181 protein-coding genes, 13 tRNA genes, 3 rRNA genes, 1 pseudogene and 2 riboswitches (2 of these 200 only partly in view) are annotated in these 230,686 nt (G+C 54.4%); of the genes and pseudogenes, 47 read left to right on the forward strand and 151 right to left on the reverse strand.

Features of this window, described 5'->3' with window-relative positions; all coding sequences use genetic code 11:
• The 15 genes from MHH78_RS31420 to MHH78_RS31490 form a co-directional block, all read right to left on the reverse strand.
• A protein-coding gene (locus MHH78_RS31420) for a glycosyltransferase family 4 protein (protein WP_076078990.1) crosses the window boundary here: on the reverse strand, positions 1 to 748 show its 5' portion. 392 nt of this gene lie to the left of the window's left edge; the window shows 748 of its 1,140 coding nt (coding positions 1–748); it begins with the start codon at positions 746 to 748; its stop codon lies beyond the left edge, outside the window.
• Positions 745 to 1,935 (reverse strand): glycosyltransferase family 4 protein, encoded by a 1,191-nt coding sequence (locus MHH78_RS31425; protein ID WP_341170000.1) that lies wholly within the window; start codon positions 1,933 to 1,935, stop codon positions 745 to 747. The genes MHH78_RS31420 and MHH78_RS31425 overlap by 4 nt, the downstream gene beginning before the upstream one ends.
• Positions 1,922 to 2,776 (reverse strand): glycosyltransferase family 2 protein, encoded by an 855-nt coding sequence (locus MHH78_RS31430; protein ID WP_076078988.1) that lies wholly within the window; start codon positions 2,774 to 2,776, stop codon positions 1,922 to 1,924. Before MHH78_RS31430 ends, MHH78_RS31425 begins: the two co-directional genes overlap by 14 nt.
• Positions 2,777 to 3,118: 342 nt before the next feature.
• Entirely contained in the window at positions 3,119 to 4,498 is a 1,380-nt protein-coding gene (locus tag MHH78_RS31435; protein WP_076078987.1) for an oligosaccharide flippase family protein, read from the reverse strand.
• A complete protein-coding gene (locus MHH78_RS31440) occupies positions 4,464 to 5,894 on the reverse strand; it encodes an O-antigen ligase family protein (RefSeq protein WP_341142890.1) in 1,431 nt (476 codons plus the stop codon). The genes MHH78_RS31435 and MHH78_RS31440 overlap by 35 nt, the downstream gene beginning before the upstream one ends.
• A gap of 98 nt (positions 5,895 to 5,992) precedes the next feature.
• Positions 5,993 to 6,766 (reverse strand): WecB/TagA/CpsF family glycosyltransferase, encoded by a 774-nt coding sequence (locus tag MHH78_RS31445; protein WP_076078985.1) that lies wholly within the window; start codon positions 6,764 to 6,766, stop codon positions 5,993 to 5,995.
• Positions 6,763 to 8,109 carry an O-antigen ligase family protein gene (locus MHH78_RS31450; RefSeq protein ID WP_076078984.1) on the reverse strand — a complete coding sequence of 449 codons (1,347 nt, stop codon included), beginning with the start codon at positions 8,107 to 8,109 and terminating at the stop codon, positions 6,763 to 6,765. The genes MHH78_RS31445 and MHH78_RS31450 overlap by 4 nt, the downstream gene beginning before the upstream one ends.
• A gap of 15 nt (positions 8,110 to 8,124) precedes the next feature.
• Entirely contained in the window at positions 8,125 to 9,060 is a 936-nt protein-coding gene (locus MHH78_RS31455; RefSeq protein ID WP_036723428.1) for a glycosyltransferase, read from the reverse strand.
• Between the two features lie 24 nt (positions 9,061 to 9,084).
• The gene (locus MHH78_RS31460) at positions 9,085 to 9,777 is read right to left on the reverse strand and encodes a sugar transferase (protein ID WP_341170001.1); all 693 of its coding nucleotides are present in this window, start codon (positions 9,775 to 9,777) and stop codon (positions 9,085 to 9,087) included.
• Between the two features lie 79 nt (positions 9,778 to 9,856).
• Entirely contained in the window at positions 9,857 to 10,747 is an 891-nt protein-coding gene (gene galU, locus MHH78_RS31465) for a UTP--glucose-1-phosphate uridylyltransferase GalU (protein ID WP_340756620.1), read from the reverse strand.
• Positions 10,748 to 10,793: 46 nt separating this feature from the next.
• Positions 10,794 to 11,435, reverse strand: a complete 642-nt coding sequence (locus MHH78_RS31470) for a CpsD/CapB family tyrosine-protein kinase (protein WP_340991218.1) — start codon at positions 11,433 to 11,435, stop codon at positions 10,794 to 10,796.
• Positions 11,419 to 12,159 carry a YveK family protein gene (locus tag MHH78_RS31475; protein ID WP_341170002.1) on the reverse strand — a complete coding sequence of 247 codons (741 nt, stop codon included), beginning with the start codon at positions 12,157 to 12,159 and terminating at the stop codon, positions 11,419 to 11,421. The genes MHH78_RS31470 and MHH78_RS31475 overlap by 17 nt, the downstream gene beginning before the upstream one ends.
• A 413-nt stretch (positions 12,160 to 12,572) precedes the next feature.
• Positions 12,573 to 13,208, reverse strand: coding sequence for a response regulator (locus MHH78_RS31480; RefSeq protein ID WP_036693598.1), 636 nt, complete (start codon positions 13,206 to 13,208; stop codon positions 12,573 to 12,575).
• Positions 13,209 to 13,231: 23 nt separating this feature from the next.
• Positions 13,232 to 14,677: a sensor histidine kinase gene (locus MHH78_RS31485; RefSeq protein WP_341170003.1), complete on the reverse strand. Its 1,446-nt coding sequence runs from the start codon at positions 14,675 to 14,677 to the stop codon at positions 13,232 to 13,234.
• A gap of 840 nt (positions 14,678 to 15,517) precedes the next feature.
• A complete protein-coding gene (locus MHH78_RS31490) occupies positions 15,518 to 16,372 on the reverse strand; it encodes a helix-turn-helix transcriptional regulator (RefSeq protein ID WP_341170004.1) in 855 nt (284 codons plus the stop codon).
• A gap of 84 nt (positions 16,373 to 16,456) precedes the next feature.
• On the opposite strand from MHH78_RS31490, the gene MHH78_RS31495 reads away from it, so the two are divergent.
• Positions 16,457 to 18,388, forward strand: a complete 1,932-nt coding sequence (locus MHH78_RS31495; RefSeq protein ID WP_341170005.1) for a beta-N-acetylhexosaminidase — start codon at positions 16,457 to 16,459, stop codon at positions 18,386 to 18,388.
• A gap of 78 nt (positions 18,389 to 18,466) precedes the next feature.
• Here the strand turns inward: MHH78_RS31495 and MHH78_RS31500 are convergent, their stop codons facing one another.
• From MHH78_RS31500 to MHH78_RS31515, 4 genes are read right to left on the reverse strand one after another with little or no spacing between them, the layout of a single operon-like run.
• The gene (locus MHH78_RS31500) at positions 18,467 to 20,347 is read right to left on the reverse strand and encodes a glycoside hydrolase family 20 zincin-like fold domain-containing protein (protein ID WP_341170006.1); all 1,881 of its coding nucleotides are present in this window, start codon (positions 20,345 to 20,347) and stop codon (positions 18,467 to 18,469) included.
• A gap of 24 nt (positions 20,348 to 20,371) precedes the next feature.
• Entirely contained in the window at positions 20,372 to 21,937 is a 1,566-nt protein-coding gene (locus MHH78_RS31505; protein WP_341170007.1) for an extracellular solute-binding protein, read from the reverse strand.
• Between the two features lie 39 nt (positions 21,938 to 21,976).
• Positions 21,977 to 22,843: a carbohydrate ABC transporter permease gene (locus MHH78_RS31510; protein WP_076078976.1), complete on the reverse strand. Its 867-nt coding sequence runs from the start codon at positions 22,841 to 22,843 to the stop codon at positions 21,977 to 21,979.
• A gap of 16 nt (positions 22,844 to 22,859) precedes the next feature.
• Positions 22,860 to 23,753 (reverse strand): ABC transporter permease, encoded by an 894-nt coding sequence (locus MHH78_RS31515; RefSeq protein ID WP_341170421.1) that lies wholly within the window; start codon positions 23,751 to 23,753, stop codon positions 22,860 to 22,862.
• Positions 23,754 to 24,067: 314 nt separating this feature from the next.
• Here MHH78_RS31515 and MHH78_RS31520 point away from each other — a divergent pair, with 314 nt between their 5' ends.
• Entirely contained in the window at positions 24,068 to 26,347 is a 2,280-nt protein-coding gene (locus tag MHH78_RS31520; RefSeq protein ID WP_341170008.1) for a helix-turn-helix domain-containing protein, read from the forward strand.
• A gap of 118 nt (positions 26,348 to 26,465) precedes the next feature.
• On the opposite strand, the gene MHH78_RS31525 is transcribed toward MHH78_RS31520, so the two are convergent.
• Positions 26,466 to 28,715 (reverse strand): glycoside hydrolase family 9 protein, encoded by a 2,250-nt coding sequence (locus tag MHH78_RS31525; RefSeq protein WP_341170009.1) that lies wholly within the window; start codon positions 28,713 to 28,715, stop codon positions 26,466 to 26,468.
• A gap of 388 nt (positions 28,716 to 29,103) precedes the next feature.
• On the opposite strand from MHH78_RS31525, the gene MHH78_RS31530 reads away from it, so the two are divergent.
• Positions 29,104 to 30,045, forward strand: a complete 942-nt coding sequence (locus tag MHH78_RS31530; protein WP_341170010.1) for a hypothetical protein — start codon at positions 29,104 to 29,106, stop codon at positions 30,043 to 30,045.
• Between the two features lie 74 nt (positions 30,046 to 30,119).
• Positions 30,120 to 30,368: an NHLP leader peptide family RiPP precursor gene (locus MHH78_RS31535; RefSeq protein WP_372238068.1), complete on the forward strand. Its 249-nt coding sequence runs from the start codon at positions 30,120 to 30,122 to the stop codon at positions 30,366 to 30,368.
• Between the two features lie 18 nt (positions 30,369 to 30,386).
• On the opposite strand, the gene MHH78_RS31540 is transcribed toward MHH78_RS31535, so the two are convergent.
• Positions 30,387 to 32,231, reverse strand: a complete 1,845-nt coding sequence (locus MHH78_RS31540) for an ATP-binding protein (protein ID WP_341170011.1) — start codon at positions 32,229 to 32,231, stop codon at positions 30,387 to 30,389.
• 182 nt (positions 32,232 to 32,413) lie between these two features.
• A complete protein-coding gene (locus MHH78_RS31545; RefSeq protein WP_341170012.1) occupies positions 32,414 to 34,309 on the reverse strand; it encodes an ATP-binding protein in 1,896 nt (631 codons plus the stop codon).
• 269 nt (positions 34,310 to 34,578) lie between these two features.
• Here MHH78_RS31545 and MHH78_RS31550 point away from each other — a divergent pair, with 269 nt between their 5' ends.
• The 3 genes from MHH78_RS31550 to MHH78_RS31560 all read left to right on the forward strand — a co-directional run bounded on the left by MHH78_RS31550 (position 34,579) and on the right by MHH78_RS31560 (position 37,546).
• Positions 34,579 to 35,187 carry a hypothetical protein gene (locus MHH78_RS31550; RefSeq protein WP_076078970.1) on the forward strand — a complete coding sequence of 203 codons (609 nt, stop codon included), beginning with the start codon at positions 34,579 to 34,581 and terminating at the stop codon, positions 35,185 to 35,187.
• 86 nt (positions 35,188 to 35,273) lie between these two features.
• A riboswitch (Fluoride riboswitch) is annotated at positions 35,274 to 35,335 on the forward strand.
• A gap of 71 nt (positions 35,336 to 35,406) precedes the next feature.
• Positions 35,407 to 36,720: a voltage-gated chloride channel family protein gene (locus tag MHH78_RS31555; protein WP_341170013.1), complete on the forward strand. Its 1,314-nt coding sequence runs from the start codon at positions 35,407 to 35,409 to the stop codon at positions 36,718 to 36,720.
• Between the two features lie 142 nt (positions 36,721 to 36,862).
• On the forward strand, positions 36,863 to 37,546 hold the full coding sequence (locus MHH78_RS31560) for a peptidylprolyl isomerase (RefSeq protein ID WP_341170422.1): 684 nt from the start codon (positions 36,863 to 36,865) through the stop codon (positions 37,544 to 37,546).
• 764 nt (positions 37,547 to 38,310) lie between these two features.
• Here MHH78_RS31560 and MHH78_RS31565 read toward each other — a convergent pair.
• From MHH78_RS31565 to MHH78_RS31590, 6 genes are all read right to left on the reverse strand, one after another.
• Positions 38,311 to 38,655 (reverse strand): DUF898 family protein, encoded by a 345-nt coding sequence (locus tag MHH78_RS31565; RefSeq protein ID WP_341170014.1) that lies wholly within the window; start codon positions 38,653 to 38,655, stop codon positions 38,311 to 38,313.
• 95 nt (positions 38,656 to 38,750) lie between these two features.
• Positions 38,751 to 39,080 carry a hypothetical protein gene (locus MHH78_RS31570; RefSeq protein ID WP_339312925.1) on the reverse strand — a complete coding sequence of 110 codons (330 nt, stop codon included), beginning with the start codon at positions 39,078 to 39,080 and terminating at the stop codon, positions 38,751 to 38,753.
• Positions 39,081 to 39,116: 36 nt separating this feature from the next.
• Entirely contained in the window at positions 39,117 to 39,818 is a 702-nt protein-coding gene (locus tag MHH78_RS31575) for a pirin family protein (RefSeq protein WP_076078965.1), read from the reverse strand.
• 22 nt (positions 39,819 to 39,840) lie between these two features.
• Entirely contained in the window at positions 39,841 to 40,416 is a 576-nt protein-coding gene (locus tag MHH78_RS31580; protein ID WP_076078963.1) for a hypothetical protein, read from the reverse strand.
• 163 nt (positions 40,417 to 40,579) lie between these two features.
• The gene (locus MHH78_RS31585) at positions 40,580 to 41,512 is read right to left on the reverse strand and encodes a manganese-dependent inorganic pyrophosphatase (protein WP_339312919.1); all 933 of its coding nucleotides are present in this window, start codon (positions 41,510 to 41,512) and stop codon (positions 40,580 to 40,582) included.
• Positions 41,513 to 41,599: 87 nt separating this feature from the next.
• Positions 41,600 to 42,436 (reverse strand): AAC(3) family N-acetyltransferase, encoded by an 837-nt coding sequence (locus tag MHH78_RS31590; RefSeq protein WP_341170015.1) that lies wholly within the window; start codon positions 42,434 to 42,436, stop codon positions 41,600 to 41,602.
• Positions 42,437 to 42,587: 151 nt separating this feature from the next.
• Between MHH78_RS31590 and MHH78_RS31595 the strand changes: the two genes are divergently transcribed.
• On the forward strand, positions 42,588 to 43,571 hold the full coding sequence (locus tag MHH78_RS31595; protein WP_076078960.1) for a ring-cleaving dioxygenase: 984 nt from the start codon (positions 42,588 to 42,590) through the stop codon (positions 43,569 to 43,571).
• Between the two features lie 121 nt (positions 43,572 to 43,692).
• Here the strand turns inward: MHH78_RS31595 and MHH78_RS31600 are convergent, their stop codons facing one another.
• Positions 43,693 to 44,385 carry a hypothetical protein gene (locus MHH78_RS31600; protein ID WP_339312915.1) on the reverse strand — a complete coding sequence of 231 codons (693 nt, stop codon included), beginning with the start codon at positions 44,383 to 44,385 and terminating at the stop codon, positions 43,693 to 43,695.
• A gap of 105 nt (positions 44,386 to 44,490) precedes the next feature.
• Entirely contained in the window at positions 44,491 to 45,180 is a 690-nt protein-coding gene (locus tag MHH78_RS31605) for a YjjG family noncanonical pyrimidine nucleotidase (RefSeq protein ID WP_076079005.1), read from the reverse strand.
• Positions 45,181 to 45,274: 94 nt separating this feature from the next.
• Here MHH78_RS31605 and MHH78_RS31610 point away from each other — a divergent pair, with 94 nt between their 5' ends.
• Positions 45,275 to 46,234: an MraY family glycosyltransferase gene (locus MHH78_RS31610; protein WP_442792616.1), complete on the forward strand. Its 960-nt coding sequence runs from the start codon at positions 45,275 to 45,277 to the stop codon at positions 46,232 to 46,234.
• A gap of 765 nt (positions 46,235 to 46,999) precedes the next feature.
• Here the strand turns inward: MHH78_RS31610 and MHH78_RS31615 are convergent.
• The 5 genes from MHH78_RS31615 to MHH78_RS31635 all read right to left on the reverse strand — a co-directional run bounded on the left by MHH78_RS31615 (position 47,000) and on the right by MHH78_RS31635 (position 52,715).
• Complete coding sequence (locus tag MHH78_RS31615; protein WP_076078957.1) at positions 47,000 to 47,521, reverse strand: mismatch-specific DNA-glycosylase; 522 nt, start codon at positions 47,519 to 47,521, stop codon at positions 47,000 to 47,002.
• 206 nt (positions 47,522 to 47,727) lie between these two features.
• Positions 47,728 to 49,758, reverse strand: coding sequence for a YrzE family protein (locus MHH78_RS31620; RefSeq protein WP_341170016.1), 2,031 nt, complete (start codon positions 49,756 to 49,758; stop codon positions 47,728 to 47,730).
• Entirely contained in the window at positions 49,712 to 50,614 is a 903-nt protein-coding gene (locus tag MHH78_RS31625) for an ABC transporter ATP-binding protein (RefSeq protein ID WP_076078954.1), read from the reverse strand. Before MHH78_RS31625 ends, MHH78_RS31620 begins: the two co-directional genes overlap by 47 nt.
• The gene (locus MHH78_RS31630; RefSeq protein ID WP_076078953.1) at positions 50,607 to 50,996 is read right to left on the reverse strand and encodes a GntR family transcriptional regulator; all 390 of its coding nucleotides are present in this window, start codon (positions 50,994 to 50,996) and stop codon (positions 50,607 to 50,609) included. The genes MHH78_RS31625 and MHH78_RS31630 overlap by 8 nt, the downstream gene beginning before the upstream one ends.
• Before the next feature lie 276 nt (positions 50,997 to 51,272).
• On the reverse strand, positions 51,273 to 52,715 hold the full coding sequence (locus tag MHH78_RS31635) for an MFS transporter (protein WP_341170017.1): 1,443 nt from the start codon (positions 52,713 to 52,715) through the stop codon (positions 51,273 to 51,275).
• A 156-nt stretch (positions 52,716 to 52,871) separates the two neighbouring features.
• Between MHH78_RS31635 and MHH78_RS31640 the strand changes: the two genes are divergently transcribed.
• Positions 52,872 to 53,489 (forward strand): TetR/AcrR family transcriptional regulator, encoded by a 618-nt coding sequence (locus MHH78_RS31640; protein WP_341170018.1) that lies wholly within the window; start codon positions 52,872 to 52,874, stop codon positions 53,487 to 53,489.
• Positions 53,490 to 53,580: 91 nt separating this feature from the next.
• Here the strand turns inward: MHH78_RS31640 and MHH78_RS31645 are convergent, their stop codons facing one another.
• Complete coding sequence (locus MHH78_RS31645) at positions 53,581 to 54,735, reverse strand: polysaccharide deacetylase family protein (protein ID WP_341170019.1); 1,155 nt, start codon at positions 54,733 to 54,735, stop codon at positions 53,581 to 53,583.
• A 499-nt stretch (positions 54,736 to 55,234) separates the two neighbouring features.
• Here MHH78_RS31645 and qoxA point away from each other — a divergent pair, with 499 nt between their 5' ends.
• Genes qoxA through qoxD form a run of 4 tightly spaced genes read left to right on the forward strand, consistent with a single transcriptional unit; the run spans position 55,235 to position 59,133 of the window.
• Positions 55,235 to 56,251, forward strand: a complete 1,017-nt coding sequence (gene qoxA / locus MHH78_RS31650; RefSeq protein ID WP_341170020.1) for a cytochrome aa3 quinol oxidase subunit II — start codon at positions 55,235 to 55,237, stop codon at positions 56,249 to 56,251.
• A gap of 44 nt (positions 56,252 to 56,295) precedes the next feature.
• Complete coding sequence (gene qoxB, locus MHH78_RS31655; protein WP_076078943.1) at positions 56,296 to 58,245, forward strand: cytochrome aa3 quinol oxidase subunit I; 1,950 nt, start codon at positions 56,296 to 56,298, stop codon at positions 58,243 to 58,245.
• Positions 58,242 to 58,838 (forward strand): cytochrome aa3 quinol oxidase subunit III, encoded by a 597-nt coding sequence (gene qoxC, locus MHH78_RS31660; protein WP_036693560.1) that lies wholly within the window; start codon positions 58,242 to 58,244, stop codon positions 58,836 to 58,838. The genes qoxB and qoxC overlap by 4 nt, the downstream gene beginning before the upstream one ends.
• A gap of 1 nt (position 58,839) precedes the next feature.
• On the forward strand, positions 58,840 to 59,133 hold the full coding sequence (gene qoxD / locus MHH78_RS31665; protein ID WP_036731442.1) for a cytochrome aa3 quinol oxidase subunit IV: 294 nt from the start codon (positions 58,840 to 58,842) through the stop codon (positions 59,131 to 59,133).
• 125 nt (positions 59,134 to 59,258) lie between these two features.
• On the opposite strand, the gene MHH78_RS31670 is transcribed toward qoxD, so the two are convergent.
• The 15 genes from MHH78_RS31670 to MHH78_RS31740 form a co-directional block, all read right to left on the reverse strand.
• A complete protein-coding gene (locus MHH78_RS31670) occupies positions 59,259 to 60,389 on the reverse strand; it encodes a hypothetical protein (RefSeq protein WP_341170021.1) in 1,131 nt (376 codons plus the stop codon).
• Positions 60,390 to 60,511: 122 nt separating this feature from the next.
• A complete protein-coding gene (locus MHH78_RS31675) occupies positions 60,512 to 62,221 on the reverse strand; it encodes a methyl-accepting chemotaxis protein (RefSeq protein WP_341170022.1) in 1,710 nt (569 codons plus the stop codon).
• Between the two features lie 149 nt (positions 62,222 to 62,370).
• Positions 62,371 to 63,057, reverse strand: a complete 687-nt coding sequence (locus MHH78_RS31680; RefSeq protein WP_076078938.1) for an ECF transporter S component — start codon at positions 63,055 to 63,057, stop codon at positions 62,371 to 62,373.
• A complete protein-coding gene (locus MHH78_RS31685) occupies positions 63,030 to 64,697 on the reverse strand; it encodes an ABC transporter ATP-binding protein (protein ID WP_341170023.1) in 1,668 nt (555 codons plus the stop codon). Before MHH78_RS31685 ends, MHH78_RS31680 begins: the two co-directional genes overlap by 28 nt.
• Positions 64,613 to 65,557: an energy-coupling factor transporter transmembrane component T gene (locus MHH78_RS31690; RefSeq protein WP_341170024.1), complete on the reverse strand. Its 945-nt coding sequence runs from the start codon at positions 65,555 to 65,557 to the stop codon at positions 64,613 to 64,615. The genes MHH78_RS31685 and MHH78_RS31690 overlap by 85 nt, the downstream gene beginning before the upstream one ends.
• Entirely contained in the window at positions 65,554 to 66,408 is an 855-nt protein-coding gene (locus MHH78_RS31695) for a DUF4430 domain-containing protein (protein ID WP_341170025.1), read from the reverse strand. The genes MHH78_RS31690 and MHH78_RS31695 overlap by 4 nt, the downstream gene beginning before the upstream one ends.
• Positions 66,409 to 66,864: 456 nt before the next feature.
• Positions 66,865 to 69,036, reverse strand: coding sequence for an S-layer homology domain-containing protein (locus MHH78_RS31700; protein ID WP_341170026.1), 2,172 nt, complete (start codon positions 69,034 to 69,036; stop codon positions 66,865 to 66,867).
• Between the two features lie 213 nt (positions 69,037 to 69,249).
• A riboswitch (cobalamin riboswitch) is annotated at positions 69,250 to 69,442 on the reverse strand.
• 1,311 nt (positions 69,443 to 70,753) lie between these two features.
• Complete coding sequence (locus tag MHH78_RS31705) at positions 70,754 to 73,984, reverse strand: GAP1-N2 domain-containing protein (protein ID WP_341170027.1); 3,231 nt, start codon at positions 73,982 to 73,984, stop codon at positions 70,754 to 70,756.
• A complete protein-coding gene (locus tag MHH78_RS31710) occupies positions 73,981 to 75,243 on the reverse strand; it encodes a hypothetical protein (RefSeq protein WP_341170028.1) in 1,263 nt (420 codons plus the stop codon). The genes MHH78_RS31705 and MHH78_RS31710 overlap by 4 nt, the downstream gene beginning before the upstream one ends.
• Positions 75,244 to 75,291: 48 nt before the next feature.
• A complete protein-coding gene (locus tag MHH78_RS31715) occupies positions 75,292 to 75,927 on the reverse strand; it encodes a beta-mannanase (protein ID WP_076078928.1) in 636 nt (211 codons plus the stop codon).
• 30 nt (positions 75,928 to 75,957) lie between these two features.
• Positions 75,958 to 77,229 carry a vWA domain-containing protein gene (locus MHH78_RS31720; protein ID WP_341170029.1) on the reverse strand — a complete coding sequence of 424 codons (1,272 nt, stop codon included), beginning with the start codon at positions 77,227 to 77,229 and terminating at the stop codon, positions 75,958 to 75,960.
• A 629-nt stretch (positions 77,230 to 77,858) separates the two neighbouring features.
• Complete coding sequence (locus MHH78_RS31725) at positions 77,859 to 78,116, reverse strand: hypothetical protein (protein WP_341170030.1); 258 nt, start codon at positions 78,114 to 78,116, stop codon at positions 77,859 to 77,861.
• Positions 78,117 to 78,324: 208 nt separating this feature from the next.
• A complete protein-coding gene (locus tag MHH78_RS31730) occupies positions 78,325 to 80,751 on the reverse strand; it encodes a transcription initiation factor TFIID (RefSeq protein ID WP_341170031.1) in 2,427 nt (808 codons plus the stop codon).
• A 4-nt stretch (positions 80,752 to 80,755) separates the two neighbouring features.
• Positions 80,756 to 84,145: a tubulin-like doman-containing protein gene (locus MHH78_RS31735; protein ID WP_340943949.1), complete on the reverse strand. Its 3,390-nt coding sequence runs from the start codon at positions 84,143 to 84,145 to the stop codon at positions 80,756 to 80,758.
• Positions 84,146 to 84,230: 85 nt separating this feature from the next.
• Positions 84,231 to 86,051 (reverse strand): vWA domain-containing protein, encoded by a 1,821-nt coding sequence (locus MHH78_RS31740; protein WP_341170032.1) that lies wholly within the window; start codon positions 86,049 to 86,051, stop codon positions 84,231 to 84,233.
• A 244-nt stretch (positions 86,052 to 86,295) separates the two neighbouring features.
• Here MHH78_RS31740 and MHH78_RS31745 point away from each other — a divergent pair, with 244 nt between their 5' ends.
• From MHH78_RS31745 to MHH78_RS31755, 3 genes are read left to right on the forward strand one after another with little or no spacing between them, the layout of a single operon-like run.
• Complete coding sequence (locus MHH78_RS31745) at positions 86,296 to 86,448, forward strand: hypothetical protein (RefSeq protein ID WP_155991665.1); 153 nt, start codon at positions 86,296 to 86,298, stop codon at positions 86,446 to 86,448.
• Positions 86,441 to 87,364: a hypothetical protein gene (locus tag MHH78_RS31750; protein ID WP_341170033.1), complete on the forward strand. Its 924-nt coding sequence runs from the start codon at positions 86,441 to 86,443 to the stop codon at positions 87,362 to 87,364. Before MHH78_RS31745 ends, MHH78_RS31750 begins: the two co-directional genes overlap by 8 nt.
• Before the next feature lie 56 nt (positions 87,365 to 87,420).
• Entirely contained in the window at positions 87,421 to 89,229 is a 1,809-nt protein-coding gene (locus tag MHH78_RS31755) for a hypothetical protein (RefSeq protein ID WP_341170034.1), read from the forward strand.
• 311 nt (positions 89,230 to 89,540) lie between these two features.
• Here the strand turns inward: MHH78_RS31755 and MHH78_RS31760 are convergent, their stop codons facing one another.
• The 10 genes from MHH78_RS31760 to MHH78_RS31805 all read right to left on the reverse strand — a co-directional run bounded on the left by MHH78_RS31760 (position 89,541) and on the right by MHH78_RS31805 (position 97,689).
• On the reverse strand, positions 89,541 to 89,876 hold the full coding sequence (locus MHH78_RS31760) for a hypothetical protein (protein ID WP_341170035.1): 336 nt from the start codon (positions 89,874 to 89,876) through the stop codon (positions 89,541 to 89,543).
• An 82-nt stretch (positions 89,877 to 89,958) separates the two neighbouring features.
• Positions 89,959 to 91,359: an MFS transporter gene (locus tag MHH78_RS31765; RefSeq protein ID WP_341170036.1), complete on the reverse strand. Its 1,401-nt coding sequence runs from the start codon at positions 91,357 to 91,359 to the stop codon at positions 89,959 to 89,961.
• 8 nt (positions 91,360 to 91,367) lie between these two features.
• A complete protein-coding gene (locus tag MHH78_RS31770; RefSeq protein WP_341170037.1) occupies positions 91,368 to 92,006 on the reverse strand; it encodes a cysteine hydrolase family protein in 639 nt (212 codons plus the stop codon).
• Positions 92,007 to 92,048: 42 nt separating this feature from the next.
• Positions 92,049 to 93,098, reverse strand: coding sequence for an ABC transporter substrate-binding protein (locus MHH78_RS31775; RefSeq protein WP_341170038.1), 1,050 nt, complete (start codon positions 93,096 to 93,098; stop codon positions 92,049 to 92,051).
• A 41-nt stretch (positions 93,099 to 93,139) separates the two neighbouring features.
• Positions 93,140 to 93,949, reverse strand: coding sequence for an ABC transporter permease (locus MHH78_RS31780; RefSeq protein ID WP_445668110.1), 810 nt, complete (start codon positions 93,947 to 93,949; stop codon positions 93,140 to 93,142).
• 109 nt (positions 93,950 to 94,058) lie between these two features.
• A complete protein-coding gene (locus MHH78_RS31785) occupies positions 94,059 to 94,844 on the reverse strand; it encodes an ABC transporter ATP-binding protein (protein ID WP_036731326.1) in 786 nt (261 codons plus the stop codon).
• Positions 94,845 to 94,962: 118 nt separating this feature from the next.
• Complete coding sequence (locus MHH78_RS31790) at positions 94,963 to 95,337, reverse strand: Na-translocating system protein MpsC family protein (protein WP_341170040.1); 375 nt, start codon at positions 95,335 to 95,337, stop codon at positions 94,963 to 94,965.
• Positions 95,338 to 95,521: 184 nt separating this feature from the next.
• The gene (gene aroB / locus MHH78_RS31795; RefSeq protein WP_341170041.1) at positions 95,522 to 96,673 is read right to left on the reverse strand and encodes a 3-dehydroquinate synthase; all 1,152 of its coding nucleotides are present in this window, start codon (positions 96,671 to 96,673) and stop codon (positions 95,522 to 95,524) included.
• A 58-nt stretch (positions 96,674 to 96,731) separates the two neighbouring features.
• Positions 96,732 to 97,484, reverse strand: a complete 753-nt coding sequence (locus MHH78_RS31800; protein ID WP_341170042.1) for a WecB/TagA/CpsF family glycosyltransferase — start codon at positions 97,482 to 97,484, stop codon at positions 96,732 to 96,734.
• Positions 97,485 to 97,512: 28 nt separating this feature from the next.
• On the reverse strand, positions 97,513 to 97,689 hold the full coding sequence (locus MHH78_RS31805; RefSeq protein WP_340826059.1) for a hypothetical protein: 177 nt from the start codon (positions 97,687 to 97,689) through the stop codon (positions 97,513 to 97,515).
• A gap of 144 nt (positions 97,690 to 97,833) precedes the next feature.
• Here MHH78_RS31805 and MHH78_RS31810 point away from each other — a divergent pair, with 144 nt between their 5' ends.
• A complete protein-coding gene (locus tag MHH78_RS31810; protein ID WP_341170043.1) occupies positions 97,834 to 98,046 on the forward strand; it encodes a hypothetical protein in 213 nt (70 codons plus the stop codon).
• Between the two features lie 679 nt (positions 98,047 to 98,725).
• Here the strand turns inward: MHH78_RS31810 and MHH78_RS31815 are convergent.
• The 5 genes from MHH78_RS31815 to MHH78_RS31835 form a co-directional block, all read right to left on the reverse strand.
• Positions 98,726 to 99,649 (reverse strand): ADP-ribosylglycohydrolase family protein, encoded by a 924-nt coding sequence (locus tag MHH78_RS31815; RefSeq protein WP_341170044.1) that lies wholly within the window; start codon positions 99,647 to 99,649, stop codon positions 98,726 to 98,728.
• Between the two features lie 37 nt (positions 99,650 to 99,686).
• Positions 99,687 to 100,685, reverse strand: coding sequence for a Gfo/Idh/MocA family protein (locus MHH78_RS31820; protein ID WP_341170045.1), 999 nt, complete (start codon positions 100,683 to 100,685; stop codon positions 99,687 to 99,689).
• 111 nt (positions 100,686 to 100,796) lie between these two features.
• On the reverse strand, positions 100,797 to 101,588 hold the full coding sequence (locus MHH78_RS31825) for a hypothetical protein (RefSeq protein WP_341170046.1): 792 nt from the start codon (positions 101,586 to 101,588) through the stop codon (positions 100,797 to 100,799).
• Between the two features lie 217 nt (positions 101,589 to 101,805).
• Positions 101,806 to 102,390, reverse strand: coding sequence for a hypothetical protein (locus MHH78_RS31830; protein WP_341170047.1), 585 nt, complete (start codon positions 102,388 to 102,390; stop codon positions 101,806 to 101,808).
• A gap of 108 nt (positions 102,391 to 102,498) precedes the next feature.
• Positions 102,499 to 103,212, reverse strand: a complete 714-nt coding sequence (locus tag MHH78_RS31835) for a YceI family protein (RefSeq protein WP_341170048.1) — start codon at positions 103,210 to 103,212, stop codon at positions 102,499 to 102,501.
• Positions 103,213 to 103,357: 145 nt separating this feature from the next.
• On the opposite strand from MHH78_RS31835, the gene MHH78_RS31840 reads away from it, so the two are divergent.
• From MHH78_RS31840 to MHH78_RS31855, 4 genes are all read left to right on the forward strand, one after another.
• Positions 103,358 to 104,038, forward strand: coding sequence for a response regulator transcription factor (locus tag MHH78_RS31840; protein WP_076078903.1), 681 nt, complete (start codon positions 103,358 to 103,360; stop codon positions 104,036 to 104,038).
• A complete protein-coding gene (locus tag MHH78_RS31845) occupies positions 104,026 to 105,453 on the forward strand; it encodes a HAMP domain-containing sensor histidine kinase (protein ID WP_341170049.1) in 1,428 nt (475 codons plus the stop codon). Before MHH78_RS31840 ends, MHH78_RS31845 begins: the two co-directional genes overlap by 13 nt.
• Before the next feature lie 182 nt (positions 105,454 to 105,635).
• Positions 105,636 to 106,151: a hypothetical protein gene (locus MHH78_RS31850; RefSeq protein WP_341170050.1), complete on the forward strand. Its 516-nt coding sequence runs from the start codon at positions 105,636 to 105,638 to the stop codon at positions 106,149 to 106,151.
• A 156-nt stretch (positions 106,152 to 106,307) separates the two neighbouring features.
• The gene (locus tag MHH78_RS31855; RefSeq protein WP_341170051.1) at positions 106,308 to 107,045 is read left to right on the forward strand and encodes a hypothetical protein; all 738 of its coding nucleotides are present in this window, start codon (positions 106,308 to 106,310) and stop codon (positions 107,043 to 107,045) included.
• 103 nt (positions 107,046 to 107,148) lie between these two features.
• On the opposite strand, the gene MHH78_RS31860 is transcribed toward MHH78_RS31855, so the two are convergent.
• A complete protein-coding gene (locus tag MHH78_RS31860) occupies positions 107,149 to 108,075 on the reverse strand; it encodes a DUF6612 family protein (RefSeq protein ID WP_341170052.1) in 927 nt (308 codons plus the stop codon).
• Between the two features lie 212 nt (positions 108,076 to 108,287).
• Here MHH78_RS31860 and MHH78_RS31865 point away from each other — a divergent pair, with 212 nt between their 5' ends.
• Complete coding sequence (locus tag MHH78_RS31865; RefSeq protein WP_341170053.1) at positions 108,288 to 109,745, forward strand: amidase family protein; 1,458 nt, start codon at positions 108,288 to 108,290, stop codon at positions 109,743 to 109,745.
• Here the strand turns inward: MHH78_RS31865 and MHH78_RS31870 are convergent.
• A complete protein-coding gene (locus tag MHH78_RS31870; protein WP_341170054.1) occupies positions 109,703 to 109,843 on the reverse strand; it encodes a hypothetical protein in 141 nt (46 codons plus the stop codon). The genes MHH78_RS31865 and MHH78_RS31870 overlap by 43 nt on opposite strands.
• Positions 109,809 to 110,366, reverse strand: a complete 558-nt coding sequence (locus MHH78_RS31875) for a DUF1273 domain-containing protein (RefSeq protein ID WP_036731292.1) — start codon at positions 110,364 to 110,366, stop codon at positions 109,809 to 109,811. Before MHH78_RS31875 ends, MHH78_RS31870 begins: the two co-directional genes overlap by 35 nt.
• A gap of 238 nt (positions 110,367 to 110,604) precedes the next feature.
• Here MHH78_RS31875 and MHH78_RS31880 point away from each other — a divergent pair, with 238 nt between their 5' ends.
• From MHH78_RS31880 to MHH78_RS31890, 3 genes are read left to right on the forward strand one after another with little or no spacing between them, the layout of a single operon-like run.
• On the forward strand, positions 110,605 to 112,257 hold the full coding sequence (locus tag MHH78_RS31880) for a spore germination protein (RefSeq protein ID WP_341170423.1): 1,653 nt from the start codon (positions 110,605 to 110,607) through the stop codon (positions 112,255 to 112,257).
• Between the two features lie 28 nt (positions 112,258 to 112,285).
• Positions 112,286 to 113,389, forward strand: a complete 1,104-nt coding sequence (locus tag MHH78_RS31885; RefSeq protein WP_341170055.1) for a GerAB/ArcD/ProY family transporter — start codon at positions 112,286 to 112,288, stop codon at positions 113,387 to 113,389.
• Positions 113,382 to 114,575, forward strand: a complete 1,194-nt coding sequence (locus MHH78_RS31890; RefSeq protein WP_341170056.1) for a Ger(x)C family spore germination protein — start codon at positions 113,382 to 113,384, stop codon at positions 114,573 to 114,575. The genes MHH78_RS31885 and MHH78_RS31890 overlap by 8 nt, the downstream gene beginning before the upstream one ends.
• Before the next feature lie 86 nt (positions 114,576 to 114,661).
• Here MHH78_RS31890 and MHH78_RS31895 read toward each other — a convergent pair whose 3' ends face one another.
• Positions 114,662 to 116,692, reverse strand: a complete 2,031-nt coding sequence (locus MHH78_RS31895) for a beta-galactosidase (RefSeq protein ID WP_341170057.1) — start codon at positions 116,690 to 116,692, stop codon at positions 114,662 to 114,664.
• A 119-nt stretch (positions 116,693 to 116,811) separates the two neighbouring features.
• On the opposite strand from MHH78_RS31895, the gene MHH78_RS31900 reads away from it, so the two are divergent.
• On the forward strand, positions 116,812 to 117,648 hold the full coding sequence (locus MHH78_RS31900; protein ID WP_051478505.1) for an AraC family transcriptional regulator: 837 nt from the start codon (positions 116,812 to 116,814) through the stop codon (positions 117,646 to 117,648).
• Between the two features lie 105 nt (positions 117,649 to 117,753).
• Here MHH78_RS31900 and MHH78_RS31905 read toward each other — a convergent pair whose 3' ends face one another.
• Positions 117,754 to 118,668, reverse strand: a complete 915-nt coding sequence (locus tag MHH78_RS31905; protein ID WP_341170058.1) for a LysR family transcriptional regulator — start codon at positions 118,666 to 118,668, stop codon at positions 117,754 to 117,756.
• A 147-nt stretch (positions 118,669 to 118,815) separates the two neighbouring features.
• On the opposite strand from MHH78_RS31905, the gene MHH78_RS31910 reads away from it, so the two are divergent.
• A complete protein-coding gene (locus MHH78_RS31910; RefSeq protein WP_076078884.1) occupies positions 118,816 to 119,046 on the forward strand; it encodes a hypothetical protein in 231 nt (76 codons plus the stop codon).
• Here MHH78_RS31910 and MHH78_RS31915 read toward each other — a convergent pair.
• The 4 genes from MHH78_RS31915 to MHH78_RS31930 form a co-directional block, all read right to left on the reverse strand.
• Positions 119,036 to 121,132, reverse strand: coding sequence for a beta-galactosidase (locus MHH78_RS31915; RefSeq protein WP_341170059.1), 2,097 nt, complete (start codon positions 121,130 to 121,132; stop codon positions 119,036 to 119,038). The two genes, MHH78_RS31910 and MHH78_RS31915, sit on opposite strands and share 11 nt — an antisense overlap.
• A gap of 103 nt (positions 121,133 to 121,235) precedes the next feature.
• Complete coding sequence (locus MHH78_RS31920) at positions 121,236 to 122,540, reverse strand: ABC transporter substrate-binding protein (protein ID WP_341170060.1); 1,305 nt, start codon at positions 122,538 to 122,540, stop codon at positions 121,236 to 121,238.
• Between the two features lie 59 nt (positions 122,541 to 122,599).
• On the reverse strand, positions 122,600 to 123,433 hold the full coding sequence (locus MHH78_RS31925; protein ID WP_340944013.1) for a carbohydrate ABC transporter permease: 834 nt from the start codon (positions 123,431 to 123,433) through the stop codon (positions 122,600 to 122,602).
• Positions 123,433 to 124,314: a carbohydrate ABC transporter permease gene (locus MHH78_RS31930; RefSeq protein WP_341170061.1), complete on the reverse strand. Its 882-nt coding sequence runs from the start codon at positions 124,312 to 124,314 to the stop codon at positions 123,433 to 123,435. The genes MHH78_RS31925 and MHH78_RS31930 overlap by 1 nt, the downstream gene beginning before the upstream one ends.
• Positions 124,315 to 124,447: 133 nt before the next feature.
• Between MHH78_RS31930 and MHH78_RS31935 the strand changes: the two genes are divergently transcribed.
• The gene (locus tag MHH78_RS31935) at positions 124,448 to 126,286 is read left to right on the forward strand and encodes a sensor histidine kinase (protein WP_341170062.1); all 1,839 of its coding nucleotides are present in this window, start codon (positions 124,448 to 124,450) and stop codon (positions 126,284 to 126,286) included.
• A complete protein-coding gene (locus tag MHH78_RS31940) occupies positions 126,283 to 128,220 on the forward strand; it encodes a helix-turn-helix domain-containing protein (protein WP_341170063.1) in 1,938 nt (645 codons plus the stop codon). Before MHH78_RS31935 ends, MHH78_RS31940 begins: the two co-directional genes overlap by 4 nt.
• 174 nt (positions 128,221 to 128,394) lie before the next feature.
• Here MHH78_RS31940 and MHH78_RS31945 read toward each other — a convergent pair whose 3' ends face one another.
• Positions 128,395 to 129,570, reverse strand: coding sequence for an SGNH/GDSL hydrolase family protein (locus MHH78_RS31945; protein WP_341170064.1), 1,176 nt, complete (start codon positions 129,568 to 129,570; stop codon positions 128,395 to 128,397).
• 601 nt (positions 129,571 to 130,171) lie between these two features.
• Positions 130,172 to 132,493, reverse strand: a complete 2,322-nt coding sequence (gene yicI, locus MHH78_RS31950) for an alpha-xylosidase (RefSeq protein ID WP_341170065.1) — start codon at positions 132,491 to 132,493, stop codon at positions 130,172 to 130,174.
• Positions 132,494 to 132,619: 126 nt separating this feature from the next.
• Between yicI and MHH78_RS31955 the strand changes: the two genes are divergently transcribed.
• On the forward strand, positions 132,620 to 133,537 hold the full coding sequence (locus MHH78_RS31955; RefSeq protein WP_341170066.1) for an AraC family transcriptional regulator: 918 nt from the start codon (positions 132,620 to 132,622) through the stop codon (positions 133,535 to 133,537).
• Positions 133,538 to 133,697: 160 nt separating this feature from the next.
• A complete protein-coding gene (locus MHH78_RS31960; protein ID WP_051494108.1) occupies positions 133,698 to 134,048 on the forward strand; it encodes a nuclear transport factor 2 family protein in 351 nt (116 codons plus the stop codon).
• Between the two features lie 61 nt (positions 134,049 to 134,109).
• Here MHH78_RS31960 and MHH78_RS31965 read toward each other — a convergent pair whose 3' ends face one another.
• The 13 genes from MHH78_RS31965 to MHH78_RS32025 form a co-directional block, all read right to left on the reverse strand.
• Entirely contained in the window at positions 134,110 to 135,042 is a 933-nt protein-coding gene (locus MHH78_RS31965) for a sensor histidine kinase (protein ID WP_341170067.1), read from the reverse strand.
• A 26-nt stretch (positions 135,043 to 135,068) separates the two neighbouring features.
• The gene (locus MHH78_RS31970; protein ID WP_341170068.1) at positions 135,069 to 135,806 is read right to left on the reverse strand and encodes an ABC transporter permease; all 738 of its coding nucleotides are present in this window, start codon (positions 135,804 to 135,806) and stop codon (positions 135,069 to 135,071) included.
• Positions 135,799 to 136,722, reverse strand: coding sequence for an ABC transporter ATP-binding protein (locus MHH78_RS31975; RefSeq protein WP_341170069.1), 924 nt, complete (start codon positions 136,720 to 136,722; stop codon positions 135,799 to 135,801). Before MHH78_RS31975 ends, MHH78_RS31970 begins: the two co-directional genes overlap by 8 nt.
• A 96-nt stretch (positions 136,723 to 136,818) precedes the next feature.
• Positions 136,819 to 137,511, reverse strand: a complete 693-nt coding sequence (locus MHH78_RS31980) for a response regulator transcription factor (RefSeq protein WP_341170070.1) — start codon at positions 137,509 to 137,511, stop codon at positions 136,819 to 136,821.
• Between the two features lies 1 nt (position 137,512).
• Positions 137,513 to 139,615 carry a class I SAM-dependent methyltransferase gene (locus MHH78_RS31985; RefSeq protein ID WP_341170071.1) on the reverse strand — a complete coding sequence of 701 codons (2,103 nt, stop codon included), beginning with the start codon at positions 139,613 to 139,615 and terminating at the stop codon, positions 137,513 to 137,515.
• 172 nt (positions 139,616 to 139,787) lie between these two features.
• Positions 139,788 to 140,726: an alpha/beta fold hydrolase gene (locus tag MHH78_RS31990; RefSeq protein ID WP_341170072.1), complete on the reverse strand. Its 939-nt coding sequence runs from the start codon at positions 140,724 to 140,726 to the stop codon at positions 139,788 to 139,790.
• Between the two features lie 124 nt (positions 140,727 to 140,850).
• Positions 140,851 to 142,218: a sensor histidine kinase gene (locus MHH78_RS31995; protein ID WP_341170073.1), complete on the reverse strand. Its 1,368-nt coding sequence runs from the start codon at positions 142,216 to 142,218 to the stop codon at positions 140,851 to 140,853.
• A complete protein-coding gene (locus tag MHH78_RS32000) occupies positions 142,215 to 142,889 on the reverse strand; it encodes a response regulator transcription factor (RefSeq protein ID WP_036731256.1) in 675 nt (224 codons plus the stop codon). The genes MHH78_RS31995 and MHH78_RS32000 overlap by 4 nt, the downstream gene beginning before the upstream one ends.
• Before the next feature lie 116 nt (positions 142,890 to 143,005).
• A complete protein-coding gene (locus tag MHH78_RS32005) occupies positions 143,006 to 143,881 on the reverse strand; it encodes a radical SAM/SPASM domain-containing protein (RefSeq protein WP_340944039.1) in 876 nt (291 codons plus the stop codon).
• Positions 143,882 to 143,930: 49 nt separating this feature from the next.
• Positions 143,931 to 144,917 (reverse strand): Gfo/Idh/MocA family protein, encoded by a 987-nt coding sequence (locus MHH78_RS32010; RefSeq protein WP_036731252.1) that lies wholly within the window; start codon positions 144,915 to 144,917, stop codon positions 143,931 to 143,933.
• A 1,123-nt stretch (positions 144,918 to 146,040) separates the two neighbouring features.
• The gene (gene thrC, locus MHH78_RS32015) at positions 146,041 to 147,429 is read right to left on the reverse strand and encodes a threonine synthase (RefSeq protein WP_341170074.1); all 1,389 of its coding nucleotides are present in this window, start codon (positions 147,427 to 147,429) and stop codon (positions 146,041 to 146,043) included.
• Positions 147,430 to 147,527: 98 nt separating this feature from the next.
• Positions 147,528 to 148,022: a CYTH domain-containing protein gene (locus tag MHH78_RS32020; RefSeq protein WP_076078851.1), complete on the reverse strand. Its 495-nt coding sequence runs from the start codon at positions 148,020 to 148,022 to the stop codon at positions 147,528 to 147,530.
• Between the two features lie 121 nt (positions 148,023 to 148,143).
• Positions 148,144 to 148,488: a winged helix-turn-helix transcriptional regulator gene (locus MHH78_RS32025; RefSeq protein WP_076078849.1), complete on the reverse strand. Its 345-nt coding sequence runs from the start codon at positions 148,486 to 148,488 to the stop codon at positions 148,144 to 148,146.
• A 135-nt stretch (positions 148,489 to 148,623) separates the two neighbouring features.
• Between MHH78_RS32025 and MHH78_RS32030 the strand changes: the two genes are divergently transcribed.
• On the forward strand, positions 148,624 to 149,541 hold the full coding sequence (locus MHH78_RS32030) for a DsbA family protein (RefSeq protein WP_341170075.1): 918 nt from the start codon (positions 148,624 to 148,626) through the stop codon (positions 149,539 to 149,541).
• A 299-nt stretch (positions 149,542 to 149,840) separates the two neighbouring features.
• On the opposite strand, the gene MHH78_RS32035 is transcribed toward MHH78_RS32030, so the two are convergent.
• Both MHH78_RS32035 and MHH78_RS32040 read right to left on the reverse strand, forming a co-directional pair.
• On the reverse strand, positions 149,841 to 152,447 hold the full coding sequence (locus MHH78_RS32035) for a beta-mannosidase (protein WP_341170076.1): 2,607 nt from the start codon (positions 152,445 to 152,447) through the stop codon (positions 149,841 to 149,843).
• A gap of 207 nt (positions 152,448 to 152,654) precedes the next feature.
• Positions 152,655 to 153,350 (reverse strand): TetR/AcrR family transcriptional regulator, encoded by a 696-nt coding sequence (locus MHH78_RS32040; protein WP_076078843.1) that lies wholly within the window; start codon positions 153,348 to 153,350, stop codon positions 152,655 to 152,657.
• 133 nt (positions 153,351 to 153,483) lie between these two features.
• On the opposite strand from MHH78_RS32040, the gene MHH78_RS32045 reads away from it, so the two are divergent.
• Both MHH78_RS32045 and MHH78_RS32050 read left to right on the forward strand, forming a co-directional pair.
• Positions 153,484 to 154,836, forward strand: coding sequence for an MATE family efflux transporter (locus MHH78_RS32045; RefSeq protein WP_076078842.1), 1,353 nt, complete (start codon positions 153,484 to 153,486; stop codon positions 154,834 to 154,836).
• Between the two features lie 120 nt (positions 154,837 to 154,956).
• Positions 154,957 to 155,697: a spermidine synthase gene (locus MHH78_RS32050; protein WP_341170077.1), complete on the forward strand. Its 741-nt coding sequence runs from the start codon at positions 154,957 to 154,959 to the stop codon at positions 155,695 to 155,697.
• On the opposite strand, the gene MHH78_RS32055 is transcribed toward MHH78_RS32050, so the two are convergent.
• The 6 genes from MHH78_RS32055 to MHH78_RS32080 form a co-directional block, all read right to left on the reverse strand.
• On the reverse strand, positions 155,660 to 158,185 hold the full coding sequence (locus MHH78_RS32055) for a chemotaxis protein CheW (RefSeq protein WP_341170078.1): 2,526 nt from the start codon (positions 158,183 to 158,185) through the stop codon (positions 155,660 to 155,662). The genes MHH78_RS32050 and MHH78_RS32055 overlap by 38 nt on opposite strands.
• A 34-nt stretch (positions 158,186 to 158,219) precedes the next feature.
• On the reverse strand, positions 158,220 to 158,648 hold the full coding sequence (locus MHH78_RS32060) for a chemotaxis protein CheW (RefSeq protein WP_341170079.1): 429 nt from the start codon (positions 158,646 to 158,648) through the stop codon (positions 158,220 to 158,222).
• Between the two features lie 14 nt (positions 158,649 to 158,662).
• The gene (locus MHH78_RS32065) at positions 158,663 to 160,234 is read right to left on the reverse strand and encodes a methyl-accepting chemotaxis protein (RefSeq protein ID WP_341170080.1); all 1,572 of its coding nucleotides are present in this window, start codon (positions 160,232 to 160,234) and stop codon (positions 158,663 to 158,665) included.
• Positions 160,235 to 160,423: 189 nt separating this feature from the next.
• Positions 160,424 to 162,535, reverse strand: a complete 2,112-nt coding sequence (locus tag MHH78_RS32070) for a LuxR C-terminal-related transcriptional regulator (RefSeq protein ID WP_341170081.1) — start codon at positions 162,533 to 162,535, stop codon at positions 160,424 to 160,426.
• Positions 162,536 to 162,785: 250 nt separating this feature from the next.
• Complete coding sequence (locus tag MHH78_RS32075) at positions 162,786 to 167,771, reverse strand: DUF4132 domain-containing protein (protein WP_341170082.1); 4,986 nt, start codon at positions 167,769 to 167,771, stop codon at positions 162,786 to 162,788.
• A 13-nt stretch (positions 167,772 to 167,784) separates the two neighbouring features.
• A complete protein-coding gene (locus MHH78_RS32080) occupies positions 167,785 to 168,204 on the reverse strand; it encodes a hypothetical protein (protein WP_036731220.1) in 420 nt (139 codons plus the stop codon).
• Between the two features lie 212 nt (positions 168,205 to 168,416).
• Here MHH78_RS32080 and MHH78_RS32085 point away from each other — a divergent pair, with 212 nt between their 5' ends.
• Together MHH78_RS32085 and MHH78_RS32090 are read left to right on the forward strand one after the other, a co-directional pair.
• The gene (locus MHH78_RS32085; protein WP_036731217.1) at positions 168,417 to 169,169 is read left to right on the forward strand and encodes a 3'-5' exonuclease; all 753 of its coding nucleotides are present in this window, start codon (positions 168,417 to 168,419) and stop codon (positions 169,167 to 169,169) included.
• Between the two features lie 240 nt (positions 169,170 to 169,409).
• Positions 169,410 to 170,174 (forward strand): MerR family transcriptional regulator, encoded by a 765-nt coding sequence (locus tag MHH78_RS32090; protein ID WP_341170083.1) that lies wholly within the window; start codon positions 169,410 to 169,412, stop codon positions 170,172 to 170,174.
• A 78-nt stretch (positions 170,175 to 170,252) separates the two neighbouring features.
• Here MHH78_RS32090 and MHH78_RS32095 read toward each other — a convergent pair whose 3' ends face one another.
• The 6 genes from MHH78_RS32095 to rbsK all read right to left on the reverse strand — a co-directional run bounded on the left by MHH78_RS32095 (position 170,253) and on the right by rbsK (position 175,790).
• Positions 170,253 to 170,813 carry a PepSY domain-containing protein gene (locus MHH78_RS32095; RefSeq protein WP_341170084.1) on the reverse strand — a complete coding sequence of 187 codons (561 nt, stop codon included), beginning with the start codon at positions 170,811 to 170,813 and terminating at the stop codon, positions 170,253 to 170,255.
• A gap of 112 nt (positions 170,814 to 170,925) precedes the next feature.
• A complete protein-coding gene (locus MHH78_RS32100) occupies positions 170,926 to 171,528 on the reverse strand; it encodes a PepSY domain-containing protein (protein WP_341170085.1) in 603 nt (200 codons plus the stop codon).
• Positions 171,525 to 172,892: a sensor histidine kinase gene (locus MHH78_RS32105; RefSeq protein WP_341170086.1), complete on the reverse strand. Its 1,368-nt coding sequence runs from the start codon at positions 172,890 to 172,892 to the stop codon at positions 171,525 to 171,527. The genes MHH78_RS32100 and MHH78_RS32105 overlap by 4 nt, the downstream gene beginning before the upstream one ends.
• Positions 172,889 to 173,581, reverse strand: a complete 693-nt coding sequence (locus tag MHH78_RS32110; protein WP_341170087.1) for a response regulator transcription factor — start codon at positions 173,579 to 173,581, stop codon at positions 172,889 to 172,891. Before MHH78_RS32110 ends, MHH78_RS32105 begins: the two co-directional genes overlap by 4 nt.
• A 176-nt stretch (positions 173,582 to 173,757) precedes the next feature.
• Positions 173,758 to 174,522, reverse strand: coding sequence for a type I 3-dehydroquinate dehydratase (gene aroD, locus MHH78_RS32115; RefSeq protein ID WP_341170088.1), 765 nt, complete (start codon positions 174,520 to 174,522; stop codon positions 173,758 to 173,760).
• 329 nt (positions 174,523 to 174,851) lie between these two features.
• A complete protein-coding gene (rbsK, locus tag MHH78_RS32120; protein WP_341170089.1) occupies positions 174,852 to 175,790 on the reverse strand; it encodes a ribokinase in 939 nt (312 codons plus the stop codon).
• Between the two features lie 304 nt (positions 175,791 to 176,094).
• Here rbsK and glgP point away from each other — a divergent pair, with 304 nt between their 5' ends.
• Positions 176,095 to 177,711: an alpha-glucan family phosphorylase gene (glgP, locus tag MHH78_RS32125; protein WP_341170090.1), complete on the forward strand. Its 1,617-nt coding sequence runs from the start codon at positions 176,095 to 176,097 to the stop codon at positions 177,709 to 177,711.
• 347 nt (positions 177,712 to 178,058) lie between these two features.
• Positions 178,059 to 179,513, forward strand: coding sequence for a catalase KatA (gene katA, locus MHH78_RS32130; protein WP_341170091.1), 1,455 nt, complete (start codon positions 178,059 to 178,061; stop codon positions 179,511 to 179,513).
• Positions 179,514 to 179,707: 194 nt separating this feature from the next.
• Here katA and MHH78_RS32135 read toward each other — a convergent pair whose 3' ends face one another.
• The 18 genes from MHH78_RS32135 to MHH78_RS32220 all read right to left on the reverse strand — a co-directional run bounded on the left by MHH78_RS32135 (position 179,708) and on the right by MHH78_RS32220 (position 188,515).
• A complete protein-coding gene (locus MHH78_RS32135) occupies positions 179,708 to 180,550 on the reverse strand; it encodes a hypothetical protein (protein ID WP_051478491.1) in 843 nt (280 codons plus the stop codon).
• A gap of 175 nt (positions 180,551 to 180,725) precedes the next feature.
• Positions 180,726 to 181,679 (reverse strand): helix-turn-helix transcriptional regulator, encoded by a 954-nt coding sequence (locus tag MHH78_RS32140; RefSeq protein WP_036731198.1) that lies wholly within the window; start codon positions 181,677 to 181,679, stop codon positions 180,726 to 180,728.
• Positions 181,680 to 182,085: 406 nt separating this feature from the next.
• Positions 182,086 to 182,156, reverse strand: a tRNA-Gly gene (locus tag MHH78_RS32145).
• A 17-nt stretch (positions 182,157 to 182,173) separates the two neighbouring features.
• A tRNA-Pro gene (locus MHH78_RS32150) sits at positions 182,174 to 182,247 on the reverse strand.
• 10 nt (positions 182,248 to 182,257) lie between these two features.
• Positions 182,258 to 182,334, reverse strand: a tRNA-Arg gene (locus MHH78_RS32155).
• Positions 182,335 to 182,344: 10 nt separating this feature from the next.
• Positions 182,345 to 182,419 (reverse strand) — tRNA-Gly (locus tag MHH78_RS32160).
• Between the two features lie 7 nt (positions 182,420 to 182,426).
• Positions 182,427 to 182,510, reverse strand: a tRNA-Leu gene (locus tag MHH78_RS32165).
• A gap of 16 nt (positions 182,511 to 182,526) precedes the next feature.
• Positions 182,527 to 182,602, reverse strand: a tRNA-Lys gene (locus MHH78_RS32170).
• 26 nt (positions 182,603 to 182,628) lie between these two features.
• A tRNA-Gln gene (locus tag MHH78_RS32175) sits at positions 182,629 to 182,703 on the reverse strand.
• A gap of 101 nt (positions 182,704 to 182,804) precedes the next feature.
• A tRNA-Asp gene (locus MHH78_RS32180) sits at positions 182,805 to 182,882 on the reverse strand.
• 9 nt (positions 182,883 to 182,891) lie between these two features.
• Positions 182,892 to 182,965: transfer RNA gene (locus tag MHH78_RS32185), tRNA-Met, on the reverse strand.
• 33 nt (positions 182,966 to 182,998) lie between these two features.
• A tRNA-Val gene (locus MHH78_RS32190) sits at positions 182,999 to 183,074 on the reverse strand.
• Positions 183,075 to 183,079: 5 nt separating this feature from the next.
• Positions 183,080 to 183,151, reverse strand: a tRNA-Glu gene (locus MHH78_RS32195).
• A 159-nt stretch (positions 183,152 to 183,310) separates the two neighbouring features.
• Positions 183,311 to 183,400: transfer RNA gene (locus MHH78_RS32200), tRNA-Ser, on the reverse strand.
• Positions 183,401 to 183,403: 3 nt separating this feature from the next.
• Positions 183,404 to 183,479 (reverse strand) — tRNA-Asn (locus MHH78_RS32205).
• Between the two features lie 51 nt (positions 183,480 to 183,530).
• A 5S ribosomal RNA gene (rrf, locus tag MHH78_RS32210) occupies positions 183,531 to 183,647 on the reverse strand.
• A 145-nt stretch (positions 183,648 to 183,792) separates the two neighbouring features.
• Positions 183,793 to 186,718: ribosomal RNA gene (locus tag MHH78_RS32215) — 23S ribosomal RNA — on the reverse strand.
• A gap of 236 nt (positions 186,719 to 186,954) precedes the next feature.
• A 16S ribosomal RNA gene (locus MHH78_RS32220) occupies positions 186,955 to 188,515 on the reverse strand.
• The 16S, 23S and 5S rRNA genes sit together here with 13 tRNA genes alongside, the layout of an rRNA operon.
• Positions 188,516 to 188,916: 401 nt before the next feature.
• Here MHH78_RS32220 and MHH78_RS32225 point away from each other — a divergent pair.
• A complete protein-coding gene (locus tag MHH78_RS32225) occupies positions 188,917 to 189,042 on the forward strand; it encodes a DUF4023 family protein (protein ID WP_076081926.1) in 126 nt (41 codons plus the stop codon).
• Positions 189,043 to 189,132: 90 nt separating this feature from the next.
• On the opposite strand, the gene MHH78_RS32230 is transcribed toward MHH78_RS32225, so the two are convergent.
• Both MHH78_RS32230 and MHH78_RS32235 read right to left on the reverse strand, forming a co-directional pair.
• Entirely contained in the window at positions 189,133 to 189,849 is a 717-nt protein-coding gene (locus MHH78_RS32230) for a hypothetical protein (protein ID WP_341170092.1), read from the reverse strand.
• A 107-nt stretch (positions 189,850 to 189,956) separates the two neighbouring features.
• Entirely contained in the window at positions 189,957 to 190,514 is a 558-nt protein-coding gene (locus MHH78_RS32235) for a GNAT family N-acetyltransferase (protein ID WP_341170093.1), read from the reverse strand.
• A 281-nt stretch (positions 190,515 to 190,795) separates the two neighbouring features.
• Between MHH78_RS32235 and MHH78_RS32240 the strand changes: the two genes are divergently transcribed.
• On the forward strand, positions 190,796 to 192,334 hold the full coding sequence (locus MHH78_RS32240; protein WP_341170424.1) for an acyl-CoA synthetase: 1,539 nt from the start codon (positions 190,796 to 190,798) through the stop codon (positions 192,332 to 192,334).
• A 137-nt stretch (positions 192,335 to 192,471) separates the two neighbouring features.
• Here MHH78_RS32240 and MHH78_RS32245 read toward each other — a convergent pair whose 3' ends face one another.
• Both MHH78_RS32245 and MHH78_RS32250 read right to left on the reverse strand, forming a co-directional pair.
• Positions 192,472 to 193,044: a hypothetical protein gene (locus MHH78_RS32245; protein ID WP_341170094.1), complete on the reverse strand. Its 573-nt coding sequence runs from the start codon at positions 193,042 to 193,044 to the stop codon at positions 192,472 to 192,474.
• Between the two features lie 101 nt (positions 193,045 to 193,145).
• Positions 193,146 to 193,586, reverse strand: a complete 441-nt coding sequence (locus MHH78_RS32250) for a HEAT repeat domain-containing protein (RefSeq protein ID WP_340978555.1) — start codon at positions 193,584 to 193,586, stop codon at positions 193,146 to 193,148.
• Positions 193,587 to 193,787: 201 nt separating this feature from the next.
• Here MHH78_RS32250 and MHH78_RS32255 point away from each other — a divergent pair, with 201 nt between their 5' ends.
• A complete protein-coding gene (locus MHH78_RS32255) occupies positions 193,788 to 194,750 on the forward strand; it encodes an NADP-dependent oxidoreductase (RefSeq protein ID WP_341170095.1) in 963 nt (320 codons plus the stop codon).
• 73 nt (positions 194,751 to 194,823) lie between these two features.
• On the opposite strand, the gene MHH78_RS32260 is transcribed toward MHH78_RS32255, so the two are convergent.
• From MHH78_RS32260 to MHH78_RS32285, 6 genes are all read right to left on the reverse strand, one after another.
• Positions 194,824 to 196,146: an ABC transporter substrate-binding protein gene (locus MHH78_RS32260; RefSeq protein WP_341170096.1), complete on the reverse strand. Its 1,323-nt coding sequence runs from the start codon at positions 196,144 to 196,146 to the stop codon at positions 194,824 to 194,826.
• 162 nt (positions 196,147 to 196,308) lie between these two features.
• Complete coding sequence (locus MHH78_RS32265) at positions 196,309 to 197,079, reverse strand: response regulator transcription factor (RefSeq protein ID WP_341170097.1); 771 nt, start codon at positions 197,077 to 197,079, stop codon at positions 196,309 to 196,311.
• On the reverse strand, positions 197,072 to 198,874 hold the full coding sequence (locus tag MHH78_RS32270; protein WP_341170098.1) for a sensor histidine kinase: 1,803 nt from the start codon (positions 198,872 to 198,874) through the stop codon (positions 197,072 to 197,074). Before MHH78_RS32270 ends, MHH78_RS32265 begins: the two co-directional genes overlap by 8 nt.
• A 146-nt stretch (positions 198,875 to 199,020) precedes the next feature.
• Complete coding sequence (locus MHH78_RS32275) at positions 199,021 to 201,357, reverse strand: FAD-dependent oxidoreductase (protein WP_341170099.1); 2,337 nt, start codon at positions 201,355 to 201,357, stop codon at positions 199,021 to 199,023.
• Between the two features lie 46 nt (positions 201,358 to 201,403).
• Entirely contained in the window at positions 201,404 to 202,216 is an 813-nt protein-coding gene (locus MHH78_RS32280) for a carbohydrate ABC transporter permease (RefSeq protein ID WP_076081975.1), read from the reverse strand.
• An 85-nt stretch (positions 202,217 to 202,301) separates the two neighbouring features.
• The gene (locus MHH78_RS32285) at positions 202,302 to 203,195 is read right to left on the reverse strand and encodes a carbohydrate ABC transporter permease (protein WP_341170100.1); all 894 of its coding nucleotides are present in this window, start codon (positions 203,193 to 203,195) and stop codon (positions 202,302 to 202,304) included.
• A 115-nt stretch (positions 203,196 to 203,310) separates the two neighbouring features.
• Between MHH78_RS32285 and MHH78_RS32290 the strand changes: the two genes are divergently transcribed.
• Positions 203,311 to 204,048, forward strand: coding sequence for a hypothetical protein (locus MHH78_RS32290; protein ID WP_341170101.1), 738 nt, complete (start codon positions 203,311 to 203,313; stop codon positions 204,046 to 204,048).
• 105 nt (positions 204,049 to 204,153) lie between these two features.
• A complete protein-coding gene (locus tag MHH78_RS32295; protein ID WP_341170102.1) occupies positions 204,154 to 205,350 on the forward strand; it encodes a nucleotidyltransferase domain-containing protein in 1,197 nt (398 codons plus the stop codon).
• 58 nt (positions 205,351 to 205,408) lie between these two features.
• Here MHH78_RS32295 and MHH78_RS32300 read toward each other — a convergent pair whose 3' ends face one another.
• The 7 genes from MHH78_RS32300 to MHH78_RS32330 form a co-directional block, all read right to left on the reverse strand.
• Positions 205,409 to 205,630 carry a hypothetical protein gene (locus tag MHH78_RS32300; RefSeq protein ID WP_341170103.1) on the reverse strand — a complete coding sequence of 74 codons (222 nt, stop codon included), beginning with the start codon at positions 205,628 to 205,630 and terminating at the stop codon, positions 205,409 to 205,411.
• 57 nt (positions 205,631 to 205,687) lie between these two features.
• Positions 205,688 to 207,484 (reverse strand): ABC transporter ATP-binding protein, encoded by a 1,797-nt coding sequence (locus tag MHH78_RS32305; RefSeq protein ID WP_341170104.1) that lies wholly within the window; start codon positions 207,482 to 207,484, stop codon positions 205,688 to 205,690.
• A gap of 13 nt (positions 207,485 to 207,497) precedes the next feature.
• Entirely contained in the window at positions 207,498 to 207,956 is a 459-nt protein-coding gene (locus MHH78_RS32310; protein ID WP_340944100.1) for a lasso peptide biosynthesis B2 protein, read from the reverse strand.
• On the reverse strand, positions 207,953 to 208,258 hold the full coding sequence (locus tag MHH78_RS32315) for a lasso peptide biosynthesis PqqD family chaperone (protein ID WP_341141822.1): 306 nt from the start codon (positions 208,256 to 208,258) through the stop codon (positions 207,953 to 207,955). Before MHH78_RS32315 ends, MHH78_RS32310 begins: the two co-directional genes overlap by 4 nt.
• Positions 208,255 to 209,193, reverse strand: coding sequence for an aldolase (locus MHH78_RS32320; protein WP_339312801.1), 939 nt, complete (start codon positions 209,191 to 209,193; stop codon positions 208,255 to 208,257). Before MHH78_RS32320 ends, MHH78_RS32315 begins: the two co-directional genes overlap by 4 nt.
• A gap of 178 nt (positions 209,194 to 209,371) precedes the next feature.
• The gene (locus MHH78_RS32325; protein WP_036694602.1) at positions 209,372 to 209,497 is read right to left on the reverse strand and encodes a paeninodin family lasso peptide; all 126 of its coding nucleotides are present in this window, start codon (positions 209,495 to 209,497) and stop codon (positions 209,372 to 209,374) included.
• Positions 209,498 to 209,525: 28 nt separating this feature from the next.
• A complete protein-coding gene (locus MHH78_RS32330; RefSeq protein ID WP_341170105.1) occupies positions 209,526 to 211,451 on the reverse strand; it encodes an asparagine synthase-related protein in 1,926 nt (641 codons plus the stop codon).
• A 270-nt stretch (positions 211,452 to 211,721) separates the two neighbouring features.
• Here MHH78_RS32330 and MHH78_RS32335 point away from each other — a divergent pair, with 270 nt between their 5' ends.
• The 3 genes from MHH78_RS32335 to MHH78_RS32345 all read left to right on the forward strand — a co-directional run bounded on the left by MHH78_RS32335 (position 211,722) and on the right by MHH78_RS32345 (position 215,492).
• Positions 211,722 to 212,306, forward strand: a complete 585-nt coding sequence (locus tag MHH78_RS32335; RefSeq protein WP_341170106.1) for a GNAT family N-acetyltransferase — start codon at positions 211,722 to 211,724, stop codon at positions 212,304 to 212,306.
• A 106-nt stretch (positions 212,307 to 212,412) separates the two neighbouring features.
• Positions 212,413 to 213,288 carry a GNAT family N-acetyltransferase gene (locus MHH78_RS32340; RefSeq protein WP_341170107.1) on the forward strand — a complete coding sequence of 292 codons (876 nt, stop codon included), beginning with the start codon at positions 212,413 to 212,415 and terminating at the stop codon, positions 213,286 to 213,288.
• Positions 213,289 to 213,932: 644 nt separating this feature from the next.
• A complete protein-coding gene (locus MHH78_RS32345) occupies positions 213,933 to 215,492 on the forward strand; it encodes an IS1182 family transposase (protein WP_341170108.1) in 1,560 nt (519 codons plus the stop codon).
• Between the two features lie 102 nt (positions 215,493 to 215,594).
• Here MHH78_RS32345 and MHH78_RS32350 read toward each other — a convergent pair whose 3' ends face one another.
• From MHH78_RS32350 to MHH78_RS32405, 12 genes and pseudogenes are all read right to left on the reverse strand, one after another.
• The gene (locus MHH78_RS32350; protein ID WP_036730739.1) at positions 215,595 to 216,251 is read right to left on the reverse strand and encodes a M48 family metallopeptidase; all 657 of its coding nucleotides are present in this window, start codon (positions 216,249 to 216,251) and stop codon (positions 215,595 to 215,597) included.
• Between the two features lie 33 nt (positions 216,252 to 216,284).
• A complete protein-coding gene (locus tag MHH78_RS32355) occupies positions 216,285 to 217,667 on the reverse strand; it encodes a hypothetical protein (RefSeq protein WP_341170109.1) in 1,383 nt (460 codons plus the stop codon).
• 232 nt (positions 217,668 to 217,899) lie between these two features.
• A complete protein-coding gene (locus tag MHH78_RS32360) occupies positions 217,900 to 218,925 on the reverse strand; it encodes an ABC transporter ATP-binding protein (RefSeq protein WP_341170110.1) in 1,026 nt (341 codons plus the stop codon).
• Positions 218,922 to 219,938, reverse strand: coding sequence for an ABC transporter ATP-binding protein (locus MHH78_RS32365; RefSeq protein WP_341170111.1), 1,017 nt, complete (start codon positions 219,936 to 219,938; stop codon positions 218,922 to 218,924). The genes MHH78_RS32360 and MHH78_RS32365 overlap by 4 nt, the downstream gene beginning before the upstream one ends.
• Positions 219,905 to 220,864 (reverse strand): ABC transporter permease, encoded by a 960-nt coding sequence (locus MHH78_RS32370; RefSeq protein ID WP_340757889.1) that lies wholly within the window; start codon positions 220,862 to 220,864, stop codon positions 219,905 to 219,907. Before MHH78_RS32370 ends, MHH78_RS32365 begins: the two co-directional genes overlap by 34 nt.
• Before the next feature lie 59 nt (positions 220,865 to 220,923).
• On the reverse strand, positions 220,924 to 221,895 hold the full coding sequence (locus MHH78_RS32375; RefSeq protein WP_076081946.1) for an ABC transporter permease: 972 nt from the start codon (positions 221,893 to 221,895) through the stop codon (positions 220,924 to 220,926).
• Positions 221,896 to 222,016: 121 nt separating this feature from the next.
• On the reverse strand, positions 222,017 to 223,762 hold the full coding sequence (locus MHH78_RS32380; RefSeq protein WP_341170112.1) for a peptide-binding protein: 1,746 nt from the start codon (positions 223,760 to 223,762) through the stop codon (positions 222,017 to 222,019).
• Between the two features lie 596 nt (positions 223,763 to 224,358).
• Positions 224,359 to 226,044: pseudogene (locus MHH78_RS32385) on the reverse strand (ABC transporter permease); the annotation flags it as partial.
• Between the two features lie 877 nt (positions 226,045 to 226,921).
• Positions 226,922 to 227,623 carry an ABC transporter ATP-binding protein gene (locus tag MHH78_RS32390; RefSeq protein ID WP_036730659.1) on the reverse strand — a complete coding sequence of 234 codons (702 nt, stop codon included), beginning with the start codon at positions 227,621 to 227,623 and terminating at the stop codon, positions 226,922 to 226,924.
• Positions 227,624 to 227,953: 330 nt separating this feature from the next.
• The gene (locus tag MHH78_RS32395; protein ID WP_341170113.1) at positions 227,954 to 228,850 is read right to left on the reverse strand and encodes an SDR family oxidoreductase; all 897 of its coding nucleotides are present in this window, start codon (positions 228,848 to 228,850) and stop codon (positions 227,954 to 227,956) included.
• A gap of 160 nt (positions 228,851 to 229,010) precedes the next feature.
• Positions 229,011 to 229,850 carry an aldo/keto reductase gene (locus tag MHH78_RS32400; RefSeq protein ID WP_341170114.1) on the reverse strand — a complete coding sequence of 280 codons (840 nt, stop codon included), beginning with the start codon at positions 229,848 to 229,850 and terminating at the stop codon, positions 229,011 to 229,013.
• Between the two features lie 20 nt (positions 229,851 to 229,870).
• On the reverse strand, positions 229,871 to 230,686 hold the 3' end of the coding sequence (locus MHH78_RS32405; protein ID WP_341170115.1) for a GH36-type glycosyl hydrolase domain-containing protein. 1,578 nt of this gene lie beyond the right edge of the window; the window shows 816 of its 2,394 coding nt (coding positions 1,579–2,394); its start codon lies off the right edge, out of view; its stop codon occupies positions 229,871 to 229,873.

The following is a 230,686-nucleotide window of genomic DNA, read 5'->3' on the forward strand; positions in this document are numbered from 1 at the left end:
TCTGCGCAATTAATTCCTGCTTGTATTCCTCTTCCCCGAATAGGGCGTCGCCGGCCAGCCAGAACTTCACGCGGCTATCCTGCTTGAAGGCCTTGGCTGCTTCCAGCACAATATGCTGGCCTTTCCAGTGGGCAAGCCGTCCGACCAGCAGGACGTTGAAGTCCTTCTGATCCCGCTTGCCGATCCCTTCACCGATCGCCTTGGCGAAGGCCGAGTAGACTACCAGTGTCTTCTTCGAGCGCGGCAGCTCCAGGGCATTCAGCGTGGAGTGGGAATTGGCAATGACCCCGTTCGGCAGCAGGCGTGACAGCAGCCGGATCGCCTTGGCGACAACCGGCTTCAGATAAGGCGCCCCGATGTGGTCCCGGATGTGCCAGATCAGCGGCACGCCCGCTTTTTTGGCAGCGACGGCTCCGTAAAAGGCCGATTTCAGGGAATTGGTATGCACACAATCCACCTTCTCTTCCTTCAGCAGCGGGGCAAGCTTGCGGCCATAAGCCAGCAGCTTCATCGCTGCCGCCGGAGCGCCGAGGTTCACGGCATTGCGGCCGCGGCTGCGGATGCTCTCATCCAGCGGGATAATGCGGACATCGATGCCCTTCTCCCGCAGACGTTCGGCAAGCGTGCCTTCCTCCGCCAGGATCACCAGCGGCTCAATCTGCTCACCAATGTTGGTGAGGATGTTGAACAGGGCGACCTCTCCTCCGCTCCATTTGGCGGTGTGGTCGATATAAGCGACTTTGATCATCCTACGCTCACACCCTTTCCCAAGGTTTCGAGGAATACAGACTCAATCTTGTCGCCTACATGCTGCCAGGTGTACTTCTCCAGCACATGATTCCGGCACTCCTCCCGGCCCGGCAGCAGCTTGCGGTTGCTCAGCATATGGATCATGCCTTCCGCCATATCCTCGCTGGCCGCACTCTTGAACAGCAGCTCCGGACGGAAGCCCTGGAGAATCTCCTTGTTGCCGCCGACCGGCGTAGCCATCACCGGCAGCCCCGAGGCCAAGGCCTCAACGGTGATCAGGCCGAAGCCTTCCAGTGCCTGGGAAGGGACGACGAACATGTCGGCTGCCTGATAATAGGAGGCCAGCTCATGATCGGGAATGTACCCGAGCAGCCGGACCTTGTTGCCCAGCCCGTAATCGGCGATCCGCCCTTCCAGCTCCCCGCGCAGCGGGCCCTTGCCCCCGATCAGCAGAATCGCATTCGGGAACCGCTCTGCCACCTGCTTCCAGGCTTCCAGCAGCTGCAGCAGCCCCATCCGGTTCATCAGCCGGCGGACCGTCAGGACGGTTGTTGCGCCTTCCGGCAGATTCAGCGTCCGGCGGACCGCCAGCCGATTGGGGGCGGGTGTGAACCGCTCGACATTGGCCGCTCCCGGAATAACGGTGATCTTATGCAGCGGCACACCGTGCAGTTCATGCAGCATGTTACGGAAGTATTCGCTGAGGACGATGAATTTGTCCGCCAGCTTGTAAGCCTTATGCTCTATCGATTTGGCAATCGTTGTTTTGACCTTATGCTTGATGCCTTGACCTTCGATCTTCATCTCTTCGTTCCACGGGCCATGGAAGGTCATGATGACGGGAATGCCCCGTTTCTTCGCTTCAATCGCCGGCCCGATGCCGTAAGGCGCGAAGTGGGTGTAGAGGATATCTATCCGCCCGCTGCCATCTCCCATCAGGGAGGCCGCCTTGCGCTGGAAGGCATCCTTGCGCTTCCAGATCGTCTCCTTCGGATCACCGGCATTGTGGATGATCAATTCCTTCGGCGTCTCCGGCGTTTCCTGGCTGCAGATCAGGGCATGCACCTGATTCCGCGTGGAGAGCTGCTCACACACGGATTTGAAATAGGTGTTCAGTCCTCCGGGCTGTAACGAGGGCCAGCTGAGGCCGGTCGTCATAATGTTGAGTCCGTCATTGTACGACATAGCTTCTCTCCCCCTTGTTCTCCTGCTCGGCCTGACCCGCTTCGTTATGCCGGGCCAGCCTGCCTGCGCTGTGTAATTCGTAATGCTTGAAGCCGACCATGAATTCATACATCACCCAGAAGACGGATACCGCGAAGCCCGAGATGCCTTTCTTGAACAGGCCATGCAGGAAATACTTCTGCAGGAACCGTGCTGGCGGTCGCAGCAGCAGGTGGCTCAGCTTGAACGGCTTGCCGCTGGCGAATGCACTCTCTGCTTCCAGATCGGTGTATTTGTTGAACCGGGCGACATGATCGTTGATGCTGCGGAAGCCTTGATGCCACAGCGTTCCGTTCAGCTTCACGGTCCGTTCCTCGGACACCTCTGGCATCTCATGCACCAGAGAGTTGCGGATACCGTATTCCTTGCGGTTATACAGCCGCACCAGATACTCGCCTTTATCCAGCCATTTGCCGAGGAAGTCGCCAATCCGGTACAGCGAGAACGCCACCGTAGCATCGGTCAGTCCCGGCTTGCGCTCCAGGATATCCCGGGCCAGCTCCTCGCTGACCACTTCGTCGGTATCAATCAGGAAGACCCAATCATGGATGGCACGTTCCACTCCGAATTCCCTTTGCTTCGCATATCCGGGCCATGGGTTGACATACACCCGGCATCCCAGGCTCTCGGATAGCCCTACGGTCCCGTCTGTGCTTCCTCCGTCGATTACCACCACCTCATCGGCGAATAACCGGCAGGACTGAATGGCTTTGGATATCCGAACTTCGTCGTCCTGGGCAATGATGACCGCCGAGATCGGGTAGCTTCCCCGGCCGCCAAGCACGCTTGTTACTGAATCCATGATAGGTATCCTCCTTCTGATGGTCCGGTGTGTGTCGTCGCTCCGAGAAAAGTTTGGGCTTACGGCCGCTGTTGTGTTTAGATTTCCTGATTAGAACCGCTAGCTGCGGTAGAAATCAGAAGACAGCTTATGCTTCCGATGCGAGCTTTTCTTCGAAAAGCTTTCAGGCGGACGCATTCGCTCCTACAGCTCCAAATTTTCTCTACGTTCCTCCAAGCACCGTCCCATGGTTTTTTAAGCAGATAGGGGCTCGCATCGTGTCTCTGCTCGCTGAAACAAATACAAACCATTTGATTCATAAGCAAAACACTTGAATCAAACCCTTAAATGCCTAGACATCCTCTACACATCCATAGGTTTCTTGCGGATATACGAATTCATCGTCGTCTTCATCCACTGAAGGTCCTGGGCGTTAATGAGCAGCCGCGGAAGCTTAACCTTCAGGTTGTATCTAATATTGAGAATAATGAACAGGAAGCGCAGCACAGCTGATGAGAGCATAGCCACCCCGGCTCCGAACAGTCCGAACTTCGGCACCAGCAGGAAGAGCAGCGGAATCACGAGGATCAGGCCGACCCCCTGCAGGATGGATACGAACTTCGGCTTGCCCAGCGCCATGAACACCTGAGCCAGAATCAGCGTCCCGCCACTGATGGTTACTTCCAGCAGCAGCAGGCGGAACACGGTAAGCGCGGTATTGAAATCCTTGCCGTAGAGCAGCGGGATGACAAAGGGCGCTACCAGCATCAGGAACACTGCGCCTAGCAGAGTACAGGTAGTACTGATCCGGAAAGCCTTGAACGTAAGGGCAACCGCTTCGTCCTTCGACATCTCGGAGGCCTTCGGGAAGAGCACCACCGTGATCGAATTCGCGAAGAAGTTCACCATACGCGACAGGCTGACCGCTACCGCATAGAGCCCCAGATCTGCCGGTCTCAGTAATCCGGCAATGATGATCTGGTCTATGTATACCGAGAATTGTCCAAGCAGGTCGTTCCCGTAGGAACCCAGACCGTAGGTGAACAATCTTTTGAAATTAAGATAGGAGTCCCGGAGCTTGACCTTGTAGGTCCGCAGCAGCAGGATAGTCATCCCGATGAACAGCGGTACCGACGGGACCAGATAGGCCAGTGCAGTTGTATAAGGATTCATGTAGCCGGTCAGGATCAGAATGCCGATGGCTCCCAGCGTCAGCAGCGGCACCAGGTACCGCATCCAGTTGAAGGTCTTGTAATCCCCTCTGAACTGGAAGGCCGCGTTGTTGATCTGCGACACCACAATCAGCGGGCAGAGAATCATCGACCACTGGGCGAAGACCACTACCTCATGACTGAAGGACCCCAGCCAATAAGGCAGCACGAGTATCCCGACTGTCATGGCGATGGTTCCGAATGTCAGGCCGATCAGCAGGGCGATCCGGTACAGCACCCCGGCTTCCTCCGGATTCTTCTTGGCATTATAGATCAGCGCCGAGGGAATGCCGAAGCTCATGCTGAAGGCCAGGAACTGCGACCAGTTCACCATCGCTGTCTGCTCCCCCCGGCCGGTAGGGCCGAGATAACGGGCGGTCAGTACGCCGGTCAGCATATTGACCAGCAGGATCAGCACGCTGACGAACATCGTTTTGACAGCAGCCGAGCTATTGTCCTTACTCTTCGTGAATCTCCGGAAGGTGGACCATACCCGGTTAGCGGGTAGTGATTTGGCGCTTGACTGCTGCATGCGGTAGTCCCTTCTTTCTGCTTTGAGTGAGCTCCTTGGCACTGAGGCCAAGTCCGATCAGCATCCAGATCAGATACCCCTTAAGACCGGGAAAGCCGTTATCCGATATCAGGCTGGCTACAGCACCCATCCACGCCGCCAGCGCCAGTCTGGCGTAAGGCTGAAGTTCATTCCTGCGGGTGACTCTGGCGCCGATCTCCTTGATGACCGCACCGAGCGCTCCGAAGAAGAACAATGCGCCGAGTACACCGAAGGTCAGCAGCAGCGCGATGAAGCCGTTATCCATATTGCCGTATTCCCCAAGCTCTCCGCCGTTGCCAAGCTTGGTGCCCTGGCCTACACTGCCGATCCCCTGCCCTACCGGATTGCCTGCCACCATCGGCAGCATGTTGGTCCAGAGGCTGAGGCGTTCATTGTAGGAATGATCCTCCTGCACGGAGGTCAGGGTCTCCATCCGGGCCACCAGCCCCTCTGCTCCAGGCAGCTTCGGCACGATCCAGAACAGCGCGGCTGCCACGAATGCGAGCTGCAGCAGCGTCTTCCATTTGCCCTTGGAGGGAGAGGAAGCGATGTAGACCAGCAGCATCACCAGCAGGACCAGCCATGCGGAACGGACGAGCGTAGTCAGCAGGCAGACTACTACGAGCAGAACACCGAGCCAGCGCAGAGTACCCTGCCATCTTTTCTCCAGAATCATCGGCACCAGTGCGAAGACCAGGAAGGTTGCAGCCGGACCCGGAGAGTTCAGGGTCGAGAAGACCCGGATCTCCAGCGGATAGGGAGTCCCGATGGAGATCATATCGGCATTCCGCATCCAGAAGGCGTCCCAGGGGGGAACGGTCAGATACTGCACAATCCCGTAGATCGCAACCAGTACGGCTATGTTGGCAAAAGCGTACAGCAGCCGGTCGATATCCTTCGGCTTAAACGGCGTCACCGCGAAGAAAGGAATCAGCAGCAGCGGTACGATGTAATTCGCCAGATCGTATACCGAGCCGATGCCGTTCTTCGCCAGACCAATCAATGCGCCGTAGGCCAGAGCGATGGAGAACAGCAGAATAATCCGGGTGGAGGACTTGCGGATCCGGTGAATTTCCCGCAGCACCGGAATGGCTAAGGTCGCTCCGGTCAGCAGCGGGGCCAGACTGAGCAGAGAGACGGAATGATACACGCCTTCGTACCAGTCTGCAATCCGCCTCAGCTCCGGGGCAACCGCCCAGATCAGCAGCGTGTACGGGATGAGCATCCGTGTATTCAGCAAGGCCAGCAGCAAGGCCGGAAAGAGGATGCCTGCCAGAATGATGCCCTGCAGGCTGTTCGACGCGCTCAGGTTCGCACTGGCGAAGCCGATCGCCAGCGGCAGGGCCAGCGCCGAAGCGCAGATCAAGGTCATCATTACAGCCGACTTCACGGCTTGTGCCGATGGAAGATTCAGACTATTCTCATCTCTGCTTAGCATCTTCATTCCCTGCCTCCCGTCTTTCGCCGCTTTCTTCAATCCGTACTGCTGTTCTTCACCTTGCCCCGTTTGCGCAGCTCCTTGAGCAGCAGCACCAGGAACTGGGCATCGTCGACAAGGTATCTTTTCCATAACCGGCCCGGCTCCTGGCTAAGTCTCCATAGCCACTCCATGCCGGTTCGCTGCATGAAATCCGGGGCCCGCTTCACCGAGCCGGACAGGAAGTCGAAGGTTGCACCTACGCCGATGGAGACCGGCGCCTGATAGGAGGTATAGTGACGGTAGATCCACTTCTCCTGCTTCGGTGCGCCTACCCCTACGAACACGATATCGGGCTGGCTCTCGGTCAGCAGCCGGATAATATGCCGGTTCTCTTCTTCGTTGTGCTCGAAGCCGTAGGAGGGAGAGTAACAGCCCACTACGTTAATGCCCGGGAAGGCGGCCTTCAGATTCTTCGTTGCCTGCTCTGCCACACCCTCGGCGGCACCGAGGAAGAACAACCGGTATTGCCTCTGCTCGAACGCATTGCCCAGGCGGCTGAACAGGTCTGCGCCGGACACCTTTTGCTTCAGCGGCTTGCCGAGCATCTTGGACGCCCAGATAATCGGCATCCCGTCCGCGACTACGGCACCTGCTTCGGAGTACACTTCCCGGAACTCTTTATCCTTGCGCAGCTTGATCACATGGTCGACGTTACAGGTCAGGATGTAGGACTGGTTCCTCTCCTGAATGGTTCTGTCGATATAATCCAGCAGGTCCATGAAATCATAGTTATCGAAATTGACATCGAACATGTTCACTTGGTTCATCGTATCACTTCTTTTTGTGGGGAATCGGCCAGCTGTGAAGATCGATACAGGCAGTTCAGGTACCAACAGAACGGAATGATGAATTGGACCGTCGACAGCGTGTTATCCGTGAAAGAATAGATCAGAAATGCTGCAATAAAGAGCAGGAAATAAGGTTTGACCGCCGGCAAAAGAACTCTGTATACCATTAGAAACACAGCGAGCAAGGACAGCAGCAGCAGGATGGCACCAACGTATCCCCCATCGTAATAAAAGCGGATATATTCGTTATGCGGAACCACGAACCCCCCGTAGAGCGTTCCGTCATTCGCCACCGTTACCGCTCCGAGCCCCCGCCCCGCAACCGGCGAATCCGCCGCCTTGTTCAGGAAGTACTCCCAGGCCTCCGCCCGCCCCGACAGGTCAATTCCCGTCTCGGTCGTCCGTTCGAAGGAGCGCTTCTTGAGGTTGTCGAGCTGCATGTATACTGCCGAAGTGATGACCAGCAGTGAACACAGCAGCGGGATCAGAAATCTCTTCTTCCCCTTCAGAAAAGCGCGGGAGATATCATAGAAGTAATAGAGCACCATCAGGACCAGGGCGAGAATCGGCCCGCGCGTGCCTGTAATCACCAGAATGAAGAAATTCAGCCCCAGCATGATGTAATTGAACCGGGTATACTGCGGACTGCGCTTGATCTCGATGAACGCGATCGCTACTCCCATGAAGGCCAGCATCGCCAGGTGAGGCGGAATGTTCGCCCCCTGCACCCGCACCGCACCTGTGAACTCCACGGCTACCAGTGAATGTATATTCGCAGCTTGCAGCACCACGCCTATCAGCATGCTGACCAGCGGCAGCAGGGTAATGATCCGGATCTGCTTCTCGGCGACCTCCTTCTTCCAGTTGATCAGCAGAAGTACGAAGGGTAGAGACAGTCCGATGAAGGCTTTGACCGCAATCGATGTGCTCATCTCCGGCAGCCAGATGGAGAAGCTGAAGGTGAGCAGAATCAGGACCAGCATCGCCCATAAGGGAGGGCTGAGCTTGAACCTCAGGCCATTAACCAGAATACACGGCACCAGCAGCATCAGAATCACCAGCTTGTAGAGCGACAGGATCTCAATACCGAACATACTCCCGCTGTACAAGAAGTTAATCGAGACCGCCGTGGTCAGCAGAACGAAATAGCTGATCAGCTCAGGGCGTGACAGGGAGGCAACCAGCAGCAGAATGAAGAATACGGCCGCTACTGCGATGACCGGCTGGAAGATGACGGCTGTTCCTAGGAACAGTGCAGTTACGAGATAGAGCATTCCATATGGCAGACTATTGATTTTGGAGCCCCACTCAAAATGGGTCATCGCGCGTACCTCCCCTCACCCCGCTGCGGATTCCCTCTTCCGGTTAAGAATCATATGAAGAGTTCCGCGAATACTCTCCAGCCGGCATTTATTCAGCAGCTTCCTTCCCTTACTGCGGGAAAGAACGGAATCTGCCAGGATGTAGATGACTTTGGCACCTGTCTTGCCCAGGAGCAGCAGATGCCCTTTCATTCCTTCACTTTTCATAGCATTCGATATGCCTTGGCTGTAATACCGCTTCATGATCCAGTCCTCCGTCAGCCGGTTCGCCGGAACGAAATGATCCACGGCCATCTCGGGATGATAGAGAATCGAATGCCCTTCCTGCTGCAGCTGGCTGAACAGCCAGGTCTCTTCACCCGAGAGCAGCGAATCGCCCTTGCGGCCCAGCTCCAGCGGGAACAGGCTGATATCGAATACCGGCTTGCGCATCGCCATGTTGGCCCCGCAAGGGTGAAGACGCTTCGGATACTCTTTAATCCGGCTCCCCAGATCGACAATCGTATACGGAAGCTCAAACGGCTTAATCAGCCAATCCGGGCGCTTGCTCTCGAAGATCGGAGCAATCTTGCCGCCCATAGCCATCACCTCGGGCTTATCCGCAAAGGTGCCCACAATGGTTGTAATCCAGGTCCGGCAAGGGATCGCATCATCATCCAGGAAGGCGATGAGCTGCGATTTGGAAGCCAGAATCCCCGTGTTCCGGGCTGCTGACAGCCCTTGAACCGGCTCCAGCAGATAACGGATATCCATATCCGCACCATAGGTTTCGATGAACCCCTTAATGGCGGCCGCCGTATCATCTGTGGACTGGTTATCCACGACGATGATCTCGGCCTGGTGCAAATTCTCCAGCGGCAGCAGCGAATGAAGAGTCTTCACCAGCAGCGCCGACCGGTTATAGGTGCATATGATAATGGAAATCTCAGGTCCATCTCCGTGTACGAACATCGGCATCACCTAATTCCCATATTTTTAATAAGCATTTTTGGAACCTAGCAGCATCAGGCCGGTCTTGACAATAATCTTCAGATCCAGCATCGTGCTGCGCATGTGGATATACGTGAGGTCCAGCTGAACCATCTCGTCGAAGCCGACGCTGTTTCTGGCATTTACCTGCCAGTAGCCGGTGCAGCCGGGGGTTACCATCAGCCGCTGCTTGTCGTATTCAGTGTACTGCTCCACCTCTTCAACGAGCGGAGGACGGGGACCCACCAGACTCATATGCCCCATCAGCACGTTCCAGAGCTGCGGCAGTTCATCAATACTGGTCTTGCGCATGAATCTTCCAATCCGCGTAATGCGGGGATCATTCTTGATCTTGAACATCGCGCCGCTTACTTCGTTATAGGCCATGAGACTCTCCTTCAGCTCCTCGGCATTAGCGACCATGGATCTGAACTTGTACATGGGGAACAGCTTCTCGTCCTTGCCGACCCGCATTTGGCGGAAGAACACCTTGCCCTTCGGATCTTCCAGCTTAATCAGAACAGCCACCACTGCGAAGAGCGGGAGCAGGAACAGCAGCCCCAGGGCAGAGAACAAGATGTCGATGATCCGCTTCATGACCAGATAGGACTCCATTCCCTTGCTTTCTTCACCCGAATGCAGCATGTAAAGTTTCGGCAGGACGGCCTCATAGTCTTCCGGCAGTTTTTGCATGCTCATCTCTCCTCATTTCTCGTAAAGGTTTATGCAGCCTTACTTCTTGACTCCGGCTTGTGTCGCTCGCTTTCGGGGAACCGTCTCAGCTGCTGAGCGTGGTCTGTCCCGCTTTGTTCAGCCATTCCGCCATAGCATCCATGACCTGATAACGCAGATCTTCGCTCTCTAAGGCAAATTCCAGTGTGGTCAAAATATAGCCGAGCCGTTCGCCGACATCATATCTTGTACCGTCGAAGTTATAAGCGTAGACACGTTCGCTCTGGTTCAGCTTCTGAATGGCATCCGTCAGCTGAATCTCACCGCCTGCGCCCTTCTCCTGAAGATCGAGATACTTGAAGATCTTAGGGGTAAAGACATAGCGGCCCATGATTGCCAGATTGGAAGGCGCTGTTCCAAGCGGAGGCTTCTCTACGAAATTGTTCACCCGGTAGAGCTTCCCGTCCTGCATATCCGGCTCGATAATCCCGTAGCGGTTCGTAAATTCATCCGGGATAACCTGTACCCCGATCACCGAATTCTGGGTCTCTTCATACTGGTCGATCAGCTGCTTCAGGCAAGGGACCTGTCCGGTTACAATATCATCGCCGAGCATAACGCCGAACGGCTCATCGCCGATGAACCGTCTGGCACACCATACGGCGTGGCCTAGACCCTTGGGTTCCTTTTGCCGGATGTAGTGAATTTCCACCTTGGAGGACCGCTGCACCTCTTTGAGCAGCTCCAGCTTACCGTCTTCCAGCAGTCTGGACTCAAGCTCGAAGGCATTGTCGAAATGATCCTCAATCGCCCGTTTGCCTTTACCGGTTACAATGATGATGTCTTCAATCCCGGAGGCAATGGCCTCCTCCACGATATACTGGATCGTCGGTTTGTTGATAATAGGCAGCATTTCCTTGGGCATTGCCTTGGTCGCCGGAAGGAAACGTGTGCCTAACCCGGCCGCCGGGATAATTACCTTTTTTACCTTTTTCATCACACATACCTCCCAATAGTTTCGTTCACATTGCCGCTTCGGTGTTCTACTTGGTCTGGTTCATTGCTATTCCGAGAATCCTTACACCTGTCTGTTCCATGAGACCTTTCAGCTTGCGGAGCGCTTCGCGCTTCGTCCGGCCGTGTCTGGCGACAATGACCACCCCGTCCGAGAGCGGGGCCAGAATCCGTGCATCGCTGTAATCGACCCCCTGCGGGGAATCCAGCAGAATCAGATCGAAGCTTGCCTTCAGCTCTGTAAGCAGTCCGGCCATTCTTTCGCTGCCGAGCAGGTCAGGCGGGCTGACCGTACTTACTCCGGCAGGGATTACCGCCAGATTCGCCAGGCTGCCGTATACCAGAACGTCCTTCGCTTCCTCGTAGCCGCTCAAGTAAGCTGCCAGCCCCTGGCTGCCTTCCACATCGAAGACGCTGTGCAGGCCGGGCTTCCGCAGGTTACAATCCACCACCGCCACCTTCTTGCCGTCCTGTACGAAGGATACAGCCAGATTGGAGAGAATGGTGGTCTTGCCTTCGCCGCTCTCCGCTGAGGTGAAGAGCAGCACCTGTCCGCCGGGCCCCTTCAGCAAGCCGAGCTGGCGGATATACGTGCGCAGCGAACGGAAGGATTCGGAGACATGCGAGGACGGGTTCATATCTGTAATAAGACTTCTATTCAGCCGTAACATATTTGCCCTCCCCTACTCTTTCCTTGTCATTGTCCGCACTGCCGAAATCGCGTTTGCGGATGGCCGGAATACTGGCAATGACCGGAAGGCCAAGCTCAAATTCCGCTTCCTTCTCGTTTCTTAGCGTACCGTTCAGCGTCTCCATCAGCAGGATAATCCCGACCGCTGCCATCAGTGACACCACGAAGCTGATCAGAATATTCATGGTCACCCCGCCGTTGACCGGCAGAGGCTGGGCTGCAGGATCAGCCGGAGTCAGGAATGTTACATTATCCAGGTTCATCAGTGCCGGCAGGCTGCGGATGAAGGTCTGCGAAACCGCGTTTACAATCGTAGCTGCGGTGCCGTAATCCTTATCCTCCACGGTCAGATTAATCACCTGGCTTTTCTCCGAGGATTTGATCTGCAGCTTGGCAGCCAGTTGGCCCGCCGTCAGACCGAACTCGGGATGCTCCGCAATCACACTCTTCATAATGGTTGGCGACTTCATGATTTCCTTATAGCTCTCGATGAGGTTAAGACTGAAGTTCAGTGCGTTGAGATTATTGCTCTCGGGGACATTCACAACATTGTTGACCAGTAGCTGTCCAGAGGCGGAGTAGACGGGTGCAACGAAGTTTTTACTGACGTAGAAGGTGGTGGCGCAGGAGATCAGTACAAATACCATGATTAACCATAATTTTTTCTTTATCAGGTTAATGTAATCCAGAATCGTCTTTTCCACAGTAACCCTCCTTCCGCTTGTGTTCGTTTTGAAAGCAATCATGAAAGTTTCAGATGTCTTGCTTTTATTCTAACAACGCGCAGGATTTATCACATGCCCCCTCGCATCACTTTACACTTCACTTTCGAGTAACCCCGTTTGGTCCGCAAGAGGGGGTGAATGGTATACTTTAGTACCATATCCATGGAAAATGCTAACACCCCCGGTGACACAACATCACCTAACCGGGGGGAAGGCTGCTGGTGTACCTTGGGGCCAGCATTCCGCGGCAGCATAATGTATGCTGTTTTGCACATACATTCGGCCCGTGGGCCTCACAGCCGCCCATTGTGTTCGGTTTGATTTCCCGGAACGCAAAAAACACGGACAGTATTGTCCGTGCTCCGTTCCCCCCACCGATTGGGCGAAAATCTTTAATCGTATGACATCTCATATTTGGTAAGCCCGACAGCATTGGCGTATAAGGCCGCCTGCGTCCGGTCCGCCACCTGCAGCTTCGCCAGAATCTGGCTGACATGCTTCTTGACGGTGAATTCGCTGATGAACAGGCGTGAAGCAATCTCGCGGTTGCAGGCCCCCTGTCCCAGCTCGATCAGAACTTCCTTCTCTTTGGGTGTAAGCTCATCCGTCGGACTGCTGCCGCTCATGCGCATCTTATCTTCCATCAGCCCGGGATCGTAATACTTCCTGCCCTTGTGGACCAGTTGAATGGCAAACAGCAATTCCTCAGGCAGAGCTTCCTTCAGTACATAACCGTCTACCAGTACTTCCTCCGCCTTCAGGAAATCTTCCCGGCTGGCTGAGGATGTCAGCAGGATGAACTTGCATGAGAATCCGCGCACGCGGGCTTCCTTGATAATATCCAGGCCCGATTCATCGGCAAGCTTCAGATCAATCAGCACAAGATCAGGCTGTATCTCCTCAATCACGAGAAGAGCTTCTTGGCCATTCGTTGCTTCGCCGGCAAACTGCAGATTGGACTGCATCGATATCACAGATGCCAATCCTCTTCTCACCAAAGGGTGATCATCAACAATGACGATTTTCACTTGAACGACCTCCTGCCTAAAGTTTATGCATTTTTCAGTTCAGCCACACCGACAGGTATAGAGATTAAAATTCTGGTTCCAGCGTTCTCGCTGCTGGTTAACTGGAAATCGCCTCCAAGGGACTGTGCCAGATATTGCATATTCTTCATTCCCAGTCCGCCTGAGTGATCCTCGGATTCAGCCCAGATCAGATCTGCATCGAAACCGATGCCATCGTCGACAATCGATAGTCTAATCCATTTCGGCTTAAGCGACAGTTCTACATCCACCCGGCTGGCAGCACCATGTCTTATGGCGTTGCCGGTCGCTTCGGAGATAATCCGGAAGAGTGCCTTGTGGTAAGGATAAGGGAGACTGAAATCATCCCCCGTTATTTTCAGTTCAATCTCAACATCATTAAGCCGGGAGAGGCTCTTCAGATGCGAGCGCACCATCCCAAGCCAGCTCGGGCCGCCGCTCTTCTTCGAGCTGAGGCTGTAGATGGTAATCCGCAGCTCCTTGGCTACCTTGGTGGCTGAATCATGGATAAGCTCAATCTGCTCCTCCAGCTCCCGCTCAGACATTTTGCGCCACGTCTGCTTCAGGGAATGGGTCGCATAGACGATGCCGAAAAGACTCTGGGAGACACTGTCGTGCATCTCATCGGCTATCCGGTTCTGCTCGTTCGTGATGATCAGCCGGTTCTCGATCACGCCCAGCTCGTGGCGCTCAAGAATAATCGCACTCAGCTCCGACAGGAACATCAGTTGCTGGATGTACCACCGGCGGCCCTCCAGCCCTTCCGAGGCTTCCAGCTTCACGCCAATCATTCCGACGAACCGGGTGCTCATTCTTACCGGCATCAGCAGGAAGTCGCCGATCCCCGGCATACTCTTGAATACCGGTTCACGCTGCAGCCTCCATTCATGCTCATGCTTCTCCAGCTCCATGAACAGAAAGCGCTCCTCCTCATGCTGCCAGCCCGTCTGGCGGCTCTGCGGAGCAGGCTCACCGCTTTTTTTGGCGAACCAGAACAGGGCCTTCTCCAGCTTGGTAAGCTTGACCACATAGTCGGTAATGACTTGGCCAATATTCATGAAGTCATGCTGGCTTGATGTTTCCACGATGTGATAAAGCGATTTGATATGCTCCATGGTATCGTTGGTCCGCGCGTTCGCTTCCTCCCGCTGCCGCTTTATCCCCTTAACCATCTGCATAACTATAACCGCGAGAGCCAGGGCTAGAAACAGGTTACCATTGGCAAGTATAATTTCAGCAATCGTAAGACCCGGAGAACCGGCATCCATGTAGCCCGATACTGCCACCATGGAAATATAACCCAGGATCAGACTCCAGGTAAAATAATAAGAGAGCGCACCCGCCGCAAACAGCACCGGATTAAGTACATATAGCTTAAAAGGACTATCGTATCCTCCAGTAAATAACATCAACACCGCAATGAGTGCCGTCTCCATACTGACCATCAGCATTAGAGTACGGGATCTTGCATGGAACTTCCGGTAATAGTACGGGAATAGTTGGGCAAATAAGAATAGCACAATGATTAGTAGGGATTTGTATATTACGGAAGGCCCCGCAGAAACCATGAGGTACATAAACGATGTGAGGGACAAAGAAAAGATTCTGAAAAAGGCGATCGTACGGTCTTCGACTGTTAATTTAATGTTCATCCCACCACCCTATTCTCCAGTTTGTGGAAAATTCGAGTTTATTCTAAGCTATGTTTAAAAGCATCATACATGAGAAAAATCACAATAACAAGTTTCGATTTCTAATGATAGCGTTTACTTTGAAAATAAAATGGGTATAATTATTCTTTTTTCATGAAAAATTAACCAACTCTATCCAGCTTCTCAAATGATAGCGTATGCAAAATTATCCAGTCCAGCTCCGGGCATGGCAAAGAGCCTCTCCCTCCAGGGACAGGCTCTTCAAAAGAGAAGTCTTCGGTTATCCGGTGAGTACACCCGGCACAGTCTATTCAGTCACCGCCGGCACAGCTTGCTCCGGCTTGGCATTATTACATATACAAATTTGATAGCGCTGTTCGCCAACGATATGATACCCGGTGGACAAAATACGCAAGGTATGATTAGGTCCTACCACCTTATGGAGACTGCGGCAACTGATGCAGTAATACTCTCTCAATAGTCTCATCTCCGGCATAGTCTAGAAGAACTATTCTAGAACTGCTAATATTATCTAGAGCATAGCACTGTTTTTTTCTGCGTGTCAACAAAAATCTGCAAAAAACGACATTATTTCGAGACTCTTTTAAGATAAAAAGTAGAATTATGTCGTTTATTATGTCAGAGATGATTCCGGCAGGTCTGCGGGGAGAGGCCCATATATTTCTTGAATAGCCTTGAAAAATAAAAACTATCCCTATAATGAAGCATTCCCGCTATCTCCTGCACCTGCAGGGAGGTATTCAGCAGCAAATGCTTGGCCTCGGCCATCTTCAGCCGGTGGATATATTCATGCATCGGGTACCCGCTGCTCCGCCGCACGGTGCGGCGGAGTGTAGACATGGACAGGTGCAGGCGCTCGGCCATCCCCGGCAGATCGGGCTGCTCATAAATGCAGGCATTCAGCGCCTCCCGGATCAGCGGCATGGCTTCCTGTCGCCACGGTCGGCGGCTGCCCTGCAGCTGCAGCGAGCATTCCAGCAGCATCTCCTCCAGCAGCAGCGCAGCCCGGTCCGCATCACCGGGAACATCTCCGGCCATGTACGACAGAACCTTTTCAAAGGACGCTTTCAGCCCTTCCGCCTTATCCCCCCGGGTTACCTCTCCACCCGCAATCATTCCCGCTTCCAGCCATTCTGTGACACGGCTTCCGCTGAAATTAATATAGTATTCATCCCAATACCCGCCTGGGGGCGGTCCGAAGCTGTAGCTATAACCGGGTCTGAAAAAAAACAGGCTTCCCTCATGGACCTGCTGCTCTGGTCCTCCGTTCTCTGTATAAGTTCCGGCTCCTGCGACTATATATACAAATGCCCAGTGTTCAAAGGTGACACCCGAGCGAAACAGCGTTCTTCCCGGCAGATGGCCGGCTTGCCCGACACGAATCGACTTCAGGCGCAGCCTGGCGGCCTCCACCTTCGGATCAATAATTCTTACTGGATACGGGCTGATCATATAATCCATGAGCTTGGGCATACATTGCATTCCTCCATGTGTTCAGGAGTGGTATGTTGATAATGAAGATGATCATATTCTACATGAATAAGAGGTGTCCACGCTATGTCTGATGTTGTTCACTTACAGCTTTTTCCCCGGCCGCAGAAGATCACGGTATCCGCAGGACAGTTCCCCCTTCCTTCCCGGGGCAGCATTGTGCTGGCCGGTGAGGATCAGGTGTCTGCCCTTCCCGCAGCCCGCAGGCTTCAACAGACCGCTTCCGAGGTGGTCCGTCTCAGTCTGCCTCTGTCCATAGGGCAGCGGGCTGCCACAGTTCCGGCTTGCACCTTCCGCTATAACGCACTGCTTGCAGAAGGAGCCTACGAGCTGCACATTAACGAAAAAGGTCTCATTGCCGCTTACGGTTCTCCGCAAGGCGCTTATTATGCAGCGGCGACGCTGAAGCAGCTCCTGCAGCAGTGCGGCCGGACGCTGCCTTATCTGCATATCTGCGATCAGCCGGATTTCGCGGCCAGAGGACTCATGCTTGATATCAGCCGCAACAAAATCCCCACGCTGGATACCCTGTACCGGATCATTGATCTCATGGCGGACCTCAAGCTGAATCAGCTGCAGCTATATATAGAAGGAGCACCCTTTGCCTATGAATCCTTCCCGCAGGTGTGGGAGCTGGAAACCCCTATAACCGGCGAGGAAATCCTGCTGCTGGATGCCTACTGCCGGGAGCGCTATATCGAGCTTGTGCCTAATCAGAACAGCTTCGGCCATATGGAGGGCTGGCTCACCCGGCCGGAGTTCAACCATCTGGCAGAGATCCCCGCCGGCTTCATGCTTCCGGATCAGATGTATGATAGCGATTTATACCCGGAAGGATTGTTCATGCATCCCGGCACCTTCCATACAGAGGACCCTGAGGTATTGCAGCTTCTGGGCACGATGTACGATGACCTCCTTCCCTACTTCAGCTCAGAGATGTTCAATGTCGGCTGTGATGAGACCTATGAACTGGGACTTGGCGCAAGCCAGGCACTGGCCGAGTCATCCGGCAAAGGCGAGCTGTATCTCTCCTTCCTGCAGAAGATTCACGAACTGGTCAAGCAGCGCGGCAAAACCATGCAGTTCTGGGGCGATATCATCATTCAGCATCCCGAACTGATCCCCCGGCTGCCCAAGGATATCATCGCCATGGAATGGGGGTACAGCGCGGCTCATCCTTTTGAAGCGGATACCCGCAAATTCAAAGAAGCAGGCATCCCGTTCTATGTCTGTCCGGGAACCAGTTCCTGGAACTCGCTCACCGGCAGGACCGACAACATGCTCGCCAATCTGCGCAGCGCTGCGGTGCATGGCAAGAGAAACGGCGCTATCGGCTACCTGATTACCGACTGGGGTGATTTCGGCCACTGGCAGCAGCTGCCGGTCAGCTATGCCGGATTCGCCTACGGGGCAGCACTGGCCTGGAATGTAGAGGGGAATCTGGAGGCGGATGTGGCGCATTATCTGAACACGGCGGTCTTCCAAGACCGCTCAGGAACCATCGGACAATTGCTGCTAGATCTGGGGAACTACTATAAGCTGGAGTCGGGCACGGTCCGCCCGAATGACACGGAGATGTCTATGCTGCTGCGCAGCCATCTGGAGCATGTGCAGCTGGCTACGAAGCTGCCTGTAGAGCAGCTTGACAGGCTTGAGCAGTACATCCTCGGCCTTGAAGCCCGGCTTGAGCAGCCGGTTCTGGAATGCAGCGATGCAGAGCTGGTTATCCTGGAGCTGCGCAGCGGCATTCACTTCGTGAAGCATGCCGTGCAGCTTACCCGGCTCAAGCAGCAGCTCGCCGCAGCCGATTCGCAGCCCCAGGCAGCGCAGGTTCAGGCGCTGATCCATGACCTGGATCTGCTGCTCCACCAGTACCGCCAGCTCTGGACCCGGCGCAACCGGCCGGGCGGCCTGGAGCGCAGTGTCTCGAAGCTGGTCCGCCTGCGCGGGGAATATACCGCACTTGCCGCCAAGCTGAGTGGGGCGGCTGTGGAGTAAACATCATTCCATGCCAAAAAAACAAGCCCCGCTGTTAACCAGGAGACTTGTCCTGTTGACTCTGCTTGAAGAGTTCTATCAACTGGTTGCTGAGTGATCCAAATGAAGCCCCATCACATGGTATAAGGTCCGCTCCAGATAATCATGCAGGAAGAAACGCGAGCTTACAAAATGAGCGGCCATATCGGGAGACTGATACTGTTCCAACGCTGCTGTCATGCGCGGGAGGACCGCCTCTCGCCCATGGCGGTTATGCCGGTAACTGTTCAGCAGGGACTGCCATTCCGCCTCATCCCCCGGATACATCTCCCAGCGGTAGACGTATTTATGGATAGCCCGCGAACGATCTGTAGCCTCTTCAAAATCATGCATTACCGCAATCAGTCCGGCAACATCTTTGTTGAGCCGGACTTCATCAACCAGCTTCCAGATCAGATTATAATAATCCTCCAGCCTGTACCTTCCCTGAAGCTCATGCGCCTTCCCGGCAGGAATGCCGTGGAACCGCTCCAGGAAGCGGTCAATAAAAGTCTCCGTATCCGCCTTCCGGTTCCAGGCCAGCTCCGCATGAAGCAGCATGGGATACCAGGTCGTTTCAAAGATTCCGTAAGGGACTCCCAGACTGAACGGGGCAGTCCAGTTCGTAGCCACCACGCAATCAAGATGGAGACGACCGGCTGCTTCAGCCCACTGCCGTAGATTATCCGTCCGGTTATCCAGCACAGGATAATTCTGATGCTCTGCCGAGTCGAAGCTGCGGACCGCCGGTGCACCCATCACTTCAATGCCGAGAGCCCGGAATTTGTCCGCCAGCCCTGAGACCTCCGCTTCAATATTGCGGCCGTTATAGATCCAGATCATCGCTACACTGCGCGGGTCCAGCTTTGCCAGTTCCTCAGGCGGGCATTTATCCAGCATGTCATGCCAGAATACCGGCGTTCTGCCCCGGCTTGAAGTGAATTCAATCAGCCGGTTCAGAAAGGCGATGAACGCCCGCTCCCGGATTCCGCCGAAGGCTTCCCGGCATTGCGCACACTCACACAAGCTATACACTTCATCACAGCCTAGATGAATATAAGGGGAGTCCGGATGAGCCTCCATCATCTCCTCCAGCAAATCCGTAATGAGCTGATAGGATTCCGGACGGGACGGGCAGATTTCTCCAGTGGAAGACTCGGTCTCCCGAAGATGCCGCCAACGGTCGTGCCGAAGCACATATTCCAGATGCCCGAAGCTCTGCTGAAGCGGAATAATCTCGATAAAATGCTCCTTCGCAGCGTCGTGTAGCGCCTCCAGCTGCTCCGGATTCAGCGCATGCTGCGGGTGCGTCAGCTCCGGATACTTCCGGAACGGAAACTTGTCTTCGTATTCGATCAGGACCGCATTGATCTTGTAGTTGGAGAAATCAGCTAAATAACGGACCAGCAACTCCGGCTTCGAGAAGGTCTGGCGGAGGTCATAGTTCATCGCACGCAAACGGGTATCCGGCCAGTCCATAATGGTGACTGCGAATATCTCTCCCTGCGGATTCCGCAGCTGCAGCAAGGTCTGGAGCCCATAATACAGCCCGGCGGCATCCGTAGCCCGGATGCGAACGCGATGCTCAGACACCTCCAGCAGATAACTCTCCTTCCGTCCTTCCAGCAGCGAAAGCTCCGCTTCCGGCACTCCAACTAACCCGGCTCCCGCTACGCCATTCTCACCACCGCCCCCTCCTAACGCTCCTTTCTGCAGACGCTCGCCAGCAGACGTTCCCGCCGCGCTCTGCAGCAGCAGAGAATAGCCGCTGCCTTCTGTGGAGCTGACCAGCTTCGCCCCGGGAAAAGCACGGCGGCAATGCCGCTCCAGCCTTGGCTCCTCCTGCTCCATCATCAGACTCAGCCATACTCCGTCATTGATTTGAAAAGCGCTTCCGTCCTCTAGCTTCAACTGTTGCGGTTCTGGCAATAAATTATACACGGCTCTCCTCCTTATCTTGCAGCTTCATTCCCCGCTCAGCTGCACATTCTGCATACGGTCGTAAGCTTCCTTATATACGCCTACCAGCTTATCCACGCCCAGATTGTTCATTTCCTCCACATACTTATCCCATTCGGCCAGATTTCTGGAGCCGGTGACGAATTTGGCGAAGCTCTCATCCCGGTGCTTGTTGATCGCTTCCCCGGTAAGCGAGATCACTTCATTCTCCTGCTCGGTGAAGGCCGGGCGGGGCTGCATGGCGGACGGGTCATACTTGGCCGCTTCTTCATAAGCATGCTTCAGGTTATCGGAGAACAGCGACAGATGGGCATCGAAGTCGATCCAGGTATACGTGCCGCTTGTCTGCAGCCCGGTCTGCTTGCGCATTTCGGTCACATCACTGTATTCCGGCTTGAACTTGATCGTACCGCCTTCTTTGGTATAGGTCTCCCCCTCCTTGCCCCAGCTGGCAAGTGTACGCCCATCCTCTGTATAGAAGAAATCCATATAGGCCATGATGTCTTCAATCTGCTTCGAGGTCGAAGCCACTGTCAGACCGCTCTCCAGATAGTGAAAATAAGGATTAAGCTGCTTGCCGTCCGCCAGACCTGCGGGTGGAGCCAGGAACTGCATGTTGTATTCAGGGTTGTCTTTCTGCATCGCATTGTTGAAGAAATCAATCCGGCTGATATAGTCGACGGTGACAAAAGACTTGCTGGTAGATACCATATCCTGCCACTGCTTTGTCTGCAGCGAGAGGAAATCCGGAGGAATCAGCCCTTCATCATAGAAGCTTTTCCACATGCCGAGCATTTCCTTATAAGCGGGCTCCGTTGGCCCGTAATGCCACTCACTGTTATCAAAATTAAAATATGCGCCCTCACTGGTCCCGAAGTTTATCGTCATGCTGGCATTCAGCTCATCGGGGTTCTGCCCGTAACGGATGGAGAGCGGAAAGCTATCCGGATATTTCGCCTTCAGCACCTGAAGAGCTTCATGAAGCTCCTTATAGGTCGTTGGCGCCTTCAAGCCTTCCTTGTCAAAAACATCCTTCCGGTACATCCAGACTAAGCGGTTCGTCTCTCCGAAGCCCTGGTTCGGGAACATATACATCTTCCCGTCTGCGGACAACGCCGCCTTAGCTTCATCAGGATACTGCTGGATCCACTTGCTCAGGTTCGGCATCTTGTCCATATACTCCTTGATATCCACCAGAGCACCTTGCTGGCCGAATTTGTTAGATTCCTTACGGTTCGGCATATATAGGATGTCCGGCAGGTTTTTGGAGGCAATCGCCAGATTGAGGCTTTCTTCAAGCTCCCCGGAAGGCGTCTGCACCTTCAGGGTGACACCGGTCTTCTCCTTCAGCCAGCTCCAGACCGGCCAGGACTCCGAATAAGGAAACGTAGCATTGTTGTCCAGCAGTGCCGTGAAGGTCTTGACCGGCAATGCAGACGGACTTCCCGAACCTTCACCGCCCTCCTGCACAGCAGCTTCCGGCGCGGCTGCATTCTTATTGTTGCCGCTGCAGCCGGACAGAAGCAGCATTGCCATCACGGTAAGCAGACTTGCAGTCATCCATTTTCTCATATAAGCCACTCCCATTCCTATGAATTGTACTGTTCGTTGTCAGCCTTTGACGGCTCCAATCATTGCGCCTTGGACGAAATACTTCTGGATAAACGGATACACGGCTAGAATCGGAAGTGTTGATACCATAATCGTCGCATATTTCAGCGATTCTTCAACAATCTGATTATCCCCCCCAATACCGGTTACATCTCCTGAGCTGGAGGTGCCGGCAAGGACCATATTGCGCAGCAGTACCTGCAGCGGGAACAGCTCCGAGGAGCGCAGATACAAGAGCGGGCCGAGGAAATTATTCCACATACTCACTGCATAGAAGAGCGCAATCGTCGCAAATGAAGCTTTGGACAAGGGCACGATGATACGGGCAAAGATACCGATGTCATTCAATCCGTCCATACGCCCCGACTCCTCCAGCTCCTTCGGAATGCCCGCGAAGAACGTGCGCATCAGAATCAGATTCCAGGTGCTCACCGCACCCGGCAGCACCATCCCCCATACGGTATCCACCAGATTCAGAGAGCGGACCACGAGGAAGGTGGGAATCATCCCGCCGCTGAAGAACATGGTGACTACAATCAGCATGGTCAAGCTTTTGCGCAGCGCCATATCGCTCCGCGACAAGGCGTAAGCTCCCGTGGAGGTGATGAGCAGGGAGATCAGTGTACCCGTAAAGGTGTAGACGATCGTGTTCTTGTAAGCTACCCAGATCTTGGAGTCCTCCAGTACCACTTTATACATGTCAAGGTTAAAGCCCTTGGGCCAGATGGACACTTTATTCTGGATGACATTAGAATCACTGCTAAGCGACACCGCCAGCATGTGTACAAACGGATACAGCGTAGCGGCCACAACCATCAGCAGCACAATCCCATTGATTATACTGAACAGGTTCATCCGGAATTTCATAATAAGCACCTCTTTTTTACCATAGACTGGTTTCACTTATGCGGCGGCTGATCCAGTTGGCACTATAGATGAAGACCAGACTGATCATCCCCATGAATAGGTCTATGGAAGCACCGTAGCTGAAATTACCTTGCTGCATACCGACTCTGTATACATAAGTGCTGATAATATCCGCAGTTTCGTAAATCGCCGGATTCTGCATCAAGAAGACCTTCTCGAAGCCTATCTCCAGCACCTGCCCGATATTCAGAATGAGTGTAATGACAATCGCGGGAGAGATACCCGGCAGCGTAATATGCCAGATCCGCCGCAGTCTGCCTGCTCCGTCCATTTCTGCCGCTTCGTATAGCTGGGGATCAATGGCGGTTAGCGCAGCCAGATAGATGATGGTCTCCCAGCCGATATGCTGCCAGATTTCGGAGAGTACATAAATGATACGGAAGAAACCCGGCTCGTTCATGAAGTTAACAGGCCCGATGCCAAGGCTGCCGAGCAGATTATTGATCAGCCCTCCCGTTGGCGAGAGAAACATAATCACCATACTGGCAACAATGACATTGGAGATGAAATGCGGAAGATAGCTTACCGTCTGCACGAGGCGTTTGAAGGATGCCTTCCTTACCTCATTCAGCAGAATCGCGAGCAGGATCGGGGCAGGAAAGCCGAATACCAGCCGATATAATCCAAGTAGAAAGGTATTCTTCATCAGCAGCAGGAAATCCGGGTTCTCCAGAAACATCCGGTAATATTTGAAGCCCACCCAGTTGCTGGCCCAGATCCCCTTGAACAGATTGTAATCCTTAAACGTGATCACCAGCCCGAACATCGGCAGATACTTGAAAATCAAATAATACAGCAGACAGGGAAGAAACAGCAGCCATAATAATTTGTTTCTTCTCCAGGTCTTCATCACCCGTTCCCTCAGCTGCGGCCGTTCCCGGTTTCTCCCGGCGGTTGTCTCCGGCAGTGCATTTGCTTGCCCCATACGCATCCCCCCCTAAATACTGTAGTGATGTTAGCTTATTTCCCCTTTCAAGCCGGGAGTTATGGTTGAATTATAGGAATAAAATCCGTGATAGCGCTATCAGCATGTTATAATACATATCGCCCGATTAGCGATTTTCTAAGAATCGGCGTATAAAAAGAAGAAAGTGCATATTGTCCGTGTGAGCTTTCGGGAGCTATGATGGTATAAAAAGAATGTCCATAGCAAGGGGGACCATCATGCGCAGAAGAACAGACTTTAAATTTGCTTTCAACGCCTTGTTCGTGAAGCTAATGCTGAGCTTTCTCAGCGTTATCCTGCTGCTGGCTTCTTTCAATCTTGTCTCTCATCTATATCTGAGCAAGAAGGTCTATCAGGAGATGGTCCGCCAGAATGAGTTGAGTCTCAAGCAGACCGCCCTGAGCTACGAGAATCATTTCCGGCTGACACAGAACATCATTCTAACCCTTAACCGATCGCGTACATGGACGGCCAACCTGGGCCTCTTGAGCCAGGTCCGCGAGAACAGGCGTTATGATGTGGTCCGTGAGGTCAAATCGGATCTGGCGAACGTCTACTCCAACCCGTTCCTGCATATTGAGAACTTCATTCTCTATTTCAAAGAAGCGGATTATGTTTTTGAAAAGGACGGCACAAGCAGTATGAACGATATGTTCTCCAAATATTATGCCAGCAAGGAGTATCCGCCAGATTATTGGAGCCGGCAGACGATGGGCAATCAGTACATGAGGGTCCTGCCTGCAGCTAATTTTAGAGAGAGTACGATGAATTCCTCGCGTCCGCTCGGGTCGCTGCTGCCGCTGGTCACCCAGGTTCTTCCCAATAAGGAGGTCTATGGCATTGTCATGCTGAATGCACGCGAATTGCAAACGGCTTACGGGGATGGGAGCGCAAGTCCGTTCTATATTCTGGATGCAGACGGCGTCATGCTGTTCTCCACCACGGCAGACCGGCCGGTATTAAGCGACATCTCCGGGAGCATCAGCTACCATGAGCAGGTCGGAGACCAATATTATTTCTATCAAAAAGGCGGGCAGACCGGATTCACTTATGTCCAGGTTACACCAGCCGCTGCAGTTACTTCCGGAATGCGCCAGATGCAGCTGCTGCTGGCCGCCCTGCTGACTGCCGCCGTGCTCACCAGTATTCTGTTTTCGCTGTTCTTCAGTTACCGTCTTAACCGGCCGCTGCAGCGGCTGATTGCAGCACTGGAGCGCAAGTCGGGCACAGGTGCGGATAAGCTAAGCAGCGTGAAGGAATTCGCTATCATCGGGGACCGCATGAGACGTATTCTGGAGACCAACCAATTCATTCAGACCGATCTGGAGCATAAAAATTCGCTGGTGCGCCAGTATGCCTACTCCCATAAAATTAAGAACATCCCCCTGAACCCCAATCTGCTGGATCTGGAGGATGCCCAAGCGGAAGACCGGCCGTATGCAGCCGTGCTGTTCAAGCTCAGCTTCAAGCAGCCGTCCCAGAGCCCGGAGAAGGATACCCTGATGCTGTGGCAGCTGATCCAGCACCTGTTCCTGGGCAGCGAAGGGGATATAGTGGCTGTGCAGCCGGAGCAGAATCAGCTCCTGCTGCTGCTGTTCCAATGCGGACCGCAGAGCGCTATTCTTCAGACACTCCAGACTCTGAAGGAGCTGCTGGAGGTGGAGCCCGCCTTTTATTTGACCATTGCGGTAAGTCCTGTCTACTCCGGAGAAACTCCGATTACCGGTGCTTACGGGATTCTCTCCTCACTGCTTAAAGAACGCAGGCTGAACGAAGAAACCCAGATTATCGTGGAGCCGCGCGCTTCATCGGCCCGTTCCTTTCATGTCAAGGTAACCCATGGGGAGGAGCTATCGGGCCTTCTGCTGTCAGGCAATGAGGAAGCGGTGCTGGGATGGCTGGCCAGACAGCTGGAGCAGTTGAACCAGAAGGACGCTGCGGCCGAAGATTTCCGGGCCTTTGCCGCGGGAGCGGTGGAGCAGGCGGGCAAGACGGTAATGAAGCTGGGGTTGGAGGAGGCCGTACTGATTCAGCCGGCTCTTAAGGAAAACTTCGAGAGCTTCTATTCCACCGGGCAGTATAAGGAATGGCTTCACGCAATGGTCCGGCCGATCCTTGCCGCCATGCGGGCGAAATCCGAGACCAGGGACCCTGTACTTGCCTATATGCTGGACTATCTGGATAAGCACTACGGAGAGAATATCAATCTGAATCTTGTTGCAGACAAGCTGAATCTGAGTCCGGGCTATCTGTCTACCTTCTTCAAGGAGAAGCAAGGCATCAATTTCAGCGACTATCTGAACAACCTGCGGATCAGCCATGCCAAGGAGCTGCTGATGAACGTCGACCTGCGCATTCAGGAGATCGCACTCCAGGTCGGCTACCTGAATGTCAATTCCTTCATCCGTATGTTCAAACGCGCCTCCGGCCTTACGCCCGGCGAATACCGCAAAAGCCATGCCAGCGGAGGACTGCCCGCTGCGGAAGACGGGCCTTGAGGCGCTCCGCTTCCTCTGCCTCGATGGTCCATACGCACGCAAAGAAAAGGCTGCTGATCTAAGCTCAGCAGCCTTCCGTTCCAGTCCGGATTCTTTGTGGTTCCTATTAATCACCTGCCTAACTCACAGTCAGAACCGGTTTATTGGCTGTGTTTTCTTTGCTGTTGAAGCTTATCGTTGCACCGTTATTGTTCTCAACCTGCAGCTTGAAGGTCATTTTCTTATCGCCGCCGAGCTGGCTATTCACAAAACCCGTTGCATCGATAGTGTACCAGCTGGCTGTAGATACATTAATTGTTCCAATCAGCACTGCACCTGTACTGCCCGGCTGATTGTTCCAGGTGATGCCTCCTGTTCCCGACTCTATCCATTCATCACTGCCGGTAAGTCCGTATACCTTCACAGGCGTTGACGCAGATACGGCATTACAGTATATCTTCAAGAGAGCAGAAGCAACGGGAGATCCCGTACGACCGGTAAGATCGAATCTTACAAACCCTTTCCGGTTATAGCCCTCATCCGCATCTCCCTTTACATCGACTGTGGCTGCTGTTCCATAGTTGGTTGCCGCATAGGTGCCGTCTCTTACATAGGCATCTCCATTTGTAATATAGTCGGTTGGTGCACCTGAGGATGCGCCTCCTCCCATGAAGGCGACCATCGCCATACCCGCTGCATTGCCTGATATGGTAACCTCATTGGTAGCATAATCTCTGCGGTTATCATGCCAGATCATCCGGTTGTCATTGAACTGCACGATACCCGGATCTTCCTGCCCGGCAAGCAGCGGGTCCTGCTGGTCTACAGCGTACTGGCTGCTGGTCTCAAACCCCTCGCTCCAGGCTCCGCGGAGCTGATAATTCGGGTTATTCACACGGTTCAATGTGGTTACACGGTGGCGGGGATTTTTAAACCAGGTGGTACCCGCACCATTTAACTTACTCACGCCCCACGGATTCCTTCCCAGCATGAAATCAATCTGCTGCTGGGCCAGAGCCGCATATGTGGTATTTCCGGTTAATTCCTGATACATCATCGCTTCTACCGCATTATTGCTCATGGCTTCATACGTACCCCATTTGGGTTCACTGCTGGTATTCCAGAATTGCCCGTCAGCATAATTCTTTTTCAGGTTCAGATGATTATTCATCCGGCCTGCGGCAGTATTCTTATAAGCCGGATCAAGGGAGGCGACCTCATAGTTTGCCCAGTGATAGGCTCTGGACCAGTTGAGGCTTGTGTTACTTTTGTTGTACCATTCTCCCGCACTGTCACAGAACGATTTCGCTTCTGTTAAATAGGCGGCGGTACCTGTGGCCCGGTAGAGTTCGGCAGCCGCCCAGGCCATATCGTCTTTATAGTCCGTATCCACGTAGAATCCGTCCGCATCCCCGGCAATTCCCGTCCTTGTCTTCCCCCAGGTGTAGATCTGCTGGGCTGCAGTCAAATAGCCGACAGCTAATGCAGCATTATAGACCGGTCCGGCAGAATCTCCCCATATTTTAGCTCCTAGTGCTAAGGCAGCTGCAGCTTTTCCGGCCAAGTTTGCGCCTGTACCGGCAGGGCATGGATGCACCGGACGCGCCGCGCCATAGATCGTATTGTCATTTTGCGGCCAGGTTTTGCTGCGGGAATCCAGATCATCATTCTCGACATCATGGTCCAGGCCGTCGGCTACTTCCATATATAGAATCTGGTTGGTGTTGTCCCACAGCTTGAGAATGAAATCAAGACCTACCTTCGCTTCCGTCAATGCTCCGGCCGCGCTTCCTGGAGCAGGAAAAGCTTCCGGATGGTGGATATAAGTCGTTAGCATCACATCCGTAACATGTCCGATGGTGCTCAGAAATTTGATATAATCCGAGGCATCATGCCAGCCCCCGGTAAAGTCCTTGGTGCCGGAAGCACCATCCGGCTTTCCGTCAATGGATGAGTTCGTTCCCGTCATATGGCATACGCCGTGATCCTGCGGACTGGTATTTCCACACCGCTGCACTTTGAAGAACTGCATGGACAGATCGGCCAAACTGCTGTAAACCGAATTGCTTATAGCGAAGACCGGGGACTTATAGGCGTTGATTTTTATATAATATCCGCTTCCGGCAGTAGTTAGTGCACTGAAATCTATAGCATAGGAATAAGCACAATTTGCACCACCCGCGTCACCCCAGCTCCCTTTACTGGCTGTGGTAATGGTTCCGTTCAATACCGAGGTGTTGTTTGAATTGAACACATCATATCTAACTCCGCTCAAGCCCGTGCTTGATAATACGATGGCTATTTTAGCCGCAGCCGGACTGTATCCAACCTGGTTAACCCTTATAAATATGCCGCTTACACTAGCTTGAACCGAATCCGGTGAATTCATATCTTTGTACACGCCCTTTCATTTTTCATATGCAAGGTGCTGTAATTTATATGAAGCCGCCCGCCTCACCCAATCACCTCCATGAAGTCATTTAAATGTCAGGCTGTAAACCGCTGCGCCTTGGAGCGGTGTACCTGCATTATAACCAGTCCTATCATGGGAATTAAATCCTCATATGTTATTTATATCGTCTTTTTTACGGATAGCGAAGAAAATGAATACATACATGGCAAAGTGTATATGGTCAGTGTCCGATGCTTCCAAGGAATATAGTCCTACTTTCCAAATTTTGATTGAAATAGGGCGGACGTAGGATTATAATCAGGTCACATAACCACTTTTTACCTAATATTTTAAATAAAATACATAATTGACAGGAGATAAGCCTATGGATTGGCTTCATGCTTATGAGGACGAGCTCCGTGTGGTCTTTGAGGAGAGCCGCAGGGTGATCTCTGCATTTCCAGAGCCGCTTAATGCCCGCGGCCTGTCGTATCTCAATCAGTTCAACGTGTTCCACCCGGACAGCCACAAGAATTACATCTGTTACCTGCTGCCCTTCTGGCTCCAGGACCCTTGTGGCCTGAGTCCTGAAGTGGCCCGCAGGATGTCCGCAGGTAACATCTTCCTCATGCTCTACTTCTTCCTCCAGGATGATCTGATGGACAGCCCGGAGGCCTCGGCTGCGCAAACGCTGCCGCTTGCCAATCTGCTCTATGTCGAGTTTCTGGCTACCTACCTTCCGCTGTTCCCGGCGGACTCTCCCTTCTGGCCCTGCTTCAGCCGTTACATCAGCGAGTGGGCAGACAGCGTAAGCGGGGAAGCCGGCAGCGATTACTTCCTGAATGACCGTATCCGTATCTCCCATAAGGCCAGCCCGCTTAAGCTCAGCAGCACGGCCGCGCTGCTGCTCTCCGGCCAGTCCTCCTCCATTCCCGAGGCCGAAGAGATGATTCACACTGTACTGTTGACCCTGCAGCTGCTTGACGACTACGAAGATTGGGAGCAGGATCTGGAGGACAGCAGCTATAACTGCCTGTTGTCACTGCTACGCTCCAGTACCGGGATGGCCGCAGGAGAACCACTGACCGAATCAACAGTGAAGGACTTCATCTATGTAGCAGGCGGACTTAATGGATATGCCGCAACGGCCCAAGCCAACCAACTCATCCTGGAGGAGGCCAGCTTACAGCTGCCCTTGCTGGTGTCCTTCCATCTCGTGCTCGTGCAGAACCTGCAGCAAATCGCCGCAGCCATTGAAGCGCAGAAGCAATTGCTGCTGGGCGGGGGGTTGGATTACTGGCTATCTTCGCACTCAAATCTCTCATAATTTATGGAAATAGCAATAGAATTATAGAATGGCCTATGCTATACTAAAAAGGCAATTATAACCATTTTGAAAGGGTGATTGTATTGTCAGTAGGAGTTCTTAAGAATCAGGTGATTCAGAAGGCGTGGGAAGATCCGGCTTTCAAACAAAGACTGCTCGCAGACCCGAAGGCAGCGCTCCAGGAAGCGCTGGGCATCAACCTTCCTGACAACATTACACTGAAGACCGTAGAGGAAGGCTCAAATGAATTCTACCTGGTCATTCCCCCAAGCCCTTCTTCCGATGTAATGAAGACACGTATCACCCCAATGGGAACCTGGTAGCATACTCAAGTCAACCTATTATCGGGAGTTGGAATCGTCCGGCCCTTCTGCACGCGGCAGAATGGTGATGGACTCGGTTCCGGCTCCTTTTTTGCTCATAAAACGAATTTCGCCCTCCATCGCTTCAATAATACGGAAGGTAACCATCAGCCCGAGCCCCGTGCCCTTCGTCTTGTTAGAGGAGAAATACGGCTCGCCCAGACGGCTAAGCACAGCCGGTTCCATACCTGCCCCGTTATCCTTAATATGAATATGCACCTTATCCCCCCGGCTGTACGCCAGCAGATGAATCGTGCCTTCCTCCCCCAGGGATTCAATGCTGTTCTTGATGATATTAATCATCGCTTGCTTGAACTTCGAGGAATTCCCTTTGACCCGCAGGCCGTCTTCCACCTCCAGAATCATTTTGCCCCCGTTCAAATGGCATAAAGGCAGCAGGATGCTCTGGATATGCATGAACTCTTCATTCACATAGAGCAGGGAGACCTGTTCAAATTCCGGCTTGGCAAAGGTCAGAAAATCGGTGATAATACTCGCCGCCCGGTCCAGCTCACTGAGCGCCATGGACAGGTATTTCTGCTCATCCCCGCTCGACTTCTCGCTGAGCAGCTGGAGGAACCCCCGGGTCACCTGGAGCGGGTTACGCACTTCATGGGCTACCGATGCTGCCAGCTCGCTGATAATCTCCATTTTCTCTGAACGCTGCAGTTCGTTGTTGAACAGCTCCAGCTCCTGCGAATATTTCACCACTTGGCTGTGGTTCTGTGCCAGCCGCCGTCCAAGAATCACAATCAGCGAGAGAATGAACACAACCAGCGCCCACTTCCAGTAGAAGAGATCATAATTTCCGCGTTTGAAATAATACCACATCAGCTCCAACACCCCGGTAAGGGCAGCCGTACCGAAGCCGCAGGCGAAGATGATCGCATCCTTATTGCGCTTCAGGGAGAACACGATGACACAGCCGATCAGCAGAATGAATTGAAGAATCATAATAATGCCGACAATATTGGTGGAGATGAAGTAATAGAATTTCAGATACCGGCCCCCGGAGAGTGCATTTATAATGAGGACGACACAGCAGAATAAGGAATAGACCATCTGGAATTTGCGGAACCTGCGGATGATGCCGTATTTGCCCGCGCCGAATATTTTCTCGAACAGGAAGGTCAGTGCGGGTAACAGGGACAACAGCGCCACATCGAACAAAAATACACTGAGCCCGCCCAAATAGCTGTAGAAGGTATACGTGAAGGGAGAGTAGGTTACAGATAACACACCAGTAGAGGCAATGACAATGGACAGCGAAGCCGCCACGGGGAAATACTCCTTGTTCAGGAAAAATGCGCACACAAACAGCACCGCCGCCACGAAGATAAAAGCGCCGCCCAGAATCACATCTATGAGTCCGTTTTTGATATAGTCCTTGATTAGAATACTGTGCTCACCGAGCATCACCTGCTCTTTGATTCCAATCCGGTCCTGGAGCGTCTGCGTCCAGATATAGAGCGTCTTTCCGTTATCCCGCATGTCCAGGGGCACAAGCAAGGAATAATTATCCATAATAAAGCCGCGATCCCCTTCAAAAACCAGCCGGTCCTCCACATACACCTTCACATGCAGCGCATAGATCGTCTGAATATAGACAGAGGGGGACACGTAATGATAGGAGGGCAAAGTAATCTTGGTCCAGGCGGAGGATACCCCGGAAGGCTTGCGCGGCATCTCCGCCTTCGCCTCCACGTCAATCCACCCCTGGTCATCCGTTACCGGAGCCTGGAGTCCGCCATCATCCGTCCCCTCCTGCCACTTCATCTGCCAATGTCTGATCTCACCGGCGGGGGAAGCGCTTTGCGCGGACACCAGGAGGCTTCCGCAGGTTAGGCAAAGCAGAAACAATACTAACGCTGTATGTAAACTTTTGACCATCAAAGACATGCAAGCACCTCAGAGGAAAGTTTTAGAAGCAAAGTTCTCTTAGTGTTAATATTTCGCCCCATGCTCTGCCCATCCCTTCAAAAAAACGGAATAAACAAAAAAAATTCCTAATTTATGCTGGAGGCCGGCAATTTAATAAGCACCTCGGTTCCTTCGCCCTTGCGGCTGTGGAACTCAATCGTGCCGTTCATCGCTTCAATAATACGGAAGGTGACCATGAGGCCGAGCCCCGTCCCCTTGGTCTTATTGGAGTAATACGGCTCGCCCAGACGGGCCAGTTCGCTAACCTTCATTCCCTCGCCGTTATCCTTCACGCTGATGATTACCCAGTTGCCTGTCCTCCAGGCTGTTACGACAATCTCCCCCTCCTCCTGCAGTGATTCAATGCTGTTCTTGATCAGATTAATGAACGCCTGTTTGAATTTGGCCGGGCTGCCCGTCACTTGAAGCTCCTGCTGCAGACGCAGCTCTATCGAACCGCCCTGCAGATTAGCCAGCGGCAGCAGGATTCCCGACACATGCTTCAGCTCCCCCGAGACTTCGAATACATCCACGATATCCAAGCCCGGCTTCGCAAAGGTAAGGAAATCAGTAATGATTACCGAGGCCCGGTCCAGCTCTCCGACAGCCATCTTCAGATATTCCTTCTCCTTGTTGCCGGAGCGCTCCCCCAGAATCTGCAGGAACCCGCGTGTGACCTGGAGCGGATTACGCACCTCATGGGCTACCGAGGCGGCCAGCTCACTGATAATCTCCATTTTCTCCGAACGCTGCAGCTCATTATTGAACTTCTCCAGCTCCCTGGCGTATTCCAGCGCCTTCTCATGGCTTCCCGCAAACCGTTTCCCCAGAATAGCAATCAGGGAAAGAATGAATACCACCATGCCCCATTTCCACCAGTACAGATGATACCTCTCCATTGAAATGAAGTAACGCAACAGCTCCGCCACCGATACCACGGCAAATACAGAGAAGCCGCCAGTGAACAGGATGGCATCTGAATTGCCTTTGCGGGCATAAGTAAGCGCCAGATACAGCAGATAGATAAACTGGGCAATCATTAGTACACCGGTTGCGTTAATAGTCAGAGCAGAATAGAGCGCGTCCAGCCGGAAGGACACTGCGGCATTCAGAATAAGCGCTGCGGTACAGAACAGGGAGTAGGCCAGCTGAAATTTACGCACTCGGGCAGTGAGTCTCCGCTTGCCCGGTCCGAATAACTGCTCAAAATAAAGCGTGAACGCGGGCATAATGGTAAACAGGGCCAAATCGAAACTGATCTGCCTCAGACGATCCCCCCGGCTTAGAATCAGCGTTAGAAACGGGGAGTACGTAAGCAGCAGCACTCCAAAGGACAGGATGACCAGGGCCAGAAAGAAACCGCTGTAGAAGAATTCCGGCTTAAGGAACAGCAGACAGATCAATAACGCTCCGGCCATGAAGATCATGGCGGCTCCGAGTACAACGTCCACCAGATCCTGCTTCACATAAAAGGACAGCAGCTGATTATAGCTGCCGACCCTTATGTTCCCCTCGATTCCAAACTCCCCGCTGCCCGCATTCCATAGATAGAGCGGCTTCGCACTATCTTGTGCCGGTAATGGAATCAGCACCTTGTTGCCGCTATATTCCACATCCCCGCTGGAATCGTAGATTAGCCGGTTGTCTATATATGCTTTCAGGTTGTCGCCAAATACTCTATCGATCAGAATAGCGGGAGTTGCTCCCGCAGGGGGCAAGGTAATCCGCATCCAGGCGGAAGCGGTACCTGGTGGCGAAAGGGGCCTGGCCTCCCTGGCCCGCACCCATGTCCATCCGGCGGCTGGCCCGGCCATTACAGCTTCTATGCCGCTATTCCCGGCCGTTTCCCACTTCAGCTCCCAGGCCGGAATTTCCGCTTCGGTATGTGCATCCCATTCTATGGCGATCCCCGCCGGAATGATGGTTATTACAAGCAGCAGCATAATAAAGACTGCGGCTGTTTTGGTTGATGCTAACTTCATTGTGGCACCTCAGTGAATCCTTAGTTGTATTTATATAGTCCATATGATTCTTATTTTCGACAACGTTTGCACAATACCTGCCATCAGACTGCAAATAACCTCGAAACGGCTCGGTTAATTCATCTATTCCGGTTATTCTGCCGGAGAAATGAATATATTAATCAGATGGGCAGCCTGGATGCCGGGCAGATTCGCCGCCGCTTAAACGGGTATAGTTGTACTATAAGATGAAGAAGACTTACAACAAGGGAAAAGGGAGCTGATTCACGATGGGTAACGAATTCAATAAGACGGAAGCTGACTTTGCATATGAGCGCTATACCAAAATGGGCGGTGTCTCCCCGGAGCAGGATATCCCGCTGGAAGAATTGCGTCCGCTTGGCACGATTACCGAGCCAAGCCCCAGTGAAGAAACTGTAGGCGCCGGGAACCGCCCGCTGGAATCTGCACTGGCCAGTCATGACCCTGCTCACTTCACACCGATCGATTTCGACGGTGTAGTGGATGACGGCTCGGATCCAGCGCTGGAGAGCGATCCTATACTAGCAGCCGATATCGGCCTGAATGTGCCGGACGCCGGGCTTGGACCGCGCGCAGACCGCCCCGCTCCTTCTTCCGCCACTCCCGGTCCGCAGCGGGATGAGCTGCTGGAGTCGGATGCTGTATACACAGCCGGTGCAGCCGGATTAACGGGGAGCATCATTGATTATGCGGATACGGAGGACGAGGTGGCAGGAGCAGCGGAGGAAGCCGCTCCGTTGGAGGATGTCCCGGATGCGGATGAGCTGGTTCCCGGCAGCAGCGTTGACCCGGTCTCCCCAGACCCTGATGCTATGCCCGGAACCGATGTGCTGAACGGCTCGAACGGTGACGAGTAGATACGGCTAAGCGGTCCTGCCGGGGCGTTCACCCAAGGTCCAGGTTCTTATTGACTTTTGGAGACAATCGGCATACGATAGTTTCATTCAATTGCGGCGATGGAGTTCGCCATAACCGCCCTTCGGGGCTAATGACTCCTACCAGTGGTTAACTACGCTGGTAGGAGTCTGTTTTGATTTCAGGTAGTATTTATTTCGGGTCGGGGGGCATTAGCCATAATGAAGAGGAAGTATGAACAGTGGGCAGAGCTTGCAGCACGCCGGAGCCAGCTTGCGCTCTGGAGTACATTCGTGAAATGGGTGATTCTGGGGGGAATGGTCGGACTGCTGGCAGGAAGTGCCTCGGCCTTGTTCCTGGCCAGTCTGAACGCAGTCACCCAGGTAAGGCTGGAGCATGCCTGGCTGCTCTTCCTGCTTCCGGCGGGAGGCGCGCTCGTCAGCGGAATGTATATGCGTTACGGCAAGAGCAGCCTGAAGGGTAACAATCTGATCCTGGAGCAGATCCGCCAGGGCAATGAAGCGATTCCGCTGCGCATGGCCCCGCTGGTCCTTGGCGGGACGCTAATTACCCATCTCTTCGGCGGCTCGGCCGGACGCGAAGGCACGGCCGTACAGATGGGCGGCAGTCTGGCCGACGCACTCGGACGCTGGCTCAGAATCGGTCCGCTGGACCGCCGAATCCTGCTGATGTGCGGCATCAGCGGCGGCTTCGGCTCCATCTTCGGCACTCCGCTGGCCGGAACGGTGTTCGGCCTGGAGGTCATCGCCATCGGGCTGATCAGCCATAAGGCGCTGCTGCCCTGTTTTGCCGCCAGCTTCACCGGTGATCTGGTAGCCTCCCGCTTGTGGGGCGTTCACCATATCCACTATCAGGTGGATGTCTTCCCCGCTATGGATGCGCTGGTGCTGGTCAAGGTTATATTCGCCTCCATCCTCTTCGGCCTGTGCAGCCTGCTGTTCAGTGAGCTTACCCATTATCTGAAGCGGACCTTCACCGCCATAATCCGTAATCCCATGCTCAAAAGCGCCGCCGGCGGGCTGATCATTATCGCCCTGGTCTACATAGCCGGTTCCCGGGACTATCTGGGGCTGGGCCTTCCGCTGATCAGCAGCTCCTTCGAAGACGGCGTATCGCCCTTCGCCTTTCTGTGGAAGCTGATCTTCACCGCCTTCACCCTGGGGACCGGCTTCCAGGGCGGCGAAGTGACGCCGCTATTCGCCATCGGAGCTTCTCTGGGGAGCACCCTGGCCGGAGTGCTTCATCTATATGGGCCTTTTCTGGCCTCGCTTGGCTTCATCGCCGTCTTCTGCGGAGCAACCAATACACCGCTTGCCTGCTTCATTATGGGCATCGAGCTGTTCGGCTCCAGCGGAGCGGTCTATATGTTCATCGCCTGCATCATCAGTTATCTGTTCTCCGGGCACAGCGGCATCTACAGCTCCCAGCTCATCGGCATCTCCAAAAGCGCCTTACTGCCGGTTCCCGAAGGAACAACGCTCGCTTCCGCCAAAGAGCAGCCCGCACCAAAGTAGCGGAATCCGGCAGAGCGCGGAAGCAGGCTTTGCCAGAAGCAGGACAAAGAAGGTATGATACAGAGGTGAATGCACCAGATTATTCAAAAGGAGAGATACTGAAGTGAAGTCTATCACAAGAAAACCCGTCATCCTGCTTGCGATGATGTGCCTGATGCTCGTCATTCTGGCGGGCTGCGGCAATAAGCCAGTGAATAATAATGCCGCCGGTAATGGTAACAGCAGTACCGGAACAGGCAGTGAGGCTACAGCAGCACCGCAGGAGAGCGCCGCTGCTACAGAAGGCGTGCCTTCAGCCACAGCCAGCCATCCGGTGGTCACGATCGAGATGGATAACGGCGCTGTTATTAAGGCCGAGCTGTATCCCGAGGTTGCCCCCAATACGGTCAACAGCTTCATTTCATTGATTCAGAAGGGCTTCTATGACGGAACCATATTCCACCGGGTCATTCCGGGCTTCATGATCCAGGGCGGGGACCCGGATGGCACAGGAATGGGCGGACCGGACTACAGCATTGCTGGAGAATTCAATAACAACGGCTTCACCAATAATCTGTTGCATACAGAAGGTGTGCTGTCCATGGCGAGAGGACAGCACGATATGAACTCTGCTGGCTCCCAGTTCTTCATTATGGCCGCTGCTTATCCAAGCCTGGACGGCGATTACGCCGCCTTCGGTAAGGTTACCGAAGGACTCGAAGCGGTCCAGGCCATCGTCAGTCTGCCGCGTGGCAAGAATGACCGTCCGGATCAGCCGCCGGTAATGAAGAAGGTCACCGTTGATACCCTTGGGGTTACGTATCCCGAGCCGCAAAAAGTACAATAAGCAGCCTGCAGGCCAGCTGCACAGACTAGTGGAGCATCAGATTTAGAACTGTTAGAATAGACCTCAGGAGTGTTAAAATCTGAGCATGAACATCGATTTAATACTAGGCTGAACCCCGTTGCTGACTTCAACTCCTACATTCAAGTAGCTGATTGTATTTCCTGCAATAGAAAAGGCATAGCCGACCGTAAAATAAGATTCTATTGTATTTCATACAGTGGAATGTTGTGTTTTAGCTGAAAAATGGCCTTTTTTTAACATTCCATTGTACTGAATACAATAGATTCATTTTGAAGGCTTTTTTACAGCATTCTAATGTACAAACTGCAGTTGCTATCGTTCCAGCACCTGCAGTTTGTTGCAGCGCCCCGATTACCTGTAACCATTCATAGGCGATAGGCTTAATTGTATTTTGTACAACTAAAACGTCTGGTTGGCTCCCCAGTATACGTTTAGCTGTATTTCGTACACTAAAAATCCCCACTTTCCCGAGTTTCCACCCGTTGGGGCAGATTTAGTTGTACAGATTACAGCTATAAGAGGCAAGCCTTCTTTTTCGCTGTTTTTAAGTGTACATTATGCAACTATCCCTGAACGTCTACTTGGAACTACACGCCATAAAGCACTGCTTGGGTTGAACTGCATTAACTTCTTTAGGTCTAATGCTCACTAGTCTTGCTCCAAAATCCACACAGAAGAGCCATCCCCCATAACCGGAGAATGGCTCTTCTTCGCATCTTAGTATACTTAAAGCATGCAGCTTCTTATTGGAAGTGGGTGTGCTTCGTTCTCCACTGCTCCAGCTTAATGACCACCCAGAAGCCGTAGATTCCGAGCGTAATCAGCGTCAGCAGGAACCACTTGATCCATTGTCCGAACAGGCTGACGGCTGTACCGTCGAACCGCAGGCGCTGCCCTTCCACCACGGTATGCTCGACCTTCCAGCGGTAGAGCATTACTACTGACCAGGGATAGCAGATACCGAAGGTACAGACCGTAACCAGCCAGCCAGCGAGGCACCACCCAATGTACTCAATAAGCTTCCCGTCAAAATAAGATTCCCTGCTTCCATAATTCATCGCTGCCGTATTCATGTGCAGTGCTCCCATGGGCCTCCGCCTTTCATTCATGCAAATTATTCCTGGTTCTATTTTCCTTATTATCCATGGCGAGCACTGCTACATTTCTCACAATTCTATCCCCATCAGGCCCAGTATTGATCTGGCCGGTATTCGATTTCGGACTGTACGGCTATCGTTAAACGTCCGGAGTCCGCATCATAGGTTACGGGCTGATCTCCGACGTAGTACCAATGCTTGATGACCGGCCCGTCCGCAGGCTCCTCGAAGCGGAATACATTAAGCTCCGTCTTCAGTTCCACTACCGCCGCGCCCTTATCTGGCGCCACATTCGTCAGGGTGATCAAGGTCAGCCCGCCCTGCTCATCGAAGGTATACCCTACTCCCTCCATGCTGTTCACAAGCATGCGCCCGGTTACGGAATGCTTCACCAGCACTCTTTCCTGTTCTGCCATTCGCGCTCCTCCTTCATGTCTGAATCCCGCCGCTCATTACGGCAGATCAATCACCATGACCAGTATATTCTCATCAGCCTTCAGCTCCAGCTGCGCTGTGTCCTCGATTCTTGCCGAATCGCCCGGCTTCAGCACATCCTTCCCGTTCAGGGTAAGCTGCCCTTCTACCAGATATACAAAGCTGCGCCGCCCCGTCTCCTGCCGGAAATTCAGTTGCCCTCCCGCCTCGGCCTTCCCCAGATAAATCGTCATATCCTGGGCTATATCGACAATCTCCTCCGACGCTTCGGCCGCTACTACCGGAAGCAAGCGTCCTTCAAGCTTGGCCGGATCGAAGCGTCCGGTTGCATAGGAGGGAGCCGTCCCCCGGGCCTTGGGCATGAACCATAGCTGAAGCAGGCGGACCGGCTCACTGTCCGAAGGGTTATGCTCCGTATGAATCGCGCCGGTCCCTGCCGACATCCGCTGAATCCCGCCGAAGGACGTCTGTGCAACATTGCCGAGGTTGTCCTCATGACGAAGCACGCCGGATAGCACAATCGAGACAATCTCCATGTCACTGTGCGGATGGGCGCCGAAGCCTTTTCCCGGAGCGATCGTATCATCGTTACAGACCCTCATCGGCCCAAAGGCCGTGTTCTCCGGATCATAGAAATCCCCGAAGGAGAAGACATGACTGCCCTTCAGCCAGCCGAGATCGAACTGGTGCGCAGACGCAGCAGGATAGATTGTAATCAATGGAACCGCCTCCTGTAGTTTATTATGAAGTGGTCGATATCTGCAGTTCAGAAACGATGAACCATTTCTTGGACGCAGCATCCTTGAAATACACCTGGATCATATAGTTCCCCTTGTCCGTAACCTTATAATTATACGCTGCCGATTTGAACCAGAAGCTGTCCTTCTTCTCTGTAATCGGCTGGTTATCCACAACATCCGTCTTGCCTGCCGGGTCTGTAATGGTGATTTTCAGATCGGAGATATCTGTTTTGAGATCATCCACCTGCACCAGGGCAGAGAAGGTATTGCTGGTGTCAATTCTGACTTTCCCGAAAATCTTACCCTGCTCATCCAGCAGCACCGTGTTCACATTAGGCTTGTAGATCTTGACCGTCCCTGCTGACTCGTCCACGGATACAATCGCCTGCATATTCTCAGAAAGCTGCTCCACAGGCACATAGGCCCCGCCTTCCGAGGATATTGCAGGCTGCTTAAGCAGCATATTATTCACATAGAATGAGAGATCTGTTTTGCCGGCAGCAGCATACAGCAAGCCTCCTCCCGAGACCATCATCAGGCACATTGTTGAAATCGCCAGCTTGCGCATCTTCCCCATTATTCCCGTCCCCCTCTATAATGTCCTATGCTGTTTATACCCTTAAGGCGGCAAGGAGTTGCTGTGAATTGTAAAATAAAACCGGCTGTACGTTTTTCCTGAGGAAAAGGCACAGCCGGTCACGGGACAAACTTCTTGCTCCGGGTACACCCGGAAGCAGCATTTACAGCTTGGCGATCGTCTCGGTAAGAACCGGTACAATCTGTGATTTACGGGACACTACACCCTTCAGCACAGCCTTGTTATCATCCAGCTTCACATTGTAAGCCTGCTCCACAGCGCCGGCTACGCGGCCCAGGGCAAGACCCACGGAATCGTTGTTCAGGATATCGGTAACCACGAACAGGAACAGATCCAGTCCCTTGTCGTCAATAATCGCGGTAAGCGCGGCTTCCAGCTCCGGCTGCTTGGACAGGACATCATTCACATCCACAGCGTTAACCTGGGCGATCTCCACCTTATATTCACCCATCTTGAATTCCTTGGCATCCAGAGAGATCAGTTGGGCAATGCTCTTATCGCTCAGGTCTGCACCGGCTTTGAGCATGTCCAGGCCATAGCTCTCGGCATCCACTCCGGCAATGTCCGCCAGTTCACGCGCAGCAGCCACATCCTGCTCCGTGCAGGTCGGCGATTTGAACAGCAAGGAATCGGAAATGATAGCGGACAGCATCAGACCGGCGATGTTCTTAGGAATGGCCACGCCATTCTCTTTGTACAGCTTGTTCAGAATGGTAGCCGTACAGCCGACTGGCTCAGCCCGGTAATACAGCGGATAGGCGGTCTCGAAGTTCGCAATCCGGTGATGATCAATAACCTCAACCACACGGACCTGATCGATATCATTCGCACTTTGCTGGCGTTCATTATGGTCAACCAGAATCACTTGTTCAGCTTCTGCAGCAACGTTCTCCACCAGACGCGGCGCTTCTACCCCGAAGTGGTCGAGGGCGAACTGAGTCTCTCCGCTGATGTCTCCAAGCCGGACCGGCTCAGCATCCCAGCCCAGTTCCTTCTTCAGTGCCGCATAAGCAATGGCCGAGCAGATCGTATCTGTATCCGGGTTTTTGTGACCAAAGATCAAAGTTTTTGTCATTTCCAATCTCCTTACTATGTTTTTGTGAGAATAATATACCATACATTGATAGAAACCTGCCAGAGACCCGTAAATATCCGGCCCGGGTTAACTCTTGGCATGCTCCTGCACTGCCTCTACAGGCTGACCCCGCTTTGTCTTCGGCAGCGCCTCAGGCGCATTCTCCCCGAAGAGCGGCTCGTTATCCGAGAACAGATCCGGGTTCTCTCTGAGCATATCACTCAGGATACGCGTAGTCTCTTCAGTGCCGCAGAGCATAACCGCCGCATCGCCGAAGCTGCCCCTGCGCAGCGCCCCGCCGTCCTCCAGCACGGATTCCACCTTCCAGAAATGCTGCGACCAGGACAGTCCGCAGTGTCTGCGCGAAGGCACCGCGATCTCCCTGCCTTCAGGCGTCACGGTACAGAGCGCCTCATGCCCATCCGTCATCCGGCCGGGAATATCCACCCACTCTTCAATGCCGTGAATGAACGTATTTCTCCGCAGATCCACACCAAGCAGCATAATCTCCGCTTCCCGGTCCAGCAGCTTGCCATAGACCGAACCGCGTGCACAGGGCGTATCCCAGCGCTCATCTCCGGCCGTGAACACCGCCGCATCCCTGCCTAGCGCCGCCACCGAATGCGTAGGATGCCAGGAACGGATCACGCCCGGCCGCTTGCGGAACAGCTCCGGCAGAATCCCTACGCAGGCGGGCGACTCCAGCACAGAGAAGCGCGGATTCTGCCCGTCGATATAAGACCAGGTATGGGTGGGCAGAACCAGCAGCCCCTCCTTCATATATTCTGAGAGAACATCCAGTACGGTATCCGCTCCCCCTTCTACTTCACCGATGCTTTTGAGCGAGGAATGGACCAGCAGTGTCCCCTGCGGATCGATTCCCATCCTCTCCAGCTGCTTCATCAGACTTGATCTGGTGTGCATGATTAACCCCGCTTTCCTAAATAATAAATACCATCCTTGAAATACACCTTGCAAAATTACTCATTTACTATTAAAATTATAGTAACTTAATATTAATAAGTAATTTGCGGCTTTTATATAACCAACAACCTAAATTTCAGGAGGTATTCCCATGAGTTTAACATTAAAAGGACTTCACCATGTATCCGCCATTACCGCAAAAGCGCCGGAAAACTACAAATTCTATACAGAAGTGCTCGGACTCCGCTTGATCAAGAAGACCGTCAACCAGGATGACGTATCTGTCTATCACCTGTTCTACGGGGATGAGACCGGGAATCCCGGCACGGAGCTTACCTTCTTCGAGCTGCCTAACGCAGGGCGTAACCGCGACGGCAACAACAGCATCTCCGCACTCTCCCTGCGTGTACCCGGGGATGATGCCCTGCTCTTCTGGACACAGCGCTTCACCGTGCTGGGCGTAGAGCATGAAGAAATCACCGAACGCGGCGGCCGCAAAACGCTGGCCTTCACCGACCATGAGGGCCAGCGCCTCATCCTCGTCTCAGATGAGCATAACGAGGGCATGCCCGGCGGCAAGCCGTGGGCCAAGAGCCCGGTTCCTGCCGAGTATGCCATTGTCGGGCTGGGACCGGCACATCTGACCGTCGAGACCGCTGAGCATACGGCACTGATTCTGGAGGACCTGCTCGGCTTCCGCCGCGCAGGCAATTATCCTTCTCCAGTCGCGGGCCAGCCGGATATTATCGTGTTCGAGACTGGTGAAGGCGGCTCTGGTACGGAGATCCATCTGGAGGAACGCAGCGATCTTCCGCAGGAGCGCCTGGGACGAGGCGGCGTGCATCATGTAGCCTTCCGTGTCGATAACGAAGAGGAGCTGAAGCAGTGGATTGAACGCATCCGCAGCGTACAGCTCCCGAACTCGGGCTTTGTGGACCGCTTCTACTTCCGCTCCCTGTACTTCCGCGAGCCGAACGGTATTCTGTTCGAGCTGGCAACGGACGGACCGGGCTTCGCCACAGATGAGGAAGTCGAGCATCTGGGCGAAGCGCTGGCCCTGCCGCCGTTCCTGGAAGCAAAGCGTGAACAGATTGAGGCCCACCTGAAGCCGCTGGATACCCGCCCGCAAGTCTGATCATATTACCTTGGTGAATTAGCCTTGGCGAATTGCACATGAAGAAACTCCGGCTGATTTACAAGCCGGAGTTTCTTTTTAGGTTAGCCAAGCCTGCATAGCTTAACTGTACTGGCTCAGATCAGCTCTCCGACCAGGTGATCGTGAAGAGGTTGAAGCCGGGCCGGGCCGTGGAAGCTTTGCCTGTAATGGATACAGGACTTGTCCCACCGAGTCTGCCCGAAATTTTTACATTGCTGGCGGATACCGACTCCGAGGCATTATCCAGATTTTTAATCCGCGCATATTCACTGTACACGAAGCCCATGATCTCCAGTGTCTCCTGCGTGGAATACGTGAACGCTACCTTCTTCTGGCCGTTAGCATCCGTATCCAGAGTGATCGCAATCAGGGCGTCCTGGGGAATCGGAAAATCCTTAGGCAGATTAACCGGTCTGGCCGTTCCCTCCACTACAGGAGCAGGAGTTGTATTCCCCCCGCTGGTAGAGGTTCCCGGTGCAGGAGTCGGAGCAGGAATATTTGCGCTGCCTTCTCCAATTCTGACTTTATAATTGACCGAGTCATAATTGATAGGCACCTTCAGTACCGTGGCGATTGATTGGACCGGCAGGTAGGTGAGACCTTCATAGGTAATTGGAGTCAGGGTTTTGCCATTGCCGTCCTTCATCCAAAATGGATTACCATCCACCACAATACCCAGACTATGGTTCAGATAAGCCTTAATCTGCTGCAGTTTGGTGCCCGCATACACTCCTGCCGAGCCTGTTACCGTCATGCCGGTGACCACCGCGGCAATCAGCCATTTTTTTCTCATAATATCCTCTCCCGTATGTTGTTGTTAAAAAAGTAGAAACTTTGCGTCCCTATATATTTAACACGGAAGCGAAACTTTCAACCTGCCTGCCGCCGTTTATTCCGCTTAAGCGCGGTTGACGATCTCCACCAGCTCGTCCAGACTGCGGATTTCATAGGTAGGAAGGATCTCAGGATCACCGGGCTTGCCCAGCGGATTGAACCAGCATGTATCGATGCCGTAATTGTTCCCGCCCCGGATATCCGAGGTCAGGGAGTCCCCGACAATCAGCACCTTGCGTCTATCGGACAGCTTAAGCTTAGCAAAAGCATAATCAAAAATCCCCGTCTCCGGCTTCTGGTAGCCCGTCTCATCCGATACAATAACCGCCTCGAATACCTCGCTTAGCGGGGAACCCTTAATCCGGGCATGCTGCACATCGCTGATTCCGTTCGTAATCACTGCCAGCCGGCACCCGGCAAGCTCACCGCAGAGCTCGGCAGCCCCCTGAATCAGGAAGGTACCCTCCCCGAGAAAGCGCAGGTACGCTTCACTGAATTCCTCCGGCTTGAACGTGAGCTGACGGGCGGCAAACAGCCGGTTGAACCGCTCCACCCGCAGGGCGGCAGAGGTGATCTTCCCTTGCTCGAAATCCTTCCATAAGGCATGGTTAATCTCCTGGTAGCTGGCCGCATACTCCTGCGCGCCTGTCGGCAGCCCGAAGTGGGCAAAGGCATGGCTCAAGGCGTGGTTCTCGGCCATTCCATAATCAAACAGTGTATCATCCGCATCAAATAGGATACATTCGTATTTCATCTTTTCCTCCATCTCGCTTATGTAGTTCGACAACATACATCCTTCTGCGATATAATCTGGGATAGGCCTTAAAAAAATCAACGGGGTGATTGTCATTTTATACGGTTTAGCTTTTCTCGTGTCATTTTTTATCGTTTATCTGCTGATTCCTCCTCTGGGCAGGCTCGCTTTCCGGCTGGATTTCGTGGACAGGCCGAGGGAAGATGTTGAACGCAAAATCCATAGGGAACCCATCCCGCTAACGGCAAGCTATGCCATATTCGTAGGTTTTTTCATTACATATCTGCTCTTCGCACGTGAATTCACCCTGGAGACGCTCGCCCTGTTCATTGGCGGTGTGCTTCTGCTGACTATAGGAACCATCGATGACTGGTACAAAACCAAAGGCAAGGATTTCCCGGCCCTGCCCAAATTCATCGTACAGATTGCCGCCGCCGTTCTGGTGTTCTTTTCGGGCAATGCGTTTACCGGCTTCATTAATCCGTTCTCAGGTGATTATATCTCACTGCCGTTCATTTTGCAGTTCCTGCTGACGATCATCTGGATCTTCGGCGTCACTACGGTCATTAATTTCTCGGACGGTATGGACGGTCTGGCCGGCGGACTTACAGCGATCTCAGCAGTAACCCTATTCGTAGTCGCACTTACGATGGGCCAATCTACTTCTGCCTACATGGCAATTTCGCTGATCGGGGTTACGCTGGCGTACTTGCGCTTCAACAAGGCTCCGGCCAAAATCTTCATGGGCGATGCCGGCGCCACCTTCCTCGGCTTCATTCTGGCAGTGATTGCGCTGGACGGCGCCTTCAAGCAGGCCACGGTGTTGTCGCTGTTCATTCCGATTCTCGCGCTGGGCGTGCCGATCTTCGACAATATTTTTGTCGTCATCCGGCGCTTCCTGAAGGGACAAGCCATCTATCAGGCGGACGCCACTCAGGTTCATTACCGTCTGCTCAAGGCTGGTCTGAACCAGAGGCAAGTGGTCGGCGTGCTCTATCTGGCCAGCATTTGCCTCTCCCTGTCGTCCATCATCCTGCTGCTGATCCAGACGTAGGCAGGCCGCTATTTATTAAAAGGGCTGTTCCCAAAAGTCATGAAATGGCTGATTGGGGCAGCCTTTTTAGTATGGGTTTTTCGAGCAGGATCAGCGTGGGCGCTGCCTGATTACATGGGAGAACCTTTTACTTTTGAGCAGGATCAACGCGGGCACTCGAGTGGACGCTCCGCGAACGGAACGTTGTTCCACATGAAGTGGTTGCTCGGACTTTTACTTTTGAGCAGGATCAACGCGGGCGCTCGGGTGGACGCTCCGCGAACGGAACGTTGCTACAATCGCTGTTGTCTCCAGATTTTATTTATTTCCCTAATCGGTAAAAATCCGGAGACAAAGGCGACCGCTATCGCTTTTCCGCATTCGTTCCGTCCTCTCCGCTGTTTAAGCGGGATGCGATTTAAAACCACAAACCCGATACTACACACCCTTTCGCCCTCGCGTCAGCTCATGCGTTAGGTTTTTCGCATACATTCGGGCCACACGCCTGCGCACCAGCAAATGTATGCTGTTTTTCGCATACATTCAGGCCACACGCCTGCGCGCCAGCAAATGTATGCTGTTTTTCGCATACATTCGGGCCACACGCCTGCGCACCAACACAATGTATGCTGTTTTCCGCATACATTCGGGCCACACGCCTGCGCGCCAGCAAATGTATGCTGTTTTTCGCATACATTGGGACCACGTGCCGTTCACCAGCAAATTGTATTCGGTTTCCCGCATACATTGGGCCAGTTACCCATGTATAAGATCCCAGGCCTGGCTTCACGGCTCCTGCTCCTCCGTGAAGTCACGCAGCTGCGAGTAGATTCCGATGATTTCTGGCATCGGCATGCGGACCAGACCGCTGGATGACGGGGCGACGAACTCGCGGACTCCGTCCACCACGGGAGCAATACCTTCCTGGAAGCCCCAGGCGGCTGTAGTTCTGCGGCTGAACTCTGTATATACGCCCTTGCCGACAAAACAGGCAATCTCCGGGCGGTATTCCTCCAGCTTGGCCCGCAGAAGCTCGCGGCCCTTGGCATACTCCTCGCGGGTGATATCTTCAGCGCCTACGGTGGGGCGGGCAACGATGTTGGTGAAGCCATATCCCAGCTTCAGCAGCTCCCCGTCCTCGGTAGCCTCGTATAACCGCGGCGTCAGCCCGGACTTATGCAGTATGCGCCAGAAATTATTGCGCGGATTGGCATAATGATGACCCAGCTCGCCCGAGCGGATGCTGGGGTTGAACCCGATGAATACAATCTGGAGTCCGTGATCCAGATGATCCCGTACCTCTTCCATGTTCGTTTCCTCCTTACACTGTCCGCATTATTTTGCAGACCCTAATCTAATATACCCATGCTATGTGCTCAGGTACACCAGAAGCAGCAACAGAAGCAATAGCACAACAACAGCTTCCCCTTCAACAAAGAAATCCCCCGCACAGGATATACATCCGTTAACGGGGGAAATCAAGACTGCCTGGTTACTGTAACAGAACAAACTGACTAAGGAAGAAGGGCCTTAAGCGCCGGTGCCACATCTTGCTCATGCAGCGAAATGTAATTAACTGTCCCGCCCTTATACTCGATCTTCACTACATATCTGCCCTCTTCGCGGGTGAAATCGCGCCGGTGCTCCAGAATACTATCAATCAGAGTCTTATCTGTAACCACCGCTGACCGCTTCTCGCTGCGGGCCAACTCCAGACGGGTGTCAGGATCGTAAATCAAACCCTGAGGGATTGCACTCTGGTGTATATCCCTGAACATCTCGGCGGACAAAACATCTGCTGCGGTAAGCTTGATTTTACCGGCATAGCCCTTCTGTTCCAGCCAAGCGGTCATCTCCTTGAAGGAAGGAAGCCATTCATACGTATAGAATAGCTGATAATCGGTCGAATCCGGCTTGTAGACCAAATTGATGGATGCTCTCGCCCGTTGATCAGAGACCTCATCTTCATAGGACATATTAAGAATTTCCCGTTTCAGAATTTCGTTGAACTCCTGTACATCCTGCCGGTCAGAAATACTTATGACCTTGTTCAGATTGCTTAGCCTGAAGCTCTCTACGTTCTCGTCCATCCGGGACAGAAGATACCGGTCACGTTTGTATTCCGCATGCTCCATGACCGCCTTCAGCTCCGGCTCAAAGCCCGCTGCCGGAATAATGTAGGTCCGCATCAGCTTCCGCCCGCTCTCCAGCCGGTAAGCAAACGTGAAACGCTTGCTCTCGCGATAATCATACCGACGGGTATTACGCTGCTGGTCCGGCTTCGAAGCTACAACAGCATGATGCAAGGCGGTTACAGCCTCGATGTATTTCCGGTCTGCGGAGAATATCTCATCCTCCCGTTCCTCCCGGGTAGTGATTCCTTGCGGATTCCGGGTTAATTCCCCGTAATTCCCTCCGGCAAATACTTCGGTTACTTTATCATTTCGCGGAACCCGGTTCTCATAACCCGTTAATTCGGACACGGGAACATAGAGCAGAAGGCCCAGCAGTACACCGTACACCGCAAGCTCCAGCGGCATTCTGCGTGTCAGAATATGCCAGGTTTTGCGGAGAATCATTTCAACTACGATATAGCCGATCATCCCTCCGGCAATGGCGCTGCCGATAATCCAGCCGGGCTGCTGCCTGATGCTGCCGAAGTAGCTGCTCGCCAGCAGCATACTGCAGAGCATTACACCGCCTTTGAACAGCGGATTGAAGTAGGTGAAGGCCATCGCCTGACTGGCTTTTTCGCTGTGGCGCTTACGGTACAGCACGAATGACAATACCATGAACACAGCAGACAAGAGGATATAGCTCCATAACTCTTTATTACTAAGAGGCTCATAGGAGATATTCATAATACGCAGTAACGGCGCCCAGTTCATCAGGGTCCCCCACAAGCTTTGCCCTTCCGGATACCCGTACAAATATCTGTTCAAGTGCATGTCGGTAAATTGCAGCATGGCTGCCGGAAGAATTAACAGAATGAAGACCACTATTCCCTGCAGAATGGTCTGTCCTGTGCAAATACCTACAAAGATAGTAAAGACATACAGAAACAGCGTCAGCACACTGATAACCAGGCACCACTCCCAGATATCCGCGCCTTGATAGATATACATATTGCCGTCCAGCGGGCGGACGATAGCTGTAACCGCAGCCGTAAGCCAGACCGGCACAAGCAGCAGGATCAATCCGCTTACCGTATGGGAAGCCAGCAGGTGCGAGCGGCGCAGCGGGAGGCTGTGCCACAGATCCGAAGGCATTTTGGACTGCAGATAACGGAACAGGAACAATCCGGCCACAACCGGAAAAGCGATAAGGAACGGTGCGATATCGGCACCACCGATATTGAACAGATTGTCTACTGTATTTGGCTCCGCAAGCGGATTGCTCTCCATGAACATCTCCAGCGGAAGCACAATCAACAGGACCAATGTATATAATATTCCGATCCAGCCATGCTGGCGCAGGTTCTGGCGGATAATGCTGCTGTTAAAGAATAATCGGCTGCGCGTCATAACCGGCATCCCCCATTTCATAAATAAAGATTTCCTCCAGCGTCAGCGGCAGCAGATCAAATACATAGGGCTCGTAGACATGAAAAGCCTGGCTGATCCGCTCTCGGTCCCCTTTTACAATATACAAGCTGACACTTCCCCGCTGCTCCCGGTGGAGAATCTGCAGCTTGGCATCCAGTGCGGCCGCATGGCGTTCGTCGCGGAAAGCCACCTGAATCTTGTGCGTGTCCGCCTTCAGATCATCCAGATCCTTCTCGACCAGCATCCGGCCCTCATGCATAATGCCGACATGGTCGCATAAATCCTCAATCTCCCGCAGGTTATGCGAGGAGATCAGCACCGTCAGCTCCCGCTCGGCGACCTCCTGGAACAGGAGATTCTTGATCTGGCGGCGCATCACCGGGTCCAGCCCGTCGATGGGCTCGTCCATGATCAGCACATCCGGCTTGCAGCTGAGGGCCAGCCAGACAGCAGCCTGGCGCTGCATCCCCTTGGAGAAACGGCTGAGCTTGCGCCGGGTGTCCAGCCGGAACATCGTCCCAAGCTCCTCGTACCTCTTCTGGCTCCAGCCCGGATATATAGAACGGTAGAATGCCGCCATACTCTTAAGGGTTGCCTGCGCGAAGAAATACGGACTATCCGGCATGAAGATCATTCTGCGCTTCACCTCCGGCGACTCATACACCGGCTGCCCGTCTAGCTTGACACTCCCCGCCTCAGGACGATAAATACCGGCGAGCGTCTTCAGCAGCGTTGTTTTGCCCGCCCCATTCGATCCCAGCAATCCGTAAATAGCACCTTTATGTACAGTCAGCGAGATGTTATCAACAGCCTTTTCCTCCTGAAAAATCTTGCTGACTCCGCGAATCTCAATCATGGCTGTTCTCCTCTCTTCTCTTATCCAACGCCTGGCGGTACAGCGCACTCATTTCACTTTCCGTAAAACCAAGGTATACCGCCTCTGCCATCAGACGCAGCAGCTCTTCCTTCAGCTCCGTCCGTTTGCTCTCATTCTGCCCCTGCTGCAGCGGGGCCACGAAATTACCTTTGCCCTGCTGTGAATAGATGTACCCTTCCCGCTCCAGCTCCCTGTAAGCCTTCTGGATCGTATTCGGGTTCACTGTGAGCTGCGAGGATAAAGCCCTCACCGAGGGCAGCTGTTCATCCGCCCGCAGAATACCATGCATAATCATCTCTTTGACCTTGTCGGTGAGCTGCTCATAGATCGGCTTGCGGCTGCGCACATCCAGTTCGAACATGACAGTCCTCCCTTCTTCGGATCTATGATCCGACTGATCAACTGTGTTAACTGTACTACTATTATTAATACAGTTGAGCATTAATGTCAATCATTAACTTTTACTTTGTCTAGTTTCAGCGTGTCACGCAAATAAGCCCCCATCTATCTTTTGGACAGATCGGAGCTACGGTTCTTTCATTCACCCCAAAGGACGGGACGATATCAATATCCACACTTCGTTCGAAGAGGTCTTCACTACGCGCAACTGAACGGGCAAACGATTGGAAGCACTATTCTATTGACTATTTCTGCTCCGCCGCTGTCTGCGTTCATCGCTGAACAGGGCAGCGCCTATACCCGGGAGCAGCAGGTAGCCTGCGAACTTATAGGTCTGACTGAACGCATCCACAGCCGCCTGCTGCTGTCTTATTACCCCGGCCCCCGCCTCTGTGCCTGCGGAATTCGCCGCGCTCAGCTCCCGGGTTGTATTGTGCTGGAGCACAGTGACGATGATGGCCACACCGAGCACACTTCCCAGCGCCTTCGCCATATTCGTCACCCCCGAGGCGATGCCGACCTTGTCTTCAGGAACAACCCGGATCGCTGATGACATCACAGGAGCCATTGAGAGCCCCACGCCGAAGCCGGTCAGTGCAAGCCGTAGCATCACCGCACCCAGCGTAGAATCAGCCTCAAGCCCGCTCATGGAATAGGTGGCAGCGCCAATCATCACCATTCCCGCTGCGGCGAACAGACTGCTGCCATATTTCGCAGATAGCGGCCCGGATACAGCCGAGCTGGCGATGGAGCCTAAGGCCATGGTTGAGAGGACAAGCCCTGCCTTCAGCTCCGATACCCCCATCACCCGGGTCAGGTAAAAGGAGGTCAACAGCGAAATATTCATCAGCGCCGCCCCCAGCACGATCATCGATACCGATGTACTGTTGAAGGCTCTGATCTTCAGCAGGGACAGAGGCAGCATCGGTTCTTTCCCCTTATACTGCGTAAGAAAAAAGACCACCAGAAAGAGCAGCCCCGCAGCCGTCAGACCCAGGAACGGGCGCGAGCTCCAGCCGTAATCCTGCACTTTAATCAGAGCATATGTAATGCAGAACATCCCTCCCGTTATCCCCAGGATTCCGCCGTAATCTATGGACCGCCCTGCTGAATCATCCCGTGATTCCTGAATGAATATAACGGTCAGCCCTATGCTCAGCAGCCCAAGCGGTACGTTCACAAAAAAAATCCACTCCCAGCTCAGCTTCTGTGTCAATATTCCGCCAAGCGCCGGACCGCTTGCAGCAGCCACTCCCGAGACGGCCCCCCATATGCCTATAATCAGTCCGTGCATTTCTTTGGGAAAGGTGGTGGTGCTCAGCGGAATCGTAACCGGCACAATAACGGCTCCCGCCAAGCCTTGAATAACCCTGAACAGAATCAGCATGCCAAGGGAAGTGGAGAGTCCAGCCAGCAGGGAACTCAGTGTGAACAGCCCCACTCCAATGAGAAACACCTTCTTCCGTCCGAATTGGTCGGCCAGACGCGAGGCAGTCAGGATGAACACGGCAAATGCCAGGTTATAGCCGTTCATCACCCAGGATACCTGCGACACACTTCCCCCGAACTGGCGGGTCATCTCCGGCAGGGCAATATTAATAATGGTCGTATCCAGCAGCGCCATGAAAAAGCCCAGCACAATCGCCGTAAAGGATAAAGCTCTGCGCATTCCAATCCCCATCTTGATCATCTCCTGAAATATGAAATAGAGTTCATATTCAGATTATATGAACCAAAGTTCATATTTGTCAATTTAAAAAATGAACTTTGGTTCAACTTTTATTGACAGCACAAAACCGCTCCACTACAATCTGTACTATGAGGGGGATCTTACGATATGGGTGAAACAGAGGACAAAATTAGAACTCCGCAGCAGGTGCGCAGTATACGAACCAAGGAAGCCATTATCCGGGCCGCGATGAAGCTATTCTCGGACAAGGGCTTCTATCAGACGAATACCAAGGAGATTGCAGCAGCCGCCGGGGTCTCTACCGGGAGCTTCTACTCCTATTTTGTGGATAAAAGAGCCGTATTCATTGAAGTGCTCCACAAATACGGGGATGAGCTGCTCGCCAGAATCGATGATTCAATGTCAGAAATTAATTTCAATACGATTGAACGTACGGACCTGATCCTGCATCTGATAGACACGCTTCTGCTCTCGCATAAGGCTTTTATCGGATACCATAAGGATCTAAGCATTATGTATCACAGCGATGAGGCCATCAAGCAGTTGATGGATGCCCAGTACGAGACCGGCCGACTCAAAACGCTTACCTATCTCCAGATGGGGCAGGACGAGCTGAAGACCGGGGATACGGAGGCAGCTTCGATCATTGTGTTTGAGTCTGTGAGCGCTATTGTCGACTTCATCTCCTTCTCACCGCAGCGGGTCACTGTGGACCGGCTGAAGTCAGAGCTGGTTCATATGCTGGTGCAATATCTGTACAAGTAACAGCAGTGTTTTCTTTATAAATTCTCGCCAAAAAAAAGAGCAAGCCCGCAGGTTACCCTGCAGCTTGCTCTTCTCTATTAACCCTTACGGATCAGCGTTTATCCTTCCAGAAATTGAGCGGCTCCATATCCTTCGTAATGAGCTTGAAGGTATAGCCTTCCTTCTTCAGCTTCTCCAGAATACGCGGCAGCACCTTGAGTGTAGCCTTCTGGTCATGCATCAGAATGACCGGATTGGTCTTGGACGCCTTCAGCTTGTTCACCTGATCCATCACGGTGTTATAGATTCTGTCGCTGTTCTGTTTGTATTTCCAGTCATAGGAATCCACGTTCCAGTCCCAGAGATGATATCCCTGCGTCAGGACTTTATCGCGGAAGGACTTGGTGAAATACGGCTTGCTTCCATATGGCGTACGAATCAAGGTGGTGCTGGCTCCCGTCAGCTTCTTCAGTGTCGCATTGGCCCCCGACATCTCGGCAAGCGCCGCTGCCGGCGAAGCATAGAACTTCTCCTGGCGGTGGGTCACGCCATGCAGCGCTAAGCCATGGCCTTCTTTCGCAGTCCGCTTCACCTGGGCGGGATGCTGATTCATGTTGTTCCCCAGCATGAAGAAGGTTGCCTGTACGTCATATTTACGGAGGATGTCCAGCAGGTCGCCAGTCGTGGCTGACGGGCCATCGTCGAAGGTCAGGTATACGGTCCGGCCCGGCTTGCCCGGCTCAGTGGGTGTAACCGGAGTCGCTGGATTCGTTGGAGCTACCGGAGCCTCCGGCTTCAGCTCGGCAGCATATTTATCGGTGAAGGCTGCATCGGTAAGCTGCGCCGAGCCGTCCTTCACACGAAGTAAATATTTATCTCCCGCATAGGAAATGCTATACCCGAGGTAACCGCTGAGCTTCAGCGGAGCCATGAGTTTGCCGTCCTGTACGAAAGTGCTCATAGGCACGGCAGTCCCATCCTTCAGCACCGCACCTCCGTCCTTGCTCAGCAGGGTAAGCGAACCTGTCCCGCCGGCTACGTGAATCCCGTCCGTCAGGCCGGTAAGGGTCCATTTCAGCTCATCCGCAAGCGCGCGCAGCGGTACATAATAGGTGCCTTTTACGGATACAGCTTCAACCTTGCTTAATTTATCGTTGACTCCGAGTTTAAGAATAGTGCTATCACCTTTAGCGTTAGCCGGGACCTGCACAAGCCCCATAATTAGGAATAAAGACATGAATAAGAGCAGAATTTTCTTGATGCGCACAGCAGCAGTCTCCAATCTATGTATATTTGTCTATCACTTTATCATATATACTTTCAACGTAATTTGAGAGATTGTAACCGCAAGCTAAGAAATTGTTACTCTTATGCAATGATAAATGAGGGTTCGCCATTATTTTCAGAAAGCACGCAATTCTCGTCGAATGCTGTCACAGCAGGCGTTACACGGTTAAATCAGCGGTTTTTGGCACAGAATAATTGTGACAAATTTAATAACAATATCGGAATTTTGAACAAAAATTGAACAACCTTAAAATTAGCTAAAGTGCGCCACTACAGTGATCTTTATCATACCCTTAGGGAGTTGTAACAATTTGATCACACATATTTAACTTGTTCGCCATTTTTAAGGTCTATTTTATATAATTATACAAAATATGTATTTTGCATTATGGGTAAGTAGTTCTTACTATAGATACAGATCAATGTACTTCCGTTAATGAACGGCGAATGAAAAGTAGTATTGAAGGAAGGAGTTCTATATGAAAAAAAAGGGACCGTTATACGCTCTGTTTCTAAGCCTGATCCTTCTCCTGCCGGGATGCAGCTCAATCGCTGTTCTGAACCCGAAGGGGCCGTCTGCCAGAACGTTATCTGACACCATTATCCTCTCAATTATTGTAATGCTTGGTGTTCTGGCAGTTGTCTACATCCTATACATCTTTGTATTGGTGAAATACCGTGCGAAGAAGAGTAATGAGGGTTACATTCCAAAGCACGAGGAAGGCAATGTAGTCCTTGAGGCGATCTGGATTATTATCCCGATCATTATCGTAGCCTTCCTGTCTGTTGTAACCGTCAAGACGACAAACGAAGTGGAGAATGTGGCTGCGGATTATAAAGATCAGACTCCGCTGGTCATCTATGCGTCCTCCTCCAACTGGAAATGGCATTTCAGTTATCCGGAAGAAGGCATTGAAACAGTTAACTACGTGAATATGCCGGTACACCGTGCAGTTGAATTCAGAATGTACTCATTCGGCACCATTACCAGTCTTTGGATTCCACAGCTTGCCGGTCAAAAGTACGCGATGAGCGACATGCTGACAACGCTTCACCTCTCCGCTGATACGGAAGGCTCTTATATCGGAAAGAATGCTAACTTCAGCGGTAAAGGCTTCGCCCACATGGAATTCGAAGCACTTGTTCTGAGTAACAAAGGTTACGAGGACTGGGTGAAGGAAGTGAAGGAAACTGCACCTAAGCTGACTGAGGAAGAATTCAAAGGCCTGCTGGCCACGGATTACCTCGGACGCAAAACGTATTCCTCCACCCATCTGGAGTTCAGCCCTCCTCCGGGAAATCACGGAGATCATATGAGCGGCGGCGGCAAGGAGATGGATATGGACAACGGCAATCCGGAGCATCAGGATAACAAGGACATTCATCCGTCTCCCGAGCCGTCCAGCGGAACGGAATTCGACAGCAAGCCTGATCCGGAAGTCGATCAGCCGCTGCCAAGCTCCCCTGTGGATGAAAGCACACATGAAGGACACTAGCTCTCTGAAGAGCTTAATGCAACACACTGAAAGGAGCTACCCTAATGGATTTGGACAAATTTAAGGTTCACGGCGAACCCTTGATATACGGGGCCATGATCAGTATTGCACTGGCAACCATCGGGATTCTCGTAGGGCTTACCTATTTCAAGAAATGGGGCTATCTGTGGCGCGAATGGCTGACCACGGTTGACCACAAAAAAATCGGGATCATGTACATCCTCGCGGCGCTGCTGATGCTGTTCCGCGGCGGTGTAGATGCAATGATGATGCGTCTGCAGACGGCTGCGCCGGAAATGAAATTCCTCGATGCGCAGCATTACAATGAGGTCTTCACCACCCATGGTCTGATCATGATTCTCTTCATGGCCATGCCTTTTATCATCGGTCTGATGAACGTAATCATTCCGCTGCAGATCGGCGCACGGGACGTTGCCTTCCCGCGGCTGAACGCCGTCAGCTTCTGGCTCTTCTTCATGGGCGCCATGCTGCTGAACATTTCCTTCGTCATCGGCGGCTCGCCGGATGCGGGCTGGTCAGCCTACTTCCCGCTGGCGAGTCTTGAATTCAGCCCGACCGTAGGGAACAACTACTACTCTCTGGCCTTGCAGATTTCCGGTATCGGTACGCTGATCACCGGGGTTAACTTTATCGTAACGATTCTTAAGATGCGCGCACCAGGCATGACGCTGATGAAGATGCCGATGTTCACCTGGTCCGTACTCATCACCAACGTTATCATTGTCTTCGCCTTCCCGGTTCTGACCGTAGCGCTGGCGATGATGATGTTCGACCGCCTCTTCGGCTCCCAGTTCTTCACGATGGCCAACGGCGGGATGGATATGCTCTGGGCCAACCTGTTCTGGGTCTGGGGACATCCGGAGGTCTATATCGTTATCCTTCCGGCCTTCGGTATTTATAGTGAGATTATCGCCACCTTCTCGAAGAAGAACCTGTACGGCTATACCTCCATGGTATTCAGCATGCTGATCATCTCGCTCCTGTCCTTCCTTGTATGGGCGCACCATTTCTATACAATGGGTCAAGGTGCCATGGTCAACAGCTTCTTCTCAATCACAACGATGGCCATAGCAGTACCTACCGGGGTCAAAATATTCAACTGGCTATTCACCCTGCGAAAGGGCAGGATTACCTTCACGACCCCGATGCTGTACACACTGGCCTTTATCCCGATCTTTACGATCGGCGGGGTAACGGGCGTCATGCTGGCAATGGCCAGCGCCGATTACCAGTATCACAACACGATGTTCCTGGTAGCGCATTTCCACTACGTGCTGATTCCGGGTGCCGTGTTCGCCGTCATCGCCGGCTTCCACTATTGGTTCCCTAAAGTGTTCGGCTTCCGCCTGAACGAACGGCTGGGCAAGCATGCCTTCTGGTGGATCATCATTTCCTTTAACGTAACCTTCTTCCCAATGTTCTTCCTGGGACTGATGGGAATGACACGCCGTCTGTATACTTACTCTAAGGAATCAGGCTTTGGTCCGCTCAATATGCTGAGCTTCGTCGGGGCCGTCGGACTCGCGATCGGCTTCGTGATCCTGGTCTACAATATTTACTGGAGTACCCGCTACATGCCGAGAGATACAACCAACGATCCTTGGGATGGCCGGACGCTCGAATGGGCGACACACAGCCCGATCCCGCTCTACAACTTTGCGATTGTGCCTAAGGTTGAGACGCGCGATGCTCTATGGTCTGCGAAGCACGAGAATATTCCATTGTATACAGACACTAAATACACCAAGATTCATATGCCAAGCAATACCGGCAAACCGTTCATATTGGGTGTAGTCTTCTTCTTCCTAGGCTTCTTCCTGGTCTTCAGCATGTGGATTCCGGCGATCGTCTCAGGGATTGGAATTCTGGTCGTACTGGCCTTCATGTCCTTCGATAAGGACCAGGGCTACTACATTCCTGTAGAAGAGATTGCAGCTACAGAAAAGAAACTGATGCGGGGTGAGACTGTATGAAAATAGATGCGTCCAAGCCGCTCGAATATTCAACGGAAGAGAACAGTAACAAGATCTTCGGCTTCTGGGTCTTTCTCGGAGCCGAGATCCCTCTCTTCGCTACGCTGTTCACTGTATATTTCGTAATGGTTAACCGCTATGCCAGCGGACCAAGCGGCAGCGAGCTGTTCGAGATCGGCCCGGTGCTGATGGAGACCTTCCTCCTGCTGTCGAGCTCCTTCACCATCGGTCTGGCTGTCCATGCCATGCGGCACGGCTACAAGAAAGCCATGATGGTCTTCATGGCGATTACGCTGGTGATGGGTCTGGCTTTTGTCGGTATTGAAATCGACGAGTTCTTCACTTATGTACATGAAGGAGCTACGCTGCAGACCAGCGGCTTCCTCTCCAGTCTGTTCATACTACTGGGAACGCATGGTCTTCACGTCAGCTTCGGTCTGCTGTGGGGAATTGGCATTATGATTCAACTGTGGAAGCGCGGCATTACTCCCGCTACCGCCAACAAAACGTTCATCTTCTCCTTGTTCTGGCACTTCTTAGACGTGGTCTGGATCTTTATCTTCAGCTTCGTCTACCTGAAAGGACTGATGTGACATGATGAAGCAACTATTCCCTATTAAGCATGTGATGGGTTATGTAGCCTCTCTGGTCCTCTCTGCCGCTGCACTGATTGTAATTTACGGAGACCTGTCCTCCAGTGCCAATATGGTGGTGCTGCTGGTTACAGCGCTGATCCAGGCCTCCTTGCAGCTGTTTGTGTTCATGCACATCGGAGAATCGGCCGATTCCAAAAAAGAACTGTATATCAACATCGCATACGCCATGTTCGTGGCTCTGGTCACCATCTTCGGCACCCTGTTCATCTTCGTATGGGGCTGGTATGCTTAGCATGTAAGAAGCAGAGGAGCATTATGCTCCTTCTAGTAATCTATAATAAAAGCGGTCCGTATCCGGTAGATTTACCGGTGCGGACCGCTTTTTTGAATTTTAAAGATTGCCATTATGTTGATGTTCTACTTTAACTGAACTATACTGCTGCTGCTCCCGCTGTCATCCCGCTCCGTATACGCAAGCTGCTTGCCCGAGGGGCTCCATGAGGTGGTCATCGTCCCGTTGCTCTCCGCAATCTGGACGGACTTGTCAGAAGTCAGATCGTAGACATATAAGGTATTCTTCGTTGTACCCTTCTCCTCAATAGTTACACTATAGGCGACCAGACGTTGGTCTGGAGACCAGGAGACGGCCCCAAGCTCGGCGCCTTCCACCAGGGTCCGCGGATTCTTACCGTCTGTGCCGCTGAGCAGCAGCGACTGGGTAGTCTCCTTATATTGCAGGATCAGCATTTGTTCTTCGTCAGGTGAAGGGATTACGCTGCTGGTACCCGGAATATTCAAGTCAGCCTTCGCCTTAGTATTCAGGTCCAGGCTGTGCAGTGAGTCCTTCGAATTACTGGTGTAATAGATCTTATCCTTGATTTGTCTTACAACAATCAGACCTTCCCCGCCTAGTCCCTCCACCGGGGCAATCTTCATTGAGGTAGCCGTCGCTGTGTAAGCACCGCCGCTGTATGCAGGACCCACTACCGTATCCTTATCCGCCCAATCGGCCCCCATTGCTCCGGCAATGGTATCGCCCTTAATGGTGAACGTCTTCTTGGACCCCAGGTCCATTACATTGTAGACTGGATCACCCAGGGAGAATTCACTATAGAGCAGAAACAACTGATCGGCGGACAGCTTGGCATCCCCCAGCATCATGTTCGCCTTCTCTGTAATCAATTCGTATTCGCCGGTATCCAGATGGAAGAAATACAGGCTCTGCGGATAGGATCCCTTCAGCTCTCCCGAGCTGATCGGCCCCAGCTTATCGTTCTGCTTGGACACGACAACGGTTCTATCGTCCTTCCAGTCGGAAATTGCTATTTTCTCATACTGTTTACTTTCCCCTACCGTTACCCCAGCAGCTTCAACAGGTACCGGTGTAACCTTTGGCCCTTCCGTAGGCTGGGCAGAAGCTTCTACAGGAGCCGCTGTTGGCTGTGGGCTGGGGCTAACCGCCGGAGCACTAGCCTGATTCGAGCTACAAGCTGCAAGTGTCATTAACAAGGCTGGAACTATCACCAGCTTCCATGTTCGAGTGTTCATTATAGAGACCGCCTCCTTGAGATTAATAATAATACGTTCAAAAGCCCGGCTCCGCCGAAGATGCCCGGGAATCTCCAGGGTTCCTCGGCCGAATCGGGCCGGGCTGATGTCTATTATAGCCGTTACAGCCGGAACCGGGCCAGATGCTTCTGCAGGTCCTCGGCCAGGGTAGCCAGATACTGTGCAGAGGAGGACATCTCTCCCATCGCGGTCAGCTGCTCCAGGCTTGCTTCGCTGGTGCCCTGAACGTCTGCGGCGCCTTTGCGTGAGATTTCATTCACCGTTGACATGGATCTGGCCACTTCCTCCGATTCCTGCGCGACATGGCCGATGACCTCTGTGATCTGCTCTGTCTGCTCACTGGCAGCCTGAATGGAGGTCTGGATCGCCGTAAAGGCTTCGGATACCACCTCACTCTGTGCTACACCGTGAGAGACAATCCCGGAGCCTTGCTCCATCGATTCTACGGCACTGGCGGTCTGCTGACGGATATGGTTAATGATCTCTGTAATCTGAAGCGAGCTTGTTCCGGTAGCTTCCGCCAGCTTGCGGATCTCACCGGCAACTACAGCGAAGCCACGGCCATGCTCGCCCGCCCGGGCGGCTTCGATGGAAGCATTCAGGGACAACAGATTGGTCTGGGTCGCAATCTCATTAATGGTTGTAATAATGGTGTTAATCTCTTCGGACAGGCTACCCAGGTTGCCGACAATCTGGCGGCTCGCCGAGACACTGGAGTCAATCTCCCGCATCTGGGCCAGAATCTGTTCTACTGCGTATACACCGCGTTCCGTGGAGGAGGCAGCCTGCTCCATCAGGCGGGTCATTTCTTGTCCACTATACCGGGCTTCGGCAATCTCATAGGACATCGTCCGCACAGACTGTGTAGTAAGGGCAATGCTCTCCGCCTGCACATCGAATCCGGCTGCGATCTCGCCTGAGGTCTCAGCGATCATCTGTGAGGCGTGCGCGGTCTGGTCGGCACTGGCGCTCATCTGCTGGGAGGAGGCCGAGAGAATCTCGGCGCTCTCCGAGACGCCGCGCATCATATTTTTCAACCCGTCCAGCATGGTATTGAACGATGTATTAATCTGGCCGATCTCATCCTTGGACCGGTAAGCGGCAGAGGCCGTCAGATCCCCTTCTTCCGCCCGCTTCATCAGCCCCTGCAATTCCTTCAGCGGTCTCGTAATCAATCTGGTGATGATCACACTCAGGACAATACTGAGCAGCAAGGCCAGCGCAATCAGAACGCCGCTTAACGTAACAGAGCTCTTGGCACTGTCAGCCGTCCGTGTATTATGGGCAGACGCATCCTGAATGAATAACGTCGCTGTCTCTTCTAGCAGCCGGACCATTTTGTCACGCAGCTCATTAAAGGTCCGGCCCGTGTACACCTGATATCCTTCATCGTTAAGGTCGTTATCGGCCAAATGGATAATATTATCACGCTGTGAACGGTAATCCGGCAGCAGCAGGGTATATTCGTTCACATAAGCTGCAATCTTGTCATTGTTGAATTCAATCTTCCTCAGTTCGGCCATCAGCTCATTGTTCGTCTGGATATTCTCCTGAATTCTCGCCTTCAGCTCCTGCTTCTTCGCGTCATCCGTGGTAATCAGATCCTCCAGCAGAAAAGACTCAATCGCCCGGTTATTCCCGCGGATCTCCGTTACGAAATAAATCGGCTGCAGGTTCTGCCTGTATGTCTCTTCAGACCTCTCAGCCATTCTGGTTGTCGTCAGGATACCCGTTGTTCCGATCCCGATTAGTAGTAGAATAACCACTGCGATCAGTACAATCATTTTATGCTTAATCTTCAGATGTCTCATTTCCTGTTATCCCGCCTTCTCGATATCTAGCTGTAACCTTAATTATCGGAGAATAACATCGAATTGTTGATGGCCCTGCTAAGAAATTTGTCGAAAAAAGAAGAAAATTATCGTTTGGGTAGAGCGATATCCATTAATTTTAATTCCATTCACTCTTGAAGCAAGCCATATTTCTTGCGGAATCTCTGCAGCACCTTGGTCCAGCCTCCGGCCAGCACCGCTAAGAAGAATACATTCGACAAGGCATGGGCCAGATCGAAGTAAAAGCTTGCGGCAAACGTAACGGCAACCAGCCGCCAGCTTAAGGCATCCGGCAGACTGAGCAGGACCCAGATATTCATAATCCAGCCGAACAGGAACCCCCAGATGAAACCAAACACCAGCAGCCCGGCCCGCCGGCGCAACAGCCAGCTCCTCCGCAGCCACCCGGCTGTAAGTCCGGTCATACCCCAGGCAAACATCTGCCATGGCGTCCAGGGCCCCTGCCCGAAGTAAATATTAGAGACCAGGGCAGCGACTGCTCCGATAACGAACCCCGCCTCTGCCCCGAAGACATAAGCGGAGAGGATGACAACGGCCGACACAGGCTTTACCCCCGGCAACGCAGCAAAAGGAATCCGGCTGACAGCTGCAATAGCGGACAATACAGCCAGCAGCACGAGTTCACGGGACTGGAGCGGCCGGCGCTCCAGCCGGATGAACAGCGGCAGGAGAGCAGCCAGCAGCAGCACCACGCTAAGCAGCACATAATGCCGGTCAGTGAATGCTGCGGTAAGCGCAAGCCCGGCGGTGAAGAGTCCCAGGGCAATTAGCAGCGGAATGCGGAAGCGGGCCATGTGCGAATCACATCCTCTAGTGTCAATGCCTGCGGCAGCCAGTCCCGCACTATCCGGTTGACTGCCGTGGTATAGAAGTAATTGCTGCTGAAGAACTCAGCCGGTGTGCCCTCTGCCGTAATTCCCCCGTCAAACAGGAGTGCGCAGCGCGAAGCATGCTTAGCCGCGAATTCTACATCATGCGTTACGATGAGAATACTAATCCCCTGCCCGCGCAATTGCTGAAGCAGGGCGGCCAGCCTGTCTTTGGCGGCCGGATCAAGCCCCTTAGTCGGCTCATCCAGCAGCAGAATATCCGGCTTCATCAGCAGCATCATGGCAAGCGCGGCCTGCTGCTGCTGCCCGCCGCTGAGGTCATGCGGATGACTCTGCAGCACCTCCCGGAGCTGGAACACTTCGAGCAAAGCCTCAATCCGGCTTGCTGTTGCCTCAGGAGATAGCCCGGCGTAGCTGCCCATGTGCTCCAGCTCCTCGGCCACCGTATCATAGCTGAAATAGAGCAGCGGATTCTGCGCCAGGAGACCTGTTGTCTTGCCCTTGGCCAGCTCTATCTTGCCGCGCTGCGGCTTCATCAACCCGTTCAGCACATGCAGCAGGGTGGACTTGCCCGCACCGTTCCCGCCCATGACTGCCAGGAGCTCCCCCTGCTTAAGTGTCAGCGTGAGCTTCCTCAGGACCTCCCGGCCCTCCTTCTCATACCGGAAGGTCACTTCGCGGCAGGTGAGCAGAGACGCTGCAGCGGGACTATTCAAGTTATTAACCAGTTCAGCGCCTGCGGCAGCGTCCGTTCCTGCCATCAGGGAATGTATCCAGCGTCTGCCCTCACGCACCGTCAGCGGAATGTTCTCCGTCGCAGCCGAATCCGCTTCCGGAGCAAGCGACAAGTACAGGCGTGAGGCGGCTGGCAGGTAGCGCCCAGCCGAGGTCAAGGGCCCGCTACCGGTCTGCCGGGCGAACAGGCGGGGGGCGGCTTCGGCCAGCAGCTTACCGTCTTCCAGCATCAGCACCCGATCGGCCAGCGGCAGCACCTCCTCCAGCCTGTGCTCGCTGATGATCACCGTGACCGCCATTTCCTCGTTCAGCCGCTGTAGCGCCATCATGAATTCCCGTGCAGCAACAGGATCAAGCTGGGAGGTTGGCTCATCCAGCAGCAGCACCTTGGGCTGAAGCAGCAGCACTGAGGCCAGGTTCATGAGCTGCTTTTGTCCGCCTGACAGCTCATGTACCGGACGGTAGAGCAGCGGCTCCAGCCCGAACAAGCCGCAGATCTCCGCCAGCCGGGTACGCATGACAGCAGGCGGCAGCCCCAGGTTCTCCATGGAGAAGGCCAGCTCATGCCAGACCGTATCCATCACAATCTGTGCATCCGGGTTCTGGAAGACCATCCCGATCTCCCCGGCGGCCACCGCTGCCGTAAGCCCGGACAGAGGCTGCCCTTTGTAGGTCAAGGTTCCGCTGGATGAACCTACCGGGGTAAGCTCCCGCTTCAGATGACGCAGCAGGGTGGTTTTGCCGCTGCCGGACGGGCCGCAGAGCACGACAAATTCCCCCTCTTCTATGACGAACGATAGCTCATGGAGCGTGTCCCTGTCTTCTTCAGGGTATCGGAAGGATAATTGCTGTGCTTTGAGGATCTCCATAACCATTTCTCCTTTCCTTCCAGCCCCGCAGGAATCAGCACGAACAGGCAGAAGCTGCCGTACATGACGGCCTCCTGCCAGCCGAAGTCCGCTGGTCTCATCCGGGGATAGATCTCCAGCTTGCCGTAGCCCTGCACCCAGAACAGCAGCGTAACCACACCGCTAACGGTTAACAGCAGCATCACCAGCTTATCCTGCAAATCGGCCTTGTATATCGTGTAAGTGCTGCGTTTGGTGCTGCCGTAACCACGGGCTGTCATGGAGTCTCCAGTCTGGAGGGCTTCTTCCAGCGACCAGGTCAGCAGCACTTTGAGCAGCGTCATTCCATCTGTCATTCTTTTCTTAAGGCTTCCCGTACCGGTATCTATCCCGCGCAGACGCTGGATCAGCGTAATCTGGCGCAGCCGCCGCTGGAACAGCGGCACGAACCGGATGGCCATCAGCGTCAGCAGCGCCGTTCTCGGCGCAGCCGCCGCGAACAGGTACATGAACTTATCTGTAGTCACCGTGTAATTGTAGGATATAAACCAGATAAAAATAGTAAGCAGCATAGTCATCATCATCAGTCCATACAGCACAGCTTCCAGCGTAATAGGCTGATCCAGCCAGTAGAATAGAATATGCGCCCCTCGATGTGAGAACAGCGGGTTCAGCAAGGCCACGGAAGCTGCCATCAGCAGCATAAAAGGCAAGCTACGCACCAGCTGACGCCCTTGTCCCTGCATCAGCAGCAGCGTCAGCAGTCCGGCTATCTCGGTAGCCAGAAATAACGGATGGAAGACCAGCAGAGCGAACAGCAGCAGCCCTGCATAATACAGCAGGGCTACTACCGGATGCATGGAACGGAAGCCGCTGCTCATGGCGCTTTGGCCCCCAGGTCTTTGCCTAGATCAAGCGTATACAGCCACTCGATGGTATCCCCGGGCTCGACGATCCAGCTACCCGCAGCCTTGGACGGAAATTCTCCATTCACCTTGTACATCCAGCCGCTCTCTGCCCCGTGATCACCCTCGTACAAATTATCTATACCTTCCACGTAAGCAAAAGCCTTGCTGCCCTGATATTCCATCTGGATCTTCTGCGCCCGTGTAATCCGCTTCAGCAGGTCCAGCACACTCTCGCCCTTCTTGATCTCGTACTGGGCAGCGGCCAGAATCACGCCATGCTCCTCATCTCCGGTGATGGAGAGGGTAACTACGTTGTCCGGCTTGGGTGTGGCGGCCGGGGAATTGGCGGGCTTGCTCGCGCCCGCCGGTGGCTGCGTCGCCGCTGCGCCTGGCGACGGCGGGGACTTGGCGGGCTTGCTCGCGCCCGCCGATGACTGCGTCGCCGCGGCGCTTGGCGACGCCGGCTTGGCGGGCTCGCTTACGCCCGCCGAAGGCTGCGTCGCCGCTGCGCCTGGCGACGGCGGGGACTTGGCGGGCTCGCTCGCGCCCGCCGATGGCTGCGTCGCCGCTGCGCCTGGCGACGCTGGAGCTGCCGTACCTTCCGCAGGGGCGGATGGTACGGCAGTGCCCTCAGCGGCTCCCGGCAGCGGAGCCGCTTCGTCTCCAGGCCGCGGCGTCTGCGCGGCCGGGGTCCCGGCAGGCGGCTGCGGGCTGCCGCCTGCCTGATCCGGCTGCCCAGAGGAGCAGCCGGGGAGCAGCAATACGATCAGCAGGAGAAGCAGCGGAGCCAGCCTTCCCCGGCCTCTTTTGACTAGATTGAACATTACCAGCACACCTCCACAAAAAGGGAAAAGAACGGGGGCCAGTCAGCCTGTTCCCCGTTCCTTCATACACCTTATGCTTACTTTTCAAGACATATCCGAACTAATTCCAAGCAAAATCGCCTGTCTAATGAGCCTGCAACGCTTCAACAACCCTATACGCCTCAACTACTCATTCGGCACGGGGGCGGTAGTTGGATTTTCTACACTTAATTATTCTGGTTACGCACCTGTATAGAAATTAGTTGGATTTCAGGCATCTAATATCTGCCCACAACCCATCATACGGGAGCTTCGAGCGTGAATAAGTGTTGTTTTTCCAACTAACTCCCGCTTTGCAGCAAATCCTGCCAGATTAGATGTCATTTATCCACTTATTGTCCGCCCCAGCGTACAGCACCCATCCTGCAGTGGAATGGAAATTTCAACCAAAATATACCATCCCCTACTCTTACTCAACTATGGCAATCTAACCGCTACAGCAGCAGCCATCTCACGGGTTACCACAGCAGTAGGCTCGAATGCGCCGCCGGTGCCGCTCATATATCCAAGTCCCGTCACCGTACGGACAGCGGACAATGCATAGTCGCTAATCTTATCTTCATCGCTGAATTTACCAGCCCCTGCTCCTGCTCCGGCTGATGTAGCATCCAGCTTAAAAGCTCTAACCATCATCACAGCCATATCCTGGCGCGTAACCAGCCCGTCCGGCTTAAACGTCTTGGCCGTCACACCGCTAATGATTCCTAGCTCCTTCGCCCGGTTCACTGTTCCATAATACCATGTACCGGCCTTAACATCACTGAAGGCCCCAGCGGAAGACGCCGCAGACGGCTCGTTGCCGGTTAACCGCAGCAGCAGCGCTGCAAATTCAGCACGGGTAATATTCTTCTTCGGTGCAAACAGCAGGCTGTCCTCACTCACACCATTCATCAGCTTGCGGTCATACGCCGTGTATACCGACTCCAGCGCCCAAGGCGAGATCGACTTCACATCGCCAAAAGCCGGACGGTCCGCCGCCGCAGAAGCCACTGTTACCGGAACCGTATGACGCACGATGGCCGGGGTTTTATCCTTCAGATATCCCGTAACCGTCAGGGTATATTTATTTGCTGGCAGTCCTCCGGCCACAACAGCCACGCCCGCAGCATCTGTAACTGCTGTTTTGCCGCCGATGGTTACCTGTACGCCTGCTGCCGGTGAGGTTACCGGATCGGAGGTGAAGGTCGCCTCATTCCAGACCCATTGCTTCTGGGTTACCTGCACCTTCAGATCTTGTCCAGGCTGCGGCTGTGCGGGAGTCACGGTTACGGCGTCAACCACCTGCGTGTTGTCCCCGCCATAATAGACCACAATGCGGTCATTCTCCTCCAGCGCGAAGTCGCCCATCCCTACACTTGGATAGATCCATGCTCCGCCGCGTGCGACTACATACATCCAGCCATCATATCCGCCAAAAGTACCCGCAATCACGCCGCCGATCCCCGTCACATAATTGCCTGCTTCATTGACCAGAGCCAGGCGCTTGGCTGCTGCTGTCTTATCCAGTGCCGTAAGCACATTTCCGGCGTACACGCTGCCCTCAGCCAAGGTTCCATTCGGACCTTCAACTGTAACCGAGACACTTACCTGAGGATTCTTCACTGGTGTGCCGCTAAAATCAAAGAGCTTACCGCCTGTACCAAACAGCTTGTACGCTACCAAAGCCTCCAAAGCCTGCTCTGTAGAGAGCGGATTGGAGCTGCCGCCCGCGGTGTGGGCGAACCCGCCGCCTGTAGCGCTGAAGCCAAGCAGCTTGCTGACCAGATTAATATTACCCTTAGTATAATCTGCTCCTGCCGGATCAATGCCGAAGGCAGACAGACCGATGATGGCCTGAGCTACACTCTCGCTGCTGTCGCCATATCCGCCATTCTTGTCCTGTGCCTTAGCCAGCCAGGATGCCGCCCGCTGACCAGCAGCATTCACTGCCGCTTCCTGCTTATGTCCAGCCAGTGCGTTCAGCACCATCGCTGTCATATCCGGATCACTCGCACCTGTGGTCAGAGTAAAGCCTCCGTCCGGGTTCTGCTTCGCCAGAATCTCTGCCAGTAGCTTAGACTGTGTCCATTTCGCATTTGCCGGGATTGTATAACTGCCGGAATCCAGAGCGAGCAGTGCATAGACCGGATTATTCAGCGTCTGGCCGGCGATTGCATCGTGATTGTAGAGCTTCTCAATCAGGTTATAGCCTGCCACATTCACCGGGTCGCCGCCCAGTGCCTTAACAGCAAGTGTGATTCGGGCATAGTCCGTAGCTCTGGCAAAAACCCCCTTAGCCTCAGCCACCTTGCCTTCAAGCGCCTTCAGATAGCTGGCAGGAACCTTGTAGCCTGCTTGCGCAAGGCCAATCGCCTGCCAGTCCGACTGGACTCCGTTCTTCAGCATGAGCTCCGCAGTGGCATAGACCGCAGCGGTTACGCTGGCTACCTCACTTGCGGGCAGAGCGGATACCGCGGGTGCGGAAGTCCCGCCTGCCTGTGCAGCAGCAGCTTGTCCTGCCGGGGCTACGGCTGCTCCCAACAGTGCGAACAGCATAATGACAGCTAGTCCCAGCCGTGTGAACCTGGATGATAGAGAATGGTTCTTCATAACTAACCTCTTTCCTGAAATAGAATGGATGAATCCTGCTTCCTCCGCAGATAAAGCGGCAACCTAAAGACCGCCCTGTGCAGGGCGGCCGGGGAAGAATACAATACAGGGCGGCTGAAGGAGCCGATTGCTCTCCCACACTACATACAATACAGCATATACAGCCCTCGCCAATATCAGCATCTGCTTCCACATTCTTACCCCCGAAGAATAGAAACAACAACGAAAAAGGCAGGTCTCCTGGCTCATACTTCACCGCTTCCCCCGCCTTCCCATCCCGTTAGCAGACAGTGGCTCCTCAGGAGTTGCTCCGTATTTACAGTGGCGGGACCGCGCCGGACTTGCACCGGGCTTCCCTTTTAAGCAGATTCCTCTATTAGACATAGCCCTGCCAGCATCTGCTAGCGACAACGCGCGGTCTCTGAGGCAATCTGCACCTTTTCCCAAAGCTTATTAAATTTTAATATTCTGAAACAATCATATCTACTATTCCCCTGTATGTCTATAGACAAGCTATTTCTATTCCATCCCCCCCGAAGCCCCGCCCATTCCGCAGCAAAAAATCCTGAACAGCACATGCCCGCTACCCCGGCACATCGTACTATTCAGGACTATGGAGTCATTCTTCTGCTGGTTAATTAAGACGTTGGCGGTACTAGCGGAGACAGCGGCAGCAGGCGATTGTATTATGTACATTAGAATTCGTGTAAAAGCGGCCGATAACGCATTCTGCTGCATTTCATACAATCGATTGTGGCAAAGAACCCTCCGCCGGGCCAAATTCCCAAAATCTAATGTACCGAATACAACAGAACACCATATAAGGCTCGATATGCCTCATTCTAGTGTACAAAGTGCAATCGAGCAGTTTCCTTCGGACACTAGCACACTTAACTAATTACTTTATGCTCGTATCAGCCTGCCGGAGCGCAATTCATTGTACTACATAAAGTAGTATGCACCAGGCTCTGACCAGTCCACCATGCCGCGCTATATGCGCCCAGCGGATCAGCTACCGCTAGTCGATCATCAGGTTCTAACTAATCAGCATTCATTTAATCCCCTAGCTTGCTGGGGGCTGCCGTACCCCGACTAACTAAGGTACTATTCTAACTCCAAACGTTATGCTTAAATGCAATCTGTACAACTAAATCGTCTGATTTACCGCCAAATGTACTTTTAGCTGTATTTCGTGCACCTAAAATGCTTATGTTCCCGGCTTTTCGCCCATTCGGGCAAATTTAGTTGTACAGAATACAGTTAGGAGAAGCACGCCTTCCCTTTCACTGTTTTTAGTTGTACAGAGTACACCTATCACTGTAAGCAATGCTACTCAGTACCATCACTTGGTATCGACTCAAAACCGTCAGTTAGTTGTGTGAGTCGGCTGAATGACTAAGGAGCGTTACTCGGTAGCGTTAGTTAAAAGCGCCACTCGGTAGCGTCAGTCAGTAGCGTCAGCCGATTGCGTTGGCTGGTAGCGGCAATCAATTGCGTCAGTCGGTAGCGTTAGTCGATAGCATCAGTCGGTAGTCTTAGTCGATTGCGTTGGTTGATAGCATCAGTCGGTAGCGTCAGTCGATTGCGTTGGCCGGTAGCGTCAGTCGGTAGCGTCAGTCGATTGCGTTGGCCGGTAGCGGCAATCAATTGCGTCAGTCGATTGCATTATCCGATCGCGTTAGTTAAAAGCTTACGCAGCCTGCTTGTTGCCGCTGTTTTATTCCGCGTCCTTGTCCGCTTCCGGGCTTGCGGAAGCGGACGGCTCCGCACTAGGCGCGGCTGTGGCTGTAGCCTCCGGGACGCTGCCCGGATCTGCCGCCAGCTTCAGCGAGTATCTTCCGGCGGTGATCATATCACCTGCCGCCAGCTTCGCGCCTGCTGAAAGCTCCACCGTCACCTCGTAGACGCGTGACGGAGGAGTCCCCGCCGCCGCTGGAGTGGCGGTTGCTCCACTATCCGCGCCGCTGTCTACTCCAGCGCCTGTCTCAGCGCTCGCACCGCCGTCCACTCCGGCGCCTGCCTCACCCTTCGCATCGCCGTCTACTCCGGCGCCTGCCTCACCCTTCGCATCGCCGTCTACTCCGGCGCCTGCCTCACCCTTCGCATCGCCGTCCACTCCGGCGCCTGCTTCACCCTTCGCATCGCCGTCCACTCCGGCGCCTGCTTCACTCTTCGCACCGCCGTCCACTCCGGCGCCTGCCTCACTCTTCGCACCGCCGTCCGCTCCGGCGCCTGCTTCACCCTTCGCACCGCCGTCCACTCCGGCGCCTGCTTCAACCTGGCAACCGCTAACCGTTGCCTTAACCTCGTAGTCCGTAACGCCGCTGGCGGACTCCACGCCGATCCGCTCCGGCTTGAAGGCGGAGCATTCCGCAGCATCAGTGAAGCTGAACAACAGCTTAACGCCGTTATTCTTACCCGCTTCTCCGCTTCCCGCATCACCGCTACTATTCCCGCCAGTCCCTGCATCACCGCCGATAAGCCGGACAGAGACCGGGGCCGCTACAGCGGCCCCCCCGGTCACTGCCGGAAGCGGGCTGGGGCTGGCCACCGGCGCAGCTGTATCCTTGCCGCGTCCCCCTAGCTGGCTCAGCAGGATAACCGCCGCAATCAGAATGATCCCGAGGATGCTCCCTGAGATCAGGATTTGAAATCGGCTGCGGCTGACCCACCGCGCCAGCGGCGAAGCCAGCTGGGCGCGGGCTTCATTGTAGACAGTCTGCATGGCAGGCGTTGCTGTGTCGAGATGGGTTTTGCGGAATTCCCGGTTCTTGAACGCCTCGCGGTCGCTCTTCAGGAAATACCTCAGCACGGCCCGCTTGTAATTCGGCCACAGCTTCTTGCCTGAGCTTGCGAACAGCCAGCTGTGCTGCGACCAGTCCAGGAACCGGTACACCGTCTCCTTGTCATTGCCCGCCTTGCGGACCACCAGATCCAGCAGCGCATCATAATCCAGCGGCCCGCCTTCACGTTCACTGCTGTGATAAAAGGCCAGCGGCAGCCGGTCGAACGGCTCCAGGCTCCGCGCTTCCTTCAGCCACCGCGCGCCGAGCAGCTGTACATCGTCCAGCTCACGCGGCGTCAGTCCGGCAAAAATCTCCTCGTCCGGCGACTCCTCCCCGAACCAGCGGTAGGCCGCGCGCAGCGCATTCGCTTTGCGCTTCGCAATCGCATCGAGCGGCGGCTGCCAGTCTGCCGTATCCCGGTAACGCAGGAACGAGATCTCCAGCAGCTGCTCCATCGTCAGCTCGTCCAGCGAGAGCCGGTTCAGCAGGAAGCGGTCAGCAACTGTGCCGAGCTCCTCCATAACGGACAAGGCCTCCGGGTATACGCCGCCTCTGCGGCGCTGCTTCTCTGCCTGCTGGACCGCTTCATGAACAGCCGTTACCGCCGCTACCGGATCGGATTCCCGCTGCAGCTTCTCCAGCAGATATTCCTTGAAGGTATCCCGTACCGCTGCCTGCTGAAGCACCTCCGGAAGACTCCGGCCAAAGTGGCCCACGAGGCGGAGGATATCCGCCGTTCCGGCAGCGGCCGCCAGCCGGGATTCCAGATACGGCTCGAACAGCGCTCTGCGGAAGAGAGATTGGGACAGCACTTTTTTGAAGAACGCCTCACTAAGCTCCGCATCGCTCTCGATAATCCCGTAAGCCGCCGCCAGCACATCCTCCCGGCCCCCGGACTGGCAGTTCAGCATCCCGTTGATGAAGTAATCGACGATCTTCACCCGGTAATTATGGCCCGGCAGCGCGTAATACGCCTTGAACTGTTCCAGGATCTCCGTTGACGGAATCCCCTTCTTGCGGATCAGATCATATTCGCGGTCGAACCGCTCCAGGAACATATCATTTAGCCGTACCCGCGAGTCCAGCTTCCCCTCCGGCTTCAGATAGGACAGCAGGCCGCCAAGTATAGCGTTCTTGTTATCTGTATATAAGGCTTCGTTGCCTTGCTCGATTTCATAAAAGACCGCCAGTTCATTGTAGAGCGCCAGCGACAGCTTACGCTCCGCACTCTCCCCGAGCAGCAGACTGTCGGCAAACTTAGCGAAATCACGGAGGCTTCCGCCCTTCTCCACCAGCGTTTTCCAGGCCAGATCGGCATAGATCTGCCGCGACTCGCCGAAGTCGGTATTCAGGAACCTTGCGCCGGCCAGATCGAAGATATAATCCTTCTCGATATTGCGGTCGCCCGGACGCAGAGAGCCCTTCTCCACGAAGGTCAGGTGAATGTATTTGCGGCTCTGCGGCTCCTTGGCATACGTGATCACTCCCAGCCTGCGGCGGAAGTCATACGGCAGCGCAGCGAAGAGGACCTCCGTCAGCCGGGCCGCACGCTGCGACAACTCACTGATCGGCACATCCAGCGCTACATAGATTTTCTTCTTCCCGGCTACGGACAGCATCACCGCCTGCAGCAGGGCTTTGAACAGCTCTTCTGTGAAGCCTAGACCAGATAACACGCTGCGCGGGTCTGTCGGCTCGTCCAGCGCGCGGGTTGCCACGGGAATCGACTCCAGCTCAGGCAGTGTCCCGCCAGGCTCTCCCTCATAGCTCCGGGCAAACCCCGCATGCAGCCAGTCCCCGTACCCCTCGACAATCTCTTCGGAGCGGATGGGCGGCACTACGAAATTATGGGCAAAAAAAGCGCTCCGCTGACCCGTGAAATCCGCCGCCAGATAACGGCTCTCTCCAATCACTGTCTCGTTGCTCTCCGTATGGAACAGATGCAAGGCAGCCGGATACAGCTCCTCATCCTTCTCGCCGCGCGCCGTAAGCTCAGCCGGGGCATCGTAGAGGCAGAAGGGATGCAGGATTTTTTTGACAAAATTATTATCGAGACTCTCCGATTTCGCTACCGTATCGAAGCCCTCTGTCGACCGGTACACACCGCGGCGCTCGCGGGTATACATCTGCTGGGTGATCATGGACCCTGACAATCTGTTCACGGCCCGTCGCTCCCCTCAATATAATTCAGCTTGTGCAGCAGCCAGATGAACGGCTCATCGACCCGGATCGGGCTGACTACGCCTTCCACCTTCTGATTGACCGGATTGCTGCCCAGCGCAGACACGGCGAAGTACCCGGTATTGGCAAAATACACATCCATCGTATCCTTGAACGGACGGTCCACCTTCTCAATGAAGCGGCGGATTTCACCGTCAATGTTGTGGAACTCGTCCAGGTTCAGCGTTTTGCGGTGCACATAGTTGTTGAACACATTGCTGTTCGACTTGATATAGTCGCCATCCTCATCCTTGAGGGAGTGGAGCATATCGCTTTTGGCCAGGACGACTGCGGTCGGAATCTCGGTCTTGCTCTTCTCCTGATAGGCGATGAAATCACCGAACATGGTCAGCACCACATCACGCGGCTCATCATACTGCGATACCCACTCCCCCGGACGGTCACCGAAGTTAATGCGGATCTTCTCCCGGACAGAACGGATCTGCAGCGGATCGACCATGAACAGAATCCCTGCGGAGTTCTTGATATGCTGGCCGTGCAGGCCCAGATAATCCTGATCGACCATTCCTTCACCGGCCACATCGAAGAACACCAGCGTCAGCGGGGGCTTGGACTCATCTTTGAACACGAACTGGAAAATAAACGGCTCCTGCATCTTCTCCTTCTGGGTAGACGCCAGCAGATCCCCCCGCTCGAACAGCGGCTCCTCATACAGGGTGCGGAATTTGCGGCTGATCTCGGCATTCAGCGGCATACAGGCTGCGTCGAAATGCCCTGCCGTTGTATGCTGGAGCGTATGGATCAGCGAGGTCATATAGACAGACTTCCCGACCTGGGAAGCACCGATAATCGAGATAATATTGCTAGGCACCTTGCCGGCTGTTACAGGCAGCTCGTTATGACAGGACGGACAGAGCCGTCTGCGGGTCATCACCCCATAGCGGTCGGTGAGCCCGGTCAGCACGTTGTCGGTATAATGATGGTACTCCTCCGGGATATCCGCCGGATGCAGAACCGCTTCCATATCATCCACCGTATCGAGGCCGAAGCGCTCCCTGTATTTATTCAGCAGATCATCCTCACCGAGCGCATAATTCTCATCATCCTCACGGCTGTGCATGGCCCGGAACACCACTTCATCCGGCTCAAAGCGCGTGAAGCAGAACGGGCAGACAATATCGTAATACAGCGGCCTCGCTGCAGGCTGATTCTTCTTCATGAAACGGCTAAAAAAAGACATCTCTCATCCTCCTCAGGGTTGTGTCAGCACCCGGTATGCTGCTCCCGCTCACTCGGGAACCAGCTCATAATACGCCCCGTATTTAGGCCCGTCAGTGAAAAAAATACGGATGAAGTCATCCTTGCCGACCTCGATCGGCGGGAGCTGGTTGCGCCCGGGAGCGAAGTCCTGGACGAACGGGAACCTTGCACCGTCCTCCTTGGAGGATGGATGCGCATCCCGCTTTTTGACGTAGCAGAGCACTTCCTTCGGCACCGGCACCTCGGCAGTAATCGTCATCTGCACGGTTTTCAGCTTGCTGAATAACCCTTTTTTGTGCTGGACCGCGTAGTAGATCCTCGCTTTGCCCGCACTGACGAGCGCCCGGTTACCGCCATCCTGCTGGCGGACCAGCAGCGTCTCCCCATTCTCACTGAGCCGCACGTAAATGGTATAAGCCACCATCCCGATCTCGTCCAGCCGGTCCCGGTACCCGTTATTCGCTTTGTATTCTTCACGCGTGTAGAGCTTCATGCCCGGAGGCGGATGCTCATGACTGTCCGGTGCCTCCGCAGAGGCCTTATGAATATATACTGCCTGTACACCGTCCGGCCAGCGCCAGCGCAGCGTACAGAACCGGTCCTCCACTCTGGATACAACTTCGGCAATAACCGGTGCTCCAGCGTCTGCCTCGGCGTACTTCATGGCAACCTGCCCCTTTCCCTGCATCTGGCTTTAGAACCCTTTACTGCCGCGGTTACGGCGGGGTGAATGAATACTGTCCGCAGGCGCATTACCAGCTCCGGCAGCTCTTCCCCGGCGCGACAGGCGCCCTTCCCCTACAGGCACGATATATGTGAACAAGGTGAGAATAGCCGCCAGAACGAGCAGCGCCAGCAGCCGGGTCATAGGGTCCCAGAGCGTGTCGCCGTTCAGGCCCGATTCCAGAACCAGCCCCGCCACAAGTCCCGATACCGCGCCCCCGATACTGAAGCTCCGGGCCAGATGGCGGTTATCGAACACAATGCCAAGGCCCAGACCCAGCGCCGTGCCGAGCAGCATCAAGGCCAGCACACGCACCACAGCATAATAAGGGCTGTCCGCGGTCTGGTCGCTGCGCTCGGTCAGCAGTGTCCGGTCTCCCAGACGGTCATAAATCTGCTGGAATACGTCACCGAGCCGGTTCGCATCGGCCACATCATAATACTGTCCGCCGGTGCCGCTGGCGATATTCTGCAGCAGACTTGCGCCGGACGGATCATCCAGGGCCAGCCCGATCGTATTTACTTTAATTCCCCGCGCCACATAGTCTGTCAGCTCCGTAGAGGTATTGAACTGGCTGACGCCGTCGGATAAAAGAATAACCATCGCTCCGCGGTCCGCGCCGTCTTCATGAATTACCTTCATTGCTTCGGCCAGCGCGCCGCTGATGTTCGTTCCGCCTTCGGTCGTCTTCAGACTGCTGATGACCTCCATGACCTTCTCGCGGTTCGCCGCTTTGGAGAGCGGGAGCAGCGGCTGGACCACGGAAGCCTCGTTGCTGAAGGTGACTACGGCGACTTTGTTGTCTTTTTTGAGCTGCTGCACCAGATTCTTGGCCGCCGCGTAGCGCCGGTCTGACGGGTCGCTCTGCATCATGCTGCCGGAATCGTCAATCACCATGACGACATTCTTAACCGGCTTGCTGCCGCCGAAGTTCAGCTCGTACACGAACTCGGTCAGCGTGCCCACGCCAAGCAGCAGCACGACCATGAGCGGGAACATTTTCCACGAGGTGCCCAGATAACGCAGCTTCCAGGACTGTCCGTTCAGCCTCGGCGAGATCGTCTCTGCGACCAGAGCGCCTATTCCAACACATAAGGCCAAGATGGCAAAATAGATGCCGACCAGCACCATCTGAGGTAAATCATACGGCCTGCGGTCCAGCAGCAGCTCACCGAGCACAAACGCTACACCCGCGCCGAGCAGACTGAACAGCAGCAGGAGCAGATTGATTTTTCGCTGCATTGCATTTCATCCTTTCCGGGAAAAGCTTGATCATCACATGCTTCCCCATTCCATTCTATTGCACATCCGGCAGTGGAATGAATGAGAATTGTCCTACTAAGCCTGTTAGTGAAGGCCCGCACCCAGGTCCGAGACCCGGAGCCTAGGCATTATTATGGCAAACCCTCGGATTTCGGCCGTCCCCCTGTAATCAGGGGTACTAGTGCTCCTCATTTAGTGGTTCGACGGGCATTTGGCGAAATCAGGGGCACTAGTGCTCCTCATTTGGTGGTTTTACACACTTTCGGTAAATTCAGGTGCACTAACGCTCCTCATTTGGTGGTTCGGCACACGTTCGGTAAATTCAGGTGCACTAACGCTCCTCATTTGGTGGTTCGGCACACGTTCGTTGAAATCAGGTGTACTAGTGCTCCTCATTTGGTGGTTTTACACACTTTCGGTGAATTCAGGTGCACTATTGCCAACACTCGTCAGCATTAAAAGGATTTATCCCTCTCTTTCCGCCATCTGGCCTACTTTCAGCAGCATTAAAGGGATTTATCCCTCTCTTTCCGCCATTCGGCCCACTTTCAGCAGCATTAAAGGGATTTATCCCTCTCTTTCCGCCATCCGGCGCACTTTCAGCAGCATTAAAGGGATTTATCCCTCTCATTCACGCCATCCGGCCCATTTCCACCAGCATCAGAGGGATTTATCCCTCTCCTTCCACCATTCAGCCCACTTACGCCAGCATAAAAGGGATAAATCCCCTTCATTCCACCATTCGGCCCACTTTCAGCAGCATTAAAGGGATTTATCCCTCTCTTTCCGCCATCCAGCCCACTTTCAGCAGCATTAAAGGGATTTATCCCTCTCTTTCCCGCCATCCGGCCCACTTTCAGCAGCATTAAAGGGATTTATCCCTCTCATTCACGCCATCCGGCTCACTTCCGCCAGCATCAGAGGGATTTATCCCTCTCTTTCCGCCATCCGGCCCACTTTCAGCAGCATCCGATCAGCCTCTGAACTAGCGTGGACTATAGATCCTGCGGTTGTGGTAGCCTGACCTAATATGGTTGTGATAGCCTGACCTAATATAATAGTTTGTCATAGCACTCATCTCATCTCCGGCAGCTGCTCTTCTTCCAGACCGTGGAGCTGGTATCCGTTGCCGGCATAAGTCTCGTAATAGACCTTACCGTTGCGGTAGTAGAGCAGGTCCTCCAGGTGGAAGCCTCCCATCAGATTCAGCTTCTCCACGCCGCTGCGGCGCTGCTCATGGACGAAGCCGAGCCGGTAGATGCGGGTGGTCTCGTCTGCACTGAAGGCATAGCGCAAGAATTCGGAGGAGCTGTCGCCGAAGAAGTACTTCTCCTCATGCCGGTGCTCCTGCGTGTACTCGAACAGGCGGACATTCATCGCCGCCTCCTCCTCCAGACTGCGGTAGAGCTGCTTGAACAGTTCCTCCTTGGAGACGATGTCCCGGTTCTCGTAGGCTGCTGCGACATTGGCCCGCCGCAGCAGCTCTTCTTCGAACGGCAGGTTGAACGGCCCCGCTGTAAGCAGCTCCCGGCGGCACAGCTCGATCAGCCGCTCGGCCACCGCCTGGCCGCCTCCGTTCACCAGCAGCCCGGAGAGGCTGCCCAGGAACCGCTCGCTGAAGAAGATTCCCGCCCCGCGCCGGTTCTCGATGTCCTTCATGACCTCATCCGTCACCGTGCGGTAGTACTCCATAATATTCTGATCTACCGTCTCCTTGCTGCGGCCGATGCTGGCCAGAGCGACACTCTGCAGCTCCTCCTCCAGTGCTTCCATCTTCGCAACCTTGGTCTTGCTGTCTGCATGCAGCTGCTCCAGTGCAGCGTCATAGCGGAGACAGAGGGCCAGCTCGCTCTCCAGCAGCAGAAGCTCATACTTCTTGCCGTAGACGGACTCGAACAGGTAATGAATGAAATTGCGCACCGTCCGTTTGTCCAGCAGCGGCACCCGCTGGAACGGCTGGCGCTCCACGCTCTCCGCATAGAGCCGTTCCAGCTCCTCCTGACCGGAGAGCAGAGCAGAACGTAGTCCGCCCATATGCTGGCGCAAGGCCTGCAGGACGCTGCCTCCCTCACCTGTCTTCTCACTGGTCCATTCCGCCAGCTGGTAGAAGGTGACCGGGGAGGCTCCCGCCTCCTCGGCAGCCAGCACTCCGGCCCACTCCCGGGCCGGATCAATCCCGGCAGCCCTACGGGCAGACACCTCCGCAAAATTACTGCGGAAGTAAGCCTGCGCCCCTTCCCCGAACAGCAGCTCCTCAGCCTCGCGCAGCGAGAGCATCCGCAGCTGTGAATAGGACGGGCGTCCATGGCTCATCAGCCCGGTCATCTCGGCGAGAGCGGACTGCTCCGGCAGCAATTCCGCCGCGCGGTCCCGCAGGGTATCCGCTCCAAGGCCAAGCATCGCCTGCCTCTCCTTAAGACTCCGGGTATGGCCTGCACGCAGCCGCCCGGACAGATAATGCAGTGCATGGTACAGCACCGCCAGTGCAATCTGGCGGTTCGGCCGCCGCACCGCCGAGAAGCCGGCAGACGCATAGCCTTGTCTGCCTGTGCTGCCGCGGATGCCGCTTTTGAACGTCATATTATTGTAGCCGCCGTGCCCGGAGGCCTGATCGGCCGCAGGCCGGACCCGGTTCTTCAGCAGGCTGATGTGGGCGATAATCTCGTAATTATCGTCCATGCCATGGACGGACATGAGTCCGCGCTCGTTCTTGTCGGAGAGCAGATAGACCAGGTCGAACAGCGGAGAAGGGCCATGCGTCACCGGAATGGACAGCCCTTCCTCCGTCACCAGCAGCGGAGCGCTTAAGGCATAATCCGCCGCCTGCATCCCGTCTAGCTCACGCAGACAAGCCAGTCCGACCGAGCTGGAATAGCCGAAGTTATCCCCCTGCTCCCGTTCGTTAATCAGCGCGTACAGATCCATCTGTACCGATTTGAATGACTGGCTGAGAATTGCGCGGGCCAGCAGCACAATCTCCGGCAACAGCACATTCTGCGGGTCATCGACCCGTGTAATGACAGACAGATGGATGACGTCAAAAGAAGAATACAGCCGTCCGTAATCCGCTATACTGTTGCTTAATTGACGCAGCGTCCGGTTCATTCCGGCCAAATACTGGCTATCCTCATGAAATTCACGGTATAGCTCACGCCGGACCGTACGCGGATCACGCCCTGCCGTATCCGGCAGGGTCATGTGCATCACGCGTTCATGGACGCTGCTGTTTCCGCTGCCGATCCGCCCCTTGACCCCCTCCTTCTCCTGCGTACTGCCGCTGCCGGTATGCGTACCGGCATGCAGTGCCATCACGCCGCCTGCATTGTCCCATTTACGCTGGCAGCGTTCCAGCACCGGACCGATGGCCGGGGTCACCTTATCGCCCAGGAACAGGAACAGCGCAGGGTAATGGATACTGCTGCGCCCATCCCCCTTATTATGCTGTGCTTCCTCCTGGGCAGCGTATTGCTCAGCATATTGTAAGGCCTGATCTCTGATCATAGGCCTACTTCAGCTTTCTGCGGATGCTGCCTAGCTTGCCGGTCAGGCTCTTGTAGAAGCCGTACATTTCATCTCCGTTGGCATGCTCTACCCGCTCATATTCCAGAGTGTCACGTGCCTCCAGGAACGAGACATACATCCCTTCCAGCTTATACAGCAGCGGAGTTACATCTTCAGCGGCGGTCATTTCTCCGGCCCGGCGCGCTGCCTTGCGGAGCAGGAGACTGCGGCTTTTCTCATCTAGCTCACGGAAATGGCGGTAGACGGCATACTCCACATAGCTGCGTTCCTTCATCAGATTCGCGAACGGCTCCCAGGCATCCTCGTCCTCGTCACGGTCATAGACATAAAGCGCGCCTTTTTTGGTAATCGTATCGGTGTATAGCGCTTCGATGAACTGGTCCAGCCATTTGTCCTCATCCAGATGCTGATGCACCAGCGCTTCCAGTTCCGCAGATTTGGCCGCCAGCGCATCGTATTTCGCCAGCTCCTCACGGACACGGGCGATGAGCTGCGGGGAACGGATCAGGTTCTCCTGCGCCAGCTCCAGATTAATACTGCCGAAGATATCCTTCACGGCTTCACGTTCAATACCTCCGGTGCGGAGCGCTTTGAGCTCCTCAGCGGCCTTGCGCACTTCACCCAGATTCGGACGCGGCGCATCCAGCTGCAGATCATAAGCACCCAGCAGCTTGCCCAGATCCAGCGGCTTCGTGAAGATCACCGAGAAGCGGCTGCTCGTGTTCTCGTCCACACCCTTTTCTATAATTACACCCGACTCCAGCGCCCGGCCGAAATCTGCCCGCACCCTGGCATTGTACTCACGGACCCGCGGATTCGCATACGTATCGCCCCAGGACTTCTCCGGGATCGGCGAAGGCAGATAGGTCCAGTTGTCCTTATCGGTCATCACCAGATGGCGGCCGATGCCTTCCTTGTCGAGAATGGTCCGCTCGTAGTTCTCCTCGTACACCCGCAGCGGTGTATATACGAACAGCGGCACCCCGTTGCGTGTATTCAGCCAGAAAATCCGGTTTTTGACCTCGCTCTCCTTGATCGTAAACTGCGATTTTCCGAGTGCATTATTCTGATAATTCCGCACACCCTTCAGAATCCCCGGCGCCTTCACCGGCACAGAGACGAAGCCCCAGGACGGGAAGTGCAGGCTGCCTGAGCTGTTGCTGAGGTGGAAAATCGGCACCGCATCCTCATCCAGACGTCCGGCAATAATCCGCTCCACGAACTTATCCAGCGGCTCCTCGCGCCCGTATTTCATCACCAGGAAATCCTCCATCGAGCGGGTAATGAGGTCCCCGAACTTGTCGCTGAGGAACTCGGATATGGAGCGGACAATATCAATCTCCTGCTCCCTTACCCAGCGCCCGGAATGCTTCAGCATCTCGCGTGTGAAGTCACGGATCAGATCATCGCCGTCCTTCTGGTCCATGATTTTGGAGATGGTCGCCGAGATATCCGGCACGTTAACGATATTCCAATAGTAGGTTTTGTTGCCCTTGTGGTCGGCCTGCTCTTCGCCGTTAATCAGAATGTCGCCATTCTTCTCGAAGATCGAGCTGAGCGCGGTCAGAATCTCGGTGAACACACCGTAGATCCGGCTGTTCTCTTCATTCAGCAGCTCATACAGATCCTCATAGAACTGGATCATCTGCTCGGTGCGCTCCACATCGGCATGCAGCCAGTATTCATTGATTTTGGCTTCAATATAGGCGTTCTTCTTCTTCTCCTTGGACACAAAAGCGCTCCGCGCATCGCCCAGCTTATCCTCTGCACTCTCCTGTGCGGTCTCAATATCACGCGGCAGGCGCAAGAGACTCTCGCGCAGCGCTTCAATATAAGACTGGATCAGCTTCAGGATGCAGAAGCCCTTCTCGGTGTACAGCAGCCGCGACACATAGAACGGCCCCTGCTCAGGATGCAGGAAGATGCGCTCCAGCTCTTCGCCGAACCGTCCGGCAATCTCGCCCGGAAGCTGCTTCTTGGATTTGATATATTCCTCACGCGCACGGGCCAGGAAGTTCTGCTCCAGCTCCGTATCCATGCTGACGACCTGATTCTTGACGACATTCGCATGGCTGAGGCGCTCGCTGTTCTGATAACCCGGCAGCGGCTCCGGCACACGGGACTCGAACGTCTTGATCATCGTATCAAGATCAATGCCGAGCTTGCGCGCCATCTTCTCCACATCCTCCTGATTCGGGGCGTGATGGAACATCTTGTCCATTTTGTCGAAGAGACGGTAAGCCAGGTAAGTTGTCATTTCCTCAATCGGCAGCACGGCCGAGGATGCCCCGATAATGTTGTATTCATAGTTGGCAGGATAGGTCTTGTTCATCTGGGCAATGTTCGTGCGGATGTTGCTGATATAGTCATGGATGGCGAATTCCTCGCCGGAGGCCTTCTCTTCACTGGCCATGAAGTTGGTGATATTCTCAGCCGTCACGTTCATGCAGTAATCGTAGGCGTTCTCCAACAGCTTGCCTTCCGTATTCGTTGCGGAGATGAGATGACAGAGATTGAACGGCGGCAGCGGCGAGTTGACGCTAAGAATATTGCCGTACTTCTGGCGGAAGCGTTCGCCTCGGCTGTCCACGTTCATCCAGTAGTCCAGCTCTTTGAGCGCGGCATACCCGTTCTTGCGGATATATTCGCGGGTATGCTCGCTGAGGCTCTTGTTGGACAGATTGACGTCCGGTGTAAACAGATAGCCCAGCGTATTGACACGGTCTATCCCGGCTGCGCCGTAGTCACGCTCAATAATGCCGCGCACGATGTAGGCAATATCTAGGAACGCCCCGCTGCCGGTTCCGCCGGACAGACCGGTAAGCAGGAAGACCATGAGCTTCTTGCTGGTGCCGACAGACAGCGTCTTGATCTTCTTGTCGATGGCGGCAACCACCTGGTTGATTTTCGTGAACAGCAGCAAGCGTCCGGCCTGACGCACCCCGGCGGCTCCGTTCATCCCGTCTGTGATGCTCAGCTCCGGCGACAGCCAGTCTGTAATGTAAGAATCCAGGATGCTGCGGTTCTGCAGCAGTCCGCCGATCTCGGCATTGGCCAGCAGCACGAATTCATTCTGCGGGTCGAGGCCGATGCCCTTGTATTTTTTGCCGCGGTCCTGTTCATTGGTCTCGAACGCCAGGAACTCCACGTTGTCGGGCTTATCCCGCTTCTTCTTGGACAACGGATCTTCAGGCAGCTTGAAGCGGCGGTTAATCTGGTATTTGAGCCGCAGCAGGGCATCAATGCCCGTGCCGCCAAGCCCGATAATGAGGATCGGGTTGTCAATGGTATCCACTCTGATCTTGTCGCTGACGATCCCTCCGCCAAGCGATACATCAAGCTGTTGAATATGTTCTCTTACTACCGGTTTCATAGGTTCTCCCCCAAAAGTTGTGATAGCCTACGCATCCCGAATCACTTCGCATGATTGCTTCGGGAGCATACACTTAGCCTGCTTATCAGATCAGATATTCCAGAGAAATCGTCTTGTCTACCGTCTGCAGAGAGACCGTTACCCGGTCCCCGCTCTTCATCTCCAGGCCCCGCGACGTATCGGCGGCACGGCCTGAGCGTTCTACAGTAATGCCCTCGCCGCTGCGCAGCAGCAGGCGGTCATTCGTTCCCGGCGTGAAGACCAGCTTCTCGCTCTCCTTCAGCTCCGGGGCCAGCTGCAGCAGCTGGTGAAGTGTGAATTTGCCGCGGAAGCCGGCGAGCTTCTTGTACTGCGGATAGGTTTTCTCTCCTGTGTTGTTGTCCAGCACCTCTACCACCATCTGTCCGACGAACCCCCGGTTCGCCTTACTGCGCAGCAGCCAGAATGCGGCTGCAGCAGCCAGCAGCAGCACAATGCCGCCGATGATATAGTACAGCGTGTTCGAGGTCTTCTCCTCAGCAGGCTCTTCGCCCGCAGGAGTGCCTGCTGACGGCGGGGTGGTCGCCACCGTTCCGGTCTTGGCATTGATGGTCAGCACATCGCTCTCCCGATAGAAGCTGCTCTCTTCGGCCCGGACCTTCAGCTCGTATTCATGATTATCCTTGATTTCAAAAGCACCCTTGAACTCGGCACCCGAGTTATCCAGCGGAATCTCCTGCACCTGGCCGGTGTCCTTATCGGTAGCCAGCAGCACAGCCTTCATATCCTGGTACAGGCTGCTCTCCGTTACCTCTGTCCCGTTGCTGAACAGATGCGAGGAGATATCCACCGTATCGCCTTTGCCGTAAGACTTGGAGGGCAGAGCATCCAGCTTCAGCTCTAGATCGTAGTTGAATACCAGGTTAATATCGATCTTGTCCTTCGGCACTCCCTTGACCTGGAGCTTCCAGTCTCCCTCCTCCGGCGACAGCAGCTTAATCAGCGTATAGCTGGACGACTTGGATAACAGCACTTTATCGGAGGGAATCGCTACTTCCTTCCCCGCAGGATTACTGAGCTTCGCGGTCACCGGCTTCGAGGACATGATTGAGATATTCGCTTCGAGCACGCTGCCGTTAGGCACATTTACCGTAACTTCCTGATAATCGCCGTTTGCCGTAATAGACGGCACCGGCACGACCTTCAGCTTCAAGTGGCTGGCAAAAATCTCGCTGAGAATCTGCGGCAGATCATCCGCGGAATTCGTAGTGAACGCCTTGCCGCCTGTCTCGCTGGACAGTCCGGCCAGAATATTCTTGTTCAGCTTGCCGTCCGCATTCAGCCCTATGGTATATACGGGATACCCCTTCTGCTTGGCAGCCTCTACTGCCGCCTTCAGCTCCTTATCGGAATCGGACTGCTTCCGGCCGCTGGCTTCGTTGAGGTCATTGTTGCCGTCGGCCAGCATGACGATCATCGGCTCATGGCCGGGATCGCTGCCGTTCTCCAGCACCTTCACCGCTTCTTCCATCCCGACTGCCAGGTCCGTGTAGGGTCCGCGGCTAAGCCCGTCGATGAAATTCTTCAGATCCTCCTTGTCGCCGGCGGATTTGATGCCGAGCAGCGCCTTCTCGCGCTGCACCTTATCGGTGTAGGCCACAATGCCTACCTTATCGCCTTGGGTGGACAGCATATCTATGAACATCTTCATCGCTTCATTGGCTATCTTGTTCTTGTCGCTCTTGTTCATCGAGTTGCTGACGTCGATCAGCAGCACAGCGTCAATATGTGACGGTGCGGCTGAAGCCGCGCTGGCTCTCGAAGCAGCATATGGAGATACAGTGATGCATAAAATCATGAGCAATACAGGCAATATGCGCTGCAGTCTATTCTTGGCCTTGCTGAAATTACGTTCGTTACGAAGCATAAATAGGGCTCCTCTTGTGTGAAATTAGGCGGATATGGCAGATCCGTAACGCATAGCTAAATTCTGTCAATAGCATGCCATTATGATATAATTAAACCTTGTAAACTTCAACATAGTGACCGCTGGACCGGCACTTCCGCGAGTAACAATCGCCATCCTGAGCCGGATAGACTATTCTAAGTATACGCCGTAATCCTGAATATTTGATTAAAAGACCGTAACCAGAGCAGAAAGGAAGAGTTCCATGATTACATACGCCATACTCGGGATAACGTTTCTCTATGCTGTGATTCAGATCATTCTATATGCTTCCCGCCAGCGGAAGCCGCTCACCCGTGAGGATATCGACGAGCGCCTGCTGGCTGCATTGAACGGAGGGGATACGGCCCGTGAGTAAAAAGAAACCCGTCATCTTCCGTCCCTTCAAGACCCCCCGTTACGCCTTCGAGAAGCTGCGCATCTGCCGCCGCTGTCACCGTTACACCGCGCTGGGCGAGGAACGCTGCACCCGCTGCGGCCGCGCCTCGCTGACTCCGGTGGAGAAGTATGCAGTGTCCCAGGCCGGGCGCAAGGTCCAGACCCGGCTGCTCGTTATTCTCCTGCTGACTCTGGCCGGAATCTATTTCGGACAGAATCTGCAGCAGATGGTGCTGTGCGGCGCAGGCGGTCTCGTATTAGCCGGACTGGTCTACTATACGCAGCGGAAAGTCCGGCAGAACGAAAATTTGTATGCGCTGAACAAACTGCTTGGCCGTAATATCTATAGCATCAAGGAGGATCTGGAGCTGAACCGCCAGGAAGCCGTAACGGTGCTGCGCGAGAATGATGTGCTCGCTTATGAGAAGCTGCGCGAGATCTCCGTGCTGCTGCGCGGAGACCGGATCTCCCGCCAGCGCGTCGCCCTGCTGCACGGCTTCCAGCTCCGCAAGGACATGACGCTGGAGCTGGAGCAGCTGCTGCTGAAGGACTTCGAGCCGCTGCTGGCTGAATATATCGGCGAGATCGCCAGGGTCCGTCCCGAGCTGATCAAAGACCGCACCCTGCGCTATGTCAAGAATTACGAGGTACAGATTCTCGAAATGGATAAGGGGCTGGACATTATGACCGCCGTTGCCAGTGCTGCGGTCCGCATGAAGCGATACGCACTGCTCTACTCCGGCATGATCGGCCGCTATGTGCAGGAGCTGCCCAAGGACCGGTTCCTGCGCTTATCCAGACTGATTGCCGCGAATCCTTATGAGCCGTGGAACGGCCTGGATGTCAAGGTGGAGGAGATCCGCGAGCTTAAGTATCGCTGGGACCCTGAAGTATAAGGTTAGAAGCTGCCCGCCGCTCTAATCCTTATCTATCCATAAAGGGGCTATATTATATGACGATCATACGGGCTATAACCCTGCGGAATATTATGATTATTCTGTGTATTTTGATGCTGCTCCCGCTGGGACAGAAGGCGCTGGGGATTAAGAATAAGCTTCAGGATGTACAAGAAGCTGGAGAATTGTACGCTGCCGGGGAGCTTATTGCTGCCGAGAACCGGTACCGCCAAGCAGCGGCCAATCACGCGATTTCTTATAAAGAAGAAGAAATCAATGAAAGACTGGCAGAGCTGGCTCCCATCACCAGTATCCGTAGCAGTCTAAGCAGACTGTCCTTAACGCTTGCGGACCAGCTGACTGTGAAGGATTTCGCAGGGATGATGGAGAGCTATGCCTCCCTGCTCAGCCTGAAGAGCAAATATATGACGCCGGGCGGTCCCTATGAAGCCTATTATCGCCAGCTCTCGGCAGATTCAGGCCTGTCTGATAAGATGACTGCGGGGTTCAGGCAGTTCAAGGATGAGTATCTGGCCGGACTCGCCGCCGGGCCGTCCAAGGGGGAAGATTCAGGGGCAGCCAGCGATAGTACGGACAGCCTCAAATGGAGCCTGCTGCAGATTCCGGCAGACTATTACGGAGGGGTGGCGGCCAAAGAGGAGTTATTGGCTTCGAGCTTCAAGGCCCATGATACCGCGAGGCTCAAGGCTCTGGCCGCAGCCGGAAGCTTCGGGCCTATGCTGGAGAGCGCCCTCTCTATGGAAGAAGCTTACAAGAATCATAGCTATACCGCACCCTGGCTTAGCAAGCAGGTTCAGGAGAGCGCTTCGCTCATCCTGAACAAGGATCTGGACGGTGACCTCACCGCAGCCTTCGCCGGACATGCCGCCCGCTACCGCAGCTATGCGGCTTCAGCCAGCATCACCAGCTCCAAGGTGCTGAAGCTGATCGACAACAGCATCGCCCGGCTGCTACGCGAGGGCGCGCGCCATGTGCGCGGCGGCCGGTATGCGGATGCCATCAGGCTCTATGCGGAGCTGGCTCCGGTGCAGGATACCTCCAAGGAGACCGCTGCCGCAACGCTTGCCTGGAATATGGCCGAGCCGCTCCGGCTGCTGCCGGGCGGCGAAGTGCCGGGCAGCTACTCCCTTACAGCCTCCGTCACCGACAAGTACGGGGCCAAGGTGGCTGTAGCCGGAGTAGACGCTGGCGGCAAGCTGGTCTACGCCGAGATGAGCGGGGACGGCACGGTCTCCACCCGGAACGGGGAGGTGATCCCGGGTTCGGGGATGCTGAGCGCTCTTTCTTTTGATGAAGCGTTGTCTGCTTACTCCGAAGTACCCGTAGTTGTAGCTAACGGCGGTGAGGCAGACGGACGCAGCATCTTCACAGGCTATACCATCCGGCCGGAAGGAATCTCCCTGCTGTTCAGCTTCTCAGGCAGCAGCTATGAGCTGATGGCGGAGGATGGCTCCATCCGCGTAATGAACACGGATCTGGCCGATGGTGCTGCCGGCAGAACCGCTATTTTCCGCCAAGTGAACGGGGCATATGAATTCTCGGAACTCTATCAGGAGTCCGCCGCCACCTATACTCCAATTGATGCGGCACAGCTTGAGCTTCATCTCAATGAGAAGGTGATGTTCTCCTGCGAGATTATCATCGACTCCGCCGGAAGAACCGTTGCACGCGCAAATGGGCGTGATCTGCTCCTCCAGGGCGAGGTGCCGCTGTTTACCGGCCCCGCCGCAGTCAGCGGCCAGTTCGGGAATGAATTCGGAGAGGTGGAGACGGAGCTTGGGGTACAGTCTGTGCCTGTGTTTATGGTCGATTCGGCGCAGAGCTTAAGCCTGATGGCACCTTGATGGCGGCCCGGCTGGATGCTTGGTGGACTGTGAGGACGCTATTTGGTCAATAAAACAAATTTTCTGCCCGTCGCGGACTGGGAGGCCGTTAAAAGGCGCGTTGACACTGAAAATGAGTCGATACAGGTTAGTTAAGGTCCTCTGAGTCCGGATAGGTTACTGGAATGGCGTAAACGGACCAAATAAAGGCCCTCCAGTCCGCATGGACCGAAAATCCCAAAACGGAACACAAAAACGCAAGAGTCACACGGGATGTATGCCGCCCTGACTCTTGCGTTTTCTTTTGACGCGTGAAGATGCGTGGTTATCATTCACGAACGGCGGCCCTTAGCGGCCATCAGACGTCCCTTCTTACGGCTGAACAGCCGGAGATACCGCTTCCGGGTAGACAGCACCTCCGCCGATGCGCTCAGCGTCTCCTTCACCTCGCCAAGCACCTCCTGAGTGTCCTTGACCGACCGCTTCATCCGCCCAAGCTCCGACTTCACCCCGTCACTCCGCAGCTTCGCCGCCTCCACCGTCTCCTGCATATTCGCTTTGAGCTCATCGACCGGAGCCTTCAGTCCGTCGACAGATTGCTTCACCCCATCCAGCGACTGCTTCAGCCCATCCATGCTGTTCTTGAATTCCTTCAGCGGGTTGCCCATGATCGTCTCCTCCTAAGCTCTCCTTCTCTATATTACCCAGAATGGAGGGGGCGGGGGTCAGCTCACCTGAAACTTAACTCTATTACGGTATGTGCAGATGCTCCGCGCTTTTGCGCTTGCTGCTGTGCCTGAAGGAATACAGCGGCCAGACGGAAGACAGACCCACTGCCGCAGCACAGGCTACGAACACCGCCACATAGCTTCCGTTCGGCCTGTTCCCCCCACTGATCATCAGACCACCGGCCGCCGTTCCGAACATCATGCCGATGTTGCGGGATAACGCCAGTATACTGCTGACCCGGCCAAGCTGCGATTTTGCCGCCAAACCCATAACGATGCTTGTGTTAGGCGAAGTAATCATTCCCATAGCACAGCCTAGCAGCACGACCGGCAGCACCATCGCACCTGCTCTCAAAGCAGGGGAGCCAAGGCCCAGCGCCAGCAGCGTGACACTCATCAGCAGCAGGCCGGCGGCCAGAATGCCGAGCGGTCCTTTGCGGTCTGCGATACTCCCGCTGACAGGAGCAGTTACCACCAGCGCCAGCGGATAGCCGATCATGATCAGCCCCACCCACGCAGGCTCAGCTCCGGATAGGCGCAGCAGCGAAGGCAACGCCAGTTGTGCGGCAAAAGCGGCCATATACGTGATAACCGTAATCACAATTCCGGCAGCAAAGCTCCGGTCCGTGAACAGGCTGAAGCCGTTCTCCGCAGGCGGGGAGTTGCGCTGGGCGAAACGGGCATATCCTGTATAACCCGCTGCCAGCCCTACCGAGACCGCGAGCAGCAGCAGTACGGATACAGACAGGAATGAGGAGCGGCTGCCGAGATCGACGGCAATCATCAGTGAAGTAAGGCAGGCCGCCATCCAGGCTGCTCCGGCCAGATTCATCCGGCCTCCGGCGGTCTCTGTATCCCGGGGAATCAGCCGGTGTGCGAGCACACCCACGGCCCCCGCAACAACGGCCAGCAGCCAGAAGTTACTCTCCCAGGCAAACCACTGGATCAGGAACCCGCCTAAGGCCGGACCCGCCATTGAGCCCGCAGCCACGAAGGTACTCATCAGCCCCAGCGCCCGGCCCCGCTGCTCCGCCGGGAAGAGCGAGACGATCAAGGCCATGTTGGTTGCCTGATACATGGAAGCCCCGGCCCCCTGCAAGACTCTGAAGCCCAGCAGCATCGCTTCATTCCAGGCCAGCGCACAGCCCAGCGCCCCTGCTGCGAAGGCGAACAGCCCCAGATTATGCACCTTACGGCGGCCGAATCTGTCCCCCAGCCTCCCCATCACAGGCAGCAGCACTGAAATGACCAGCAGATAGATACTGACCACCCACTGTGCAGAGGCCACGGGAATCTGCAAATCAGCGGAAATATCAACCAGCGATATATTGAACATCCCGGCGGACAGATTGGACAGGAACGCCCCGAGACAGATGACCACCTTAACCGCCGTGAGGTTTAAGGCCCGTTCCGGTGACGGCATCGTGAGGCTCACGACAGCTGCTGCAGCACAGGCTGGTTCCAGATCTTCCAGCCCGCTTCAATCTCTGCGGCTGAAGCAACCACGCCGAAGTATCCCTTCATATTTTCCAGCGTCATGTCATGCGCCGCCCGGGAATAAGAGGCACAGGCGTCCTGAACCATCACAATCTGATAATCCAGCATGAACCCGTCCCTTGCGGTCGACTCCACGCAGACATTGGTGCTCACTCCAGTCATAATCAGGGTTTCGATCCGCAGCGAACGCAGCACCGAATCAAGCCGGGTGTTAATAAAAGCGCTATACCGGTGTTTATTGACAATAATCTCCCCGGGGAGCGGGGCCACCTCGTAGAATTCAGCCCCCCAGCTCCCCCGGCGGCAGACGCCCAGCGAGCCGCGCCCGGAGCGGGAGGTCCAGACCGGAGAGTCCGTCGCTTTTTCATGAAAGGTCTGGATGTAAATGATTGGAACTCCCTGCGTTCTCGCTGCCGTAATCAACCCGTGGAGCTGCGGCATCATTTCCCGCACAGCGGATACATCATTGCCTCCTGAAGCCAGCGCGCCTTCCTCATGACAATAATCATTCTGAACATCTACTATAATAAGCGCCGTTTTATCAGGGATAATCAGATCGGCAGTTAACTCCATGTTCGTCACCTCTTTCGTTTTTGAAGACCTGTGGTGCTCTGTTTATTTTGCTGCTGTTTTATTCACAAATTGCATATCGACCAGGTCATCATAGGTATACTCGCCTTTGTAGATTCCGGTCTTGATCATTACATCCATATCCTTATCCAGTGCCTCCTGCGAGATCACTCCATCCGGACTCCAGAGCCGGTCCTGATACGCCCGGTCAAGCGCAGCCTGAGCAGCAGCCTCCGAGAGTGTAGGGAATTCCGCCTTCAGGACACGCATCGCCAGTTCTTTATCCTCCTGGATCACCTTCAGCGCCTTGACGACAGCATTCACCGCCTTCTGTACCGTTTCCGGGTCCTTCTCCAGGGTAGACTTCTTCACGCTCAGCACCGAGTAAGCATAGTCACCCAGATCATGGAACTTGTAAAAAGGTTCATCCCACACTCCCTTGCTCATCCCGTCACTGATCTGCGGCTCCGCGCCGTTCGCAATATCCGCAGCCCCCTGCTGAACCATCGCCACCACCGTGGAGCCGTCCGCCGGCTCCAGCAGCCGCACATCCTTCTGCGGATCAAGCCCAAGCTCCAGCAGCAGATACTGGGTCAGCAGGTTCGGCGTTCCGCCATGCCGTCCGGCATTCAGTTTCTTGCCCTTGAGGAAGGCTGCCAATTCCTCATCTGAGCTGCCTGCCGGGGCGGTCCCTTTTTTGGCCATCAGATAGACATTCGCCCGGTTCACCACATTGCTGACCGAGACGATCGGGTCTGAGTTGCCGATATTCGCCAACGCATTGGACTCCGGCCCGCCGATGACCGCCCATGCATCCCCGCTGACCACCGAGGTGACATGCGTGCCGCCCGCAGCCTGAAGCATCTCCACCTCAAGACCCTCCTCGGCAAAATACCCCTCACGCTGCGCCACATACAGCGGCAAATAACCTGTATAATGCAGCGGCTCGGCAATAACCAGCTTCTTCAGCTTCCCCGCACCGTTCCCGGCAGCGGCTGCTTCCACTTCAGCATTGCCTTTGCCGCCGCAGCCGGACAGCAGAATCACAGAGGCCAGCAGGACGGCCGACAGCTTCATTGTAGTAACATTCTTCATTGGCTTCTCTCCTCTATCTTGTTGAAATGATTGCCCGCTTCTTAAGCCTTCTTCATCCCATATCCCTTAGACAACCACTTCTCCAGCAACACCACTCCCGCATACATGACCATCGACAGTGCAGACAGAACGACAACTCCTACCCAGACCAGATTAATATCGAGAATGGTACCGGCGTAGATGACCATACGGCCAATGCCATGGCTCGAAGCAATGAATTCACCAACAATGGCTCCGGCCAGCGAGAGGGCAATATTAATCCGCAGACTGCTGATCATCCAGGGCATTGCCCAGGGAATGACCACCTTGGTGAACACCTGATGCCGCTTCGCCCCGAGCGAATACATCAGCTTTTCCATATCCTTGTCCACACTCTGCACACCGCTATGCGCCGACAATGCCGCCACAACCACTGTCATGGCAAAAGCTAACGCCACCTTCGAGAAGAACCCGATGCCCAGCAGAATGACCAGCACCGGGGCAAGCGCCAGCTTCGGCATGGCGTTGAGCAGGATCAGGAACGGTTCACTGATGCCGGCAAATTTGCGGGACCACCAGAAGGACAGACCGAGCAGCGAGCCAATCAGCGTTCCGCCGATGAAGCCGAGAATCGTCGAGCTTGAGGTATAGGCGATATCCTCCAGCAGCGTCCCCTCTGTCATCTGAGTCCAGGTTGTGCTCATAATCCGTACCGGGCTGCTCCAATAATACGAGTCCATCCAGCCAATCCGTGTAAACAGCTCCCAGCAGAGCACGATCAGCAGTGCCACAGACAGCCGCCCGATTCCGATGATCCGCCGCATCTGGCGTCTGGCGGCTTCTTCATCAATGATGACGGGCTCTTTCTGCATTTTGTCCGGCTTGACTGAATAGACCGGGGCAGCTTCCAGCTTGTGAATGACATAGCCTTTCTTTTGTACACTCTCCATGGTTGTCCTCTCCTTCAACAGTTTATGAATTCTAAGAGATACGGGTGGCTGGCTCCTGGTCCCCGCTTGACAGCAGATTCAGCAAATGGGCTTTCAGCTCCATGAATGAAGCAGATACCGTATCCTCCTGGTGTCTCGGACGCGGCATATCTACAGAAATCTTGGAGATGATCCGTCCCGGCCGCCCGGAGAAGACATAGATGTCGTCAGACAGATAGATGGCTTCATCTATATCATGAGTAACGAATAACACTGTCTTGCGGAAATCTTCCCAGAGCTCCAGCAGCCAGTTCTGCATAGTCAGCCGGGTCTGGGCATCCAGTGCGCCAAAGGGCTCGTCCAGCAAAATAATATCCCGCTCATACAGCAGCGTACGGAGCAGCGCTGCCCGCTGGCGCATCCCGCCGGACAGCTCTGCCGGGTAATGTCCGTCGAAGCCCTTCAGTCCATAGCGGTCCATCAAGGGCTTGGCCCGGGCGACCGCTTCCTTGCGCGGCACCCCGCGGATCTCCATGCCTAGAATAATGTTGTCCAGTATCGTCCTCCAGGGCAGCAGCATATCCTTTTGCAGCATATACCCGACATATCCGGTCTTCCCTACGATATCCTCTCCGTCTGCAAGCACACGGCCGGTGGAGGGCGGAATCAGGCCCGCGATAATATTGAACAGCGTGGACTTGCCGCAGCCGCTGGGACCGATAATACTGACAAATCTGCCTTGTTCTATGGAGAGATTCGTCTCCTGCATGGCCATAATCTCCTGGCCGTCACGGCGGAACCACTTGCTGACACCGGCAATCTCAATTTTGGTTTTCATAGAATCAGCTCCTTAAGGAAGTAATAACATAATGCGTATATACAAAAAGCCGCCAGCTTTGGACACAGCCCCGCAGGGACATGTCCGAAAACTGACGGCAGGCCGGCTCTCCGAAAGATCAGAGTTCCAGCGTAACGTTCAGATAATGCTCAAGGTCCTTCTCCAAAATTATGATCGTACCGGAATACTCGGTCTCCACATCATAATCTTTAAGAACGGCCTTAATATTGACTTGAAATTCATCCAGAAATGCCTGCTTGATCTCGGCTTTGAATACTTCATGCAGCACCAGGTTCATCTGGCGGCTTGCCGCGGGATCATGGGTATCCAGCACCTTGAGTACGGGCACCCGGCTATTAATGGATAAAATAATAATCTTGTTCCCCACAAAATCGACCTTCTGCTGCTTGACGCCGGCGTTAAACAGCTTCTTGTTGATTTCGTTGTAAATCCGTAGAATATCCTGTTTCCATTGTCCGGCGGAAGCGATCATTAGCGATCACACCTTTGCTGCAATAGATTATGTTATGAAATGTGACTTACAAGCAACTATATCGCCTTTTTGCCCACCGCTTATACATCATTATAGATAAAAATAAAGACTTGTCAATAAAAATACGGAAGATAATATAACATAATTAAAAGAAATATATATATCATGATAGAATATATAACATTCAAGTCGCCGGGTTCGCGCGAAGCTCCTCTAACAGCTCCATGACTGCCGATTCTTCAACCGGAACAGAATAAGAACCGCCGGCAAAACGCTTCATCCGCCCGATACCATCCTGGAAGACGAAGCGAATGCGGCCATTGCGTACTTTTTTGTCTGTATACATCTTGTCCACTAGTGCCCGGTTTGAAATGTACTCTGGAAGCTCTGTTGGCAGGCCTGCCTTCTTCAGCAAAGCCACCACACGGTTAGCCTGCTCTTCCGTCATATAACCAAATTCCACACCCAGCTTCGCCTGGATGACCAGCCCCACTGCAACTGCCTCGCCATGCAGCAGCCGGTAACCGCTGAGCGCCTCAAGCGCCCGGCCTGCCGTATGCCCCAGATTCAGAATCTGCCGCAGATTACTTTCATGCTCGTCCTGCTCTACCACTTCATATTTGATCCGGCAATTCGTCAGCGCAAGTTGCTCGCATACCCCGGCATCCAGGATCAGCTCCCCTTCTTCCGTAATAATTCTGTTCATATTCGCTTCCAGATAGCTGAAGAACTCCTCATCACTCATGCAAGCGTGCTTGATGGTTTCGGCCAGACCGCTTCTGAATTCACGGGATGGAAGTGTCCGCCAAGCGGCCAAATCTATGTATACTTTACGGGGCTGGTGAAAGACGCCGATCAGGTTGGTGGCGACGGGTGTGTTCACGCCTGTTTTGCCGCCAACGGAGGCATCTGCTGCTGCCAGCAAGGTGGTAGCATAATTCAGGGAAGGCACTCCCCGGCCAAAGGTCCCTGCCACAAAACCCGCCAGATCCGTCACCGCTCCGCCCCCTACCGCAATGATGCAGCAATCCCTGCCGTAGGCCTGGCTTAGCATTTGGTCCTCCAGCATTGCCTTCGTCTCCCGGGTCTTCGAGGTCTCACCTGCCGGAAAGGAGAACAATTCCACTTGGAATCCCTCATGACGTAACAGCTCTAGTAAAGGACGGCCATATAACGGCTCCACCGTAGAGTCTGTAATAATAGCATATTTGCTGACTCCCGTAATCAGCCCCTGCTTCAAATCTCGGACTACTGAGGCAAACAGATGCTCACCGATTTCAATAGAGTACGAGTGATCGACTACTTTTTGGAGTGTGACTTCAAAGCTCTTGGACATGGGTTGAGCCCCTTTCATCAATAGACTGTAGCTTGCAGGAGAATGCAACTTTAAGATTTCATTTACGGATCATCGTCCGGTAGACGAACTTCGGCAACGCAGATTGTCTGCGCCAGCGTGACTTCTGGCCTTTGGCGACGGGGGAGAACAACAGTCTGTGCGCCCACTCCAGATTCATTTTTTTCCAGATGGCCGGTGCCGGTCTTACTTTCCCGGAGATCACATCCAGACTTCCGCCCACGCCAAAAACAAGCTTGATTCCCTGCAATTCGTCCTTGTGCTTATACAGCCATTTATCCGAGTAAGGCGCTCCCATGGCAAGAATGAGCACATCCGGCTTGGACTGCTGAATACTGGCGATGATCCCTGACTCTTCATCTGGCGCAAAGAACCCGTGATGCCTCCCGGCAATCTTCACCTGCGGATAGCGCAGATTAATCTGCTCCACCGCCAGTCTGCTAGTAGGCTCATCTGTTCCCAGAAAATAAAAACTCCAGCCCCGCTCATTTCCTTTCGCAAGTAAACTCAGCAGCAGGTCGTAGCCGGTCACCCGCTCCGTGATAGGATTTCCTTGTCTTCGCGCAGCCATCACAATGCCGATCCCGTCAGGGACAATCAGGTCTGCCGAATGGATAATCTTCCGCAGCTGTTCGTCCGTTTGACTCGCCAGGGTAATCTCCGGATTCGCCGTAATCAGATGAAACAACCCTCCCTGCCCGTCCATGATTTGCTCGTCCAACAGCGAAGTCGTCTGTTCCAGCGTCAGTTTGGAGAAGGGGACTCCCAGAATACACACCTTGTCCTTCATCATTTCATCTCTCCCATTTCTCTAATCCCATTCAATCCTCGAAATACTTCCACCATTCCACCAGCCAAGGCTCATCTACGCCGCGCAGGCGGAATTCCTCCAGCAGCACCCGGCGGACCCGCTTCTCCATCTTCACAAAGCAGTTATTCTCCTTGTACATTGTCGCGTAGGACAGATCCTCTGATAGGTATTGCTGGAAGTCCTTCACTCACAGAATCTCCGTTCCCTCCTACCAACCGCACAGAACATATTTCCGGAATATTATAACATAATTTAGGAGGGTTACTGTCTGGATTGTCTCATAGTGTACATTGGGTTTACCGCTGATGAGAGGAAGGGAGGCTGTTATAGAATGTCGAACGAAACGATTTATAGCCATGAGGACACGCTGAGGATGCTGGACGCTCTTTTCCGGGACGAGGGGGCATGGTGGGATGGATTCTATGCGGATAAGGAGAAGGCCATTCCTTTTTTCCGGGATTGTCCGGATGCCAGACGGAGCAGAGTGAGAACCTGTTCGGTGAAGCTTTTCTGTGGAGGGCCCTGTTCCGAAAAAGATAACTAACGCCTCATTCCCGCAGCAGTCATACGTATGCTGTAGGCGCTGAAACAGTAGTAACTGTATTTTGTACAATGGAATGCTGTAAAAAGGGCATCGAAATAGATTCTATTGTATTCGGTACATTTGAATTTTGAATAAAAGCCATTTTTCGCTCAATACGCAACATTCCACTGTACGAAATACAATAGAATCTCATTTCATGGTCAAATATGAGTTTTCTATTGCAGGAAATACAATCAGTTGCTTTCAATTCAAGTCCAGGGGCCGGCGACAGGTGCAGAATTGCCTACTATCATCCATTGTGGCCCCCATTAAGGTACAAGCGGTTAACTTAATTGCATTCTGTACAACTAAATCGTCTGATGTGCCGTAGGATAGCCGTTTAGCTGTAGTTCGTACAGCTAAAATCCCTCTATATCTGGGTTCTCGCCCACTCAGGCAAATTTAGTTGTACAGACTACAGTTAGGAGAGGAATGTTTGCCATTTCACGGTTTTTAATTGTACAGAATACACTTATCTCTGAATGTCTCCTTCAAACACAGACCCACACATTACAGCGTTAGCGCAATGAACCAACTTCTATAGTTCACATGCGAAACTCCGCATCATCCTGCACGTGGCAGGTGGGGCGCCCTGTAACCCATGCGCCCCGCCTGCCACGTGCAGCTCAACTACCTCCGTCTATCGCACCCGCTCCGTAAACAGCCGCCCCGCGTAATCGCTGATCAGCCCGCCCATAGCCAGCTTGCGGCTCCATTCCGCCGGGATGCCACTGAGCCCATAGTAGGCTCCGGCGATCTGGCCGTAGATGGCACCGGTGGTGTCGGCGTCATTGCCGAGATTCACGGCAAGCAGCGCGCCCTCTGCGAAGCTGTCCGACTTATGGAATGCCCATAGCGCCGCTTCCAGCGACTCTACGACATAGCCCGAGCCTTGAATCTGCGGCGGCTCCTTCAGCTTGTAGGAGCCTTGCTTGATATTCAGCATATGCGGCGTAAGGGCCTCCTCATCCAGCCATTCGCGGAAGGCATCCGGCGCCAGCATCTCCTGCTTGCTCCAGCCGTGCAGCCCGGCTAGAATATATACCGCGAGCAGGCGGCAGGCAGCAAGACACTCGGCGGCCCCGTGCGTGGTTCTTGAACTCATTGCTGCATAGCGGATCGCCTCAGCGGGCTGCTTCGCGTAGTACATCACCACCGGAGCCAGACGCATAATCGACCCGTTCCCGGCAGAGAACGGGTCCTCTGAACCGCTGTACGCCTCCCCGCTTGCTTCATATCGCTGCAGCGCTTCGCGCGTTGCGTTGCCGATATCGAAGCATCTGCCGGTGCTGCTAAGCGCTCCTTCGCGGTACCATTTCACATAACGCTGCATTTGATCTGCCGGATCGAAGCCCTGCATGGCAAGCAGACTCTCCGCAAGACAGAGCGCCATCGAGGTATCATCCGTCCACTGACCCGGCTGCAGAGCGAATACCCCGCCGCCGACAATATCTGTCATTGGCTTGAAGGTTCCGGGTGCCTGGAATTCTACAGTTGTGCCCAGCGCATCCCCGGCGGCCAGCCCCTGCAGGCAGCCCTGATAACGATCATCAGTCAATGTCACTTGGTCTCCCCCTTTCCCGGAAGCTTCCTGTCCGCACTTATTCGCCTGGATACTTCAGTCCCCACTGCGCCCGGACTTCATCCAGCAGCTTCATCAGCGCTACGGATTCATCCAGCGTCATCACCGGGCTCTCGGTAAGCCCGGCCTGAAGACAACGGCCTACCTCTTCCGCCTCGAAGCAGTACCCGACCGAAGCGCGGTCATCTTCGAACCCCTCCGCCAATTCGCCGTTCACGTAGAGCTCGGCCGATTTCGGATTAACCAGGGTGCCATTGACCACGATACGGCCTTCCGTTCCATAGATATAGGCTTCATCGTCCAGATTCAGGCGGATGCCGGCATGGAGTGAAGCAGATACGCCATTCCCATAGGACAGCAGCAGCGAGAAGTGCTCATCCACGCCGGTCTCCCCGATCTGAACGGTGCTGGCGATCGACTCTGGATGAGGTCCGAGAACCATCGAGGTGAAGGAGACCGGATAGATGCCGACATCCAGCAGCGCACCGCCGCCAAGGGCCGGATTCAGCAGACGTCCTTCCGGGTTCCAGTCAGAACGGAACCCAAGGTCCGCCTTCACTAGCTTCACCTCGCCGATGCGCCCGGCGGCCAGCCATTCCCTCACCTTCACATGTGCCGGGATATACCGGCTCCACATCGCTTCCATGAGGAACAGCTTATGCTCCCGGGCATAGGCCACGACTTCCTCCAGTTCAGCACTGTTAACGGTAAAAGGCTTCTCGCATAGCACAGCCTTGCCTGCACGCAGCGCGAGCAGCGCGTTCTCACGGTGGAACGGATGCGGTGTGCCGATATAGATGGCGTCCACATCAGGATCGTTAACCAGCTCTTCGTAGCTGGCATATGCGACAGGAATGCCGTGATCGGCTGCGAATTTATCCGCGCTCTCCTGCGAGCGCGAGCCGACTGCATAGGCCACCCCATTGCTGGCGTGGGCCAGATCCGTGGCGAACTGATGGGCGATCCAGCCTGTGCTGAGAATGCCCCATTTTATCGTGTAAGCGTTATCTTCTGCCATAGTAATATCCTCCTCGTAATGAAGCTCAGGTCCCTCTGATTCTATCAAAATCTCCCTGTTGTGTACATGTCCGCATCCCGCCGGAACCCTCCAGCTTCATACAGATATGTATTATAGCCCGAACAACAAATTCAGGCGCTCCTCCGAATAACCGTCCTCCCCGCGCCAGTTGGCTACAGCGTTGAAGTCATTGTCTCCGCCCCGCCCCTGGCGCGGCTCCTCCTGCGGAACCAGAATTCCAGCATATCCCCAGATCTCCATCACCACATCCCGTTCATGCTGGTTCGAGGGGAATATATCCTTCCAATGCTTCTCCAGCTTCCGTGCACCATCCTTGCTGCCGCATAGCTTCACGGCTTCGGCCATATCCTGCAAAATACGAAGATCCTGCGGAGCAGCCTCCACCTCCTCTTCCCTGCTAAACAGCTCCAGATCGAGCCAGCAATACAGCAGCTTATTAAGGCGGATGCCGCCCCATTTGACCCGCTCGAAATTGAGCACATTCAGATCCACACCGTTGTACTGCTGATCAGACATCAAGTGTCTGGCATCACAGGCTGCACAGCTGCTATACCTTGGCTGCTCAGCGGGGGGCTGGGCGTATGCATGTGCAGCCAGCTCCAAGGTCAAAGCCCAGCTGGACAAGGCGCTCCGCAGATGAACCTTCCGGGTGGACAGACTATGCAAGAAGGCAGCCGTCACCTTGTCCCGGGTCACACTTCTGCTATGGAGCACCCGCAGCTTCTCCACCAGCTCATCATGGGTGATCGTGAGGGGATCGAACATGACCCCCTTGCTCTTCGCATAGTCGAAATCCTCACCGGAAAAAGGCCCGTACGTCCCCTTCCAGCCGCTCGCACTCCAGAATGATTTTTGCAGTATGGTCTTGGCCTTTCGGTCCATATATCTTAGCTCCCTTCCTTACCTGATGGTCCTATTGAATAATTATGTATCTCTTATACTTAACCTGAAGGCGGGGATTTGTACCGTCACAAAAAAACACCCTACCGGGTGAAAGATGCTTTCATGGCGATGCTCAGCCTCCCCCTCGCCAGTTCCGAGAGTCTTCTCTCACCGACCGCTTGCATGGATAGATTGTTGCACATCTTGCAGGATTTCTCTAAAAAGTCACGGGCTGTGGAGCACGCACCACGCGCCAGCACAATGTAATCGGTTTTTCGATTACATTCCAGCCATACGCCCTGCGACAGCCCAATGTAATCGGTTTTTCGATTACATTTCGGCCATACACCCCGCTCCAGCCCAATGTAATCGGTTTTTCGATTACATTCCAGCCATACGCCCTGCGCCAGCCCAATGTAATCGGTTTTTCGATTACATTCCAGCCATACGCCCTGCGCCAGCCCAATGTAATCGGTTTTTTGATTACATTCCAGCCATACGCCCTGCGCCGGCCCAATGTAATCGGTTTTTCGATTACATTCCAGCCATACGCCCTGCGCCGGCCCAATGTAATCGGTTTTTCGATTACATTCCAGCCATACGCCCTGCGCCGGCCCAATGTAATCGGTTTTTTGATTACATTCCAGCCATACGCCCTGCGCCGGCCCAATGTAATCGGTTTTTCGATTACATTTCGGCCATAGGCCCCGCGCCAGCCCAATGTAATCGGTTTTTCGATTACATTCCGGCCGTACACCCCGCGCCAGCCCAATGTGTTCGCTTTTCCACATACATCCTCCACATACATCCTCCACAGCCCCCGCCGCCGCAACAGCCCAAGTTACAGCAAAAACCCTCCCCGCCAGCCGCGAATACGCAGCAGACGGGGAGGGTCATCCCCAACCCTATGTTATTTCTTAAGCACTAGCTCCAGGCGCACCTCAAGGTTGTTCTCGGTACTGAGCACGATGGAATGCGGATTGCTGAGGCCGAAATCCTCGAAGGTTACGGTAGTCGTACCCGACAGCTTAAGCTCTCCGCCGCTATATGCGGCCTGCGAGTCGAACGTCACTTCCTTCTCGATGCCTTTCACGGTCAGCGTCCCCTGCAGTTGTATCGGCACCGCCGTCCCCTCTGTCCATTCCTTCGGCAGCTCCGAGAAAGACTTCACCTTGAAGGTGGCCTCCGGAAATTCCGCAACGGACAGGAAGTCTGCTCCCTTGACATGCTCGTCCCGCTGGGCGGTTCCCGAATCAAGCGCGCTCATGTCGACCGACCCTTCGCCGGTCATCGCGGAGGCATCCTCCAGATTCACCTTCCAGGTGCCCTTCACGGCAGGATCTACGAAGTTAACCGTTTCTTTGGATGTGGTTACGGACCAGTAGACCTTGGACGGCTCTGCAATGTTCCAGGTTCCGTTCAACTGCTCCGGCGTTACAGCAGCAGCGGCGGCAGCCGCATTGGCCGTTCCTTCCTTCTGGGCTCCGCTGTCCTGCGCCTGCTCAGGAATCACCGATTCAATCTCCACCTTATTGCCAAGGCTGTTGTTCACTAAGATGAAGGCGGTGATGGCTCCTGCAATAATTACAATGGCTGCGGTTATAGCGACTGTCCTCTTCTTCATACGATCTCCTCCATTCCATATTCTTATCTCTGCTCTATTGGCTTGGCTCCCATTCTACCAAAGCAATATGTCGGGAATAAGTCAAAGCATACTAGCCTGCAAATGTGTTAGAATTGTCGTAATTTTAGTTAAGGGACTGAAGCTCATGCAATCGATACTAATCGTAGAGGATGAAGAAGCCATCGCGCGGGTGCTTAGTGCCTATCTGCGAAAAGCTGGCTTTCACGTCACCCGGGCCGCAGACGGCCGGAGTGCCCTGGACGCCTTCGAGGAGGCACCTCCCTCGCTTGTCCTGCTCGATATCATGCTGCCGGCGATGGACGGCTTCGAGCTGCTGCAGCTCATCCGTGAGCGGAGCAGCTGCCCGGTCATCATGCTCACCGCCCGCGACGGGATCAAGGACCGGCTGGCGGGTCTGGACGGCGGGGCGGATGACTATATGTCGAAGCCCTTCATTCCCGAGGAGGTGGTCGCAAGGGTGCGGGCGGTGCTGCGCCGCCCCTCGCAGTGGTCGGACGGCAGCCGCAAGCGCCATTACGGCAGCCTGTTCATCGACTTCTCGGCCCGCAGCATCTTCCTGAACGGGGCAGAGGTCAGCCTTAGCCCGCGCGACATGTCGGTGCTCTTGTTCCTGGCCGAGCGGCCGAATCAGATCTGCACCCGTGACCAACTGCTGGAGCATGTATGGGAGATGGATTACGAGGGAAGCGACCGGGCCGTTGATCTCTCCATCAAAAGACTGCGCCAGGCGCTCTCGCACTGGCCGGAGGATGAAGGCGAGATCCGCACACTGAGAGGAACAGGTTATCAATTATGGACAACATAAATAAGAGTAAGAAGAACAGCAGGAAGAAGAAGACCACCTCCATTCTCACTTACTGGACACTGCGGTATCTGCTGATCATCAGTATCGGGCTGCTGGTGACTGCGCTGTTCACCCTCTGGTGGATGCAGCAGGAGGCGATGAGCAACCGGATGCAGACGACCGGCCTGCTGGCGCAGGAGATCGCTGACCGGAGCGTGGATACAGACGGTCAATTAGCGATTACCCCGAACCTGAATAGGCTGGTGGAGGACCGCAAACGCTTCTTCAAGGTAACTGAGGAGATGTGCGTAATCATCACCGGACCCGAAGGCGAGTTGCTATACTCCCAGCCCCCGATGACGGACGAGGAGATGCGATATAAGCTCAATGATACCCTGACCGATTCGCGGACCTCGGAATACAAAGCCGCTGCCGCTCAGATCCAGGGGGACCAGGGCACGCTGGGGCAGGTGCTGGTTATGCAGTCCAAGCGCTCCCTGCGTCATATTCCGACAGAGGAGATCACCTTCTTCTCGATTATCATCGTCTTCCTGATTATCCTAAGCTGGCTGACGATCTATCTCTTGTCGATCAAGCTGGCCAAGCCGGTTCAGCGGGTGGCTGCGGCCGCCGCGCAGATCAGCAGCGGCCAGTATAATATCGCGCTTGAGACCGGGGCCAGAGAGCGAGAGATTCACGAACTCCTCGTCTCCTTCCAGGAGATGGCGGGCAAGCTGCAGCAGTTCGAGCAGTCACGGGCCATCATGCTGGCCGGCGTGTCCCATGAGCTCAAGACGCCGGTCACCTCAATCAAAGGACTGCTTCATGCGGTCCGCGAGGGCGTTGTCGAAGGCGAGGAGGCCGGGGAATTCCTCGATATCGCTCTGCTTGAGACCGGGCGGCTGCAGTATATGGTCGCCGATCTGCTGGACTACAATGCGCTGACAGCGGGCATGGTTGCCGTCCGTCATGATAAGCTCGAAGCGGCCCCGCTGCTGGAGGAAATCCTCTATCAATGGATGCTGACCCAGAACGAGGAGGTCAGTAAGCCCATCCTGCTGCTGCCGGAGACTCCGCTTGTACTGCGGGGAGACCCGCTGCGCATCCAACAGATTATTGTGAATCTGCTGGGCAACAGCCTGCAGGCGAAGACGCCTGACCGCAAGCTTCGATTGAAGCTCACACTTACTGCTACGCCGCAGGGGCAGGCCGAAATCACCGTTACGGATAACGGGCCGGGCATCCATCCGGACAGCCGGGAGCGGATCTTCGAAGCGTTCTACCGCAGCTCGGGCAAGCAGAGCCTGCTTCGCGGACTCGGGCTGGGCCTGACCTTCAGCAGACTGCTGGCCGAGGCCATGGGCGGCAGCCTGGAGCTGGGCAGCAACCCGCCGCAGGGCTGCACCTTCGTGCTGCGGCTGCCGCTGGCAGAGTAAACAATCCATGGAGAGGCGCTGTAGTCCATTGTCCCGCTGCATGCTATAATCAACTGACTACAAGCGGAAACGGTATTTCCGTCCTTTAAAAGGACGGAAATACCGTTTCCGCGAGAAATAGAAAGATAATGTATAGCGTGAAACCTATACATTTTTATATTTCAAGTGAACCGGAGGCGTATATGCTTACTTTTGAACAGAAAATAGCTATTCTTGATTCCTACCCCCAGCTGGAGGCGCGGAAGGTCTCACTGGGACGGGTGAATTATCACCTGGAGCAGAGCCGTCACGATAAGAAGACCGTGGCTTCGCATATTCACCCGAACGGGAACGGCTTCGTCTATGCCGGACTGCTGCGGGGCTATGAGACGGATGATAAGGGACTGGTCAATATCCGCGATTATTCGGAGGCTGCGCTGCGCGAGCTGCTGGATGCGTCGATCACTTCTCTCTTGATGTACATTCCCGAGGCCCCTGCCCCTTCCAAAAGAAAGAAAAAAGCGCAGACGGGCGGAGCTGAAGCGCAGTCGCTGTGGAAGAATGAGGACGGGCATACGCTGAGCCTGAGATTCGAGGAGGATCTGTGGTATCTCTATGCAGGACTACAGCTTGAGATGGCCTTCGAGACGACGGCTGAAGCGGAGGAATATCTCGCTGAAGAGGGGTTTGCCCGGGTGGCGGACGAACCACAGGAATAGAAGGGGTCCCGGCCCGTAAATCGACGTTTATCGACGATTTACGGGCTTTTTCGCATGAATTCCTGCATATTCCGGCAAATTTATAGAATTCCCCGGTGAGTGCCCTTATACTATAGCCAATGGCATTTTCCATATATTTCACAAGGAGGAATCACCATGAACAATCCGGAAGGCGGAACACCCTTCACGAATCCTGAGGGGCCTAATAACCAACCTGGGCAACCGCAGCCCCAGCGCAAGGTAACCGAGCAGTTCAATAATCTGCTCAAGGATGAACGTGTACAGCAGGCACAGGCAGTAGGCAAGCAGTATTGGAGCTTTTACCTGAGAGCCCTTACCCGCCCGTACAGTACAATGAGGGAAATTCCTGTGGCCCATTTCATGAACAGCCTGATCACCATGGGCCTTACAGCGTTGTTAACGGCCTTATATTTCCTCACCCTGTTCATCAAATGGGATGTCTCAGCCATCTTCGGCCCCGGCTTCCTGAAGCCGCTGTTTTTGACGGCGGTAGGCCTTGCCGTTGCTTGCGGAGCCACTTATGCCGTTCTCCGGCTGGAGAAGGTCAGCTTCGATTTCAAATTGCTGATTACCCGTATGGGGACGCTGCTCGTTCCGGCCGTGGCGCTGCTGGTGCTGGCGATTCTCACAATACTTGTCAGCCTGCACTCCTTCTCGACCACACTGGTGGCGTTGTCCTTCCTGTTCGTCTTCATCAGCATGAATACGGCTTTGTTCCAATATCCGCTGAACACCGGCGGCAGCCGGGGCATTGACACCTTATACCCGATTGCCATCGCCAACATTGTGACCGGATATATTTTCTACAAGCTGATTACCTCCGTCATTGCTGGAGCAGCCTTTGGTATGCTAAGCAACTCGTTTAATTTATAAAATCACCCTGCAAAACAACTTACGACAAAACGGCGCTGCCGTCCTAATCAGGACAGCAGCGCCGTTTCCATGTGTTGCACTTCAATTCAGCCCGGTAAGCCTGTTACGGAGTTGTAGGAGCTGCCGGAGCCGCTGGCATTTCAACTTCCTTCGCGTCCAGCGCTTCCTGCGGAATCTTGATCTCATCGACCTTGTTGTGCTCGCTTATGGTCGCCTTCATATCCATATCAATCGATATCGTCTGGTCATTGCTGGTCATATCCATGACCATGGTTACATCTGTACGGGTTGGATAATACGTCTTCTTATCAACAGCATAAGCGATGTTCATGCTCTTGATGTTCATCTGCTCCATCATAGCAGCCATCTGAGGATCGGCACTGCCGCCCTGGTTCATATAAGACTTCGCCAGCTCCTTGACGTCATCGCCGGATACCTCAGCAGACAGCAGATAACTATCGCCTTCCTCGGTGATTTTTGTCTTCTCGGTAAGCGCCTTGAATTGCTCCATTTGCTTCTCAGGGTTCGCGGACTGCTGCATAGCAGCTAGGACCTGTTCACCCATCGTAGCAGGCATCTTCATCCATTGCCCGTTCATCTGGGAATAGAAGCCGTCCTTAGTCACATATTGCTCGATCTTCTGGTCGCCCTGGGCCGTCTTCATCTGCACCTCCTGATGCATCATCAGCGGCTCCTTAATGAACTCAGATTTCGTGGTCATATCGGTATCTTGCGCATTGTCCCCTTGTGCCGTCTTCACATTGATCTTCTGCTTCACCTGCGATTCCATCGCGAAGCTCTTCAGATCACCCGATGCGGCAACCGACTTCTGAATCAATTCATCCACCGTTGGAACGCCGTCTGATGTCTGTTCAGCAGGCGCTGCCGATGCGGAGGCTTCCGGAGCCGCGCTTCCTGCAGGTGCAGCTGTTGCAGCGCCCTCCGATGGTTTGAGCTCCTCATTATTGCCGCAGCCAGCCAAGGCAACAGTCAGCATAACACCCATAAATATCGTAGTCCATTTCTTCAAGTTCGATTCCTCCTAGTGATGTTAGCAAGTAGTATTGTTAAATCTTGTGATGTATTTAACCACAGGAGCCCCCCTTTTAATCAGCCGTTTAAAAGTTACACCCAAAGTCATGGTCGTCCCGCCCGCAAAAGAACACTATGAAGACAGGCCAAACTGTGCTTATATGAGGAAGAATACTACTAAATCCTAAAGGGAAAGAAGCGTGGACCCGCATGAGTTTTGAAATCGTAGAGGCTACCCTGTCTGACATTCAAGCCGCTCTGGATTCCGGGGAGATCACTTCCAGACAATTAGTCCTGATGTACCTTGAGCGCATAGCGGATCATGACAAAAACGGTCTGACGGTGAATTCTGTACTGGAGATTAACCCGGATGCGCTGTTCATCGCTGAATCCCTGGACGTAGAGCGCCAGCTTCAGGGTCCGCGCGGACCGCTGCACGGCATACCGGTGCTATTGAAGGATAACATTAATACCGGGGATAACATGCATACCAGCGCGGGCTCGCTCGCGTTGGCGGACTCTTTTGCCGGAGAGGACGCCTTCATCGTCAGCAGGCTGCGCGAGGCGGGAGCTATCATTATGGGCAAGGCTAATATGACGGAATTCGCCAACTTCATGACGAATGGCATGCCCTCCGGCTACAGCTCCCGGGGCGGGCAGGTGCTTAACCCCTATAACATCTCCACGCCGACAGGCGGCTCCAGCGCAGGGTCTGCGGTAGCGGTGGCCTGTAATTTCTGCACCGTTTCCGTTGGAACAGAGACCTCCGGCTCCATCCTCAATCCCGGCAATCTTGGATCTATTATCGGTATTAAGCCCACGGTGGGGCTGATCAGCCGCTCGGGTATTCTGCCGCTCTCCAGCACGCAGGATACCGCCGGGCCTATGGCACGAACTGTCCGGGATGCCGTCCTTCTGCTGAATGCTTTACTCGGTCAGGATGCCGGTGATGCGGCTATGGGAACGAACAGAGGTAAGGTTCATGAGGATTATACGGTTTTCCTGGATGCAGACGGTCTGCGGGGAGCGAGAATCGGAATTCCGCGCGATTATTACTTCGAGGAGCTGACGGAGGAACAGCTTGGGCTGTTCAATGCCTCTGTAGTGAGAATGCGTGAGCTTGGAGCGACCATTATTGATCCGGCCGAGATAACAACGGCACGGGAGATCAGCTATTCATCTGTGGTGCTGAATGAATTCAAAACCTCACTGAACGCCTATCTGGCCCGCCTGGGTCCGGGTGCACCGATGCGCACCCTGAAGGAAATTATTGATTTCAATCATGCCCATCCGGTCCAGACGCTGAAGTTCGGGCAAGCGACCCTGCTCGATGCCGAATTAACAACCTCCGGCACCTTCACTGAGCCGCAATATTTGCGTGACCGCATGACGGATCTCAGACTCTGCAAGGAGCTCGGGATTGACGCTACTATGCGCGAACATCAGCTTGATGCCCTGCTGTTCCCCGCTGACTTCGGCGCACGGATTACCTCAAGAGCCGGATATCCGTCGATCGTGGTGCCGTCAGGCTATACCTCAGCCGGTGCCCCCTTCGGCGTAACCTTCTCCGCCCGGGCCTATGAAGAACCGGTGCTTATCAGACTGGCTTACGCCTATGAGCAGAACTATAAGGTGCGCAAGCCGCCTTCACTCCGCAGCTTCATCTGATCCCGCTTCATGCCAACATGGGACAGGCTCCAGGTGCGCAGCTCGCAGCTGCGCACCCCCTTCTCAATCATAGTCATGCCGGTTCTCTTCATCGGCAATGCTCTGAATCTCCTCTGCATGCATCAGATGCAGCTCATAATCGCCTTCAGCATGCAGCTTCACGACCCGCTCTTTGGTGAACTTCGCACTGCTCTCCGCCGCATCCTCGTCGTAGAACAACAGAATCCCGTCGCTTTTACGCAGCAGCAGATCATCTCTGGCCTTGAACTGCCAGCTCCCGTCATAGGGAGCATTGCTAACGGCTCCGTAGTAGTCAGCACCGGCTACAATGCGGCGGTATTCATTCTGCTTCTCTTCCTTCCACTTCTCCTCCGGTGACGCATGGGCTGTAATAATGCCCAGCTTCAGTCCGGGATATTGCTGCTTCAGCTCCAGCACCACCTCGCAGGCCCACAGATCAACACCATATTGCCCGGGAGTAATGACCCATTCCAGTCCCTCCTCCACCAGCGGAATGATCCGGTTCGCGAGTGCTTTTTTGATATAGGGAATGCCCTGATGCTTGCTGTCATAAATGCCGAGCTCATGGGCCCGGTAGCCTGTGACCAGTAAAGTCTTCATGTGCTGCGCCTCTCTCCTGACTGCTTCATTCCGAAATGTATGGAACAACCTGTACTCTATGCATTATATCTTATTTCGCGTGGCAGGGCTGCCGGACCCGGGGAGCATATAAGCCGGACCCACCGTGCCAAATTATTTTCGGTAATTACGAGTAAATTTAGATAAAGTTTGGAAAACTGCATGAAGATGAAAACTTGTACTCCGTTATACCCAAATTCAAAAGCTGGGGATGATTACACTGTTCGGTATGATTCTTTCCTATATACCCGGCTGGGCAATCTTCGCCCAAGCGGGTGTGGCTATGCTTGTTCCGCTGCTCCTGGCCTATCTCTATAAATCGCTCTACAAGCTGGTAGGCAGCGGACGCGGCCAGATCGGGTACGGCGCAAGAACCCTTCCTGCGCAGGGGCCGCCGCCGCTGGCTCCAGAGGAATCCTCCGCCCGGTTTACCGGTGATCTTAAGGCCGACCTGCAGGCGGTTAAATCCGGCATCGGCAACAACAGCGATGTCCATTTCAGAGCATTCACAAATGCCAAAACAGGTGCACAAGGAGTCGTCATCCATGTCGACGGCATGCAGAGTGACCGGCTGCTCAGTATGGAAGTTATGCAATACCTGATGTATGAGATGCCTCCCGGTCCGCAGTCTTCTGTTGAAATGGCCGGGCATCGTCTTCCCTTCAGTGAGCTTAGAGAGGAAGAGCATATCAGGGACTTCAATAAGTCTGTCCTCTTCGGCCATGCCGCCCTCCTGATCGAAGGGCTGCGCTGCGGGCTCCTGATCGAGATGCCCGGTGCTCCCAGCCGCCAGGCGGACGAGCCGGTCTCCGAAGCGCTGCTCCGCGGCCCCAGACTGGGCTTCACGGAGGTGCTCAGCGAGAATACCTCTATTTTGCGCCGCCAGGGCCTTAGCGATCAGCTTGAGATGGTATCCTTCCGGGCAGGGACCGCTATTGAAAGGGAGATCGTTGTGGCCTACATGAAGGATATCGTCAATCCCGACCTGCTGGAGGAGATTAAGAACCGCATCTGCAAAATCGATATGGATTTCCTGGCCGAATCCGGCTACATCGAGCAGCTGATTGAGGATAATTATCTCAGCCCGTTCCAGCAGCTGCAGAATACAGAACGGCCGGACAGAGTCATCAGTGCCCTGCTGGAAGGACGGGTCGCCATTCTGCTGGACGGCACGCCCTTTGTGCTAATCGCACCGGTGACCTTCAGCATGCTGCTGCAGTCGCCGGAAGATTATTACGAGCGCTGGCTGCCTGGCACTCTCCTGCGGCTGCTGCGTTTTGGAGCATCCTTCTTTGCCCTGATGGCTCCAGCCCTGTACATCTCATTCATCTCCTTTCATCCGGGGCTGATTCCTACAGAGCTGGCGATCACGATCATTAAGACCCGGCAGGGTGTGCCCTTTCCCTCTCTAATAGAGGTGCTGATTCTGGAGGTCGCCATCGAGATTCTTAGGGAAGCGGGCATCCGGCTGCCGAAGCCGATCGGTCCCGCGATGGGCATCGTCGGCGGTCTGATCATCGGCGATGCAGCGGTTCAGGCGGGGATCGTCAGCCCGTTCCTGGTCATTACGGTGGCCGTAACTGCCATCTCCTCCTTCTCCATTCCGATGTACAGCGCCGGGATCACCCTGCGGATGCTGCGCTTCGCCGGTATGCTGTTCGCCTCGGTGCTGGGAATGTACGGGACCATTCTGTTCTTCCTGCTGATCTGCTGCCACCTGACCAAGCTCAAGAGCTTCGGAGTGCCTTATCTGACCCCGCTCTCCCCTTTCCGGCTCAGTGACTGGAAGGATCTGTTCCTGCGCGCTCCGATGGCACTGATGAAGCGCAGACCGAAAATGATGAAGACTAAGCAGAGTAAACGAAGATCATGACCGCGCCTGGTATAAGGAGGAATGCAGTATGTTCATACGCACGGATGATAAAATCACGGCTACACAAACGGCCATTTTCCTGAACAATACCTTGCTGGGCGCGGGTGTGCTCACACTGCCGCGCAGCGTAAGCAAGAGTGTCGGAACTCCGGATGGCTGGATCTCCACCCTGCTCGGCGGGGCCATTGTGATGCTGGTTGTCCTCCTTATGGTGAAGATCAGCCAGCAATTTCCGGGAAAAACCGTCTTTCAGTACTCAAGGCTGCTGACCGGCCGGTTCATCGGCGGCATTCTGTCCATGCTGTTAATCCTGTATTTCATCACTATCGCCGGCTTTGAGATCCGTACACTGGCTGAGGTTACCCTGTTTTTCCTGTTGGAGGGGACTCCTATCTGGGCAGTAATCCTACCTTTTCTCTGGCTGAGCACCTACCTCGTATACGGAGGCATCAACTCTATTGCCCGTGTCTACACCATTGTTTTTCCGATCAGCATTATGATTCTGCTCATCTCCTTCGTGCTCAGCCTGCGGATGTTCGATATAGATAATCTGCGTCCTGTACTCAGCAAGGGATGGTCCCCCGTATTCGCCGGGCTCAAATCCACCGTGCTTGTATTCACCGGCTGTGAAGTCACTATGACGCTTGTGGCATTCATGGATGACCCCAAAAAGGCTGTCAAAGCTATGCTTGGCGGCCTGGCCATCCTGCTGTCCATCTATTTCCTGACCATCATTATAGTGATCGGAGGCATCTCTATTGATTCCGCCATCACCAGCACCTGGCCCACTATTGATCTATTGCGCAGCTTCGAGGTGCCGGGATTTTTCTTCGAGCGCCTGGAATTCCCGTTCATGGTCATCTGGCTGATGCAGATGTTCTGCAACTTCAGCAGCTTCTTTTTCCAGTCTACGCTGGGTCTCTCACAGATCTTCAAGCTTAAGGTGCACCCGATTATTTATGCGTTGGTTCCGCTGCTGTTCATCTCGGCGATGCTGCCCAAATCCTTAGGCGATCTGTTCGCACTCGGAGATACCATAGGCAAGATGGGGTTGGTGCTGTTCCTGCTGGTGCCTGTCCTGCTCTCTGTCGTCTGGCTCATCCGGGTGAAGGGGCTGAAGCAGCATGTGTAGACGAATCCTGGTGGTGCTGTGCAGTCTGCTAATCCTTGCCACACTGACCTCCTGCTGGAGCAGTAAAGAGATTGAGGATCTGGCCCTATACGCAGGGCTGGCTCTGGATGTCGGAGAGTTCTCGCCCACAGAACAGGAGCTGGAGGACAAGGGCGCTACTTATTATAAAAAGAATAAAATCACCGCCACTGTGCAGATGGTTCCGGCTAACTCCGTGGGAGGGACAGATAAACAAGGCGGCAGCAGCGGCAGCAGTCCACCCTATATGAATGTAACCGGAACCGGAGATTCTGTGCTGGAGATCTTCCGTCAATATTCGATTCTGCGTGAACGGCCGATCATCGGCCACCACCTCAAGGTTATAGTGATCTCCAGTGAGCTGCTCAAGCAGCAGAGGATAAACCAGTTAATGGATTTCGTCCTTCGGGATAATGATATCCGTCCCAGCACGATGGTGTTCTTAAGCCAAGGCCGCGCAGCAGACACCATGGTCGCGAAGCAAAAAAATGAAATTCCTGCCTTTCACATCAGAGATATGCTGCGCAATCAGAAGAGAACCAGCAAGGTGCTGGACCCTGTTATTTTATCGAAAATGGATGCCAATATGCACTCCAAACGCAGTTATGCACTGCAGAACCTGGTAACGGCGAATGGGGAGGTAGAATTCTCGGGAGCCGGAGTCATCAAGGGAGATACCGGGCACTGGGTGGGCCCGCTGAATCAGGAGGAGACCGAATGTCTGAGCTGGCTGACCAACGGGGGGCAAAGCGGGGTCATCAAGACCTACGACTGGAACAATGAGCCGATTACCTATGAACTCAAGTCCATGAAGAGTAAAATCACTGCCAAAGCAGACGGCGGCGAGCTGTCCTTCGACGTCAAGCTTGTAACGGAAGGAAGGCTAAGCGAAACCTGGAACGTAGAGGAATACCCTGCGGCCACCCATCTTCCCCAAAAAGCAGAGAAGCTGTTCAAGGAGCGGCTGGAGCGGATGATGAAGAGTATGCTTCACAAGCTGCAGTCGGATTACAAAGCAGATGTGGGCGGATTCTCCACCAGGCTCAGCATCCAGGAACCCGCCTTATGGAACAAGCTGAAGGATCATTGGGACGAGGTGTTCAGCCGGACTCCTATTCATGTCACGGTTGATTTGAAGATTACGGACTTCGGCTCCTTCACTCAATAGGGTAATCCCGTTAAGAGTCTGTTTTAAAAAAAGCTGTCCCAGAGGCCGTGTCTAATGAACGGCCTTCGGGACAGCTTTGTCGTGCCTTACTGCTTGTCTGAGAGAATCAGCACTCCGCGCCCGGGAACTGTAGTGGAGCCGCTGAACTTCTTCCCGGTAAGCAGATCGGTCCGCTCTAGGTTACCGATATCCGCACGAAGCTCATCTGCTGAATGGTTCAGCAGGAACAAATAGGATACGCCGTCCTTCACACGCTGAACGGACTCAATACCTTCCGGCGCGCTGACCAGCGGTGCAATGCCGTTATCGACGCACAGGTTAGCCAGGAAGCCGCGCAGGAAGGCCGCATCCGGGCTGGTGGCCACATAATAAGCCTTACCAGCGCCGAAGCTGTTCACCGTTAGGGCAGGCATACCTTTATAGAAATCCGCACCATACTGAGCGAGCACCTCTGCGCCTTCGGGATGAATCAGGTCGCAGAGCAGATCGCAGCTATATGAACGATTAAGTGATCCCCACTCCTTGTTCATCACGATCTCATTGCTCATGCCCGGCAGCAGGGCGTCGATCTCCTCAGCCCAGATGCCGAGCACCTTGCGCAGCTCTCCCGGATACCCGCCAACCGTAACCAGATCATTCTCATTGACAATCCCGCTGAAATACGTCGTAATGAAGGTGCCGCCTGCCTGGACGAAGGCTTCGACCTTCTCGGCGAAGCCCGGCTTCACCATATACAGCACCGGTGCAATGACAATCTTGTATCTCGACAGCTCCTCTTCAACGCCGATCATATCCGCTTCAATATTCTGCTGATAGAGCGCATCATAATACTTATGGACCTCGTCCACATATTTCAGTGCAACAGACGGGCCGCTGGAGAGATCAAGCGCCCAGCGGTTCTCCCAGTCGTAGATAATCCCGATCTGCGCCGCACTGCGTGCATCCAGCAGCTCGCTGCCCAAGCTCTCCAGCTCCCGGCCCAGCTCAGCACATTCGCGGAATACGCGGGTATGCTCATGCCCTACATGCTCAATGACCGCTCCGTGGTATTTCTCGCAAGCGCCGATGGACCGCCGCAGCTGGAAGAACAGCACGGTGTCAGCACCGCGCGCTACCGCCTGATAGCTCCAGAGGCGCATGACGCCGGGACGCTTCAGGGAATTGTACGGCTGCCAGTTCTGCTGGCTTGGCGTCTGCTCCATCAGCATGAACGGCTGGCCGTTCTTCAGGCCGCGCATAAGATCATGTGTCATCGCCGTATGGCTGACCGGCGTGTCCAAGTACGGATAGTTGTCCCAGGAGATCACATCCATATGTTTCGCCCATTCAAAATAATCCAGCTCCGGGTAGAAGCCCATCATGTTGGTTGTAATCGGAATGTTCGTGCTGTGCTGCTTGATGGCTTCGTACTCCAGCTTGTAGCATTCCAGCAGGCTGTGCGACATGAATCTCCGGTAGTCCAGAGAAATTCCCTGGAAGTTGGTCCGGTTACCGCCCCACTCTTCACTGAGTTCATTCGGAACAACGATTTCCTCCCAGTCATAGAAGGTATGGCCCCAGAACCGGGTGTTCCAGGCTTTGTTGAGCGCATCCAGCGTTCCGTAACGTTCCTTCAACCAGACACGAAAAGCAGCCTCGGACTGCTCGGAGTAATCATATCCCCCATATTCATTGGAGATATGCCAGGCCACCAGGCCCGGATGATCCTTATAGCGCTCAGCCAGCTTACCGGCCAGCAGGGCCGCATATTTGCGGTAGACTGCGCTGTTCGGGTTGGAGTTGTGGCGGCCGCCGAATTTACGCTTCCGGCCCTGAACATCCACGCGGGTGACCTCCGGATAGCGGTGAGCCATCCAGGCCGGATGTGCCCCGGTACCCGTAGCCAGACATACATAGGTGCCGTTCTTATATAAGCGGTCGATTAACTCATCCAGACCACTGAAATCGTACGTATCCTCAGACGGCTGAATCAGCGCCCAAGAGAACACATTAATGGTTGCTACGTCTATGCCCGCGAGCTTGAACATCCGCTCGTCCTCCGCCCAGTCCGGGGCCTCCCATTGCTCCGGGTTATAATCTCCACCGTACCAGATCTTAGGTAATTTCTCGTTGATCACGCTACGCACATCCTTTATAGTATAAGTATATTCTTATTTTAATCGCTACCTCTATCGCTATAAATATAATATTAATGAATTGGAATATAATAATATGGAACACCAGGAGATGAACCGAAATGTCACTGGATACCGTCCGCAGAATCGTATTCGCCCAGGAGAGCGGCCAGCTGCTCCCCATCACCCTCGACAGTATGGGTTATAACCCTGATCAGGAACAAGTCTCCCGGCCGCAAGGCTATCACACCTATCACTGGCTGCAGACGGCGCATGGCGGCGGGATGATCCACTTCGACAACAAGAAGCTCACACTCACCGAAGGCAGCGGCATTCTGCTGATGCCGGGGACACCGCACCGCTATGAAGCACTCTCCTCAGAGACTTGGCGCACCTATTATCTCACCTTCGGCGGGACCTCAGCCCGGCATATTCTGGATTCGCTCGGGATGAACACCAGCCTGTTCTACCGCTGGGAGAGCGGGGCGCCGCTGAGCTCGATGCTGAAGGAGATGCTGGACCGCCACGATACTTCGAATGACATGTTCAGTCTCGGGGAATCCAGCGATGCCTACCGTTTCCTGCTGACCCTGAACAAATACGGGCAGCTGCATAACAACACGGCCATCTCCCGCAATGTGGACAAGCTTCAGCCGCTGCTGAAATGGATGGACAGCCATTATGGTGATCCCGAGGTAGGCCTCAGTGATCTCGCCTCCCGGCTTGAGGTGTCCGGCAGATATCTGAACAGCCTGTTCCTGCAGACCTTCGGGCTATCGCCTTATGCTTATTTCGTCCGGCTGCGCATCCGCAAGAGCAAGGAGCTGCTGGTTGCGAATCCCCAGCTTACCGTTAAGGCCATCTCGCAGCTGGTCGGCTTCCGCGATGTCAGCCATTTCGTAGCCACCTTCCGCAAGCAATCGGCGGTTACGCCGGAGCAGTTCAGGAAGCTGCACTAACTCCTGAACATACAGAGACGGATACCATCCACCTAAGTGGGGTATCCGTCTTTTGCGGCACGAATATAGGATCTTATCCTACGTTTATGACTTCACTGCTGCCCGTTACTCCACAGGACCGCTGCCGTCCTGCATCCTGTCTGTCCCGCTCACCGCTTCCGGCAGCCCTGCCTTCAGCTCTTCGATGAACTCCCGGAACGCGCTCGTCATATAGAGGTCGCGCCGCCGGATGAATACTGTCGGCACCTCCGCATACTTCTCGGGAAACGGATAGATCCTTATCCCCTCCGTGACATTCATCCGGGTGAAATAGGATAACGGCAGCACCGCATACCCTATTCCCGCCCTTACACAGCCGAGTAATCCCTCCATCGTCCCGAACTCCATCATCTTACCCAGCCGTCCGCCCTCTTCCGCCAGCCAGCTCTCCAGCTTGTTCCGGTACAGGCATTCTGAATTCAGCATCAGCAGGGTCTTGTCATGAACAGAGAGGATGCCCTGATAATCCATACTATCGGGAATCACCAGCCCGATCCGTTCGTGGATGAGCAGCTCCTGGACAATCTCCGGGTGCTCCACCGGCCCGTCCATAAAGGCCCCCTGGACTTGATGCTGCAGAACCGACTCGATCAGCTCCCCCGCCCGTCCGACCTGCAGCTGCACCTCCACCTCCGGGTAGCATCCTCGGTAAGTGGACAGGATAGCAGGCAGCCGCACTGCCGCCGTCGTATCCGAGCCGATGGTAATCAAGCCTGTGGGCACCGGCGAATCCAGCACCGCCAGCTTCGCCTCATCCAGCAGATTAAGAATCTTGACCGTATACTCCATGAACGTCCGTCCGGCCGAGGTCAAGGTAATTCCCCGGCTATGCCGGTAGAACAGCGGAGTCTTCAGCTCCTGCTCCAGTTGCTGGATTCTTGCCGTTACATTGGACTGCACATAGTTCAGGCTTTGGGCTGCCTTAGAGATACTTCCTTCTTCGGCAACCGCCAGAAATACTTTGAGAAGACCCGTATCCACGCCGTATCGCTCCCCCCGGATCACCCATCAGCCGCAGTGATGGCCTCCATCATTTCCCTTCATTATACATGATCCGATACACCGTTTATGATGGAAATATAACAGGAATGCGAGACCCCGACTAAAAAATTGCTAGGAGTGAGAGCAGTGGAAAACAAAAAGTGGAAGTTCCAGCTGCCCGGTAATCCGGATGGCATAGAAATAGCTATCGGTACAAGTGAAATCAGAACTGTCCATGACCTCCTAAGCCGGTTCCGCCAAGAGGAGCTTATGGCGGCGCAGAAGCAGCAGGCCGAGAGACGGAAGCCACAGCCGAAAGCTCCTGTGGTCTCCCTGGCCTCCCGCATGCAGGAGAAGAGACGACACCCTACTGCCTGACTCCAGCTTCCTGCAGGCCAGAGCTTACAGCTTGCAGAATCTGAACAGCAAAAGGCGGAAGCATGACGGTTCCAGTCTCCAGATTGCCGGTTAGCGCGCTGCGGTAGTGCTTCTCCAGCCGGATGCTCTGAGCCGTCCGGCTGAGGTTCAGCAGGAACAGCAGCTCCCGGTTCTCTCCTGTACGCTTGAAGGCCTGAACGCCCTCCGGTAATTCCGCGAACTGCTCAAGCCCTGCGTCCAGCGCGATATCACCCAAAAGCTTAAGCCAATAATCCTCCCCGGGATCGGTTCCGATATAATATACCTTGCCCGCCCCGAAGCGGTTAAGTGTAGCCGCAGGAACTCCGGCATAGTAATCATTTTCATACCAGGCGATCGGCTCCGCTCCCTCCAGACAAAGAATGTCGCACCAATGGCTGCATGCATACATATTCCCTTCAGCATCACGGAGCGTATGAATCTCGTCTCCAACCGGATCATACTCCTCCACCGTTATGCCGGCCGCACGTGAGAACAGCCCGGGAAGAGGCTGCATTACACAGATATTATTCATGTTCTTCACACCGCTTCGGCTCATCAAAATGACTGTGCCGCCGCCGTCCGCAAAGGATTCCAGCGCCTGTGCCGCCTCTTCATCATGCAGGTACAGGCTCGGGACGATAACCAACTTGTAGCCCTCCAGCGGCTGACGCCAGTCCACCACATCACAACTGATGCCACGCTTGGTTAACGCCCGGTGATATTGCTTGATGTTATCATAATAGTCCAGCCCCTCCGCCTGGGGCTGAATCCGCAGCGCAGCCAACTGCTCGTGCGAATACAGGATAGCCGTCTGACTCATGACTCCGGTCCCTTCCAGCAGCGGAGCCAGAGCATTCACCTCACTGCACAGCTGCCCGAATTCGGCAAATCTCCGCCCGGGCACATTGCTGTGGTCGATGAGGCCGTGCCAGAACTGCTCTGCTCCGGCGGCTGCGCTTCTCCAGCGGAAATGCACCACGGTATCCGCACCTCTGGCAATCGCCTGCCAGGCATATGCACGGATCAGGCCGGGATACGGAGTGCGCCACATCGGGAACCAGCAGCCCGGAGGGCCGCTAAGCTGCTCCATGATCCAGAAGCCCTGGCGTTTAATTCCGCGGGTCAGATCCAGGGATAAGGCCCCGCTGTATGGTGCAGTGGCCTGTTTTTTAGGCGAAGGATTCGGATAGTAATCGAAGGCCGCCACATCCAGCTCCTCTGCCAGCCCGTGCATGTCCAGCCGCTGCGGATAACTGTGAAAGTTATGGGTGATAAAGTGATGTGGGCAGATCGCCCGCAGCATATCAATCTGCGACTTCTGGAAGGCAATCACTGAATCCCATTGGAACCGCTGGAAGTCCAGCAGCAGCGAAGGGTTCTGAAAAGGTGAAGCGCCATAAGGAACCGTCAGTTCACTCCAGCTGCTGTAGCTTCCGCTCCAGACCACGGTTCCCCACTCCGAATTAAGCTGTTCCAGCGTCCCGTACTTCTGCTGAACCCAGTCCCGGAACGCCAGGTTGCAGCTGTCACAGTGGCAATCCAGCATACTGAATTCGTTATCCGTCTGCCAGCCGATAACTGCAGGGTGGCTGCTGTACTGGCGGGCAAGCGCCTCAATAATCCGGCTGCCATGTTTCCGCAGGGAAGCGCTATTATAACAGCGGTGGCCGCGCACGCCCGGATGGAAGACGCCGCCGTCCGCGAGTACAGGCAACACATCCGGGTAAGCGGAGGTCAGCCAGCGCGGCGGTGTTGCTGTAGGCGTCCCGATCACAATCTGAATCCCGTACGCATGGAACAAATCCAGCGCCCGGTCCAACCAGGCGAAGTCAAAGCTGCCGTCCGAAGGTTCCAGCCGGCTCCAGGCAAATTCCGCTACCCGGACAACCTTGACCCCGGTTTCCTTCATTAACTTGATATCCTTCTCCCACATGGACTCGTCCCAATGCTCAGGATAATAGTCGACACCGATTTGCACGTTGCTGTAATCATTCCGCTCCCGAATTGTGCCCAGCTCCCTCTTATCGTAATGTACAAGACTTTGATTCGAGTATACCTCAATCACCAGTTAGCCGAAAACCATAAAGGACGCCCCGCCTCACCTCATTCACTGAGATGGGCATGAGCGTCCCGGCCAAACCACTCTATCCAATCTGTTCCCTTTCAGATTATTTCTTCAGCTTATCCCAGGCAGCCTGCATGCCCTTCTCCCAGCCGGCTTCATCCACTTTGCCGGCAATCAATTCCTGAATGGAGCTGGCGAATTCCTGTGTAACGCCATCAGGGAATTTGGATGCCTGCAGCCCGTAGACCTTGCCTTCCTTTACATAATTCCAGACATCCGCACCCAGCAGACCGATATCCTCAGGGGTTGCCGGAATGGTGGACAGTGCAGGAATGAACTTCCATTTCTTCACGATATACTCTTTCCCCATATCCGAAGTGACCAGCCAGTTCAGGAACGTCTTCGCTTCTTCCTTGGAGCCGGATTCCTTGTTCACTACCAGGTTCGCCGGAACACCCACCGACAGCTTATCGTTCATCGCCGCATCATCATTGATTGGCATCGGGAACATCCCGATGTTCATGTCCGGCGTAATGTTATCTACCAGTGTCTGTGCCCAGTTGCCTTCCTGCATCATAGCCGTTTCGCCCTTGGCGAACAGCGCCAGGTGAGTGTTAGCATCCGTGGTCAGAGGATTCTTCTGGCCGTATTTTACCGTCAGGTTCAGCAAGTTGCTCCAATCCTTGAACTTCTCATTCCCTACGATGGATGCGGTTCCGTCGTTCAGACCCTTGATGAATTCATCCACATTATCCTGCTGTGCAAAAGCTACGCTAATCCCCTGAATCCCCAGCAGCCACCATTCCTGATAAGCGTTGCCGAACGGAGTTACTCCACTCGCCTGCAGCTTTTTAGCTGCTTCTTCAAGCTGGGAAATGGTTTTTGGCGTCTCTGTAATCCCGGCCTTGGCGAACAGGTCCTTGTTGTATACATAACCGATTCCTTCAAGGTTCATTGGCATCCCGTAGGTTTTGCCGTCCTTGGTCATAGGTTCTGCTGCAAGTGGAATCAGATCCTTCACCCAAGGCTGGTCGGACAGGTCTTCGAGTTTGTCCTGCCACAGTGCCATTTCCGCATAACCGCCATTGGAGAAAATATCAGGCGCATCGCCGGAAGCGAATTTGGTCTTCAGCGCTGCACCATAGTCTGCGCCGCCACCCACGGTCTGGATATCCAGCTTGATGTTAGGATGCTCTTTCTCGAATTCCACCTTCAGCTCATTCAGGCCTTCCACGATCTCGGTCTTGAACTGGAAAATCTTAACCGTCTTCACAGCGCCGCTGTTGCCAGCGCTTCCATTCGAAGCATTATTTGAGGCAGACTTATCGGCATTGCCGCCGCAAGCCGCGAGCACTACTGACATTAGCATTACGGATGACATCATCAGTGCAGACTGTTTCTTCTTCATTGGATATTTCCCCCTTGAATAATTTAACTGCTTTTTATGTGGAACGGGAGCCCGGTGAATTAACCCTTCACCGAGCCAGCCGCTATTCCCTCAACAATGTAACGCTGCATGAACAGATAGAAGATGACGATCGGGGCAATCCCGATGGTCAGTGCCGGAAGCGCCATATCCCACTGCTTCGTATACTGGCCGAAGAAGGAGAAGGTCGCCAGCGGAATTGTCCGCAGTCCGGGTGCCTGGAGAATCAGGGATGGCAGCAGATAGTCATTCCAGATCCCCAGCGCATTCAGCACGATAATGGTCATCAGCATCGGCTTCAGGAGAGGCAAAACAATCCGGAAGAACGCCGAGACCGGGTTACAGCCATCCACCGTGGCCGCCTCTTCAATCTCCAGCGGTACGGACTTGATGAAGCCATGGAACAGGAAGATCGCCATTGGAATGCTGAGGCCCAGATGGGAGATAATGAGACCTGTGAAGGAGTTGTTCACGCCCAGGACATTCACAACCTTCAGGATCGGAATCATGATTGTCTGGAACGGAACCACCATCGCCGCTACCATCAGCAGCAGCAGGATCTGGTTGAACCGGTTATTGGCACGCACCATCCGGTAGGCCGCCATCGCGCTGAACAGCGAGATAAGTGCCACACTGATGATCGTAATGATCAGCGAGTTGCGGAAGGCTTCGGAGAACCGGGCCAGCTTCCACGCATTCGCATAGTTCTCCCACATGAAGGCCTGCGGCCAGCTTGCCGCATCGCTCAGAATCTCGCCGAAGGATTTCACCGAGTTCGCCAGCAGGAAGTAGAACGGAGAGAGGAACAGAAGCGCCAGAAGGATCATAATCACTTCAATGCCGATATTCCATCTGCTTTTGGTCTTGGCATTCATTAAGCTTCTACCTCCTTACTCTTCGTTATACGAACCTGAATGATCGTGATCAGCGCTACAATGACGAAGAATAACAGCGCCTTAGCCGTACCCAGACCATAACGGTTGTTCAGGAAGGCTTCGTTATAGATGTTCATCGCTACGGATTCCGTCGATTTGAACGGTCCGCCTTTGGTCAGCGAGAGGTTCAGGTCGAACATCTTGAAGGACCAGGAGATCGCCAGGAACAGCCCGATCGTAACCGCAGGCATAATCAGCGGAACGATAATGTTGCGCAGTACCTGCATCCGGGAGGCGCCGTCAATCTCGGCAGCTTCGAGCACCTCTTTGGAGACGTTGCTGAGCGAAGCGATGTAGATGACCATCAGATAGCCGGAGGACTGCCAGATGAAGACCATGACAATCGCCCAGAAGCCGGTGGTCGCATCCCCGAGCCAGGGAAGGTTGAAGAAGGACAGGCCCGTAAGATCGCCCATCGTGGCGAAGCCTTTGATGAAGATGAACTGCCAGATGAACCCGAGCAGCAGGCCCCCGATCACATTCGGCATGAAAAAAATGGTCCGGAGCATATTGCGTGTCTTCAGGGGTTTGGTCAACAGATAGGCCAGGAAGAAGCCTACTATGTTAGTCAAGATCACACCCAGCACGGTGAATCTCACGGTAAACCAGAAGGATGACCAGAAGTCGTGATCATTCGTAAAAATACTTTTAAAATTCTCAAAGCCGACCCAGCTCACATTACCGGATACGCCGTTCCAGTCCGTGAAGGAGTAGTACATCCCCATCAGAAACGGAATAATCATGATCAAGGTAAAAAACAATAATGCCGGGCCAACGAAAAATACCTGCTGACCAAACTGGGACAATTTATTGCCGCGCATGTTATGGCCCCCCTTTCTTTTACTCACTCACTTGTTTATGATCTAAAGATATTATCTGTTTTTTGCAGAGCCTCTTACACCTACGCAAGTGATCTTTAGGGTGTAAAATATTGACCTGGATGTGACCCGCCCCATGAAATGGACCAGTATCCGCACGAAGCTGATCGTCTTCCTGCTTGTGCCCACCTTAATCTGCATTATGGCTACAATGTATGTCAGCTATTCCCACACCACCAAGTCACTGCGGGACCGGGCGGTCGAGGAGAACAAGAATCTGCTCTATCAAGGCTACAAGAACATTGACAGTCTGCTGCAGGAGCTCAACCGTCTGTCGCTGAACGTGTATTCTGACGGCGATTTCTACCGGCTGCTTGAAGCAGGGTACGACGATCTGTCCTCCGATATTGCCATCTATAACTCGCTCAGCTATATCTCCACCTCCCTGCCCCACCTCTCACAGGTGTACTTATACAGTGTGAAAGATTCGAAGGCTACGCTGATTACGGACAATACAACACCGAAGCGCTGGCTGGCTAGTGCACCCTACCACCAGTCCAGTCTGAGCGGAAGCTCCCCGGTAAGCGTGCAGAGTACACATCTGAGCAACGCTTACGGGCTGAGGCTGCCGTTAACGCAGTTTATACCGGAGCCGGTTTTTACGCTGCACCGCAGAATTGAGCGTATCCCTACCTCGCAGGCGCTAGGCTATCTGTCAATTGATGTGAAGCTGGCAGCCCTCAGTGAGATTGTGGACCAGCTGTACGAGCAGGATCAGGAGAAGCTCTACCTGGTGGACAGCAGCGGCAGGCTGGTCTACAGCCATGATTCCGGGCTGCTCGGCAAACCGCTGAATGCTGATTGGTATAACACTCAGATTGCGGACAGTACGCAGTTGCAGGGTTATTTTGAACAGGACAGCTCTGTATTCATCTATCAAAAAATCGACAGCATCGGCCTCGGCTGGACGCTCGTCAAGCAGATTCCCGTCTCCTACCTGTTCCGCGAGGCCAAGGAGGCCGCCGCGATCAACCTGCTCCTGCTGGCGCTGCTGCTGGTGACGATCATTGTTCTGACGATCCTCGTCTCCTTCCGGATTACCGCGCCGATCAAGCAGCTGACCCGGTATATGAATCAGGTCCAGACCGGGAATCTCAACATTGAGATCCGCCCGGCGGGCAACGATGAGATCGGGGTGGTCACCGAGCATTTCCGCAGTATGATGGACACGATCAACAATCTCATTCTGCGGGAGTACAGACTGGAGCTGGCGAGCCGGACCAATGAGCTGAGGGCGCTCCAGTCCCAGATTAATCCGCATTTTCTGAACAACACTCTCCAGATTATCGGTACGCTGGCCCTGGAGCTGAAGGTGCCGCAGATCTACGGCTTGCTCTCGGCTCTGGCCAAAATGATGCGCTACAGCATGTACAATGATGAGAAGGTGGTGACGGTCCAGAATGAGCTGGATCATGTCAAAGCGTATATCCAGCTGCAGAAGGAGCGTTTTGAGAACAAGTTCAGCTTCCGCTGTGAAGTGGAGGAGCCGCTGCTTCGGGCGCTGATGCCCAAGATGATTCTGCAGCCGATTGTGGAGAATTACTTCAAACACGGCTTCCAGCTTGACCGCCAGGACGGATACATGGAGATTAACGTGGCCGGGCTAACCCCGGAGCGGATGGAGATCAGCATCGCCAACAATGGTCTCCCCATTCCCGCAGGACGGCTGGAGGCGTTGCGCAAGGAGTTGGAGCAGTCCAGCACCGCTGAAGAACGGGAGCTCCTGCAGAATGCCGGACAGGACAGCCCTAGCAGACGCGATGCACCGGGCGCGGGCATCGGCCTCGGCAATGTGCTGGCCAGGCTGCGGCTGGTTTGCGGCGATAATGCCCTGCTGACCGTGGATAATCTGAAGACAGGCGGGGTAATCATCCGCCTTGAAATCGATATTGTAGTGGAGAGTGAACGGATATGAAGGCACTGATTGTAGATGACGAAGCAAGAGTCCGGAAGGCCGTCCGCCTGCTGGTGGACTGGGAGGCCCATCAGATTGAGGAGATTCTGGAGGCGGGTAACGGCAATGAGGCCATCGGTCTAATCCGCCAGGAGAAGCCAGCGCTGGTCATTATGGATATGATGATGGAGTCCGGGAGCGGCCTGGAGCTGATGACCTGGGTGGATGAATTCGCAGGCAGCACCAAGTTCATTGTGGTCAGCGGGCATAATGATTTCGACTTCGTCCGCCAGACCGTCCGCCATGGCGGCATCGATTATATCCTGAAGCCGATTGACCCGGATATGATTAACAGCGCGGTCTCCAAAGCAGTATCCGCCTGGCGGGCCGAGGAGGCGGAACGCAGCCACCGCCAGCACCAGAGCCTCCGGCTGAATGAGATCAAGCCGATCTTCGGGGAGAAGCTGCTGTCCGCATTGATCGACGACAAGGTGAATGCCGAGGCCTCGCTGCGCCGCCTGATCCATGACAGCATCATTCCGCCGGACATTAAGATTTCGCGTCTGCTCCTCGTGCAGACGGACAGCGGCAACAATCCGCTGCTGCGGCGCTTCGGCGGTGACAGCGAGCTGCTCTACTACGCCATCGTGAACATCTGCAACGAATTTCTGCAGCAGCAGGGCACGGGCATCGCGTTCCGTTATTGGGGCGGGCCGCCGGAGATTGCCATCCTGCTCTGGGAGCCGCATGAATCCGTCACTTCGCTGATTAGCCGGATGAATCAGGGCATCTTCCTGACGCTGCAATTCCGCATGCATTTCGGAATCAGCACGCCGGGCGCCTTCCCCGCGCATCTGCCGGCGGGACGCGCCGAAGCCGCCGAAGCCCTGCTGCGGCGGAATCTGCTCAGGCATGAGGATTACTGCCATTTTGCGGGTGCGGAGGCGCTGCCGGGCGCGGGGACAAGCATGGGAGCGGGCTCGGTGGCAGGCGGGGAGACTGATGTGGGTGTGATGACGGGCGGGAAGCCAGGCTTGGGTGCGGTGACAGGCGGATTGACTGGCACGGGAACGGGCGAGGTAACAAGCCGGAAGTCAGGTGCGGGTGCGGCGACAGGCGGATTGACTGGCTCGGGAACGGGCGAGGTGACAGGCCGGAAGTCAGGTGCGGGTGCGGGGCCGGGGTGGGTGACTGGCAATGGTGCTGGCGCAGTGACGGGCAGGAAGCCGGGGACGATACCCGGCGGGAAGCCGCGCGATAAGCGGGAGACCGCAGTCCCGCTGAGCTTCGCCGATGTCCAGGAGGACTGGCGGATGGCGGTCATCAGCGGGACGCCCGAGGCCCTGACCGCAGCGGCGCAGCACTGGACTCAGGAGCTTAGCCGCCGGGGGGTGGTTACCCCGCAGATGCTGAACGACTGGAAGGCCAATGCGCTGCTGCTTCGCTCCCGGCTGGTCCGGGAAGCGCTTGGCAGCCAGGCAGCCAACGTACTGGCTGAGCTTGAGCACGGGGACCAGCAGAACCCCTCTCCGCAGCCCAGCGGCTATTCCTTCTCCCTGTTCGCCTGGCGCGATTGGTCCCTTGCCTTCATGCAGCAGTTATCCCGGGCGCTCACGGACAGACAGCAGAAAGAGCGGAACCCGATGACGGAGATCGTAAAATACATTGAGCAGAATTACCCCTCCGACCTCTCCCTTCAGGAGGTGGCGGGCAAATTCCAGGTCAGCCGCGAGTATGTCTCACGCCGGTTCAAGCAGGAATACGGCATCAACTTCTCCGACTACATCGTCAGCGTCCGCATCGAGAAGGCCAAGCTGCTGATGCAGAATCCGGGCCTCAAGCTGGCCCAGATCTCGGAAATGGTCGGCTTCCACGACGTCAAATACTTCAGCAAGGTCTTCAAGAAGCACACCGGCCATTCGCCGAAAGACTACCGGGATCAGGCGGAGCATTAAGCTCCGTCTGGGTGGTATGTGAATGCTGATTACTGGGGGAGAATGTATTCGGTTTTTCGCCTACATTTGCTCCGGTTACTTCACCCTTTTAGTCCTCCATGGCTCTTCACCCATCCACAGATGAAGAGCTGATGCTCTACTAACTTACTGGAGTCCGTTTGCTGTTAAATTTCGCTAACCTCTGTACCACGCCAGAAAAGCCGCCGCCACTGCCTTGCCCGCCGCACCGTTCGGATGCGGGTCGAACTCGTCGCTCATATACTCCGGCTTGATCCGGTGGTCAGCAGGAACAGCAACAGAGAGCACGGCCGCCATGTCGAATACGCGGTCCACTCCGGCCGGAAGACTCATGCGGATACATTCATTCACTTTTCGCCAATGGGTCTCACGCTCGCCCTCGAAATTGAAAGGCGGCACCGTGCTGAGAATTACCGCTGCCTCCGGCTGTGCTTCCTTGATCCGGGAGATAATGTGTGCGAGGTCCCCCAGCAATTCCTCTGCCGAGCGTTGGCCGATATCCAGATCATTCACGCCCAGCACGATTAGCACTTCATCCCCCTGCTGCGCCTTATGCAACCAGGGACCATCCGTGGCTACATCGTAGGCCCGGCCCCAGCCGGAGCCGATATTCCACACTCCATACTCTGTACCCAGCCCCTCCGCAATTCTTGCCGCCCAGTGCGCATATTGGTCCTTGGCGGTCCGCACCCCCTGCGTGATGGAATCGCCCAGGAATACCAGTCTCTTCACCACTTGCTTCTTGTAACCCAGGAAGCTTGGCAGCACCTGGAGCTTATCCGATTCACTGAACCCCGCCGCTGACTCCTGCGCTGCCTGTGTACCCGGCGCATCGTAGCCGGAGACCAGCATTCCCTCCACATTGAAGGGGAATGACTTGCCTGCGCCAGCCGTCTTCAAGGTCCAGGTGAAGGCCAGCATATGGCCCTCCCGCAGCTCCAGAAGCGCTTCGTCGCTCCAGAACTGCTCACCCGGCTTCACACGCCGCGACAATTCGCCGCCAAAGGTAACCGGCACCTGCGAGCCCTGCACAATGCTGCCGTCCGGCGCCGCTCCGCCATCGGCGAGATATGCCGCCTCGATGCTCCACTCGCCGCCCGGTTCACTGGCTACGGCATCCGCGCCCAGGTCCCAGGTCGAATCCACCGCGTTGCTGTGCCAGAACTCCAGCGTCAGCTTGCCGTTCTCCCGCAAGCGGATATAGGTGCGGTACGTATGGGTGAACGGCTCCGGCGCGTTCATAATATAGTTGGCGGCTGTAGACAGCGCGGTGGCCGAGGTGAACTCCGGCTGGCTCAGTACTCCGTTTGGACTGTTCTCAATATTGTTCATAGTCATCGACTCCTCTAATCTGATGCGACTTATGCTGACAGTACCTTGTCACTCCTTAGGCAATCCTTCGATACCTCTTTGGCACTCCTTCGGAGAATGTAATCGAAAAAACTGATCACATTTGAACCGGACGCGTCACGTAGGCCGAATATAATCGAAAAACCGATCACATTTGGACTGGACGCGTCACGTGGGCCGAATATAATCGAAAAACCGATCACATTTGAACCGGACGCGTCACGTGGGCCTAATGTAATCGAAAAACCGATCACATTTGAACTGGGCTCGCCACGTAGGCCGAATGTAATCGAAAAACCGATCACAATGGCACTGAGCACGCCACGTGGGCCCAATGTAATCGAAAAACCGATCACATTTGGAATGGGCACGCCACACGGGCCCAATGTAACCAAAAAATCGATCACAATGGCACTGATCCCCAAAAAGCTCCCCGATCCAGGAGACGAATGTCCCCTGTCATCAGAGAGCTTGGTTACTTAAGGGCACAGCCATAGGCTAAGCCAGCGTGCAGGTGTGTTAATTCGGTCTATAGTTGTGTTAATTCAGTCTTGCGTGTGTGTTAATTCCGTCTATAGTTCACTTATTTCAGCGTAATCGTGAACGTTACGGACTTCTCACCGGCGCCCACTTTCACTGTAGTCTCATCTACCTGCTCCGCACCTTCCACGGAAGCGATAGCGCCGAGATCCTTCACCGCCAGGGTGAATGCTTTGCCGCTGCCTTCGACAGTTACTTTTACAGCACTGCCGCTGCGTACAGCTTCTACCTTCAGCTCAGGAGCGCCGTGGATATCGCGCACAGTCGCCACAGCAGACTTCCCGTCCTCCAGGGAGTACAGGCCGAACTTCACGCCGTCTGCAAAATCATAATCCGGACGGCTGTCCTCGCTGCCCACAGCCAGCAGAGTGTTCGGCCGAACGAACAGTGGCAGGCTGAAGAAGTCATGCTTCTCCTTGCGCCATGCTCCGCCCTGTACGGTCTCACCGTTCAACAGGTGTGTCCAACGGCCGGCCGGCAGGTAATACTTCACTTCGCCGTTCTCCTGGAAGATCGGAGCGACCAGCAGGGAATCGCCCAGCATGTACTGGCGGTCCAGCACCTCACAGGTCGGATCTTCCGGGAACTCCATCACCATGGCCCGCATCGAGGCCCAGCCCTGCTCATGTGCCTGTCCGGCTACATCATACAGGTACGGCATCAGGCTGCACTTGAGCTTGGTGAAGAAGCGGGTAACGTCCACGGCTTCATCGTCATACGCCCAAGGCACACGGTACGAGGTGCTGCCGTGCAGACGGCTGTGGCTGGAGAGCAGGCCGAAGGCCAGCCAGCGCTTGAAGACATGCGCCGGAGCGGTGTTCTCGAACCCGCCGATGTCATGGCTCCAGAAGCCGAAGCCGGACAGGCCGAGCGACAGGCCGCCGCGCAGGCTCTCTGCCATGGATTCATAGTCAGCATAGCAATCGCCGCCCCAGTGAACCGGGAACTGCTGGCCGCCAGCGGTAGCAGAGCGTGCGAACACGGCAGCTTCATTTTTGCCGAGCTTCTCTTCCAACACCTCGAATACAACCTTGTTATACAACTGGGTATAATAGTTATGCATCTTGTATGGATCGGAGCCGTCGAAATAGACCACATCCGTCGGAATCCGCTCGCCGAAGTCCGTCTTGAAGCTGTCTACGCCCATATCCACCAGGTCGCGCAGGTAACCGGCATACCATTCACAAGCCGCAGGGTTCGTGAAGTCGACCAGGCCCATTCCCGCTTGCCAGAGGTCCGTCTGGTAGACGTCACCGTTGGCTTTTTTGAGCAGATAGCCGTTCTTCCGGCCTTCTTCAAACAACGGGGAGCGCTGTCCGATATAAGAGTTGATCCAGACGCAGATCTTCAGCCCCTTGTCGTGCAGACGCTTCAGCATCCCCACCGGGTCCGGGAACACACGGGAATCCCACTGGAAATCCGTCCATTGATATTCGCGCATCCAGAAGCAGTCGAAGTGGAACACATGCAGCGGCAGATCGCGCTCCGCCATCCCTTCCACGAAGGAGTTCACGGTAGCTTCATCGTAGTCTGTAGTGAACGAAGTCGTCAGCCACAGGCCGAAGGTCCAGGCCGGAGGCAGCGCAGGCTTACCGGTCAGGGAGGTGTATTTGGTGATGACCTCTTTAATCGTCGGCCCTTCAATCACGAAGTATTCCAGGCTCTCTCCGGCTACGCTGAACTGGGCCTTCTTCACCTTCTCAGATGCAATCTCATACGAGACGAGTTCCGGCTGGTTCACGAAGACGCCGTAGCCCTTGCTGGTCACATAGAACGGAACGTTCTTGTACGCCTGCTCGGAGCTTGTACCGCCGTCTTTGTTCCACAGATCGACCACCTGGCCGTTTTTGACAAAAGCCGTGAAGCGTTCACCCAGGCCATACACGAATTCGCCGACGCCTAAGTCCAGCTCTTCACGCATGAAGGTGTTGCCGTCCTGATCCGTGATATAGGCCATTGATTTGTAACCGCTGCCGGTAATACGCTCGTCGCCGCGGTAGAAGTCCACCGACCAGTGTGTGCCCTTGTTGATGACTACGCGGAGTCCCCCGCTGATCAGCACGGTCTGCGCTTCGCTCTCTTCCACCTGAACATGATCGCCGGTTCCCTCAGTCAGCTCAAACGAAGGTCCGCGTGGAATAACGCCGTCATTATGAATAATTTTGACGCCTACCACGCCCGGAAGCGGGGAATGGAATTTCACCGTCAGCAGTGTGGAGTTGAGTGTCGCCGAACGTCCCGTGATGGGAGTCGTCTGCGTGATGGCGGTTAGGCCTTCTTCAGTTTTTTCTACTACATAGTTCTGCACTGCACCATTGATTGTAATTCCGTCACGAACCAGCCATAAGCCGTCTGTAAATTTCATATGTGCACTTGCCACCCTTCGATTTGGTGTATATAGTTGCATTATACCGATAATAAAATCTCAAAACTAATAATATATAGCTCATTTATAACACTATTTTGACGTAATCAGACAAGGAGGCCCCTAATGGACCGTACCTCGCAGCGCTTGCTCAAAGAAGACCGCGAACACGGGGATGTCATGTTCCCCCTGGCTGCCTACTGGATCGACCTTCCCGCCGGAGCGCATGTCCTGGACACCCACTGGCATGAGGAAGCCGAGTTCTTCCTGCTGCTGGAAGGCGAGATTCTGTTTCAGGTGGACACCGACTATTTCACGCTTCGCCCCGGTGAGGCCGTATTCATTGAATCCGGGGATATCCATGCCGCATACGCGCTTACGGAGACCCCCTGCCGCTTCTGCGCCCTGGTCTTCCACCCCGACCTGCTGGCCAGCGCCCAATATGATACCATCCAGCAGAGTGTTATTCTGCCGCTTCAGGAGAAACGCCAGAGCTTTCCGCGCCACCTCACCCCTTCTGTTCCCTGGCAGGCGGAGCTGCTGCTGCATCTGAACCGGATGATGAACGCGTATGATCAACAAATGGCCGGATTCGAAGCTTTTATGAAAGGGACCCTGCTGATTATGCTCTCGCAGATTGCGCAGCCGGGGCGCTTCGTCAACCACAGCCAGTCCGAAGGCGCGGAGCCCACGAAGATTGACCGCCTGAAGCGGGTAATTCTCTATATCCAGGACAACTACCAGGAGCCGATCCGTACCCGTGACCTGTCGGGGCTGATTCCGATGAGCGAAGGGCAATTCTGCCGTTTTTTCAAAAGCATGACCCGCAAGACGCCCGTCGATTACATCAACTCCTACCGGGTCCGCCAGGCCGCAGCCCTGCTGAAGCAGGGAGACCGCAAAATCTCCGATATTGCCATGGATGTCGGCTTCGACAACGTCAGCTACTTCATCAAAGTGTTCCGCAAAGTCATGAATTGCTCGCCTTCGGAATTCCGCAAGGACGCCGGTCCCTTCGCCGGGCAGAGCCAGCTTTATCCGTAGGCTGAACCCCGTCCTATACTTTTTCCTGCTTACGGATGCCCGGATACGTTTAAGTTAGGGTATGGATGACCACGGCACCTGCCGCTTCAGCGGTGGCCTAGTGGCTCATTCCGGTGGACATGCCGTTCCCCACTAATCTACTTAGAGGAGGCAGATATTCATGAATCAACATGTTACCTTGCCAATTGAGGTACAGGACTTCTACAATGCAGTGAACCAATACCAGCCTGACGCTCTGATCGAATTGTTCGCTCCCGGCGCTACCGTGAAGGATAACGGGAAGTCGGCCGAAGGCACAGAGGCTATAGCGGCTTGGGGAGAATCCGAGCTGTTCTCCGCTAAGGTCCGCTTTACCATTATGGAAATTGAAGAAATCCAGGGCCGCATTGCGGTGACCGCTGAGATGGAGGGGGAGTTCAATAAGAACCGTGTTCCCGCCCCGCAGCAGTTCACCCATGAATTCAAGGTACAAGGCGGCAAAATCAGCGAGCTAATCATCACGCTTAAATAGGCTTTTATGAAGCAAAAAAAGAAATCGTTCCTTCGGAAGATTGGGCTGCCGCCCAGCCCTTTCAAAGGAGCGATTTCTTTGGTATGAGACAATCATCCGGGAAGGCAAAAGACAGCCGGAATTGTCCATCGTTAAGCGCAGCCTCAAGGCTGCCTCCCTGCTTCTCCACCAGTTGCTTCACAATGGCGAGGCCTAGGCCGAGCTGGCCGCTTGACCGCGAAGAATCGCTGGTATACGTCCGCTGGAACAACCTGGGCAGATCCTGCTCTTGGATATGCTCCGTTTCATTGGCGAACTTCAGCTTCACATGCTGCTGTTCCGTATAGAGGGAGACAGTCAAGCGGTTTTTGCCGTACCGGAGCACATTCTGCAGCACATTGGAGAAAATGCGGATCATGGCTTTCTCATCCAGCGGGATGGCCTTGACGTTCTCATCCAGATGAAGCTGCACCTCGATGCCCTTCTGCGTAAGGTCCGGATGAAACGCCAGAATCACCTCACTCAGCAGGCTGTAGAGATAAACCGGCTGACTGTCCAAAGGAGTGTCTCCCGAGTCGATACTGGACAATTCATAGAATGCTTCTACAATATTGTTCATGACCGCCATCTTATGCATGATGATCTCCATATATTGCTGCCGCTCTGCTTCGGAAGCAAGGGGATCCTTCAGCAGATAGGCATATCCCTGCATGGATGTAAGCGGAGTCCGCAGATCATGGGACAGATTGGCGATCTCTTCCTTCACGGCGTGCTCTCTCGACTGGTGGATCACCCGCTCTCTCTGGCGCTGATCCAGCAGCCGGTTAACAGCCACGATGAGCCGCTCCATCTCCTTCCCGGGCAGAGGCAGCTTGACATGCAGGTGCTGCAGGGAAGACGACTCCCACTCCGTCAATTGCCGCCGCACTTGAATCATACTCTGCCGTTGCAGCAGATACACAAGGAGTATACATACAGCAGCTAGAGCGGCAATGATGACTATAGCAAGATACATACGTCTTCCCTCCTTAGCTGCACCTGTTAGAACTCTTCCTTGTTGAACAGATACAACCCTAATTGATAAAAAAACAGCGTATATACCATTCCTGTAATCCAAGGCTCCCATGCGGGATAGGTCCCCACTTCGTAGGCATTGAACAAATAATAAGCAGGGCTATGACTGTGAAGCCATACTGCCCAGGCATATCTGCCTTTCAGAGCACCCAAAATCAAGTAGGGCAGGAAATAGATCAGCAGGAACACGGTAGATATCTGTGCATTCTTGTTCATCACAGCGTTGATACAGAAGTAGGTGGTTACACCAGCAATCATAATAGGCAGCATGCCAAGCAGCATCTGGCAGTATTCAGTAAGCGCATATTCATAGCTGCGCAGCAGCAGCTTCGAACCAAGCAGGACAGAGATCCCGACCAGAACGAGCGCGAACAGCAGGAAGCCGGCCAGTGTAACCAGCAGCTTGGCGGTGTAGATCGAGCGTCTGCTGAAGCCGTAGGCTACGGTATTTTTGAGCACATGCTTGTGATCTCCCATCAGGACCCCGGTAAAAATAGACAGCAATGCGAATACCACAGGCATCATTGACAGCACATTACGGTAGAAGAAGCGCTCATTCCCATAGGGAAAATCCGGCACAGACTGATGAAAGACCATGAGTGTTATAGCGGCACCGGCCATTAACACCGCACAGAGCAACCCGTAATAATAATAGTTCTTGGTGCGGACAAAACGGTACTGCTCACTTTTCATCAGATTAAGCATGACGCTCACCTCCCAGCAGCCCCAAGTAATATTCTTCCAGATCCCCGCCGGTGGCTGCAATGGAGAACACGCTGACGCCCTGGGCATGAAGCACCCGGTTGAGCTGATCGGTCTTATCCATACCGCCGGAGAGCAGAATCCGGTGTCCCGGCAGGATCCGGTAAGGGATACCCGGGAAATGCTTCTCCAGAATGGTAGACGCCTTGCCGCTGTTATCCACAACAATCTCTACATTTCTTCTGGTCTTATGCAGCAGTTCTTCTGCCGTCAATTGCTCCACGATCCGCCCCTGGTCCATGAAAATATAACGCGTGGCCACACTCTGCAGCTCAGACAATACGTGACTTGAGATGAGAATTGTGACCTTCTTCTCTTCATTCAGCGTCTGCAGGAGCTGGCGGATCTCCGCCTTCCCCTCCGGGTCAAGGCCATTGGTCGGTTCATCCAGAATCAGCAGCTCGGGGCGGGTCATCAGCGCAAGCGCGAGTCCCAGCCGCTGCTTCATCCCGAGGGAGAAGGCTTTGAATTTCTTGTTCGCGGCATGAAGCAGATTGACATCCTTAAGCGCCTGCTCGATGGAATCCTTACCGGCCAGACCCCTCTGCTGGCGGAAATACTCCAGGTTCTGCCTGGCTGTGAAGTCCGGGAAGAACGCAGGCTCTTCAATCATCGCCCCGATGCTCCGGCGTCCCTTCCGCAGACCGGCGTCATCCCGGTGTCCGTAGAGCGCAATCGTGCCTGCCGATGGAAACACCTGCTCTGTGATACATTTGAACAGCGTGGTTTTACCTGCGCCATTTTTACCGATCAGTGCGGCAATATCCCCTGACTCAATCTGCAGGTTAATATCCCGGAGCGCGTAAGCTTCCTGATAGGTCTTATTGAGCGCCTTAATCTCCAATATACAATGCATCATCGTTAAGACTCCCTTGCCGTTTGATAATTCCATTGTATAAAGAACACTTTTAATAAGCTTTAAGCAAAGTCTTAAGAAAGTTTAAAGAATTCCCCGTTACACCAGCTTGAACCCGATGCCCCAAATCGTGCGGATATACTCCTCTTCCGTGACCCCAGCCATTTTGGCACGCAGATTGCTGATATGTACATTAATGGTGTTATCGTCCCCCAGGTAGGTGCCGCCCCAGATTTGCCGGTACAGCTCGCTTTTGGAGAAAATATGATCAGGCCTCGACAGAAGCACCGCCAGAAGCTCAAATTCGTATTTGGTTAAAGCCAGGACCTGGCCGTCCAGCATAACCTCCCGCCGCTGCTTGTCCATGACCAGCCCGCGTACCTTGAGCAGCTCTCCATCAGGACCTGCGGCAGGCGCATATTGCAGCCGGCGAAGCTGCGCGTACACTCTGGCCATCACCTCCTCCTGGTCAAAGGGCTTGGTGATGTAGTCGTCCGCTCCCAGACGCAGCAGACTCACCTTGTCCTCGAGCGTGCTTTTGGCCGAGATTACAATAATGGGTACGATAGACTGTTCACGGATCTGCGCAATCAGCGATTCGCCGCTCATGCCTGGCAGCATCAGGTCCAGGAGGATCAACTGGTAGTCTTCAAGCGACATTCTGAGGGAGGCTTCGCTCCCTGAGAATGCAGGCACGGCCGTCAGTCCTTCACTTATCAGCATGCGGCACAGCAGGCGGTTAATGTCGGCATCATCTTCTACTACAAGTACGCTGAGATTAGCATTGTTCACTTTAGCCTGCCTCCTTACGGATCACAATAAAGCAGGTGCTGTCCGGCAAAGGCACCGCCTGCCCGTTATCGTCCATGATAACCACTCTGTTTTCCAGCGCCTCCGTGTATCCCTCCTGCAGGTAATGACGGAAGACCTCTATCTTGGCCCGGTCCCCCAGCGTCTGCTGAATGAATGCGGTGTACTGCGAGGGTGTGAAGTAGCCGAACTGCTCCTGAACCTCATGAATGTAGGCTTCCTCCCCCCAGGTGTAGGTATAGAGGAATTCCATCGCATCATTCACCGGCATCAGAACCTCGTGTTCGCCCAGCTGTTCATAACGGATATTCCGTCCGGCAAAATCCTTCGCGTACCGCTCCAGCCACGCCATGCCGTCCGCCTCCAGAAGCTGTACCCGCCGCAGCTCATCCTCCGGCTCACTCATTATGCCGTCGCGGATAATGATCGTCCCGCCGTCAGCCAATACCTCGAAGGCACTGGTCAGGGCTGCCGCTACCGTGCCGTGATTGAACTTCCGGCCGTCCAACGGCACATAGGAATACAACTCATGCAGAATGGATGAGAAAATCACCGTGTCCACCGTGCCCGGCTCCACATAATCCTTCAGGTTCAGCGCATCGCCCTGGAGCACCTCCCAGCGGCGGCCTTCCCGCTGCTTGCGCTGCCGCAGCACTTCAATCACATTGCTGGAGATATCAATACCCACTGGCACTGCCTCCGGCATCCGCTGCTCGATCAGGTCCAACAGCACCCCGCCGCCGGGGCCGATGTCCAGCACCTTCCGCCCGGTAACGTAGTCCAGAATCACCGCCTTATAATCTGCCGTATCATTCATCTGGCTTAAGTAGGTGTCCTCATTGTGGAAGCGGTCGAAAGCATCCCGCCGCAGATCGAACAGGTCGAACAGCAACAGGACCGCCCGTTCATACAGCGCTGACTTCTCGGCCTCCATACAGAACTCAATCAGCTTCTCCGCTGCCGCTGAGAACTCGAACTGGAAGAACAGCGTATCCGGCAGATGCTCCTTACCCCGCAGCGTGTGCGTAAGATGCGGGTTGCTGCCGGAAGGCTTCACGCCGCTGTAGATCTCCTCCCAGCTCAGCTCCGAGAGATACTTTTCAATAATCCGTTTCTTATAGACGTTGATCTTCTTGCTGCCCTTATAGTCATAATGAATACTGTTCATGACCGCCTCGAAGCTCAGATGGCTCAGATGGCTTAGCTGAAGCGGGCCGCTGCCGGCCACCAGACTCATGACCTTCAGGAACTGCTCCAGCGAGAAGGTCTGGAGCGCCGATTCCACATACCAGAAGGTGGCAGGCTGCAGCGGCTCCAGCGCAGCAGGGAGGAAGCCCTCCTGCACCAGCCCGTCCCACTCCGTCTCGTAATCCTCCCCCTGCGCAATGGACCCGGCGCGCATTCTCCGCAGACGTTCCTTCATCGGGACTTCAGGCTGCAGATGCCCTGAAGCAATTACAGCAATCAGCTCCATGGCCTGCAGGCGGACCTCCTGCCACAGCTCCGGGGATACCGCAGCAATGATGCAGTGATTCAGTGCGAACAGCAGCCGCTCCAGCTCCTCTGCGCCCAGCATGCCGTGCTCCACCAGTCCGGACAACGGAAGATTGACGGAAGGCGGAACCTCGCCGCGGATTTGCTGTCCAATCAGCCCATGCGTCTCGATCAGCGTATGTATGACCCGTCTCTTCTCCGCAGAGCCTGCCTCGTCCTGCTTCATAACTTCTGCGTACCTCCGGTACAACTCTGCGGAGCCGATATTATGAACGAAAATATTAATGCCCTCTTTCTGCCAGCTCCGCCGCTGCCGGAGAGTCCCGCCCTTAGCCGTCTCCGACCAGATCAGCGTCTCCTCGGCCAGCTCCTTGATCCAATACGACAGCGGCAGACTGTCCAGCACCCGCAGACTCCGCTCTACATAATCCAGCACCGGATTCTGCTGCGCAAGCGACTGCAGCGATTCTACCCGCTCCAGGTTCACAATCGTCTGCTCTGCCTGCACGATGTACTCCAGCCACGGATAGACTTCTCCGGCAGGCCATTCTCCTTCACGATACGCCTCTATAGCCCGTAATGATTTCAGCATTTGCATGCCTCCCTATGTAATAGCAATCTATATACAATAGCCCATGTGCTTCAGGTTTGAATCAGAGTGTCCGCAGAATGGAACAAACCGCAAGCTTCTATTATAGAAGCCTGCGGCTGCGAAGAGCTCTTGTTCAATTGTATCAGATAGTTGGCCGGGAATCAGATTCCCCTCATTTCACGCCTGCCATGAATTCTCTGTAATCCTTGGCAATCTCTTTGGACAGCGTATGGTGCAGATAATGACCGCCTTCGAGCGGCACCAGCTTACCGTACACGGAATCCTTCACCTGTTCTTCATGCAGCTGCATCCAGCCCTCCACATCGGTATTATTCGACTGTACGAAGAGCAGCAGCGGGAGCTCTTTAGGGAAGGTCAGTGCCTGGGCTGCTATGAAATTCTCCTTGAAATGCTTGATCTCATTCACGACAGTGTCATTGTTTGAGTTCTTTGTGGCGATCATTTTCATCTGCTGCTTGGTGTGTTCGTCGAACGAAAGCCCGGCATACGGGTCGCCGCCTATCTTTTGGAACAATCTCACAATGCCGGATTTGTCGAGGAACTTAAGCGTTCCCACCGGTATTTCATCGTCCAAGCCTCCTTGGTTCGGCACACTGCTGTCGATTCCTACAAAAGCCGTCACTTCATCCTTATACTTGTTCACATAATCCAGTCCGTAGATTCCGGCGATGGAATGTCCCATGAGTGTGTATCGCTTGATTCCAAGCTGCTGCAGCGCTTCATGAATCTCACTGACTATATTGTCCGAGGTCCGTTCCTTATCGGTCAGGTCACTTAAGCCATAGCCGAACGGCTCCACCACGACTACTTTGTAGTTAGGAGACAGCTCGTCTACCAGCGGTTTGAAATCAAGCGCCGGTGCCCCGGTGCCATACCCCGTCAGCAGCACCACAGTCTCCTCACCCGATCCCTGGATGAGTACATTCATCTTCTTGCCATCGACTGGCACAAGCTGCCCGTACTGATCAATCTTCTTCAGCTCCGCTTTGCTGCTGATGATATTGACCACAAATACTACGGCAAAAAACAATACGATCACAATCAACAATGCCGCTATAGACTTAAGCAGGATGCTGAGTCCTTTTTTCATTATACAATCACCTGTCCTTATGAATCGGATGTACTGCCTTGATGAAGTGCTAAGGATAGTATATATAATGAAAATGTACTCTCCGTGACGGTAATATGAACGGAAGATGAATCGGCTCTACAATCTAATCTGCCGGTGTATTCAGCGGCAGGGTCACGATGAAGCTTGTGCCTGCGCCAAGCTCGCTCGTAACCCGGATGTCGCCTTGATGAAGCAGGACGATCTGCTTCACGATCGCCAGCCCCATCCCGCTGCCGTTATACTTGCGGCTATGGGAGCGGTCCGCCTTGAAGAAGCGTTCGAAGATCCGCTTCTGGTCCTCGGGAGCGATCCCGATGCCGGTGTCGGATACACGAACGGTTACACTTTTATTATCTTGCTTCGTATGGACACTGATTACTCCCCCATCCCCGGAGAACTTAATGCTGTTGCCCAGCAGGTTCGTCCATACCTGGCTCAACAGGTCATAATCCGCCGTCAGCGTGGCAGCCGTCAGCTGAAGATCGAAGTTGATGCGCCGGGCCGACCATTGCGGCTGAAGAGCAACGATCACGCGCCGGATCTGTTCATCCAGGCTGAAGGTGGTGAACCGGAGCTGCTGGGACTGCGATTCAAGCAGACTCAGCTTCAGCAGGCTGTCGCTCATCTTGGACATCCGTTCGGCTTCCCCGATGATGATATCGATATAGCGGCCCCGCTCGCTCTCAGGAATATTCATCTGCTTCAGCGCCAGGGCATAGCCGGAGATGGAGGTCAGCGGCGACTGCACCTCATGAGATACATTCGACACGAAGTCACGGCGCATCTGCTCCAGCTGCTGCAGATCATGCGTCATCTCCTCGAAGCTGCGCGCGAGGGCGCCCAGCTCTCCCTTTTGCTTGATATTCAGCTTCACGTTGAAGTCCCCGGCTGCGATCTTGCGCGTCGCGTTGGTCAGCTTCTTAATCGGCCGGACCACGAACATGGCCGCCACCAAGATCACGAGACTCCCGGAGACCAGCGAATACACCACGAAATTCACCAGCCATTTCAGCACAAAAGCGGAGGAGGGGGGACCGACCGGCTCTACGAACAATGCTTTTTTTCCCGTATCCGTAGTTAATTGCATCCCTAGCAGGCTGATGGAGATGCCTGACGGATTGACCTGCACAATTCCGCCTGCCAGCACCTGCTGCACCTGCGCTTCAGTCACGGTCTCCAGCTTCATTCCTTCTGGACCGCCATAAGACTGAACCCCGCCGTTCGCATCGTAAATCCGCACATGATAGGTCTCAAGCTGCTTCATGCCGCTTACGAACTTGTCAGCTTCCGTCAGCGGGAAAGCATCATAGATCTGTACGACATCTTGTGCGAAGCGCAGCAATTGAACCTGCAGGTTCTCGTTCAATTCATCTTTGTATATCCAGATTGCCAGATTGAAGGAGATCACTGTCCCCCCGATTACGGAGATCAGATAAGTCAGGACCACACGGGTATATAAGGACTTGATCATTCAGTAACCTCAATCCGATATCCCAGACCGCGGACAGTCTCGATCCGAAAATCCGGCGAAGCCGCAAACCGTTCACGCAGGCGCTTGATATGTACATCTATCGTCCGGTCATCCCCCGAGTAATCAATGCCCCAGATCTGGTCGATCAGCTGCTCACGGGTATAGACCTGCCCCGGTGTTCCGGCCAGCTTATACAGCAGCTCGAACTCTTTAAGCGGCAGGGACAGCGCTTCTGTCCCGTTCATCACCTTGTAGGTCTGCCGGTCCAGTGTTACCTCTCCGATACGGATCGTATGCGACTTGCCGATTCCCGAGCGCTTCAGCAAGGCTCTGACCCGGACCGTCAGCTCCAGCGGATCAAAGGGCTTAGTCAGATAATCATCGGTTCCCAGCTCGAATCCCTTCACCTTCTCCCAGGTCTCCCCCTTTGCCGTCAGCATTAACAGCGGCAGCTCCGGGTCTGCTCTGCGAAGCTCCTTGCATAGCGCCCAGCCGTCCATCACCGGCATCATAATATCCAGGATGACCAGATCCACATGCGTTCTGGCATAGACCGCCAGCGCCTCTTGCCCGTCTGCCGCTTCAGCGGTATCGAATCCGTCATTGCGCAGAAATAGGCAGACAAGCTCGCGGATATTCGCATCGTCGTCTGCAACAAGTATAGTAGGCATCTATTCCCTCTTTTCGTATGATCCGGCCTTATAAATATTTCTATCTTCCCATTAGCATCACCCTGCTGCTTTGCCGGTATGCACCGACACCAGCACCCACTCCGGCCTCGCTACGGCTAGGTGCCGAACCGCTGCCGGTAGCCGCATTTACGGCACAGCTCCTCAACAGCTTCCCGGCGCGAGAAGCCATAGAACAGATTATTCGCCCGTTCCCCCTCGACAATCTCGGAGAACGGCTGCTCATGAATATTGCCAAGGTTGATCACCCCTTCGCCATCCAGACAGCACGGCACAACGGTGCCGTCTACCAGGACCGCCGCCTGGCTGCGCAGCGCATGGCAGAAGCCCTTGCCGTCATCCTCCGGCTCATGCAGCGCCGGCCATCTGAACTCGTGGTCCTGGTTCAGGTACACACGCGGGGCAATCTTCACGCCGCTGCCGGGAACGACCTTCTCCTCGATCCTGTAGCCCAGTCCAAAAGCCTCCTCCAGCAGGGCCAGCGTCTCACGGTTGCGCTCCTTCTCCAGATTCGTCCGGTTGTCCTCCGTCAGATTCCAGAGCCGGAACGAGACAATGACGCCGCGCGCAGAGATCTCCCGGACGAACTGGATGATCTCTGTAAGATAACCTTCACGGTTCTCCGAGCCCGCATGGCCGTCGAAGCTGTGCAGCGAGAAGTTCATCTGCCGCAGTGCCGGCTTGCCGAGCAGCTTCGGCCCCGCTTTACGGATCAGCGTGCCGTTGGTCGTAATATTGACCTTGAAGCCCTTGGCATGCGCGGCATCCAGCAGCTCGCCCAGCTTCGGATGCAGCAGCGGCTCGCCTTTGACATGCAGATAGATATGATTGCTATGCGGTTTGATCTCATCAAGAATGGTATTGAACGTCTCCAGCTTCATGAAATTCTTCTGCCGCTCCGTGGGCGGACAGAAGCTGCAGGCCAGGTTGCAGACGCTTGTGATCTCGATGTATACCTTTTTGAACGTCTTCAAGTTCCGCTCCCCATTTCAATATATAATGCAGCCCAGGCTGCCCGTTACGCTAGAGATCCGAAGCATACCGCAGGCCAATCTGGGCTCTCGCCTCTTCCATCAGCTCTGCCACCGCCAGGGAATTGGCGTGGCTGTTGGTCGCGCTCTCCCGCTGCCCGCTCTTCAGCAGATGAATGAACTCCTCAATCTCATAGTACATCGCCTCATACACCTGCGGTAGCGTAAGCTCCTCGACGGTTCCGTCGCGGTAGTGGATTTTGACCTGATAGGGCTGGTTAATCTTGTCGATCACCATCGTTCCGTTCTCGCCCTGAATCTCAGCAGGCAGATAGGAATCGGCAATCTTGGAATGCATGACCACCGCGTCCATGTCCGGGTAACGCATGACCATACTGCCTTCCCCGTCCACACCTGAAGCGAGCATCAGCCCAACGGCCTTGACCGAATCCGGCTTGCCGAACAAAGCCACCATCGGATATAAGCAATAGATCCCCAGATCCATCAGAGAGCCGTTGGAATATTCAGGATTGAATGCGTTCAGCACCGTCCCCTGCCGGTAAGCATCATACCTCGAAGAGTATTGACAATAACCTGCGAAGTAGCGCCGGACTTGACCCAGCTTATATAAGTTATCCCGGATCACGCCAAAATTCGGCATGAACGTGGATTTCATCGCTTCCATGAACAGCACATCATTGCTGCGCGCAGCTTCAATCATCGCCTTCAGCTCCCGGCTGTTGGAGGCCGCCGGCTTCTCACAGATCACATGCTTACCGTGGTTCAGACAGATCAATGAATGCTCCGCATGCATCGAATTGGGGCTGGCGATATAGACCGCGTCCACCTCTGCGCTTGATACCATCGCCTCCAGATCCGTATAGATCGAAGCCCCGGCATACTTGGCGGCAAAAGCCTGTCCCTTCTCCTCTGTGCGGGAATACACGGCCGTGAGCAGAAACTCCTCATTCTCAAGTCCCGCCTGCACAAAGCGGTCTGTAATCCAGTTAGTCCCTACAACCCCGAAACGAATAGTCATGAATGATCCCGTCCTTTTTCAAAATATAATTTATATGTTTCTCACGCTATAAATTATCCTTCTATTTCTCGTCGAAACGGTACCGTTCTTAAAAAAGGACGGCAAAGCCGTGTCCACTTGAAATATAAGCTATAACTGCTATTTTCTCATTCCATGATAGGTATGTCCACTTATATACCGTAATTTCCGACAAATTCCGCTAGATTTCGATTGTGAAAAAAAGCACCTGAGAATAGGCTCCCTGCGTCCAATGTCCCTTGGTCCATTCGTACATGGTGGCAATGGTGCATGGTCCGGCCAATCGAAGATGGAACCCTACGAACCTGGAACGATTCGCCGATCCATCACCTCCAGCGGATCCATACCTCACCTTCAGTAAAGCCATGCCTTACCTCCAGCGGGGCCATGCATTAACTCACATAGAGCCACTCCACTCTAACCTACCTTGCATCCCACACAGCCGAGCCTGCAATTGTACTTCGTACAATAGAATCCGGTGTAAACCTCCTGTTTTGCCATTCTGCTGTATTTTGTACAGTAGAATCTGGAGTTTGGGCCTGTAACAGCCCTCACCCCATAAATCTACTGTATGAAATACAACAGACTCAATTTTAGAGGTGTTTTGGGGACTTTCTATTGCACATAATGCAATCACCCGACTGGCGGAGGCAGGTTAGCCTCACTGGTCAGTTGGACTGTGGCTGTGCACCGAGCGAACATTTGGAGATAGTTGTAGTCTGTGCAATTAAAAACAGGAATAAGGAAGGATTTCCTCTTCTAACTGTAGTCTGTACAACTAAATCCGCCCGAATGGGCGAGTACTCAGTTATAACGGTATTTTAGTTGTACCAAATACAGCTAAACGGAAATTCAAAGGCACACTAGGCGATTTAGTTGTACAGATTGCATTTAAGCATCTCATTCGCAACTTAACCGTGGCACAGCAAACCCTCAGTAAGCAATTAGTTAACGTCCTTCTCACAAATTCACATCTGATTTGCTATTAGCGGACAGCGCGCATACTATCCAGTGTTCCACAATACGAGCGGCAGCAAACAGCCCCCGCTCATCCCGGCGGGGGCTGTCTTCATCCTGCGCGGGCCCCACTGGACACGCACCTATTTTACCCGTAAAAAGCTACAAGCTGGCGCACGATCTCCGCCTTATCATGATCGACCACGACCTGATGCTGCGGCTGCTCGAACAGGGCCGAGATCTGAGCCGGGAACTCCTGCTTGATGCCGGTCAAGGCAATCGCCTCATCGAACTTGGCCGGATGCGCTGTAGCGTAAGCAATGCTCACCTCATCCGGAGCGCTGAATTTCTCATATGCGGCTACGCCACATGCCGTATGCGGGTCGAGCAGATAGCCGGATTCCTGCTGGTACTTGCTGATGATCTCCAGACACTGTGCATTCTTCACGCCCAGCGCGGAGAAATCCGCCTGTACCCGGGCCAGCAGCTCGCCGTCCACCGTAATCGCGCCCTCGCTCTGCAAGGCTGCCATGTACCCGGACAGCTTATCCGCATCCTCGCCCAGCAGATAATACAGATAGCGTTCGAAGTTGCTCGCCACCTGGATATCCATCGACGGGCTGTAGGTGCCTGTGAAGCTGCCTGGTTTGTATTCGCCGGTCACCACGAACCGTTCGAGGATGTTGTTCTCATTGGTGGCGATGATCAGCTTGTGGATCGGCAGACCCATTTTCCGCGCCAGGAAGCCTGAGAAAATATTGCCGAAGTTGCCCGAAGGCACGCTGATATTGACCTTCTTCTGATCGCTCCCCGGAAGCTGCAGATACGCATGGAAATAATAGACCGTCTGCGCCAGAATGCGCACGAAGTTAATGGAGTTAATCGCCCGCAGGTGATACCGTCCCTTGAAGTCGAGATCGGCGAACAGCTCCTTGATAATCTTCTGGCAATCGTCGAAGTTGCCCTCTACGGACAGGTTCAGCACATTGCTGTCATCTACGGTGGTCATTTGCAGCTCCTGCACCTTGCTGACCTTGCCGTGCGGATGAAGGATACAGATCTTGATGCCTTCCTTGCCGCGCACACCCTGAATCGCAGCCGCTCCGGTATCGCCGGAGGTAGCCCCGAGAATATGGATAATCTCGCCCCGCACCTTGGCAATGTATGAATACAGCTCGCCCATGAACTGCAGCGCCACATCCTTGAAGGCAAACGTCGGCCCATGGAACAGCTCCAGCACGTATAGAGAATCGTTTACCCGATGCAGCGGCGTGACTTCCGGAGCGCGGAAGCTGCCATAGCTGGTGTAGACCATCGAGCGCAGATCCTCATAAGGAATTTCGTCATTCGTATAGTAGGAGAAAATCTCAAGGAACAGCTCCTGAAAGCTCAGGCTTCTCCATTCTTCCAGCTTCTCGGGGGAAATTACCGGAATCTCAGCCGGCACCATCAACCCGCCGTCATCCGCCAGCCCCATCAGAACCGTATCAATAAAGCCTCTGGCCGCTACCTTGCCTCTTGTGCTTATATACTCCATACCCGTCTCATCCTCCTGAACCCCTCTTTATTTACTGTACATAGTACCACGTTTACGCGTTAAAGTCCGCTGATTCTATAAGATTAAGGCTCACCGGGCTATTTGCCCTGAAGCTCTTTCCAGACGGTTTTGTTGCTGTACTTCTTCTCTGTGCTGACATCCAGGCCAAACCATTCCGGGGCTGTGAAGCCTTCCGCCTCCTCCAGCGAATCGAACTCAACCTCAAGCACCGTAAGCTCCAGCTGGGTGTAGAGATCAATCTCCACCGTTGTACCGTTCCATACGCCTGTAATGCGGGTTTTGACCAGCGGGATCGCCTTCACAGCCTCAATCATCTGGTTATACAAGCCTGCGGAAATGAAATATTCAATCTCCTGGCGGCTGATGCCCTTGCCATCCTTGAACGTATGCGTGTACGTCACCTCACCCGTGTCCAGATCCGTGATCTTCCGCACCCGCAGCTCCTGCCCGTCCTCAATGGCAAGATACGTCTGGTCAATACTGTGACGGGTCAGCACCTTCAGCTGTCCTTCTTCAATCAGCCGCTCCGGGTATTCCGGAAGCAGGAATTTGCGTTCAATCTCCATAGCCATGCTGTTTCTCTCCTCTGTGTGCGAGCTTTATGCGAGCGTTAATGTTACATATTATTTATCATCATAGGGGCGGGTCATACGCAAGTCAACCGGAGGGAACGGATTCACCGGGAAAAAAATCCTATACCTTCTGTCCGCCTAAGGCATGAATGTTATTCGCTCCCCAAGCCACGATCTCTTCAATTAACGGAACCAATTCCTGCCCGGAGGGGGTCAGGGAATACTCGACGCGCGGAGGCACCTCAGGATATTGCTCGCGATGGATAATGCCGTAGTCGATAAGGTCCTTGAGACTGTTCGTTAACGTGGTTCCGGTGATGCCGTGCAGCCTTCTTTTTAGTTCGTTATACCGGATCGGCCCCTCTTCGCTCAGCAAAGCGAGGATAGGCAGATTCCACTTCCCGCCGATGACATGAAAAGCAAAGGTGGCTGGACACATCTGCGTTAAGTCAACCTCATATTTCATGGCTGATTCCTCCATTAGTATATTTTATATACCAGGTATTAAAAACAATAGTACTTGTTAATCTGATTCCAGATATTATAATCATACTACAACTGGAAACGGATATTTTAAAAAAAGAAAGTGAGGTAAACAGCTATGAATACAAATCCTATGATCTGTGATCTGAAGACAGGTGTATGCGGGGTAAGCGACGAAGAGCATACACAAATTATAGATTTCAATCCGCAGCAGCAGCCCAAAGTTACTCTCTATTATGCGACGGATCCGATCTGTTCACACTGCTGGGCCATCGAGCCTACCCTGAACCGGTTTATCCAGCAATATGGCAAGTACTTTCATCTGCAGCCTCTGATGGGCGGATTATTAGCCGGGTGGAATGGCTTCGCTGACAAGGCAAATGGAATACAGCAGCCAGCCGATGTAGCGGGGCACTGGAAGGAAGTCGGGGCGCATTACCGCATGCCCATTGACGGCACCCTATGGCTGAACAATCCGGTCATGTCCTCTTATCCGCCCTCCAGAGTATTCAAGGTTATCCAGCAGAGACATCCGGAAAAGGAACTGGCCTACTTGCGGAGCGCCAGAGAAGCCGTCTTCGTCTTCAACCGGAATATCGGAGAAGACGAGGTCCTCACGGATATTGTGAATAGTCTGGGATTACCCGGCGCAGAGATCGTTCAGGCCGCAGGACTGGAAGCGGCGCAGGAGCTGCTGGAGGAGGATTTCCAGAAGGTGGCCCAGCTCGGCGTACGCGGCTTCCCGACCCTTGTGATGGTCAATGAAGAGAACCAAGGCATCAAGCTCGTCGGGTCCCGTACGCTGCAAAACTACGTGGACGCACTACAGCAGCTTATCCCTGAGCCTCTTGCTCCTGCTGATGTCCCGGCTATGCCTGAGCTGCTTGCGGAAGGACATCTTCTCTTCTCCAGAGAAATTGAAGCCATGTACGATATCAAGCCAGAGGATGTGGCGGCCTTCACCGCCGCTGCGCTTCCCGAGCATTCTTACCACACCCGGCAGATCCTGGGTGAGATGTTCATCGAACCGGCCTGAAGGCGCTCGTAGCCAACAAACAGCGGTCCCCCGTCATTGGAGGACCGCTGTTTGTTTGATTTTACCGAAGCATGATGTCCATTTTACAGAATTATGATGCCCTTGCGGACTGAGAATCCGCTATTTCGCGTATATAGCCACTTTTGCCCTGTAATCGGACTCAGCGGCCTTTATTCGTATGATTTCGCCTTGAAACAGCCAGCCTGGAAGACAATAAGTTCTTCTGAGTCCGTAAGAACAGAAATCAGGTTAGTGTATGAGCAAATAAGATCATGTCAGTCCGCAAGCCGTTACCAACCCTAGATATAATCCGCCATAGAACGGACTACGAGTCCGGTCGGAGCGGCAGGGGTGAAGTCTGCCCCTCCGCCGCTGCTCCCGCCCCGAATCGAGAACTCCACCGTCTTCGGCTCGCCCGGCAGCAGATCGAAGTAATTATCCGAGAAGATACCCTCTTCTTCCACCGTCAGGTGCACGCCCCGCGCCAGCACATCGCTGCTCAGCGTGAAGCTCTGCCCGCCGCTTCCCGCCACCTCGGTCACCGTAATGACCGGCTGGCTCAGCGAAATATCCTTGGCGGCCGCGAAGTAATGCTCCTTGCGCTCCAGCACTTGCCTTGTCTCCGTCCCCGGCTCCTGCACCTGTCCTGGCACAAGCTCCGCCTGCACCACCTGCCCGCTCTCCAGCAGGGAAGCTATCAGCAGCACCTGAGCCGGTTCGCGGCCCTCCAACACTTCAGCCAGCGGCAGCGTGAAGACCACAGCCGACGAATCCGCAGCGAGGGTTACCGGCTGTGACCATTCGCGCAGCAATAGGCCGCTGATATCATGCAGCCGCAGCACCAGCTCTGCGTCCAACGCCTCCCTCCGGTCAGACACCCCATAGACCTTGACGCTCTCCCCGTCTGTGCTGTCTACAGACAGCAGCACCTCCTGGAAGCTGCGGCGCACCGTATATTGCAGCGCCTTCCAGCGCCCGTAATAATCCATGCCCGCCCAGGAGGCTACCGGCCAGCAGTCATTCATCTGCCAGTACAGCGTGCCCATGCAATAAGGCTTGTTGCGGCGGTGACTCTCCATAGCCATGCGGATCGCCTCGGCCTGAAGCACCTGGCTCATGTACAGGAAGCCCCGGAAATCCTTCGGCTGCGGCAGATACATATCCATATATTGCTTAATCAGCTGATTGCCCGCTCCATTCTTCTGATGGGCCAGCATGACCTTTGATTCCAGCGCCAGCTCCGCTTCCTCTGCATAGCTCAGCACCGACTTCAGCTCCGGGAAGGACTGGAAGCCGTATTCGCTCATGAAGCGGCCTACCTTGAGATTATAGTTCTCGAACGGCTCCTTGGCATGCCAGACGCCCCAGTAGTGGATATCCCCGTCACCCATAATCCGCGTCGCATGCTGATCCTGACCACCTGTAAGTTCGCGCAGCGGCGAGGACGGCCAGTAATCCATACCCGGATGGTTCGCGGCCACAGCTTCCGGCAGAATCCGGTGGAAGATTTCCTCATAGGCAGTCCATAAGCTCTGGCGAATCTCAGCATTCAGCTTCTCCTTCCAGCCCCAGCCCATGTACTCCTCATACTGCGACCAGGCTGAGTCAATCTCATTGTTCCCGCACCAGAGTGCGATACAAGGGTGGTTACGCAATCTGCGGACATTATATACCGCTTCTGCACGGACATTATTCAGGAACGCCTCATCGCCCGGGTACATGCTGCAGGCGAACATGAAGTCCTGCCAGACCAGCAGCCCGTATTCATCACACAGCCGGTAGAACACTTCTTCTTCATAGAAGCCGCCGCCCCACACCCGCAGCATATTCATATTGGATTCCACGGCCGTGGCAATCTCATGGCGGTAACGTTCCTCCGTAACCTCCGTGATGAAGCTGTCGTTCGGGATATGATTGGCACCCTTGGCGAAGACCGGCACCCCGTTCAGCTCAAAATGGAACGACGCCCCCTGCGCATCCGGCTTACGCACCAGCTTAATTTCCCGAAGCCCCGTCGTTACCTCCGATACTGCTACAGCCTCCGCTCCTTGCAGCAGCTCTGCACGGAAAAGGTACAGCTCCGGCGTGCCCAGGCCGTTGCACCACCACAGACGCGGGCGGTCAATCACCAGCTCAAGCTCTAGCGTCTGCTTGCCCGGAGTGAGCGTAACCGCCTTCATCCATTCCTGCCCTCCGGCACTCACCCGCAACAGGCCGCTCCATGCTTCCGGGGCGTCTGCTTCAATCACGGCCGTTAGCCGGGCCTCCTGCTCATTCACCTTCTGCTGGCGAATGTACAGATCCTCAATCGCCGCAACATCCCGGCCTGTCAGCACAGCTTCCCGCCAGATCCCGCTGGTCAGGAATCGCGGGCCCCAGTCCCACCCGTAGTGATACGGCGCTTTGCGGGCAAATACGCTGATCCGCTGCTCCTGAAGCCCGCCCAGCTCAGACTGGTCATTCGGCGCAGGCAGATCGTAGCCCAGCGCCGCCAGCTTCGGCAGATCCTCTGTCACCACCGAGCGGAAGACGATGCGGATCTCATTCTCGCCCGCCCGCAGCAGCCCCTTCACATTCACGGTCCAGGACAGGAACATATTGTCTGCGGACAAGGCGTGCGCGCCGTTCACATACACATCGGCATATGTATCCAGCCCGGCGAACACCAGCTCAGTTACCGCCAGCGTCTGCCATGTCTCTTCTAATACAAATCCTGTTCTGTATTCCCAGTCCTTTTTATCAATCCATTGCAGCTCATGTTCATTTGTTCCATAGAAGGGTTGATCGATAACGCCATTGCGCAGCAGATCCGTGTGTACCGTTCCCGGTACCACAGCCGTAAGCCATTCTTCATCTCCGCAGGCTCTGAATTCCCAGTTCGACAGGTCGATTTGTAGTTGTTTCATAGTTCCTCCTATACTGTTTTTGCGCATTACGGCGCTTAGCTACCCTCATTATATTTTGTTATAATTACGTTAGCAATAACAATATTTGTAGCAGCTACAATACAAACAAAACAAATATCCCATCAAACCTCTCAAACAGATGTCCCGCTATAATAAGCCCCAATCACCGATTTACCATTTGTTATTTTTGTTATCTTCCCCCTGCGCTTACTTCTGCTTCTGCTGCTCTTCATGCTCCTTAATCACCTGCTCCGTCCCGAGCAGAATCAGCCTCAGGCCGAATTCAAAGGCCCCGTCGGTCCCCAGCAGCTCGAACAGTCCGTTCTTGAACATCCTCCGGAACAATCCAACCTCCTTCTCGCTCATGGAATCCATCAGGCGGAGCAGTTCCTCGCCCGGAGGCTCCTGCTGTTCCTTAGCCATCATGGAGACATTACGCTCATGCTCGTAATCATCCAGCACGAAGAAGAACACGAAGTTCACAAGTGTAGTGACCACCTGCACCTTCTGCGCCTCCTCAAGCGGCGTGGATTCCACACAGTGCAGCATCCGGTTGTTGAACCGGATAATGTCCGGCTCGTGGGGCAGTGTCATCATCATAAGCTGCGTAGAGCAGGAATACCGGCTGAGCACACTTCGTACCGTTACCGCAAATTCTGTCAGCTGCTCCTTCCAGTCGCCCTCCGGGCGGTGCTCCTCCAGGATGACTCTGGAGATGTGGTTGGCCAGCCGCTGGTAGAGGTTCTGTTTGCTCTTGAAATACCAATACAGCGAGGGAGCCTGAATCCCCAGCCGGTCAGCCAGACGCCGCATACTGAATTTTTCGATCCCCCCCTCCCTGAGAAGCTCCCACGAAGCTTCCAGAATCCGGTCTTCCGAGATTTGAGGTTGTGCTTTTTTCATCGCTATCCGCCCTTTTATCTAACAGTGTAAGTTTATGCTTTACAGTCCATTAGGTTCATGATATCATCTAACACTGTAAGGTTCAATCTAACGCCGTTAGATTAACAAAAATCAGTGAAAGAAGTGATCCCTAATGGATACCGAAAACCTTTATTATTTTGAAAAAGCACCCATCACCAAAGCCGTCGCCCATTTCGCCGTGCCCATGATGTTAGGCACATCCATGAACGTCATCTATTCGATTCTGAATGCCTATTTCCTGGGCACTCTCCACAATACGGCCATGCTGACCGCACTAGCCCTGACCCTGCCGCTGTTCGCCATCATCATGGCGCTGGGCAATCTGGTGGGCATTGGCAGCGGCACCTACATCTCGCGGCTGCTTGGTGAGCACAAATATGATGAAGTCAAGCAAGTGTCTTCCTTCGCCTTTTACAGCAGTCTCTTGCTTGGCCTCCTCGTGATGGCCGTGGGTCTGCCGTTGATCGGCCCCATCCTTCACAGTCTGGGGGCAACGCCGGATTCCTATGGATTCACGAAGGATTATGTCACTGTCATGCTGATTGGCGCACCGTTTGTCGTGTTGTTCTTTACACTGGAGAATATGGTCCGCTCCGAGGGTGCAGCCATCGTCTCCATGATCGGTATGATGCTCAGCGTGGTGGTTAATATCCTGCTCGATGCATTTGTCATCTTCGTGCTCCACTGGGGTGTAATTGGCGTAGCGTCGGCAACGGTTGTTGCCAACATGGTTGCGAGTGCCTACTATGCCTTCCACATGGGCTACAAAAGCCAATTCCTGACGGTCTCCTTCAAATGGTTCAAGGCCACCAAGGAAATTCTAAGCAATGTGTTCAAAATCGGCGTTCCGGTCTTCATCATGAGTGTCTTTCTGGGAGCCATGTCGCTGATCTTCAATCTGTTCCTGATCGAATATGGGGATTCGGCTGTGGCCGCTTACGGGATATCCTCTAGATTACTGCAGTTCCCCGAGTTTATTCTGATGGGGTTATGCGAGGGAGTGGTGCCGCTCATTGCCTTCTCATTTACAGCGGATAAGCTGCGCATGAAGCATACGATCGGATTCACAGTAAAAGCGATGGCCGCCATGGCTGCCGTATTCGGTATCGTCGTCTATCTGATCTCCGACCATCTGATCGGTCTGTTCACCAGAGACCCGCAGATGATTGAGATGGGCAGCTACATTCTGCATGTCACCTTCTTGTCCTTATTCATTTCAGGGCTGACCACCTTGTTCATGGGGATCTTCCAGGCTACCGCGCAGGGAACGGCCGCATTCGTAATGTCGATTATTCAAGGGGTCACACTGATTCCTGTGCTCTACTTCGCCAACCGGATGAACGGCTTCCATGGCGTGGTGTGGTCGCTGGTCATTGCCGATGCCGCTGCCTTCCTGGTCGGTGCCGTCATGCTGTACGCCCTGCGGCACAAGCTCCAGCCCGAACTGGAGAGTCTGGTTCATTAAGTGGGCTTAAGCCCCCTCCAAGAAATACTAGCAGCCGCAGGAAGCCCTTCCTGCGGCTGCTTTATGTTACTATGAAGGTTGTAACGAACGAATCCCATCTGCAGAAGGAGTCTGATCCGCTTGCACGCACCCTCCCATCCTAACCACGACTCTAAGGACATCGAGGTCTACGATACAACCGAGCTATATGGTGAGACCGGACGGTTCCGGGTACTGCAATTCTCGGGGGAAGCTGTTCAGGGCGCACTGGATCTGGACCATCCGCGCCGGGTGATCTTCGAATATCCCCGGGCGATGATTCATCTGATGGAGGCGGGCAATCCGCATTTCGAGCGTGTCTTCCTGATCGGACACGGGATTGGTACGATTGCCGGTTATTTCGCAGAGAAGCAGTTTACGGTGGCTGAGGTGAATGCGAAGGTGGTGGAATACAGCAGAACCCGCTTTGGCTACACGCAGGATAACATCCTGATCGGTGACGGCCGGAGCCTGCTGGAAGCCGCGCCGGAACGCGGCCATGACTATATCCTGCTGGATGCCTTCACCGCTGCCGGGACGCCGCCTCATTTCACCACGCTGGAGTTCTTCCGCCTAACCCGTGCCAAGCTGAACGGACACGGCCAGATCATCATGAATCTGATGGGCCGCAGCGGCAATGACCGCTTCATCAGTGCTATTCATACCACACTCCGTGAAGTATATCCATATACCAGAACCTTCGCCCTCCCGGCAGAAGGGACCGCCGATCTGCGCAATATCCTCATGACCGCCAGCGCCCGGCCCATTCCCTATCAGTCCCGCCACATGGCCGGCTTCAGCGAGATCACTCCGGGGATCGGTCATGTGATACGGGACCGGTAATGCAGCAGGCGTGCAGGTCCAGCAGGTTCTCCAAATTCAACAAGTGAATAAACTGATGGTTGTCTTTATAGACGGCATCCAGCACCTCTGGATTCTGGAGAATGTGATCTGGCGCCTCATCCATGTGCTCCCTTGCGAGCAGTTGCACCGCTGACACCTGATCCACCCATATCCCTACCTCCTGTCCGGATACCTCGCAGATCAGAATCCGGGAGCCGGCCGTCTGTTCACCGCTGTCCATTTCGAGCTTGGGCCGTATGTCATAGACCGGGAACAGCAATCCGCGCAGATTGATCATTCCCAGGACATGAGCCGGGGCAGACACCAGCGAATGAATCTCAGGAACAGGTACAATCTCCTTCATTTGGCGGATTGGAATCCCGAAATCCAGCTTCTCCAGCTTGAAGGTGATATATTTCTCGCTCTGACTATCCTGATCCCCTGCCGTAACTGTGTTCTCTTGGAGCAATGCATCGTGGGCCGAGCCTGTTTCCCTTGCAATCGAGCCTATATCCAGGATATGGGCCACTCGGCCGTCGCCAAGTATGGTTGAGCCTGCGATATAAGAAACGTTGCCTATGTAACTTCCCAGTGACTTGATGACAATCTCCTGATTGCCGATCGTCTGATCTACTACCAGACAGACCCGCTTATCCGCGAAGCCGACGATAACAACGAACAGCCGGCCGTTCACCGTATGCTCCCCTTCCTCCACTTGCAGCATATGGTGCAGACGGACAAGCGGAAGCACCTGATCGCGGAACTGGCAGACCTCCCGCCCCTGGATGGTAACAATATCCTCCGCCTTCATTCTGAATATTTCAATGACATTAATCAGCGGAATGGCAAAGGTACTGCTCCCCAGCTTAACCAGCAGGGAACGGATGATGGCAAGCGTCAGCGGGACCTTGATCGTGAATATACTCCCCTGATCAGGAACCGTCTCAATATCTATAATGCCATTTAATTTCTCTATATGTGCTTTGACAATATCCATGCCCACTCCGCGGCCGGACAGATCTGTGACCGTACGGGCTGTTGAGATGCCAGAGCGGAAAATGAGCATCACCAGCTCTTTGTCCGTCATACGCTTCACTTCATCAGTGGTGACAAAGCCTTTACGCACAGCGGCTTCTTTGACCTTGCCGGTATCAATGCCCCTGCCGTCATCGGATACCGTAATGACAATCATGTTCCCTTGATGACTTGCCCGCAGAGTAATGGTCCCTTTCCGCGGCTTGCAGAGAGCTGCACGTTCTTCCGGCAGCTCCAGCCCATGGTCCACGGCGTTGCGCAGAATATGGATCAGAGGATCGCTGATCTCCTCAATGAGGCTGCGGTCCAGCTCGGTCTCATTGCCCTCAATGATGAACTCGATCTCCTTGTTCGACTTCTGCGCCAAATCCCGGATCATCCTGGGGAAGCGGCCGAACAGATGCTCCATCGGCAGCATCCGGGTCTTCATCATCCCCTCCTGAAGATCGCTGATGACCATATTCAAATGTCCTGCGATATCATTAAGCAGATGAACATCACTGTTATTCTTGAACTGCTCGCTCAATCTGGAACGGACACTGTGCAGCCTGGTATTATCTATAATCAGCTCTCCTACCAGATTCAGCAGTCCCTCCAGCCGCTCCACATCCACACGGACAGTCTGGGCCGCATAGCCGCTATTTTTCTGAGCCTCTTTTCCTTCGGTGAAGGTGTCGAGGTTTGCTTTCGTAATAGGAACTGTATGTATAATTTCAATCTGTGAGATTTCCTGCAGAGAGGACATCATATCCTGCCGGGACTGCTGCGTAAGCAGAATATATGCAATAGTACCGGAGAACTGCGCATCCCTCTCGAGGGCTTCCAGCTCGGGGAAGGTGGCAACAACCTCGCCCGTTTCCCGCAGCTTGGCTTCTACGAGCTTCGCGCGGACATATTTCATCGGCTCCTCAGCAGCAAGTTGAATATGAACCGCCATTGCCGCAGAGCCTTGATCTATAGCTGCCTGGATCTGCTTTTTACGGATATCATCGAAGATCATATCCGGCACAGGCCCCGCTTCTCCCTGCGGAAGCCCCTCTGCAGCAGGAGCGGGAGACTCGGCTGCTGTCTTCCGCAACTCTTTTAACCGGCGCAACAGCTCTGAGATGTCCCCCTCCTCCAGGGCACCGCTTAGAATGGATTGACGAAGCTGCTTAATGAAATCTACGCAATCAAAGAGAATATTCAATAACTCGGAGGTGACCTCCAGCTGTCTGCCCCTGAGCAGCTCTAACACACTTTCCATCTGATGCGTCAGCCGGTTAAGCTGCTTGAAGCCCATGACCGCTGATGAGCCCTTGAGCGTATGCGCGACCCGGAAGAGCCTCTGAATAATGTCATTCTGATACCCTTTGCTCTCCAGCATGAGCAGGGCCTCATCCAAATACCGCAGCTGCTCGTCCATTTCATCCAGAAAAACGCCCAAATACACCCTATTATGAAACTCGTTCATCTCAGTTCTCCTCCCCGCCTTCATGCGTTGGCCTTCACCCGTCACTTAACAGACGCCCGATGTTCAGAATGCTGATCAGCTCCCCGGCACACATGCCGATCCCGTCCATGTACTGCACGCCCTGCACTTCATGGGATTCCAGAGGCGGCTCTACCTCATGAAAGGAAGCCACCTTTTCTACGGAATCCACCATAATCCCTATGGCCTCCTGCCGGTAATGTACCACTACGATCCTTGACCGGGTATCCGGTGGAGATTCTGCCAGGCCAAACCGCCTGCACAGACTGACCACCGGTATAATTTTGCCGCGTAAATTAATCACGCCCTTAACAAAAGACTTGCTGTTAGGCACGGCTGTGATAGGCTCCATCTTGATAATCTCGTTAATCTCCCGGATATCGATGGCCAGCTTCTCCTGTACCAGCCGGAAGATGATGTACTGCTCCGTTCGTGCAGCCAGCATGGCTTACTCCCCCTCTACAATCTGAACACCGACACCGAGCTATTCAGTTCATCCGCCAAGGAGGCGAGCATTTGCGAGGAGGAGGCCGTCTCCTCGGCTGCTGCGGCGGATTCCTGGCTTCCGGCCGCAATGGATTCAATCGAGAGCAGCACCTCGTTCGTCTGCGCCGCCTGTTCCTCACAAGCCGCAGCGATGCCTGTAATCTGCTGGGCAGTATCATTGACGCGGGTAACGATACCATCGATCAGCCGCTCTGTACGCTCGGACAGGGCCGATACGTCACTGACAGCCTGCACACTCAGAACCGTATTCTTCTGCATCACCCGGATGATCAGGGCAATCTGTTTGGTCGCTTCACTGCTCCGTTCAGCCAGCTTGCGGACCTCATCGGCGACAACGGCGAAGCCCCGTCCCTGCTCACCGGCACGCGCTGCCTCAATCGCTGCATTGAGCGCCAGCAGATTGGTCTGCTCGGCAATCTCATCAATCACCTCGATAATTTCGCCGATCTTCTGGGAATCCTGCTCTAGCAGTTCCATCTTCTCCGACAGATTACTCATACCAAGGCCGGATTCTCTTACCGCAGTGCTTCCCTCCTCAGCACCCTGACGCGTCAGCAGCGACAGCTCCGATGCCTGCTCGGCATTCTTCGCAACCTCATCGATGCCCCGGGTCAGATCCTGAACCAGCTGATTGATATTTTGCGCCGCCTGGGCCTGGGATTGGCTGCCGCTGGCGATTTCTTCGGTGGTTGCCGATATTTCCTCAGAGGAGGCCGCGACACTTTGCGCCGCTTCGACCGTCCCGCCAATCAGCTTGCGCAGGCTGGTAATCATCTCATTGGCTGCTGCGGCCAGCCGGCCGAACTCATCCCGGTTCTTGATCGCAATCTCCTCCCTGAGGTCACCGCCTGCCATGCGGACCATCACAGCGAGCAGCTTGGATACCGGACCGACGATTCCCTGCGAGATCACGATGCCCAGCGCAATGGCTGCAAGTGCCGCAAGGATGGAGATGATCAGGATCATTAATCTTCCCGAGGTATAGCTGGCAACCGTAGAGTCGATCCGTTCATCTGCACCTTCGATTACATTACTGGCGGCCAGATCGGCGGTATCCTGAGCCTTCTGCAAATCAGGCAGTGCGTCGATTAAGACGCCGTAGGCCTGCGTGTTCTGATCTTTATCCAGCAGTTCATTGACTTTGGGTACGGATTGGTTATAGTTATCCACGCTCTGCTTAATGATCTCTAACGCAGCCCGTTGATCCGCATTCAGTGCGAGCTCTCCATAGACCTTCATTCGGTCAGCAATTTTGTCCTGATCCGCTTTAATAACTGCCTGGATCTCCTCCTTCACCGAATCATCGGTTTCGAGGATAAGCTTGAGCAGATCACCGCGCAGCTTGTACAGCTCGGTCCGGATCTCAGCAATATTGACAAGCGCGGGGAAGTTGTAGCTCTGCATCTGTACAGAGTTACTGTTCATGCCCGCCATTTTCATAATCGATAGCCCGCTGATAAATATAAGCAACGCTACAATAACCAGAAAGCCTCCCAACAATTTGGTGCGGATGTTTAGTTTCAAATGAAGCACTCCTCAATATGTATTTTGTCGAGCCTACAAAGCTTCCCCTATTATGTATAACGTAAGGCCTCTGCGCCTATCGCCATTGGTTCCTAAGTTTCGACATAATCTTCCTGTTTTCTACAGGCCTTCTTTCCTTTACTGCACAAAAAAAGCAATGTACGCTTACATGCTGCGTAATCATTGCTTTTATAAAGAATCTTTTTTGCCGGTAGCTTGATATATTTGCGAGATCGCCTGTGATCTGCTGTGCACACCAAGCTTCTCGTAGATTTTGGTTATGTGATTCTTGACAGTATGCGTACTGATAAACAGTTTCTCCGCAATTTGCTTGTTATTGAGGCCTGTCAGCAGACCATCCAGGATATCGTTTTCCCGGGTAGTAAAACGTACGCCTCCCTCTTGCTGCACTGCAACCAGCGGAGGAGCTATCAGTTGCTCAAAGGAACGCATAAGTGGCTCGGGCACGGGTATAGGAAGTGTTTCCTTCCATTGCCTGCCGCCCTGCTCCGTATACTTCGTGAGCATAAGCAAGACCTTCGCCAAGTACAGATGGGAACTTTCTCCTACATCCTCTTGCCCATTGTAATCCGTCAGGTAATAGTGCATATGGCGCAGAACGCATACCGCCGGGATGTCACCCAAATATTCGCGGAGCAGCCCTATAGGATATGGAGCAAGGAGCGCGGCCTGGCCAATCCATTCCATCTCTTCCGCAGAGTGACTTAACGGCTCCAGCAAGTCCTGTGCAAGCCTTCGGATATCCGCAGCTCTGCTATGTACTACCGGCTGCTGTATCAGCAGATTATCCTGGAGCAGCCGCATGAAGTCAGTTCCGGAGGGCGTGTTCTGAGGCTGCTGGGCAAGCAGCTTGGTCACTAGCAGCACATTGGTCATATGAAAAATCGTTTCATATTCCCGCCGCTGCCCCTCATCACTGAACTGGACCGTGAATAACCCCAGCAGCCTTTGTTCAAATACCATAGGATGCTCTACCAGCTGCCAGCTCTTCCATTCCCGCCGGATCGGCTTGTTCAGCAGGTTGAACCCCGGTATCCCGTCAGCGAAATAGATCTGTTCAGCATCTTCTGCATAGACGGTGTACAGTTCATTCGGAGCAGAAGAGGAAGAATAGATCCTCAGTCCGGCCTCGTCAGGCGTATGTAATAACAAGCACATGAACGGACTGCCTAGCTGCTGCTGGAAAAACTCGATGAACAGCTGCAGGTAATCCTCCTTATCCTGAGTAACCAGAATCCCTTGGACAATTTCTTTATAGGTATCATGCCTCTTCCTTTGACGTTCATACAGCGCTTCGCTCTCCATATGATACATGGAAGCAGCGAGCTGATGGGCCACCAGCATACCCATATCCGCCTGCTCCTCCGTCAGCTCCGGGCGGACCGGGTCTCCGGCATACAATAATCCATACAGCTTGTCCTTGTATTTGATGGGATAGCAGATTAACACCTTTGGCCTTACCCCATGCGCAGCAAAAAAAGAAATCCGCAGATCGCGGTCAGCATTCCTCCAGTACCCCATTTGCTTGGAGAGCCCCACCTGTCCCAGAAATCCCTCACCGTAAAAAAAAGAAGCCCCCTGCAGGGAGTTATCCTTCGGCATACCGGTTGTCTCCACCACTGTGAATTGGTCCCCGTCTGCAGCATTACTGGCATAGCCCGCAAATTCTACTCCAAGAATACGTACCACTATGCCCAGTATTCCTTGCAGCCACTCCGGGCTTGCCGGGTCCAGCAGATAGATCAGATTCATAAGCTGCAGGTCATACGCAGAATATTCTCCGCCCTGCTCCCTTTCAAGCAGAGCCTGCACGGTATCAGCCAGTATATCCAATTGGCTGATAATCCTGGCGACGCCCTCCTGATCCAATACCGGTACCTTATCCAGAGCCTGAATCCAGTCCTCCCATTCTCCGGGGGGAACGGTTTCATGAATCCTGCCGGTAATCAGCTCTTTCGTACAACCGTCCACCCAGACGCCTGTCAGAATATAATAGGGCCTTTGCTTACTGATCCCGATGGAGGTAATCAGCATTTTCAGCCCGGAGCGGGTTTCATAGACAATAGTTTTCGATACATTCCTGACCTTTTCCAGCAGGTTCGCAATTGCATGTTCAGCGGTTGCACAAGGAGAACCGAACAACAGAGATGCCATCTCGGTTAAGCCGGAGGGTTCTGTTATTCGTTTGTCCGCTTGATCGGTAATAATAATTGTCAATCCGCATAATGATGCGTATGCGTCTTGCAAAGACTGCAGATTTCGGCGGAGCTTGTTCTTCATTGCTTATTCCTCGCTTTCCCCTCCAAAATTCGCCATTGCCTCACCGATTCCCTGCTTTTACACCCTTTCATTCTACAAACGTAGCAGTATAGTCCAGGAATCTACGCGAAAAAATGCGCATATGCGAAATTCAAAAACTCACTCCATCCTCCTCATAAAAGTAAAACACCGGCGCTCAAGTTCCAGCGCCGGTGCCATATATCTCCTGGCTAAGCAGACGCTTAGCCATTACCACTTACTGCACAGCCGCTCATCTGCTCAGCTGTACCAGAATCTGCGGGTCTTTGATCTTCGTATCATCAGAGAGAAGCACGACCTTGGAGAGTACCTCCGCTGTACGCGGGTCCTCATCCAGGAACGGCAGGAACAACCGCCCCCGGTGCTGCGAATGCACCGGAATAATGGACAGGGCGCCCGCGGCCTGCTTGTACGCCTGGCCGCTGCCCAGATGCACAGCATACTCGCCCAGCGTACCGTCAATCCGTGCATAATTGCCGTCCAGCCGGACGTTCTCAATCTTCAGCAGCCGCAGCGACTCGCTGACGATGACCCGGCGCATCTCTACAGTTGTCAGGCTCGCTTCCGGATCGACGCCCCCGACATGAGCCACGCTAACGACCAGATCCACATCCCGCATCACCTCCGAGAACAGCACTGGCGGCACCTGATCCAGCGGCACGCCCTTGTAGGTCTTCCGGTCGAAGAACTGCACCGTCTCCAATGTCGGCGCTTCGGTATCGGCCGGTGAGAACCAGTCCGCCATGGCATAGAGCCGGACGATCAGGTTCTCGGCATAGAACACCTTCTGCAGCCCTTCCTCATAGCTGACCGTCCACTGCCGCCCCTTCAGAAGGGCGACTGTCTTGCTCGGCTGCACCTGATGGCCGGCGTAACGGCGGGACAGCACGCTCTGGGCCAGCTCATCCTCATTCGGCAGATACAGCTCGCGGAAGACCTGCTTGAACGGCTGGCGGAGCTGACGGTCGAACAGATCCTTCTGGTACAGGCTCCATTGTCCGCTGCGGTATAGATCCAGCGGATGGGCAATCCGCAGCGCCGCCTCCCCGCTCAGGGCCTTAGATTCGCCCGCAGGGCTCACCAGCGCCCCCTGATCCGCATCGTAATATCCCAGCGCATCGCCGCTCTTCAGCACCAGCTTGCTAATCAGCGGTGCCAGCACCGGATTCCGGCTCAGCCCGGCAATCTCTGCCGGCGTGAAGCCGCTGCCGGACTCCATCGAGCGCTCCAGTTCAGCCCGGGCGCGCCGGAACTGCCCGGTAAGCTCGCTCTTGGCCTCCTTCAGCGCTTCAATCCACTCATGCTTCTTGAAGCGTGCGGGCACCGACTTCAGCGCCTTCCCCTTGCTGGTCACCACATAATCGCTTTGCCCTTCTTCGTCGATACTAAGCGAGACGAAGGTCTCTGCGTCCAGCTCATACGGCTCGAAGTACGCAGCATAATCATCCAGCTTGCGCGCCTCCATATCCCAGATCAGGCGGGTGACATCGGCATATCCGGCATTGCGTGCCAGGTTGCCAAGAGCAATCTGTACGGCCTGGCCTTCGCTGGCGCGGCGCTGTGCGCCGAACTTCTTGCTCTCTGCCAGGAAGCGCTGGATGAACTCATAACGCACGCGGATATCCTGTTCACGGTCTTCTCCCAGCGGAATCAGACTATAGCTGAGCAGATGATCCTTGCCCCGCTTCTGCTCCACAGACTGCTTCATCTCTTCCAGGTTCAGCTTGCCGAGCGTGGCATCGGCGAACAGCTGGGAACGGCGGTGGTTCGCACCGGCAGAGATGTATTTGGCACAGTCATAGAGCAGCTCGAACCGCTCTTGTCCAAGCTCCTTGTAGGCGGACTGGAACCAGTTCACATCGAAGGCGCCGTCGTTGAACTCCTGCGGCGTGATCGGCGAGTAATGCGCCACCACCGTCTCTTTTTCGGCCGAGAAGCTCTCGTTAATGTGGGCGTGGAAGTACCAGGCCCCGCTGCGAAGCCCTTCCCAGCCCAGGTATTCGGCAATGATCTCGATCCACTGCGGGGCGTACATGGCGGCTTCCAGCAGCTTTTGATCGGACAGCTTGTACTCCTGCAGCAAGGTCTTCAGCAGCTCCGCATTATCGCCCTCACGCGGATAACATACCTTGAGCAGATGGCTGAAGGATTCCTTCTTCGTAATATTGTTGCCATAGCCATACACGTACCCGCGCACGAAGGTATCCTTGTTCAGCCCTGACAGGATACGGATACAATACTCCAGGCCCTCTATCCGCTGCAGCCCCATCGTCATGCCGGTCACCTCAGTCGGCAGGTCGCCGCGCCCCAGCTCAATGGCCAGCAGACGGTCGATGATCCGTGTGCGTAGTGCAACCATCTGTGGACTGTCTTCGATCCAATCATATCTGCGTGAACTGATCCAGCTCATATGGTTGCGTGCATCCTTACTCAGCAGCAGCTCCTTAAGCAGCGTCTCTTCGCGGATGATTCCACCAGTGAAGGCCTCAACGTAGTGCTTCAGTCCGATGATGCTGTCCTGCTCTTCGCCTCCGCTGATCCCCTCGAACCGGTAGCAGGTACGGAACATCTCCTTGAACTCCTCTGCTCCGTTCCATAGCTTCTGCACCATATCGACCCACGGCTCAGCCAGCACAGACAGGAAAGGCCAGTCCGCCGCAAGCTTCTCCTCCGGGAACGCAGCCATCAGCGCATTCACCGCACCATTCACTTGGCGGAAGCCCTCCGGGCTCTTGTGGTCCGCGCGGTACGCATCCAGCAGCGTCTCTACCTGCCATCTGTACTTCAGCTTGTCCACTAGCTTCAGCACAGCCTCGATCTGCTCCAGCGGGTAGACCCCTGACGCGAACTCCTTGCGCCACCCGGACAGCAGCTTCTGCTTGCTAAGTTCCTTATCATCAATTCCTAAGGTGTCGTAACCGTCATAGTTATCCAGGGTCTCATCCAGTTCCTCCAGGCTGATATAGAAGTTCAGCTCTATCAGATCCCGGGCGCTCCAGCCGCTCTTGTCCCAATATTCAGCCCATGCTTCATGCAGCGGGTACTGTTCGAGGGCGGATTTGCCGCTCTCCTCATCGTTAATTAAGTACCCCTGCAACGGTCTGAGGTTGGTGCCGATCAGCACCGTGTCCTTATATCCGCTGTAATACTCAACCTCGTACTCTACGTCGCGGAGCTTGTGGATCGTGTTGTCCAGTCCCTTAAGGAATGTCTTGATCTGCTCCAAGGACAGCTTGAACACCTGATCCCAGACGAATCCCTCAAGTACAGGCGCCTCAGCCAGCCACTCCTCCGTCTGCTGCGGATCGAACAAGCCGTAACCGTTAGCCTTCGTATACTCATTCTTCTGGCTCAGCCTCGCGATCAGCTCGCGCTCCTGGTCGGAAGGCTTCTCCAGCGACTCTGCCAGCGGACGCACTGCTTCAAAGAGTGCCTGCCGCTCTTCATCCTGGAACAACACGGTCATAATCTCCAGCCCTGCCTGCCGCTGCAGGGCATTCTTGCCCTGCACCAGTCTGTGGACGGACTCCTTCAGCGCTTCATCCGGCTGATTCAGCAGCATCCGGGTCACGCTCTGCCGCAGCGTACCGGTCTTAAGCTTCAGCAGCCCTTCAGCCATCAGCAGCTCATCCTCCGCCAGGGTCAGCCCCTGCGCCAGGTCCAGTGCCAGCTCCCGGTTCTTGATACTCTTGTCGGAGAGGCTGGCGAAGATGAATTCGCGCTGCACAGTATCCTCCGTATGCTGCACGAAGTAATTCAGCAGCTCCCCACGTATGTCCGTGCTGAGCTTGTCCTTCAGCGCCAGCAATTCATTCACCCAGGCCGGGTCCATATCATAGGAGATCAGATAAAGCATCTTTTGGAACGGCAGATCACGGGTGTAGCTGACCTGCAGGAAATCCAGCACCTTAGAGGTACCGGTCAGCTCCCGGCTGTCCGGATTCAGGAAGATATCCATCAGCAGGCTGAAGTCGCGCTGCCGCTCGCTTTTATCCTCAAGCTGCGGGCTCGTTACGACCTCGATCTTCGGCCCATTATCCTTCGGCCCTCTCCACATCCGGTTATAATCATAATTATAATTCGTCAGAATCCAGTACAGCAGCTCCGGCTCTTGCTCCTTCAGATACTTCCGGGCGCTGCTCAGGCGCACCTCCCGGTTCTGGCTGCCGGAAAGTACATACTCTGCTACAATCTTCTGGTAGGACTGGCCCTGTTCCATCAGGATATCCACCTTGCCGATCAGTTCATTCTCCTCATAGACAGCCGTCCCCCACAAGCTCAGGTAGACATGGTTGGCATTCTCGCTGGTCAGCCAGTCAGCGCGCAGCGCTTCATCCGTCAGCACCTGATAGGCTCCTTCAATCAGTTGCTTCGCCACCCGCTGGTTCTGGGCTTCCAGACCCATCCCCGTCCATACGCCCAGGGCACGCACCACCGAGCTGTAGCGCACGAGATCATTGTCCAGAATCACCTTCAGCATATACAGGTTGTTCTCTATCGTCCCCTCATCCATCGTCTCCATAATGGACTGGCGCAGTCCCTCCTGCAGCCGGGCAGCCAGCAGCAGCTCGCCAATCATCTGAACAGCGGCCTGGTTACGGCTGAGGAATGCACCTTTTATCATATTGCGGCTGAGCAGTGCCCCCTGGTTGTCCCCGTACACCGCATCCTTAAGCAGCTCCTCCATTCCGCTGCCGCTGCGGTCCAGCTCATAGGCGACTACATCGGGAACAGCAACATCTACACGGTAAGAGATACTGTAATCCTTTTCATAATCCCCCTTCAGGTACTCCGGCAACGAGAATTCAATTAGCTCCATATAGATCAGGGCATTGATTTTGCGGAGGATCTGCATCCGGTGCGCCTGAACCTCCCGGGTCCGGAAAGGCCGGCGCAGATACCCTATGGAATAAGGGTACTCCACTGCATGCTTAACTATGTAACGGGCAATCTCAACGGTATGTGTGCTGTACAGCTGCTGCATGATCCCCATCAGCGGCTCCCAGTATCCGGTAAAATCAGCCTGAGCCGCCGCAGCGCGATCATCCATGATAACAAGGAAGCGGTCCAACGAATCTTCCCCTTCATGAAGGTAGCGGTTCTTGCTGAACTCCGCGAGCAGGCCTGCCAGCTCCGCGCCTTCCCCCTTCAGCCCCTTGGCTTTGTTCTCAACATCCGCGTACCACTGAGTCTCCCACTCTGCATTTCCGATTTTCATCCTGTCATCTCCCTCACCATAGTCTTCCTGCCAGCATCGTGAACCGGATCAGCGTCAGCTCATCGCCCTCTTCGAGCCTCAGCGGCTCATCCAGCGCGGAACATTCCGCTTCCTGCACGAATACCTTGTACAATCCGTCTTCGTAAGCAAGCAGTGCCGCAGCCGTAGCCTGCTCTACCTCAGGCTTCGTCTCACCGTACACCGTACCGAATCCGACCTTGCCGTTATCGCCCTGCTCCGCAATTTCATTTGCGGTCAGGTAAGGGATTAGATCTCCCCGCTCCTGCCGCTCCAGCATCGCCTGCACCTGCCCGGCTACAATCTCCGAGATCAACGCGCGCAGCGTCTGCGGACGGTCAGCAAGCAGCAGCTCCTTACGCTCCAGCACCGGCCTGCGTTTGCCCAGGCTTTTGACGGTTACATACAGCTTCATGGCCTTCCCTCCTTACCTCAATAGCTCTATTCGACAGAATATCTAGTTCATTACCCGATTTCCCAGAAATCAACCCGTTCCTCCGCCGAAAATTCAAATTTGTGCGGATACAGAGCATCCGGTATCTGTACAGCTCTTTTTTTGCTAAAATAGAAGGGTCGGCGCATTTCCGTGCAATCCTGGCGCCAGTCACTGAAACGGAGGCATTACCTGTGGATTATATTATTCTGGACATCGAATTCAACGGCCGCAAATTTGCCAGCGAGCATCCCATGGAGGTCATTGAGATCGGAGCGGTCCGGTTAGACGCTTCATTGCAGGTTAAGGATGAATTCTCAGCCTTAATCAGACCCATATACTTCTCCACCCTGAATTCATTCATCAAGAAAAAAACCGGCATCCCCCAAGAGGATATCGACGTCGCCAGCCGGTTCCCGAAGGTCATTACCGCCTTCAGAGCGTGGCTTGACCAGAGCGCTGACGGCGTGCTGCTCTTAACCTGGGGCGGCGAGGATATGAAGCGGATTATCCAGGATGTGCGGATGCACAAGATGGATGATGCCTACTGGATGGAGGCCACCTACTTCGATCTGCTCAAGGGCGTCCTGCGCGCCCGCGGCCTCAGTAACGACATCAGCGTCGAAGGGGCCATGGCCCTATTCGGCCTGGAGCCTTCCGGCTCCGCCCACCGCGCGCTGGACGATGCCAAGATGACGGCGGAGATCTTCCGCGCAGTCTTCAGCGAGCTGGACTTCGGCCGTTCCCAGCACTATGTCGATACCTTCTCGAACGCCAGGGAACGCAAGACGGTTAAGATCGCCATCAAAGCAATGACCGCCCAAAAAATCGTCCCCACCTGGGAGCTGGTCGCCGAGCATTACTTCCCTGCGGAGGATGCCCTGGCGGACCCCCGGAAGCTGGCAGAGCTTAAGGCGTATTTCACCGCCCAGCTTAGCAAGAAATAACCCCATATGCCCGCGCAGCAGCGGCAATCTCCCGAGGCATAGCCTGGGCGGTTGCCGCTGTTTGCTTTTCCAGCAAACGGTTACCCGCCCTGCTGTCTGGTTATTATACAAATTAAGAGTTGACCTTGCCGTTACGTCAAAGTATACAGTTAGATCTGTAAGCGGCCGCTTACCCGGCGGGAACGCCTTGAATCCGTTCTCTGCTGTATACGCCAAGACAGATTGGAGGCAGATTGGACCATGGAATATACGGTGCAGAAGCTGGGGACACTCGCGGGGATCAGTGCACGGACCCTGCGGTATTACGATGAATTCGGCATTCTGAAGCCGGCTAGAATCAGTTCCTCGGGATACCGGATCTACGGCCAGGCTGAGGTAGACCTGTTGCAGCAGATTCTCTTCTACCGGGAACTGGGACTTAGCCTTGAGGCGATCAGAGATATTGTCCATTCGCCCTCCTTCGACGGCGCCCGCGCCCTGCGGGAGCACCATGACCAGTTGCTTCAGCGGAGACAGCAGCTGGACCGGCTCATCGCGAACGTCGAGCAGACCATTGCACACACAGAAGGGAGAAGTATAATGAGTAATCAGGAGAAATTCGCAGGCTTCAAGCAGAAGCTGATTGACGATAACGAGCAGAAGTACGGCCAGGAGATCCGGGAGAAATACGGCGCGGAAGCTGTGGAGCAGTCGAACCGCAAGCTCAGCCATATGACGGAGGAGCAGTACGCTGCCCTTCAGCAGCTTGAGGCTGATATGTTCGCATCTCTGGAGCAGGCGATGGAGGAAGGCGACTCGGCAAGCGAACTGGCGCAAAAGGCCGCTGATCTGCACCGCCAGTGGCTCAGCTTCTATTGGGATACGTACACCAAGGAAGCCCATGCAGGCGTAGCCCAGATGTATGCCCAGGATGAGCGCTTCACCGCTTATTACGACCAGCGCCGCCCCGGCATGGCCGCGTTCCTGCGGGATGCAGTGCATGTGTATACTGGAGCGAAGCAGTAGACGTAATCGTTTGGGATAGCAAAGAGGCAGCCGGATTAACGGCTGCCTCTCTTTTTTCTGCTGAAACGTTATTCTGGCTCAATCATCATCCTCGTCGGAATCCGTATCGGTGTACACAACCTTGGCAGTATACGCATCGACACCTACTTCTGTCTTGACCTGCCCGTTCCTGACTTCAACCTCATAGACAGCTCCTCCATGGTCCCGGTCCAGATCAATCTCGGTGACCGTCCCCTTCACAGCAGCTTGAGCCACCTCAGCCGCCTTGCCTGCGGTAATCAGCTTGCCGCCTGAGGCCGGAGCTGCCTTATGAGAGTCTTCATCGTCTGCATCCTTGCGCACGCTGATCACTTTTCCCGAATAGGCATCTACCCGGACATCTATCTCCTGCTTGGTTTGCTGAATTTCGATATCGTAAAACGTGCCGCTGGCCTTCTTCTCCAGATCGATGCTCTCCACCTGTCCCGGAGCTGCCTTCAAGGCAATCTGCTCGGCTTTGCTTACACTAATTAACGTTTTGCTCTGACTCTTCGCGGATGCGGCTGCTTCTGCCGTACTGCCCTTCAGCTCGCCTATACCATAAGCGCCTCCGAGAATAAGTGCTGCCGCCGTGATACTGCTCCATATCTTTGTCTTCAATGTTAACGCCTCCTAAGTTCATTCTTCGCTGCTTCATGTAGTAACTATAACGCTACAATCTGAGAGAACAACGGGAGTAACATTAGAATTCGCTGAGAAAAAAACAGATACCCTAGGAATCGTCCCCATCCGGCTCTTCCCAGGTCACAGACATGATATGGCCCGAGATGGCATTCACCTGGACTACGGCCTCCCGCCCGTCTGAAGTATGAATCTCCACCAGATAATAAGCGCCTGCCGCATCAATTCCCGTATCCACATCGTCCAGCTCCCCCGGTACCTCACGCAGAGCCAGCCTGACAGCCTCCTCTTCGGAGACTACGCTCTGCGCTGACGGGGTAGGTGCTGGTGACGGGGTAGCGTCAGCTCCGCCAGATGGAGCTGGAGTAGCGGCAGACGTAGGCTGCACCGCCGGTTCGTCCACGCGCTTCAACAGCACGATGGAGAGAATCTCGCCGCTAACTCCGTCCAGCTTCAGCTCATACCGTCCCTGCTCCGTCTGAAGCACCGCTACATAAGCTCCGGCTTGCAGCTTCAGACTGTCTACCTTACCGGGATATTCGCTCAGCACAGCCAGCTCCGCCTGATCTCTGGATAACAGCGGCTCCGAATCCCTCCCGAATATCCGGAAGGCAACCCAAGCCAGCAGCAGGAAGACAACCATACCTATGATTGCCTTGTACATTTTGCTCTTGTTCCTTGGATGCTGGTTCATTGTCCACCTCCCCTGCGGTCCGCAGCGATGCGAATCGTTACCGAGGTTCCCAGGCCTACCGTACTATCCATGGACAGCTCCGCTCCGATCGCCCCCGCGATCTCTGCGGCAAGCGACAGCCCCAGGCCTGCCCCTCCGTTCTCACGGGTTCTCGCCTCATCCACTCTATAGAAACGGTCGAATATCTTCGGCAGCTCCTCCGGCGGAATTCCAATGCCGCGGTCGGTAATCACAATCATCCGTTCCTGCCCGGCAGCATCAATACGCACGGTTATCTGCTCATCGCTGTATTTGCGGGCATTGTCCAGGAAGATGAACAGCAGCTGCCGGAGCTTCGCTTCATCGCTGTAGCCCTCAGCCGGCCCCTTGACCTGAACCGTGACCTCTCTCCCGTACGCATTATGAAAAGCCTTCGCCGAAGAACGCACCAGCTCCTCCAGATCCATCACCTTCAGCTCCAGATCCCACTGCTCCGGGTGCTTCGCCAGCAGCAGGAGCTGCTCCGTCATTTCCTTCATCCGCACAGCTTCGGAATGGATGGCCTCAACCGATTCATCGAACAGCTCCGGGTGATCCCGCCCTCTGCGCTTCAGCAGACTGGCATAGCTCTCAATAACCGTCAGCGGTGTGCGCAGCTCATGGGAGGCATCCGACACGAATTTCTCCTGCTTCACATAATTGCTCTCTAAGAGGCCTATCATGTCGTTGAAGGTATGCCCCATCTCCACCAGCTCATCCTTCGAGTGTGCTTTCAGCGGAAGCCTGCGGAATTTCCCGCTGCGCTGAATCTCCCGCATAGTCGCCGTCATTTGGACGATGGGCCGCATAATCAGGCCCGACAACAGGCGGCCGGAGAGCAGCAGCGGAAGCAGCACCGCAAGCGTAGCGCCTGCAAGGACCAGCCGCAGCACCCGCAAGGTATCCATCGTGCCCTCCAGACTTTTGGTCATCTGGACATTCAGGACGTTCCCGTCCGTCCAGATGACCGGAACGCTCACGAACGCATACAAGCGTCCGTCCACCCGGACCCGCTCCGCCTGCTTCCCGGGATGGTAGACCGGCTTCAGCCGGCTGATCTCCTGCCCCGAGGTTGAGGTGACCGGCGCCGGTCCGCCTCCGTCCACAGTGAGCAGCCGCAGCATTCCCTCCACCGGCACATAAGCCCGGAGCAGCTCCGGTGCCGTTACCCCGTCTCCCGTTTTTTTCATCGCGGCAGCAATTCTGGCCGTCTCGGCAGATGCCTGCCCGAGCTGGCTGTCTAGTGACATCCGGCTGAACACGCCGTAGATGAACAGATTCATGAGAATAAGCAGCACGGCGAACAGCACGCTGGAATACAGATGAATGGTGCTCCGCAGCTTCATGGGGCATCCTTCAGCACATAACCAACGCCCCGCACGGTATGAATCAATTCAGGCTGGTGGTCCAGCGTAATTTTTTTGCGGACATAGCGGATATAGACATCCACAATATTCGTATCCCCGTAATAATCGTATCCCCAGACGGCAGCCATGATCTGTTCCCTGTTCAGCACCTGGCGCTTATTCTTCAGCAGGTAGACCAGCAGGTCGAACTCCCGGGGAGTCAGCTCGATACTCCGGCCTGCCCGCTTCACCTCCCGCGTAGCTTCGTTCAGCTCCAGATCCTCTGCCATCAGCAGGTTGACGGCTTCCTCTCTCCTCCGCCCCGAGGCCAGCCGCAGCGCAGCACGGACACGCGCCAGCAGCTCCTCAATTTGAAACGGCTTCGTAATATAATCATTGGCCCCAAGGTCCAGGCCTGATACTTTATCCTCTACCGAGCTTTTGGCTGTAAGCAGCAGCACCGGCGTATCGGGATCACCCACCCGGATTCGCCGCAGCAGCTCTATGCCGCTGAATCCAGGCAGCATCACATCCAGCAATAACAGATCCGGCTGCTGCTCCTGGTACATCTCCAGCCCCTGATGGCCGCTCCCGGCAATGGACACATGGTATCCCTCGCATTCCAGCTCAATCTGCAGCAGACGGGCAATTCTCACCTCATCCTCCACAACCAGAATCAATTCTGTCATCGGCGCTCCGCCCCTTCTACTTGATTGCCTCCATTGTAGGGCATGGGCAGCTACAGTTTCAAACTCCTCCCGCTATTTGCTATCTCTCTCTATATGCAAAAGGGTGCTTCCACCGTAATACCGGCCGGAAACACCCCTGTCTATCCCCATTCCTGCTGCGTCTGAACCGGCAGCCGCTACAAGCTGCGGTGCAGCAGTTCCAGCACACCGCGCAGCTCGGCGACTGCCACCTGCCCCGGTGCCGAAGGCTTATGCGCCGCACCGAAGGTAAGTGCCGAGCCGAAGATCTCCCCCGCCAGCCGGCTGATCACGCCCTCCCCGGCCATCGACATCGTAATGATCGGACGGTCTGCATACTGCTCCTGCATCCGGTTCGTCGCCGCCAGCAGGGTCAGCACATCGGCTGGACCTTGCGGCATTACGGCAATCTTGGGCAGATCGCCGCCCAGCTCCTGCGCCCGGCGCAGCCGGGAGACAATCTCATCCTCGGAAGGCGTCCCGCCAAAGTCATGATTCGAGAGAATCACGAACACTGCCGCTCCATGCGCTGCTGCAATCAGTCTGCGGACCTCCGCTTCCTCTTGGAACAGCTCCACATCCACTATATCCACCAGCCCGCTCTCTACCGCCGCCTGGATCAGCCGGAAGTAATAGGCTGTGGAGATTTCCTTCTCGCCGCCTTCCCTGGCACTGCGGAAGGTGAAGATCAGCGGAATCTCCGGCAGCAGGCGCTGGATGTCCTCCAGCACCTGGGTCACGGCATTAATATCTTCCACCTCCGTGAAGAAATCACTGCGCCACTCCACCACATCCGGCGCCAGTGCGATTAGCGCCTCAGCTTCTTCACGCAGCTCCGTCCGCGTCGTTCCGACCAGCGGAACACAGATTTTGGGCATCCCTTCTCCGAGGGTTATATTCTTGACGGTTACTGTACCGCTCAAACGTGTCAGCTCCTTAGCGGACCCGGAGTCTCAGAGCTTCCTCTGACGCTCCCCGCTTAATTTGTCTATTATATAAAACGCACTTAAGGTTTGAACTGGAAGCTTGGTCGTCGCTGCGGTGAACATTTGGACTTCCGGCCGCTGCCCGTCAACAGATTTCTTAATTTAATCCGCTACTCGCGGTTGAAATCCGTTGACAAAGGCGGACGCTACCGCTCCTACAGTTTCAAATTTCCCCTCCGCTTCTTTTTGCTTTTCGTTAATTTCTTTAGTGTGTCTTATATATCATCATCTGCTTCCTCTATCTCACACACGAAATCTACTGGGATCTACAGGTCTTGTGGCTCCGCCTTAGCAGCTGACCGCAGGAACTGCTCTACCTCTTCCAGTCTGGGCAGAGAAGCAATTGCACCGGTCTTGCCAACCGCCAGCGCACCGACTGCATTGGCGAAGCGGACCGCTTCCTCCAGCGTCCTCCCGCAGGTCAGCTGCCAGGCCAGCGCCCCGTTGAAGGAATCTCCGGCTGCCACTGTATCTACCGCCTGCACCGGGAACCCCTTTACATGCCGGCTTCCGGCAGCATCCACGATTAGCGCCCCTTTGGAGCCCAGCGTTACAATGACATGCCGGACCCCTTTTGACAGCATCATCCGGGCCGCACGCTCTGCATCCTCCACACTCTCCACAGAGATGCCGGCCAGAATGCCCGCTTCTGTCTCATTCGGAGTCAGGTAGGTGATATGGTGCAGCAGTTTATCGCTCAGCGGCTGGGCCGGAGCCGGATTAAGAATCACCGGAATCCCATGCCGGTACGCCAGGACTGCCGCAGCCTCGCACATCGCCAGATCCGTCTCCAGCTGCATCACCACGATCCCGGCACCGCTGATCACGGTCTCCAGTGCTTCAATATCCTCCGGCTTCATCTCCACATTCGCGCCAGGCACCACAATGATCCGGTTCTCACCGGCACCGTCCACCACAATGGAAGCCACCCCTGTAGCCTGGGATTCACTCTGTGAGATATACGCAGTATGAACCCGCTCCTGCTCCATAATCTCCAGCAGCCCGCTGCCAAAAGCATCCTTCCCCACTCTGCCGATCATCGTCACATCCGCGCCCAGTCTGGCCGCCGCGACGGCCTGATTCGCCCCTTTTCCGCCCGGAGACAGAGCAAATCCCTGACCGAACAGGGTCTCACCCGCCTCCGGCGCGCGCTCTGCCCGTACGACCATATCCATATTCAGACTTCCAATTACGACTATACTCAATCCTTTACACCACCACTTGGTTTATTGTTTGCTTTATGGTTTAGCTTATAATTTAGATGAAGCTTGTACATTTATTCTCCCCTTATCTTATGGCCTTCCGGCAGGTTTATCAAATTTTATTTATCGGCTCCGCAGGCGGTCATTCGTCACCGAAACTCCGCTGTGCTTTTTAAGGATAAATATGCTAGAATGATGGTGCAATCGCTTCCAGAGCCCGTCCTGCCTCATGGGGCAAACGTTTGCATCTTAGATACAGCCTGCAGCAACTTGTTATTATCTAAATCGCATTTAGGAGGCTTATCACGTGAGCGAGAACCACTTACCGTCAGTAGCTTATTTCAGCATGGAGTATGGACTGCATTCCGATTTCAAAATGTACGCCGGAGGCCTGGGCATTCTGGCCGGAGATTACATCAAGGGCGCGCAGGATATCGGTGCACCCATCATCCCCATCGGACTCAAATGGAAACAGGGCTACACGGACCAGAAGATTGATGCGGACGGCAATCCCTACGACTCTTACCACAACTATGTGTACGACTTCCTGGAAGATACGGGTGTCAAGGTCACGGTAAAAGTCAGAAAGACCGATGTGGTCTGCAAAGTGTGGAGAACCGACCATTTCGGTAACCGTCCGCTCTATTTGCTCGACACCGATATCCCGGAGAACAGTGATGCCTGGATTACCGGCCAGCTCTACGGCTGGTTCGGGGAGGAGCGGATTGCCCAGGAGATCGTGCTGGGCATCGGCGGCGTCAAAGCCATGCGCGCTCTAGGAATAAAGATCGATGTCTATCACTTCAACGAGGGACATGCGGCGCTCGCTGCAATCGAGCTGATCCGGGAGAAGATGTCCGGCGGCAGTACCTTTGAAGAAGCCTGGAAGGCTACACGGGAAGAGGTTGTGTTCACTACACATACACCGATTAAGGAAGGCAACGAGACCCATCCGCTGGACCGGCTGGAGTACATGGGTGCATTCAATGGCCTAACCCGTTCCCAGATGGAGCGGATTGGCGGGGAGCCGTTCAATATGACCGTCGCCGGTCTAAGGCTGTCGCGGATCTCGAATGCGGTCGCCCAGCTTCATGCCGACACCGCGAACACCATGTGGAAGGAAGTCGCCGGCAGATCCGAGATCATCGGCATCACCAATGCGATTCACACCCCTACCTGGGTAGATGAGCGGATGACCCGTGCTTTTGAGGAGGGCGGCGACCTGTGGGCCGTCCACAAGGAGATCAAGCAGGAGCTGATCAGCTTTATTGAAGAACGCTCCGGCATCGCCCTGAATCCAGAGCATCTGCTGATCGGGTTCTCCCGCCGCGCCGCTCCCTACAAGCGCAGTGACTTGATTTTCTCCCGGCCGGATATTATAGAGCCGTACCTGGAGAGCGGCAAGATTCAGATTGTCTTCTCCGGCAAGGCGCACCCGCTGGACGACAACGGCAAAAAGATCGTCAGCAACCTTGTAGCCATGATGCGCAAATATCCGAAGAGCGTAGTCTTCCTGGAGAACTACGATATGACCATCGGAGCCCAGCTGACCCGCGGCTCTGACATCTGGCTGAATAATCCGCGCAGACCGCTCGAAGCCAGCGGAACCTCGGGGATGAAGGCCGCCATGAACGGCGTCCTGAACTGCTCTATCCTGGACGGCTGGTGGCCGGAGGCCTGCATCGACGGCGAGAACGGCTGGCAGATCGGCGGCGGCTTCGAGACTACCGACTTTGCGGTGCTTGACCAGCATGACAGCGATGCGCTGTACGAGACCCTTCTGAACCGCGTCCTCCCGGTCTTCTATGAGAATCAGGCCAAGTGGGTGCAGATGATGCACCGCAGCATCGAGACCACCCGCACCGAATTCGCCACCAAGCGCATGCTGGATGAATACTATAACCGGATGTATATCCCAAATTAACTTGCGGTAGTTTTGCTCCCGTTACCCGCACCCAGTTGCTGCTGCTCCGTTACTGTTCACGAATCCCCCTCCTGTCCGCTGCTGCGGGCGGGAGTTTTTTAGGCCCTCCTGAAATTTCCCATACCGATACTTGTAGCTTCATCCGGCCTCATTATGCCCATCTTCCCGCTGCTCTTAATGGAGCTTTTTTTCTCACCCGCAGACCATCGCTCATATCATGAATCTATCTTCTCCCGCATACACTTAATTATAATAATTATAAAAAAGGATTGATTTTATTTAAATTCTTGTTATTATAATATTTATACTTAATCTAAAATCAAATCCTATACGAGGTGATTGTGTTCATGACCACAAACAATAACAACAAGCTAACGACAAGCTGGGGCGCCCCCGTAGGTGACAACCAGAATTCAATGACCGCCGGTGCCCGTGGCCCCGTGCTGGTGCAGGATGTCCACCTGCTGGAGAAGCTGGCCCACTTCAACCGTGAGCGTGTTCCTGAGCGTGTCGTTCATGCCAAAGGCGCCGGTGCCCATGGTTATTTTGAAGTCACCAATGATCTCTCCCAATATACGAAGGCTGCCTTCTTGTCGGGCGTCGGCAAACGCACCCCAATGTTCATCCGTTTCTCTACCGTAGCCGGGGAGCTGGGTTCATCCGATACTGTGCGCGATCCGCGCGGCTTTGCTGTGAAATTCTACACTGAGGAAGGCAACTACGACCTGGTCGGCAATAACACGCCTGTCTTTTTCATCCGTGATGCCATCAAGTTCCCTGACTTTATCCATACCCAGAAGCGCCATCCGCAGACCCATCTGAAGAACCCGAATGCCGTCTGGGACTTCTGGTCCCTCTCCCCCGAGTCTCTGCACCAGGTGACGATTCTGATGTCCGACCGCGGCATCCCGGCTACTCTCCGCCATATGCATGGCTTCGGCAGCCATACGTTCAAGTGGGTGAATGCCGAAGGCGCAGCCGTCTGGGTGAAATATCACTTCAAGACAGAGCAGGGCGTCAAGAACCTCGATGTTAAGCTGGCCGCACAGCTAGCCGGGGAGAACCCGGATTATCATACAGCGGATTTGTTCAACGCCATTGATACTGGAGACTTCCCGGCCTGGAGGCTGCATGTGCAGATTATGCCTGTGGAGGATGCCGACACCTACCGCTTCGATCCGTTTGATGTCACCAAGGTGTGGTCGCAGAAGGATTATCCGTTGATTGAGGTAGGCCGCATGGTGCTGGACCGCAATCCTGAGAATTACTTCGCCGAAGTGGAGCAGGCTACCTTTTCCCCCGGCTCGTTCGTTCCAGGCATAGAAGCTTCTCCAGATAAAATGCTTCAGGGCCGCCTGTTCGCATACGGGGATGCCCACCGCTACCGGGTAGGAGCGAACCATAACCACCTGCCGATTAACCGGCCTATCGCAGAGGTCAACAATAATCAGCGCGACGGCGCGATGAATGCTACGAATAACGGGGGAGGCTCCGTCTACTACGAGCCCAACAGCGCCGGCGGGGCAACCGAGTCAGCGCCGCATAAAGCGGCTGCTTTTGAAGTCTCCGGCCAGGCAGACAGCGTGTCTTATGACCATGACGATCACTACACTCAGCCGGGTGACCTGTACCGTCTGCTCAGTGAAGAGGAGCGTGCCCGGCTCGTGAGCAATATTGTCGGCGCGATGACTCCAGTGGAGTCCGAGGAGATCAAGCTCCGCCAGATTGGCCACTTCTACCGAGCCGATCCGGAGTTTGGCCGGCGAATTGCAGAAGGACTGGGTTTGGCTGTAACAGAGTAACCTCTATCCACAGCAAAGAGGGATAAGCATCGTCGCTTACCCCTTTTTTGCATGATATGCAGTTTATATTTCCAGATTCATGAGACAGAGAGATTTTAGACTAGTGGCCTGCTCCGTGATTGTTAATAGAGATATTGCCAGAGGATGCGGATAAGTGGCCGCCTGCGCTTGCCGTTGTTACCACTACGCTTGCACTAATCAGCAATACGGCTGTTAATAACGAGATCGCCTTTTTCATCTTTTAAAAACTCCCTCTCTAAGATATTTTTCATTACATTTTGATAAGATTCTTGTTGTTCTGCGGTCGCATGGCTTCGGATATGTTCATAAAACGACACAATCTTCCTAAAGCCTGTCCCGTCATAAAGTTTACTACTTATTACCAAAATATAGAGAGTCAGATTAATTGCATCATGAATTTTCTCCCTTTTATACAAATAAATTGCACTAAGATGCATGTAGTCTATGTAGTATCTGATATCTTCCTGCTTCTCTCTGCAGCTTAGTTCCTTCAATGGCTCATTGAATTCATCCAGTACCCAGTCGATAGAAAAGTTGTACTTAATGGCCGATTCCAGCACAGTAATCAAGCAGGCAAGCAGTTCCTCCTGGTCCCCTGTACGAATGAATTCAACATAATCAGGGAGAACTTCAACCTTTCCTTCCAGCAGATCAATGACGAAGGTGTTGGCAATCGCAATGTTCCTGTAGTATTCCACTTCTACGGCAGCTTCCTGATCCACATCCGTGATCCAACTCAAATCCGAATACAAGCCTATACACTTTCTTGATTCAGCGAGGTTACCGAGCTTTTGATAGGCAATCCCCTTCATGCACGCACTGTAGCCGAGATAATACGCTATATTTTTTTTCAAATAATACTTCTTTGCACCCTGTCGATGGGAGCCGTAGGTTAGAACTGCAAGTTCAAAGAGCTTGTCTGAAATCTCGAGAATTGCCGTCCAGTTCTCCCATGAGAACGAGACTTTAAGCATGTCTGTCAAAGAGTCTTCATTCATCCCATCCAGTTCCAGCAATTTCTATCTTGCCTCCTATCATTCCATTATATTCCAATAATAACCTGCTTCACCGCTCCGGTCAATTCATTCCCGACATATATATCTCTAAAAAAGCCTTTATTCTCCAGTTGAGCTATTCAATCTAACCTTTTCGACATTTTTATTCCATATTATGTAATATTGTAGTCTGCGGCTACTGCTGATACACATCCAGCCACTGCTCCAGCTGCTCCTTCAAGCGCTCCCTGGCCGACTCCGGCTCCAGAATCTCAGCATTCGGACCATACTGCAGAATCCACTTGATGAACTCCTTCTCATTATTAACGGTGACCTCGAACAGCAGCGTTCCATCGCATTCTTCGCTCATCCGCGGCTGTACGAACAGCTCCTCTTCCTTAATGTAACGCGCCACCTCCGGATCGAACCGTACCTTGAACGTGACATTCCGGGTCCCCCGGTTGATCGACCAGGTATTTTTCAGATATTTTTTAATATTGAAATTTCCCTTATCAAAAGTGGAAGCCGTCATCTCGACCTGCTCAAACCGGCTGATCCGGAACGTACGAATTGCGCCCTTCAGATGGCAATAGCCAATCAGATAAAAGCGCTGATCCCGCGGGATCAGATAATAAGGATCAATCTTCCGCGCTGTAGTGGCGTTGCGTGACTGCGAGTGGTATACCGTCCGGATGCTGCGCTGCTCCAGAATGGCTCCAATAAGCGGCTGCAGGAAGTTCCGGCTCTCCTTGCGGTAGGCCGGGGTACCCATTTGAATAATATCCGCGATATTCTCCAGCAGGCCATTCTGCCGCGATTTCTCCTTCAGATGAGTCCCCATCACCTTGTCATAAGCAGAATGAAAACCCGGCGGGATTCTATCCGGATTCAGCACAGAAGGCAGCAAAGAGAATGCCAGCGACTCCTGCTCCGAGAAATCCAGCGGATATAAAAAGAATTTGCCCATGAACCGGTAGCCCGTGCCTCTTCCCTCATTCGTAACCGGTGCAAAGTGGCTGATCACCTCAAGATCCCTGTAGATCGTTCTAATATTCACCTCGCACCTAAAAGCCAAGTCTGCTGCGGTAATCCCCGGGTTCGACTGAATGGCGTTAATGATTCTGAAAATTCGTATTACTTTGTCTGTCATAACAAATGCTCCTCAGCTTCCAAGTAAGTGTTGCCTATGATCCAATAGTCCAATAGTTATACTATATCAGTTCTATAGAAACATAACGCCCTCCCATACTATTGCAACATTCCAGCCCTTACAACAAAATCACCCTAGCGGGTGAATAATACTGGTGCCTCTATACCACTCGTATACGTAGCTCACTTTTCTCCATCTCTCTGCCTTCTGACGGCCATTTGACAGTTACAGCCCTAAGCGCTCTGGCTCACAGATACTCTGCTTTCTATGTGTTCGGTTTTTCGATTACATTCGGTCATTCACCTTCCCTCCATCACATTGTGTTCCGTTTTTCGCATACATTTCCAAATAGCAAAAAAAGTCCGCCTTCCCCATAGGGATGACAGACTCACGTGATACAGATATAAGCGGGTGATGGGAATCGAACCCACGCTATCAGCTTGGAAGGCTGAAGTTCTACCATTGAACTACACCCGCATAGGTGAAATGAAATATCGGGATGACACGATTTGAACATGCGACCCCCTGGTCCCAAACCAGGTGCTCTACCAAGCTGAGCTACATCCCGTTAATATAAATGGCGCGCCCTGAGAGATTCGAACTCCCGGCCTTTTGATTCGTAGTCAAACGCTCTATCCAGCTGAGCTAAGGGCGCAAAATCTATATGGAGCGGACGACGGGAATCGAACCCGCGACCCTCGCCTTGGCAAGGCGATGCTCTACCGCTGAGCCACGTCCGCAAAAACATGGTGCGCGTGAAGGGACTTGAACCCCCACGTCGTGAAACGCCAGATCCTAAGTCTGGTGCGTCTGCCATTCCGCCACACGCGCACACGTTACAAGAAAATGGTGAGCCATGAAGGACTCGAACCTTCGACACCCTGATTAAAAGTCAGGTGCTCTACCAACTGAGCTAATGGCTCTCATAAGAGAAACAATCGAAAATAGATGGCTGGGGATATAGGAATCGAACCTATGAATGACGGAGTCAAAGTCCGTTGCCTTACCGCTTGGCTAATCCCCAATATTATAATTAGCAAAATACTACGGAATCGGATGGATACTCTATACTTCGAGATATAGGATGCTCAATCCAGGGATTTCTCATCCCTTACGCCACTAAAATGGCGGAACCGACGGGATTCGAACCCGCGATCTCCTGCGTGACAGGCAGGCATGTTAGGCCAACTACACCACGGTTCCAAGATAATATTGCGGGGGCAGGATTTGAACCTGCGGCCTTCGGGTTATGAGCCCGACGAGCTACCGGGCTGCTCCACCCCGCGTCATTGAACAAAATCTATTCGGTTAAAGATAGATGGTGGAGGCTGAGGGGTTCGAACCCCCGACCCTCTGCTTGTAAGGCAGATGCTCTCCCAGCTGAGCTAAGCCTCCATATATGACTCGTATGGGATTCGAACCCATGTTACCTCCGTGAAAGGGAGGTGTCTTAACCCCTTGACCAACGAGCCATGCTATACAGTTATTTCCTTTCCCTTTTCAGGGAGGTAACGCTACGGAGAGAGAGGGATACTCTTCACTTCGTTACGAGATTGCGATGTAGTGCTATCGAAGCTTATGCTCCAACGAACCATTGAGGATTCTCATCCCTAATCAGGGAGGTAACACTACGGAGAGAGAGGGATTCGAACCCTCGAGACGCTTGTGGCGCCTACACGATTTCCAATCGTGCTCCTTCGGCCAAACTCGGACACCTCTCCATATGGCTCCCCGAACAGGACTCGAACCTGTGACAACTCGATTAACAGTCGAGTGCTCTACCAACTGAGCTATCAGGGAATATGTAACCAATTAGGACAAAAAAAATACCACAATGTGTGTGGATGGTCCGCTTGGCGGCGTCCTACTCTCCCAGGACCCTTCGGTCCAAGTACCATCGGCGCTGGAGGGCTTAACGGTCGTGTTCGGGATGGGTACGTGTGGAACCCCTCCGCTATCGCCACCAAACGGGCATTTACAGCGTAAATGCTTCAGGAATTTGATTCCTGAAAACTGAATCCGAAACGAATCTGCGTCTGCCCTTCTTACGGGGCCCCCGGAAAGTATTCGGAATCCGCTTCGTCAGCTTCATCTTCACTTTTTGGGGTATTTTTTGGATAAGCCCTCGACCGATTAGTATTGGTCAGCTCCATGCATTGCTGCACTTCCACCTCCAACCTATCTACCTCGTCGTCTTCAAGGGGTCTTACATACTGGGAAATCTCATCTTGAGGGGGGCTTCACGCTTAGATGCTTTCAGCGCTTATCCCGTCCGTACGTAGCTACTCAGCCATGCTCCTGGCGGAACAACTGATGCACCAGCGGTACGTCCATCCCGGTCCTCTCGTACTAAGGACAGCTCCTCTCAAATTTCCTGCGCCCACGACAGATAGGGACCGAACTGTCTCACGACGTTCTGAACCCAGCTCGCGTACCGCTTTAATGGGCGAACAGCCCAACCCTTGGGACCTACTTCAGCCCCAGGATGCGATGAGCCGACATCGAGGTGCCAAACCTCCCCGTCGATGTGGACTCTTGGGGGAGATAAGCCTGTTATCCCCAGGGTAGCTTTTATCCGTTGAGCGATGGCCCTTCCATGCGGTACCACCGGATCACTAAGTCCGACTTTCGTCCCTGCTCGACTTGTAGGTCTCGCAGTCAAGCTCCCTTATGCCTTTGCACTCTGCGAATGATTTCCAACCATTCTGAGGGAACCTTTGAACGCCTCCGTTACTCTTTAGGAGGCGACCGCCCCAGTCAAACTGCCCGCCTGACACGGTCCCCGTACCCGATGAGGGCACTAGGTTAGAACCTAGATACGATCAGGGTGGTATCCCAACGGCGCCTCCGCAGAAGCTTGCGCTCCTGCCTCACCGGCTCCCACCTATCCTGTACAGATCGTACCCAAATTCAATATCAAGCTGCAGTAAAGCTCCATGGGGTCTTTCCGTCTTGTCGCGGGTAACCTGCATCTTCACAGGTATTAAAATTTCACCGGATCTCTCGTTGAGACAGCGCCCAAGTCGTTACGCCATTCGTGCGGGTCAGAATTTACCTGACAAGGAATTTCGCTACCTTAGGACCGTTATAGTTACGGCCGCCGTTTACTGGGGCTTCGGTTCACAGCTTCGGATTGCTCCTAACCGCTCCCCTTAACCTTCCAGCACCGGGCAGGCGTCAGCCCGTATACTTCGCCTTACGGCTTCGCACAGACCTGTGTTTTTGCTAAACAGTCGCTTGGGCCTTTTCACTGCGGCCCCCTCGGGCTATTCACCCTACCGAGGCACCCCTTCTCCCGAAGTTACGGGGTCATTTTGCCGAGTTCCTTAACGAGAGTTCTTCCGCGCGCCTTAGAATTCTCTTCTCGCCTACCTGTGTCGGTTTGCGGTACGGGCACCTTCTCCTGACTAGAGGCTTTTCTTGGCAGTGTGAGATCATGACCTTCGCTACTATAATTTTCGCTCCCCATCACAGCCCAGCCTTACGATGTGCGGATTTGCCTACACACCAGCCTCACTGCTTAGACGGACATCCATCAGTCCGCGTCACTACCCTCCTGCGTCACCCCATCGCTCATAGCGGATTACGGTGGTACAGTAATTTCAAACTGTTGTCCTTCGACTACGCCTGTCGGCCTCGCCTTAGGTCCCGACTTACCCTGAGCGGACGAGCCTTCCTCAGGAAACCTTGGGCTTTCGGCGGATCAGATTCTCACTGATCTTTTCGTTACTCATACCGGCATTCTCACTTGTATACTCTCCAGCGCTCCTTACGGTACACCTTCAACGTATATACAACGCTCCCCTACCCCAGATGCAAAGCATCTAGCCATAGCTTCGGTGGTGTGTTTAGCCCCGTTACATTTTCGGCGCAGAGTCACTCGACCAGTGAGCTATTACGCACTCTTTCAATGATGGCTGCTTCTAAGCCAACATCCTGGTTGTCTGTGCAACTCCACATCCTTTCCCACTTAACACACACTTGGGGACCTTAGCTGATGGTCTGGGCTGTTTCCCTTTTGACAATGGATCTTAGCACTCACTGTCTGACTCCCGGCAAGAAGTAAATGGCATTCGGAGTTTGACTGAGCTTGGTAACCCTTGCGGGCCCCGCACCCAATCAGTGCTCTACCTCCACCACTCCATTCACCGAGGCTAGCCCTAAAGCTATTTCGGGGAGAACCAGCTATCTCCGAGTTCGATTGGAATTTCTCCGCTACCCCCACCTCATCCCCGCATTTTTCAACATGCGTGGGTTCGGGCCTCCAGTGCGTGTTACCGCACCTTCACCCTGGACAGGGGTAGATCACACGGTTTCGGGTCTACGTCCACATACTCAGTCGCCCTATTCAGACTCGCTTTCGCTGCGGCTCCGGCTTCTCACCTTAACCTTGCATGTTAAACGTAACTCGCCGGTTCATTCTACAAAAGGCACGCCATCACCCATAAAGAGGGCTCTGACTTTTTGTAAGCACACGGTTTCAGGTTCTATTTCACTCCCCTTCCGGGGTGCTTTTCACCTTTCCCTCACGGTACTGTTTCACTATCGGTCGCCAGGTAGTATTTAGCCTTAGCAGATGGTCCTGCTGGATTCATACGGGGTTTCACGTGCCCCGCACTACTCGGGATCCGTCTCGGAGAGAACACAGTTTAGGCTACAGGGCTTTTACCTCTATCGCGGGCCTTTCCAGACCTCTTCACCTACCATATTCCTTTGTAACTCCATGTGAGACGTCCCACAACCCCAAGAGGCAAGCCCCTTGGTTTAGGCTGTTCCGCGTTCGCTCGCCGCTACTGACGGAATCACTATTGTTTTCTCTTCCTCAGGGTACTTAGATGTTTCAGTTCCCCTGGTCTGCCTCTGCGTATCCTATGTATTCAGATACGAGTAACTGCGAATTACCACAGCTGGGTTTCCCCATTCGGACACCCCCGGATCAAAGCTTGCTTACAGCTCCCCGAGGCAGTTTCGTTGTTCGCCACGTCCTTCGTCGGCTCCTGGCGCCTAGGCATCCTCCGTGTGCTCTTAGTAGCTTAACCAATGTGTTCCCCCTAAGGAAAATCACGGTAGCAACTAATAACTATTTCCACTTGCTTACACAAGTTTCAGCTAAAAGATGTTCTAAAACGCAAATTCGTTTCGGTATCCAGTTTTCAAGGATCAAGTTTCTTACTTGAGAGCTTAAACTCTCAAAACTGACCAACGAGTGAGTAACTAGCCGACCGGCTAGATTTAAGATTTGAATGTCTTCATTGCAGAAGACGATTCTCCATAGAAAGGAGGTGATCCAGCCGCACCTTCCGATACGGCTACCTTGTTACGACTTCACCCCAATCATCTACCCCACCTTCGGCGGCTGGCTCCCTTGCGGGTTACCCCACCGACTTCGGGTGTTGTAAACTCTCGTGGTGTGACGGGCGGTGTGTACAAGACCCGGGAACGTATTCACCGCGGCATGCTGATCCGCGATTACTAGCAATTCCGACTTCATGCAGGCGAGTTGCAGCCTGCAATCCGAACTGAGACCGGCTTTGCTGGGATTGGCTCCACCTCGCGGCTTCGCTTCCCGTTGTACCGGCCATTGTAGTACGTGTGTAGCCCAGGTCATAAGGGGCATGATGATTTGACGTCATCCCCACCTTCCTCCGGTTTGTCACCGGCAGTCACTCTAGAGTGCCCAGCTCAACCTGCTGGCAACTAAAGTCAAGGGTTGCGCTCGTTGCGGGACTTAACCCAACATCTCACGACACGAGCTGACGACAACCATGCACCACCTGTCTCAACTTTCCCCGAAGGGCACCTGATGCATCTCTGCTTCGTTAGTTGGATGTCAAGACCTGGTAAGGTTCTTCGCGTTGCTTCGAATTAAACCACATACTCCACTGCTTGTGCGGGTCCCCGTCAATTCCTTTGAGTTTCAGTCTTGCGACCGTACTCCCCAGGCGGAGTGCTTACTGTGTTAACTTCGGCACCAAGGGTATCGAAACCCCTAACACCTAGCACTCATCGTTTACGGCGTGGACTACCAGGGTATCTAATCCTGTTTGCTCCCCACGCTTTCGCGCCTCAGCGTCAGTTACAGCCCAGAAAGTCGCCTTCGCCACTGGTGTTCCTCCACATATCTACGCATTTCACCGCTACACGTGGAATTCCACTTTCCTCTTCTGTACTCAAGTCACCCAGTTTCCAGTGCGACCTCAGGTTGAGCCCAAGGTTTAAACACCAGACTTAAATAACCGCCTGCGCGCGCTTTACGCCCAATAATTCCGGACAACGCTTGCCCCCTACGTATTACCGCGGCTGCTGGCACGTAGTTAGCCGGGGCTTTCTTCTCAGGTACCGTCACTCCGGCAGCAGTTACTCTACCGGACGTTCTTCCCTGGCAACAGAGCTTTACGATCCGAAAACCTTCATCACTCACGCGGCATTGCTCCGTCAGGCTTGCGCCCATTGCGGAAGATTCCCTACTGCTGCCTCCCGTAGGAGTCTGGGCCGTGTCTCAGTCCCAGTGTGGCCGTTCACCCTCTCAGGTCGGCTACGCATCGTCGCCTTGGTGGGCCGTTACCCCACCAACTAGCTAATGCGCCGCAGGCCCATCCCCAAGCAGCAGATTGCTCCGCCTTTCATTCTTCTCTCAGGAGAAAAAAGAAATTATCCGGTATTAGCTACCGTTTCCGGTAGTTATCCCAGGCTTGAGGGCAGGTTGCCTACGTGTTACTCACCCGTCCGCCGCTAAGTTTGAAAGGAAGCAAGCTTCCTTTCAAACTCCGCTCGACTTGCATGTATTAGGCATGCCGCCAGCGTTCGTCCTGAGCCAGGATCAAACTCTCCAAATTGGTATTTAGAAAGAGCGATTGCTCATTTTGAAACATCTGACGAGAATTTACATTCTCTAATTTTGGATCTCACCGAAGTGATTTCCAGATACTCACTCGTTGTTCAGTTTTCAAAGATCAAGCTCGTTGTTAGCAGCGATGTTGTCGTCACCAGCAACTCTTATAATATATCACATCCAGCCGATCAATGCAAGCTCTTTTTTTCGAATTCTTTTCGAGCGAACACTTGATGTTTCGCGGCCAGAAATAGAATATATCACGGATAGAGATTCATTGCAAGTATTATTTTATAACCATCATCTTAGAATGATATTAGCCGCAAATGGACAGAATAACCGAATATCTAAACGTATGCTTGGAAGCCTCAAGCCTTCGTCATCTAACCTTCTAGGGGGATTGTTATGGACACTCATGAATTCGTGGAGAAATTCCAGGAGAATCAGCGTAAAGCGCTAAAGAACAGAAAACGCGGTAAAGGAACTCCTGGAGCAAGACTGGCCAATAAACAGCATAGCTCTAACAAATAACGGTGACAAAACAAAGCAGGGATGTCTGCGCGGCCAGTTACGGCTCTGCGGACATCCCTTTTGCATTCTATTCTATAGAAGCAGTAGTAATTATTTGCTTAGTTTCGTTACGCCTACAGCCACTTTCTCGATTTGCGCTTTGCTAAGAGCTTTGTCAGCGGAGCTGATGGTTACAAAACGGTCTGCGAGCTTGAAGGTCAGCATTGGCGTATCCGAAGGAGTGTACCATTTCGCTTCTGTTCCATTGGAGAGCTTCACTGTAGTGCTGTCGTAACCATCGGAGTAGTCACGCGGCGAGACATTTACACGCATTTTATTAAACAGGAAGCTTACGCCGTCATCGCCGCCCGCAACCTTCTGGAAGGCATCTCCGCTGACCATCTGTGTCGGGGCATAGGCTGTCTCAAAACCTTGGAAGTTCGCAAACGCCTTAGCAATCTGCTGCTTCTGCGCTGCACTGTACTGTACGGCCGTCAGCTTCACAGATGAATCATTATCAGGCGCTGTGGCCCCTGTTCCAGTCCCAAGGATAACTTCATTCGTGGAAGCGTTGAAGGTAACCGGCACCTTCAGTGCATCTGCCATCGCCCGGACCGGAAGATACGTTGTATCCTTATAAGTGATTGGCGCCATCGTTTTGCCGTTGTTATCAACTGGGGTATAGGCCGCTCCGTTCACTTTGAATCCGATTCCGTGGTTAAGATAGGCGCTGATCTTCTGCATGTTCGTTCCTGCGTAGACCCCTGCTGAACCTGTAACGGCCATTCCGAATACCATCGTTGCTATGATCATTTTTTTGCTTTTCATTGAATATCGTCTCCCTTAGTTGTGATGTTAGTGTGTGTGTTCCTTGCTATAGACTTATTAAACCATTAACTTGTTTCTAACTTGTATCCGGATTGTAAAGAAGTAATTCAAATGCTCACCCCATACACCTCTGTGTACAAAACATCTCTGAAATGGAGGAACTCCTTCATCGTCACCGGCTCCGGGTAGGTCATAATGCGCAGCGGAAGATCGGCTTGCCCCGTACGCAGCGGCGGTTGCATATAGTCATAGGGATTCAGGTAAAAGCCCAGACGCTCGTAGAATCCGATTCTCCTCTGCTCCAGCTCCCCGTCCGGCGGCTCTACCTCAAGCAGCACCGGCTTGTCCGAATGCATAAGGTAGCTGCTCATCAGCTTGCGGCCGATCCCTCCGCTCCGGCGCTTGGGATTCACGGCAATATGCTCGATGAACCGCAGTTCGGGTAATTCCCATGCCGCCAGAAAAGCCAGTATCTGCCCCTCCGTATCCTTGCTGGTATACAGATGATAATTCGGCTGATCCAGCAAAGCCTGCTGCCCGCTGCGGGTTCTAAGCTCGCTTACCGGAAACGAAGCTTCCATAATAGCGAATATTTCATTGAATTCTGCTTCACTAATACTTCCTTCATTAATAAATGTCTCATCGATCACTGTGTTCTCGTCCATTGCAATGGCCTGCTTTCTGCCGCTTCGCTGCGCGAAGGGCTCTAATGTATGGTTCCCTTATCCGGTTAAAAATACCTTCAGGGATTCTGTACGCATCAAGATGCTTCAAAATAAAGACTGTCACAGAACATTCTCCGCTTCCCTATGTGCCGATTAGCATCTGGTACTAGGAGAACGTGCTATACTGTAGTCAACAGATACATCATCACACTTATATAGGAGAGGTTCATTTGGATAATCAACGTTGGATCGCACCTGAATTCTACAATCTCACTTCGGAAATGGAGCAGCATCCTGAAGATAAGCTTGCAATTAAATGGTTACATGAAAATGGGAGCCTGGAGCAAATCACCTATGGTGCGCTCATGGCTCAGGCTAACCGTCTCGCCGGCGGACTGGCCGGTCTCGGACTTACGCAAGGCGACCGGGTCCTGGTCATGGTCCCCCGCCGCATCATCGCCTATGCGATATATCTGGCCTGCCTGAAGCTGGGACTGGCTGTTATTCCTTCGTCTGAAATGCTGCGGGCGAAGGATCTCTCGTACCGGCTGCGCCATTCCGAAGCGCGGGCTGTTATTGTCTGGTCTGAGGTTACCGGAGAAGTGAACAAAATCTCCGACGATCTGCCCGCACTGGACTACCGCTTGTCCGTCTCCAGCGGTGAGGCTGAGGCTGAAGAAGGCTGGATTGACCTGGAAGGTCTAATGGAAGGACAAGCTGATTCTTACCCTACGGTTGCCAGCCGCCGCGATGATATCGCCATTCTGGCCTATACCTCCGGAACCACCGGCAATCCCAAAGCAGTAGTTCACACGCATGGCTGGGGATATGCCCATCTGCGGATCACTTCCTCCCTCTGGTTCGATATCCGTGAATCAGATACGGTCTGGGCTACAGCCGCACCGGGCTGGCAGAAGTGGATCTGGAGTCCATTCCTGACGGTACTCGGCAACGGGGCCACTGGCTTCGTCTATAACGGAGCCTTCCATCCGGAGCGCTACCTGCAGCTGCTGCAAGACGAGAAGATTCAGGTATTATGCTGCACTCCGACTGAATACCGCCTGATGGCGAAGACTGAGGGCCTGGCAGAATACGATCTGTCCAATCTGCGCTGCGCCGTATCCGCCGGTGAACCGCTGAATCAGGAAGTCATTCATACATTCCAGCAACACTTCAATATTACAATCCGTGACGGCTATGGACAAACAGAGAGCACACTCATCATCGCAGCGCTGAAGGATGAACCGATCCGGATCGGCTCCATGGGCAAATCGATTGCTCCCGGCATTGTCGAGGTGATCGACGAGGACGGACATCCGCTGCCAGCGGGAGTGGTCGGTGATATCGCCGTACATCTGAGCATGCCTGCTCTGTTCCAGAACTACTATAAGGATCCCGAGCGCAAAGCGAACTGCTCACATGGAGAGTATTTCGTAACCGGCGACCGGGCGCGCAAGGATGAGGACGGCTATTTCTGGTTCGAGGGGCGCGGCGATGACATCATCATCAGCTCGGGCTACACGATCGGGCCGTTCGAGGTCGAAGAGGCGCTGATGAAGCATACCCTCGTTAAGGAATGTGCCGTAGTCGCAAGCCCGGATGAAATCCGCGGGTCAGTCGTCAAAGCTTTTATCGTACTCAAGGACGGCCATGCCGGAACACCGGAGCTGACCAAAGAGCTGCAAGCCCATGTCAAGGAGCAGACCGCTCCCTACAAGTATCCGCGCAAAATCGAATACATTACGGATCTGCCGAAGACCACTTCCGGGAAGATCCGCAGAATCGAGCTGCGTGAGCAGGAGAAGAAGGCTAACCAGTAGCAGAAGCTCTTCAGTCAAGGGAGTACTGCAAGCAGGTAGCTCTCCCCACCAGCTTAGAACCTTAAAATCCCCGTTCCTACAGTGATGCAGGACGGGGATTTTTGTGTTTTTGGACACCTAAGCGTGCAGTGCGTACTTTACTCGGACCAATACTCCGCATCCGGGTTGAGCGCTGTGCCTACTTCGCCTTCCTTTACCAGATCGCAGTCCAGGTAGCCTTCCTCATCCAGGAAATAGACCTCCTGCTTATAGAATTCGCACAGCGTCTCCAGGAACTTCTCCGGTGAATCATACATCACCACCAGATCGCCGTAGTCGTGCAGCAGATCGCAGATCCGCTCCACCCCTTCTTCAGAGCGGTAGTAGCAGATATAATCACTTCCATAGTTCGTCAGCAGCGGCAACACGGTTCCACCGCCGGTATATCCCTTCTCCTGCAGAATCCCTGACAGCAGCTTCACTTCATGGCCGTATTCCCCGATATGAATCAGCCGGTAGCCCGGAATGAACTCCAGCAGACTGGGATCTTCCTCGGCGCCGCCTGTTCCAAGAACTGTATCATAGACCGCACGCAGAAGCGCAGGTACTTCGGGTGTAAACTCTAATATCGCATCACTGCCCCCTGCCGGAGCCTTCCCCAGACTGGCGGTGTACCCGGGACGCAGCTGCGTGGACAGCTTAAGGAATTCCTGAAATGTACCGGTAAGCATGTAATCATCCTTTCTCACAAAAATATAGCGGAGCGATAAGGAACGCCCCTATCTCTCCGCTTGGTGCTGCCATGCTAATTTGCTATGTTATTTGAGACTGGTTACTTGGCAGCCGAAGCCCACATCTTCTCCAGCCACTGATCGAAATCCGCGCCCTTCTCGCCTTCATAGGCATCGTAGACATCAACCCGCATCTTCTTCAGCTTTTCTTTGAACTCTTCGTAAGAATGGTCCTTAGGCAGACTTTTCTTAATCCGCAGAATAATCTTGGATACCCCTTTGAACAGTTCAGCTTTGTTCTTCGATGGAACCTTGACCTCTTCGCCAAAAGCCACCAGCTTGTTATATGCGGCTTCTTGCACGGTATATACAGGATCGCTGATCATCAGGCGATTAAGGATATCGATAATTTGTTTGTGGTTGTAGCGGCCCAGCTCTTCTACCGCTTCAAGACGCGCTCTCCAGTCTGCGGAACGTCCGGCGGCTCTCTTCAGTTCGTCATAGTTCTCTGGCAGCTCTTGGATTACTTCTTCATTATTCAAGCGTTACAATCCCCTTCTTGGTTAAATCTGATATATAGAACGTTACCTAGTGCAATTCTACCGTACTGCGCTGCTTGATTTCAATCTTTTGTCCAAACATTCATGGAAAAAGCCTTGGAGGACGGATTTTGACTAACCGTAGCCGTATGAGTATAGTATGTACCAAATCATCCGCCAGTAGATAAAGGAGGCCCACTATAGATGAAAGCCATGGCTATACATATGCCCGGAGCACACGGGGAACTAACGGAGATAGAGCTTCCCCTGCCTGTTCCGGGTGAACATGAGGTGCTGATTGAGATGTATGCGACCTCGGTTCATCCGGCAGATTGCAGGATACTGGAAGAAGCACGGATTGCCGGAGGGGAACGCCCTGCTGCCTGTCCGTTCGTTCCAGGTGTTGTTGTAGCCGGAATCATTGCGGACACTGGCGCAGGGGTAAGCCGCTTCAAGGCTGGCGACGAGGTATTCGGTCTGAAGCCCGCTGCCGGGAGCGGAGGTTACGCAGAATATACTTTGGCCAAGGAGGATGAGCTTGCACTTAAGCCTCCGGGGTTATCCTTTGCAGCTGCCGGGGGGTTACCCGCTGCCGGGCTTGCCGCCTGGCAGGCGCTGGGTGCCGCTAAGGTCTCCAGCCGGGACCGCGTGCTGGTGCATGACGGCGCGGGAGCCATCGGCAGCTTCGCGGTGCAACTCGCCAAGCTGCGGGGGGCAACCGTGATTACAACGATCAGCAACGATGCAGATCTGGACGCCGTCTGGGGCCTGGGAGCAGACCAGGCCATTAACAGCAGCGGACAGGACTTCGCAGCCATCCTGGGGCAGAGTATCGATGTGGTCATCGATACGGCAGGGGGCCGCGTGCTGGACAGCAGCTTCGCGGTGCTGACTTCCGGCGGAAGGCTGTTCTCCACGGCCGGACCGCCCGATCCCGCCCAGGCTGCACAGCAGGGAGTCCAGGCAGGGTGTATTATTCCCGCTGCTGATGCCTTCCAGCTGTCCGAGCTGGCCCGGCTGATTGCCGCACGGAGGCTGAAGGCACCGGCCGGCCCGGTCTTCACGCTTAGCGTGGAAGGGCTGCAGAGCGCCTGTGAGCTTCAGGCGAGCGGGAAAGCTCCAGGCATTATTGCCATCACGATCGGGCAACAGGAACCGGGATTATAGTAAGCGAAATACCCGTACAGCCAGGAGTTGCGGTTCTCCTGACGGTACGGGTATTTTGATAATAACTCTGTGGTTATTTCCCTCTGGCGATTAATTCGTTGTGGCGCTTGCCGATGCTCTGGAAGGTCTCATCCAGTGTCTTATCCTTCAGGAAATAATGCTCCAGCTCCTCCATACGCAGGTCGTTCAGTTGAATCGGCACCGTATTGATGTAGGTATCCTCGCCGCCGAACAACACCCGCTCCATAGACTCCAGATCGTACAGTTGTTCGAAGCCTGCAACGAGTTTGGCCTGCGTCTGGGAGTTATCAATCTTCGCCGAGGCGGGAATGCGGCCTCCCTTGGTCAGATAGGTTACGCCTTCATCCGCATACCACTGCAGGAACTTCCACGCCTCCTCTTTGTAAGCCGAGCCAGGGTTGATGGCAATGACATCGCTCAGCCCGCCTTCCAGGCGGAAGTCTTCCCTCGCTCCATCCGGGCGTGGAATGGTGGCAAAGGCAATTTTGAACTCACGCGGGTAATCGGTCAGATTGTTCGCATTGCGGAAAATAAAGTTACCGGAGCCCAGCATGGCCGCTTCCCCTTTGAGGAACGAGGCATCGACCTGAAGCTTGGTGGCAATCTGCTCGCCGTAGGCGGGCATACTTTTATCATCGTGCATCATCTTGTACCAGCTCTCCACCGAGCCGCGCGTCACCGGGCTGTCCAGGTTAGACTTGCCGTCCTTGACGAATTCATTCTGCAGCTCCCCGTCCATGCCGAAGGGGAACATGTTGGTTCCCTGAACGTAGCCGTAAGTTGAATCCTTGCTGAGCACTTTGGCATATTCCGCCAGGTCCGACTGGGTCCAGTTGTTATCCGGCAGCTTCAGCCCGGCAGCATCCAGCTTGTTCTTGTTCAGCCAGATAAAAGACTTCGAGGAGACGGTCGGAAGGCCGTAGTAGCTGCCGTCGAACTGCCACGCTTTGGCCTGCTCGCCCATAGCAGCTTCAATATCATACCCGCCCAGCTCGCTGAGGTTCTGCGCGCCGCCGGACTGCACTCTTTTCTCCAGCTGGAACTTGGCGTAATTGGTATACAGATCAATATTCTCTCCAGCCACAAGCGCCGTATCCAGCTTCAGATTGCCGCTGTCATCATTGACGTAACGGACATATTCTACCTGCACTCCGGGATTCGCCTCATTCCAGGCTTTCACCATGTCCAGCGGCCCTGCTTCCTCAGGAACCCCGCCCCAGAATTTCAGCGTAATGGTCTTGTTGTTCTGCCCGGCGGAATTCCTACCTTCAGCCGCTCCAGGCGACTGGTCAGCCCCTTCCTTGCTGCTGCAACCGCTTGCAATGATTAGCAGGGCTGTAAGTCCTGCAAGCCATCCGTATCTTGGTTTCTTCATCTATCGTCAACCCCCTTGGCTACTGTCCGCAAGTCCGCTGCTGTGCAGCATCCTCCGCTTGCCTATAATGATATCAGCCCGCGCCCCGCTGCCCCATGAACGCTATTGTGATCTAATGATACAGATTTGGGATATAGCGTACGCCCGGCTAGAGGCTCCGCTTCAGGAGCGGCGGAAGTCGCTCGGAGTTTTGCCCGTCCACCGCTTGAACACCTTGTTGAAATAGTTATCGTTCGAGAAGCCGCACGCACAGGAGATCGCCGAGACCGGCAGCCTGGTGTGGAGCAGCTGATGCACGGCCGCTTCGATTCTGACCTTTTGCGTGAAATTGGTGAGGGTGAGCCCGGTCTTCTTCTTGAACAGGTTGCTGACGTAGGTCTGCTCCATATTAACCAGACGCGCCAGCTCGCCAAGCGTGTGCTCCTGTGCATAATGCTCGGAGATATAGTCTATAATGCGGTCAACCTGCGGATGCCCCGTCTTCCCCCCGGCTGTTCCGGCCGCTGCAAGCAGCGCGGTGTCCCCAAGGGTACTGAGCTTCCGCCATTTGTCCCGCTGCTCCAGACCCGCCCGCGCCCGCTCCAGCAGGGCAATCAGCCGCTCCGGCCGCAGAGAGAGCTTCAGCACATAGCCTATAGCGCCAAGCTCAAGCGCCTGCTGGGCATAATCGAACTCCGACATGCAGGTCAGCATGATGAACGGGCATTCCCAGCCGGCTTCCCGGCTGCGGCGCAGCAGCTCAATCCCGTCCAGAACAGGCATGACAATATCGGTAATCACGATGTCGGGAGGGCGCTGCTCCATAGCTTCCATAGCCTCAGCCCCGTTCGCATACTCGCCTTCTATGACAAAGCCGTATTTCTCCCAGGCAATGAGATGCTTCACCATATCCCGGGCAAACACTTCATCTTCTACCAGGTAGACACTATACATCGTCTGATTCTCCTTTGGCGTAAGGTTCGGATACAAGCAGCGGGGTGCGGATCTCGACTATCGTCCGGCCTTCTTCCCCGCTGCGGGTGAGGGTTAAGGAGGCCTGCCCCCGGTACAGCAGCTCCAGCCGCTCCCGGATATTGCTTAGGCCGATTCCTTTGCGGCTGCGCCGGACCGCAGCCATGGCAGCAGCCTGCCGGGCGACTTCAGGACCTGCGCCGTTATCCATCACGAGCATGATGAGCTCCTTCCCGCTGGCCTGAATGTTCACGGTGATCTGCCCGCCGGACACGGTGTCAGCGAAGCCATGAATAATGGCATTCTCGACCAGCGGCTGCAACGTAAACTTGGGAACCAGGGCATAGTACAGCGAAGGATCGTATTCCACATCCAGGTGATAGCGGTTGCCGAAGCGGATATTCTGAATGTGCATATAAGCCTCCATGAAGCCCAGCTCCTGCCCCAGCGGGATGAGATCCAGCTCGGTATTGAGACTGGTCTCCAGCAGCAGACCGAGCGAGACACAGATGTCGAAGGTGGTGTTGTCTTTATTCTTAAGCGCCTGGCTCTTGATCATGTTCAGCGTATTCAGCAGAAAATGCGGGTCCATCTGGGAGACGAGAATCTGGAACCGGACGGATTCCTTCTGGCGTTCCTCTACTTTGAGCCGGTAGATCAGTGTCCCGATATCGGCTATCATCCGGTTGAAGCTGGTCAGCAATTGAAGAATCTCCCCCCGGTAGCCGCTGGTGGGGATCGTCACCCTCAGCTCCTGGTCAGCGGCCCGCCTCATCTGATCGCGCAGCTTATGCAGCGGCTTGGTTACATTGGAGGAGATCAGCAGCGTAGCGGCAATGAACACCAGCGTGAGCACTACGAGGGAGACGAGCGCCGTGCGTTTGATGGCATTGGTGCCGGCAAAGACCTGCTCCAGCGAGATTTTCTTAATCAGGGTCCACTCCAGGGAAGGCATATAGCTGGCCAGGTACAGGGCTTGCTCACGTTCACTTGTCAGATCGGCCAGCTTATCCGGGTGGAGGCGGAATTCCTCCTGGAAACGGCGGGTCAGCTCATCCGGGATCTGGGCATCCTCCTTGCTGCGGTAGATCATCTCTCCCCCGTTGCCGAGAACGAGATAGGCCGCCTGAGGATCAGCCGCGCCCGTCCACTGCTTCAGCCATTGCCTGTGGTCCATGCTGATTCTTACTGCGCCGTATGGCTCAGAGCCGGCATCCAGCAGCAGGGAATCAATCGTCAGCAGTTTGCTGCCAGAGGCAATCTCCTTGGAGACATAGCTGTCTGCAACCTCCCAATAGTAAGAGGCCGGCCGGCGCTGCTCCTGAAGTCCGGCGGCTATCTCGTTGTAGACCTGCTCCCCGTCTATGGGCTTACGCGAAGTGTAATTGTAATAAGCATGTCCGGCCCGGTCCGTGACGGTCAGGAAGACGGACGGCGTGGACAGGAAGAACGAGTTCGCCAGCGAGTCCAGATTGCGGTTGATTTCGCGCATGGCCGTGAAGGGAGAATGAGGCGAGTCCGAGCTCAGATACTGCTCCAGGGAAGGATTCTGATTAATCAGAATGAGTGACCGGGTCATCAGTCCGGTCAGATCCAGCAGATCCTCCCGGAAGCTGCCCATCTCCCGCTTGTTCTGTTCGACCTGCTGCTGCTTCAGGATCTGCTCAATCTGCTGGAAGCCAATCAGGCACAGCAGGGAGAACGGGATAATGACCAGTAGCAGATATGCCGTGAAAATGCGGTAGTTCAGGCCCCCGGGCCATCTTAATCTCTTCATTATCCTTCTTCCCCCTTCGGCCTTGCGGCATGTTCCTGCCCAGTATAGCAGAGGATTCATTATTCAATAATTTGGACAGATAAAAAAGTATCTCTCTCCGCAGACAGCCGAATTAGACAGACCGCATGGCGGTCTGTCTAATTCGGTTAGTAACAGCGAATCTCATATATGGCTGCTGATGCATCGCCGTTCGTCCCGTGAATCACTACCCGCAGCCGGTCCGCCGTGAAGCTGCCGGATGCCGGTGTTAACGTAACGGTATTCCGGCGCTGGTAGTTGTCCTTGACTCTGGCAGCCTCGGTCCAGCGGCCGTCCTGCCAGAGATGGATGCTGTAGTCTCTCACGCACTGCGGATCACGGTACAGCGGCGGGTAGTTATGATATTCGTGAAACAGATGCCCCGGGAAGCTGAGCACCACCGTGTGCAGTTCCTGCGGCTGCTCCCAGCTCAGCTCCAGCCACTGCTCCAGCGGCTCCTGCGGATTGGAGCGCCATAGATTAGCTGCGCGGTAAGGGCGGGTAGCCCCGCTGGTCACCTGGTGCGCAGCATAGCAATTCTGCGGCGGGTCCAGCCGGAAGCTGCGGTTCTCCTTAAAGCTGCGCATCTTGCCGCCGCCGATCTCGTAGGCCGAAGCATGGCCCGGAAGGACCGTTCCGGCCTTGATCCAGGCTACCCCGCTGTGCGCCAGCAGATCGAGCCGCAGGTAGGAGAACGCCGGGAAGTCGCGGCCCGGCTCCAGTTCAAGCGGCACAGTGACCCATAGCTCTTCGCCCTCAGGCACCATGAACTCCAGCCTTGCCGCCGGCTCTCCCGGTTCTGTGCGGTAATCCCAGATGCTCTCCACCGCATACAGAACTCCTTGAACCTGCTGCGCGGCACCGGACAGGTTGCTGAGACAGACCTCCAGCTGCCGGACCGGACGGTCGCCCACCGCGATCCACTGCCCGGTCCGCCGGTTCAGCCGGTCCCGGTCATATGGCTGCTCTGGCGCCACCTGCGCTTGCGGCTTCGACTCGGTCCAATCCACCAGATGCTCCGCCGTTCCCGAGGTGGACGGGCCTACGCCGTAGAGCAGCGCTTCACTGCTTGCGCTAACCGCAGCCCGCCGGGCCAGATCCAGCGGATCTTCATTGACCACATTCGGCAGGAAGCAGCCGTCCCGGAGGAGCTGTTGCTGAATATGAGGAACACGGGTCGCCAGCAGCTCATCGGCGCTAAGCTGCTCCGCTGCCGCAATCGCCGCCGCGACCCCTGCCGCCTGCCCCATCAGCGCGGTTGTGCCCATGACACGCACCGTGCCGAGAGCAGCATGGGTTACGCTTACGTTGCGGCCTGCCATCATCAGGTTGTCTACATCCTTGGACATACAAATACGCAGCGGGATACCGTAAGGACCGCAATAACTTTTGACCGCATAATCGGTGGTCTGGTCGTAATGCTCTGCGCTGCTGGGCTCACTGGTCGGTGCCAGCAGACCGCCGGGCGTATGCAGGTCGAGGAACCAGCCACCGAAGGCAATCTCGTCTTCGAAGACGGTGCGCCCTGCCGGATCATGCTCGGTCATCAGATATTTGCCCATGATGCGCCGGCTCTCCCGTTTGCCCGGCACCTGGCCGATCCAGTCCAGCGCATAGTTCGCGGCCAGCTCCCGGGTGTTGGGATCACGGTTCTTGATCCAGTCCCATACCCCCAGCGTATGGCGGGTCAGCTCATGGCGGATGCGTTCCGCATCATGGATGGTGTGCCAGGGCACGCCGATCTCCAGCCACCAGTATCCGCTGCGGATATCGTAGGGCTTGCGGCCCTGATCATAGAAGAAGCTGGCATCCTCATAGCGGATGGCCCAGTCCGGCAGCACAAACGGAACGGGCCGCCCCATATCCTTTGCCTTGAAATGAATCGAATTGCCCATCACTTCCTGATTGGCCTGCTCCGGGGCGTGCGGCTCGCCGAATTCATCCTTGCCCTCGCTGCCCATCCGCCATTCACAGCCGGCCAGGTCAGCGAGTATGCCGTCCCCGGTGCAATCGATGAACTGCTTCGCTTCAATCAGCAGATCAGTCTCCGCGCCTGCGGTCCGGCACCGCACCGAATGAATCTTGCGCTCATGCTCCATCGTGATGTCAAGCAGCGCCGTATTCAAGTGGAAGGTGAGACCGGGGGTTCTAACGGCCATGTCATACATCGTCATATCCCATACACTGTTGGTCCAGCCGTTCTCGGTTATCCATTCATGGTTGACGGCCCGCTCCTCAATCAGCAGCTCCGAGATAATGCCGGTCTCCCGGGCATAAGCATGGAAGCACGCCGCTCCATGCGGCGATACACGGATCTCCGAGGAGGAATTGCCCCCGAACACCGGACGGTCCTGCACAAGGCATACCTGTGCGCCCTCGCGTGCGGCAGCGACAGCCGCAGAGAAGCCGGCTAGTCCGCCACCCACCACTACGATGTCATAATTCTCTGTAATCTGAACGTTCATGATAGTACCTCCTGAGGCTTCATTGTCTTTATTATATTGTCATGTATTAACCCTTGACCGCCCCGCTGGCGATGCCTTGAATAATGAACTTCTGTCCGGCCAGGAAGACCACAATCATCGGAATCATGGCGGCTGTAGCTGCAGCCATCATGCCGTTGTAATCGACCGAATTCTCCAGTACGAAATTCTGCAGGCCCAGGGGCACCGTATACAGATTCTTGTCTACCAGGAAGATCAAGGCGTTCTCATAGTCATTCCAGTGCCAGGAGAAGTCGAGAATCGTCAGTGTTGCCAGCGGGGCCTTCGCCAGCGGCAGAATGACCCGGGTGAAAATGCGGAAATGCCCGGCGCCGTCGATGAAAGCAGCTTCACTGATCTCCTGGGGCACGGTAATGAAGAACTGGCGCAGCAGGAACACACCGAAGATGGTGAATGCCCCGGGCAGAATCAGCGCCCAGTGGGTGTTGTAAATACCCATCCAATTGAACAGCACGAACCTCGGCACGAACAGAATCTGCGGCGGGATCATCATCATGGATAAATAGATCAGGAACAGCGGCTCCCGCCCGCGGAATTGAATCCGCGAGAATCCGTAGGCGGCCAGAGCGGCAAACGTTACCGCACCCAGGGTCGAAAGGATGGAGATTTTCAGTGAATTCATATAGAGCAGCGCGAAGTTCCCCGTTCCTGTCCACACATTCACATGGTGCTTCAGGACCGGGTGCAGCGGTATCCACTGAATCGGGAACTCGAACACCTCAAGTGGTGTTTTGAATGAGGTGGAGATCATCCAGAAGAAGGGCAGCAGCAGCAGCAGGCCCATAGTAGTCATGACCAGCGTAAGCAGCCACTTCCACATTCGCGAGGCACGCCTTGCCGTCTGCCGCCCCGCCCGGACAGCAGGTGTTATTGTCGTTTCCATTAGCGGCTCTCCTTGCTTTCTTTTAGTAATGCACCCAGCGGCGCTGGCCTGCCCAATTGACAAGCATGATCAGCATGACAATGGCGAAGAGCATCCAGGATACAGCAGAAGCGTAACCCATCTCATAGTAGCGGAAGGCTGTCTTGTAAATGTAGAGCGACAGTACATTGCTGCCTTCTCCCGGTCCTCCGGCGGTGGTGGCCTGAATGATGCCGAACGTCTTAATGGCCGAGATGAACCCTGTAATCAGCAGCAGGAAGGTGGTTGGCGATACGAGCGGCACGGTGATATAACGGATGGAATGCCACAGCCGGGCCCCGTCGATGGTCGCCGCCTCCAGCAGCTCCTTCGGCACCTCCTGAAGACTGGAGAGATAAATAATCATGTTGTACCCGACCATAATCCAGATCTGAATGATGCATAACGCATAGATTGCCGTACCGCTCTCGGACAGCCAGCCCGGAGGATCAGCGATGCCAACCAGCCGGAGTGCTCCGTTAATGGGGCCGAGGCTGGGATGGAAAAGCAGCATCCAGACGAAGGCGATGGCGACACCGTTCATAATATAGGGCAGGAAGTACAGCGTGCGCAGCAGTTTGGCCCAGTAGACGCTTCTGTTCAGAATGTAGGCGATGGGAAAAGCCACAATCAGCGATACCGGAACCGTCAGCAGAAAGATGAATGTCTTCAGGACGGAGTTGTGGAATGAGGCATCTCCGGCCAGCCGTCTGAAATTGTCCAGCCCGACGAACTGGATGTCCCCCTTGTTCATGAAGGAGTAATCTGTAAACATCATGACCAGCGACATCAGGGCAGGCACCAGATAGAACAGCGTAATCCCCATCATGCTGGGGGCGATAAACCAATAACCGGCCGGATGATGGTCATGAATGCCGGTTCTTCTTAGCTTCTTCAAGCGATCCCTCCTTCGCAATATGTTCATAATGTAAGTCTAGCAAAGGGAGATGGCTTGCAGAATGAACGCTATTGTGGCGTAGGGGTACGGATTTTGGAATTGAACTGGGGGTACTATGCTTCCATCCGGCCCTGGGCCTTACCTCCCAGCGGATGCACTGCATGTTTACCACGCCTCATTCCAAATTATAGGAGATTCATTCAACTCCTCCATAGCGGTGCTGGGCAGCCCGTTCAAGAAAGCGGCTTATGCCCGCAACCATTGGGACCAATATATGAATATTCCCGGGGGTATCCATGTCTATGATATGGCCTGCTATCAAGGCAAGCTGTATGCTGCACTCGGCGCCAGCGGTGGCCCGCTGATCTATGTATCCGCTGACAGGGGAAATAGCTGGACCCGGTTCGGCACAGTCTCCCAATACGGCATTATGCGGGCTTATACTCTGTTCGGCTTAGGTGACACGCTCTATGCTTCCTCCGCCACTGACCATCAATCCATTCCGCAGGGCCTGTTCTCCGCCGGAGCGGGCTTCCAGAACACGCGCAAGGAGCTGCTGCCGAATTCTTCAGTAATGCCTATCGATATTCTCGACCGCGGGGAGACGGTATACGTGCTTGGCTATGCCAAGGAGGCCTCCGGCCAATATACGAATTATGTCTACCGCAAAAGCACCTCGGCCTTCACCTCCGGCGGAGGGGACTGGAGTGAGGTCTTCCGCTTCATCCGGGATGCGTTCGCCCGTTCCTTCGAGGAATCCGGCGGCGACTTCTACTTCGGACTGGGCAGTGATGCGGATGTGATTCTGGCCTTCACCGGCACGATTCTGAAGCTGAGCGCCGGGACTTATTGAAGTCAGGCAGGCGAACGGGCCATTAAATTGACAATCTTCTGTAAACGGTGGTACGCTCACTAATATTCTAGTAATCCGTTCACAAATCAGGTAAGGAGCGTCCCTATGACTGACCGGAAGATTCTTGATCAGGCAAGCTTAACCAAGGAAGTACACCTTATTCTTGCACTACTGAATTCCGGAAGTCCAGATGAGACGGCGCGGAAGCATCCGCAGTTGTTCACAGAGGTGAACTGGGACTTATTCGTGGAGCTGAACCGTCAGCACAGGGTGTATCCCTACCTCTATTCCAGGCTGAGCAAGATGGAGGAGAAGGTGGTCCCTTCTGACGTTCTGGAGCAGCTGAAATGGCAATTCCGCAGGAATACGGTACAGATGCTCCAGCTTAGCGGCGAAATGAGCAATATCGCAGGTCAGCTGGCCGAGCTGAATATCCGCAGTCTGTTCCTCAAAGGGCCGGTGCTTGGGCAGGAGCTGTACGGAGACCTGTCGCAGCGCACCTCCCGGGATCTCGACTTCCTGGTGCCGATGGAACAGCTGGAGGATGCCGAAACCTTGCTGATCCGGCTGGGCTATGAGAAGGAAGACAAGTTCGAGAGCCTGCTTGGCGACTGGAAATGGCGGGAGCATCATTCGACGTTCGTGCATCCTGTTAGCAACGTCAACCTTGAGCTGCACTGGCGGTTAGGACCGGGGCCCGCCAAAGAGCCTGCGTTCGACGAGCTCTGGCGTCATTCGCGGACCAGCAGCACCTTCGGCCAGAATGTCCGCTATCTGGGGCCGGAGGATCTGTTCATGTTCCTGGCTGTACACGGTGCCAGACATGCCTGGTCCCGGCTGAGATGGCTGCAGGACATCAAGATGCTGCTAATGGGACAGCAGCCGCCCGATTCCGCTAAGCTAGTCCGCTTATTACAACACTATGATCACAACGCCATAGGAGGACAGACGCTGATCCTGGCCAGAGAGCTGCTGGAGACGCCGGTTGACCCGGCGCTGTCCCCGCTGCTGGACAACCCCAAGGCCCGCAGGCTGGCACAGGACATTCTGTTCTATCTCCCGCGCATCGTGAATTTGAATACCCCTCCGCTCGAGCCGGAGGTGGAGCAGCATTTCAACCGGTACCTTCCAAGCATTCTATCCACCCGAAGCCGGATGCTCCGCTCCGCCAGCTTCCTCTATCCCTATGCAGCGGATGCCAAGACCCTGCCGCTGCCGAAGCCGCTGCATTTCTTGTATTTCCCGCTGCGGCCTTTGCTGTGGAGCTGGCGGAAGGTGACGGGTGCGGAGAAGGAGATGTAGGCAGGGACAGCCATACCAAAAAGGCAAGTGCTGCGTTAGATTAGCAGCACTTGCCTTTTTACGGTTTCGGAGCCTGGTGGCGGTCAGCCAATGTAATCGGTTTTTCGATTACATTCGCGCCACAACCCCTGCGCTCGCCCATTGTAATCGGTTTTTCGATTACATTCGCGCCACAACCTCTGCGCTCGCCCAATGTAATCGGTTTTTCGATTACATTCGCGTCACAACCTCTGCGCTCGCCCAATGTAATCGGTTTTTCGATTACATTGGGACCACACACCCACCCGGCACCGAATGTGTTCGGTTTTTCGCCTACATTCGCGTTTAAGGTGTACCCTTATCCAGCCTCTTCCTGCCCCTTCAATAGCCTGCTGAACATGCCGCCCTTCTCCGAAGCCAGACCGCTGTAGACTCCCTGCTGGATGACCCGGCCCTGGTCGATGACCAGAATCTGATCGGCTCCCCGGATCGTGGACAGGCGGTGGGCAATGACGATGACGGTCACAGAAGCCTTAATGCGCTCCAGCGCCTCTTGAATCCGCTGCTCGTTCTCGGTGTCGAGCGCACTTGTCGCTTCATCGAGCACCAGGATCGACGGCTTGCGGATAATGGCACGCGCCAGCACCAGGCGTTGACGTTCCCCGCCCGACAGGCGGACGCCCCGGTCGCCGAGCAGCGTATCCAGTCCGTCCGGCAGCTTGCGGACAAAGTCCGCCGAGGAAGCAAACTCCAGCGCCTCCCACAGCTCCGCCTCCTCCGCATCCGGCTTGATCATCATTAGATTATCGCGAATGGTTGCGTTATACAGGAACGGGTCCTGTGCCACATACCCGATGGATCTCCGGTAGGACAGCAGCCGCTCCCCGGTGATCGGCTCTCCGTCTGCCAGGATCTCCCCGTCCTCCGGCTGCATCAGTCCCATGAGCAGATCAACGAGCGTGCTTTTGCCGGCGCCTGAACGTCCGACAATCGCCGTCATCTGCCGGGCGGGAATTCGCACATTGACGTTCTGGAGCGAATATTGCGGCTCGTCCGCATGATAACGGAAATCGACATTCCGGGCCTCCAGACCGTGCTCCAGCGTCATAGGCAGCACCCATTCTCCGCTTTGATCCGCTTCATGCTCGACAGCGGCCAGACATTCTTCCTGCAGCGATTGCAGTTGTTTGAAGGATGGCACTACTGAGGCCAGCTGCTCCAGCAGCGACTGCAGCGTCGAGAAGGTCGGCCACAGCCGGGTGAAGACGAGAATGACCAGCAGCAGATTCGGCCCCTCCACTTGCATGAACCGGAAGGACACGAAGATAAACACAGCAATCAGCAGTGTGGAGGACAGCTTATACAGGAGCTGGGAGTTAGAGCGCAGGCGCGTATAGTCCAGCTGCTCCTGCTTGACCTCGCCGGTGAAGGCATGCAGCCATTCGAGACGGGACTGCTCCAGATTATTGCTTTTGATATCCTTGATTCCGTTCAACTGATCGGTGATGCCGCCTAGATACGTCTTGCCCAGCTCCGTGCTGCGGCTGCCCAGCCTCTTCGCCTTACGGATGAACCGCCGGGAGAAGATGGACAGCAGCGCCGCACAGACGAGAACCGCCAGTGTCATCTTGGGGGACAGCCAGAAGGCAAAGGCAATCTGCACCAGGGTGAACAACAGCGAAGTCAGGAACTGCAGGAAGCCGCTGATACCCGCCAGGACTCTGGCCAGCTCGGTGGTCATCATGTTGATCAGATCGGAGGTGCGCTTCTTCAGAAAAAAAGACCACTGCGCCCGCAGCAATGCGCTATAAACCTCAACCCGCAGCTGCCTGCCATAGGTCTGCTGAATTTCGACATTGCGGATCGCCACGAACCTTGCGATCAGATTCTGGCAGAGCACAATCAGAACATAACTGCCCAGCACCAGTAGCAGCGCTGTGGACTGCGGCAGTTCACTGATGAATCCGAGCATAGGCAGATGATAGCCCGCCACCGCGCCGCCCAGCTGAATGCCGGCCATGCCAAGCATGGGAACCAGCAGCAGAATGGCGGAGCTCTCCAGCAGACCGCTGATCACCATGCCTAACAGATTAAGATACAGCTTCACGCCCGACAACCGTTGAAGCTGCCGGACGTAGTAGATTATAGCTTGCATGGACCCACCTCGATTACTCGGCTTGTAACACCTTCGCGAACTTCTCCACCACCACGAAGCCTTGCATCGCATCATCCCCGGAGACATAATGGGCTCCGCTGCGCAGCCAGGCGTGGGCAATCATTTGTCCCTGCTTATCGCGGGCGACTCCCATATAGAGGGTGCTCTCAATGCCCCGCTTCTCCAGCATCTTCAGGGCGGCTACCGCCCGGACCATACAGGTGCTTTTCCAGGGAGTATAGCGGCTCATCACCCGGATTGCCTTGGTAATCTGCTGGATGCGGCGAATATCGGAAGGCTTGGATACTGCGGGAGTTTCCAGGGATTTCACCCCAAGCTGCGGGGCTGTCCGGGCAAAGGGGAACAACAGCTGGATTCGGACCAGCATCAGCCGCCATAATGTCTCGGGAAGCAGCGCAAGCAACGCCTTGTCATGCACCAGCAGGAGACGGAGCCGCCGGAGGGTCATCATGGTCCGCTAACGGTGGAGACAAGATCCTCATTCAGCAGATTCTGTACAAAATCAATGACATCCTGCTGCGCCAGCTCTGCCGGTACCTCAAAGATCTCCTGAATCTTCCCGGCAATCTGCCGAATCGATACCGGTGAAGCCAATGCTTCCCAGATCTCACCGCCGACTTCGCCGAGGTTGTAGTATTTGCCGTTCTTCACATTCAGCATGACCTTCTCGCCGTCCATATCACTTGCGATATTGCCTTCCCGTTGAACCAGTACCGAATCCGGCGACAGCACTTTTGTAGTATTTATATTCATAGATTCATCTCCTTCACCTTGGGCATAATCGTCTCCATAATCATTTCCGTCTGCTGCGGTGCACTGAAGCCCTGCTCAGGGCGGGTCAGCCGGTACATCGGCAGCCGGTTCACGAACGAGGCCAGCAGCCCGAAGTGCCATTCTCTGACACCCATCGGGTCGACCAGCGCTTTTTGATAGGTATGATTGTATAAGGTATGAAGCCGGTCCAAGCCGCTTATCGCCTCTACGGCCACCGGCCCGTCCTGCACCACAGACAGTTCAAATATGCCGGCCAGCGGCAGCGGCTCACTCTGGAACCGGTCATGCACCGGTACGGCGAACTTGGTCTCCCGCTGAAACAGCGGACGGTACGCAGACGAATTCATTCCCAAATAGTCCAGGCTCTGCTGCCACAGCTTCTGCTGGGGATAACCTGGAACAGCTAATGGATGTCCATTATGCACCAACACGGGAATAACGTCGTCACTGACCAGGAGATGTCCCTGATCCATCAGATAGGAGGCAAGCGTGGATTTACCCGCACCTGAACGCCCCACCAGCGCATAAGCCTTATTATCCAGCACAAGCGAGCTGCCGTGCAGGGCCAGTATGCCTTTTTGCATCAATACTACACCCATACAGCTGCCCAGAATGAACAAGCGGATGCTATCCGGATCTGCGCCTGCTGCTGGAGAGACTGTAATCGTACTGCCGTTCTGTATGGAAAAAATAGCGGTGCCCTTCACCATGAACATCACTTCATGCTCCGCGATGCCCAGATTCGGCGTAATCTTCGGTATTGCTTCCCATCGCTCAAGCAGACGGCCTTCAATTACCGACAGGCTGCCTATTCTTCCGGGCTGATCCGTACGGGGAAGTTCTGGTAGCGCGAACTCACTGAGGATTTGCAGGCCAAAAGCCTTATAACCGGGGCATTGCACTGTGCCAGCCATACTGCTCACTCCATCTCAGTCAATTTCACCCGTTGTCTTGCGGATGACAAGTGGGACCGGCATTGCTGTCCTTTGAAAGGACGGTACCGTTTCGGAACATTACTTCGGATAAAGGGATAGCCCTGATCCCCCTCCAGCAAGCTAAGAGGGATTAGGGCTGAGCGGTAATGCAGGAAGACTAGGAGTGACTAACGATTTCATCTGGATCGGCTTGGAACGCATCGGCAATGGATACCCCCGGGCCAGCCATAGTCATTTTCACATCCAACACTTCCAATGCAGGCTTGCTGTATTCCTTTTTCATCTTGTCACCCCCTTTCAAGAAACGTCCTTCAGGAGAGCCGCTTCAAAAAGCGGTAAAACACCAGTCCTCGTGTAAGAAGGCGGAAATCCGTGTTAAAGATTAATAATGGTTCGGGCTCACTACCCAGCCGGTCCAAGCATCCGGCGAGCCCGGGACGATTCAGATAAGACGAAGTACGGGGGTCTTGCAGCATCTCCCTCAGCTCCTGCTGAAACCGCTGCCACTCGGGCAGCATACGCGTAATGCCGTCCGCCCCCTGGATGCCGCGCCGGGTCTGGTTAAGCCTGACCTTATCCGGCAGCCGCCCTTCCATGGCCCGGCGGATGAGCGAGCGGTCCATTCCGTTCTGGACGTATTGCTCCTCAGGCACCGACATACAGAAGTTGATGACACGCAGGTCATTCGTCGCATCCCGGTCCCATACCCTGTACTTCAGCGACAGCTTGGTAGCCGCCGTTCCATTCACATTCCAGACATGCGGCTGGCGGAAATGCTCTCTGCGGATATCGTACACAGTCTGGGAGGCAGGCGACTGGTCCAGCTCCTTCAGCCGCTCCTGCACCCCTGTCCGCCGGGCAAACTCAGGATGGATCAGCTCCGGCGCAGCCTCCTGCTTCCCGGCCATCAGCTGGCCCAGGGCGGGGAATACCTTGCGCCCGGCAATCTTCAGCATTCTTTTGCGGCTTACTCCCATCGAATGGCTGTACAGTTTGTTCTCCCGGTAAAAGCTGAACCAGCGGAATTCACGCAGCAGCTTCGCCTGATAATCCAGCGCCGGTCCCCAGGAGATACTCCAGTTGCCCCGCTGCCCGCTGAGCAGCACTCCGGCATTCTTCAGTCCGGCTTGTTCATATATGCCCCTCAGCCAATAGGAATTCTCTATGAATTTGTAGGGCATCTCCATAATATCGAGCCATTCGTCGATTTCGCCATAAGAGCTGCGGTCAGGAAAGTTGTAAAAGCTAGGCTCAATGTTCCCGACATAGTCGATGGTCTCCTGAATATATGGACGCTCATCGGTCACCCGCTGGCCCAGCTTGAACCCTGTAAAGTGATCCAAAGGATACGAGCTGAAGGTGTGGAGCGGCTTGCCGGTACGGCGAAGCTCCTCCGCCGCAAAGCTCACCACCGCCCCTGAATCCAGCCCGCCGCTTAAGTTCGCACCAGCTTCAAGGTGGGTACGCAGCCGGTCCCGGACGGCCCGTCCGAACACCTCACGGAACGCTTCCTCATACTCGCCATTGCTGCGCAGCCGGAGTGGAGACGGAGTCTGGAAGGTGTAATACCTGGAGAAGGTAATCCCCTGCGGGCTGACTGTCATCGAATGCGCCGGGGGCAGCTGCTCCACACCCTGATAGACCGTGGAGAACATATCCGCGACATCCATCCGGCCCTGGCCCGCCAGATATTCCGAGATCCAGCCTTCATGCAGCGCGTGCTCTCCATCCATTAGCGTAAGCAATGGATGAATCACGGTGCAGAAGGAGAACTGTCTGCCTGAGCGGTGGAAGTACAGCGTCCGGCTCCCCGAGAAATCCCTCGCTCCAAACAGCGTCTGCCTGCCGGCATCCCAGATCATGAAGGCAAAATCTCCGACCAGATGCACCGGAGCCTGATCCCCCCATTTCTCATAGGCCAGAAGAATCAGCAGGCTGTCCGGCATCGACTCCCGATCCTCCCGGACAACCTGAAGTTGTCCGAAGAGCTCGCTGCGGTTATCAATAATGGCATCAGCTACGATCGCCAGCCTCCGCTGCGGATCATAATAAGGAAGCACCTCGCCCCGGGACTGAGGGGTAATCCACTGTGCGTGGCACCCGAGGAACAGCCCATCCGCACTCCAGCCCCGGGCATCATCCGCCGGATAACGCTGCAGCTCCTGCATCAGGCGCGGGCCGAGCTCCGGGTCCAGCGGCCCATGCTGCATAGAATAGATCCCGGCGATTGCACTCATGGGTTACCTCCAGCTGTCTATAATTTCGCTACCGTTTCAGTACTAGGTTCATTACAACAGGTTCTTAATAGTGAACACTTCTTATTACCTAAGATAACGTTCTTGCCATTAAATGTGAATAGTACCAGAGAGTACTTTTAGGTATCCTTTAGCGTATTGACTTTAGTTAAAATCTATGGTATTAAAACCCTGAAATATGACCTATGGTATATAATGGCTTATACTAAAAGTAACTGATTCACCAAATACTCTCTATAGGAGCTAGATTTTATGAACAATTATTCAATAGACCCCATCCTGATTCCCGTACCGGAGAGCTTCGAAAGCAGCCGCCTGCAAATCCGTGCAGCACGCTGGGGGGACGGCCTTGCTGTAAACGAAGCCGTTCGGCAAAGTGCCGCTGAATTAAGCCCTTGGATGCCATGGGCCCAGCATATCCCTTCTGTAGATGAATCGGAGGTGTCCATCCGGAAATCACGGCTGCAGTTCCTGGAACGCAGCGATATCCGGCTGCTGCTCTTCCATAAGAAGACAGGGCAGCTTATCGGGAGCAGCGGCCTGCACCGGATCGACTGGCAGGTGCGTAAATTTGAAATCGGATATTGGGTACACACCTCATTCGCCGGTCAAGGTTACATCACGGAAGCGGTGAATGCCATTGCGGATTTCGCCATACAGGAGCTACAAGCTAACCGGCTGGAGATCCGCTGCGATTCCCGCAATACGCAGAGCGCACGCGTAGCCGAACGTACAGGCTTTACGTTGGAAGGTATTCTGCGCAATGACAAGACCGATGTACAGGGGAGCTTGAGAGACACAATGGTCTACTCAAAGGTTCGCGGGGTTGAATATTAACGGGAATAGTTAATTTTACTTATCTTATGCCTGTCTTCCGGAGGGGAAGTTACAATACAATTAGGGGTATATTACTTGATCCCACGATACAGAAGGAGCCACTACTATGGATAGTCTTCAATTTGTCTGCAATTATAAAGATTATGAGCCGCTGCGGAACAGCTTTTTCGAGCTGGCAAAAGACACGTTCGAGCTGGAGCTGGAGCACTGGTATGAGGAGGGCTTCTGGACGGATAAGTATATTCCATATTCTTACGCGGAGGGAAACCGGATCGTGGCGAATGTCTCGGTAAATCTGCTGGAGCTAACTATTAATGGAGTGAAGTCCCCTGCTGTGCAGATCGGGACGGTGATGACTCATCCTGACTATAGAGGACGCGGCCTGTCTGCCCGGTTGATGGACAAGGTGCTGGAGGAGTATGGACAAGCGTGCGAACTCATGTATCTTTTTGCCAATGAGTCAGTCTTGGAGTTCTATCCCAAATTCGGCTTCCGCCCGGTGGAAGAACAGCTCTTCTCCATGGCCTGCCCCAGGGGCGCTGCCGGATCTGCGGCAATCCGCAAGCTGGATGTTGCCGACCCGCGTGATCTGAGCCTGATCTCCACCCTTGGAGCGCAGCGGATTCCGGCATCCAAGCGTCTTGGCGTCAGCGGCGCCCATGGACTGCTGATGTTCTACTGCCTGAACGTATTCAGCGGCCAGCTCTATTTCCTGGAGGACGAGAAAGTCATCGCCATCTGCCAGCAGGAGAATGGGCAGCTTGAGCTCTTCGATCTGATCAGCACACAGCCTGTCTCCTGCGGCGAAATCGCCCTGAAGCTTGCAGACAGCGATACGGAGACGATTGTCTTTCACTTCACTCCTGATGATGATGGCCTGGAGTTGTCAGCCAGCAACCATTCAGAGGGCCTATTCGTCCGGACTCCAGGCGGACAGCAGTATCCTACGAACGTCAAGCATCCGGCTACTTCTATCGCCTAGTGAAGCATCAGAATGCAATATGTGAGAACAGCTTTAACTAAGTCGCCTGCTGAAGGTTTGCCGTCCCCGATTGAGGTTAAGTGGTATGCTTAATTGCATTCTGTACAACTAAATCGTCTGATGTCCGGCCGAATACCCGTTTAGCTGCATTCTGTACAATTAAAATGCCCTCTGTACCCGATTCTCGCCCGTTCAGGCAGATTTAGTTGTACAGAATACAGTTAGGAGAGGAATTCTTTCCTTTCCACTGACTTTAAGTGCACAGAATACAACTATCACTGAATGCTCCCTTCGGCGAAAGGACGAAGTCCATACATTACCGCATTCATGGGGCTGTCCCAAAAGCCATGAAATGGCTGCTTGGGATAGCTCTTTATTTTGTAGTCGGATCAACGTGAGCACTTGGGTGGACGCTGCGCGAACGGACCGTTGTTCCAATCGCTGTGGTCTCCAGATTTTTTTCATTCCCCTTAGCGGTGAAAATCCGGAGACCAAGGCGACCGCTGCCGCTTTTACACAATCGTTCCGTCCTCTCCGCTGTTTAAGTGGGAAAAGTTTCTTCAAATCTTTCTAAAATCACAAAAAGAAACCTCTCTTTTGTTAAAATGGAGTTACCACACAACCATTTCAAAGGAGAGGTTTCTTTGTACATTCAATATACCATGGACCAACTTTGCTTGCCAATGGATCTGGAAGAAGATATCCCGGGAAATCACCTCGTTCGCGTCGTGAATGCCGCCGTCAATCGGCTGGACAACGCCATTTTTGACGCGGCCTATCCCGGCGGCGGCCGTGACAGCTACCATCCTAAAATGCTCACCAAAGTCATCATCTACGCTTACACTCAGCGAATCTATTCGTCTCGCCAAATCGCCAAAGCGGTCCGGGAGAACATTCCCTTCATGTGGCTGGCCGGACGGCAGCGACCCGACTTCCGCACGCTGAATCGCTTCCGTTCCCAGCGGATGAGAAATGTCCTCGAAACGGTATTTACCGCCGTGCTTCAGTTTCTGGCTAACGAAAAATACGTGTCTCTGGAGCATTATTTTGTGGACGGAACTAAGATCGAGGCGAATGCCAATCGCTACACCTTTGTCTGGAGCAAAGCGGTCAGCAAACACAAAGCGAAACTGCAAGATAAGGTGCAGGCCCTATTCGCTGACATTGAAGCAGCCGAAGAGCAGGAAGAACAAGAGAATCAGGGCAAAGATCTGGCTGAACTCAGCACGGGTTCGGAAATGGACAGTGAGAAACTCGAACAAGCCGTGCAAAAGCTTGAAGCTCAGCTTGCCGAAAAACCGAAAGACAAGCCCCTAAACAAGACGGTTCGGTCGTTGCGTAAGGATTTGCTCCCTCGACTGCAGAAGTACGAACAATATCAAAAGCTGCTTGGGGACCGGAACAGTTTCAGCAAGACCGATCCCGAGGCAACGTTTATGCGGATGAAAGAAGATCACATGCGAAATGGCCAACTGAAGCCAGGTTACAATCTACAGATCGGGACCGAAAACCAATTTATTTTAACCTACAGTCTCCATCAAAGACCGGGTGACACCCGCTGTTTAGAACCACATCTGGAAAAAACAAAGCAATTCCTCGGGAAACTTCCAAAGACGGTCATTGCAGATGCCGGCTATGGAAGTGAAGAAAACTACGCCTATCTGGAAAAGAGCGAGCTACAGGCCGTCGTGAAATACAGCACCTACCACAAAGAAAAGAGCAAAGCCTGGAAAGCCCAGGTCGGAAAAATCGAGAACTGGACCTACGACGGATCCGAGGATCGCTGGACGTGTTTAGCTGGACACCCGCTGTATTTCCAACGAGAGAGCAAGGAAACCACAGAGAGTGGATACGAAATTAAGAAGCGTCATTACCAAAGTCAAAGCTGCGGAGGTTGTCCGTTAAAAGAAAACTGCACGAAGGGAAGCGGAAACCGGGAAATCGCAGTCAGTTTGGAGCGGCTTAGATACCAGAAACAGGCGAAAGAAATCCTCCAAAGCGAGGAAGGCTATCTATTGGCCGTACGTCGAATGACGGAGCCGGAAAGTGTATTTGGACAATTAAAGAATAACCGGGGCTTCCGGCGCTTTCTGCTTCGCGGCATGGAAAAAGTGACGCTAGAGGTCGGTTGGCTTTCGCTTGCTCACAACCTGCTGAAGCAAGCAGCGAATGACCAGAAACGCAAGGGAGCGATCCTCCAATAACGGAGAATCGCTCCCTTTCTTACAAATTAATCTTTTAAGAAGGCATGGGATTTTTCCCCACCAGTAGAGTATCTACTTTTGGGACAGCCCCTTTTCGTTAGGTCACAGCGTCATGAACTGCCCCTGCCGGGCCAGGTAGGCCTCCTTCTCCTTATAGTCCGGCATAATACTTCCCAAGCGCCGCCAGAAGGAACGGTCATGATTCATATGCAGCAGATGACACAGCTCATGAATGATGACATAGTCGATCACTTCGGGCGGCGCCATGGCCAGGCGGTAATTGAACGTCAGCTTGCCGTCAAAGCTGCAGCTCCCCCACTTGGTCCGCGACTCCACAATCTCCATACTCTTCGGCTTCACTCTGAGCTGCGTCTGGTAGGGCTTGATGCGCTCTGCGATGATTTTCTTCAGACTGGCCGTATAGAATTTCTTCAGCGCAAGCTTCAGCTCCTCCGCATCCGCCTGCCGGTCTCCAATCAGCTCATGCAGCGCATATTCCTTCCCCAAGTACAAGAAGGCTTCTTCGTCGCCCTCATAAGCCTTAACCCTCGGCACCTGCCGGGCTGCCGCATTGCTGCGCAGCTTCTCCAGAATCTTCGGGCCTAGACTTGCTACCGCACCGAGGATCGCCTCTTCACTCGTTCCCTTGGGCGCCTTAACGGTAATGAGGTCCGAGCCGTCCACCGTTACGGATAGCTTCTTGCGCTTGGCATACTGGACATGTAACGTAACCATCTGATCTTCTAGTTGAATCTGCATAGCCACCATCGTTTCTGTAATTTCTATTACACACTAATATACCGGATAACCGGATACAAACACCGCCAGATACAGCAGACCCCCCGCAATAAATAGCGTAGTGAGCAGGATATCTTTCCACTTCTTATCCTCCGTCAACAGCACAGCCGCGAACGCCAGCGGAAACGCAACAGCGAAATAACGCGGAGCAGACAGCAGCCAAGTCGGGGCCACTACATAGACGAAATAGGCGATCACGTACGCCATGTAGGCGGGATTAAGCTTCTTCGTACTGCGGAGCATCATGAAGAGAACCAGGAAGATCGCGCACAAATTCGGCAGCCACAGCCCTAAGAACGACCGGTAATCGGCATCCTTGAAGGTATTCACCGCATATTCCATCTGATATCTCGCAGTATCGAAAAAGAAGTAGAACCGCTGCGACCAGTGCTCCCGCTGATAAATACTGAACTGGAACGCGTTGCCCGTCACATTGTAATTGATGTAGAGATAAGCCAGCAGACCGAACGAGACGCTCACCAGGGAGAGAACAGCCAAGATCAGCTTATTCGTAAAAGCCTTCCGGTCCATTGACCTGTAGCCAGCGGCCAGCTCCCGGGCAAATTCCACGGCAATCGGCACGGCCAACAGAATCCCCGGGGAACGGGTGAATCCGGCCAGCGCTGCACAGAGGCAGCCCAGCAGCCATCGCTTTTTGCGCACAAAATACAGTGCCATCAGGGAGAGCAGCAGGAACAGCGCCTCTGTCATGGGAAGGAAGAAAAAGAAGGCCGACGGGAAGATGAAGATGTACTTCACTACCCGCAGGGCATTCCTGCGCCCCATATCCAGCCGGGCCAGTTCATAAGCGAACAACGCCGCTGCAAGCGTGCAGAGATTGGCTACGGCAAATCCTGCAGCCATATAATTGCCTGTGAAGAACTGCGCCAGCTTGATCATAACGGGGAAGAACGGCAGAAATACAATATGAAATCTGGGATCTCCTTCCGTCACATACCACCGCTCGGCAATGCCCAGATAAGACATCGCATCAATTCCGCGGATATGCCACATCTCAATGAAGCGGGAGAACAGGCTGCCGGAGCCTCCCTCCCGAAGCACCCAGAATACATAAGCCGCAAGGATTAGCAGCACCCGGCTGAATATCACCCACAGCACAATCTTCCACCAGATCCGCTGCCGTTCCTCCGGGGAGTCGTCCGTATTCACCGTCCGCAGTGCGCTTGGGCTATTGATGTACCCGGTTATAGCGGGGATGGCCCGCAGGCCCGTCCAGATAAACAGGGCCAGACAGAGCAGGGAAGCCAAGGCCCCCGCCAGGGTCCAGGTATGTACCGACACTGCCCATACCCAGACAGCTATTATCATAACAAGGATAAAGAGTGCTGAAATTGCTGTATTGACCTTTTTCACCATAGCCTCCGGTTCCGCAACCTTTGCGTTTGCGTTGTCTTTTTCTCATTTTCTTATAGAAATGCCTGTAGCACAATGATTAGTTTGAAGCGGAATTACAAAATAACCCCACAAAGTGGGGCTTTAGCGAAGGTGATGACTCAGGTACTTTGCGGGGGGCCCCAAAATCAAAAAAAGGAACACTGCGTAAGATTCAGCAGTGTTCCTCTTCGGTACAGCATAGGGTAATGCTTGATCAGGATTTCGGAAGCAACGGGAAATGACAGGCTACCGGACGGCCCGGCAGGACCTCTTCCAGCAGCGGCTCCGCTAAGCGGCATTTGTCCTGGACGAACGGACAGCGGGTATGGAACCGGCAGCCGGAGGGCGGATTGGCCGGGGAGGGCACATCTCCCTCCAGCATAATGCGCTCCTGCTTACGCCTTGGTGTCGGCTTGGGAATGGCCGAGAGCAGGGCGGCAGTATACGGATGCAGAGGGGCCGCGAACAGTTCCTCCGTCTCTCCCACCTCCACCAGCTTGCCCAGGTACATGACCCCCACACGGTCAGAGATATGACGGACTACGTTCAAACCATGCGCAATGAACAGGAAGGTTAGGCCCAGCTCCTTCTGCAGCTTCATCAGCAGGTTAATGACCTGGGATTGCACCGACACATCAAGTGCGGACACGGCCTCATCGGCCACAATAAACTGCGGATTCAGTGCAATCGCCCGGGCGATGCCAATGCGCTGGCGTTGTCCGCCGGAGAATTCATGCGGATAGCGGTTCCGGCGGCTGGCATCCAGACCCACCAGCTCCATCAGCTCAACCACCCGGGCATCGATCTCCTTGCCGGACATGTTCCAGTGAATACGCAGCGGCTCGCCGATAATATCCTTGACGAGGAAGCGCGGATTCAGCGACCCGAACGGGTCCTGGAAAATAATCTGCATCTCTTCCCGCAGCTTCCGCATGTCACGCGAACCCAGCGAATGGATATCCTGGCCCTTGAATAGCACCTGCCCCCCGGTCGCACTTTGCAGCCGGAGCAGTACCCGTCCGAAGGTGGATTTGCCGCAGCCGGATTCCCCGACCAGCCCGAACGTCTCGCCTTGGCGGATCGCCAGATTGACCCCATCCACCGCCTTGACCTGCCCGACGGTCCGGTTAAGCAGACCCTTGGTGATCGGAAAATACTTCTTAATATCCTTAACCTCCACCAGTACTTCTGAGGAGGCAGCTACCTTACGATTTGGCTTGGCCAATGTTTTGTTCATCATGCGTGCTTCGCCTCCCCGCTGGTATACGCTGAAACCGGCTTATCCTTGAACAGCCAGCAGGCGGCCCGGTGATCATCAGAGATCAGGAAATCCGGCGGCTCCTGGCTCCGGCAGATGTCCATCGCATGCGGACAACGCGGGTGGAAGCGGCAGCCTGCAGGCAGCTGTCCTATCGGCGGAATCGTTCCGCTGATCGTATAGAGCTCGCCTCCCCGTCCGCCTTCGAACCCCGGAATCGACTGGAGCAGACCTATCGTATAAGGATGGCTGGGATGGTCGAAGATCTCTTCCACACCGCCCTCTTCCACGATAGCGCCCGCGTACATGACAGCAATGCGGTCCGCCATCTCAGCGGCAACTCCCATGTCGTGGGTAATCAGCAGGATGGACATGCCAAGCTCCGACTGAAGCTTGCGCAGCAGATCCAGAATCTGCGCTTGGACCGTAACATCAAGTGCGGTGGTCGGCTCATCGGCAATCAGCAGCTCGGGGTTACAGGCCAGCGCAATCGCAATGACTACGCGCTGGCACATCCCGCCAGACAGCTCATGCGGGTACTGCTTCGCACGGATCTCCGGTGCCGGTATGCCCACCAATCTAATCAGATCGACCGCCAGCTTCAGCGCTTCTGCATCCTTCTTATTCTGATGCAGCCGCAGACTCTCCGCAATCTGTTCCCCTATGGTGAAGACCGGATTCAGCGAAGACATCGGGTCCTGGAAGATCATCGCGATCTGGTTGCCGCGAATCTCCCGCATCTCCTCCTGGCTTTTCGCCCCCAGATCCTGTCCATGGAAGTCAATCTGTCCATCCAGTATCATACCGCCCGCATAATCGATCAGGCGCATGATCGCCAGCGAGGTGACACTTTTGCCGCTGCCGGATTCGCCTACAATACAGACTGTCTGACCTTTATTCACCGTAAGGGAGATGCCGTCGGTTGCTTTGAGCAGTCCCTTCTCTGTCGCAAAGCCGGCGGTTAGTTTCCGGATTTCGAGTAGTTTTTGCGCCATTGTTCCAGCCTCCTCCGGGATTTGGTCACTTGCTGTCTGGGATCAAGGGCATCCCGGATGCCGTCGCCGATGAAGTTAACCGCCAGCACGACGAGCAGAATGCACAGACCCGGATACACGGCTTGCATCGGATCAATCAGCATGAATTCCTGTGCACTGCTGAGCATCAGTCCCCAGCTTGTGGCCGGAGCCTGGATACCAAGACCCAGATAGGACAGTGCAGATTCACTGAGAATCGCTCCGCCGACCATCAAGGTGGCATTGACAATGATCGGGAAGCTCGCGTTGCGGAGCAAATGCCGGAAGATGATCCCCCAGCTGGATACCCCGATGGCTCTGGCCGCCTCCACATACTGCATCTCCCGCAGCTGCAGGAAGGTTCCCCGGACCAGCCGGGCAATACTCATCCAGCTGGTGAACGCCAGAATCAGGATCATGAATTCAATCTTTGTGCCGAACAGCGCCATCACCAGGATATTCAGGAACAGGGATGGGACGGAGTTCATGACATCAACAATACGCATGAATACCGTATCTATGAATCCGCCGAAGTAACCCGAAATCGCCCCGACCACCGATCCGACCAGCACGGATACAAAAGCAACGGAGAAACCGATAAGCAGCGATATCCTCGCGCTGTACAGCAGTCTGCTGAGAATATCGCGGCCCAGCTCATCTGTACCGAGGAGATGGCCCTCCGCTCCCGGCTTCAGGTTGGCGAACATCAGATCAATCTTCTCCGGTCCATACGGGGTCAGCCGCGATGCGAAGATTGCCAGCAGCACAAAGATAAACAGCACGATCAACCCGCCCATAGCAAACGGATTGCGCGAGAACTTCTTCCACAGCACTCTCCACGGGCCGGGAGGTCTGTCCATATCCACCACCGGAATTTCCGGGTCGGTCCCGCCCGGCATCGGACTCATATCCGGCGTTCCCAGCGGCTTGGATACCTTCCCTTTGATAAGCTCAGTATTGTCTGTACTCATGCTGCCTTCCCCCCTTGCTTGCCGAGCTTCACCCGGGGATCAACTACGACATACAGTATATCTGCCAGCAGATTGCCAATGACGACCATCACAGCCGTGACGATAGTCACAGCCATCAGTGCCGAATATTCACGTGCAGTGGCCATCTCTACGAACCAACGGCCCATTCCCGGCCAGTTGAATACATTCTCTGTTAGTGCCGCCCCTCCCACCAGGATCGGAAGATCAAGGCCTAGTATTGTAATAATTGGAATTAGTGCATTGCGCAGGGCATGGCGGAAGACGACCTTCCGTTCCTTGACGCCTTTGGCCCGTGCCGTCCGGATATAATCCTGATCCAGCACCTCCAGCATACTGGCCCGCGCATACTTCATATAAGAAGCCAGGAACCCAAGTGCCAGTACCGTTACCGGCAGCACCAGATGCATGAATAAATCAGCGATACTGTCTTCCTTGCCTCTTGTATGCATATCCGACAATGGGAACCAGTCCAGCTTGAGCGACAGCCACTGCTGCAATAGAATCCCGAACCAGAAGGTCGGCATGGCGAAGCCCAGATAAGAAATGAACGAAGCCGTCTGATCCGATAAACCATAGACTTTGGTACTATTGTAGATTCCCCAGGGGATTGCGATCAGCAGGGATACCAGCCAAGCCGCACCCATCAGGATTATGGTATTGCCGATACGCGGCCAGAGCAGATCCGAGATTGCAATATGGTTCTTGAAGGTATATCCCAGGTCTCCTTGCAGCAGGTCGCCGATCCAGTGGAAATACTGGATATGAATCGGCTGATCCAGACCCAGGTTCTTGGCCTGCTGCTCGAAGATTTCCGGTGTCAGGCCCGGCGCGAGCATCACTTGTGTAGGGCCACCCGGAGCCGCATGGATTAGAAGAAAAGTTAGTATGGTAATCAGAAAGATGACCAGTACCGATTGAAGCACTCGGCGTATCAGATATTCTGTCATTGGCTAGCCTCCTAGAGATGGTAAGGCGATAGATTACGGAAGACCCCCTATTTATACAAAAGGGGGAGGTGAAAGAGAATTCTCTTTCACCTCCCGCAAGTCTATTCAGTTAGTCGGTACGTTACTCGGTTACCCACCATTTGATAGCGTGGAAGAACTGTCCGTAGCCCAGTGACGGCTCTGGAGCGTCCTCCTCTGCCCAGTGCACTCTAGGTCCTGTTCCGATCGCCTGTCCATACTGATACAGGAAGACATAAGGAAGGTCGGTCGAGATTTCCTTGCCTACTTCTTTGTAGATTTCCTTGCGTTTAGCCTGATCTACTGTGGAATATCCATCTACCCACAGCTTATCCAGCTTCTCGTTCTTATACCAGCCGCTGTTCTGTCCCGCAGGCGGGAAGTACTTGGAGGAGAAAATGCTCTCCGCATCCGGGTCCGGAGTATTCAGCGACCACGCCAGCAGCAGGGCCTGGTATTTACCCGGTGTTACGTTCTGGTCAATCCAGGCAGCGAAATCGATTGCCTTAGGCTTCACTTCAATGCCTACATCCTTAAGGTTCTGCTGAATAACAGCGGCAACCTGTTCACGGCGGCTGTTGCCGGCATTATATTGAAGCTCGAAGGAGAAACGGTGGCCGTCTTTGACCAGAATGCCGTCCTTGGCATCCGCAACCCAGCCGTCTTCAGCCAGGAGCTTCTTGGCCGTCTCAGCATTGTAATCATAGTTAACAGCAGCATCACCCGGGTCAGCCCAGGTATCCGGCAGGAACGGCGCATTCATCAGCGCGCCTACGCCCTTCAGGATATTGTCCACCATCCCTTGACGGTTCAGGGCATGGGCAATCGCCTGTCTGGTCTTCTGTCCCTGGAACAGGCCGTAGCCATCCGGGAAGTTCTTGCCGTCAAAGTTGAAGTTAACATATTCGTACTGCGCGCCCGGCTTCTGGATGATATCGATTTTCCCGTCAGCCTTAACCGCTTCAACCTGAGTTACCGGAATCGCACTGATATGGTCCGTGTCACCCTTCATAATCGCCTGTACCTCAGTGTTCTGGTCGGCGTAGATCTTGTAGATCACCTGAGCGATATGAGGCTTCACGGTTCCCCAGTAGTTAGGATCAGCATCCAGGGTATGGCTCTCGCCTTGCTTCCAGGCTGTCCACTTCCATGGTCCGCTTGTAACGGTCTTGGCCGGATCAGTACCATAGGGGTTCTTCTGCATTTCGGTCGGCTTCACATCCTTCAGGACATGGGCTGGAACAATCTCCTGGACCAGCGCATACAGGAACGGCGCATAGACTTGGGACATTGTGATCTTGACGGTGTGGTCATCCACCTTCTCAACGCTCTTCACCTTGTCAAAGGCACTGATCAGCGGAGAGCCTGTCTCCTTATTCTTGGCCATTTCAACGGTGTAGATTACATCATCTGCGACGACGGGCTGACCGTCACTCCATTTGGCGGTATCCTTCAGCTTCACAGTATAGGTCAAGCCATCTTCAGAGATCTCCGGCAGCGCGGCAGCCAGTGACCAATCCTCTGCCTGTACATTACCTTCACGGTCCAGGTTGTACAGCTTGGCGAAGACGAACTGGGCCACATCACCAGATGCGGTGTCATTAACTAAGAGCGGATTAATATTAACAATATCGGAGAATGAGCTTGTAACTAGTGTTCCGCCGTCAACCGGCGCGTCAGCTGCAGGTGCTTCCGTAGCATCAGGCGTCGCACTCTCTGCCGGTGCTGTAGTGGCTGCAGGCGCATTTGTTGAAGAACCCGCAGTGTTATTCGTACTGCAACCTGTAAATAGAACCCCTACCAACGATAAGACTAGTAAACCTGACCACCATTTTCTCTTTTTCGCCATTCCTTTACTCCTCCTTAGTTAAGTGCTTGTACCTGCTCTTCAAAGCTTCTCGGGAGACTGGGATGCTCCGGATCGTTATCCGTCTAAGACCACTAATGACCGCCTACGCATTACATGTGACATAACATCACACCTAATATATATTGTAGAAATGCGTTGAATAGACCGCGGGTCAATTAAGGTCAGGGATAACATTCCCGGCGGGAAGCCTCACAACTTCCCTCATAAATTATGGTTTATATTACATGTGAATATATCTTACGTCAATATATTTATTTACCGCTGTACAATCTTACTTTTTTGCTCCCGAAACATTTACTTCCAATGTATCTTGAAATAACTGTAAAAATACCTTTTACCCATTATTATAATGAGTTTAATCGGGTTAGTTTTAATGACACTTTCTTATCATTTTCGCGATTTTCCGACACTGTTCGTCATATTTTCGTATGTTTCAGCGCTAATTCCCCAGCCATCGGTTCCTTTTCAGGCACAAAAAAGAAGGATAACGGCTCCGGGCTCCCTCTGCCCTCGGCTCATTATCCTTCCTTGTATGCTGATGCTTTTTTTATTTTTTTGACAAAATCGTGACTGAACTACTCTACCGACTTCAGCGCTTCAATCATATGAATCCGCTTGAGCTTGATGTGCATGAAAGCCATTACGATGCCTGAGAATAGTATGGTCAGCAAGGCTGCATAGATGTAGCTCTGCCACTTGATGAGCGGAGCGAACATGGTGGCATCCAGCTCGGCAGTCGACAGGACGAACCGGTGCAGGATCACCCCCAGGGCACTGCCGGACAAGATACCGAGCAAGGTCAGCAGAATATTTTCCCGGTAAATATACAGAGTGACTTCCTTATCATAGAAGCCGAGCACCTTAATCGTAGACAATTCGCGGACCCGCTCAGACACATTGATATTAGTCAGGTTGTACAGGACCACGAAGGCCAGCGCGGCAGCAGAGACAATCAGCACCACAATGACGATATCCATACTGTCCATAGTTTCCTCGAAGGCTTCTCCCACACCGCTGGAAAAGCTGACCAAGGCCACCTGTCCATTCGCAGTCAGCTTCTCCCCGAAGGCACTCTCCCACTCCTTATCCTTGCCGCTGTAATTCAACAATTGAGTATTATAGACCGGCTCCTTGCCGAACACCTCTGTGTAGTAAGCCGGAGTCATGTATACATAATGCAGCACATAGTTCTCGGTGACCGCCGCTACCTTGATCTGGAATGGCTCATTGTTGCTGTCCAGAAGCGTCAACGTGCCCCCGGGTGCCACATCATACAGCTTGGCCAGCTTCTCTGTAATGACCGCGCCTTCGTCACTGGGTGCACGCGACTTACCGGTGCTGCGGTCCTTAAGATTAACGAAAGACGCCAGCTCAGCGGTATCCGAGGGAACAAAGATCCGCACTTCCTGGTCGTTCACACCTTTGGCCCGGGCCGTCATAGCCTCCTGCAGCACATTCAGCGTGCCTGTCACCGCAGTCTCCTGTTCAATCAGCTTCTTATAGGAAGCCTGATCTGCGGCGGCTGCATTGTCGTGCAGGGCGACCAGGGCGCTGTATTTCATAATGCCGCCGAACTGCCGCTCGGCGATGCTGCCGATGGAATCCTTCAGTCCAAAGCCGGTCAGAATCAGCGCGGTACAGCCTGCCACCCCGATAACGGTCATGAACATCCGCTGCTTGTAGCGGAAGAGGTTGCGGGCCGTCACCTTTTGCACGAAGCTGAGCCGGGTCCACAGGAACTTGAAGCGCTCCAGCATAATCCGCTGCCCGCTCTTCGGTGCCTTGGGCCGCATCAGCACAGACGCGTTGCTCCGCAGCTCCACCCGTGAAGCGATCATCGCCGTCATCGTTGTACAGACCAGCGCCACGACTATGGAAATAACGGCGTATGAAGGGTAGAAGCTCTTGATCACATCCGGCAGGTTATAGAGAGAGCTGTAAGCATTATAGATCAGATCCGGGAAGAACGTGAAGCCGACTGCAAGGCCTGCAAGGGATGCCGTAAGGCTGGCCAGTGTTCCATACACCAGAAACTTGGTCATAATGTCCATAGCACCGTATCCAAGTGCCTTCAACGTCCCAATCTGGAGCCGCTGCTCCTCCACCATGCGGGTCATCGTGGTTAAGCTGACAAGCGCTGCAATCAGGAAAAAGAATACCGGAAAAGCCGACGCAATCGCGGACAGCCGGTCCGCATTATCCTTGTATTCGGCGTATCCCGGGTTCATTGTGCGATCGGCCACATATACTTTAGGCAGCTCCGGCTGGCTCTGCGCCGCTGTCTGCTGTTGTTGCTGCTGCGAAGCATCCGCTGCCTGCTGGCCCGCAGCCAGCTTGGCGGCCGCTTCCGCCTTCAGCTCCTCCAGACGCTGCGCCGGGTAATCCTTGAGCGCTTGCTCTGTCTCTGTGAGGTGGCGCTCAACCAACGTGTCATAGGCCGGAGTATAGGCCCTCTCCGCAGCCGTATCCTTGAAGCTGAGATAGGCCTCCGTATACACCGGAAGTGTGAAATCCCCTTCCGGGATGACGGCGAACGCATCGGCAGTCCCTTTGCCGATCCGGCTCGTTCCACGGTTCGCGGTCTCAATATATTGTGGGCTCTGCGCGAAGCCTACTACAGTATAGGTCTTGGTCCGAAAGCTCTGTTCAGGCGTCTCCCCGGCCTCGCCGCCGAAGATAATGGAATCGCCAAGCTTAAATTTTTCCTGTTCGCGCAGGTGTTCATCCAGCATAATCTCTCCAGAGGCCGCCGGGAGATGCCCGGCGGTGAGCTTGTAGCCGTTCAGTTCATTATTGTCCGCATACGAATAGACCTTGGCAATCAGCCCGCTGTCGCCAAGAAAGACATCGGAGCTGTATACAGGCTGAACTGTCTGCACCCCGGGTATCCCCCGAAGCATCTCGATCCCTTGCTCTGACAGGCCGTAAGTGGACTGTACCCGCAGATCCATCAGCCGCAGATCCTTATAATACGTCGCTGCGGTGTCCAGCATATCCGGCCCGGCCGACTTGATCCCGGAGAAGAAGCTGACCCCCAGCATAATAATCGCAAAGATCGAGAGGAACCTCGCCTTGGTTCGGCCGATCTCCCGAAAAACATCCTTCCATAGTGCCCGTTTCTTCATCATTCCCGGCCCCTTACCATTCGATATCTTCCACGGATACCGGCGCTGGATTCTTCACCATTTTCCGTACCTTGGCGTTGTTGATCTCAATGACCCGGTCGGCCATCGGAGCAATCGCCAGGTTATGCGTGATCACAATCACCGTTGTGCCGGTGTCGCGGCAGGTATCCTGCAGCAGCTTAAGCACCTGCTTGCCGGTATTGTAATCGAGCGCACCGGTCGGCTCATCACAGAGCAGCAGCTTCGGCTGCTTCGCCAGCGCTCTGGCGATAGCCACGCGCTGCTGCTCCCCGCCCGAGAGCTGGGCCGGGAAGTTATTCAGCCGCGCGCCAAGGCCCACATCCTCCAGCACCTTCCGGGCATCGAGGGCCCGGGGCGAGATCTGCGAAGCCAGCTCGACATTCTCCAGAGTGGTCAGATTAGGGACCAGATTATAGAACTGAAACACGAAACCCACGTCATTACGGCGGTAGCCGGTCAATTCCTTGGCGCTATAACGTGCGATGTCAGTACCGTCCACAATGACCTGGCCTTCGTCGGCGGAATCCATCCCGCCCAGTATGTTAAGCACCGTTGACTTTCCCGCCCCGCTGGGCCCTACAATTACAGCAAATTCACCCTTCTCGATCTCGAACTCAATGCCGTCGTTGGCAACAATCAGGGTCTCCCCCATCTTATAGCGCTTATATTCACCCTTCACCGTTACGAATGCCATGCCGTCTCCTCCTGTCTTCTCCACAAACCGCTAATGCACCAGAACTGGCAGATACGATTTCAATTCAATGACTCAAGTGTAGCACATGAACCCCCTATGATGGCAAAAGTGGGAGCCGGAAGCCCCGCCTCTGCTAAATCCAGGTGATACAAGTGGAAACGGCATTACCGTCCTTGTAAAGGACGGTAACGTTTCGGCGAGAAATAGAAGGATAATGTATAGCGTGAAACATATACATTCTTATATTTCAGACTGCTGCAAGTATTCCCCCCACAGCAAAAAACCTCCTGACGGAGGTTCCTGCTCAAGCGTGTTGTTACTCATTCTTATTTATGGGGTCGGCATTCCGCCGTTGGCATTCAGGGTCTCACCGCTGACATAGCTTGATTCCTGGCTGGCCAGGAACACATAGGCCGGAGCCATCTCAGCCGGTTGGCCGGGGCGTCCCAGCGGGGTCTTAGCTCCGAAATCCTTCAGGACTTCCTCCGGCTGTCCCCCGCTGATCTGAAGCGGAGTCCATACCGGTCCAGGGGCAACCACGTTCACCCGGATTCCCTTAGGGGCCACCTGCTGGGCAAAAGCTTTGCTGAAGGTATTAATGGCACTCTTCGTGGTGGCATAGTCCAGCAGAATCTCTGAAGGCTCATAGGCCTGAATCGATGAGGTATTAATAATTGTACTACCAGGCTTCATATGCTTCACCGCTGCCTTGCAGAGCCAGAACAGCGAGTAGACATTCGTCTTGAAGGTAGCATCGAACTGTTCTGTAGTCAGGTCGGCGATGTCTTTCACGAACTGCTGCTTACCGGCAATGTTAGCCAGGATATCAATCCCGCCCAGCTCCTCTACGGCCTTGGCAATCAGCTGCTCGCAGTAGTTCTCGTCCTTCAGATCGCCCGGCAGGGCCACCGCCTTGCGTCCGGCTTCCTCGATGAGCTTAACGACTTCCTTCGCATCAGCTTCTTCCTCCGGCAGATAGGCCAGCACCACATCGGCGCCTTCACGGGCATAAGCAATCGCTACCGCCCGCCCGATTCCGCTGTCCGCTCCCGTAATGACGGCCTTCCGTCCGGTGAGCTTCCCGCTGCCCTTGTAGGTGCCCGCTCCGTCATCGGGACGCGGGTGCATTTTCGTCTCTAAGCCCGGACTGGGCTGCTGCTGCTCGAATTCAGGCGTAGCCTTTTCATATTGCTGCACAGGATCTTGAATCTTATATTGATTACTCATGATAATATTCCTCCTCTGTTCGCTTCTGATTGTGTAGGCTTCTGACTCTTTCTATGTAACCAGCTTCCCTTTTTCTTAAACGAATTATGTATGAGCGCTGTAACAAAACAATAGCCCCCTGCCAAAGAGCAAGGGGCCGTATCTCTATAACATTAATGGATCAGAACTCCTCGTACACGGCCGGGTCCTGGTCCCACAGCGGTCCGGTGGACGGGAGCTCAGAAATCACCTTCATCTCAGCCTCCGACAGCTCGAAGCCGAAAATCTCCAGATTCTCCCGTTGATGCTCCTCCGACGCCGATCTTGGAATCGGAACCGCCCCCAGCTGCACGTGCCAGCGCAAAACAATCTGTGAGACCGATTTGTCATGGACTGCGGCGATCGCACTTAGCTGTTCATTCTTGAGCAGCTCCGTGCCGCGTCCCAGCGGACTCCAGGATTCTGTGATGATTCCGTGCTTCTCATGATGCGCACGCTGCTCCGCCTGTTGATAGAAGGGATGCAGCTCGATCTGGTTCATAGCCGGTACCACTCCCGTCTCCTTGATCAGGCGGTCCAGATGCTCCGGCAGGAAGTTGCTGACGCCGATCGAACGGATCAGCCCTTTTGCCCGCGCATCAATCAGCGCCTGCCATGCTTCCACATACAGGTTCACCTTGGGGTTCGGCCAGTGAATCAGATACAGGTCATAATAATCCAGTCCTGCACGGTACAGAGATTCTTGAACAGTCTCGACCGCTTCATCATACTTGTGATGGCGTCCAGGCAGCTTCGAGGTAATGAACAGCTGGTCTCTGGCCACGCCGCTCTGCCGCACCGCCTCCCCGACAACCCCCTCATTCTCATAGTTGAATGCAGAATCTATCAGACGATACCCTAAATCCAGCGCTGTCTTCAGACTCTCTACACCCTTCGCACCCCTGATCCACGCGGTACCAAAGCCAATCGCAGGCACCTTCATTCCATCGTTCAGCAATATTTCGGGAATATGATTTGTCATGTTCATTCAGCCTCCTGTATTTAGATAGTAACAGCCCCAGCCGGTATCTTAACCAGCACCTGATACTGCTTACCCGGTTTCAGTTCCTTCAGAACACCGTCTTCCACAAGCTGTCCTTCCAGATATACCTCGATTGCCGCTACGCCGGACTCACGCTTCATCTCAATCTGCAGCTCAGCGCCTCTGAAGCTGCGCTTCACGGTGGCCTCCTGCCAGCCGGAAGGAAGCTGCGGCTTCACCTGCAGCCCTTCCCGGTTCCCTTGCAGCCCGAACAATCCGTCGATCAGACAGCGGTATACCCAGGGAACGGTTCCGGTATTGAACAGATGGCTGGAGCGTCCGGCAGTCTGCGGGAATTGCTTATACGCGCCCCGGTAATAATTAGGAATGAACACCGGGAGCTGGCCCCGCCGGATGATATCCTCGATATCGGGCCCGGGGAGCATTTTGCGCAGCAGACGGTACGCGTGATCCTGCTCACCTACTGCATACAAGCCATAGATATAGAAGGCTGCGGCATGGTTATAGACAGCGCCGTTCTCGGCTGTCCCCGGATGCTTCTGGGTGACCCGGCCCACATCCTCGCGCATGGCGGTATAGGACGGGGCGAGCTTTTCCACTCCATACGGGGTCTCCAGCTGTTCATGGACCGACTTCATCAGCTTCGCCCGCTTCTCCTCATCGGCCGCACCGCTGAGCAGCGCCCAGCCCTGGGGATTAATGAAGATCCGGCCTTCCTTGTCGCTGCTGATTCCGAACACCACATTGTCATCGGTAATTCCCCGCGCATACCACTCGCCATCCCAGAAGTACTGATTAACGATAGCATTCGTCTC

It is taken from the genome of Paenibacillus sp. FSL H3-0333 (genome assembly GCF_038002805.1).
In the GTDB taxonomy this organism is placed as follows: Bacteria; Bacillota; Bacilli; order Paenibacillales; family Paenibacillaceae; genus Paenibacillus_AQ; species Paenibacillus_AQ silagei.

What these genes read in the sequence shown, in the direction of transcription:
- MHH78_RS31425 (WP_341170000.1), bottom strand. Translation starts at nt 1,935, where the DNA reads ATGTCGTACAATGACGGACTCAACATTATGACGACCGGCCTCAGCTGG.
- MHH78_RS31430 (WP_076078988.1), bottom strand. Translation starts at nt 2,776, where the DNA reads ATGGATTCAGTAACAAGCGTGCTTGGCGGCCGGGGAAGCTACCCGATC.
- MHH78_RS31435 (WP_076078987.1), bottom strand. Translation starts at nt 4,498, where the DNA reads ATGCAGCAGTCAAGCGCCAAATCACTACCCGCTAACCGGGTATGGTCC.
- MHH78_RS31440 (WP_341142890.1), bottom strand. Translation starts at nt 5,894, where the DNA reads ATGATGACCTTGATCTGCGCTTCGGCGCTGGCCCTGCCGCTGGCGATC.
- MHH78_RS31445 (WP_076078985.1), bottom strand. Translation starts at nt 6,766, where the DNA reads ATGAACCAAGTGAACATGTTCGATGTCAATTTCGATAACTATGATTTC.
- MHH78_RS31450 (WP_076078984.1), bottom strand. Translation starts at nt 8,109, where the DNA reads ATGACCCATTTTGAGTGGGGCTCCAAAATCAATAGTCTGCCATATGGA.
- MHH78_RS31455 (WP_036723428.1), bottom strand. Translation starts at nt 9,060, where the DNA reads ATGTTCGTACACGGAGATGGACCTGAGATTTCCATTATCATATGCACC.
- MHH78_RS31460 (WP_341170001.1), bottom strand. Translation starts at nt 9,777, where the DNA reads ATGAGCATGCAAAAACTGCCGGAAGACTATGAGGCCGTCCTGCCGAAA.
- galU (WP_340756620.1), bottom strand. Translation starts at nt 10,747, where the DNA reads ATGAAAAAGGTAAAAAAGGTAATTATCCCGGCGGCCGGGTTAGGCACA.
- MHH78_RS31470 (WP_340991218.1), bottom strand. Translation starts at nt 11,435, where the DNA reads ATGTTACGGCTGAATAGAAGTCTTATTACAGATATGAACCCGTCCTCG.
- MHH78_RS31485 (WP_341170003.1), bottom strand. Translation starts at nt 14,677, where the DNA reads ATGCTGATGGTCAGTATGGAGACGGCACTCATTGCGGTGTTGATGTTA.
- MHH78_RS31490 (WP_341170004.1), bottom strand. Translation starts at nt 16,372, where the DNA reads ATGCCCAAGCTCATGGATTATATGATCAGCCCGTATCCAGTAAGAATT.
- MHH78_RS31495 (WP_341170005.1), top strand. Translation starts at nt 16,457, where the DNA reads ATGTCTGATGTTGTTCACTTACAGCTTTTTCCCCGGCCGCAGAAGATC.
- MHH78_RS31505 (WP_341170007.1), bottom strand. Translation starts at nt 21,937, where the DNA reads ATGAGAAAATGGATGACTGCAAGTCTGCTTACCGTGATGGCAATGCTG.
- MHH78_RS31510 (WP_076078976.1), bottom strand. Translation starts at nt 22,843, where the DNA reads ATGAAATTCCGGATGAACCTGTTCAGTATAATCAATGGGATTGTGCTG.
- MHH78_RS31515 (WP_341170421.1), bottom strand. Translation starts at nt 23,753, where the DNA reads ATGAAGACCTGGAGAAGAAACAAATTATTATGGCTGCTGTTTCTTCCC.
- MHH78_RS31520 (WP_341170008.1), top strand. Translation starts at nt 24,068, where the DNA reads ATGCGCAGAAGAACAGACTTTAAATTTGCTTTCAACGCCTTGTTCGTG.
- MHH78_RS31525 (WP_341170009.1), bottom strand. Translation starts at nt 28,715, where the DNA reads ATGAATTCACCGGATTCGGTTCAAGCTAGTGTAAGCGGCATATTTATA.
- MHH78_RS31530 (WP_341170010.1), top strand. Translation starts at nt 29,104, where the DNA reads ATGGATTGGCTTCATGCTTATGAGGACGAGCTCCGTGTGGTCTTTGAG.
- MHH78_RS31545 (WP_341170012.1), bottom strand. Translation starts at nt 34,309, where the DNA reads ATGAAGTTAGCATCAACCAAAACAGCCGCAGTCTTTATTATGCTGCTG.
- MHH78_RS31550 (WP_076078970.1), top strand. Translation starts at nt 34,579, where the DNA reads ATGGGTAACGAATTCAATAAGACGGAAGCTGACTTTGCATATGAGCGC.
- MHH78_RS31555 (WP_341170013.1), top strand. Translation starts at nt 35,407, where the DNA reads ATGAAGAGGAAGTATGAACAGTGGGCAGAGCTTGCAGCACGCCGGAGC.
- MHH78_RS31560 (WP_341170422.1), top strand. Translation starts at nt 36,863, where the DNA reads ATGATGTGCCTGATGCTCGTCATTCTGGCGGGCTGCGGCAATAAGCCA.
- MHH78_RS31565 (WP_341170014.1), bottom strand. Translation starts at nt 38,655, where the DNA reads ATGGGAGCACTGCACATGAATACGGCAGCGATGAATTATGGAAGCAGG.
- MHH78_RS31570 (WP_339312925.1), bottom strand. Translation starts at nt 39,080, where the DNA reads ATGGCAGAACAGGAAAGAGTGCTGGTGAAGCATTCCGTAACCGGGCGC.
- MHH78_RS31580 (WP_076078963.1), bottom strand. Translation starts at nt 40,416, where the DNA reads ATGGGGAAGATGCGCAAGCTGGCGATTTCAACAATGTGCCTGATGATG.
- MHH78_RS31585 (WP_339312919.1), bottom strand. Translation starts at nt 41,512, where the DNA reads ATGACAAAAACTTTGATCTTTGGTCACAAAAACCCGGATACAGATACG.
- MHH78_RS31590 (WP_341170015.1), bottom strand. Translation starts at nt 42,436, where the DNA reads ATGCACACCAGATCAAGTCTGATGAAGCAGCTGGAGAGGATGGGAATC.
- MHH78_RS31595 (WP_076078960.1), top strand. Translation starts at nt 42,588, where the DNA reads ATGAGTTTAACATTAAAAGGACTTCACCATGTATCCGCCATTACCGCA.
- MHH78_RS31600 (WP_339312915.1), bottom strand. Translation starts at nt 44,385, where the DNA reads ATGAGAAAAAAATGGCTGATTGCCGCGGTGGTCACCGGCATGACGGTA.
- MHH78_RS31605 (WP_076079005.1), bottom strand. Translation starts at nt 45,180, where the DNA reads ATGAAATACGAATGTATCCTATTTGATGCGGATGATACACTGTTTGAT.
- MHH78_RS31615 (WP_076078957.1), bottom strand. Translation starts at nt 47,521, where the DNA reads ATGGAAGAGGTACGGGATCATCTGGATCACGGACTCCAGATTGTATTC.
- MHH78_RS31620 (WP_341170016.1), bottom strand. Translation starts at nt 49,758, where the DNA reads ATGAAATGGGGGATGCCGGTTATGACGCGCAGCCGATTATTCTTTAAC.
- MHH78_RS31625 (WP_076078954.1), bottom strand. Translation starts at nt 50,614, where the DNA reads ATGATTGAGATTCGCGGAGTCAGCAAGATTTTTCAGGAGGAAAAGGCT.
- MHH78_RS31630 (WP_076078953.1), bottom strand. Translation starts at nt 50,996, where the DNA reads ATGTTCGAACTGGATGTGCGCAGCCGCAAGCCGATCTATGAGCAGCTC.
- MHH78_RS31635 (WP_341170017.1), bottom strand. Translation starts at nt 52,715, where the DNA reads ATGGGGATTGGAATGCGCAGAGCTTTATCCTTTACGGCGATTGTGCTG.
- MHH78_RS31640 (WP_341170018.1), top strand. Translation starts at nt 52,872, where the DNA reads ATGGGTGAAACAGAGGACAAAATTAGAACTCCGCAGCAGGTGCGCAGT.
- qoxA (WP_341170020.1), top strand. Translation starts at nt 55,235, where the DNA reads ATGAAAAAAAAGGGACCGTTATACGCTCTGTTTCTAAGCCTGATCCTT.
- qoxB (WP_076078943.1), top strand. Translation starts at nt 56,296, where the DNA reads ATGGATTTGGACAAATTTAAGGTTCACGGCGAACCCTTGATATACGGG.
- qoxC (WP_036693560.1), top strand. Translation starts at nt 58,242, where the DNA reads ATGAAAATAGATGCGTCCAAGCCGCTCGAATATTCAACGGAAGAGAAC.
- qoxD (WP_036731442.1), top strand. Translation starts at nt 58,840, where the DNA reads ATGATGAAGCAACTATTCCCTATTAAGCATGTGATGGGTTATGTAGCC.
- MHH78_RS31670 (WP_341170021.1), bottom strand. Translation starts at nt 60,389, where the DNA reads ATGAACACTCGAACATGGAAGCTGGTGATAGTTCCAGCCTTGTTAATG.
- MHH78_RS31675 (WP_341170022.1), bottom strand. Translation starts at nt 62,221, where the DNA reads ATGAGACATCTGAAGATTAAGCATAAAATGATTGTACTGATCGCAGTG.
- MHH78_RS31680 (WP_076078938.1), bottom strand. Translation starts at nt 63,057, where the DNA reads ATGGCCCGCTTCCGCATTCCGCTGCTAATTGCCCTGGGACTCTTCACC.
- MHH78_RS31685 (WP_341170023.1), bottom strand. Translation starts at nt 64,697, where the DNA reads ATGGAGATCCTCAAAGCACAGCAATTATCCTTCCGATACCCTGAAGAA.
- MHH78_RS31690 (WP_341170024.1), bottom strand. Translation starts at nt 65,557, where the DNA reads ATGAGCAGCGGCTTCCGTTCCATGCATCCGGTAGTAGCCCTGCTGTAT.
- MHH78_RS31695 (WP_341170025.1), bottom strand. Translation starts at nt 66,408, where the DNA reads ATGTTCAATCTAGTCAAAAGAGGCCGGGGAAGGCTGGCTCCGCTGCTT.
- MHH78_RS31700 (WP_341170026.1), bottom strand. Translation starts at nt 69,036, where the DNA reads ATGAAGAACCATTCTCTATCATCCAGGTTCACACGGCTGGGACTAGCT.
- MHH78_RS31710 (WP_341170028.1), bottom strand. Translation starts at nt 75,243, where the DNA reads ATGTCTTTTTTTAGCCGTTTCATGAAGAAGAATCAGCCTGCAGCGAGG.
- MHH78_RS31715 (WP_076078928.1), bottom strand. Translation starts at nt 75,927, where the DNA reads ATGAAGTACGCCGAGGCAGACGCTGGAGCACCGGTTATTGCCGAAGTT.
- MHH78_RS31720 (WP_341170029.1), bottom strand. Translation starts at nt 77,229, where the DNA reads ATGCAGCGAAAAATCAATCTGCTCCTGCTGCTGTTCAGTCTGCTCGGC.
- MHH78_RS31725 (WP_341170030.1), bottom strand. Translation starts at nt 78,116, where the DNA reads ATGCTGCTGAAAGTGGGCCGGATGGCGGGAAAGAGAGGGATAAATCCC.
- MHH78_RS31730 (WP_341170031.1), bottom strand. Translation starts at nt 80,751, where the DNA reads ATGATCAGAGATCAGGCCTTACAATATGCTGAGCAATACGCTGCCCAG.
- MHH78_RS31735 (WP_340943949.1), bottom strand. Translation starts at nt 84,145, where the DNA reads ATGAAACCGGTAGTAAGAGAACATATTCAACAGCTTGATGTATCGCTT.
- MHH78_RS31740 (WP_341170032.1), bottom strand. Translation starts at nt 86,051, where the DNA reads ATGCTTCGTAACGAACGTAATTTCAGCAAGGCCAAGAATAGACTGCAG.
- MHH78_RS31745 (WP_155991665.1), top strand. Translation starts at nt 86,296, where the DNA reads ATGATTACATACGCCATACTCGGGATAACGTTTCTCTATGCTGTGATT.
- MHH78_RS31755 (WP_341170034.1), top strand. Translation starts at nt 87,421, where the DNA reads ATGACGATCATACGGGCTATAACCCTGCGGAATATTATGATTATTCTG.
- MHH78_RS31760 (WP_341170035.1), bottom strand. Translation starts at nt 89,876, where the DNA reads ATGGGCAACCCGCTGAAGGAATTCAAGAACAGCATGGATGGGCTGAAG.
- MHH78_RS31765 (WP_341170036.1), bottom strand. Translation starts at nt 91,359, where the DNA reads ATGCCGTCACCGGAACGGGCCTTAAACCTCACGGCGGTTAAGGTGGTC.
- MHH78_RS31770 (WP_341170037.1), bottom strand. Translation starts at nt 92,006, where the DNA reads ATGGAGTTAACTGCCGATCTGATTATCCCTGATAAAACGGCGCTTATT.
- MHH78_RS31775 (WP_341170038.1), bottom strand. Translation starts at nt 93,098, where the DNA reads ATGAAGAATGTTACTACAATGAAGCTGTCGGCCGTCCTGCTGGCCTCT.
- MHH78_RS31780 (WP_445668110.1), bottom strand. Translation starts at nt 93,949, where the DNA reads ATGCAGAAAGAGCCCGTCATCATTGATGAAGAAGCCGCCAGACGCCAG.
- MHH78_RS31785 (WP_036731326.1), bottom strand. Translation starts at nt 94,844, where the DNA reads ATGAAAACCAAAATTGAGATTGCCGGTGTCAGCAAGTGGTTCCGCCGT.
- MHH78_RS31790 (WP_341170040.1), bottom strand. Translation starts at nt 95,337, where the DNA reads ATGATCGCTTCCGCCGGACAATGGAAACAGGATATTCTACGGATTTAC.
- aroB (WP_341170041.1), bottom strand. Translation starts at nt 96,673, where the DNA reads ATGTCCAAGAGCTTTGAAGTCACACTCCAAAAAGTAGTCGATCACTCG.
- MHH78_RS31800 (WP_341170042.1), bottom strand. Translation starts at nt 97,484, where the DNA reads ATGATGAAGGACAAGGTGTGTATTCTGGGAGTCCCCTTCTCCAAACTG.
- MHH78_RS31810 (WP_341170043.1), top strand. Translation starts at nt 97,834, where the DNA reads ATGTCGAACGAAACGATTTATAGCCATGAGGACACGCTGAGGATGCTG.
- MHH78_RS31820 (WP_341170045.1), bottom strand. Translation starts at nt 100,685, where the DNA reads ATGGCAGAAGATAACGCTTACACGATAAAATGGGGCATTCTCAGCACA.
- MHH78_RS31825 (WP_341170046.1), bottom strand. Translation starts at nt 101,588, where the DNA reads ATGGACCGAAAGGCCAAGACCATACTGCAAAAATCATTCTGGAGTGCG.
- MHH78_RS31835 (WP_341170048.1), bottom strand. Translation starts at nt 103,212, where the DNA reads ATGAAGAAGAGGACAGTCGCTATAACCGCAGCCATTGTAATTATTGCA.
- MHH78_RS31840 (WP_076078903.1), top strand. Translation starts at nt 103,358, where the DNA reads ATGCAATCGATACTAATCGTAGAGGATGAAGAAGCCATCGCGCGGGTG.
- MHH78_RS31845 (WP_341170049.1), top strand. Translation starts at nt 104,026, where the DNA reads ATGGACAACATAAATAAGAGTAAGAAGAACAGCAGGAAGAAGAAGACC.
- MHH78_RS31850 (WP_341170050.1), top strand. Translation starts at nt 105,636, where the DNA reads ATGCTTACTTTTGAACAGAAAATAGCTATTCTTGATTCCTACCCCCAG.
- MHH78_RS31855 (WP_341170051.1), top strand. Translation starts at nt 106,308, where the DNA reads ATGAACAATCCGGAAGGCGGAACACCCTTCACGAATCCTGAGGGGCCT.
- MHH78_RS31865 (WP_341170053.1), top strand. Translation starts at nt 108,288, where the DNA reads ATGAGTTTTGAAATCGTAGAGGCTACCCTGTCTGACATTCAAGCCGCT.
- MHH78_RS31875 (WP_036731292.1), bottom strand. Translation starts at nt 110,366, where the DNA reads ATGAAGACTTTACTGGTCACAGGCTACCGGGCCCATGAGCTCGGCATT.
- MHH78_RS31885 (WP_341170055.1), top strand. Translation starts at nt 112,286, where the DNA reads ATGTTCATACGCACGGATGATAAAATCACGGCTACACAAACGGCCATT.
- MHH78_RS31890 (WP_341170056.1), top strand. Translation starts at nt 113,382, where the DNA reads ATGTGTAGACGAATCCTGGTGGTGCTGTGCAGTCTGCTAATCCTTGCC.
- MHH78_RS31900 (WP_051478505.1), top strand. Translation starts at nt 116,812, where the DNA reads ATGTCACTGGATACCGTCCGCAGAATCGTATTCGCCCAGGAGAGCGGC.
- MHH78_RS31920 (WP_341170060.1), bottom strand. Translation starts at nt 122,540, where the DNA reads ATGAAGAAGAAACAGTCTGCACTGATGATGTCATCCGTAATGCTAATG.
- MHH78_RS31925 (WP_340944013.1), bottom strand. Translation starts at nt 123,433, where the DNA reads ATGAATGCCAAGACCAAAAGCAGATGGAATATCGGCATTGAAGTGATT.
- MHH78_RS31930 (WP_341170061.1), bottom strand. Translation starts at nt 124,314, where the DNA reads ATGCGCGGCAATAAATTGTCCCAGTTTGGTCAGCAGGTATTTTTCGTT.
- MHH78_RS31935 (WP_341170062.1), top strand. Translation starts at nt 124,448, where the DNA reads ATGAAATGGACCAGTATCCGCACGAAGCTGATCGTCTTCCTGCTTGTG.
- MHH78_RS31940 (WP_341170063.1), top strand. Translation starts at nt 126,283, where the DNA reads ATGAAGGCACTGATTGTAGATGACGAAGCAAGAGTCCGGAAGGCCGTC.
- MHH78_RS31945 (WP_341170064.1), bottom strand. Translation starts at nt 129,570, where the DNA reads ATGAACAATATTGAGAACAGTCCAAACGGAGTACTGAGCCAGCCGGAG.
- yicI (WP_341170065.1), bottom strand. Translation starts at nt 132,493, where the DNA reads ATGAAATTTACAGACGGCTTATGGCTGGTTCGTGACGGAATTACAATC.
- MHH78_RS31955 (WP_341170066.1), top strand. Translation starts at nt 132,620, where the DNA reads ATGGACCGTACCTCGCAGCGCTTGCTCAAAGAAGACCGCGAACACGGG.
- MHH78_RS31960 (WP_051494108.1), top strand. Translation starts at nt 133,698, where the DNA reads ATGAATCAACATGTTACCTTGCCAATTGAGGTACAGGACTTCTACAAT.
- MHH78_RS31965 (WP_341170067.1), bottom strand. Translation starts at nt 135,042, where the DNA reads ATGTATCTTGCTATAGTCATCATTGCCGCTCTAGCTGCTGTATGTATA.
- MHH78_RS31970 (WP_341170068.1), bottom strand. Translation starts at nt 135,806, where the DNA reads ATGCTTAATCTGATGAAAAGTGAGCAGTACCGTTTTGTCCGCACCAAG.
- MHH78_RS31975 (WP_341170069.1), bottom strand. Translation starts at nt 136,722, where the DNA reads ATGATGCATTGTATATTGGAGATTAAGGCGCTCAATAAGACCTATCAG.
- MHH78_RS31985 (WP_341170071.1), bottom strand. Translation starts at nt 139,615, where the DNA reads ATGCTGAAATCATTACGGGCTATAGAGGCGTATCGTGAAGGAGAATGG.
- MHH78_RS31990 (WP_341170072.1), bottom strand. Translation starts at nt 140,726, where the DNA reads ATGAAAAAAGGACTCAGCATCCTGCTTAAGTCTATAGCGGCATTGTTG.
- MHH78_RS31995 (WP_341170073.1), bottom strand. Translation starts at nt 142,218, where the DNA reads ATGATCAAGTCCTTATATACCCGTGTGGTCCTGACTTATCTGATCTCC.
- MHH78_RS32000 (WP_036731256.1), bottom strand. Translation starts at nt 142,889, where the DNA reads ATGCCTACTATACTTGTTGCAGACGACGATGCGAATATCCGCGAGCTT.
- MHH78_RS32010 (WP_036731252.1), bottom strand. Translation starts at nt 144,917, where the DNA reads ATGACTATTCGTTTCGGGGTTGTAGGGACTAACTGGATTACAGACCGC.
- thrC (WP_341170074.1), bottom strand. Translation starts at nt 147,429, where the DNA reads ATGGAGTATATAAGCACAAGAGGCAAGGTAGCGGCCAGAGGCTTTATT.
- MHH78_RS32020 (WP_076078851.1), bottom strand. Translation starts at nt 148,022, where the DNA reads ATGGCTATGGAGATTGAACGCAAATTCCTGCTTCCGGAATACCCGGAG.
- MHH78_RS32025 (WP_076078849.1), bottom strand. Translation starts at nt 148,488, where the DNA reads ATGAAATATGAGGTTGACTTAACGCAGATGTGTCCAGCCACCTTTGCT.
- MHH78_RS32030 (WP_341170075.1), top strand. Translation starts at nt 148,624, where the DNA reads ATGAATACAAATCCTATGATCTGTGATCTGAAGACAGGTGTATGCGGG.
- MHH78_RS32035 (WP_341170076.1), bottom strand. Translation starts at nt 152,447, where the DNA reads ATGAAACAACTACAAATCGACCTGTCGAACTGGGAATTCAGAGCCTGC.
- MHH78_RS32040 (WP_076078843.1), bottom strand. Translation starts at nt 153,350, where the DNA reads ATGAAAAAAGCACAACCTCAAATCTCGGAAGACCGGATTCTGGAAGCT.
- MHH78_RS32045 (WP_076078842.1), top strand. Translation starts at nt 153,484, where the DNA reads ATGGATACCGAAAACCTTTATTATTTTGAAAAAGCACCCATCACCAAA.
- MHH78_RS32055 (WP_341170078.1), bottom strand. Translation starts at nt 158,185, where the DNA reads ATGAACGAGTTTCATAATAGGGTGTATTTGGGCGTTTTTCTGGATGAA.
- MHH78_RS32060 (WP_341170079.1), bottom strand. Translation starts at nt 158,648, where the DNA reads ATGCTGGCTGCACGAACGGAGCAGTACATCATCTTCCGGCTGGTACAG.
- MHH78_RS32070 (WP_341170081.1), bottom strand. Translation starts at nt 162,535, where the DNA reads ATGAAGAACAAGCTCCGCCGAAATCTGCAGTCTTTGCAAGACGCATAC.
- MHH78_RS32075 (WP_341170082.1), bottom strand. Translation starts at nt 167,771, where the DNA reads ATGAAAATCGGAAATGCAGAGTGGGAGACTCAGTGGTACGCGGATGTT.
- MHH78_RS32080 (WP_036731220.1), bottom strand. Translation starts at nt 168,204, where the DNA reads ATGAAGCTGTATGTAACCGTCAAAAGCCTGGGCAAACGCAGGCCGGTG.
- MHH78_RS32090 (WP_341170083.1), top strand. Translation starts at nt 169,410, where the DNA reads ATGGAATATACGGTGCAGAAGCTGGGGACACTCGCGGGGATCAGTGCA.
- MHH78_RS32100 (WP_341170085.1), bottom strand. Translation starts at nt 171,528, where the DNA reads ATGAACCAGCATCCAAGGAACAAGAGCAAAATGTACAAGGCAATCATA.
- MHH78_RS32105 (WP_341170086.1), bottom strand. Translation starts at nt 172,892, where the DNA reads ATGAAGCTGCGGAGCACCATTCATCTGTATTCCAGCGTGCTGTTCGCC.
- MHH78_RS32110 (WP_341170087.1), bottom strand. Translation starts at nt 173,581, where the DNA reads ATGACAGAATTGATTCTGGTTGTGGAGGATGAGGTGAGAATTGCCCGT.
- katA (WP_341170091.1), top strand. Translation starts at nt 178,059, where the DNA reads ATGACCACAAACAATAACAACAAGCTAACGACAAGCTGGGGCGCCCCC.
- MHH78_RS32140 (WP_036731198.1), bottom strand. Translation starts at nt 181,679, where the DNA reads ATGACAGACAAAGTAATACGAATTTTCAGAATCATTAACGCCATTCAG.
- MHH78_RS32225 (WP_076081926.1), top strand. Translation starts at nt 188,917, where the DNA reads ATGGACACTCATGAATTCGTGGAGAAATTCCAGGAGAATCAGCGTAAA.
- MHH78_RS32230 (WP_341170092.1), bottom strand. Translation starts at nt 189,849, where the DNA reads ATGAAAAGCAAAAAAATGATCATAGCAACGATGGTATTCGGAATGGCC.
- MHH78_RS32235 (WP_341170093.1), bottom strand. Translation starts at nt 190,514, where the DNA reads ATGGACGAGAACACAGTGATCGATGAGACATTTATTAATGAAGGAAGT.
- MHH78_RS32240 (WP_341170424.1), top strand. Translation starts at nt 190,796, where the DNA reads ATGGAGCAGCATCCTGAAGATAAGCTTGCAATTAAATGGTTACATGAA.
- MHH78_RS32245 (WP_341170094.1), bottom strand. Translation starts at nt 193,044, where the DNA reads ATGCTTACCGGTACATTTCAGGAATTCCTTAAGCTGTCCACGCAGCTG.
- MHH78_RS32255 (WP_341170095.1), top strand. Translation starts at nt 193,788, where the DNA reads ATGAAAGCCATGGCTATACATATGCCCGGAGCACACGGGGAACTAACG.
- MHH78_RS32260 (WP_341170096.1), bottom strand. Translation starts at nt 196,146, where the DNA reads ATGAAGAAACCAAGATACGGATGGCTTGCAGGACTTACAGCCCTGCTA.
- MHH78_RS32265 (WP_341170097.1), bottom strand. Translation starts at nt 197,079, where the DNA reads ATGTATAGTGTCTACCTGGTAGAAGATGAAGTGTTTGCCCGGGATATG.
- MHH78_RS32270 (WP_341170098.1), bottom strand. Translation starts at nt 198,874, where the DNA reads ATGAAGAGATTAAGATGGCCCGGGGGCCTGAACTACCGCATTTTCACG.
- MHH78_RS32275 (WP_341170099.1), bottom strand. Translation starts at nt 201,357, where the DNA reads ATGAACGTTCAGATTACAGAGAATTATGACATCGTAGTGGTGGGTGGC.
- MHH78_RS32280 (WP_076081975.1), bottom strand. Translation starts at nt 202,216, where the DNA reads ATGTGGAAGTGGCTGCTTACGCTGGTCATGACTACTATGGGCCTGCTG.
- MHH78_RS32290 (WP_341170101.1), top strand. Translation starts at nt 203,311, where the DNA reads ATGCTTCCATCCGGCCCTGGGCCTTACCTCCCAGCGGATGCACTGCAT.
- MHH78_RS32295 (WP_341170102.1), top strand. Translation starts at nt 204,154, where the DNA reads ATGACTGACCGGAAGATTCTTGATCAGGCAAGCTTAACCAAGGAAGTA.
- MHH78_RS32305 (WP_341170104.1), bottom strand. Translation starts at nt 207,484, where the DNA reads ATGCAAGCTATAATCTACTACGTCCGGCAGCTTCAACGGTTGTCGGGC.
- MHH78_RS32310 (WP_340944100.1), bottom strand. Translation starts at nt 207,956, where the DNA reads ATGATGACCCTCCGGCGGCTCCGTCTCCTGCTGGTGCATGACAAGGCG.
- MHH78_RS32315 (WP_341141822.1), bottom strand. Translation starts at nt 208,258, where the DNA reads ATGAATATAAATACTACAAAAGTGCTGTCGCCGGATTCGGTACTGGTT.
- MHH78_RS32320 (WP_339312801.1), bottom strand. Translation starts at nt 209,193, where the DNA reads ATGGCTGGCACAGTGCAATGCCCCGGTTATAAGGCTTTTGGCCTGCAA.
- MHH78_RS32325 (WP_036694602.1), bottom strand. Translation starts at nt 209,497, where the DNA reads ATGAAAAAGGAATACAGCAAGCCTGCATTGGAAGTGTTGGATGTGAAA.
- MHH78_RS32330 (WP_341170105.1), bottom strand. Translation starts at nt 211,451, where the DNA reads ATGAGTGCAATCGCCGGGATCTATTCTATGCAGCATGGGCCGCTGGAC.
- MHH78_RS32335 (WP_341170106.1), top strand. Translation starts at nt 211,722, where the DNA reads ATGAACAATTATTCAATAGACCCCATCCTGATTCCCGTACCGGAGAGC.
- MHH78_RS32340 (WP_341170107.1), top strand. Translation starts at nt 212,413, where the DNA reads ATGGATAGTCTTCAATTTGTCTGCAATTATAAAGATTATGAGCCGCTG.
- MHH78_RS32350 (WP_036730739.1), bottom strand. Translation starts at nt 216,251, where the DNA reads ATGCAGATTCAACTAGAAGATCAGATGGTTACGTTACATGTCCAGTAT.
- MHH78_RS32355 (WP_341170109.1), bottom strand. Translation starts at nt 217,667, where the DNA reads ATGGTGAAAAAGGTCAATACAGCAATTTCAGCACTCTTTATCCTTGTT.
- MHH78_RS32360 (WP_341170110.1), bottom strand. Translation starts at nt 218,925, where the DNA reads ATGATGAACAAAACATTGGCCAAGCCAAATCGTAAGGTAGCTGCCTCC.
- MHH78_RS32365 (WP_341170111.1), bottom strand. Translation starts at nt 219,938, where the DNA reads ATGGCGCAAAAACTACTCGAAATCCGGAAACTAACCGCCGGCTTTGCG.
- MHH78_RS32370 (WP_340757889.1), bottom strand. Translation starts at nt 220,864, where the DNA reads ATGAGTCCGATGCCGGGCGGGACCGACCCGGAAATTCCGGTGGTGGAT.
- MHH78_RS32375 (WP_076081946.1), bottom strand. Translation starts at nt 221,895, where the DNA reads ATGACAGAATATCTGATACGCCGAGTGCTTCAATCGGTACTGGTCATC.
- MHH78_RS32380 (WP_341170112.1), bottom strand. Translation starts at nt 223,762, where the DNA reads ATGGCGAAAAAGAGAAAATGGTGGTCAGGTTTACTAGTCTTATCGTTG.
- MHH78_RS32390 (WP_036730659.1), bottom strand. Translation starts at nt 227,623, where the DNA reads ATGGCATTCGTAACGGTGAAGGGTGAATATAAGCGCTATAAGATGGGG.
- MHH78_RS32395 (WP_341170113.1), bottom strand. Translation starts at nt 228,850, where the DNA reads ATGAGTAATCAATATAAGATTCAAGATCCTGTGCAGCAATATGAAAAG.
- MHH78_RS32400 (WP_341170114.1), bottom strand. Translation starts at nt 229,850, where the DNA reads ATGACAAATCATATTCCCGAAATATTGCTGAACGATGGAATGAAGGTG.